Origin of the sequence: Rhodococcus sp. NPDC059179 (assembly GCF_042754885.1) — a bacterium.
In the GTDB taxonomy this organism is placed as follows: Bacteria; Actinomycetota; Actinomycetes; order Mycobacteriales; family Mycobacteriaceae; genus Rhodococcus_G.
Window position 1 is genome coordinate 1 of record NZ_JBHZBV010000005.1, and the last position, 225742, is coordinate 225742.

At 69.5% G+C, this 225742-nt stretch carries 220 protein-coding genes, 3 tRNA genes, 1 other RNA gene and 2 pseudogenes (1 of these 226 cut by a window edge); 152 read left to right on the top strand and 74 right to left on the bottom strand.

The genetic code is table 11. The features are described from left to right. Positions 1-243: 243 nt before the first annotated feature. Positions 244-1083, bottom strand: a complete 840-nt coding sequence (locus ACFXMV_RS12490) for an alpha/beta fold hydrolase (protein ID WP_378502534.1) — start codon at positions 1081-1083, stop codon at positions 244-246. Positions 1084-1166: 83 nt separating this feature from the next. Further along, entirely contained in the window at positions 1167-1940 is a 774-nt protein-coding gene (gene hisN / locus ACFXMV_RS12495; protein ID WP_378503263.1) for a histidinol-phosphatase, read from the bottom strand. 104 nt (positions 1941-2044) lie between these two features. Between hisN and ACFXMV_RS12500 the strand changes: the two genes are divergently transcribed. The 7 genes from ACFXMV_RS12500 (at position 2045) to smpB (ending at position 7767) form a co-directional block, all read left to right on the top strand. Continuing rightward, positions 2045-3037 carry a metallophosphoesterase family protein gene (locus ACFXMV_RS12500; protein WP_378503301.1) on the top strand — a complete coding sequence of 331 codons (993 nt, stop codon included), beginning with the start codon at positions 2045-2047 and terminating at the stop codon, positions 3035-3037. Between the two features lie 49 nt (positions 3038-3086). After that, a complete protein-coding gene (gene prfB / locus ACFXMV_RS12505; RefSeq protein ID WP_378502286.1) occupies positions 3087-4190 on the top strand; it encodes a peptide chain release factor 2 in 1104 nt (367 codons plus the stop codon). Between the two features lie 3 nt (positions 4191-4193). After that, positions 4194-5087, top strand: coding sequence for a mechanosensitive ion channel family protein (locus ACFXMV_RS12510; protein ID WP_378503264.1), 894 nt, complete (start codon positions 4194-4196; stop codon positions 5085-5087). Further along, complete coding sequence (locus ACFXMV_RS12515) at positions 5084-5509, top strand: hypothetical protein (RefSeq protein WP_378503265.1); 426 nt, start codon at positions 5084-5086, stop codon at positions 5507-5509. Before ACFXMV_RS12510 ends, ACFXMV_RS12515 begins: the two co-directional genes overlap by 4 nt. A gap of 65 nt (positions 5510-5574) precedes the next feature. Further along, a complete protein-coding gene (gene ftsE / locus ACFXMV_RS12520) occupies positions 5575-6264 on the top strand; it encodes a cell division ATP-binding protein FtsE (RefSeq protein ID WP_378503266.1) in 690 nt (229 codons plus the stop codon). A gap of 53 nt (positions 6265-6317) precedes the next feature. Continuing rightward, complete coding sequence (gene ftsX / locus ACFXMV_RS12525) at positions 6318-7223, top strand: permease-like cell division protein FtsX (RefSeq protein WP_378501674.1); 906 nt, start codon at positions 6318-6320, stop codon at positions 7221-7223. 67 nt (positions 7224-7290) lie between these two features. Beyond that, positions 7291-7767 (top strand): SsrA-binding protein SmpB, encoded by a 477-nt coding sequence (gene smpB, locus ACFXMV_RS12530; RefSeq protein ID WP_378402518.1) that lies wholly within the window; start codon positions 7291-7293, stop codon positions 7765-7767. Here smpB and ACFXMV_RS12535 read toward each other — a convergent pair. Together ACFXMV_RS12535 and ACFXMV_RS12540 are read right to left on the bottom strand one after the other, a co-directional pair. Continuing rightward, a complete protein-coding gene (locus tag ACFXMV_RS12535) occupies positions 7764-9809 on the bottom strand; it encodes an elongation factor G-like protein EF-G2 (protein WP_378503267.1) in 2046 nt (681 codons plus the stop codon). The genes smpB and ACFXMV_RS12535 overlap by 4 nt on opposite strands. An 82-nt stretch (positions 9810-9891) precedes the next feature. Further along, complete coding sequence (locus ACFXMV_RS12540; RefSeq protein WP_378501693.1) at positions 9892-11928, bottom strand: membrane dipeptidase; 2037 nt, start codon at positions 11926-11928, stop codon at positions 9892-9894. A gap of 210 nt (positions 11929-12138) precedes the next feature. Between ACFXMV_RS12540 and ssrA the strand changes: the two genes are divergently transcribed. After that, positions 12139-12509, top strand: a transfer-messenger RNA (tmRNA) gene (gene ssrA, locus ACFXMV_RS12545). 61 nt (positions 12510-12570) lie between these two features. Here ssrA and ACFXMV_RS12550 read toward each other — a convergent pair. Further along, complete coding sequence (locus ACFXMV_RS12550) at positions 12571-13770, bottom strand: lipase family protein (protein WP_378503268.1); 1200 nt, start codon at positions 13768-13770, stop codon at positions 12571-12573. A gap of 44 nt (positions 13771-13814) precedes the next feature. Here ACFXMV_RS12550 and ACFXMV_RS12555 point away from each other — a divergent pair, with 44 nt between their 5' ends. From ACFXMV_RS12555 to ACFXMV_RS12580, 6 genes are read left to right on the top strand one after another with little or no spacing between them, the layout of a single operon-like run. Further along, positions 13815-14534, top strand: a complete 720-nt coding sequence (locus ACFXMV_RS12555; RefSeq protein WP_378500277.1) for an LON peptidase substrate-binding domain-containing protein — start codon at positions 13815-13817, stop codon at positions 14532-14534. Next, positions 14535-14948, top strand: coding sequence for a fluoride efflux transporter CrcB (gene crcB / locus ACFXMV_RS12560; RefSeq protein WP_378500276.1), 414 nt, complete (start codon positions 14535-14537; stop codon positions 14946-14948). It abuts the gene before it with no gap. A 1-nt stretch (position 14949) separates the two neighbouring features. Next, positions 14950-15288, top strand: coding sequence for a DUF190 domain-containing protein (locus ACFXMV_RS12565; RefSeq protein WP_378500275.1), 339 nt, complete (start codon positions 14950-14952; stop codon positions 15286-15288). Further along, a complete protein-coding gene (crcB, locus tag ACFXMV_RS12570) occupies positions 15285-15653 on the top strand; it encodes a fluoride efflux transporter CrcB (protein ID WP_378500274.1) in 369 nt (122 codons plus the stop codon). Before ACFXMV_RS12565 ends, crcB (ACFXMV_RS12570) begins: the two co-directional genes overlap by 4 nt. Before the next feature lie 42 nt (positions 15654-15695). Then, the gene (gene pgm / locus ACFXMV_RS12575) at positions 15696-17339 is read left to right on the top strand and encodes a phosphoglucomutase (alpha-D-glucose-1,6-bisphosphate-dependent) (RefSeq protein WP_378500273.1); all 1644 of its coding nucleotides are present in this window, start codon (positions 15696-15698) and stop codon (positions 17337-17339) included. A 34-nt stretch (positions 17340-17373) separates the two neighbouring features. Then, positions 17374-18699, top strand: coding sequence for an MFS transporter (locus ACFXMV_RS12580; protein WP_378500272.1), 1326 nt, complete (start codon positions 17374-17376; stop codon positions 18697-18699). Here ACFXMV_RS12580 and ACFXMV_RS12585 read toward each other — a convergent pair. After that, a pseudogene (locus ACFXMV_RS12585) lies at positions 18646-19299 on the bottom strand (VIT1/CCC1 transporter family protein); the annotation flags it as partial. The gene ACFXMV_RS12580 and the pseudogene ACFXMV_RS12585 overlap by 54 nt on opposite strands. A 36-nt stretch (positions 19300-19335) precedes the next feature. On the opposite strand from ACFXMV_RS12585, the gene ACFXMV_RS12590 reads away from it, so the two are divergent. The 8 genes from ACFXMV_RS12590 (at position 19336) to ACFXMV_RS12625 (ending at position 26526) form a co-directional block, all read left to right on the top strand. Next, the gene (locus ACFXMV_RS12590; RefSeq protein WP_378500271.1) at positions 19336-19824 is read left to right on the top strand and encodes a MauE/DoxX family redox-associated membrane protein; all 489 of its coding nucleotides are present in this window, start codon (positions 19336-19338) and stop codon (positions 19822-19824) included. Between the two features lie 36 nt (positions 19825-19860). Then, positions 19861-20604, top strand: a complete 744-nt coding sequence (locus ACFXMV_RS12595; protein ID WP_378500270.1) for a thioredoxin domain-containing protein — start codon at positions 19861-19863, stop codon at positions 20602-20604. A 158-nt stretch (positions 20605-20762) separates the two neighbouring features. After that, positions 20763-20835, top strand: a tRNA-Ala gene (locus tag ACFXMV_RS12600). A 218-nt stretch (positions 20836-21053) separates the two neighbouring features. Next, complete coding sequence (locus tag ACFXMV_RS12605) at positions 21054-22493, top strand: serine hydrolase domain-containing protein (RefSeq protein ID WP_378500165.1); 1440 nt, start codon at positions 21054-21056, stop codon at positions 22491-22493. Next, positions 22490-23485 (top strand): sensor histidine kinase, encoded by a 996-nt coding sequence (locus tag ACFXMV_RS12610; protein WP_378500166.1) that lies wholly within the window; start codon positions 22490-22492, stop codon positions 23483-23485. Before ACFXMV_RS12605 ends, ACFXMV_RS12610 begins: the two co-directional genes overlap by 4 nt. After that, positions 23482-24144, top strand: coding sequence for a response regulator (locus ACFXMV_RS12615; protein WP_378503269.1), 663 nt, complete (start codon positions 23482-23484; stop codon positions 24142-24144). The genes ACFXMV_RS12610 and ACFXMV_RS12615 overlap by 4 nt, the downstream gene beginning before the upstream one ends. A 172-nt stretch (positions 24145-24316) precedes the next feature. Then, a complete protein-coding gene (locus ACFXMV_RS12620) occupies positions 24317-25420 on the top strand; it encodes an N-acetylmuramoyl-L-alanine amidase (RefSeq protein ID WP_378500172.1) in 1104 nt (367 codons plus the stop codon). A 50-nt stretch (positions 25421-25470) separates the two neighbouring features. Further along, positions 25471-26526, top strand: a complete 1056-nt coding sequence (locus tag ACFXMV_RS12625) for a CobW family GTP-binding protein (RefSeq protein WP_378500169.1) — start codon at positions 25471-25473, stop codon at positions 26524-26526. Positions 26527-26550: 24 nt separating this feature from the next. Here ACFXMV_RS12625 and ACFXMV_RS12630 read toward each other — a convergent pair whose 3' ends face one another. Both ACFXMV_RS12630 and ACFXMV_RS12635 read right to left on the bottom strand, forming a co-directional pair. Continuing rightward, on the bottom strand, positions 26551-28107 hold the full coding sequence (locus tag ACFXMV_RS12630; RefSeq protein WP_378500170.1) for an SLC13 family permease: 1557 nt from the start codon (positions 28105-28107) through the stop codon (positions 26551-26553). Positions 28108-28166: 59 nt separating this feature from the next. Then, positions 28167-29450: an amidohydrolase family protein gene (locus tag ACFXMV_RS12635; RefSeq protein WP_378500171.1), complete on the bottom strand. Its 1284-nt coding sequence runs from the start codon at positions 29448-29450 to the stop codon at positions 28167-28169. A 208-nt stretch (positions 29451-29658) separates the two neighbouring features. On the opposite strand from ACFXMV_RS12635, the gene ACFXMV_RS12640 reads away from it, so the two are divergent. Continuing rightward, positions 29659-30333, top strand: a complete 675-nt coding sequence (locus ACFXMV_RS12640; protein ID WP_378500555.1) for a GAP family protein — start codon at positions 29659-29661, stop codon at positions 30331-30333. Between the two features lie 52 nt (positions 30334-30385). Here the strand turns inward: ACFXMV_RS12640 and ACFXMV_RS12645 are convergent, their stop codons facing one another. From ACFXMV_RS12645 to glp, 4 genes are all read right to left on the bottom strand, one after another. After that, a complete protein-coding gene (locus ACFXMV_RS12645) occupies positions 30386-31900 on the bottom strand; it encodes a DEAD/DEAH box helicase (protein WP_378503270.1) in 1515 nt (504 codons plus the stop codon). 243 nt (positions 31901-32143) lie between these two features. Further along, a complete protein-coding gene (locus tag ACFXMV_RS12650) occupies positions 32144-32557 on the bottom strand; it encodes a molybdenum cofactor biosynthesis protein MoaE (RefSeq protein WP_378500553.1) in 414 nt (137 codons plus the stop codon). Beyond that, positions 32550-33554: a bifunctional molybdenum cofactor biosynthesis protein MoaC/MoaB gene (moaCB, locus tag ACFXMV_RS12655; protein WP_378500556.1), complete on the bottom strand. Its 1005-nt coding sequence runs from the start codon at positions 33552-33554 to the stop codon at positions 32550-32552. The genes ACFXMV_RS12650 and moaCB overlap by 8 nt, the downstream gene beginning before the upstream one ends. Further along, positions 33551-34750 carry a gephyrin-like molybdotransferase Glp gene (glp, locus tag ACFXMV_RS12660; RefSeq protein WP_378500552.1) on the bottom strand — a complete coding sequence of 400 codons (1200 nt, stop codon included), beginning with the start codon at positions 34748-34750 and terminating at the stop codon, positions 33551-33553. Before glp ends, moaCB begins: the two co-directional genes overlap by 4 nt. Positions 34751-34850: 100 nt before the next feature. Here glp and moaA point away from each other — a divergent pair, with 100 nt between their 5' ends. Together moaA and ACFXMV_RS12670 are read left to right on the top strand one after the other, a co-directional pair. Continuing rightward, positions 34851-35921 (top strand): GTP 3',8-cyclase MoaA, encoded by a 1071-nt coding sequence (gene moaA / locus ACFXMV_RS12665; RefSeq protein WP_378500551.1) that lies wholly within the window; start codon positions 34851-34853, stop codon positions 35919-35921. Continuing rightward, the gene (locus ACFXMV_RS12670; RefSeq protein ID WP_378500550.1) at positions 35914-36168 is read left to right on the top strand and encodes a MoaD/ThiS family protein; all 255 of its coding nucleotides are present in this window, start codon (positions 35914-35916) and stop codon (positions 36166-36168) included. Before moaA ends, ACFXMV_RS12670 begins: the two co-directional genes overlap by 8 nt. Here ACFXMV_RS12670 and ACFXMV_RS12675 read toward each other — a convergent pair whose 3' ends face one another. Together ACFXMV_RS12675 and nadE are read right to left on the bottom strand one after the other, a co-directional pair. Further along, positions 36169-36939 (bottom strand): SDR family oxidoreductase, encoded by a 771-nt coding sequence (locus ACFXMV_RS12675; RefSeq protein WP_378503271.1) that lies wholly within the window; start codon positions 36937-36939, stop codon positions 36169-36171. It abuts the gene before it with no gap. 4 nt (positions 36940-36943) lie between these two features. After that, a complete protein-coding gene (gene nadE / locus ACFXMV_RS12680; RefSeq protein WP_378501777.1) occupies positions 36944-37783 on the bottom strand; it encodes an ammonia-dependent NAD(+) synthetase in 840 nt (279 codons plus the stop codon). A gap of 44 nt (positions 37784-37827) precedes the next feature. Here nadE and ACFXMV_RS12685 point away from each other — a divergent pair, with 44 nt between their 5' ends. Next, positions 37828-38391 carry a nucleosidase gene (locus ACFXMV_RS12685; RefSeq protein ID WP_378501778.1) on the top strand — a complete coding sequence of 188 codons (564 nt, stop codon included), beginning with the start codon at positions 37828-37830 and terminating at the stop codon, positions 38389-38391. 8 nt (positions 38392-38399) lie between these two features. On the opposite strand, the gene ACFXMV_RS12690 is transcribed toward ACFXMV_RS12685, so the two are convergent. Then, the gene (locus ACFXMV_RS12690; RefSeq protein WP_378501779.1) at positions 38400-39179 is read right to left on the bottom strand and encodes an META domain-containing protein; all 780 of its coding nucleotides are present in this window, start codon (positions 39177-39179) and stop codon (positions 38400-38402) included. A gap of 9 nt (positions 39180-39188) precedes the next feature. After that, complete coding sequence (locus tag ACFXMV_RS12695) at positions 39189-39794, bottom strand: TetR/AcrR family transcriptional regulator (protein WP_378501781.1); 606 nt, start codon at positions 39792-39794, stop codon at positions 39189-39191. 105 nt (positions 39795-39899) lie between these two features. Between ACFXMV_RS12695 and ACFXMV_RS12700 the strand changes: the two genes are divergently transcribed. Beyond that, positions 39900-40463: an NAD(P)H-dependent oxidoreductase gene (locus ACFXMV_RS12700; protein ID WP_378501780.1), complete on the top strand. Its 564-nt coding sequence runs from the start codon at positions 39900-39902 to the stop codon at positions 40461-40463. A 76-nt stretch (positions 40464-40539) separates the two neighbouring features. Here the strand turns inward: ACFXMV_RS12700 and ACFXMV_RS12705 are convergent, their stop codons facing one another. From ACFXMV_RS12705 to ACFXMV_RS12725, 5 genes are all read right to left on the bottom strand, one after another. Further along, positions 40540-40890, bottom strand: coding sequence for a type II toxin-antitoxin system PemK/MazF family toxin (locus ACFXMV_RS12705; RefSeq protein WP_378503272.1), 351 nt, complete (start codon positions 40888-40890; stop codon positions 40540-40542). Beyond that, positions 40887-41132: a hypothetical protein gene (locus ACFXMV_RS12710; protein WP_378503273.1), complete on the bottom strand. Its 246-nt coding sequence runs from the start codon at positions 41130-41132 to the stop codon at positions 40887-40889. The genes ACFXMV_RS12705 and ACFXMV_RS12710 overlap by 4 nt, the downstream gene beginning before the upstream one ends. Positions 41133-41196: 64 nt before the next feature. Next, complete coding sequence (locus tag ACFXMV_RS12715; RefSeq protein WP_378503274.1) at positions 41197-42666, bottom strand: hypothetical protein; 1470 nt, start codon at positions 42664-42666, stop codon at positions 41197-41199. Between the two features lie 165 nt (positions 42667-42831). Continuing rightward, positions 42832-43185: a hypothetical protein gene (locus ACFXMV_RS12720; protein WP_378501084.1), complete on the bottom strand. Its 354-nt coding sequence runs from the start codon at positions 43183-43185 to the stop codon at positions 42832-42834. 37 nt (positions 43186-43222) lie between these two features. Then, the gene (locus tag ACFXMV_RS12725) at positions 43223-44044 is read right to left on the bottom strand and encodes a siderophore-interacting protein (RefSeq protein WP_378501085.1); all 822 of its coding nucleotides are present in this window, start codon (positions 44042-44044) and stop codon (positions 43223-43225) included. Between the two features lie 330 nt (positions 44045-44374). Between ACFXMV_RS12725 and ACFXMV_RS12730 the strand changes: the two genes are divergently transcribed. The 5 genes from ACFXMV_RS12730 (at position 44375) to ACFXMV_RS12750 (ending at position 48759) form a co-directional block, all read left to right on the top strand. Beyond that, on the top strand, positions 44375-44608 hold the full coding sequence (locus tag ACFXMV_RS12730) for a redoxin NrdH (RefSeq protein WP_378501086.1): 234 nt from the start codon (positions 44375-44377) through the stop codon (positions 44606-44608). Between the two features lie 23 nt (positions 44609-44631). Further along, on the top strand, positions 44632-45090 hold the full coding sequence (gene nrdI, locus ACFXMV_RS12735; protein WP_378501087.1) for a class Ib ribonucleoside-diphosphate reductase assembly flavoprotein NrdI: 459 nt from the start codon (positions 44632-44634) through the stop codon (positions 45088-45090). Beyond that, entirely contained in the window at positions 45048-47234 is a 2187-nt protein-coding gene (nrdE, locus tag ACFXMV_RS12740) for a class 1b ribonucleoside-diphosphate reductase subunit alpha (RefSeq protein WP_378503275.1), read from the top strand. The genes nrdI and nrdE overlap by 43 nt, the downstream gene beginning before the upstream one ends. A 34-nt stretch (positions 47235-47268) precedes the next feature. Then, positions 47269-48243, top strand: coding sequence for a class 1b ribonucleoside-diphosphate reductase subunit beta (nrdF, locus tag ACFXMV_RS12745; protein WP_378502423.1), 975 nt, complete (start codon positions 47269-47271; stop codon positions 48241-48243). 132 nt (positions 48244-48375) lie between these two features. Then, positions 48376-48759, top strand: a complete 384-nt coding sequence (locus ACFXMV_RS12750) for a VOC family protein (RefSeq protein WP_378503276.1) — start codon at positions 48376-48378, stop codon at positions 48757-48759. Here ACFXMV_RS12750 and ACFXMV_RS12755 read toward each other — a convergent pair. The 4 genes from ACFXMV_RS12755 to ACFXMV_RS12770 are packed head-to-tail and all read right to left on the bottom strand — an operon-like array spanning position 48731 to position 52389. Continuing rightward, entirely contained in the window at positions 48731-49222 is a 492-nt protein-coding gene (locus ACFXMV_RS12755; RefSeq protein ID WP_378503277.1) for an NUDIX domain-containing protein, read from the bottom strand. The genes ACFXMV_RS12750 and ACFXMV_RS12755 overlap by 29 nt on opposite strands. Then, a complete protein-coding gene (locus tag ACFXMV_RS12760) occupies positions 49222-50310 on the bottom strand; it encodes an HtaA domain-containing protein (protein ID WP_378503278.1) in 1089 nt (362 codons plus the stop codon). The genes ACFXMV_RS12755 and ACFXMV_RS12760 overlap by 1 nt, the downstream gene beginning before the upstream one ends. Then, on the bottom strand, positions 50294-51370 hold the full coding sequence (locus ACFXMV_RS12765; protein ID WP_378503279.1) for an ABC transporter substrate-binding protein: 1077 nt from the start codon (positions 51368-51370) through the stop codon (positions 50294-50296). Before ACFXMV_RS12765 ends, ACFXMV_RS12760 begins: the two co-directional genes overlap by 17 nt. Before the next feature lie 38 nt (positions 51371-51408). Then, a complete protein-coding gene (locus ACFXMV_RS12770) occupies positions 51409-52389 on the bottom strand; it encodes an ABC transporter substrate-binding protein (RefSeq protein ID WP_378500856.1) in 981 nt (326 codons plus the stop codon). Positions 52390-52511: 122 nt separating this feature from the next. On the opposite strand from ACFXMV_RS12770, the gene ACFXMV_RS12775 reads away from it, so the two are divergent. From ACFXMV_RS12775 to ACFXMV_RS12820, 10 genes are all read left to right on the top strand, one after another. Further along, the gene (locus tag ACFXMV_RS12775; RefSeq protein WP_378500852.1) at positions 52512-53351 is read left to right on the top strand and encodes a DUF427 domain-containing protein; all 840 of its coding nucleotides are present in this window, start codon (positions 52512-52514) and stop codon (positions 53349-53351) included. 171 nt (positions 53352-53522) lie between these two features. Continuing rightward, complete coding sequence (ctaD, locus tag ACFXMV_RS12780; RefSeq protein WP_378500853.1) at positions 53523-55256, top strand: cytochrome c oxidase subunit I; 1734 nt, start codon at positions 53523-53525, stop codon at positions 55254-55256. Between the two features lie 61 nt (positions 55257-55317). Then, on the top strand, positions 55318-56586 hold the full coding sequence (gene serB, locus ACFXMV_RS12785) for a phosphoserine phosphatase SerB (RefSeq protein WP_378500854.1): 1269 nt from the start codon (positions 55318-55320) through the stop codon (positions 56584-56586). After that, positions 56586-57335, top strand: coding sequence for an aminoacyl-tRNA hydrolase (locus ACFXMV_RS12790; RefSeq protein WP_378503280.1), 750 nt, complete (start codon positions 56586-56588; stop codon positions 57333-57335). Before serB ends, ACFXMV_RS12790 begins: the two co-directional genes overlap by 1 nt. 93 nt (positions 57336-57428) lie before the next feature. Continuing rightward, the gene (locus tag ACFXMV_RS12795; protein ID WP_378501379.1) at positions 57429-58058 is read left to right on the top strand and encodes a YitT family protein; all 630 of its coding nucleotides are present in this window, start codon (positions 57429-57431) and stop codon (positions 58056-58058) included. A 71-nt stretch (positions 58059-58129) separates the two neighbouring features. Next, positions 58130-58960: an ABC transporter ATP-binding protein gene (locus ACFXMV_RS12800; RefSeq protein WP_378501380.1), complete on the top strand. Its 831-nt coding sequence runs from the start codon at positions 58130-58132 to the stop codon at positions 58958-58960. Positions 58961-59083: 123 nt separating this feature from the next. Continuing rightward, the gene (locus tag ACFXMV_RS12805; RefSeq protein ID WP_378501381.1) at positions 59084-59896 is read left to right on the top strand and encodes an NUDIX hydrolase; all 813 of its coding nucleotides are present in this window, start codon (positions 59084-59086) and stop codon (positions 59894-59896) included. Between the two features lie 10 nt (positions 59897-59906). Beyond that, a complete protein-coding gene (locus ACFXMV_RS12810; RefSeq protein ID WP_378501382.1) occupies positions 59907-60686 on the top strand; it encodes an enoyl-CoA hydratase/isomerase family protein in 780 nt (259 codons plus the stop codon). 66 nt (positions 60687-60752) lie between these two features. Continuing rightward, the gene (locus ACFXMV_RS12815; RefSeq protein WP_378501383.1) at positions 60753-61733 is read left to right on the top strand and encodes a class I SAM-dependent methyltransferase; all 981 of its coding nucleotides are present in this window, start codon (positions 60753-60755) and stop codon (positions 61731-61733) included. Then, positions 61733-62896, top strand: a complete 1164-nt coding sequence (locus ACFXMV_RS12820; RefSeq protein WP_378503281.1) for a class I SAM-dependent methyltransferase — start codon at positions 61733-61735, stop codon at positions 62894-62896. Before ACFXMV_RS12815 ends, ACFXMV_RS12820 begins: the two co-directional genes overlap by 1 nt. Here the strand turns inward: ACFXMV_RS12820 and ACFXMV_RS12825 are convergent. Then, a complete protein-coding gene (locus tag ACFXMV_RS12825) occupies positions 62886-64187 on the bottom strand; it encodes a PQQ-binding-like beta-propeller repeat protein (RefSeq protein ID WP_378501703.1) in 1302 nt (433 codons plus the stop codon). The two genes, ACFXMV_RS12820 and ACFXMV_RS12825, sit on opposite strands and share 11 nt — an antisense overlap. A 353-nt stretch (positions 64188-64540) precedes the next feature. Between ACFXMV_RS12825 and ACFXMV_RS12830 the strand changes: the two genes are divergently transcribed. Continuing rightward, positions 64541-64792, top strand: a complete 252-nt coding sequence (locus ACFXMV_RS12830) for a hypothetical protein (RefSeq protein WP_378501704.1) — start codon at positions 64541-64543, stop codon at positions 64790-64792. A gap of 16 nt (positions 64793-64808) precedes the next feature. Continuing rightward, positions 64809-65552, top strand: a complete 744-nt coding sequence (locus ACFXMV_RS12835) for an acyltransferase (protein WP_378501705.1) — start codon at positions 64809-64811, stop codon at positions 65550-65552. 60 nt (positions 65553-65612) lie between these two features. On the opposite strand, the gene ACFXMV_RS12840 is transcribed toward ACFXMV_RS12835, so the two are convergent. The 3 genes from ACFXMV_RS12840 to ACFXMV_RS12850 are packed head-to-tail and all read right to left on the bottom strand — an operon-like array spanning position 65613 to position 69225. After that, positions 65613-66857, bottom strand: coding sequence for a glycosyltransferase family 4 protein (locus ACFXMV_RS12840; RefSeq protein WP_378502278.1), 1245 nt, complete (start codon positions 66855-66857; stop codon positions 65613-65615). Then, positions 66854-68383 carry a 1,4-alpha-glucan branching protein domain-containing protein gene (locus ACFXMV_RS12845; protein ID WP_378503302.1) on the bottom strand — a complete coding sequence of 510 codons (1530 nt, stop codon included), beginning with the start codon at positions 68381-68383 and terminating at the stop codon, positions 66854-66856. Before ACFXMV_RS12845 ends, ACFXMV_RS12840 begins: the two co-directional genes overlap by 4 nt. A 32-nt stretch (positions 68384-68415) precedes the next feature. Continuing rightward, complete coding sequence (locus tag ACFXMV_RS12850; protein WP_378498224.1) at positions 68416-69225, bottom strand: class I SAM-dependent methyltransferase; 810 nt, start codon at positions 69223-69225, stop codon at positions 68416-68418. 274 nt (positions 69226-69499) lie between these two features. Between ACFXMV_RS12850 and ACFXMV_RS12855 the strand changes: the two genes are divergently transcribed. From ACFXMV_RS12855 to ACFXMV_RS12885, 7 genes are all read left to right on the top strand, one after another. Then, positions 69500-70300: an electron transfer flavoprotein subunit beta/FixA family protein gene (locus tag ACFXMV_RS12855; protein ID WP_378498220.1), complete on the top strand. Its 801-nt coding sequence runs from the start codon at positions 69500-69502 to the stop codon at positions 70298-70300. 44 nt (positions 70301-70344) lie between these two features. Continuing rightward, entirely contained in the window at positions 70345-71301 is a 957-nt protein-coding gene (locus ACFXMV_RS12860) for an electron transfer flavoprotein subunit alpha/FixB family protein (protein WP_378498219.1), read from the top strand. A 135-nt stretch (positions 71302-71436) separates the two neighbouring features. After that, complete coding sequence (locus ACFXMV_RS12865; RefSeq protein WP_378498218.1) at positions 71437-72249, top strand: GNAT family N-acetyltransferase; 813 nt, start codon at positions 71437-71439, stop codon at positions 72247-72249. Between the two features lie 11 nt (positions 72250-72260). Next, a complete protein-coding gene (locus tag ACFXMV_RS12870) occupies positions 72261-73109 on the top strand; it encodes a lysophospholipid acyltransferase family protein (RefSeq protein WP_378498223.1) in 849 nt (282 codons plus the stop codon). Between the two features lie 63 nt (positions 73110-73172). After that, positions 73173-74432 (top strand): cysteine desulfurase family protein, encoded by a 1260-nt coding sequence (locus ACFXMV_RS12875; RefSeq protein WP_378503282.1) that lies wholly within the window; start codon positions 73173-73175, stop codon positions 74430-74432. Beyond that, positions 74432-75520, top strand: coding sequence for a tRNA 2-thiouridine(34) synthase MnmA (mnmA, locus tag ACFXMV_RS12880; RefSeq protein ID WP_378498216.1), 1089 nt, complete (start codon positions 74432-74434; stop codon positions 75518-75520). The genes ACFXMV_RS12875 and mnmA overlap by 1 nt, the downstream gene beginning before the upstream one ends. Then, a complete protein-coding gene (locus tag ACFXMV_RS12885; RefSeq protein ID WP_378498215.1) occupies positions 75517-76539 on the top strand; it encodes a methionine synthase in 1023 nt (340 codons plus the stop codon). Before mnmA ends, ACFXMV_RS12885 begins: the two co-directional genes overlap by 4 nt. Here ACFXMV_RS12885 and ACFXMV_RS12890 read toward each other — a convergent pair. Then, entirely contained in the window at positions 76536-77651 is a 1116-nt protein-coding gene (locus ACFXMV_RS12890) for a protein-glutamine glutaminase family protein (protein WP_378498214.1), read from the bottom strand. The two genes, ACFXMV_RS12885 and ACFXMV_RS12890, sit on opposite strands and share 4 nt — an antisense overlap. Before the next feature lie 160 nt (positions 77652-77811). On the opposite strand from ACFXMV_RS12890, the gene ligA reads away from it, so the two are divergent. After that, complete coding sequence (ligA, locus tag ACFXMV_RS12895; protein ID WP_378503303.1) at positions 77812-79896, top strand: NAD-dependent DNA ligase LigA; 2085 nt, start codon at positions 77812-77814, stop codon at positions 79894-79896. 119 nt (positions 79897-80015) lie between these two features. Here the strand turns inward: ligA and ACFXMV_RS12900 are convergent, their stop codons facing one another. The 5 genes from ACFXMV_RS12900 to ACFXMV_RS12920 form a co-directional block, all read right to left on the bottom strand. Next, complete coding sequence (locus ACFXMV_RS12900; protein ID WP_378498213.1) at positions 80016-81275, bottom strand: hypothetical protein; 1260 nt, start codon at positions 81273-81275, stop codon at positions 80016-80018. 137 nt (positions 81276-81412) lie between these two features. Then, entirely contained in the window at positions 81413-82663 is a 1251-nt protein-coding gene (locus tag ACFXMV_RS12905) for an RNA polymerase sigma factor (RefSeq protein WP_378498212.1), read from the bottom strand. Positions 82664-82669: 6 nt separating this feature from the next. Beyond that, positions 82670-83062, bottom strand: a complete 393-nt coding sequence (locus ACFXMV_RS12910; protein ID WP_378498211.1) for a YciI family protein — start codon at positions 83060-83062, stop codon at positions 82670-82672. Beyond that, the gene (locus ACFXMV_RS12915; RefSeq protein WP_378498210.1) at positions 83059-83511 is read right to left on the bottom strand and encodes a hypothetical protein; all 453 of its coding nucleotides are present in this window, start codon (positions 83509-83511) and stop codon (positions 83059-83061) included. Before ACFXMV_RS12915 ends, ACFXMV_RS12910 begins: the two co-directional genes overlap by 4 nt. Before the next feature lie 45 nt (positions 83512-83556). Next, positions 83557-84234, bottom strand: a complete 678-nt coding sequence (locus tag ACFXMV_RS12920; RefSeq protein ID WP_378498209.1) for a DUF998 domain-containing protein — start codon at positions 84232-84234, stop codon at positions 83557-83559. A gap of 202 nt (positions 84235-84436) precedes the next feature. On the opposite strand from ACFXMV_RS12920, the gene ACFXMV_RS12925 reads away from it, so the two are divergent. Beyond that, the gene (locus tag ACFXMV_RS12925) at positions 84437-84925 is read left to right on the top strand and encodes a GNAT family N-acetyltransferase (RefSeq protein WP_378498208.1); all 489 of its coding nucleotides are present in this window, start codon (positions 84437-84439) and stop codon (positions 84923-84925) included. 34 nt (positions 84926-84959) lie between these two features. On the opposite strand, the gene ACFXMV_RS12930 is transcribed toward ACFXMV_RS12925, so the two are convergent. Continuing rightward, positions 84960-85610 (bottom strand): amino acid-binding protein, encoded by a 651-nt coding sequence (locus ACFXMV_RS12930; protein WP_378498207.1) that lies wholly within the window; start codon positions 85608-85610, stop codon positions 84960-84962. Positions 85611-85914: 304 nt separating this feature from the next. Here ACFXMV_RS12930 and gatC point away from each other — a divergent pair, with 304 nt between their 5' ends. Next, a complete protein-coding gene (gatC, locus tag ACFXMV_RS12935) occupies positions 85915-86214 on the top strand; it encodes an Asp-tRNA(Asn)/Glu-tRNA(Gln) amidotransferase subunit GatC (protein WP_378498206.1) in 300 nt (99 codons plus the stop codon). Beyond that, positions 86211-87683, top strand: a complete 1473-nt coding sequence (gene gatA / locus ACFXMV_RS12940; RefSeq protein ID WP_378498205.1) for an Asp-tRNA(Asn)/Glu-tRNA(Gln) amidotransferase subunit GatA — start codon at positions 86211-86213, stop codon at positions 87681-87683. Before gatC ends, gatA begins: the two co-directional genes overlap by 4 nt. 16 nt (positions 87684-87699) lie before the next feature. On the opposite strand, the gene ACFXMV_RS12945 is transcribed toward gatA, so the two are convergent. Continuing rightward, on the bottom strand, positions 87700-88836 hold the full coding sequence (locus ACFXMV_RS12945) for an NAD(P)/FAD-dependent oxidoreductase (RefSeq protein ID WP_378498204.1): 1137 nt from the start codon (positions 88834-88836) through the stop codon (positions 87700-87702). A 46-nt stretch (positions 88837-88882) separates the two neighbouring features. Continuing rightward, positions 88883-89752 (bottom strand): SDR family NAD(P)-dependent oxidoreductase, encoded by an 870-nt coding sequence (locus ACFXMV_RS12950; protein WP_378498221.1) that lies wholly within the window; start codon positions 89750-89752, stop codon positions 88883-88885. Between the two features lie 107 nt (positions 89753-89859). Between ACFXMV_RS12950 and ACFXMV_RS12955 the strand changes: the two genes are divergently transcribed. Beyond that, entirely contained in the window at positions 89860-90456 is a 597-nt protein-coding gene (locus ACFXMV_RS12955) for a TetR/AcrR family transcriptional regulator (RefSeq protein ID WP_378498203.1), read from the top strand. Positions 90457-90480: 24 nt separating this feature from the next. Here ACFXMV_RS12955 and ACFXMV_RS12960 read toward each other — a convergent pair whose 3' ends face one another. Further along, positions 90481-91902: an alpha/beta-hydrolase family protein gene (locus ACFXMV_RS12960; protein ID WP_378498202.1), complete on the bottom strand. Its 1422-nt coding sequence runs from the start codon at positions 91900-91902 to the stop codon at positions 90481-90483. Next, the gene (locus ACFXMV_RS12965) at positions 91899-92516 is read right to left on the bottom strand and encodes a hypothetical protein (RefSeq protein WP_378498201.1); all 618 of its coding nucleotides are present in this window, start codon (positions 92514-92516) and stop codon (positions 91899-91901) included. The genes ACFXMV_RS12960 and ACFXMV_RS12965 overlap by 4 nt, the downstream gene beginning before the upstream one ends. A 166-nt stretch (positions 92517-92682) precedes the next feature. Between ACFXMV_RS12965 and ACFXMV_RS12970 the strand changes: the two genes are divergently transcribed. The 5 genes from ACFXMV_RS12970 to ACFXMV_RS12990 all read left to right on the top strand — a co-directional run bounded on the left by ACFXMV_RS12970 (position 92683) and on the right by ACFXMV_RS12990 (position 98668). Continuing rightward, complete coding sequence (locus ACFXMV_RS12970) at positions 92683-93927, top strand: sensor histidine kinase (RefSeq protein WP_378498200.1); 1245 nt, start codon at positions 92683-92685, stop codon at positions 93925-93927. A 9-nt stretch (positions 93928-93936) separates the two neighbouring features. Then, positions 93937-94599, top strand: coding sequence for a response regulator (locus ACFXMV_RS12975; protein ID WP_378498199.1), 663 nt, complete (start codon positions 93937-93939; stop codon positions 94597-94599). Between the two features lie 88 nt (positions 94600-94687). After that, positions 94688-95719: a 6-phosphofructokinase gene (locus ACFXMV_RS12980; protein ID WP_378498198.1), complete on the top strand. Its 1032-nt coding sequence runs from the start codon at positions 94688-94690 to the stop codon at positions 95717-95719. Between the two features lie 69 nt (positions 95720-95788). After that, the gene (gene gatB, locus ACFXMV_RS12985) at positions 95789-97312 is read left to right on the top strand and encodes an Asp-tRNA(Asn)/Glu-tRNA(Gln) amidotransferase subunit GatB (RefSeq protein ID WP_378498197.1); all 1524 of its coding nucleotides are present in this window, start codon (positions 95789-95791) and stop codon (positions 97310-97312) included. 135 nt (positions 97313-97447) lie between these two features. Further along, complete coding sequence (locus ACFXMV_RS12990) at positions 97448-98668, top strand: cation:proton antiporter (protein ID WP_378498196.1); 1221 nt, start codon at positions 97448-97450, stop codon at positions 98666-98668. 63 nt (positions 98669-98731) lie between these two features. Here the strand turns inward: ACFXMV_RS12990 and ACFXMV_RS12995 are convergent, their stop codons facing one another. Further along, a complete protein-coding gene (locus tag ACFXMV_RS12995; protein ID WP_378503283.1) occupies positions 98732-99868 on the bottom strand; it encodes a PQQ-dependent sugar dehydrogenase in 1137 nt (378 codons plus the stop codon). 98 nt (positions 99869-99966) lie between these two features. Between ACFXMV_RS12995 and ACFXMV_RS13000 the strand changes: the two genes are divergently transcribed. Beyond that, entirely contained in the window at positions 99967-100785 is an 819-nt protein-coding gene (locus tag ACFXMV_RS13000; RefSeq protein WP_378498194.1) for a DoxX family protein, read from the top strand. A 28-nt stretch (positions 100786-100813) separates the two neighbouring features. Here the strand turns inward: ACFXMV_RS13000 and ACFXMV_RS13005 are convergent, their stop codons facing one another. Next, on the bottom strand, positions 100814-102355 hold the full coding sequence (locus tag ACFXMV_RS13005; RefSeq protein WP_378614282.1) for an amino acid permease: 1542 nt from the start codon (positions 102353-102355) through the stop codon (positions 100814-100816). A gap of 366 nt (positions 102356-102721) precedes the next feature. On the opposite strand from ACFXMV_RS13005, the gene ACFXMV_RS13010 reads away from it, so the two are divergent. After that, positions 102722-103741, top strand: a complete 1020-nt coding sequence (locus ACFXMV_RS13010; protein WP_378502179.1) for a Glu/Leu/Phe/Val dehydrogenase dimerization domain-containing protein — start codon at positions 102722-102724, stop codon at positions 103739-103741. A 92-nt stretch (positions 103742-103833) separates the two neighbouring features. Here ACFXMV_RS13010 and ilvD read toward each other — a convergent pair whose 3' ends face one another. Continuing rightward, entirely contained in the window at positions 103834-105675 is a 1842-nt protein-coding gene (ilvD, locus tag ACFXMV_RS13015; protein WP_378503285.1) for a dihydroxy-acid dehydratase, read from the bottom strand. Between the two features lie 149 nt (positions 105676-105824). Continuing rightward, positions 105825-106325 (bottom strand): PH domain-containing protein, encoded by a 501-nt coding sequence (locus tag ACFXMV_RS13020; protein WP_378502026.1) that lies wholly within the window; start codon positions 106323-106325, stop codon positions 105825-105827. A gap of 281 nt (positions 106326-106606) precedes the next feature. Here ACFXMV_RS13020 and ACFXMV_RS13025 point away from each other — a divergent pair, with 281 nt between their 5' ends. The 6 genes from ACFXMV_RS13025 (at position 106607) to ACFXMV_RS13050 (ending at position 114787) form a co-directional block, all read left to right on the top strand. Then, positions 106607-108559 (top strand): acetolactate synthase large subunit, encoded by a 1953-nt coding sequence (locus ACFXMV_RS13025; RefSeq protein WP_378503286.1) that lies wholly within the window; start codon positions 106607-106609, stop codon positions 108557-108559. Beyond that, a complete protein-coding gene (gene ilvN / locus ACFXMV_RS13030) occupies positions 108556-109059 on the top strand; it encodes an acetolactate synthase small subunit (protein ID WP_378503287.1) in 504 nt (167 codons plus the stop codon). Before ACFXMV_RS13025 ends, ilvN begins: the two co-directional genes overlap by 4 nt. Positions 109060-109125: 66 nt before the next feature. After that, positions 109126-110127: a ketol-acid reductoisomerase gene (gene ilvC / locus ACFXMV_RS13035; RefSeq protein WP_378499879.1), complete on the top strand. Its 1002-nt coding sequence runs from the start codon at positions 109126-109128 to the stop codon at positions 110125-110127. Positions 110128-110289: 162 nt separating this feature from the next. Then, entirely contained in the window at positions 110290-111978 is a 1689-nt protein-coding gene (locus ACFXMV_RS13040) for a SulP family inorganic anion transporter (protein ID WP_378503288.1), read from the top strand. A 171-nt stretch (positions 111979-112149) separates the two neighbouring features. After that, positions 112150-113742: a phosphoglycerate dehydrogenase gene (gene serA / locus ACFXMV_RS13045; protein ID WP_378499875.1), complete on the top strand. Its 1593-nt coding sequence runs from the start codon at positions 112150-112152 to the stop codon at positions 113740-113742. 31 nt (positions 113743-113773) lie between these two features. Continuing rightward, on the top strand, positions 113774-114787 hold the full coding sequence (locus ACFXMV_RS13050; RefSeq protein WP_378499874.1) for a 3-isopropylmalate dehydrogenase: 1014 nt from the start codon (positions 113774-113776) through the stop codon (positions 114785-114787). 73 nt (positions 114788-114860) lie between these two features. Here the strand turns inward: ACFXMV_RS13050 and ACFXMV_RS13055 are convergent, their stop codons facing one another. Next, positions 114861-116075 carry an MFS transporter gene (locus ACFXMV_RS13055; RefSeq protein WP_378499873.1) on the bottom strand — a complete coding sequence of 405 codons (1215 nt, stop codon included), beginning with the start codon at positions 116073-116075 and terminating at the stop codon, positions 114861-114863. Positions 116076-116202: 127 nt separating this feature from the next. On the opposite strand from ACFXMV_RS13055, the gene ACFXMV_RS13060 reads away from it, so the two are divergent. From ACFXMV_RS13060 to ACFXMV_RS13075, 4 genes are all read left to right on the top strand, one after another. Further along, complete coding sequence (locus ACFXMV_RS13060) at positions 116203-116976, top strand: fumarylacetoacetate hydrolase family protein (RefSeq protein ID WP_378499872.1); 774 nt, start codon at positions 116203-116205, stop codon at positions 116974-116976. A gap of 58 nt (positions 116977-117034) precedes the next feature. Further along, complete coding sequence (gene gltX / locus ACFXMV_RS13065; RefSeq protein WP_378503289.1) at positions 117035-118510, top strand: glutamate--tRNA ligase; 1476 nt, start codon at positions 117035-117037, stop codon at positions 118508-118510. Between the two features lie 139 nt (positions 118511-118649). After that, a tRNA-Gln gene (locus tag ACFXMV_RS13070) sits at positions 118650-118721 on the top strand. A 124-nt stretch (positions 118722-118845) separates the two neighbouring features. Then, a tRNA-Glu gene (locus tag ACFXMV_RS13075) sits at positions 118846-118918 on the top strand. A gap of 133 nt (positions 118919-119051) precedes the next feature. On the opposite strand, the gene ACFXMV_RS13080 is transcribed toward ACFXMV_RS13075, so the two are convergent. From ACFXMV_RS13080 to ACFXMV_RS13090, 3 genes are all read right to left on the bottom strand, one after another. Further along, on the bottom strand, positions 119052-119219 hold the full coding sequence (locus tag ACFXMV_RS13080; RefSeq protein ID WP_378501666.1) for a DUF5302 domain-containing protein: 168 nt from the start codon (positions 119217-119219) through the stop codon (positions 119052-119054). 75 nt (positions 119220-119294) lie between these two features. Continuing rightward, positions 119295-119792: a pyridoxamine 5'-phosphate oxidase family protein gene (locus ACFXMV_RS13085; RefSeq protein WP_378501665.1), complete on the bottom strand. Its 498-nt coding sequence runs from the start codon at positions 119790-119792 to the stop codon at positions 119295-119297. 98 nt (positions 119793-119890) lie between these two features. Continuing rightward, complete coding sequence (locus ACFXMV_RS13090; protein ID WP_378501664.1) at positions 119891-120610, bottom strand: IclR family transcriptional regulator; 720 nt, start codon at positions 120608-120610, stop codon at positions 119891-119893. A 139-nt stretch (positions 120611-120749) separates the two neighbouring features. Here ACFXMV_RS13090 and leuC point away from each other — a divergent pair, with 139 nt between their 5' ends. The 3 genes from leuC to ACFXMV_RS13105 all read left to right on the top strand — a co-directional run bounded on the left by leuC (position 120750) and on the right by ACFXMV_RS13105 (position 123631). Then, positions 120750-122174 (top strand): 3-isopropylmalate dehydratase large subunit, encoded by a 1425-nt coding sequence (leuC, locus tag ACFXMV_RS13095; protein ID WP_378501663.1) that lies wholly within the window; start codon positions 120750-120752, stop codon positions 122172-122174. A 27-nt stretch (positions 122175-122201) separates the two neighbouring features. Next, positions 122202-122813 carry a 3-isopropylmalate dehydratase small subunit gene (gene leuD / locus ACFXMV_RS13100; RefSeq protein ID WP_378503290.1) on the top strand — a complete coding sequence of 204 codons (612 nt, stop codon included), beginning with the start codon at positions 122202-122204 and terminating at the stop codon, positions 122811-122813. 155 nt (positions 122814-122968) lie between these two features. Next, positions 122969-123631, top strand: a complete 663-nt coding sequence (locus ACFXMV_RS13105) for an HU family DNA-binding protein (protein WP_378503291.1) — start codon at positions 122969-122971, stop codon at positions 123629-123631. 70 nt (positions 123632-123701) lie between these two features. On the opposite strand, the gene ACFXMV_RS13110 is transcribed toward ACFXMV_RS13105, so the two are convergent. From ACFXMV_RS13110 to cofC, 3 genes are all read right to left on the bottom strand, one after another. Further along, positions 123702-124628: an NUDIX domain-containing protein gene (locus ACFXMV_RS13110; RefSeq protein ID WP_378503292.1), complete on the bottom strand. Its 927-nt coding sequence runs from the start codon at positions 124626-124628 to the stop codon at positions 123702-123704. 32 nt (positions 124629-124660) lie between these two features. Further along, a complete protein-coding gene (locus tag ACFXMV_RS13115) occupies positions 124661-126796 on the bottom strand; it encodes an RNA degradosome polyphosphate kinase (RefSeq protein WP_378503304.1) in 2136 nt (711 codons plus the stop codon). Between the two features lie 128 nt (positions 126797-126924). Beyond that, complete coding sequence (gene cofC / locus ACFXMV_RS13120; protein ID WP_378500026.1) at positions 126925-127632, bottom strand: 2-phospho-L-lactate guanylyltransferase; 708 nt, start codon at positions 127630-127632, stop codon at positions 126925-126927. A gap of 107 nt (positions 127633-127739) precedes the next feature. On the opposite strand from cofC, the gene ACFXMV_RS13125 reads away from it, so the two are divergent. Next, positions 127740-128738: an NAD(P)H-dependent glycerol-3-phosphate dehydrogenase gene (locus ACFXMV_RS13125; protein WP_378500027.1), complete on the top strand. Its 999-nt coding sequence runs from the start codon at positions 127740-127742 to the stop codon at positions 128736-128738. 77 nt (positions 128739-128815) lie between these two features. Then, positions 128816-129922 (top strand): D-alanine--D-alanine ligase family protein, encoded by a 1107-nt coding sequence (locus tag ACFXMV_RS13130; RefSeq protein WP_378500028.1) that lies wholly within the window; start codon positions 128816-128818, stop codon positions 129920-129922. A 22-nt stretch (positions 129923-129944) separates the two neighbouring features. Here ACFXMV_RS13130 and ACFXMV_RS13135 read toward each other — a convergent pair whose 3' ends face one another. Continuing rightward, positions 129945-130547: a DUF3515 domain-containing protein gene (locus tag ACFXMV_RS13135; protein ID WP_378500029.1), complete on the bottom strand. Its 603-nt coding sequence runs from the start codon at positions 130545-130547 to the stop codon at positions 129945-129947. 5 nt (positions 130548-130552) lie between these two features. Then, a complete protein-coding gene (locus ACFXMV_RS13140) occupies positions 130553-130780 on the bottom strand; it encodes an Lrp/AsnC ligand binding domain-containing protein (protein WP_378500030.1) in 228 nt (75 codons plus the stop codon). A 196-nt stretch (positions 130781-130976) separates the two neighbouring features. Between ACFXMV_RS13140 and ACFXMV_RS13145 the strand changes: the two genes are divergently transcribed. Genes ACFXMV_RS13145 through ACFXMV_RS13155 form a run of 3 tightly spaced genes read left to right on the top strand, consistent with a single transcriptional unit; the run spans position 130977 to position 133097 of the window. Then, the gene (locus tag ACFXMV_RS13145) at positions 130977-131885 is read left to right on the top strand and encodes a thiamine-phosphate kinase (protein ID WP_378500031.1); all 909 of its coding nucleotides are present in this window, start codon (positions 130977-130979) and stop codon (positions 131883-131885) included. 13 nt (positions 131886-131898) lie between these two features. Further along, positions 131899-132420, top strand: a complete 522-nt coding sequence (locus ACFXMV_RS13150) for a gamma carbonic anhydrase family protein (RefSeq protein WP_378500032.1) — start codon at positions 131899-131901, stop codon at positions 132418-132420. Continuing rightward, positions 132420-133097 (top strand): uracil-DNA glycosylase, encoded by a 678-nt coding sequence (locus ACFXMV_RS13155; RefSeq protein ID WP_378500033.1) that lies wholly within the window; start codon positions 132420-132422, stop codon positions 133095-133097. The genes ACFXMV_RS13150 and ACFXMV_RS13155 overlap by 1 nt, the downstream gene beginning before the upstream one ends. Positions 133098-133124: 27 nt before the next feature. On the opposite strand, the gene ACFXMV_RS13160 is transcribed toward ACFXMV_RS13155, so the two are convergent. The 4 genes from ACFXMV_RS13160 to rpmB form a co-directional block, all read right to left on the bottom strand. Then, on the bottom strand, positions 133125-134654 hold the full coding sequence (locus tag ACFXMV_RS13160) for a DUF222 domain-containing protein (protein WP_378503293.1): 1530 nt from the start codon (positions 134652-134654) through the stop codon (positions 133125-133127). Positions 134655-134717: 63 nt separating this feature from the next. Continuing rightward, positions 134718-135476 (bottom strand): hypothetical protein, encoded by a 759-nt coding sequence (locus ACFXMV_RS13165; RefSeq protein ID WP_378502525.1) that lies wholly within the window; start codon positions 135474-135476, stop codon positions 134718-134720. Between the two features lie 152 nt (positions 135477-135628). Beyond that, a complete protein-coding gene (locus ACFXMV_RS13170) occupies positions 135629-136426 on the bottom strand; it encodes an enoyl-CoA hydratase/isomerase family protein (RefSeq protein ID WP_378503294.1) in 798 nt (265 codons plus the stop codon). A 94-nt stretch (positions 136427-136520) separates the two neighbouring features. Continuing rightward, on the bottom strand, positions 136521-136712 hold the full coding sequence (rpmB, locus tag ACFXMV_RS13175) for a 50S ribosomal protein L28 (RefSeq protein ID WP_072750141.1): 192 nt from the start codon (positions 136710-136712) through the stop codon (positions 136521-136523). Positions 136713-136937: 225 nt separating this feature from the next. Here rpmB and ACFXMV_RS13180 point away from each other — a divergent pair, with 225 nt between their 5' ends. From ACFXMV_RS13180 to mutM, 11 genes are all read left to right on the top strand, one after another. Beyond that, entirely contained in the window at positions 136938-138590 is a 1653-nt protein-coding gene (locus tag ACFXMV_RS13180; RefSeq protein ID WP_378503295.1) for a DAK2 domain-containing protein, read from the top strand. A gap of 10 nt (positions 138591-138600) precedes the next feature. Continuing rightward, complete coding sequence (gene recG, locus ACFXMV_RS13185) at positions 138601-140829, top strand: ATP-dependent DNA helicase RecG (RefSeq protein WP_378498876.1); 2229 nt, start codon at positions 138601-138603, stop codon at positions 140827-140829. 5 nt (positions 140830-140834) lie between these two features. Further along, a complete protein-coding gene (locus ACFXMV_RS13190) occupies positions 140835-141548 on the top strand; it encodes an HNH endonuclease family protein (protein WP_378498886.1) in 714 nt (237 codons plus the stop codon). 167 nt (positions 141549-141715) lie between these two features. Next, positions 141716-145129: a pyruvate carboxylase gene (locus ACFXMV_RS13195; RefSeq protein WP_378503296.1), complete on the top strand. Its 3414-nt coding sequence runs from the start codon at positions 141716-141718 to the stop codon at positions 145127-145129. Continuing rightward, positions 145126-145689, top strand: coding sequence for a 16S rRNA (guanine(966)-N(2))-methyltransferase RsmD (gene rsmD / locus ACFXMV_RS13200; RefSeq protein ID WP_378498878.1), 564 nt, complete (start codon positions 145126-145128; stop codon positions 145687-145689). The genes ACFXMV_RS13195 and rsmD overlap by 4 nt, the downstream gene beginning before the upstream one ends. After that, on the top strand, positions 145686-146201 hold the full coding sequence (gene coaD / locus ACFXMV_RS13205; protein ID WP_378498879.1) for a pantetheine-phosphate adenylyltransferase: 516 nt from the start codon (positions 145686-145688) through the stop codon (positions 146199-146201). Before rsmD ends, coaD begins: the two co-directional genes overlap by 4 nt. 91 nt (positions 146202-146292) lie before the next feature. Next, positions 146293-147063 carry a DivIVA domain-containing protein gene (locus tag ACFXMV_RS13210; protein WP_378498880.1) on the top strand — a complete coding sequence of 257 codons (771 nt, stop codon included), beginning with the start codon at positions 146293-146295 and terminating at the stop codon, positions 147061-147063. A gap of 155 nt (positions 147064-147218) precedes the next feature. Then, the gene (locus ACFXMV_RS13215) at positions 147219-147788 is read left to right on the top strand and encodes a YceD family protein (protein ID WP_378498887.1); all 570 of its coding nucleotides are present in this window, start codon (positions 147219-147221) and stop codon (positions 147786-147788) included. Positions 147789-147790: 2 nt separating this feature from the next. Next, positions 147791-147973, top strand: a complete 183-nt coding sequence (gene rpmF / locus ACFXMV_RS13220; RefSeq protein WP_378498881.1) for a 50S ribosomal protein L32 — start codon at positions 147791-147793, stop codon at positions 147971-147973. 7 nt (positions 147974-147980) lie between these two features. Then, positions 147981-148724, top strand: a complete 744-nt coding sequence (gene rnc / locus ACFXMV_RS13225) for a ribonuclease III (protein WP_378498882.1) — start codon at positions 147981-147983, stop codon at positions 148722-148724. Between the two features lie 4 nt (positions 148725-148728). Continuing rightward, complete coding sequence (gene mutM / locus ACFXMV_RS13230) at positions 148729-149619, top strand: bifunctional DNA-formamidopyrimidine glycosylase/DNA-(apurinic or apyrimidinic site) lyase (protein WP_378498883.1); 891 nt, start codon at positions 148729-148731, stop codon at positions 149617-149619. 45 nt (positions 149620-149664) lie between these two features. Here the strand turns inward: mutM and ACFXMV_RS13235 are convergent, their stop codons facing one another. The 3 genes from ACFXMV_RS13235 to ACFXMV_RS13245 all read right to left on the bottom strand — a co-directional run bounded on the left by ACFXMV_RS13235 (position 149665) and on the right by ACFXMV_RS13245 (position 153402). Further along, positions 149665-150330, bottom strand: coding sequence for a DUF305 domain-containing protein (locus ACFXMV_RS13235; RefSeq protein ID WP_378498884.1), 666 nt, complete (start codon positions 150328-150330; stop codon positions 149665-149667). Between the two features lie 6 nt (positions 150331-150336). Continuing rightward, positions 150337-151857 (bottom strand): LVIVD repeat-containing protein, encoded by a 1521-nt coding sequence (locus tag ACFXMV_RS13240; RefSeq protein WP_378498885.1) that lies wholly within the window; start codon positions 151855-151857, stop codon positions 150337-150339. An 84-nt stretch (positions 151858-151941) separates the two neighbouring features. Beyond that, entirely contained in the window at positions 151942-153402 is a 1461-nt protein-coding gene (locus ACFXMV_RS13245; protein ID WP_378498888.1) for a PLP-dependent aminotransferase family protein, read from the bottom strand. Between the two features lie 77 nt (positions 153403-153479). On the opposite strand from ACFXMV_RS13245, the gene ACFXMV_RS13250 reads away from it, so the two are divergent. The 10 genes from ACFXMV_RS13250 to ACFXMV_RS13295 all read left to right on the top strand — a co-directional run bounded on the left by ACFXMV_RS13250 (position 153480) and on the right by ACFXMV_RS13295 (position 164985). Next, positions 153480-154148, top strand: coding sequence for a pyridoxamine 5'-phosphate oxidase family protein (locus tag ACFXMV_RS13250; RefSeq protein WP_378500847.1), 669 nt, complete (start codon positions 153480-153482; stop codon positions 154146-154148). A 101-nt stretch (positions 154149-154249) separates the two neighbouring features. Then, positions 154250-154852: a GNAT family N-acetyltransferase gene (locus tag ACFXMV_RS13255; RefSeq protein ID WP_378500846.1), complete on the top strand. Its 603-nt coding sequence runs from the start codon at positions 154250-154252 to the stop codon at positions 154850-154852. Positions 154853-155111: 259 nt separating this feature from the next. After that, on the top strand, positions 155112-155210 hold the full coding sequence (gene kdpF / locus ACFXMV_RS13260; RefSeq protein WP_099459055.1) for a K(+)-transporting ATPase subunit F: 99 nt from the start codon (positions 155112-155114) through the stop codon (positions 155208-155210). 3 nt (positions 155211-155213) lie between these two features. Further along, complete coding sequence (gene kdpA, locus ACFXMV_RS13265) at positions 155214-156944, top strand: potassium-transporting ATPase subunit KdpA (protein WP_378500845.1); 1731 nt, start codon at positions 155214-155216, stop codon at positions 156942-156944. After that, positions 156941-159049, top strand: coding sequence for a potassium-transporting ATPase subunit KdpB (gene kdpB, locus ACFXMV_RS13270; RefSeq protein WP_378500844.1), 2109 nt, complete (start codon positions 156941-156943; stop codon positions 159047-159049). The genes kdpA and kdpB overlap by 4 nt, the downstream gene beginning before the upstream one ends. Before the next feature lie 6 nt (positions 159050-159055). Further along, positions 159056-159688, top strand: a complete 633-nt coding sequence (locus ACFXMV_RS13275; protein WP_378500843.1) for a potassium-transporting ATPase subunit C — start codon at positions 159056-159058, stop codon at positions 159686-159688. Positions 159689-159714: 26 nt separating this feature from the next. Beyond that, positions 159715-162240, top strand: coding sequence for a DUF4118 domain-containing protein (locus ACFXMV_RS13280; RefSeq protein ID WP_378503297.1), 2526 nt, complete (start codon positions 159715-159717; stop codon positions 162238-162240). Continuing rightward, positions 162237-162917, top strand: a complete 681-nt coding sequence (locus ACFXMV_RS13285; RefSeq protein ID WP_378500935.1) for a response regulator — start codon at positions 162237-162239, stop codon at positions 162915-162917. Before ACFXMV_RS13280 ends, ACFXMV_RS13285 begins: the two co-directional genes overlap by 4 nt. A 94-nt stretch (positions 162918-163011) precedes the next feature. Further along, positions 163012-164478 carry an alanine/glycine:cation symporter family protein gene (locus ACFXMV_RS13290; protein ID WP_378500934.1) on the top strand — a complete coding sequence of 489 codons (1467 nt, stop codon included), beginning with the start codon at positions 163012-163014 and terminating at the stop codon, positions 164476-164478. A 51-nt stretch (positions 164479-164529) separates the two neighbouring features. Next, a complete protein-coding gene (locus tag ACFXMV_RS13295; RefSeq protein ID WP_378500933.1) occupies positions 164530-164985 on the top strand; it encodes an OsmC family protein in 456 nt (151 codons plus the stop codon). Here the strand turns inward: ACFXMV_RS13295 and ACFXMV_RS13300 are convergent, their stop codons facing one another. Next, positions 164986-165399, bottom strand: coding sequence for a hypothetical protein (locus ACFXMV_RS13300; RefSeq protein WP_378500932.1), 414 nt, complete (start codon positions 165397-165399; stop codon positions 164986-164988). Between ACFXMV_RS13300 and ACFXMV_RS13305 the strand changes: the two genes are divergently transcribed. The 7 genes from ACFXMV_RS13305 (at position 165371) to ACFXMV_RS13335 (ending at position 170594) form a co-directional block, all read left to right on the top strand. Continuing rightward, entirely contained in the window at positions 165371-166189 is an 819-nt protein-coding gene (locus tag ACFXMV_RS13305; protein ID WP_378503298.1) for an SMP-30/gluconolactonase/LRE family protein, read from the top strand. The two genes, ACFXMV_RS13300 and ACFXMV_RS13305, sit on opposite strands and share 29 nt — an antisense overlap. An 11-nt stretch (positions 166190-166200) precedes the next feature. Further along, positions 166201-166485, top strand: a complete 285-nt coding sequence (locus tag ACFXMV_RS13310; RefSeq protein ID WP_378498359.1) for an acylphosphatase — start codon at positions 166201-166203, stop codon at positions 166483-166485. A gap of 10 nt (positions 166486-166495) precedes the next feature. Continuing rightward, positions 166496-167116, top strand: coding sequence for a hypothetical protein (locus tag ACFXMV_RS13315; protein ID WP_378498358.1), 621 nt, complete (start codon positions 166496-166498; stop codon positions 167114-167116). A 1-nt stretch (position 167117) separates the two neighbouring features. Next, positions 167118-168284: a glutathionylspermidine synthase family protein gene (locus ACFXMV_RS13320; protein ID WP_378498357.1), complete on the top strand. Its 1167-nt coding sequence runs from the start codon at positions 167118-167120 to the stop codon at positions 168282-168284. A 41-nt stretch (positions 168285-168325) separates the two neighbouring features. Further along, entirely contained in the window at positions 168326-168781 is a 456-nt protein-coding gene (locus tag ACFXMV_RS13325) for a DUF350 domain-containing protein (protein ID WP_378498356.1), read from the top strand. Continuing rightward, positions 168781-169827 (top strand): serine hydrolase domain-containing protein, encoded by a 1047-nt coding sequence (locus tag ACFXMV_RS13330; RefSeq protein ID WP_378503299.1) that lies wholly within the window; start codon positions 168781-168783, stop codon positions 169825-169827. The genes ACFXMV_RS13325 and ACFXMV_RS13330 overlap by 1 nt, the downstream gene beginning before the upstream one ends. A 149-nt stretch (positions 169828-169976) precedes the next feature. Continuing rightward, the gene (locus ACFXMV_RS13335) at positions 169977-170594 is read left to right on the top strand and encodes an acetate uptake transporter (RefSeq protein WP_378498354.1); all 618 of its coding nucleotides are present in this window, start codon (positions 169977-169979) and stop codon (positions 170592-170594) included. An 11-nt stretch (positions 170595-170605) separates the two neighbouring features. Here ACFXMV_RS13335 and ACFXMV_RS13340 read toward each other — a convergent pair whose 3' ends face one another. Next, positions 170606-172156: an APC family permease gene (locus ACFXMV_RS13340; protein ID WP_378498353.1), complete on the bottom strand. Its 1551-nt coding sequence runs from the start codon at positions 172154-172156 to the stop codon at positions 170606-170608. 78 nt (positions 172157-172234) lie between these two features. Between ACFXMV_RS13340 and ACFXMV_RS13345 the strand changes: the two genes are divergently transcribed. The 11 genes from ACFXMV_RS13345 to ACFXMV_RS13395 all read left to right on the top strand — a co-directional run bounded on the left by ACFXMV_RS13345 (position 172235) and on the right by ACFXMV_RS13395 (position 188044). Continuing rightward, positions 172235-173011 (top strand): VOC family protein, encoded by a 777-nt coding sequence (locus ACFXMV_RS13345; protein WP_378498352.1) that lies wholly within the window; start codon positions 172235-172237, stop codon positions 173009-173011. Positions 173012-173083: 72 nt separating this feature from the next. Beyond that, on the top strand, positions 173084-176701 hold the full coding sequence (smc, locus tag ACFXMV_RS13350) for a chromosome segregation protein SMC (RefSeq protein WP_378503300.1): 3618 nt from the start codon (positions 173084-173086) through the stop codon (positions 176699-176701). A gap of 131 nt (positions 176702-176832) precedes the next feature. Beyond that, the gene (locus ACFXMV_RS13355) at positions 176833-177090 is read left to right on the top strand and encodes a hypothetical protein (RefSeq protein ID WP_378498349.1); all 258 of its coding nucleotides are present in this window, start codon (positions 176833-176835) and stop codon (positions 177088-177090) included. Between the two features lie 92 nt (positions 177091-177182). Continuing rightward, positions 177183-178499, top strand: a complete 1317-nt coding sequence (gene ftsY / locus ACFXMV_RS13360; RefSeq protein ID WP_378498348.1) for a signal recognition particle-docking protein FtsY — start codon at positions 177183-177185, stop codon at positions 178497-178499. Positions 178500-178736: 237 nt separating this feature from the next. Further along, positions 178737-179441, top strand: coding sequence for a hypothetical protein (locus ACFXMV_RS13365; RefSeq protein ID WP_378498347.1), 705 nt, complete (start codon positions 178737-178739; stop codon positions 179439-179441). Positions 179442-179498: 57 nt separating this feature from the next. Further along, entirely contained in the window at positions 179499-180812 is a 1314-nt protein-coding gene (locus tag ACFXMV_RS13370) for an Hsp70 family protein (RefSeq protein ID WP_378498346.1), read from the top strand. A gap of 304 nt (positions 180813-181116) precedes the next feature. Next, positions 181117-182424: an ammonium transporter gene (locus tag ACFXMV_RS13375; protein ID WP_378498360.1), complete on the top strand. Its 1308-nt coding sequence runs from the start codon at positions 181117-181119 to the stop codon at positions 182422-182424. A gap of 5 nt (positions 182425-182429) precedes the next feature. Further along, the gene (locus ACFXMV_RS13380) at positions 182430-182768 is read left to right on the top strand and encodes a P-II family nitrogen regulator (protein WP_005240467.1); all 339 of its coding nucleotides are present in this window, start codon (positions 182430-182432) and stop codon (positions 182766-182768) included. Continuing rightward, positions 182758-185295, top strand: a complete 2538-nt coding sequence (locus ACFXMV_RS13385; RefSeq protein ID WP_378503416.1) for a [protein-PII] uridylyltransferase — start codon at positions 182758-182760, stop codon at positions 185293-185295. Before ACFXMV_RS13380 ends, ACFXMV_RS13385 begins: the two co-directional genes overlap by 11 nt. Positions 185296-185345: 50 nt before the next feature. Further along, positions 185346-186947 (top strand): signal recognition particle protein, encoded by a 1602-nt coding sequence (gene ffh, locus ACFXMV_RS13390; protein ID WP_378498344.1) that lies wholly within the window; start codon positions 185346-185348, stop codon positions 186945-186947. Positions 186948-186949: 2 nt separating this feature from the next. Beyond that, the gene (locus tag ACFXMV_RS13395; protein WP_378498343.1) at positions 186950-188044 is read left to right on the top strand and encodes an amidohydrolase family protein; all 1095 of its coding nucleotides are present in this window, start codon (positions 186950-186952) and stop codon (positions 188042-188044) included. A 6-nt stretch (positions 188045-188050) separates the two neighbouring features. Here ACFXMV_RS13395 and ACFXMV_RS13400 read toward each other — a convergent pair whose 3' ends face one another. Next, the gene (locus tag ACFXMV_RS13400; RefSeq protein ID WP_378498342.1) at positions 188051-188923 is read right to left on the bottom strand and encodes an NADase-type glycan-binding domain-containing protein; all 873 of its coding nucleotides are present in this window, start codon (positions 188921-188923) and stop codon (positions 188051-188053) included. Further along, on the bottom strand, positions 188920-189792 hold the full coding sequence (locus tag ACFXMV_RS13405; protein WP_378503415.1) for a DUF5336 domain-containing protein: 873 nt from the start codon (positions 189790-189792) through the stop codon (positions 188920-188922). The genes ACFXMV_RS13400 and ACFXMV_RS13405 overlap by 4 nt, the downstream gene beginning before the upstream one ends. 283 nt (positions 189793-190075) lie before the next feature. Here ACFXMV_RS13405 and rpsP point away from each other — a divergent pair, with 283 nt between their 5' ends. From rpsP to ACFXMV_RS13430, 5 genes are read left to right on the top strand one after another with little or no spacing between them, the layout of a single operon-like run. Next, positions 190076-190546 carry a 30S ribosomal protein S16 gene (gene rpsP / locus ACFXMV_RS13410; RefSeq protein ID WP_378503414.1) on the top strand — a complete coding sequence of 157 codons (471 nt, stop codon included), beginning with the start codon at positions 190076-190078 and terminating at the stop codon, positions 190544-190546. Continuing rightward, positions 190543-190785 (top strand): RNA-binding protein, encoded by a 243-nt coding sequence (locus ACFXMV_RS13415; RefSeq protein WP_027499286.1) that lies wholly within the window; start codon positions 190543-190545, stop codon positions 190783-190785. Before rpsP ends, ACFXMV_RS13415 begins: the two co-directional genes overlap by 4 nt. Before the next feature lie 13 nt (positions 190786-190798). After that, entirely contained in the window at positions 190799-191326 is a 528-nt protein-coding gene (gene rimM / locus ACFXMV_RS13420) for a ribosome maturation factor RimM (RefSeq protein ID WP_378503413.1), read from the top strand. Positions 191327-191328: 2 nt separating this feature from the next. Further along, on the top strand, positions 191329-192060 hold the full coding sequence (gene trmD, locus ACFXMV_RS13425) for a tRNA (guanosine(37)-N1)-methyltransferase TrmD (protein WP_378503412.1): 732 nt from the start codon (positions 191329-191331) through the stop codon (positions 192058-192060). Between the two features lie 51 nt (positions 192061-192111). After that, positions 192112-194469: a Tex family protein gene (locus tag ACFXMV_RS13430; protein ID WP_378501813.1), complete on the top strand. Its 2358-nt coding sequence runs from the start codon at positions 192112-192114 to the stop codon at positions 194467-194469. Positions 194470-194541: 72 nt separating this feature from the next. Here the strand turns inward: ACFXMV_RS13430 and ACFXMV_RS13435 are convergent, their stop codons facing one another. After that, the gene (locus ACFXMV_RS13435; RefSeq protein WP_378503411.1) at positions 194542-195213 is read right to left on the bottom strand and encodes a GAP family protein; all 672 of its coding nucleotides are present in this window, start codon (positions 195211-195213) and stop codon (positions 194542-194544) included. A gap of 153 nt (positions 195214-195366) precedes the next feature. Between ACFXMV_RS13435 and ACFXMV_RS13440 the strand changes: the two genes are divergently transcribed. The 10 genes and pseudogenes from ACFXMV_RS13440 (at position 195367) to ACFXMV_RS13485 (ending at position 202964) form a co-directional block, all read left to right on the top strand. Then, positions 195367-196296: a formylglycine-generating enzyme family protein gene (locus ACFXMV_RS13440; RefSeq protein WP_378501369.1), complete on the top strand. Its 930-nt coding sequence runs from the start codon at positions 195367-195369 to the stop codon at positions 196294-196296. Beyond that, positions 196296-197208, top strand: a pseudogene (locus tag ACFXMV_RS13445) (hypothetical protein); the annotation flags it as partial. The gene ACFXMV_RS13440 and the pseudogene ACFXMV_RS13445, both read left to right, overlap by 1 nt. Before the next feature lie 88 nt (positions 197209-197296). Beyond that, positions 197297-197638 (top strand): 50S ribosomal protein L19, encoded by a 342-nt coding sequence (gene rplS, locus ACFXMV_RS13450; RefSeq protein ID WP_027499292.1) that lies wholly within the window; start codon positions 197297-197299, stop codon positions 197636-197638. Positions 197639-197701: 63 nt separating this feature from the next. After that, positions 197702-198478 carry a signal peptidase I gene (gene lepB, locus ACFXMV_RS13455; protein WP_378501367.1) on the top strand — a complete coding sequence of 259 codons (777 nt, stop codon included), beginning with the start codon at positions 197702-197704 and terminating at the stop codon, positions 198476-198478. Next, positions 198475-199206, top strand: coding sequence for a ribonuclease HII (locus ACFXMV_RS13460; RefSeq protein ID WP_378503410.1), 732 nt, complete (start codon positions 198475-198477; stop codon positions 199204-199206). Before lepB ends, ACFXMV_RS13460 begins: the two co-directional genes overlap by 4 nt. Before the next feature lie 37 nt (positions 199207-199243). Next, positions 199244-199567 (top strand): DUF2469 domain-containing protein, encoded by a 324-nt coding sequence (locus ACFXMV_RS13465; protein WP_072750096.1) that lies wholly within the window; start codon positions 199244-199246, stop codon positions 199565-199567. A gap of 187 nt (positions 199568-199754) precedes the next feature. Beyond that, positions 199755-200273: a hypothetical protein gene (locus ACFXMV_RS13470; RefSeq protein ID WP_378499384.1), complete on the top strand. Its 519-nt coding sequence runs from the start codon at positions 199755-199757 to the stop codon at positions 200271-200273. Between the two features lie 80 nt (positions 200274-200353). Then, entirely contained in the window at positions 200354-201199 is an 846-nt protein-coding gene (locus ACFXMV_RS13475) for a DUF4097 domain-containing protein (protein WP_378499383.1), read from the top strand. 23 nt (positions 201200-201222) lie between these two features. Then, complete coding sequence (locus ACFXMV_RS13480) at positions 201223-202176, top strand: ATP-binding cassette domain-containing protein (protein ID WP_378499382.1); 954 nt, start codon at positions 201223-201225, stop codon at positions 202174-202176. Next, complete coding sequence (locus tag ACFXMV_RS13485; RefSeq protein WP_378499381.1) at positions 202173-202964, top strand: ABC transporter permease; 792 nt, start codon at positions 202173-202175, stop codon at positions 202962-202964. Before ACFXMV_RS13480 ends, ACFXMV_RS13485 begins: the two co-directional genes overlap by 4 nt. Before the next feature lie 29 nt (positions 202965-202993). Here ACFXMV_RS13485 and ACFXMV_RS13490 read toward each other — a convergent pair whose 3' ends face one another. Then, positions 202994-203506 (bottom strand): TIGR04338 family metallohydrolase, encoded by a 513-nt coding sequence (locus tag ACFXMV_RS13490; RefSeq protein WP_378503409.1) that lies wholly within the window; start codon positions 203504-203506, stop codon positions 202994-202996. Next, a complete protein-coding gene (locus ACFXMV_RS13495; protein WP_378499379.1) occupies positions 203503-204258 on the bottom strand; it encodes a DUF2786 domain-containing protein in 756 nt (251 codons plus the stop codon). Before ACFXMV_RS13495 ends, ACFXMV_RS13490 begins: the two co-directional genes overlap by 4 nt. A gap of 135 nt (positions 204259-204393) precedes the next feature. Here ACFXMV_RS13495 and ACFXMV_RS13500 point away from each other — a divergent pair, with 135 nt between their 5' ends. From ACFXMV_RS13500 to dprA, 3 genes are read left to right on the top strand one after another with little or no spacing between them, the layout of a single operon-like run. Next, the gene (locus ACFXMV_RS13500) at positions 204394-204750 is read left to right on the top strand and encodes a YraN family protein (RefSeq protein ID WP_378499378.1); all 357 of its coding nucleotides are present in this window, start codon (positions 204394-204396) and stop codon (positions 204748-204750) included. Next, positions 204750-206258 carry a YifB family Mg chelatase-like AAA ATPase gene (locus ACFXMV_RS13505; RefSeq protein ID WP_378499377.1) on the top strand — a complete coding sequence of 503 codons (1509 nt, stop codon included), beginning with the start codon at positions 204750-204752 and terminating at the stop codon, positions 206256-206258. The genes ACFXMV_RS13500 and ACFXMV_RS13505 overlap by 1 nt, the downstream gene beginning before the upstream one ends. Then, positions 206255-207382: a DNA-processing protein DprA gene (gene dprA / locus ACFXMV_RS13510; protein ID WP_378499376.1), complete on the top strand. Its 1128-nt coding sequence runs from the start codon at positions 206255-206257 to the stop codon at positions 207380-207382. Before ACFXMV_RS13505 ends, dprA begins: the two co-directional genes overlap by 4 nt. 31 nt (positions 207383-207413) lie before the next feature. Here the strand turns inward: dprA and ACFXMV_RS13515 are convergent, their stop codons facing one another. Next, positions 207414-208046, bottom strand: coding sequence for a hypothetical protein (locus ACFXMV_RS13515; RefSeq protein WP_378499375.1), 633 nt, complete (start codon positions 208044-208046; stop codon positions 207414-207416). Between the two features lie 197 nt (positions 208047-208243). On the opposite strand from ACFXMV_RS13515, the gene ACFXMV_RS13520 reads away from it, so the two are divergent. Further along, the gene (locus ACFXMV_RS13520; RefSeq protein WP_378499374.1) at positions 208244-209029 is read left to right on the top strand and encodes a siderophore-interacting protein; all 786 of its coding nucleotides are present in this window, start codon (positions 208244-208246) and stop codon (positions 209027-209029) included. Here ACFXMV_RS13520 and ACFXMV_RS13525 read toward each other — a convergent pair. Both ACFXMV_RS13525 and ACFXMV_RS13530 read right to left on the bottom strand, forming a co-directional pair. Next, positions 209026-209622, bottom strand: coding sequence for a hypothetical protein (locus ACFXMV_RS13525; RefSeq protein ID WP_378499373.1), 597 nt, complete (start codon positions 209620-209622; stop codon positions 209026-209028). The two genes, ACFXMV_RS13520 and ACFXMV_RS13525, sit on opposite strands and share 4 nt — an antisense overlap. A gap of 58 nt (positions 209623-209680) precedes the next feature. Further along, entirely contained in the window at positions 209681-210868 is a 1188-nt protein-coding gene (locus tag ACFXMV_RS13530; protein ID WP_378499385.1) for a multidrug effflux MFS transporter, read from the bottom strand. Between the two features lie 84 nt (positions 210869-210952). On the opposite strand from ACFXMV_RS13530, the gene ACFXMV_RS13535 reads away from it, so the two are divergent. Both ACFXMV_RS13535 and ACFXMV_RS13540 read left to right on the top strand, forming a co-directional pair. After that, a complete protein-coding gene (locus ACFXMV_RS13535; protein WP_378499372.1) occupies positions 210953-211903 on the top strand; it encodes a tyrosine recombinase XerC in 951 nt (316 codons plus the stop codon). A gap of 72 nt (positions 211904-211975) precedes the next feature. Beyond that, positions 211976-213088 (top strand): AAA family ATPase, encoded by a 1113-nt coding sequence (locus ACFXMV_RS13540; protein WP_378503408.1) that lies wholly within the window; start codon positions 211976-211978, stop codon positions 213086-213088. On the opposite strand, the gene ACFXMV_RS13545 is transcribed toward ACFXMV_RS13540, so the two are convergent. Next, positions 213085-213573 (bottom strand): M23 family metallopeptidase, encoded by a 489-nt coding sequence (locus ACFXMV_RS13545; RefSeq protein ID WP_378502144.1) that lies wholly within the window; start codon positions 213571-213573, stop codon positions 213085-213087. The genes ACFXMV_RS13540 and ACFXMV_RS13545 overlap by 4 nt on opposite strands. Positions 213574-213846: 273 nt before the next feature. Here ACFXMV_RS13545 and rpsB point away from each other — a divergent pair, with 273 nt between their 5' ends. From rpsB to ACFXMV_RS13575, 6 genes are all read left to right on the top strand, one after another. Next, on the top strand, positions 213847-214707 hold the full coding sequence (gene rpsB, locus ACFXMV_RS13550; RefSeq protein ID WP_378502143.1) for a 30S ribosomal protein S2: 861 nt from the start codon (positions 213847-213849) through the stop codon (positions 214705-214707). 89 nt (positions 214708-214796) lie between these two features. Then, positions 214797-215621, top strand: coding sequence for a translation elongation factor Ts (gene tsf / locus ACFXMV_RS13555; protein WP_378501127.1), 825 nt, complete (start codon positions 214797-214799; stop codon positions 215619-215621). Positions 215622-215857: 236 nt separating this feature from the next. Beyond that, a complete protein-coding gene (gene pyrH / locus ACFXMV_RS13560) occupies positions 215858-216601 on the top strand; it encodes a UMP kinase (protein ID WP_378501126.1) in 744 nt (247 codons plus the stop codon). Between the two features lie 37 nt (positions 216602-216638). After that, positions 216639-217196 carry a ribosome recycling factor gene (frr, locus tag ACFXMV_RS13565; RefSeq protein WP_378501125.1) on the top strand — a complete coding sequence of 186 codons (558 nt, stop codon included), beginning with the start codon at positions 216639-216641 and terminating at the stop codon, positions 217194-217196. Continuing rightward, positions 217196-218059 (top strand): phosphatidate cytidylyltransferase, encoded by an 864-nt coding sequence (locus ACFXMV_RS13570; RefSeq protein WP_378501124.1) that lies wholly within the window; start codon positions 217196-217198, stop codon positions 218057-218059. The genes frr and ACFXMV_RS13570 overlap by 1 nt, the downstream gene beginning before the upstream one ends. After that, complete coding sequence (locus tag ACFXMV_RS13575) at positions 218056-218754, top strand: class I SAM-dependent methyltransferase (RefSeq protein ID WP_378501123.1); 699 nt, start codon at positions 218056-218058, stop codon at positions 218752-218754. Before ACFXMV_RS13570 ends, ACFXMV_RS13575 begins: the two co-directional genes overlap by 4 nt. A gap of 1 nt (position 218755) precedes the next feature. Here the strand turns inward: ACFXMV_RS13575 and ACFXMV_RS13580 are convergent, their stop codons facing one another. Continuing rightward, on the bottom strand, positions 218756-219148 hold the full coding sequence (locus ACFXMV_RS13580) for a lipopolysaccharide assembly protein LapA domain-containing protein (RefSeq protein WP_378501122.1): 393 nt from the start codon (positions 219146-219148) through the stop codon (positions 218756-218758). A gap of 93 nt (positions 219149-219241) precedes the next feature. On the opposite strand from ACFXMV_RS13580, the gene rlmN reads away from it, so the two are divergent. Further along, positions 219242-220351 (top strand): 23S rRNA (adenine(2503)-C(2))-methyltransferase RlmN, encoded by a 1110-nt coding sequence (rlmN, locus tag ACFXMV_RS13585; RefSeq protein ID WP_378501121.1) that lies wholly within the window; start codon positions 219242-219244, stop codon positions 220349-220351. 140 nt (positions 220352-220491) lie between these two features. Here rlmN and ACFXMV_RS13590 read toward each other — a convergent pair whose 3' ends face one another. Then, positions 220492-220761 (bottom strand): DUF2631 domain-containing protein, encoded by a 270-nt coding sequence (locus ACFXMV_RS13590; protein ID WP_378503407.1) that lies wholly within the window; start codon positions 220759-220761, stop codon positions 220492-220494. 67 nt (positions 220762-220828) lie between these two features. After that, positions 220829-221365, bottom strand: a complete 537-nt coding sequence (locus ACFXMV_RS13595) for a DUF1990 family protein (RefSeq protein ID WP_378502227.1) — start codon at positions 221363-221365, stop codon at positions 220829-220831. Positions 221366-221420: 55 nt separating this feature from the next. On the opposite strand from ACFXMV_RS13595, the gene ACFXMV_RS13600 reads away from it, so the two are divergent. The 4 genes in view from ACFXMV_RS13600 to ispG are tightly spaced (at most 51 nt apart) and all read left to right on the top strand, a layout consistent with a single transcriptional unit that may run on beyond the window. After that, the gene (locus ACFXMV_RS13600; protein WP_378502228.1) at positions 221421-222215 is read left to right on the top strand and encodes an SDR family oxidoreductase; all 795 of its coding nucleotides are present in this window, start codon (positions 221421-221423) and stop codon (positions 222213-222215) included. A gap of 51 nt (positions 222216-222266) precedes the next feature. Beyond that, a complete protein-coding gene (gene dxr, locus ACFXMV_RS13605) occupies positions 222267-223415 on the top strand; it encodes a 1-deoxy-D-xylulose-5-phosphate reductoisomerase (RefSeq protein WP_378503406.1) in 1149 nt (382 codons plus the stop codon). Positions 223416-223421: 6 nt separating this feature from the next. Continuing rightward, positions 223422-224651 (top strand): M50 family metallopeptidase, encoded by a 1230-nt coding sequence (locus tag ACFXMV_RS13610; RefSeq protein WP_378503405.1) that lies wholly within the window; start codon positions 223422-223424, stop codon positions 224649-224651. Between the two features lie 43 nt (positions 224652-224694). Then, positions 224695-225742: the 5' portion of a flavodoxin-dependent (E)-4-hydroxy-3-methylbut-2-enyl-diphosphate synthase gene (ispG, locus tag ACFXMV_RS13615; protein WP_378503404.1), read on the top strand. Its footprint extends 113 nt past the window's final position; 1048 of the gene's 1161 nt are visible here — the first part of the coding sequence; its start codon is at positions 224695-224697; its stop codon lies off the right edge, out of view.

Here is a 225742-nt window from a genome sequence, read left to right on the forward strand (position 1 = left end):
ACAAAACCTTGTTGGCCGCCGCGATGTTCTCCGCCCGCGCACACCCCGTCAACGCCGACAACGCGGCGGCTGCATCGTCGTAATCAACCACATACCCGGGAGTCGGGAGGCCCTCGCCGCAGGTGGTCTCACCTGCGGTGTTTCCCCGAGATTCCCCAGTATCGAACATACAAGCGAGTCTATCTGTGGCCACCGACAAGAATCTGGTCGACGGTGTAGCGGCGTTCGCCGCCAGCGGAGCAGTCAGAGGGCGAGCATGACGTCGGCGACCTGGTCGCCCGCGGCGTGCCGCAGGGCAGCACCCATGTCGTCGAGGACGAGCAGTCGCGCCCCGGGGATCTCGGCGGCGAGGACCTCGCCGTTCCCGGCCGGGAAGAACGGGTCTCCGCGACCGTGCACCACGAGCGTGGGCACGTCGAGCTCACCGAGCCGCTCCCGCCATCGCGGGGCGCAGTCGATCCGGGAGAAGACCATCCCGAGCTGATTCGCCTGGTGCACCGCGGGATCGCTCGACGGCGTCCGGTCCCAGATTCGGGCCGCCATCGCCCGCGACTCCTCCGGATCGTCGCCCATCCGCTCGGCCCGCTCAGCGGCGAACGCCGCGACGGCATCCCGGTCGGTCCAGTCCGGCAGCGGGTGGGTGAACAGCGGGCCCATGACCGCGGGGTCGTGGTCCGGCAGGTCTTCGTCGACCGGGCCGGGTGCCACCGGCCTGGTGCCGACGAGGGTCAGTGCGGAGAACACGTCCGGGTGGTCCAGCGCGGCGACCTGAGCGACCATCCCGCCGACGCCGACCCCGCCGAGATGGGCGGTCCCGGCGCCGAGCACTGCGACCAGCGCGGCCCCGTCGGCTACGAGATCCCGAAGGTCGTACCCCGGATTCTCAGGGTCGAGGGTCGTCGATGCGCCGGAGTCGCGCAGGTCGTAGCGGACCACGCGCCGCCCGCCCGACGCGAGCCGCTCGCACAGCGCGTCGGGCCAGGACAACATCGTTGTGCCGCCGACCAGCAGCACCAGCGGATCGTCCTCGCGGCCGAAGCTCTCGATGCCGAGATCCACACCGTTCGCCCGTATCGAGGTCATGTCAGATCGAAACGGTCTCGTCACGCCTGGGCTCCTGCCTGTCGTCTATATCCAGAGATATAGACGACGGACTCACCCGAAAGTCATCGGTGCAGCCGCTCCAGCACCGCGTCGTGCAGCAGGCCGTTGCTCGCCACCGCGCTGCCGCCGTGCGGGCCCGCGCGGCCGTCCAGTGCGGTGAAGCGTCCGCCCGCCTCGCGCACCAGGATGTCCAACGGCGCCAGGTCCCACAGCGAGACCTCGGGCTCGGCGGCGATCTCGAGCGCGCCCTCGGCGAGTAGGCAGTAGGAGAAGAAGTCGCCGTAGCCCCGGACCCGCCACACCTCGTCGGTGAGCGCGATGAACTGATCGCGGATCCCGCGGTCGCGCCAGCCGCTCAGGCTCGCGAAGCTCAGGCTCGCGGACTCCAGCCGGTCCACCGCGGACACCGAGATCCGGGTGGGCTCGCCGCCGTCGAACGACGCGAAGGCGCCCGCGCCCTCGGCCGCCCACCAGCGCCGCGACAGGGCGGGGGCGCTGATGACGCCGACCACCGGGATCCCGTCCTGCAACAGCGCGATCAGCGTGGCCCACACCGGGACCCCCCGGACGAAGTTCTTGGTGCCGTCGATCGGGTCGACCACCCACTGCCTGCCCTCGAACGTCGCGTCGCCGCCGAACTCCTCGCCCAGCACGGCGTCGTCCGGGCGTTCCGCCGCGAGCACCGCCCGCACCGCACGCTCGACCGCGAGGTCGGCGTCCGAGACCGGGGTGAGGTCGGGCTTGTCGTCGACCTTGAGGTCGAGCGCGCCGAAGCGGGCCCTGGTGATGGTGTCGGCCTCATCGGCGATGCGCAGTGCGAGTTCGAGATCGGTCACGGCGACGACGGTACTTGACCGGCGCAGGACTTCCTCGTCGCTTCACCGGGTATTCAGCCCGAAGCGGGTGGTCGTTTCGCCGCGAGGGTCACCATCGGACCGTGATGCTGACACGGCGCCGTGTTCTCGCCGGAGGTGGCGCGCTGGCGGGGCTCGCCGCGGCACAATTCGTCGGTATGACCGCGCAGACGTCCGGCATGCCGTCCCCGGTGAGGCGGAAACCGCCGACGGCCGCCTGGTTCGACGTGATCTCCGACATCCAGGGCGACCTCGCCGATCTCGACCGCGCGCTCAACAATCTGGTCACCTTCGGCCCAGCCGACGCGTTGCTCGTCAACGGCGACCTCACCCCGAGCGGACGCATCGACGAATACGAGCAGCTGTTCGACCGGCTGGGGCGGACGGCCCATCCGGAGGCGCTGTACACGATCGGCAACCACGAGTTCTACAACGACGAACCGAGCGCTGTGTCCGTCGACAGGTTCCTGCGGTACTCGGCGATGCCGGGCCTGTACTCGGCGCACGAGGTGGCCGGGGTGCCGGTGATCCGGCTCGGCACCATCGACGGCAGCGAGGCGAGCGGGCACTGCGTGATCCTCGGCCGCACCCAACTGGACTGGCTGAGGGACACGCTCGAGAAGTGCCCGCGCGAACGCCCGGTACTGGTGATGAGCCACCATGCGCTGCCGGGCACGGTGTCGGGGACATTCACCGATCCGCTCACCCAGGCTCCGAAGATCTACGGCAGCGACTACGCGGAGTCCGACGAGCTGCTGACGATCCTCGGCGGGTTTCCCAACGTGCTGCTGCTCAGCGGGCACACGCACTGGAGCCTGTACCGCGAGGACTGGCTGAGCCGGCGGACCGTGCCGGGCGGGCACCCGGACGGGTTCGCCGCGGTCAACACCGGCGCCGTGCAGACCGGGTTCGGACCGGACGGCAGCGGCGGCGAGCAGCCACTCGACCGGAAGGAGAATCAGGGCCTGCGGATTGAGGTGGACGGCCCGACCGTCCGGATCCGCGCGCTGGACTTCCGGCGTGCCGCGGTGATCCGAACCGCGGAGTTCCGCGTCGACGGTGGCGACGCATTCAGCTGAGAGCGACCGCGGCGGCGTTCCGGCGCGCGCACCGGTAACCTTGATACTTGTGCATCCCGACGTTTCCGCAGACCTGGCCGAGCTCAACACCACCCTCACCACCGTCGAGCGGGTGCTGGACGTCGAAGAGCTGCGCAGGCGCATCGACGAACTCGAGCACCAGGCGGCTGATCCCGAGCTGTGGAACAACCAGGAGCACGCCCAGCAGGTGACCAGCCAGCTCTCCCACGCGCAGTCCGAACTGCGCCGGGTCGAGGGCCTGCGCGGACGCCTCGACGACATGCCGGTGCTCTACGAGCTGGCCGAGGACGAGGGTGCCGACGCCGTCGCGGACGCCGACGCGGAGCGCGCCACCCTGCGCACCGACATCGAGGCGATGGAAGTCAAGACCATGCTCTCCGGCGAGTACGACGAGCGCGACGCGCTGGTCAACATCCGGTCCGGCGCGGGCGGCATCGACGCCGCCGACTGGGCCGAGATGTTGATGCGGATGTACATCCGGTGGGCCGAGAAGCACGGCTACGGCGTCGAGGTCTACGACACCTCCTACGCGGAAGAGGCCGGCATCAAGAGCGCCACCTTCGCGGTGAAGGCGCCGTACAGCTACGGCACCCTGTCCGTGGAGATGGGCACCCACCGCCTCGTGCGGATCAGCCCGTTCGACAACCAGGGTCGCCGGCAGACCTCCTTCGCGGAGGTCGAGGTGTTGCCCGTGGTCGAGACCACCGACCACATCGACGTCAACGAGAACGACGTCCGCGTCGACGTCTACCGCTCCTCGGGTCCAGGCGGTCAGTCCGTCAACACCACCGACTCGGCGGTGCGGCTCACGCACATCCCGACCGGCATCGTGGTCACCTGTCAGAACGAGAAGTCGCAGCTGCAGAACAAGGTGTCCGCGATGCGGGTGCTGCAGGCCAAGCTGCTCGAGGTCAAGCGCAAGGAAGAGCGCGCCGAGATGGATGCGCTCAAGGGTGACGGCGGCAGCTCCTGGGGTAACCAGATGCGCTCCTACGTGCTGCACCCGTACCAGATGGTCAAGGACCTGCGCACCGAATACGAGGTGAACAACCCGTCCGCGGTTCTCGACGGCGACATCGACGGATTCCTCGAGTCCGGCATCCGCTGGCGGATGAGCGCGGAGCAGGTCTAGCCGGTGGTCTCGGCCCTCGTTCTCTCCCCGGAATCCTCGCGGTTCGTCACCTGGCTGGAGTCGAGCGGCCTGGAGATCGTCCTCTACGTGCTCGGCGGAATGTTGATGGCGCGGTTCCTGAGCTGGGCCGGGAACAAGGTCACGGATCGGATCGATCTCAACTACCACCAGGGCGACGCGCTGGTCCGCTCGGAGGCGACCAAGCACCGGCACGCGCTGGCCCAGGTGATCACCTGGGTGCTCATCACCATCGTCTACACCCTGGTCACCATCGAGGTACTGCAACGCCTCGGGTTCTCGGTGGCCAGCCTGGTCGCGCCCGCGACGGTGCTCGGCGCCGCGCTCGGCTTCGGTGCGCAGCGGATCGTGCAGGACATCCTGGCAGGCTTCTTCATCATCACCGAGCGGCAGTACGGCTTCGGCGACGTCGTGCGGATCGCGGTCACCGGATCGTCGGAGGACGCCTACGGCACCGTCGAGGACGTGACCCTGCGGGTGACGCGGCTGCGGTCCTCGGACGGCGAGGTCATCACGGTGCCCAACGGGCAGATCGTCAAGGCCGTCAACCTGTCCAAGGACTGGGCGCGCGCGGTGGTCGACGTGCCGATCCCCGCGACCGCGGACCTCAACCACGTCAACGACGTGCTGCGGTCCGTCGGCCGGGAGGCGTTCGCGGACCTCGACCTGGAGCCGCTGCTCCTCGACGAGCCGTCGGTGATGGGCGTGGAGAGCATCGAACTCGACACGGTGAACATTCGGATGGTGGCGCGCACCCTGCCGGGCAAGCAGTTCCAGGTGGGCCGCGAGCTGCGGGTGCGGGTGGCCGCGGCGCTGCGCAAGGAGGGCATCCTGGTCGGCCCGGAGTTGTCCGCGGACCAGATCGGGGACACCAGGTGACCAACGAGCACGAGGAGCACGAGACCCCGGGCAAGCACGAGCGGCGCTGGGTCCTGCCGGAGAAGTTGTTCGGCCGGGCCAGGACCTCGACGGTGATCCTGGGCGTCGCGTTCCTGGCCACGCTGCTGCTGTACGGATACCTCAACCAGGACCCGGAAAACACCGAGACCGGCCAGGTGGCCCCGGTGCCGACGACCCCCCGGTCACCGGAGTACACGGAGCCGACCACGAGCACCCCGCCCACCACCAGCGCGGTGCCGTCGACCACGGCCGAGGCGACCACCACCACCCCGTCGCCGACGACCCCTCCCGCCATCGTGCTGCCGCCGTGGGTGTCCGTCCCGTCCGGGATGGAGCTGCCGCCCGGTGTCGTGACGGCCACCCCTGAGGCGCCGACTTCGGCGCCCACACCCACCCCGTAGGGCCTGGACCTGCAGGTCCGCCGAAACCTAAGGTCACCGTCGGATAACGGCTAAACTGGCTCCCCGTGATCAGCGTGGAGAATGTGTCCAAGTCCTACAAGACCTCTTCGAGGCCTGCACTGGACAAGGTGAATGTCTCGGTGGACAAGGGCGAGTTCGTCTTCCTGATCGGCCCGTCCGGGTCCGGGAAGTCCACCTTCATGCGCCTGTTGCTCAAGGAGGACACCCCCACCTCGGGCGACATCAGGGTCGGCGACTTCCACGTGAACCGGCTGTCCGCGCGGCGGGTACCGAAGCTGCGGCAGAGCATCGGATGCGTTTTCCAGGACTTCCGGCTGCTGCAGCAGAAGACGGTGACCGAGAACGTGGCCTTCGCGCTCGAGGTGATCGGCAAGCCCCGCAACATGATCGATCGCACCGTCCCCGAGGTGCTGGACCTGGTCGGCCTGTCCGGCAAGGCGGACCGCCTGCCCACCGAACTCTCCGGCGGCGAGCAGCAGCGTGTCGCCATCGCGCGGGCGTTCGTGAACCGGCCGCTGGTGCTGCTCGCCGACGAGCCCACCGGCAACCTCGACCCCGACACCACCGGCGACATCATGCTGCTGCTGGAACGGATCAACCGCACCGGAACCACCGTGCTGATGGCCACCCACGACCACCACATCGTCGACTCGATGCGGCGCCGGGTGGTCGAACTGGACCTCGGACGCGTGGTGCGCGACGAGGCCCGCGGTGTCTACGGCGTGGGGCGCTAGGCACACCGACCCCTCGCCGTCCCACCCCGACATACGAAGGACAAGACTTTCCGATGCGCGCCAGCTTCATCTTCAGCGAGGTTTTCACCGGCCTGCGCCGCAACATCACCATGACCATCGCGATGATCCTGACGACCGCGATCTCGCTCGCCCTGTTCGGCGGCGGACTGCTCGTCGTCCAGATGGCGGGAAAGACCCAGCAGATCTTCCTCGATCGGGTCGAGGTGCAGATCTTCCTCACCGACGACGTGTCGATCTCCGACCCCGACTGCGGCCAGGACATCTGCGCGGCCCTGCGCAGCGACCTCGAGAACACCCCGTCGGTGGTGTCCGTGCAGTACCTCAACCGGGCGGACGCGGTGGCGGACGCCAAGGAGCGGGTGTTCAAGGATCAGCCCGAGCTCGCCTCGATGGTGAGCGAGGACTCGTTGCCCGCCTCGTTCAAGATCAAGCTCAGCGACCCCGAGCGGTTCGGCGTCATCAACGATTCGTTCGGCACCCGGCCGGGTGTGCAGAGCGTGCTCAACCAGCGCGACCTGGTCGAGCGGTTGTTCAGCGTGCTGAACGGAATCCGTAACGCGGCCTTCGCGATTGCCATCGTGCAGGCGATCGCGTCGATCCTGTTGATCGCGAACATGGTGCAGATCGCCGCGTTCACCCGCCGCACCGAGGTGGGAATCATGCGGCTCGTCGGCGCCACCCGCTGGTACACCCAGCTCCCGTTCCTGCTGGAGGCGGTGGTCGCAGCGCTGATCGGTGCGGTGCTGGCGATCGCCGGCCTGTTCACCGCGAAGAACCTGTTCATCGACGACGTCCTCACCGACGTCTACGACGCGAACATCGTCGCCCGGATCTCGAACAGCGACGTGCTGCTGGTGTCGCCGTTCCTGGTGCTCGTCGGCGTCGGCATGGCCGCGTTCACCGCGTACATCACGCTGCGGCTCTATGTCCGCGAGTAATCGGTTGCGCCCCGGGCCTATCCTGGGGACAGAACTCGATCACTGCGCGGACTGAAGGGGCCCGAACGTGAAGGAAAAGGGCCGCAAGGTCATCGCGAGCAATCGCAAGGCACGGCACAACTATTCGATCATCGACGTCTACGAGGCGGGCATCGCGCTGGTCGGCACCGAGGTGAAGAGCCTGCGCGAGGGCAAGGCGTCGCTGGTCGACGCGTTCGCCACCGTCGACGACGGTGAGGTGTGGCTGCGCGGGCTGCACATCCCGGAGTACACCCAGGGCAGCTGGACCAACCACTCGCCGAGGCGGACCAGGAAGCTGCTGCTGCACAAGCGCGAGATCGAGCATCTCGTCGGCAAGACCAGGGAGGGAAACCAGACGCTGGTCCCGCTCTCGATGTACTTCTCGGACGGCAAGGTCAAGGTGGAGCTCGCCCTCGCGAAGGGCAAGCAGGACTACGACAAGCGTCAGGACATCGCGCGCCGGACAGCCGAGCGCGAGGTCACCCGTGAGCTGGGCCGTCGGGTGAAGGGCATGAGCCGCTAACGGCCGATCTGGGCGGCCAGTGCGTCGGGCATCAGCTCGTATCGCAGGTGACAGCGGGAGAATTCGGCGTTGCCGTGCACGAGTGAATTGAGCTCGACGGGGTAGCGGGCGAGCTCGATCTCGGGCACCTCCGCGCGCAGCAGCGACAGCCCCGGTCCCTTCGTCTCGGTCCCGAGGACCCGGCCACGCCGGGCGGACAGGTCGCTGAGCACGGCGCCGAGGTAGTCGTCCGGGAGGGTCACGGCGACCGCGGCGACCGGTTCGAGCAGCCGGATCGAGGTGTGCCCCGCCGCGTCGCGCAGTGCGAGGCTCGCGGCGGTCTGGAAGGCGGCGTCCGATGAGTCCACCGAGTGCGCCTTCCCGTCGACCAGAGTCACCCGCACGTCCACCAGTGGATGACCGGTCGCGACCCCCTTCTCCAACTGGGCGCGTACCCCCTTTTCGACGGACGGGATGAAGCCCTTCGGGACCGCCCCGCCCACCACGTGCTCGCGGAACTCGAATCCGGAGCCGGTCGGCAGCGGTTCGACCTCGAGGTCGCAGATCGCGTACTGGCCGTGGCCGCCGGACTGCTTGACCAGTCGCCCGTGCCCGGAGGCGTTGCCGCCGAACGTCTCCCGCAGCGCCACCTGGTAGGGCACGGTGTCGACGTGGACGCCGTGACGGTTGCGCAGCCGGTCGAGGGCGACCTCGGCGTGCGCGTCGCCGGTGCACCACAGCACGATCTGGTGGGTGTCCGGGTTCTGTTCCAGCCGCAGGGCCGGGTCCTCGGCGGTCAGTCGGGCCAGCGCCTGGGAGAGCTTGTCCTCGTCGGTCTTGCTGTGCGCCTCGACGCCGATCGGCAGCAGCGGCACCGGCAGCGCCCAGGCGTCCAGCGCGGCCGGGTGTTCGGTGTCGCCGATGGTGTCCCCGATGTGCGCAGTGAGCTTGGGGATACAGACGATGTCGCCTGCCACCGCCTCGGGCACCGGTCGCTGCAGCTTCCCGAAGGGACCGGTGAGGGTGGTGACCTTCTCGTCGGCGGATCCGTCCGAGCCGGCAGCCGCGCCCCCGACGTGGACGTGGGTGTCGGGGAGCAATGTGCCCGCGAAGACGCGGACGAGGCTGATGCGGCCGACGTAGGCGTCGCCGGTGATGCGGATGACCTGGGCCGCGAGCGGCGCGGCCGGGTCTGCGGCTGGTGCGGGTCCGCGGCGGTGGGTGGGGTCCGGGAACGCGCCGGTGATGAGGTCGAGCAGTTCGGCCGCGCCGACGCCGTCGTCGGTGACGGCGAGCGCGGGATGCAGCGCACAGTCGACGATCTCCCGGCGCAGGCCGTCGGTGAGCGCCTCCTCGTCGAGCGGTTCACCCGCGAGATAGCGCTCCATCAGGGTGTCGTCCTGACCCGAGATGGCCTCGACCAGGCTCTCGCGCGCGGCCTCGGCCTCTGGGCACGGCCCGGGTTCGCCGTAGCTGCGGCCGGTGAGCAGGCCGAGGGACCCGCGGGGTCGGCCGTCGCTGAAGACCGGGAGGTAGACCGGCCGGAGGGTGTCGGTGCCGAGGCCGAAGGCGTCGTGGCAGGCGGTGAGGATGTCGTCGAAGCCGCTGCGGGCCACGTCGAGTTTCGCCACCACGATCGCCCGGGGTATCGCGGCCGCCGCGCATTCGCGCCACAGGGCCCGGGTGGGTGCGGTCACCGGGTCGGTGGCAGAGACCACGAAGACGGCGGCGTCGGCGGCGTGCAGACCGGCCCGTAGTTCGGCGCCGAAGTCGGGGTGGCCCGGTGGGTCGAGGAGGTTGACCTTGCAGCCGTTCCACTCCAACGGCACGACCGCGAGCTGGACCGATCGCTGCTGGTGGTGCTCGATCTCCTCGTAGTCGGAGACGGTGTTGCCGTCGGGGATCCGGCCGGCCCGGCCGATGGCGCCTGCCGCCAGCGCGAGCGATTCGGCGAGGGTGGTCTTACCCGCGCCGCTGCAGCCGATCAGGACCACGTTGCGCAGTTGCTCGGGACGCGACGCTGGCGGGGCACTGCCCGCGCGAACCGTCATCCGGTCGGCCATCGATGTCTCCTCCCGCAGCGACGGGCTGACCCGAGTCTAGGCGGGGCAGCCCGTCGGCACAGGCAATGCGACGGAGGAATTCCTACTTCGCGACGCGCTCCCACATCTGCAGGTAGGCCTCGGCGCCGCGGCTCATGTCCTCGATGATCTGATCGCCGTCGTCGCCTGCCGCGATCCGCATGTCCGCGATCCAGTCCGGGATCAGTCCGTACTGCGCGACGCCGTCGGTGTTCAGGTCGAAGACGCGCTCGCCGGTGCGTTGACGGTCCATCGTGGTGCCGCCGTCGAAGGTGGTGTACGGATACCGCAGCGGCTTGGTGTCGGTGTCCTCACGCGGCCGCGCCTGCGGGCCGAAGCCGTTGGTGTCTGCGCCGTAGCCGAAGCCGTAGTAGTAGTCCTCGCTGCGATCCGCGCGGGCCTCGCGCCAGGCGGTGACGAAGTTCTCCTTGCGGGGGTCGGTGTCGAGGCCGGACGCGTAGGCGGCGACGAAGCCGCCGAGCGCGTAGATCCGCTCGTAGTTCAGCGGGTCGGTCCAGCTGTGGCTGGAGACCACGCCGGAGTATTTCGCCTTCTCGAGGATCCGCAGGGTGTCCTCGGCGGTCTTGACGCTCATGTGGTCGACATCGACGATCATGCCGCGGTCCATCATGCCGCGGACCATGTGCTCGCCGAGCTTCGTCAGCCCGCGGACGTTGCAGAGCGGACCCTTGGGGTAAACCGGCGTGGTGACGCCGGGCGGTAGCGCGGCAAGCGCCTCGGCCGGCCCGTCGCCGACGGAGAGCAACGGGTTGTCGTGCACCGGTCCGGTGCACGGCTCGGCCTCCCAGAACCTGCCGGTGCCGATGAAGTTGCCCGCGTTGACCGCGACGCCCTGGATACCGCCGTCGAAGCGGACACCGCCGAAGGCGTTGTCGAACTTGTGCGTGACGATCATCTGCCGCACGCCCATCGCATAGACCTCGTCGAGGCCGCGGTCGATGTCGGCTTCGGTGCACTGCGGCACGCCGTCGCGCAGCGCGCACCCGAACGGCTCGGACGTCTCGATGCCGATGGTCACCGCGAGCTTGCCCTCGCCTGTGACCTTGCGGACGTCCTCGGGGGAGCTGACGATCCGGAACCAGCCGCGGCCGGGGCCGCCGTACTGGGCATCGATGTAGTCCTGCATCTCGCGGACCTGCGTGGCCTGCGCGCGGATGGTGTCCATGTCGTTGCAGGAACGGTTCTTGAGCGGGTAGACGTCGCACAGCACCCGGTTGTTCACCAGGAGGTTGGTGAAGATGCGGAGGCCGCCGCGCCAGGCCCGTTCCACCCACTTGTAGTAGGTCTGCTCGTGGGTCAGCGAGTCCGGGTGCGGCCAGTCGGCGAAGGTCGGCCAGCCGGTGGTGTCGTGCTCGGCGACCGGGCTGCCGTGCGAGAGGATGTTCTCGAGCAGCGCGGGCATGCCGTCGCTGCCGTGGTCCGCGCAGTCCTTCAGTGCGACGGTGATGCCCTGCGGGTCGAAGGGGGTGCCGCAGTGCACCTGTCCGCCGATGAACAGGTTGGCGTCGAGGTGCACGTGCGCGTCGATGAAGCCGCGCACCTCGCCGTTCGGTCCGGTGCCGGAGAGCGGCTTACCGGTCGCGTTCACCTCGGAGTCGGGGAAATCCGCGCAGCCCTCGGCCGGGGTGAGGACAAACCGTCCGCCCGCGGGATTGGTGCCGGGGTCGGTGAGCTCCATGTTCCCGTTGGCGGCGGCGAGCTGGCTGCCGTTGGAGGTTGCCGTGATGGCGTAGGTGCCCTCGGTGTGCGTCAGGGTCCAGTCGGTGGTCGGCAGCGCGTCGCGGGTCGAGACCACCGCGCGCTTGCCGTCATGGGCGAGCATGTCGCCGCCCCTGCCGTAGAACATGAACCGGCCCAACTGCGCCGCGTGCGTGCGGAACGCCTCGGCGCCCGCGAGCGAGTCCGCGTCTGCGCGGTAGCCGCCATCGGCGCGGCGGACGTACTTCCCGCCCTCGTCCGACTTCAGGGCGTAGCAGCCGTTGGCCAGCCCGAAGACGGGATCGTCGCCGGGGCCGGTAGGAGCGGGCGACGGCTGCGACGCCGCGATCCCACCGCCGGCCAGGACCAGCGCCAGCGTCACGGCGAGAGTGTGTACCCAGCGTCGGCGCGTACGCCCCGGTTGCTGTCTCATGAGCGTCCGATATCCCCTGTCAATCCGCTTACTGATTTGCCGAGAAGAGTAGATCATTTTGGACAATCGTCCAGGTGAAACGCCGGGGAAGTAATCGGGATGATTTCCCGGCGCGGGGGCGTTACAGTGTGTGGTCCCAGCATGGTGCTGGGTACGTACGGGGCTGAACGGTTTCGACTTTGTACGTTGAGTTAGGGGAAGCGTGTCGGTGCAGGCAAGAGACCACCGTAAGCGTCGCTGCAAACCTATAAGCGCCGATTCCAATCAGCGCGACTACGCTCTCGCTGCCTAAGTAGCGAAGCGTGTCTGTCAGTCCGATCTCGCCCTCGGGTCGGGTACTGGCATCAGCTAGAGGGCTTTACCTACCGGCTCGGTCACGGAGTCGGATGGGACATCAAACAGTGACTGGGATCGTCATCACGGCTTGTTCGCGAGACCGGGAGATCCAAGTAGAGGCTTAGCGAACTGCACACGGAGAAGCCCTAGCGATTCGGCGGAGGACCCGGGTTCGATTCCCGGCAGCTCCACAAACGAAGGCCCCGGACCACACGGTCCGGGGCCTTCGTCGTGTCGGGATGATCGGGGCGAGCCTCAGCAGTTGTTCGGCGCGGGACCACCGGCGAACCGGCCGTCCAGCCACCCGAAGGCGCCGGGTATCCCCTCGATGCTGGCCGGACCGTGATCGCCGGGAAGCACGTCGAACTGCACGGGAAGTCCGGCCGCACAGTAGTTGCGGACGGTCGCGGCCGCCGAATCCAGCGGGGCGAGCTGATCGCCCCTGCCGTGCCAGGCGTACAGCGGGGCCCGCGGGACCCCGCGGTACAGCATCAGGCTGTTCTCGTCGAAGATCGCCCGTACCGCGGGCGCGTGGATCCGGGCGGGATCGGCGGACACCTCGGCGGCGCTGTGGTTCGCCCCGGCGTCGATGATCTCCTGCGAGCACGCGTTCGTGATCCGGTCGCGCAGGGTCAGTCCGGCGGGGGTGAGTCCACTGGCCAACGGAATGGAGGACGGGTACTCGCGTTCGAGTCCCAGGGTGGCGGCGAAGCCGAGACCGAACAGCGGGTGCGGCGCGGTCCCGAGGCCGTTCGCGAGCTCGCTGAGGTTGGCAGGGACGCCGCCCTGCGCGATGCCGACGATGTTGAGTTCGGGCGCGTAGCTGGGCGCCAGTGCCCCCGCCCAGCCGCTGGTCATGCCGCCGCCCGAGTAGCCGACCACGCCGACGGGGCTCTGCCAGAGCCTGGCCTCGGGTAGTCGCTGCACCGCGCGGATCCCGTCGAGGACGATCTGGCCGCCGAGCCGGGCGGCGCCGTACGCGCTGGTCGGCCCGAGGTGATCGGGGAGCGCGACAGCCCAGCCCCGCAGCAGCATCAGGTTGATCAGCGGCGCCTCCTGGAGCTGCCCGTTGAACAGGGTGTGCGACGGCCCGCACCGTGTGCCGAGCGAATTGATGATCGTCTGATACGACACCAGCGGACGGTTCACCCCGCCGCGCGGGACCAGCACGGTGGTCACCGCGGCGATCGGGTGGCCCGTCGAGTTGGTGGAGCGGTAGCTGATCTGCCAGCCGTCGGCGTTGCCGTACCGCGAGACGTCGACCGGCCTGCTGCGCAGCACGTCGCCGTTCGCGCGGGCGCCCAGATCCGGTGGTGCCCAGTAGAACGGATCGGGATCGGGCGCAGGCATCAGCGGCTGCGCCTGGGCTGGCGGCGGCGCGGCGATGGCCAGCGAGAATGCCAGCGCCAGCGCCGCGAACACGGCGGTGACGGAATCTCTGAGTGTGACTCGCATCGAATCCTCCAGTGATTCGGCCGTCCGTCAAGCACCCCCGCGCCATGACGCAGCTCACACTATCGAATCTCGGCGTGGTCTTCGGCGGTTATCGGCGCGACACCCCGGATCGAGGGCATGCTGTGACCGTGGATGCCCTGCCGATGTTCCCGCTCGGTGCCGTGCTGCTGCCCGGCGAACTGCTGCCGCTGCAGGTGTTCGAGCCGCGCTACCTCGAGATGATCGCCCACCTGACCTCCTCGCCGGACCTGATGCGGTTCGGCGTGGTGCTCATCTCCCGCGGCCACGAGGTGGGCGGCGGCGACCAGCGCACCGACGTCGGCACGGTGGCGCGCATCATCGACTGCGAGCAGGCTCCGGGCGGACGACTGTTGCTCGGATGCGTCGGGGAGCGGCGGATCCGGGTGCGGCGCTGGTTGCCGGACGACCCGTACCCGCGGGCCGACGTGGAGCCGTGGCCCGACGGGGGTGCGATGCACGGGGCGGAGGCGATCGACGAAGTCGGCGCGCTGGTGGACGAACTCGGTGGACTGCTGAGCCGGTCCGCGGCGCAGCACGGCATCCCGGCGCCCGAGTTCCCCCGGCTGGACGAGCTGCCCGGCGAGATGGGCGACCGCGTCTTCGCCCTCGCCGCGAGTCTGCCGCTCGTTGCGGCGGATCGGTTGCGTCTGCTGTCGGCTCCAGGTCCGGGCGAGCGACTGACGGTTCTCGCCGAGGCGCTCGGCGACGTGATCGCCGCGGTGCGATTCAGGCTGTCGGAGTAGATGATTCACGTGCGCGGTGAGGGAACGTTGCTCGCGGTCGTCGCGCTCGGCGGCGGAATCGGCGCGCTCGCGAGGTATGGCATCGCGCACGCGATCCCCACCCGGGAGATGCCGTGGGCGACGCTGATCACCAACGTGCTCGGCTGCCTGCTGATCGGCATCCTGATGGTGCTCATCACCGAGGTCGCGGCCGCGCACCGGTTGCTCCGGCCCTTCCTGGGAGTCGGGGTCCTCGGCGGCTTCACCACCTTCTCCACCTACGCGGTCGAGGTGCGGGGGCTGCTCGCGTCCGGCAGCTATCCGATCGCGTTCGTATATCTCGTCGGGACGGTTCTCGCGGCGCTCGCCGCCGTGCTGGCGGGGGTGTGGGGCGCGAGGTACGTCACCGGCGCCTTCGCCGGGAAGGGAGACTGAGATGTCCTATTCGCGCACGGAGCTGCGGCTGTCGATCATCCTCGGGCAGGACGACCTCTGGCATCACAAACCGAAGTATCAGGAGATCGTCAAGCGGGCCCGCACCGCGGGGCTGGGTGGGGCCAGCGTGTGGCGTGGCATCGAAGGCTACGGCGCCTCCGCGCACATCCACACCACCCGGCTCCTCGACCTGGCGGACGGGCTGCCGCTGCTGGTGGTCGCGGTGGACACCGAGCAGCGGATCCGCGAGTTCCTGGACGGCATCGGCGAACTGCTCACCGAGGCCACCGTGACGCTGGAGGAAGTCGAGCGGGTGCACTTCACCGAGGACCGGCCGTGACGGTGGTGCTGGTGGTCGTCGGCGGCATGGTCGGTGCTCCGGCGCGGTTCCTGCTCGACCGTGCCGTCGGTTCCCGCACCGACAGCGTGTTCCCGTGGGGAACCCTGACGGTGAACGTGATCGGATCGCTGATCCTCGGCGGCCTGGTCGGCGCCTCGGTCGGTCACGGCGGCCAGCTGATGGCGCTGGTGGGCACCGGATTCTGTGGGGCCCTGACCACGTACAGCACCTTCGGCTACGAGACGGTCCGGCTCGTCGAGGACGGGGTGCGCCTGTACGCGCTCGCCAACGTCGTGGTCAGCGTCGTGGCGGGGATCGCGGCCGCGGCCCTCGGGTTCGCCGTCGCGCACGCCCTGTTCGCGTGATCGAATGGCGGAGCGACACAACCATAAGAAGAGAGGGGCGTCGTGGGACACGATCGAGCCGGGCAGCCGGCGCAGCCGCAGGATCTCGAGGATCTCGCGCAGTTGGTGACGGCCTACTACAGCCGCATCCCCGACCCCGAGAACCCTGACGAGCGGGTCGCGTTCGGCACCTCCGGGCATCGCGGTTCCAGCCTGGACGGCGCCTTCAACGAGGCTCACATCCTCGCCACCACCCAGGCCATCGCCGAATACCGGGCAGGCCAGTCGATCACCGGCCCGCTGTTCCTCGGCCGCGACACCCACGCGCTCTCCGAACCCGCCTGGACCAGCGCACTCGAGGTGCTTGCCGCCAACGACGTTGTGGTGCTGATTGATTCCGGTGGTCGATACACCCCGACCCCCGCGGTCAGTCACGCGATCCTGCGGTACAACGAGTCGGGTCCGGCGGCAAGGGCCGACGGCATCGTGGTCACGCCCTCGCACAACCCGCCGCGCGACGGCGGATTCAAGTACAACCCACCGCACGGCGGTCCGGCCGACACCGCGGCCACCTCGGCGATCGAGGCGCGCGCGAACGAGCTGATCGCGGCGGGGCTGGCCGGGGTGAAGCGGGTCCCGCTGGCGGCGGCGCTGGCGGGTGCGGCGCGGCCGTACGACTTCCTCGCCACGTACCTCGACGACCTGCCCAACGTGGTGAACCTCGACGCCATCCGCGCCGCGGGCATCCGGGTCGGGGCCGACCCGCTCGGCGGCGCCAGCGTCGACTACTGGGGTGCGATCGCCGAGCGACACCGGCTCGACCTGACGGTGGTGAATCCGCTGGTCGACGCCACCTGGCGGTTCATGACCCTCGACACCGACGGCAAGATCCGGATGGACTGCTCGTCCCCGGACGCGATGGCCTCGCTGATCGGCACGCGCGACCGGTTCGACATCGCCACCGGCAACGACGCGGACGCCGACCGGCACGGCATCGTCACGCCGGACGGCGGGCTGATGAACCCGAATCACTACCTCGCCGTGGCCATCGACTACCTCTACGCGAACCGGCCCGGCTGGGCGCCTGGCACCAAGGTCGGCAAGACCCTGGTGAGCTCGTCGATGATCGATCGGGTGGTGGCAGGCCTCGGCCGGGAGTTGGTGGAGGTGCCGGTCGGCTTCAAGTGGTTCGTGCCCGGGCTGCTGACGGGAGAACTGGGTTTCGGCGGCGAGGAGAGCGCCGGCGCCTCGTTCCTGCGCACCGACGGCCTGGTGTGGACGACCGACAAGGACGGCCTCATCATGGCGCTGCTGGCGTCCGAGATCGTCGCCGTCACCGGGCGCTCACCGTCGGCCCGGTACGCCGAGCTCGCCGAGCGGTACGGCAGCCCCGAATACGCGCGGGTCGACGCGCCCGCAAGCCGCGAGCAGAAGGCTGCCCTGGCGGCGCTCTCGTCGGATCAGGTCACCGCGACCGACCTGGCGGGCGAGCCGATCACCGCGACGCTCACCGCGGCGCCCGGCAACGGCGCGGCGCTCGGCGGACTCAAGGTCTGCACGGAGAACGCCTGGTTCGCCGCGCGGCCGTCCGGCACCGAGGACAAGTACAAGATCTACGCCGAATCGTTCAGGGGTGGAGAGCATCTCGCGCAGGTGCAGGACGAGGCGCGGGAGCTGGTGTCCCGGGCACTGGGAGCAGGCGCCTGAGGCGAGGCGCCGCTGGCTAGGATCGGTGGCAATCATGCACACCACCGCAGCCAAGCTGCCACGCGAGATCTGGGTCCTGGTTTCGGCCAGTTTCGTCATCGCCCTCGGGTTCGGAATCGTCGCACCGGCACTGCCCCAGTTCGCCCGCAGCTTCGACGTCGGGGTCACTGCCGCGACGGCCGTGATCAGCGTGTTCGCGCTGATGCGACTGCTGTTCGCGCCGCTGAGCGGCGCGTTCGTGCAGCGGCTGGGGGAGCGTCCGACCTATCTCACCGGGCTGCTGATCGTCGCCGCGTCGTCCGGCGCGGTCGCGTTCGCGCAGGATTACTGGCAGCTGTTGCTGTTCCGGGCGGTCGGCGGTGTCGGGTCGACGATGTTCACCGTGTCCGCGCTCGGCTTGCTGATCCGGATCACGCCGCCCGGTATCCGCGGACGGGTGTCGGGCCTGTACGCGACGTCCTTCCTGTTCGGCACCATCGGCGGCCCGCTGGTCGGCGGCGCGCTGGCGGGCTTCGGGCTGCGCGCGCCCTTCCTGATCTACGCGGTGGCGCTGCTCATCGCGGCCGCGGTGGTCTATCTCAGCCTGCGGGGATCCGCGCTCGCCTCACCGGAGGCAGGCGGCGCACCGATCACCATGTCGCTCCGCGAGGCGCTGGCCTCGCCGACGTACCGGGCGGCGTTGGCGTCGAACTTCGCCAACGGCTGGGTGTCGTTCGGAGTCCGGGTGGCGATGGTGCCGCTGTTCGTGGTCGAGGCGCTGGACGAGGGCACCGCGCTGGCGGGCGTGGCGCTGACTGTCTACGCGGTCGGCAATGCGCTCGTGCAGATCCCGGCGGGGCGGCTGTCGGACCTGCGCGGCAGGCGGCCCTTCGTGTTGGCCGGGCTGGCCGTCAGCGGGGCCGCGACGATGTTCCTGGGGTTCAGCGAGAACCTGCTGGTGTTCCTCGCGCTGTCCCTGATCGCGGGCATGGGGTCCGGGCTGATGAACCCGGCCCAGCAGGCCGCGGTCGCCGACGTGATCGGTTCCAAGGCCAGGGGCGGTCCGGTGCTGGCCACCTTCCAGATGTCCTCGGACGTCGGGGTGGTGGTGGGTCCGCTGATCGCGGGCGTGTTGGCCCAGAACCTGTCTTACGGTGTGGCATTCGCGGTCACGGGTGCGCTGATGCTGGTCCCGATCGCGTTCTGGGTGGTCGCGCCGCGGACGATCCCGGAGGCGTCAACCGGGGATGCCGACCCCGATCAACGCGCCAACCAGATAGGTGGCCGCGACCGCGATCGCGCCGAAGGCGAGCTGCCGGATGGCCCCGCCGACCTTCGACTTCGCGGTGAAGCTCGCGGCGAGCGCGCCGACGATCAGTAGGCCGATCCCGCCGATGGCCAGCCCGGCGACGAGCGACTCGAAGCCGAGCAGGTACGGGATCAGCGGGATGACCGCGCCGATGCAGAACATCAGGAACGACGAGCCCGCGGCGACCAGCGGTGACGGCTTCTCGCTCGGGTTCACGCCGAGTTCGTGGGTGAGGTGGATGTTGACCGCCCGCTCGGAGTCGTCGTGCACCTCCGCGGCTGCGGCCTCCGCGGTCGCCTCGCTCATGCCCATCGCGGTGAACGTGCCGACCAGCTCGGCCTGCTCGGCCGCGGGATGGCGGGCCTGAGAGCGTGTCTCGACCCTCACCTCGGCCTCGATCTGTTCGTTCGCGGTGGACACCGAGGCGTACTCGCCGAGCGCCATGGAGAAGGCGCCTGCCACGAGTCCCGCGACACCGCTGAGGATGACGGTGTGCGCCTCGACGCCTGCGCCGCCGACACCCGCGATCAGCGAGGTGTTGGTGACCAGGCCGTCCATCGCACCGAAGGTCGCCGCCCGGAGCCAGCCGCCGGACACGTTCGAGTGGGTGTGATCGAACTCGTGCGGGAGCGCGGTCTCGCTGTGCTCCTGGCCGGGCTGCGGCTCGCTCATAACGGTGAATCTACGCCGATCGGTACCGTGGGCCTGGTGTGGATTCGGATCGTCAGCCTGCTTGCCAGGCTCGGGCTCGCGGCCGTCTGGCTGATCTCGGGAGTGCTCAAGGCCGCGGACCCGGCGGGAACGGTGATCGCGGTGCGCGCCTACCAGTTGCTGCCGGAGTCGCTGGTACGGCCGGTCGCGAACGCGCTGCCGTTCCTCGAGATCGCGCTTGGGCTGTTGCTGCTGATCGGACTGGGGGTCCGGCTTGCTGCCATCGCGTCGGCCCTGCTCTTGGTGGTGCTGATCGGGGTGATCATCTCGGTGTGGGCCCGCGGGCTGTCCATCGACTGCGGGTGCTTCGGCGGCGGCGGGGTTGCGGACGTCGACGGCTGGGACTACGCCCGCGAGATCGCCCGTGACGTCGGGTTTCTCGCGCTGGCCGGGTGGCTGACCGCGTTCCCGCGCAGCCCGTTCGCGCTCGGGCCGCGGTCTCGGCCCGTGCTCTCAGTGCCACCTCAGCATGGGATGGCAGAGTAAAGCCACATTTGAATCTCGGAGCGAAGGACTGCATCTGTGAACCCGAAGAACGGCAAACCCGTCACCTCCCTGCAGCCGACGTCGAGTCGGTCGACGTACATCCTCGGGGGACTGGCGGTCCTGGTGATCGCGGCCGTGGTGATCGGCGGGGTCATCTGGCAGAACAATCGGAGCAAGCCGCGTAACGAGGGCTATGGCGGCGTGTCGAATTCGGCCGTGCAGGTGGCGGTGCAGGAGGACGGCATCGTGCGGATCGGCGTGCCGGACGCGCCCACCACCGTCGAGGTGTTCGAGGACCCGATGTGCCCGTACTGCGCCGAGTTGGAGAACAAGAACGGTCAGGAGGTCGCGCAGAAGATCGACGAGGGCAAGGTCGCGGTGCGCTATCACATCCTCGACTTCCTCAACCGACTCTCCGCGAGCGGCGACTACTCGACCCGCGCGGTGGCCGCATCGATGTGCGTCGCCGAGAGCGGTGACGCGATCGCGTACTCGAAGTTCCATGCCGCGCTGTTCTCGCCCGAGAACCAGCCCGCGGAGAACGGCTCCTCGGACCACTCCAACGCCGAACTGGCCCAGATCGCCAAGGACTCCGGCGCGGGCGACGCCGCCGTGGCATGCATCTCGGACGGCGCCAAGGTGAACGAGGCCGCCGCGTCGGCGCAGAAGGGCCGCGAGGCACTGGCCGCGAGCGGTGCGGCCGGGACGCCCACGGTGATCGTGAACGGCGCCATCGTCGATGCGCTCGGCAATCCGGACTGGGTCTCCGAGCTGAACTGACGCCGGCCGTGAGGGCGGCGGGCACCGACAATCTCGGTGCCCGCCACCCTCGGTCTGGGTAGGCTGTGACCAGGCAATTTGTTGGCCGGAGCGGCGATGGTGTAACTTTCTTCCAGCACGGAGGAGCACGCGCTCGGTGCGAAAAAAGAACTGAATACGGGGCTATGGCGCAGCTGGTAGCGCACCACACTGGCAGTGTGGGGGTCAGGGGTTCGAGTCCCCTTAGCTCCACCCAAGAAGGCGAACCCCAGGTCAGATTATGTTTCTGACCTGGGGTTCGTTTGTGCTCGGTGGCGGGGTCGGAATGTCCGCAGGTGGCCGCTGATGACACGTTCCCCTCTCGACGCCGGTCCGATCAGCCGGTCGGGCGGGTGATCGACTTTCGTGGGGGGTCGGTCGCGCCGATCGGCGGATTCGCCGGAGGCAGGTGGATATCTAGTTTCGAGATCATGCGACGCGGAACAGTGGTGTGGACAGGGATCGCCGGACTCGTATTGGCGCTCGCCGTACCGACGACGGGACAGGCGGCGCCGACACCGAACACGGTGTCCTCCGACGTCTTCGACAACTTTCTCGCTCGATCTCTGGAATCCACCGGACTGCCCGGAGTGTCGGCGGTCATCACCCGGCACGGCGAGCTGGTGCACGCGGCAGGATACGGCCACGACTCGACGGGCGCGGCGGTCACCGAGCGCACACCGATGCGGATCGCCTCGCTGAGCAAGGCGTTCACGGCGACGGCGGTACTGACCCTGGTCGAGGACGGTGCGATCGCGCTGGACAGACCGGTGACCGAGCAACTTCCCGAATTCCGGATCGACGATCCGCGCGCTGACCGGATCACCGTGCGGCACTTGCTGAATCAGACTTCCGGGCTCGCCGATCCGACCGTCGATATCACGGCGACCGAGTCGGCCGCGTCGCTCGAACAGTACACAGCGACCCTGCGCACGGCCCGCCTGGCAGCCGACCCCGGTACCCGCTGGGCGTACTGCAATGTCAACTACAACGTGGCCGCCCGGCTGGTCGAGGTAGCTAGTGGACAGCCGTTCAGCGACTACCTGCGCGATCGGATCTTCGGTCCACTCGGCATGACCGGCAGTGCGGTCGACGACGACATCGTCACGCCCGCAGACGGTTTCATATCGATCTTCGGGCTCTGGATCGCCCGACCCGAGCTGCCGGGATTCCTCGACGACAGCGGGAGCGGCGGGGTCGTCACCGACGCTGCGGATATGGGGCGCTGGCTGATCGCCCAATCCGGAGACGGTCCCCCACTGGTCGGCGCGGAGAGCCTGGCCACCCTGCACGCGCCGTCACCGGTGCGCAACTACGGGATGGGCTGGGGCTCGGAGAACACCGACGGCGCACCGCTGCTGACCCATTCGGGCAACCTGTTCACCTATACATCGGCCGCCGCGCTCGATCCGTCGACCGGCTATGGCTTCGCGGTCCTCGTCAACAGCGCCGCGCTGCAGGACGACGCCTACACGATCCTCGGCGGGCTGGTGGCCCTGAGCCGTGGCGAGAGCCCCGAGGTGCCTGGCGGTGACCGGCAGTGGTTCGAAGCCGGACTCGCGGCCACGGCGGTAGGTGCGCTCGGCCTCGGCATCGCCGGCGTCGTCCGGTCCAGGCGCTGGGCGATCCGCCATCGGGCGGTCCGGTGGTGGTCAGTCGCATTGCGGTCGATTCCGGCGCTGATGCCGCTCATGTTGCTCGCCGGTCTTCCACAAATCCTGTCGCTGTTGATGAACGGCAGGACAGTGACCTGGGCGCAGCTCACATACTTCCCCGCACCGCTCACCATCACGCTGGTGACCTGCGCGATCGCAGGCGCCGCGACGTTGACCGCACGGCTGCTCCGGCGCTCACTAAGCTCGATCCGATGAGGAACAACGCGGGGTTTGCGCTCATCGCGGTCGTCTGCCTGCTCAATGGGTTCTTTCTCGACGCTCTCCCGCTCGCGCGCCAGGCGCTGTTCGCCGCCCTCGCGGTCATCGCGTACCTGTACGGCCGCCGCGTCCATACCGCACGGGGCTGGCTGGTGCAGTGTGTCGTCGCGTTGCCGGCCGTGGGCTACTGCGCGGTGAACTTCTCTATCGGCGTCGGGGCGCTGCTTTGCCTGGTCGTGTTCGTCACGCTGCCCTGGCTGGCGGGGCGGTTCCGTCGGCAGCAAGCCGAGCTGATCGAGGCGGGGCTCGCCCGCGTCGCCCAGCTCGAGCAGGAGCAGGCGTTGGTCGCTGAGCAGGTCACCCTGCGTGAGCGGGCCAGGATCGCCGCCGAGATGCACGATTCCCTTGGTCACGACCTCGCACTGATCGCGTTACAGGCCGGGGCGATGGAACTGTTGCCGGAGCTGCCCGAGCCGAATCGGGCTGCGGTCCAGCGCCTTCGCGAGTCGGCGGTGTCGGCCACGGATCGGCTGCGAAGCTCCGTCGCGGTCCTGCGTGATGCGGTCGCCGCGCCTGGCCTGCCCCGCGACGAGTCCGTCGCCGCGCTGGTCGAGCGTGCCGAGGCCGCGGGTATGCGCATCCGCTTGGACCTGCCGGTGGATTCGATCCCCTTGCCACACCTGGTCGGTCGCGCGATCTATCGAGTCGTGCAGGAGTCGCTGACCAACGCGGCACGCCACGCACCGAGCGCGTCGGTCACGATCACGGTCGAGCAGTCATCGTCGGCCAGCACGATCACCGTCCGCAATCCCGTACCGGCCGCCGTAGCCGCTCCCAGCGCCCCGGCAGGACACTGGCGAGGACCAACGGCAGGCACGGGATTGGCCGGGCTCCGCGCGCATGCCGAGCTGGTCGGCGGCACCCTGTCCGCCGAACACGATGGGAATGAATTCGTCGTGCACGCACGATTTCCCGGGGTGTGTGGATGAGCATTCGGGTACTCGTAGCCGACGACGAGGCCATGATCCGCGCAGGAATTCGGTCGATCCTCACAACCGACCCGGCCATCGAGGTCGTCGCCGAGGCCGCGGACGGGCGCGAAGCAGTGGACTCGGCGCTGGCGCACCGGCCTGGTGTCGTGCTGATGGACGTGCGAATGCCCCGGCTGGACGGGCTCTCGGCGGCCGCCGAACTACGCGGGGCCGCGCCGGAGATCGCCGTCGTCGTGCTCACCACCTTCGACGAGGACGACTACGTGGGTGCCGCGCTCGACGCGGGCGCGGCTGGTTTTCTGCTCAAGGCCGCCGATCCGCGCGAACTGATCTTCGGCGTGCACGCGGTCGCGGGCGGCGGTGCCTACTTGTCACCGCGCATCGCCAAGAAGGTGATCGCGCAGAGGGACGGCGGCGTCTTCACCCGTGCCGCTTCGGCCCGCACGCAGATCGCCGAGCTGACCGTGCGGGAGCTGGCGGTTCTCGCCCGCATCGGCCACGGTCTGTCGAATCGGGACATCGCCGTCGAGTTGTTCATCGCCGAGGCGACGGTGAAAGCCCACGTCAGCGCGATCCTGCGCCGGCTCGATCTGAAGAACCGGGTCCAGGCGGCGATCCTCGCCCACGAAGCGGGCTTGACGGCCCCGGAACCCTGATCCTCCCCACCTTCTGTGCAATGTCACGGAAGCCCAACGGTTGCCGTCGGATCCTCGCCAGTCTGCGGGCCATCTGTTTCACTTGGTGCGAATGTGACCTGAGTGACTGGTGTTACCTGTCTGAAAGGAGAGCGGCGCCCGCGGATCACCCGTGCCTGCGCCCATTCCGAAGATGAAGATGACCACGATGATGGCCGGACTGGCCGCCGCGACCGTGACCGCGATGGTGCTGCCCGCGGGAGCGCTGGCCCAACCGGTCGCCGAGGCGGCCGCGGAGACCCCGCTGACCGGCAGGACGGTCTTCCTCGACCCCGGACATCAGGGCACCGCTCACACCGAGAACCTCTCCCGGCAGGTCGACGACGGCCGCGGGGGCAAGAAGGACTGCCAGACCACCGGCATGACCAGCCGCGGCGGCGTCCCCGAGCACACGATCAACTGGGACGTCTCGCAGCTGGTGAAGACGAGCCTGGAGACCCTGGGGGCGACGGTCGTGCTCAGCCGCCAGGACGATTCCGGCTGGGGCGGCTGCGTGGACGACCGCGCCCGCGCCGCGAACGAGTCTGGCGCGGACCTGGCCATCAGCATCCACGCCGACTCCACCACCGCGGAGGCGGACGCGTCGCGTCGCGGGTTCCACATGATCGTCCCGGAGCTGCCGGTGCCCGACGCGGCCGTCGACAAGGCGCAGTCCGGCCCCGGCCTGCAGGCCTCGCGACAGATGCGCGACGTCTACGTCAAGAACGGCTTCACCCCCGCGAACTACGCCGGGGTCGTCGAGGGGCTGCAGACCCGCGGCGACGTGGCCGGTCCCGCGCTCACCACCGTGCCGCTGGTCTTCGTCGAGATGGGCAACGGATCCAATCCCGAAGACTCGGCCGTCCTCGACAGCCTCGACGGCCGCCTCAAGCACGCGATCGCGATCACCACCGGAGCCGTAAACTACCTGATGGAGGGCGGGGTGGCCGAGCCGGCCCCGGCCGCAGGCGCCACGACCACATCTGCGGCGCCAACGACGACCACGACCGTCGCCCCGCCGTCCGCATCCGCGACAAAGCCCGCGAAGCCGAGCACGACGACGCCGAGCGGGACGCCCGACAAGCAGGCGCCGGCGGGCGGCGGCCTCACCGAGGTGCTCGCGCTGCTGCAGCCGCTGCTCGAGGAGCTCGGCCTCGGCGGGTTCACGGGATTGGCCACCGACGAGAACCTGGGACTGGTCTCGAACCTGCTGAGCGGGCTCCTCGAGACCCTTGCGGGTCAGGGCGCCCAGGGCTGACCTGTTCCGACCGGCCTACGATGGTGGCCGGTCGAGACGGAGGTGCAGCGGTGGCGAAACGACGGATTCCCGTCGTCCTGGTCGCGGGATTCCTCGGCGCCGGTAAGACCACCCTGCTCAACCACCTGCTGCGCAACAACCGTGGCGTGCGGATCGGTGTCATCGTCAACGACTTCGGTGCCATCAACATCGATTCGATGATGGTGGCGGGCCAGGTCGATTCGATGGTCTCGCTGAGCAACGGCTGCCTGTGCTGCGCGGTGGACGTGAGCGAGATGGACTCGATGCTCGACCGGCTGGCCCACCCTCGCTCGGAGATCGACGTGATCGTCGTCGAGGCCAGCGGGCTGGCGGAGCCCCGCAACATGGTCCGGCTGGTGCTCGGCAGCGAGAACCCGCGCATCGCCTACGGCGGGCTGGTTGTGCTGGTCGACGCCGTGGAGTTCGAGGACACCAGGGCAGCCCACCCGGAGCTCGATCTGCACCTGCGGCTGGCGGACCTGTTGGTGCTCAACAAGACCGACCGGATCTCCGAGCCCGAGCACCGCACTGTGCTGGCCCGGGTGGACGACCTCAGCGGCAGCGTCCCGGTGGTGTCGACGGCGCACGGCCGGATCGACCCACGGCTGCTGTTCGACGAGGTGACCAGGCCCGACGACGGTCCGCGTCAGCTGAGCCTCGACGAATTGCTCGCCGACCCGCACGACCACGACTGCTCCGACCACGAACATCTGCACGACCGCTACGAGGCCGTGTCCTTCAGCACCGACGCACCGATGGATCCGCGGGCGCTCGTGGAGTTCCTCGAGGACCGGCCGGCCGGGCTGTACCGGATCAAAGGCTTTGTGTACTTCGGGATCTCGGGGCACACGCAGAAGTACGTGATGCAGGCGGTCGGTCGGCACATCCGCTTCGAGACGGCTGCCTGGGGCAGGGGAGCGGCTCGCGTCACCGAGCTGGTGCTCATCGGTACCGGTCTCGACGCCGACGATCTGCGGCGGCGCCTCGAAGACTGTGTCCGGGTACACGAAAGCGGTGCCGCGTCATCGCGCGGCACCGCCGCGGCGGCCATGACCGGCGTGCACCGCTACGTGGTGGAGGTCTGAGCGGCACGGGGAACCGGACCGTTGTCAGAACGGCCAGATCAGGGGAACGAGAAACACCGCCACGCAGACGAACAACGCGGCACACGGCAGCCCCAGCTTCCAGTAATCACCGAAACGGTAGTCACCGGGGCCCTGGACCATCAGATTCCCCGGGGTGGCGACCGGGGTGAGGAACGACGCCGCGCCCGCGACGGTGATGCCCATCATCATCGGCAGGATCGACACGTGGGCGCTCTCGGCGACGGCGACGGCGACTGGAGCCACAATCAAGACCGTCGCCAGATTGCTCAGGAACTGCCCGAGGACGAGCACCAGCAGGACGATGCTCGCGAGCAGGAGATGCGGTGAGCTCGAGCCGAACCACGACACCAGGGCTGTCGAGATCTTCTCCGCGGCGCCGCTCGTCTGCAGAGCTGTCGCGAGCGGGATCATGCCGGCCACCACGATCAGTGTCGTCAGCGACACCGAACTCTGCACCTGGCTCATCGTCACCACCCGTGACCCGACCAGGATCGCGCCCGCGAGCAGGACCACGATGGCGGGCGGGAACACGTCGAACGCCAACAGCGCACACATGGCCGCCAGGACCGCGACCGCGACGTACGACCTGCGGCCGAGGTGCACCGACTGCCGCCTGATCCGGTCCGGCGTGTCCACGGGGAGCACGCCGGGGTGGCCTGCCTTGCGTTCCAGGTCCTCCCAGGTCCCGCGAAGCACCAGCACGTCGCCGGTGCGCAGGTGGGTGCGCTGGATTCGGTCCTCGCCGCGTCGGACGGCAGTGACGACCAGATCCCCGGATTCGGTGCACATTCCGGGGTACACGAGGTCGCCGACGAACTGTGACCGTGGCGGGATCACGACCTCGATGAGCCCGTCTTCGTAGCCGATGCGGGCGGAGCCCGGGGCCAGCGCGTAGTCACGCGCGAGCGTCTCGGCGTGATCGCCCAGGTTGCGGGGCGCGTTCGGTGCGTACCGGTGCGGAAGCAAGCGGGGGCCGAGCGCCACGACGATCACCACGACGCCCACCAGCAGCGGGATGCCGACAAGCGCGAACTCGAAGAAGCCGAACGCGCGGGCACCGGCCTCGACGGACAGCTCCGACACGAGCACGTTGATCGGGGTGCCGAGCATCGTCAGCATCGAACCGGCATGGGCGGCGAAGGCGATAGGGATCAGGATCTGGGACGGTGGCTGCCGCAGACCCGCCGCCAGGGTCACCCCAACCGGCACCAGTGCGGCGACGGTGCCGTTCACGCTGATGAGCGCGGTCAGCAGTGCGGAGAGCAGCATCAGTGCGACCACGACCGACGATCGCTTCTCACCGACCCGGCGGGTCAGCTGCTGCCCGGCCCACGCCGTCACCCCGGTCGCGTCGAGGGCCTCACTGATCACAAACAGCCCGGCGAGGTAGACAACGATCGGGTCGCCGAAGCCGGCGATCGTCTGCTCGAAGGTGATCGCGCCGGTGAGATACAGCGCCAGCGCGACGCCCAGGGCCACGACCGCCGGCGACATCCTGTTCGTGATGAACGCGACGATCGCGGCGATGAGGACCAGGATCGTCGCCAATATGGGGTCCACGTGTTACGGGTCCTTCCTCAGCGGATTCCCGTGCGGAACCGACGGGTGGCGCTGTGCTGTCAGAAGGTGTCGAGTTGGGCGTCGATCTCCGGCAGGCGGGTGGCGCGCGGCTCCTCGATCAGGGCGCCTCGGACCACGACCGTGCGAGGCGCGGCGAGGGTGCGCATGGTGTCGAGCGGGTTGGCGTCGAGAAGCACCATGTCGGCGTCTTTCCCGGGTTCGATCGAGCCGATCCGGTCCTCGAGCCCGAGGATCTGCGCGTTGGTCTGGGTTGCGGCGTGCAGGGCTTGCGCCGGGGTGAGGCCGCCGTAGCGGACCAGCAGGTCGAGTTCGCGCCAGGTGTTCGAATGCGTCACGTAGGTGACCGCCGAGTCGGTGCCCATCCCGAGCACGATGTCGTTGTCGAGCGCGGACTGGATACCCGACACCATTTCCTCGAGGACGAGTTTCGCGTTCGCCAGGACGATGTCGTCGGCGCCGGTCACCGACTGCGGTAGCTTCACGAGCGGAAGGCAGGCCTGCAGCGTCGGGATCATCGCCGAGTAGCCGCGCAGCGAGTTCGGGTTGTTCTTGTAGAGGGCGATCGCCTCGTCGTTCATGCTGCTGCCGTGCTCGATGGTGTCGACACCGGCTCGCAGCGCCGCGATCACACCCTCGACGCCCTGCGCATGGGCTGCGACGAGCACGCCCCTGGCGTGGGCTTCCTCGCAGATCGCCTGCATGCCCTCCTCGCTCATCTCGGGCTTGCCCGCATGGCCCACCTCGGTGGCATCGGTGACGCCCCCGGTCGCGGAGATCTTGATGGTTTGCGCGCCGCGGTCGAGGTTCTCGCGGGTGGACCGACGTCCCTGCGAGGGGACGTCGCAGACATGCGCGATCTGTGGTGCGCCGTGACCGCCGGTGATTGCCATCAGCGGCCCCGACGGCAGGAGGCGGGGACCGACGTACTCGCCGCGTTCAATGGCATTGCGGGCCTCGATCACCTCGTCGCCGACGTCGCCGACGCTGCGGATCGTGGTCACACCGGTGTGCAGCTGGGTGAGCACGTTGGTCTTGGTGCGTCGCCTGAGCATCCAGCGTCCGGCCGGGCTGTGCAGGAACTTGGTGGCCAGCATCGCGGTCCGCGGCCGCGTGTAGATCTTCGGCAACGGCTTACCGTCGGCGAACAGGTGGGCGTGGGCGTTGATGATGCCGGGCATCAGGAAGCGGCCGGTGCCGTCGATGATTCGGTGACCGGTGGGGACCTGCGCCTGCGCGGACGGTCCCGCGTACTCGATTGTGCCCGAGGAGTTCACGATGACGGTCCAGTCGGTGTGAACGGTGCCGACGGCGTCTCCGCTCACGACGGACACCTGTGTGATGGCGAACGGTGTGACCATGTCTCACTCTCCGGTCGAGCTGAATTCGATTGACGGGTAGTCAGTTCGACACTATATGGGGATCCGTTCCGGTGTTCGGGCAGGTGGGAACGGGTGGCGCAGTGTCGGCCACGGTACAGTGGCCGACACCAACGAGGCGGGAGAGCGCATGTGGTCAGCTGTGGGGGACACGATGACGTACGCAATGGGGCTGGCTCTCAGTCCTTTTGCGGTGACCACCGGCATCGTCCTATTGCTAGGTGACCGCGGTCGGGTCAAGACCTCCCTGTTCGGGCTGGGATGGTTTCTCGCGTTGCTGGTGATCACCGCCATCGCGATGGCGGTCGTCGACGTCGTGGACGACGACCACCCGGAGCAGACCGCGGACGGCGTCAACATCGTGCAGCTGCTGTTCGCGTTGCTGTTCTTCGGCCTGGCGATCGTGGCATGGGTCAAACGGCCCTCGGCGGAATCGTCGAACCCGCCGGCTGCGGAGAGGGAGGGCAAGAAGCCCGGAATCCTGGATCGCCTGGATGATGTCGGAATTGCCGGATGCTTCGGTCTGGGTCTCGCGCAGGGTGTGCTCGTCGTCAAGAACATCCCGCTGGCGGTCAGCGCAGGCGCGGTGCTGGGGGCGGCCGCGCTCGACTCCACCCAATCGGCCGGCGCGGTGGTGGCCTTCGCGCTGCTGGCGTCGGCCGGGGTGATCGTCCCGCTCGCCGTGGCAATCGTCGCCGGACACCGGATGGACGGCGCGCTGGCGAGCGCCAGGGCATGGATCGAACAGAACATGACCGCGATCACCCTGGTCGTGCTGCTCGTCCTGGGCGCGTACTTCCTCGGCCAGGGACTCGCCATCACGGGATAGCGACCAGGACGGCCCCGCAACCGACCAGGGGCGGTTACGGGGCCGGACTCTCTCAGGGGCGGGTGGCGCGCCTGCGACGCTGGTTGCTGCCGCCGCCCTGCGAGCCACCGGAACCCGGCGTCTCGCTGCTGTACATCACCGTGGGCTGCGCGGAACCCTGGCCGCGCCCGCGGCCACCCGAGCCCCGGCCACCGCCTGCGGCGGCACCCTCGCCGCCCCTGCCGGTCCCCGAACCGGACTGCCCGCGGCCGCGGCCGCCGCCCTGCCCACCGCCGCTGCGAGCGCCACCCTGGGCGCCGCCGCGACGCTGGCCGCCGGCGCCACCGGCACCGCCACGGCGTCCGCCGCCCTGGCCCTGCGGCTGGGTGGCGGGCTTGGGTGCCGGGATGACATGCGGCGCGATCTCGCCGACGAGCGCGTTGACCGGATCGGAATCGGCCGTCACCTGCTGCGGGGTCACCTTGATGGCGGCCTTGCGCATCAGGATGGCCAGGTCCTTGCGCTGCTCGGGCAGCACCACCGTCACGACGTCGCCCGCGCTGCCCGCGCGTGCGGTGCGGCCCGACCGGTGCAGGTACGCCTTGTGCTCGGCGGGCGGGTCCACGTGCACGACCAGCTCCACGTCGTCGACGTGCACGCCGCGCGCCGCGACGTCGGTCGCGACCAGCACGCGGGCCTCGCCCGCCGAGAAGGCGGCCAGGTTGCGGTCACGCGCCGCCTGCGACAGGTTGCCGTGCAGGTCGACCGAGGGGATACCTGCCTCGGTGAGCTGGCGGGCGAGCTTGCGGGCCTGGTGCTTGGTGCGCATGAACAGGATTCGGCGGCCGGTGCCGGACGCCAGCTTGTGCACGAGGTCCTTCTTGGCCTCGACGCCGTGCACGTCGAACACGTGGTGCGTCATCGCGGCAACGGGCGAGTTCGCCTCGTCCACCGAGTGCAGCACCTCGTTGTGCAGGAAGCGCTTGACCAGCTTGTCCACGCCGTTGTCGAGGGTCGCGGAGAACAGCAGTCGCTGTCCCTGCGCAGGGGTGGACGCGAGGATCCGCGTCACGACGGGCAGGAAGCCCAGGTCGGCCATGTGATCGGCCTCGTCGAGGACGGTGATCTCCACGGCGTCGAGGGAGACGAACTTCTGCTTCATCAGATCCTCGAGGCGACCGGGGCACGCCACGACGATGTCGACGCCCGCCTTGAGGGCCTGCACCTGACGGTGCTGCGAGACGCCGCCGAAGATGGTGGTGACGCGCAGGTCGTAGGCGTTCGCGAGGGGCTCGAGGGTCGCGGTGATCTGGGTGGCGAGCTCGCGGGTCGGGGCAAGGACGAGCCCCAGCGGGCGACCCGGGCGACGCTTGCCGCCTGCAAGGTCGCCAGCGAGGCGGGCGACCATCGGGATGGAGAAGGCGAGGGTCTTGCCGCTGCCGGTCTTGCCGCGGCCGAGCACGTCGCGGCCGGCCAGGGTGTCCGGCAGGGTGTCGACCTGGATCGGGAAGGGGGAGGTGATGCCGCCGTCGGCGAGCGCCCTCACGAGGGGTTCGCGCACGCCGAGGTCAGCAAAGGATTTCGTCATGTGGGTCGAGTGCCTTTCAGGCATCGGGTTGTGCTGCTCTGTCAGCACAAGATGGCGAGATTGCCGGTGGGCAAAATCGATCGCCGTAAGAAGAGCTCGTGCTGGAGTGCACCGATCAACGTGTTCGTTGAGGAAGCGTTCCACGACGTTTGGCGCGAAAACTCCCCGCGCCAGGTGTCACCAAGGATAGCCGACAATCGGGGCCCTCCGATCGTCGGCTGCGTCACACCCGGGCGCGCTCGGCTAAAGCCCCACCCACTCCGTGACGCCGTCCGCGAAGTGCTGCCGCTTCCAGATCGGCACCTCGGCCTTGATGCGCTCGACGAGCACCGAGCACGCCGCGAAGGCCTCGGCGCGGTGCGGCGCCGCGACCGCGGCAACCAGCGCCAGGTCCCCGACCACCAGCGGGCCCACCCGGTGCACCGCAGCGACCGGCAGCCCGGTCTCGGCGGACACCTGCTCGCAGCACTCGCGGAGAAAACGCTGGGCGTCGGGGTGCGCCTGGTACTCCAGTGCCGAAACCGACTGTCCGCCATCGTGGTTACGCACCACGCCGCTGAACAGCACCACCGCGCCGTGTTCGGGCCCGGCCACGGCGGCGTCCACTGCGGCCTGGTCGATCGGTTCGGTCGAGATCAGTGCGAGAAGCTCATTCATCGTGCATTCCCCCTCCGGAGACCTGCGCCAGCAGGTGCTCGAGGATCGGTTCGAGTACTGAGATGCCGTCGCGGACACCGCCGGGTGAGCCGGGCAGGTTGATCAGCACCGTGCGCCCGGACAATCCGGCCAGCCCGCGGCTGAGCGAGGCGTGCACCGTCTTCTCAGACCCCTTGCGGCGCATGGCCTCCGCCAGGCCGGGCAGCTCCCGGTCCAGCACGGCCCGGGTGGCCTCCGGGGTCTGGTCGGTGGGCGAGGCGCCCGTCCCGCCGGTGGTCACGACGAGGGCGGGCGCACCGGTGAGCGCGTCGGCCAGCCCGGCGGCGATGTCCGCGTCCGCGTACACCAGCGGTCCGCGCACCGTGAGGCCCTGCGCGGTGAGCCACTCCGCGATGGTGGGCCCGGTGGTGTCCTCGCGGGTGCCGCGAGCGCCTCCGGTGGAGGCGACCAGGACGACGGCGGATCGAGGTCCGGCCGTGGGCGTTTCGGTGGCATCGGGGCGGACCCAGTGCCCGTGCTTTCCGCCCTCCTTGGTCAGCAACCTCACGCCGTTCATGGTGGCGGCCGGGTCGACGGCCTTGACCATGTCGTGCAGCGTCAGGCCCGCCACGGCGACAGCGGTCAGCGCCTCCATCTCGACGCCGGTCTGGCCGGTGGTCTTGGCGGTGGCCTCGACCGTGATGGTGGTGTCGGTGAACCCGAACTCGATCTTCACCGAGGACAGCGCCAGCTGATGGCACAGCGGGATCAGCTCCGAGGTGCGCTTGGCGCCCGCGATGCCCGCGATCCGGGCGGTCGAGAGCACGTCGGCCTTGGGCATGCCGTCGGCGCGGACAAGGGCGATCACCTCGGCGGTGGTCTGGAGCTCTCCGCCCGCCACCGCGATCCGCGTGGTGGTGGCCTTCGCACTGACGTCGACCATGCGTGCGCGGCCCTCGCCGTCGAGGTGAGTCAGCTCGCTCGCTGCCGGGCTGTTCGTCGTCGGTTTGTCAATCACAGTGGCCACACCCGCACGTTGTCTCCCGCTTTCATTGTCGTCACATTCTCGGGGATGTCGATCAGCACGTCCGCGCGGGCCAGCGCCGCGACCAGATGCGAACCCGGCCCCGACTCGAGGGCCACGCCGCCGTCGACGCGCCTGCCGCGCAGGAACTGGTGTTTGCCGGGGATCGAGGTGATCGGCTCGGCCAGCGCGAGCTCCTCCCGAGGAACGGGCGGAAGGCCGGCCGCACGGCGCAGCAGCGGACGCGCGAACACCTCGAACGAGACCATCGTGCTCACCGGGTTTCCCGGGAAGTTCAGCACCGGGACGCCGTCGATCTCGGCCAGGCCCTGCGGCCCGCCCGGCTGCATGGTGGTGTGGCCGAACCAGCCCCCGAGCGGTGTGAGTACCTCGCGCACCACCTCGAAGTCGCCCATCGAGACGCCGCCGGAGGTGATCACCAGATCCGCGGAAGCGGTTGCGCGGCGCAGGATCTCGGCGAACACGGCGAGGTCGTCGTCACTTCGGTCCACGGAGACCACGTCTGCGCCGTTCGCCGTCAGGCTTGCGGCCAGGGCCACTGAGTTGGATTCGTAGATCTGTCCCGGCCGCAGCGGATCGCCCGCGCGGACCAGTTCGGCGCCGGTCGCGATCACCGCGACCCGAGGGCGGCGGCGGACCGGGACGGTGGCCAGGCCGACCGCGGCGAACAGCGACAGGTGCCGTGGGCTCAGCTCGGCGCCGGACTGCAGCAGCAGGTCGCCCGCGCGGACGTCGGTGCCCGCGTCCCGGACGTACTCGCCCGCTCGACGCGGCACCCGGATCGTCACCATGTCCTTGGTGGCGTCGGTCGCGGTGGAGTCGGTGTCCTCGACCGGGACCACGGCGTCCGCGCCGTCCGGGACCACGGCCCCGGTCATGATGCGGGCCGCCGTTCCCGGCGCGAGGGGGGAGGGCTGCGCGGGGCCCGCGGCGATGGTCTCGGTGACCGGCAATGTGACCGGCACGGCCGCCAGCGAGGCGGCGGCGACCGCGAAGCCGTCCATCTGGGAGTTGCGGAAGAGGGGCAGGTCCAGCGGCGAGCGCACGTCGGCGCCGAGCACCCGTCCCAGCGCCTCGATGACGGCGACGTTCTCGACAGACGGCGTCAGCAGCGGCTCGAGGAGGCGCTGCACCTCGGCGGAGTGCTCCTCGACAGATCTGCTGGTCATGGCGTTCCCTGCGGCATGGGGCCAATCCTAGGCAGGCTCTCGGCGCGACGAACAACCCGTCTTGGCCGCATACTGGTCAGGTGGCAGAGCTGATGACGCGATGACTGCGACCGTCAGAGCGGTCCAGATGGGGCTTCCGCGCGTCCGCGACAGCCGTCCGTCGATCGCCGATCGCCCCGACGTCCCCGAGCTGGTCGACAGGTTCGGCCGGGTGGCCAGGGACCTGCGGGTATCGATCACCGAGAAGTGCTCGCTGCGCTGTACCTACTGCATGCCCGCGGAGGGCCTGCCCGCGATCCCGCGCGAGCGGCTGCTCACCGCGGCCGAGATCGTCCGGCTGGTTCGGATCGCCGTCGACGACCTCGGGGTCCGCGAGATCCGGTTCACCGGCGGCGAGCCACTGATGCGGCCCGACCTCGAGGAGATGATCGCCGGCTGCGCTGCGGCCGTGCCGGGGATCCCACTGTCGATGACCACCAACGCGGTCGGGCTCGAGCACCGCGCGGAGGCGCTGGTCGCCGCAGGCCTGACCCGGGTGAATGTTTCCCTCGACTCGATCGACCGCGAACATTTCGCCGAGCTCACCCGGCGTGACCGCCTCCCCTCGGTGCTGGCGGGGATCCGCGCGGCGGCAAGGGCTGGCCTGGCGCCGATGAAGATCAACGCGGTGCTGATGCCGGAAACCCTCGGCGGCGCAGCCGATCTGCTCGAATGGTGCCTCTCGGAGGGCTGCCATCTGCGGTTCATCGAGGAGATGCCGCTCGATGCCGATCACGCCTGGGCACGCGACTCCATGATCGCCGCGACCCGGCTGCTGGCGGTGCTGGGTGAACGCTTCGAGCTGACCGAGGCGGGGCGCGAGGACCCCTCCGCCCCGGCCGAGGAATGGCTGGTCGACGGCGGCCCCGCAAAGGTGGGCATCATCGCGTCGGTGACCAGGAACTTCTGCGGCGACTGCGACCGGACCCGGCTCACCGCGGAGGGGACGGTCCGGTCCTGCCTGTTCAGCGACGACGAGATCGACCTGCGGGCCGGGCTGCGCTCGGGCGCGAGCGACGAGGAACTCGCGGCGCTGTGGCGCGGCGCGATGTGGACCAAGTGGGCCGGTCACGGGATCAACGCGGAGGGCTTCGAGCCGCCGCAGCGCAGCATGGGGGCTATCGGTGGCTGAGCAGGCGATTCGGGTGCGGTATTTCGCCGCGGCGGCGGAGGCGGCCGGGTGTACCGAGGAGTCCGTGCGGATCGGCGTTGGCGCCGACCTCGGAGCGTTGAGATCGGTGCTCGTCGAGCGGCACGGGCCGAAGATGGAGCGGGTGCTGACGGTCGCGGCCTTCCTGCAGGACGACGAGCTGACCCGCGATCTCGGGCTGGCCGCCGCGCCCCGTGTGGACGTGCTGCCCCCGTTCGCCGGCGGCTGATCAGCCCTCGCCGGCCAGCCACTCGTCGAATGTGACAGCGCCGTAGCGGTTCTCCGGCGTCAGGTTCAGCCCGGCGCGCAGGAAACGGCCCGGTGCACCTGGCACCGGAACGGGGAGCACCAGCGCCCGGCTGCCGGTCGCGCGCTTCCAGGACTCGGCCAGCTCACGCATCGTTCGGATCTCCGGACCGCCCACCTCTGTCCTGCCGTCGGTGGCGGTGGACTCGGTCAGCGCGGCGTCCGCAAGGGCGGGCGCCAGGTCCGCCGGGGCGATCGGCTGGAAACGGGCGCCGCGGACCGCCGGGATCACCCCCAACCGCGCGGTCGTGGCGAAGATGGACCGCAGCAACTGGTGGAACTGGGTGGAGCGCACGATCCGGACGTCCAGGCCGGAGGCGGTGTAGATGCCCTCCTGGTCGGTCAGCGCGTTGTAGTAGGAGAACCGCACCCGGTCGACGCCGACGATCGACAGCAGCACCGCTCGCCGCACGCCCGCTTCCTCGGCGGCGCGCACCAGATTGCGGGCGCCCGTGGTGAACACCGGCCTGGTCCGTCGGGTCTGGCCGTTCACCGCGGAGATCACCGCGTCGACGCCGTCGAGCGCCGCGGCCAGGCCCTCGCCGCTGAGCAGGTCCGCGGTGACGTGGTCGGCAGCGGGCCCCTCGGGGGAGTGCCTGCTCAGGGTCAGCACCCGATGCCCGCGCGCGCGGAGTTCGGCGACCGTCGCCGCCCCCGCGGTGCCGGTGCCACCCGCAACCAGGACGGTGCTCATCGCGTCACTTCCACCAGTCGTCGAGCGGTGACACCGGCACCGCCCGCTTGTGACGGGTGACCCGGTACATCGACTCGAGCTTCTCGGCCACCGCCGCGGACACGTCCTTGCCCTCGAGGTAGTCGTCGATCTCGCTGTAGCGCAACCCGAGCGCCTCCTCGTCGGGCAGCGCGGGCCGGTTGTCCTCGAGATCGGCGGTCGGGACCTTGGCCCAGGTGCTGGCCGGGGCGCCGAGATGCTGCAGCAGGGCGGCTCCCTGTCGCTTGCTCAGCCCGGTCAGCGGGGTGAGATCGACGCCGCCGTCGCCGTACTTGGTGAAGAAGCCGGTGATCGCCTCCGCCGCATGGTCGGTGCCGATCACCAGGTGGCCGAGCTGTCCGGCGATGGCGTACTGGATCACCATCCGTTCGCGGGCCTTGATGTTGCCGCGCACGAAGTCTCGCAGTTCGCCATCGTGCCCGATGATCTCGGCGAGGCCGTCGGCGCTCTCGGCGGCGGCGGCGTCCGTGCTCGGCTTGATGTTCACCGTCACCGAGCGGTCCGGCTTGATGAACTCGAGCGAGATCTGGGCGTCGTGCTCGTCGGACTGCACGCCGTAGGGCAGGCGGACCGCGACGAACTCGGCGTCGTGACCCTCCTCGCGCAGCTCGGTGGTGGCCAGCTGCGCCAGCCGGCCGGCCAGGGTGCTGTCCTGGCCGCCGCTGATGCCGAGCACGAATCCCGTGGCGGGAGTGGATCGCAGGTACGCCTTGAGGAAGTCGACGCGCGCACGCACCTCGCCCTCGGCGTCGATCGTCGGCTTCGCGCCGAGTTCTTGCAGGATTCGCGCACGCAGATTCGCCATGGGCGTCACTCTAGTGTCGACCGGCTGCCGATACAGTGCCACGCGTGCCCAATCCGATCGCGCCCAGTTTCCTCGTCGTGTCCGCAACCGAGGGGGAGGCCGCGTACGTCCCCGACGGGATCGAGGTGGTGGTCACCGGCATCGGGAAGGTCGCCGCGGCGGTCGCGGTGACCGAGGTGCTCGCGCGGTACGGCCCACGGGAGCGTCCCCTGGTGGTCAATATCGGCACCGCAGGCGCACTGCACGAGCACCATGCGGGACTGTTCGCCCCCTCCGCGGTGCTCAATCACGACATCAGCGCGGCGGTGTTGCGCTCGCTCGGGCACCCGGTGGCGGACCGGATCGCGCTGGAGGACGGCGACGGTTCGGTGCTCGCCACCGGCGACGTGTTCGTCTCCGACCCGGCGGTGCGGGACGCGCTGGCGACCCGCGCCGACCTCGTAGACATGGAGGGATTCGCGGTCGCCGCCGCCTGCGCGCGAATGGGCGCACCGTGCCGAATCGTCAAGCACGTCAGCGATCGGGCCGACGAGTCGGCGATGGACTGGCCTGCGCAGGTGGACGCGAGCGCCCGGATCCTCGCGGACTGGTTGACCGAGAACCTGTAGTCCGCGGCCTACTGGGCGCGCAGACCCAGGCCGTTGCCGTCGGCGCGCATCACGCGGGCATGATCGGCGTCGACGGTGAAGGTGGTCTCCCCGTTCAGCACGTTCAGCACCGCCCGTTCGACCTCCTCGACGTCGGGCTCGCACGCCATCAGGGTGGTGGCGAGCGGGCCGAAGGTCACCTTGTCGCCCGCCACCTGGGCGGTGCCGGTCATCCGGTTGCATCCGGGGGAGCCGGTGACCGATCCGTCGTCCGCGATCAGCAGGTTGGGGGCCGCGGTCTCGAGGGCGACGGATGTGGTGATCGCGGACGGGCTGATCAGCTGGTCGACGACCCAGGTGGTCCCGGTGATCGGGCGGTCCGGGCTGGCGACCTTCTTGTCCACGAGGGTGACCGACGAGTCGCCGGTGGTGAGGGTGAGGGTGTCGCCGTCGAGATCCCAGGCCGGACCGGCCTCGAACAGGGCGGTCATCCATTGGTCGGCGCCCGCGGTGTCGCCGACGCAGGCCCTCATCGTGGTGGCGATCGGCCCGGTCGCCACCTTGCCGTCGGACAGGTCGGCGGTGCTGTTGCCGCGATTGCAGCCTGCGGTCATGGAGATCCGGTCGGGTGAGATGAACTCGACGGTGAGTGGCCCGCCGCCGGGGATCGGGGTGCCCTCGACCTCGGTGGAGATGAAGGTGCGCCCCTGCAGGTCCTCGCCGCCGGGAGTGGACGCGCTCTCCGCAGTGCACGCGGTGAGGGTGGCGGCGGCGAGCAGGGCGAGTCCGGCTACACGGCGAAGGCGCATGCCTGGATCCTAGTGGCCCGCTGACGTTCCCGTGACTCGTCGGACCAAGTCTTCCCAGGCGTTGGCGATCCGCTCGATCGGCATGTGCAGGTTGCGAACCTGATGCATGACCAGCGCGGCCTCGAGTGGGGAGAGCAGGCTGTGGGCGAGCAGCGGGATGTCGCCCGGGGTGCCCGCGGCGCGCAGCAGCATCACCACATGGGTCAGGCTGACCTGGCGTGGGGCGCTGCCGAAGCGAAACTCGGGGGAGTCCTCCACCGCGCGGAGGGTGTCGCCGCGGAGGTCCACCAGCGATATCCGGGCACGGCCGAAGGCGACCAGGCGGTCGATGGGGTCGGCGCCGGGACCCAGGGGCGGCGGTCCGTACATGAAGGCGTGCTGCAGTTCCTGTTCGGTGTGGTCGAGGAGCGCCTGCATCAGGCCCGACCGACTGCCGAACCGCCGGAACACTGTGCCCTTGCCCACACCCGCCTTGGCGGCCACCGCGTCCATCGTCACGGCGTCGGCGCCCCGCTCGGCGACCAGCGCGGCGGCGGCGTCCAGGAGCAATGCCCGGTTGCGGACGGCGTCGCAACGTTCGGCCTCGGGCTGCCCGGCCATCGGGATCGGGGTCATCTGCACGGGGCGATCGTACCCTCCCCGGAATATAAGTGGACCGTAGTCCGGTTAGCTGATATACCTAGATGGGCAAGCGCCCCCGGATCATCGAAGGAAGTCCCCATGTCACAAGCCAACGTTCTCGTCCTGGTCGGCAGCCTGCGCGCAGCCTCCGTCAACCGTCAGCTCGCGGAGACCGCGGCCGCCGTTGCGCCCGAGGGTGCGAACGTCACGGTGTACGAGGGCCTCGCTGAGGTTCCCTTCTACAACGAGGACATCGACGTCGCGGGCACCATCGCCAGCGTGGACGCCCTGCGCGCGGCCGCCGGTGCGGCCGATGCCCTCCTGCTGGTAACGCCCGAGTACAACGGGACCATTCCCGCCGTGCTCAAGAACGCCATCGACTGGATCTCCCGGCCCTACGGCGTCGGAGCCGTTTCGGGTAAGCCGGTCGCCGTGATCAGCGCCTCGCCGAGCCCCAACGGCGCGAAGTGGGCCCACGAGGACACCACCAAGGCCGTCGGGATCGCCGGCGGCAAGGTCGTCGAGGACACCGCGCTCGTGATCGGCGGTGCCTTCGAGAAGTTCGGCGACCGCCACGCCAGCGAGAACGCCGAGGTCTCGGCGCAGCTCGCCAAGGTCGTCACCGATCTGGTGAATGCGACCAAGGTGCTCGTCGACGCCTGATCCGCGCGCATGTCCCCGTGGCCCCGGCCGGTGAACGATCACCGGCCGGGGCCGCGGTGGTTGTGGGCGACTGCGTTCAGATCCCGAGGAAGTCGCGCAGGTAGACCTCGACCCGAGCCATGGTGGGTCGGTCGACGGTTCCGGCGAGCCCGGTGATGCGAGCGCGGGTCAGCGTTCGTGGCTGCTCGGTCATCGCCCAGCTCGGCGCGTCCAGTCCGGTAGGGCCCTGCAGCGGTACGTGATTCGGCCATCCACGATCGACCGTCGTGATGGGGAGCACGATGGTCAGCGTCGTGATCGTCGCCGAGTACTGGTTGCTCGCGATGATCAGGACCGGGCGGTGGCCGGACTGTTCCCGGCCCCGCGCCGGGTCGAGCAAGGCCCACGCCACCGTGCCCCGGAGAAGCTCGTGGCCTGCGGCCGTCACGACTCCGCCACGCCATCGCGCAGGGTGGCGTTGTCCCACTCGCCGGTCTCCGCGAGGTAATCCTCGAGCTCTGCCTCGCCGGTGCTGGCAATAGCGGCCCCGATCGCGGCGAACCGGGTCTCGCGTTCGCTGATCGAGACAAGCTCCCCCAGGAGGGTTCCGAGCGTGATGCCGCGGGCGCGGGCCTCCTCCTTCAATCGGTCGCGGATCGCGGTGTCGAGCTTGATCGTGGTCATGGGCATACTCAAAGTATGCGCTCCAGGGATACTTGGCGGCGGCGATGTTGCCGCCGCCAGCCGCGGCACGTCATGCGGCATCTGCGACGAGGGGTGAATTGAGTAGTGCCTCCAGGTCAGGCAGCACCGTGGCAACAGCACCGGCGAACCGATGCACGTCCGCCGCGGAGAAGTGAGGCCGCTCCGACATCAGGGCTGCGGTACAGCTGGCCCACTCGCTGACCCAGAAGTCGACGTCGGGGTCGCCGTGCAGGAACTCGGCCGTTGGCATGCCTCTCAGAAGCGTGGAGACTGCCGGCGCGCCTCGTGCCCCCGTCACGGCGAGTCCGCGGAGCGTCATGGGAAGGCGCGGTATGGGGCTGGCGTCGCGATACAGGATCCAGTCGTCGGCAAGTTCTGTGAGCTGTCGCGCGTTGAGTGGGGTGAGGAGTCCCCGCAACACTGCGAGAACATGGGGCGGCGCCCACCATGGCTCGCGCATGGAGATCCCATTCGAGTGTCCGGCCGCCTGCCATGGACCCTCCGCGGAAAGGACCTCGGCGTCGTCGAGCCGGTCGAACACGAGCATCGATGTGAGCAGCGCGGTTGTCGCCTGAACGAGCATCCCGGACAGCCCTCGGAAGATGTCGTCATCGTCATCGGACCGGGTGCAGCCGGTCCACCGCAGGATCTTTCTCCAGGTGGATGTGTCGCCATGCGGCCCACGGATCATTTTCACCAGCGATAGGGCGTATCGCTCGGTCGCTCTGAAGGCATCCGTGCGACCGGTCGTCCTGGCGTGAATCGCGTTGATGGCCAATGTGTTCCCCGCGCCGTGCGTGGAATCGGTATCGAGGCTCACCAGAATGAAGTCGGCCAGTACTTCCGGGTCGGCCTGCGAGAGGTCGAACGCGTATGCCTCGATGAGCGGCGTCATCGGACCGAAATCCTGCTCGAGGTCGAACGACGGGTCACCCGAAGGGGCCCGGAATTCGGGTACCCCGCGGCGTCCTGGTCGAAGCTCCCCGCGGATCGACTGCAGCTTCACCCGACAGCGGGCGACCGTATCGGGCTCGAGTGGTGTCGGTTGCCCCTCTCTGGGACGCAGCAGTCGAGCGCGCAGTGCCAGCACCATCGCGCTCGGATCGACCGCACGCGCGTCGACCGCGGCGGGGCGGACCGGGTCGCCAGGCGTCCAGACCACGGTCGTGAGCCCGCCGTCGTAGGAGATGGACTCTGGCTTGCCGGGCCTGAGCCGTCCGGCGATCAGACTCCGAGCGAAGGAATTGAGCGCGGCGGTGCAGTCGCGCGCGCTGAACTCCCAGGGTCTGTCGGAGGCTGGTTGCTCGGGCTTGGCCGGGATGAGCAGCTCGGGGAATCCTCGGCTCGCCAGGCCTACCGTGTACGCGAAGGAGGCCGGTGCCTGGCATTCGTGCACGTACTCGACCCGCCAAAACGGGTCTTGGGTCAGTGATTCGCGGTCGGGTTGTGAGTGCATCCGTCTCCCCCTGATCTGATGGCGATGATCTGATGAGGCGACGGTAGATGTGGGGTCCGACACATTGTTCGAACTGCAGTTCGATGGCGGATGGGGTGACGCTCGGACGACGTGTTGCACCGTCGCGCACCCGGGCGTGAATGCCGAGGGCTCTGGCCAGGTGGCCCGCGGTCGTCGCCGGCCTGGTCGACGCGACCAAGGTGCTCGTCGACGCCTGACGGATCTTTCCTATTCGGGCCCGAGCGGTGCATCACGCACCGCCCGGGCTCCGACATGTGGGGCGCGGGACCGCCGTCGGTCCAGCGTGACCCGCATCATCTCGGTGCGTGCGACAACCCGGTCGCGTTCGTCAGCGAGGGCGAGCCGGCGCTCGTCCTGCATGTACCCGTCCAGCGCCGACTGGGATTCGAACGTGATTAGCTGGATCTCCAGGGGCTGATCCCCGGTGCCGTCGGTGCGGGCTCGCTGCAGCACACGGCCGCCGTGCTCGGTCACGAGCTTCAGGACCCGATCCTCGTACACGACGAGACCTTCCTCTTCGTCAGGGCGGGCCCACAGCAGGACGCACAGTGAGATGTTCACAGCGGCAGCCTAACCGGGGCCTGTGGGGTTGGAAGGGCTACAGTCCGGCCTGCTCGAGTGCCTCGTCGACGGCGTCGCGCACCTCGTCGATACTGCGGCCTGCCGACAGCTCGCTCATGGTCAGCGCCTCGATCTGCGGCTCGACCTCCGCGTACCGGGCCAGCCAGCGTTCCTTGTCGGCCTGCCAGTAGCCCATGATGTCGAATCGCTCTGCCGCCCAGCCCCACTCGCGCCGGACATGCTTGCGGATCTGCCTCGACGCCCCGGTTTCGCCCGCGGACCAGATGTAGCCGGGGCCCTCCGGCCGCGGGTGCGCGTGCAGCCACGCAGGCAGCGCGCTCGGGGTGTGGCCGTTGCCGGTGCCGTGCAGCCAGGTCACCGTCACCCCGGCCGCGAAGGCCACGTCCTGCTCGTCGGCCTGCTCCGGGATCTCCGCGACGAGGTGGGCGCGGGCGCCTGCCGGCAGGTTCTCGATGATGCGCGCGGCGGCGGGAAGCGCGCTGAGGTCCGCGAGCAGCAGTTGCCAGCGCGCGTCCGCGGGTGGCCGGTACCAGCCCTTCGGGTGGGACAGGCGCACCCGAACGCCCGGCTCGGCCGCGCGTGCCCACTCGGCCGCCGCCCCGCCTGCATGGACCGCGAAGTCGATGTCGACGCCGCCGGTGCGCGCGTCCCATCGGCGCACGGTGTAGCTGCGCCGGTGGTCGTCGCCGAACTCGACGAGCAGTCGCTCGTCGGGGTCGCCGCTCGAGGCGAACGCGGCGGGGTCGGCGACCGCGAATCGGATCCGTCGCAGGCTGGGGGACAGGTGTGTCGCCCCGACCACCTCGGCGTGGAACTGGGGCTCGTCGGCGGTCGGCACCGCCCCACCCTAGGCCGGTCGGGGTTCGCTCCATGCACATCGGGGAGGTGGCGAGCTCAGCACGGCAAGAATGTGACCCGCGACACGCCGATGGGGTGCCTGCGTGGCGCGGTCGGAAGCCTTACGACCTGGGAATTTCATGCGTGTGGTTCACAACATCTCGCGTTCTATGGATATGTCAGACACTAGGTGTAGTGTCTAGAACACCGAGAGGGCATAGCCGGAACGGTCGAGAAATACAGGCCGGAGCGCTGTTCCAGTAGGTGAGATCCACATGATCTTCCGCGTCACTGACCATCAGTTCCGTAAGCCAGAGAAAGAGGGACTTACATGAGCATCACCGTCTACACCAAGCCGGCGTGCGTTCAGTGCAATGCGACCTACCGGGCGCTCGACAAGGCCGGTATCGAGTACTCCATCATCGACATCACCGAGGACTCGGAGGCCCGCGACTACGTGATGGCCCTGGGCTACCTGCAGGCCCCGGTCGTGGTGGCAGGCGAGGATCACTGGTCGGGCTTCCGTCCGGACCGGATCAAGTCGCTCACCGTGAGCGCCGCCTGAAGACCAAGCGGAGATGATCGGCTGTGACGTCGCTGGTCTACTTCTCCAGCGCATCGGAGAACACGCACCGCTTCGTTGAGAAGCTGGGCATCCCGGCTGCGCGCATCCCGCTCCACGACCGCGAGGGCACGTTCGAGGTCGACGAACCGTACGTCCTGATCCTGCCCACTTACGGCGGCGGGACGACGGTGACCGGACGCGACACGAGCTACGTGCCCAAGCAGGTCATCAGATTCCTCAACAACAAGCACAATCGCTCCCTCATCCGAGGGGTGATCGCTGCGGGCAATACGAACTTCGGCGAGTCGTATTGCTATGCCGGAAACGTGATTTCGCAGAAGTGTCAGGTGCCGTACCTGTACCGATTCGAACTCATGGGAACCGCCGACGACGTAGTCGCCGTCCGCGACGGACTCGAACAATTCATGGAGAGTGAACAGTGGCACCGACAATCACAGACACAGCCCCGGCTGGGAGTGTAGAGCGCGCTGTGGCACGACCCGATGCGTCCGCGGGGGAGCTCGACTACCACGCGCTGAACGCGATGCTCAACCTCTACGGCCCGAACGGCGAGATCCAGTTCGAGAAGGACCGCGAGGCCGCGAACCAGTACTTCCTCCAGCACGTCAACCAGAACACCGTCTTCTTCCACAACCAGGACGAGAAGCTGGACTACCTGGTCAAGGAGAACTACTACGAGCGTGAGGTTCTCGACCAGTACACCCGCAACTTCGTCAAGACGCTGATCGACCACGCGTACTCGAAGAAGTTCCGGTTCCCGACCTTCCTCGGCGCGTTCAAGTACTACACCTCGTACACGCTCAAGACGTTCGACGGTAAGCGGTACCTGGAGCGATTCGAGGACCGCGTCTGCATGGTCGCGCTGACTCTCGCCGCCGGCGACGAGGAGCTGGCCACCAAGCTGGTCGACGAGATCATCGCCGGCCGCTTCCAGCCGGCCACCCCGACTTTCCTCAACTCGGGTAAGAAGCAGCGCGGCGAGCCCGTGTCCTGCTTCCTGCTCCGCATCGAGGACAACATGGAGTCGATCGGTCGCTCCATCAACTCCGCCCTGCAGCTGTCCAAGCGCGGCGGCGGAGTTGCATTGCTGCTCAGCAACGTTCGCGAGCACGGCGCCCCGATCAAGCAGATCGAGAACCAGAGCTCGGGCGTCATCCCGATCATGAAGCTGCTCGAGGACTCGTTCTCCTACGCGAACCAGCTCGGTGCGCGTCAGGGCGCGGGCGCGGTGTACCTGCACGCGCACCACCCCGACATCTACCGCTTCCTCGACACCAAGCGCGAGAACGCGGACGAGAAGATCCGCATCAAGACCCTCTCGCTCGGTGTGGTCATCCCGGACATCACGTTCGAGCTGGCGAAGAAGAACGAGGACATGTACCTCTTCTCGCCGTACGACGTCGAGCGGATCTACGGGGTGCCCTTCGCGGACATCAACGTCACCGAGAAGTACTACGAGATGGTCGACGACAAGCGGATCCGCAAGTCGAAGATCAAGGCGCGCGAGTTCTTCCAGACCGTGGCCGAGCTGCAGTTCGAGTCCGGATACCCGTACATCATGTACGAGGACACGGTGAACCGGGCCAACCCGATCGCGGGCAAGGTCACCCACTCGAACCTGTGCTCGGAGATCCTCCAGGTCTCGACGCCGTCGACCTTCAACGACGACCTGTCCTACAGCCACGTCGGCAAGGACATCTCCTGCAACCTCGGTTCGCTGAACATCGCCAAGGCGATGGACTCGCCGGACTTCGCGCAGACCATCGAGGTCTCCATTCGCGCGCTGACCGCGGTCGCCGACCAGACCTCCATCGACTCCGTCCCGTCGATCCGCAAGGCGAACGACGAGGGACACGCGATCGGCCTCGGGCAGATGAACCTGCACGGTTACCTGGCCCGCGAGCGGATCCACTACGGCTCCGACGAGGGCATCGATTTCACGAACATCTACTTCTACACGGTGGTGTTCCACGCGATCCGGGCGTCGAACGAGATCGCCAAGGACCGCGGCAGCTACTTCGCGGGCTTCCCGGAGTCCAAGTACGCCTCCGGCGAGTTCTTCGACAAGTACACCGACCGGGTGTGGGAACCGGCGACCGAGAAGGTGCGGCAGCTGTTCGCCGACTCCGGCGTGCACATCCCGACCCAGGACGACTGGCGCGAGCTGAAGGCGTCCGTGCAGCAGCACGGCATCTACAACCAGAACCTGCAGGCGGTGCCGCCGACCGGTTCGATCTCGTACATCAACAACTCCACCAGCTCCATCCACCCGGTGGCGTCGAAGATCGAGATCCGCAAGGAAGGCAAGATCGGCCGCGTCTACTACCCGGCGCCCTACCTGACGAACGACAACCTGGAGTACTACCAGGATGCCTACGAGATCGGGTACGAGAAGATCATCGACACCTACGCCGCGGCCACCCAGCACGTGGACCAGGGCCTGTCGCTGACGCTGTTCTTCAAGGACACCGCCACCACCCGGGACATCAACAAGGCCCAGATCTACGCCTGGCGCAAGGGAATCAAGACGCTGTACTACATCCGGCTGCGTCAGATGGCCCTCGAGGGCACCGAGGTCGAGGGTTGCGTCTCGTGCATGCTGTGACTGTGGCGTTCGGCTCGAATGAAGTGAGGGAATCGTGAGCGAGAAGATCAAGCTGATCGACCGGGTGTCGGCGATCAACTGGAACCGCGTCCCCGATGAGAAGGACGCGGAGGTGTGGGACCGCCTCACCGGTAACTTCTGGCTGCCGGAGAAGGTCCCGGTGTCCAACGACATCCCGTCGTGGAACACCCTGACCCCGAGCGAGAAGCAGCTGACGATGCGGGTCTTCACCGGCCTGACGCTGCTGGACACGATCCAGGGCACCGTCGGCGCGGTCAGCCTGATCCCGGACGCGATCACCCCGCACGAGGAGGCGGTGTACACCAACATCGCGTTCATGGAGTCGGTGCACGCGAAGAGCTACAGCTCGATCTTCTCGACGCTGTGCTCGACCCGCGACATCGACGACGCCTTCCGCTGGTCCGAGGAGAACCCGAACCTGCAGCGCAAGGCGCAGATCGTCATGGACTACTACCGGGGTGACGACCCGCTCAAGCGCAAGGTCGCCTCGACGCTGCTCGAGTCGTTCCTGTTCTACTCGGGCTTCTACCTGCCGATGTACTGGTCCTCGCGGGCCAAGCTCACCAACACCGCGGACCTGATCCGGCTGATCATCCGCGACGAGGCCGTGCACGGGTACTACATCGGCTACAAGTACCAGAAGGGCCTCGAGCAGCTCACCCAGGCCGAGCGCGAGGACCTCAAGGACTACACCTTCGAGCTGCTCTTCGAGCTCTACGACAACGAGGTCGAGTACACCCAGGACCTCTACGACGAGGTCGGGCTCACCGAGGACGTCAAGAAGTTCCTGCGGTACAACGCCAACAAGGCGCTGATGAACCTCGGCTACGAGGGTCTGTTCCCCAAGGACGAGACCGACGTGAACCCGGCGATCCTGTCGGCGCTGTCTCCGAACGCGGACGAGAACCACGACTTCTTCTCCGGCTCGGGTTCGAGCTACGTGATCGGCAAGGCCGTCAACACCGAGGACGAGGACTGGGACTTCTAGCCCTCTCCCCACTTCCCGAATGTCACATTGGTTCAGCTCAGCTGAACCAATGTGACATTCGGTCGTTGTGGGGGAGTCCGAACCCGGGCTAGCGTCGACATCGTCGGATTTCACTCAGCTGAGGAGGCGGCGATGACCGGACGAGTGGTGCACTTCGAGATCCCGTTCGACGACGGGGATCGTGCGAGGGGGTTCTACCAGCAGGCGTTCGGGTGGAACAACACCGAGATGCCCGAGATGAGCTACACGATCGCGGGCACCGGGCCGGTGAGCGATCAGGGCATGCCAACCGAGCCCGGCTACATCAACGGCGGCATGTTCGGCCGCGTTCCCGAATTTCCCCAAGGCCCGGTGATCACGATCGATGTGCCGAGCATCGACGACGCCATGGCCAAGATCGTGTCGCTGGGCGGTTCGGCGGTCGGGGAGAAGACCACCGTCGGCGAGATGGGCTTCGCGGCCTACTTCAAGGACACCGAGGGCAACGTCATGGGGCTGTGGGAGAACGCCGGCTGAACCAGGCCTCCGACTCGCCGCGCAGCGCCCGCTCGATGCGCCGCGAGGAGCTCTCGGTGAGGTCCGCGGGCAGCGCGTCCGGCGCGAACCAGGCGACCTCGAGGTTCTCCTCGTCGGCGGCGCGGGCCTCGCCGGAGACCGCGCGCGCCAGGAAACAGACGTCGAGATAGCTCGCGACGTCGCCGTTCGGGTAGGTGATCGGACCGGCGGTGTCGACGCTGGTGATGCGCACCAGCTCGGCCTCGACGCCGGTCTCCTCACGAATCTCGCGCAGCGCCGCCGGGCCCGGCTCCTCGCCCGGCTCGAGGATGCCGGACACCACGGCCCACCGCCCGCTGTCGGCCCTGTGGGTCAACAGGATTCGGCCCGAGTCGTCGACAACGACCGCGCTCACGCCGGACAGCCACAGCGGGGCGTGTCCGACGTGAGCGCGGAGCGCGGCGACGTACTCGGGGACGGGCATCAGTACCGGAAGGTGACCGGGGCGGCCTGCTGGCCGGAGTAGGGCAGCAGGATGCTCGGCTGCAGCGGCGCGACGAACCGGGCAGGCACATCGGTGAACTCGGTGCCGCCGGTGCGGGTGTCCAACTGCGCGAACCGGATCCGGCTCATGGCGTCGGTGCCGACCATGTTCCCCTCCGAGGTCTCCGCGGACAGGAACGTGCCCTGGGGCGTGAACTCGATCCACGGATCGGCCAGTGCGATCTCCGCGAGATGGAAGCGGGTGAAGGACACCACGGTGCCGCGATACCGGACCGTGCCGAGTCCCGTCCCGGCGTCCACGTCGGCGGACTCCAGTTCGAATGCCAACCGGCCGTCTCCCCGCACGGTCGCGCCGTCGCTACCCACCACCGAACCCTGCGTGGACTGCTTGACCAGGTCGGTGTAGCCGGGCGCGAGGGCCCACAGCAGGTCCTGCGGGGGCGCCACCGGCGCGTTCGGCCCGGGAGCCGCGTCGAAGTTCACCGGGACCGACAGCTCCTCCGCGGCGTTGACGGCGTCCGCGGCGGCGTAGGTGTACACCCCGTAGATCGCGTCGACGGCTGCCTTCGCGGGCTTCTTCACGGTGAGTGTGGCGGTGAAGGAACCGTCGCCCGCGAGCGGCACCCACTGCTGACGGATGGTGCGACGAAAATCGAAGGGCGCGTCCGGAACCCGGTTCAACGCATCCTCGGACATCACCCATGCAGTGGCCGAGCGCTGCTGACCGACCCGGGACTCGGCGGGCGCGTCCTCCGACGGACGCCACTGCGGCGCGAACGCGCCGAACGCGACGAACGTGCCGTGCGGGACGCCAGGCGGTACCGGCACCGGCAGGCCGCCGGTGTTGGCGTTCGGGTCGAACCCGGTGCCGCGCACCACGATCCGGTCACCTTCGTGCACGGCGGTGTCGCCGAGCGCGGTCGTGCCATCCGCGGCGAACAGTTCGATACGGGCTGTGTCGCTCGGTTCGGTTGGCGCGGCGGCGGCCGGAGCCGTCAGCGCGAGCGATCCGATCAGGGCCGCCGCGAGCGAGGCGAGGGCCGCGCGGCGCCTAGTTGACGTAGCCATTGAGTGATGCCCCCAGGTCGGTGAGGATGCCGCGGGCGGCGATGACGCCGATGCCGGTCATCCAGATTTCGTCGTCCACGGTGAAGACACGCCTGTCCTTGACGGCGCCCAGTCCCTCCCAGAGGCCGCCGTTCATGACCTCGACGCCCTGCCCCCTGGCCTCGTCGCCGTAGAAGCTCACGTAGATGACGTCGCCTTCGGCATTGCTCAGCTGCTCTTCGCTGATCTCTGCGAACCGTCGATCCTTGGCGTCCTCGAGGCGCTGGAACGGCGGACGCTGGACGCCCGCATCGGTGAGCACCTGGCCGGAGAAGCTGTCCGGCCCGTAGATCCGGATGACGCCTGGCATGAACCGGACGACCGAGGCCTGCGTCTGTGAGGAGTCGAGACGCTTGCCCGCCTCGGTGGCCGCACCCTGGTAGGCGTCGAGGGCCTGGCGGGCCGCGGCGCCGCGGCCGAGCGCGGTGCCGTCGAGGACCAGGTTGTCCTTCCAGGTGGTGCCGACCTTCTCGGTGAAGGTGGTCGGCGCGACCGCGCTGAGCTGCTGGTAGAGCTCCGGGGTGCGGAACTTCGAGCCCAGGATGAGGTCGGGCTTGAGCGTGGCGATCTTCTCGATGTCGGGTTCCTGCAGGGTGCCGACCGATTCGACGCCCGCGATGGTCGGGCCGAGGTAGTCCGGCTGGGAGCCGACCGCCCCGGTCACCGCGGCGCCGACCAGCCGGTCCTGCAGGCCCAACGCACACACCGTGTCGAGCTTGTCGGTGTCGAGCACGACGATCCGCTGCGGATCCGCGGGCACCTCGGTCTCGCCCGCCGCGTGCACGACCTTGCGGGTGGTCCCCGTCACGCCCGCGGGGTCGACGGGAGCGGCTGCGCCGCAGACGTTCTCGGTGTCGCGGTCGTTGCCGAGCACGCCTGCGCCCGCGACGTTGGTGGTGCTGCGCACGATGCTGGCGGCGGAGTCGTCGGTGCTCGACCCGCCGCAGGCGGCGAGCGTCAGGGCCGAGGCCGCGAGCAGGGCCACGGGCACGGCGCGGCGGACGAGGTGGGGCTTACGCATGGGGTGGTGTCCTCCTGGGCTGTCGGGCGGTGTCGAGACTAGCTGCGGTGCGGATCGACGTCGTAGGCCTCGGCCAGGTCGTCGAGGATTCCCCCCGCGCCCTGCACGCTGACGGCAGCCATCCAGACGGTGTCGTCCACGTCGATCTTGCGGCCGTGCAGGCCGGCCCAGAGCGGGTTGGTGAGGAACGGCTGGGCGGCGTCGGTCGACGCGGTGCCGCCATCGGGGGAGTGGTAGGTCGAGACCAGGATCAGGTCTGCCTCCGCCTCGGTGATCAGCTCGGGGCTGATGTCGTTGGCGATGCTGGACGGCTTCGCCGGGTCCGGTGACGCGCTGGCGGGCCTGCCGAGCCCGGCGTCGGCGAGCACGATGCCGCTGAAGGAGGTGCTCCGGTAGATCCGGGCGGTCGGCTCACCCGCGAATCGGACCACCGAGATGGTCGGGTTGTCCGCCTTCGCGTTGATCTCGTCGCCGACGGCCGCGGCGCGGTCCTCGTAGGCGCCGATCTTCTGCTCGGCGAGGTCCTCCTTGCCCAGCGACCTGCCGAGCAGGCGGATGTTGTCCTTCCACGTCGGCCCGGTTGTCTCCGACATCACCGTCGGCGCGATCTTGGACAGCTGGTCGTAGATCTCGCCGTGCCGAACCTTCGCGGACACGATCAGGTCGGGCTGCAGTTCGGCGATCTTCTCCAGGCTCGGCTCGGCCAGCGGTCCCACCGCGACGGCGTCCTTCGCGAACTCGGTCCGGGAGTCGCCGAGATAGTCCGGCAGAGTCGCGGTCCGGTAGGTGACGTAGCCAACCAGGTCGGTCTCGAGCAGCAAGACGGCATCGGAGTAGCTGGTGTCGAGGGCGACGACCCGCTTCGGGGCGGCGGGGATCTCGGTCGATCCCAGCGCATGCTCGATTGTGCGGGGGAACGCGCCCGAGGTGGTCGCCTCGGCGGACGGCTCGCTGTCGGCGGTCGAGCAGCCGGTCAGGACGATGAGGGCAGCGGCCGCGCCTGCCATGAGTGCGACCATCGGGTTCTTGCGGGCCTTCACAGAAGCTCCTGTCGGATCGTTAGGTAAGCGAAACCTTAGCAAGGGTGAACTTTCTTGTGGGATGGGCCGGTGGGGTCGCGCTGTCGGGGCAGAATGACGAGATGGCCCTTTCGGTGAGCCAGACGTTGATGCAGGGGTTGGGTGCGCTGCGGTTCCAGCCGACCGCCAAGCGGATCAGGGCGCTGCGAGGCGGCGCCGTGGTGGCCGACTCCACCCGCGCGGCGCTGGTGTGGGAACCGAGGCGGGTCGTGCCCGTGTACGCGGTCCCCGCCGCCGATATCGCGGGCGCGATGTCGCCCTCGACCGCGGGTGGTGCTGCGACGGAAGCTCCGGTGCATCTGGGCGAGGACTCAGGCCCGGTGCTCGACCCCAGCACCGGGTTCGGGTTTCACACCTGCCCCGGCAGGGCGCTGACCGTCGAGACCGGCGACGGCGCGCTCGACGGAGTCGCGTTCCGTCCCGACGACCCCGAGTTCGCCGGCCTGGTGCTGCTGGACTTCGAGGCATTCGACTGGCTCGAGGAAGACGAGCCGATCCTCGGGCATCCGCGCGACCCGTTCCATCGGGTCGACGTCAGGCGCAGTTCCCGTCACGTCCGGCTCGAACTCGACGGTCTCCTTCTCGCCGAGTCTGATCGGTCGTCCATGCTCTTCGAGACCAACCTGCCGCTGACCCGGTTCTACCTCCCTCGCGAGGACGTTCGGGTGGCTTTGACGTCGACCGCGACCAGGACCCGTTGCGCCTACAAGGGGGTGGCGTCCTACTTCACCGTGGAGCAGGCGGGCGAGCGCGGAATCGACATGGCGTGGAGCTACGAGAGCCCGTTGCCGGACTGTCCGCAGATCGCCGGGCTGGTGGCGTTCTATCAAGAACGACTCGACGTGATCGTCGACGGCGTGCCGGATTCCCGGCCGCGTACTCCCTGGTCGCCGCCCGCGTGACCGCTGTACGCGACACGAAGTACGACAGTGGGTAGGACCGGCTCCGCGGATCGCCGGGGGACGGTCTACGATTCGTCAGAGCGCAAGCAAGAGGATGTTCGCCTCGCAGCCCGGGGCCGGACGTCCTGAGCGGAGCCTGCGGAGCGACCAAGGGCACATTCAGGAGGATCAGTGACTGCCGTAGCGCCCCAGCCAGTCCCCGAGATCAACGCAGCCAGGCCCTACCCGGCGCGATTGGGACCCAAGGGCTCATACATCTACAAGATGATCACCACCACTGACCCCAAGGTTCTTGGGATCATGTACATGGTGACATCGTTCGCGTTCTTCCTCATCGGTGGCCTGATGGCCCTGTTGATGCGTACGGAACTCGCGGTTCCGGGAATGCAGTTCCTGTCGAACGAGCAGTTCAACCAGCTCTTCACCATGCACGGCACGATCATGCTGCTGCTGTACGCGACGCCGATCGTGTTCGGATTCGCGAACTACATCCTGCCGCTGCAGATCGGCGCCCCCGACGTGGCGTTCCCGCGTCTGAACGCGTTCAGCTACTGGCTGTACCTGTTCGGCGCGCTCATCGCCACGGCGGGCTTCATCACCCCCGGTGGTGCCGCCGACTTCGGTTGGACCGCCTACAGCCCGCTGACCAACGCCCTGCATTCGCCCGGCGTCGGCGCGGACCTGTGGATCATGGGCCTCGCGGTCGGTGGTCTCGGCACCATCCTCGGCGCCGTCAACATGATCACCACGGTGATCTGCCTGCGCGCCCCCGGCATGACCATGTTCCGTATGCCGATCTTCACCTGGAACATCCTGGTGACCAGCGTCCTCGTGCTGCTGGCCTTCCCGCTGCTGACCGCGGCGCTGCTGGGCGTGTTCGTGGATCGACACTTCGGTGCGCATATCTTCGACCCGGCCAACGGCGGCGTCCTGCTCTGGCAGCACCTGTTCTGGTTCTTCGGTCACCCCGAGGTGTACATCATCGCGCTGCCGTTCTTCGGCATCGTCTCGGAGATCTTCCCGGTGTTCAGCCGTAAGCCGCTCTTCGGCTACAGCGGTCTGGTGTACGCCACCCTGGGCATCGCGGCGCTCTCCATCGCGGTGTGGGCGCACCACATGTACGCCACCGGCGCCGTGCTGCTGCCGTTCTTCTCCTTCATGACGTTCCTCATCGCGGTCCCGACCGGTGTGAAGTTCTTCAACTGGATCGGCACCATGTGGAAGGGGCAGGTGACCTTCGAGTCGCCGATGCTGTTCTCCGTCGGCTTCCTGGTGACCTTCCTCTTCGGTGGTCTGTCCGGCGTGCTGCTCGCGAGCCCGCCGCTCGACTTCCACGTCACCGACTCGTACTTCGTGGTCGCGCACTTCCACTACGTGCTCTTCGGCACCATCGTGTTCGCCACCTACGCGGGCATCTACTTCTGGTTCCCGAAGATGACCGGCCGCCTGCTCGACGAGCGCCTCGGCAAGTGGCACTTCTGGACGACCTTCATCGGCTTCCACACCACGTTCCTGGTGCAGCACTGGCTCGGCAACGAGGGCATGCCCCGTCGTTACGCGGACTACCTGCCCAGCGACGGCTTCACTACGCTGAACACGATCTCCACGATCGGCGCGTTCGTCCTCGGTGCCTCCACGCTGCCGTTCATCTGGAACGTCTTCAAGAGCTACCGCTACGGCGAGATCGTCACCGTCGACGACCCGTGGGGCTACGGCAACTCCCTGGAGTGGGCGACGTCCTGCCCGCCGCCGCGGCACAACTTCACCGAGCTGCCCCGGATCCGTTCGGAGCGACCGGCGTTCGAGCTGCACTACCCGCACATGGTCGAGCGGATGCGTGCCGAGGCGCACGTCGGGCCCGGCCACGGCGGCAAGGCCACCGCGGTCCTCGAGGACGCGCACTAGCCGCAACGAACAATTCTCAAGGCCCCGTCCGAGCTTCGGGCGGGGCCTTGTGATTGGCACAATGGGTTCGAATCCGCGGTCTTCCGCCGCGGGATGGAGGGAGTTCTCGGTGGGTTCAGACACCACGGTGTTGGTCACGGTCACCGGACCGGACCGCCCCGGCGTCACCTCGGTGCTACTCGCGGCGCTCTCACGTCACCGCGTCAGCCTGCTGGACGTGGAGCAGGTGGTCATCCGGGGACGCCTGACCCTCGGCGTGCTGGTGTCCTGCCCCGACGACGCCGAGGCGCTCCAGGACGAACTCGAGGGGGCGATGTCCACCGTCGGGATGCAGGTCGACGTGGAGTCCGGCTCGTTCGCCGCCGCTCGGCCAGCACCGTCCACGCACGCGGTGGTGGTGCTCGGCAGCCCGGTCAGTGCCCGTTCGTTCAGCACGATCGCCCGTGAACTCGCTCGACAGGGCGCGAACATCGATTCCATCCGCGGTGTTGCGGACTACCCGGTGACCGGTCTGGAACTCATGGTCACCGCGTCCGGCACCGGCGCGGAGGCTGACGCCGCCCTGCGCACGGGGCTGGCCGAGATCGCCGCCGGGGAGGCTGTGGACGTCGCAGTGGAGCGGGCCGGGTTGGCCCGACGCGCCAAGCGGCTCATCGTCTTCGACGTGGACTCCACCCTGGTCCAGGGCGAGGTCATCGAGATGCTCGCCGCCCGCGCCGGCAAGGAAGAAGAGGTCCGCGCCGTCACCGAGGCCGCGATGCGCGGCGAGATCGACTTCACCGAGTCGCTGCACCAGCGGGTCGCGGTGCTGGCCGGGCTGGACGCCTCGGTCATCGACGAGGTGGGCGAGGCGCTCGAACTGACGCCAGGGGCCCGCACCACCATCCGGACCCTGCGCAGGCTCGGGTTCCACTGCGGCGTCGTCTCCGGCGGTTTCCGGCAGGTGATCGAGGGCCTCGCGCACGACCTGGAGTTGGACTTCGTCGAGGCGAACACCCTCGAGATCGTGGACGGCAAGCTGACCGGCCGGGTGATCGGCGATGTGGTCGACCGGGCCGCCAAGGCGGTCGCGCTGCGTAAGTTCGCCGCCCAGTCGGGCGTGGCGATGGAGCAGACCGTCGCGGTCGGCGACGGCGCCAACGACATCGACATGCTCAACGCCGCGGGCCTCGGCGTCGCGTTCAACGCCAAGCCGGCGCTGCGAGAGGTGGCGGACGCCGCCCTCTCGCACCCGTTCCTCGACGCGGTGCTGTTCATCCTCGGCGTCACCCGCCACGAGGTGGAGGCGGCCGATGCCGAGGACGGACTGGTGCGTCGGGTTCCGCTCTGATGGACGAGCGACTCCCCGCGGCCTTCCGTGCCCGGCACGCGGTGCTGGCGGCCGGCTACGGCGGCCGCGCCGACCCGGAGGACCCAGCGCTGGTGCTGGCGATGCCGTTGGTCCTGCACATCACCAAGGTGCACCCGCCCGCGCGTAGCGCCCTGCTGGCGGCGGCGGCCGCCGCGACGGTGGCGCTGTGCCTGGACGAGCGGGCGGGCGCCACGGATGACGGCGAGCCGGGACAGTGGCAGCAGGCGCTGCTCGACTGGACGGGCTCACGCATCCGGAAGGTGGCCCGCCGGGCCAGGGGTGCGCAGTGGCTCGCCGCGCAGCACGTGGACGGCGTCACCGTCGAGGTGGACGGGGCCCAGGCACGGGCCATCGTGCCCGGCCCGGTCGGCGACGTCGATCAGCGGGTCCGCAAACTCCAGATCGGCGGGACCGATCTCGAGCACGACGAGCCGGGCGAGCCGGTGGCGGGGCTGCCGGTGCTGTGGGTGAACGGTTCGCTCGACATGACCGTCGGCAAGGCAGCGGCGCAGGTCGGGCACGCGTCGATGCTGCTGGCAGGCGCGATGGATCCCGAGCGGGCCTGGGCGTGGTCGCGGGACGGCTACCGCTGCAGCGTGCGGGACGCAGGCCCGGATCGCTGGGCGGCGCTCGGCGAACTTGTGGCGCAGGGGCGGGCGATCGCCGTGCGCGACGCCGGGTACACCGAGGTGGCCCCTGGCTCGATGACGGTGATCGCCCACCCCTGACCCCAGGGCAGGCCACCCCGCGGTCCAGTGGGTTCGAAGTGGCTCTTTCCGACATGGCCAGTTGCCGGGAGACTCGCCATCATGTTCGCCCGCATGCCCACTCGTCTCGCCGCACTTTTCGTCGGGCTCTGGCTCTACGGGTTCTCGATGGCGCTGATGGTCGTCGCCGGGCTCGGGCTCGACCCATGGGACGTCTTTCACCAGGGTGTGGCGCAGCGACTGTCGCTGAGTTTCGGCACCGTCACCGCGCTGACCGGTGCGGTGGTGCTGTTGCTGTGGATCCCGATCCGGCAGCGTCCGGGTTTCGGCACCGTCGCGAACGTGGTGGTGATCGCGGTCGCGGTGGATATCTCGCTGGCCCTGTTGCCCGAACTGGACGCGATGGCCGTCCGGATCCCGGTGATGCTGTCCGCGGTCGTGCTCAACGCCCTCGCGACGGTGCTGTACATCGGCGTCGGCCTCGGCCCAGGGCCGCGGGACGGACTGATGACCGGACTGGTCGCGCGTACCGGCCTCTCGGTTCGGTTCGTGCGCACCGGCATCGAGGTCGCGGTGCTGGCCACCGGGTGGCTGCTCGGCGGCACCGTCGGGGTGGGCACCGTGGTCTACGCGCTCGGCATCGGGCCGCTGATCCAGCTGATGATGCGCCTGGCGCCCCGGGGCGCCGATGTGCTGTCGACGTCGGTGACCGCGACCGCGCGTGAGGAGTGCCCGGCCCGGTGACCTGCGCGTCGACCGGCACCCGCGACACGCAAAGGGATCCTGACGCGTGCGCCCGCGCAACGTAGGTCAAGATGGGCGTCGTGTCCGAACTTGATCCCGATCTGCTCATCGATTTCGAAGACGTGCTCATCCGCCGTGGCGGTGTCACCCTGGTCGGTCCCGTGACCTGGAAGGTGGAGCTCGACGAGAAGTGGGTTGTGCTCGGGCCGAACGGCGCGGGCAAGACCTCATTGCTGCGGATCGCGGCCGCGGAGGTGCACCCGACGTCGGGGAAGGCTCACCTGCTGGGGGAGGTCCTCGGACGCGTCGACGTCAGCGAACTGCGGCCGCGGATCGGGCTGTCGTCCTCCTCGCTCGCGCACCGGGTGCCAGCCGACGAGGTGGTGCTCGATCTGGTCGTCTCGGCCGGCTACGCGGTGCTGGGCCGGTGGCGGGAACGCTACGAGGAGATGGACACCACCCGCGCCGTGGAGATGCTCGAGAGCCTGGGCGCCGAGCACCTGGCGAACCGCACCTACGGCACGCTCTCCGAGGGCGAGCGCAAGCGGGTGCTCATCGCGCGGGCCCTGATGACCGATCCCGAGTTGCTGCTGCTCGACGAGCCGGCGGCAGGCCTGGACCTCGGCGGACGCGAGGAACTCGTCGCGCGGCTCTCGGACCTGGCCGCCGACCCGGACGCACCCGCGACCGTGCTCATCACCCACCACGTCGAGGAGATCCCCCCGGGGTTCACGCACGCCCTCCTGCTCAAGGAGGGCGGGGTGATCGCGCAGGGGCTGATCGACGACGTGATCACCGCGGAGAACCTGACCCACGCCTTCAGTCAGGCGATCAGTCTCGACAAGGTCGACGGTCGCTTCTTCGCCCGTCGCACCCGGCTGCCCGGCCAGCATCGCCGCTGAGGCACGCCCTGCCGCGATCTCCCCAATGTCACACCGGTTCGCCTGAGTCGAATGAGTGTGACATTGGGGAGGTGCGATGGGCGGTCGCGAGTGCATCGCGGGCGGCGTTGTACCGTCCGACACATGGCCACATTCGACGCACGCCCCGAAGTTCCCCCGAAGGACGCCTCCACCGTCATCTTGGTGCGCGACTCCGAGTCCGGACCCGAGGTGTTCCTGCTGCGGCGGGTCGGCGGGATGGCCTTCGCGGGTGGCATGACGGTGTTCCCCGGTGGCGGTGTGGATCCGCAGGACGCCGAGGCCGACGTGGCCTGGAGCGGCCCACCGGTCTCGTGGTGGGCGCAGCGGTTCGGCGTCGACGAGGGCAGGGCGAAGGCGCTGGTCTGCGCGGCGGTCCGAGAGACCTTCGAGGAGTGCGGGGTGCTGCTGGCGGGACCGACCGCCGACACGGTGGTCGCGGACACGTCCGGGTACGCACAGGCGCGCAAGCAGTTGGAGGCGCGCGAGCTCTCGTTCAGCGAGTTCCTCGCGCGCGAGAACCTGGTGCTGCGGGCGGATCTGCTTCGGCCGTGGGCGAATTGGATCACCCCGATCGGCGAGGGCAGGCGCTACGACACCCGATTCTTCGTGGCGCTGGCCCCCGCCGGTCAGATCGCGGACGGCGAGACGTCGGAGGCCGCCGAGGTCACCTGGCAGACCCCGGAGCAGGCGATCACGGACTGGACCGAGGGCCGCACCATGCTGCTCCCGCCGACCTGGAGCCAGCTGCGCGCGATCGGCGAATACGGCACCGTGGCAGAGGTTCTCGCGGCGGAGCCGGAGATCCCGGTGATCCTCCCGACGCTCTACCGGGAGGAGGACGACTCGTGGCGGGTGCGATTCCCCGGTCAGGAGCCTTACTACGCCGCCGGGGCGCACCCGTGGGGCAAAAGGTAGCCTTCGCTTCATGGCTGAGTTTGTGACTCTCGAGGTATCCGACGGCATCGGCACCATCCGGCTCGCGCGCCCCCCGATGAACGCGCTGAACCGTCAGTTGCAGGAGGAGCTCCGGGCCGCGGCCCGCGAGGCCACCGTCAACTCCGACATCAAGGCCGTCATCGTGTACGGCGGCGAGAAGGTGTTCGCGGCAGGCGCGGACATCAAGGAGATGGCGGAGATGTCCTTCGCCGAGATGAGCCCGGTCGCCGGTGACCTGCAGTCGGCGCTCGGCTGCATCTCCGAGATCCCGAAGCCGACCGTCGCCGCGATCACCGGCTACGCGCTCGGCGGCGGCCTGGAGATCGCCCTCGGCGCGGATCGCCGGATCGCGGGCGACAACGCGAAGGTGGGCGTCCCCGAGGTGCTCCTCGGCGTGATCCCCGGCGGCGGCGGCACCCAGCGACTGGCCCGCCTGGTCGGCCCGAGCAAGGCCAAGGACATGGTGTTCACCGGCCGGTTCGTCGGTGCGGAGGAGGCCCTCGCCATCGGTCTGATCGACGAGATGGTCGCCCCCGACGAGGTCTACAACGCCGCCCGTACCTGGGCCTCGCAGTTCGTGGGCGCCGCAGGCCGTGCGCTCGCCGCGGCCAAGGCGTCCATCGATCAGGGTCTCGACACGGATCTGAACACCGGGCTCAAGATCGAGGCCCAGCAGTTCGCTCAGCTGTTCGCGACCAAGGACCGGACGGTCGGCATGGACTCCTTCATCGAGAACGGCCCGGGTAAGGCGCAGTTCACGGGCGAGTAGCACCGCAACTCCGACCGCAAAACTAGAACCTGTTCACACTCCTTACTACCCGGTAGGCTCTCACCCATGACTGCAAGCCCGAATGACGGGATCGATCCCGCGCCGCGTCCGCACGCCACCGCCGAAGAGGTCGAGGCGGCTCGTACGGACACCAAGCTCGCCCAGGTGCTCTACCACGACTGGGAAGCCGAGACGTACGACGACAAGTGGTCCATCTCGTACGACGAGCGCTGCATCGACTACGCGAAGGGCCGGTTCGACGCCGTCGCCGGGGACCTGCCGCTGCCGTACGAGCGGGCGCTCGAGCTCGGCTGCGGCACCGGATTCTTCCTGCTCAACCTGATGCAGGGCGGGGTCGCGAAGACCGGCTCGGTCACCGACCTCTCGCCCGGCATGGTCAAGGTCGCGCTGCGCAACGCCGAGAACCTCGGGCTGGAGGTCGACGGTCGCGTCGCCGACGCCGAGCGGATCCCGTACGACGACAACACCTTCGACCTCGTCGTCGGGCATGCGGTGCTGCACCACATCCCGGACGTGGAGCAGTCGCTGCGTGAGGTGCTGCGGGTGCTCAAGCCGGGCGGCCGTTTCGTCTTCGCGGGCGAGCCGTCCACGGTCGGCAACTTCTACGCCCGCTGGCTCGGCCGCGCCACCTGGGAGGCCACCACCACGGTCACCAAGCTGCCGTTCCTGGCCGACTGGCGTCGTCCGCAGGAAGAGCTCGACGAGTCCTCCCGCGCCGCGGCGCTCGAGGCCGTCGTCGACATCCACACCTTCGACCCCACCGACCTCGAGAACATGGCGAAGTCGGCCGGTGGTACCGAGGTGCGTGCCATCACCGAGGAGTTCGCCGCGGCGCTGCTCGGCTGGCCGGTCCGGACCTTCGAGGCCGCGGTGCCGCCGGAGAAGCTCGGCTGGGGTTGGGCCAAGTTCGCGTTCGGCGGGTTCAAGACCCTGAGCTGGGTCGACGAGAAGGTGCTCAAGCACGTCGTGCCGCGCAACTTCTTCTACAACGTGATGATCACCGGCGTGAAGCCCGAACCGAAGTAGTGGGATACGAGTTCACCCCGGAGGACGTTCGGTACCTGAGGTCAACAGACGGTGCCGCCGCCCTCGCCGAGGTGGATCAGCTCGAGCTCTCCGCGCGCACGCACCTGGCCGACATCGGCCGGGTGCGTGCGCGTTTTGCCGACAGCTCGGGGCCCCTCGTCGAGACGGTGCTGCTGCGACGTAGGGCCGTCGGCAAGATCGACGGTGCGCGGGACTGGCTGTTCACCGACGACGCGCTGCAGCAGACGACGCCATCGGTGGTCGCGCGCAAGCGGGCCCACCGGGTTGCAGGCCGGGCCGTGCACGACGTCACCTGCTCGGTGGGCGCGGAACTGTCCGCGCTGGTCGGCGTCGCGAGCGCGGTGATCGGCAGCGATCTCGACCCGGTCCGCCTGGCTATGGCGCAACACAACGTGCCCGGCGCGACCGTCGCGCGCGCCGACGCGTTGGTGCCGTGCACCCGCGACACCGTCGTCCTCGCCGACCCGGCAAGGCGGGCGGGCGGCAGGCGCAGACACGACCCGGCAGCCCTGCAGCCGCCGCTGCCGGACCTTCTGGAGGCCTATCGCGGCCGCGACCTGTCGGTGAAGTGCGCGCCCGGATTGGACTACGACGCGCTGGACTGGCCGGGCGAGGTGGAGATCGTCTCGCTCGACGGCGGTGTGCGGGAGGCCTGCCTGTGGTCGCCCGGACTGGCAGGGGCGGGCGTGCGCCGCCGCGCCACCGTGCTGACCGCCGACGGCGGGGGCTGGGAGGTCACCGACGCCGAACCGGACGAGCTTCCCGAGCGCGAGCCGGGGGAGTGGATCGTCGACCCGGACGGGGCGGTGGTGCGCGCGGGCCTGGTGCGTCACTACGCGGCCAGGCACGGGCTCTGGCAGCTCGACCCGCGGATCGCCTACCTCACCGGCGACGCCGTGCCGGACGGCGTCCGCGGGTTCCGGATCGTCGAACAACTCAAGTACACGGAGAAGGCGCTGCGTCAGGAGCTCGCGCGCCTCGACTGCGGGGTGGCCGAGATCCTGGTGCGCGGGTTGGATGTGGACCCGGCCGTGCTGCGCCCCAGGCTGAAGCTGCGCGGCTCGGTGTCGCTGAGCGTCGTGCTGACCCGGATCGGCCGCACCCCGGTCGCGTTCGTCTGCGAGGCAGGCGTCAGGGCTTGAGGACGAAGACCTCGCCGATCAGGGTCGGGGTGATGACCTCGCCGCCGGGACCGATCGACGTGCCGACCGTGAAGCCCGCGGCGCCGGGCAGGGTGTCCTGGTCGAGGGTCTCGCCGGTGTCGGTGTCGAAGGTGAGCACCGCGAGACCGGTGTCCCCTTCCCGCACCACCGTGTAGCCGGTCGACCCTCCGGTCTGTGCCGAGACGCCGAGCTGAACGAGGTCCTTACGCTCCCAGAGCAACTCGGCGTGGTCGCCCTTGTCCTCGAGGGCCAGCAGGTGACCCTTGTCGGATCCGGCCGGGACGATCAGGCCGTCCGCGGAGACCGACGGGCCGCCTGCCGCGGCAAACCCGAGGTCGTGGCTCCAGCGGGGCGCACCGTTCGCGGCGTCGAGCGCCCACAGTTTGCCCTCGTTGTCGTTCGCGTACAGCGTCGTCCCGTCGGCGGAGATCACCGGGCTGGACGTGACGCCACCGGGCAGCACGCCCGAGGACCAGTCCTCGGAGATCCGACCGTCCGCGTACCGCAGCGCGACGACCTCGGAGTGCAGCCTGCCCGGTCGCCAGACGGTGAGGAAGAACCTGCCGGTTGCGAGGTCGATGGCGGGGGCGGTCGAGACCGGGCATTCAGGGGCGCCGAAGAAGCACTGCTCGAGTCCCTGTGCGGCAGGCGGCAGCGGCAGGTCCTTGGCGACGTCGAAGGTCGGCGTCGGGATCAGCTGGTACGACGGCACGATCTCCTTGCCGGTCTGGGTGCTCAGCACCGAGACGACGCCGAAATGCGTGACGAACAACAGGTTTCCGTCGGCGGTGAACTGGGCGGACAGGGGCGTCCCGCTCACGACGGTGCGCCAGCGCAGCTGACCGTGCTCGTTGAAGGAGTTCATGGCGCCGTCCTCACCGACGTACACGTTCGTGACGCGGTCGACGAGCGGGGTGGCGACGGCGACGCCGGGACCGAGCCGATTGCACCAGCGCTTGCGGCCGCTCTCGATCTCGAAGGAGTAGAGGTTGCAGCCGTTCTCGCTGCGCGAGGTGACGAAGATCTGGCCGTTCGACGCGACGGTCGCGGCGGTTGCGGTCGGCGCCCCGACCGGGCGGGACCAGTCGAGCGAGATCGACCGGGCGCCGTCTGTCGGGCTGGTGCCGCTGTTGCGGCCGTCCGCATGCATCGCGGGCCATCCGCTCGGGGAGTAGGCGTCGTCGAGCGGTGGTTCGGTGCTGCAGCCGCCGACGATCAGCGCCGAAACTGCCGTCAGCGACACCGCTGCCGACCGGAGAACACGCCGCATTCAACACTCCTCGTGTGGATTTCGCTCGGTGCAGACTATCCGGCCGGGCTCGGTGGGGTGTGAACCCGCCCCGTCGCCGAATGCGGATCGAGTATCCGTTGGCCGCGGCGACGCCGAGTCGGGTGATCCCCGCACGGGGCGGGAGAAGGGAATTGGACTGGTCCATCATTCAATTTACTGAGCGGTAGTGAGAATTAAATTGCGATGGGACAGAGCAGGTCCGGAGCCCCATGTGATTGGCCCGTTATTTCGGTGCATTGTGTATCGAATTACGATTGTTAGCGGTTGAAACCTTCCAATTGTCGTCGCAATTGTGTTTGAATGGCGACATGGAACGGCCAGGGGGCGGAGATTTGAGCGCACCGCGGCGATCGCCGCGGGTTGACGCCAACGACAATCACCTGCTCGGGACGCCGCAAGCCGGTGTGGTCATCGTCGTCGGCCTGATCGTCGGCGCCGCAACCCTGATCGGCGTGATGACGGCCTCCGTGCTCGCGGTCATCGTGGTCGCGGTGACGGCAGCGCTGGTCGCGGCGCTGCTTGGCGGTGGCGGCTGGCTCCGCGGGGACGGCGCCGTGGGCCGTCGCGGGGTCCACATTCGCTGACCGTAGGCTGCATGCCATGACCAGCATGTGGGGCGCACCGTTGCGCACGAGGTGGCGGGGATCACGCCGGACCGATAGCGAGCAGGCGAAGTTTCTGACCCGCGACTCGCTGCGATGGGTGCTCGCGAACAAGGCGTACACGCCCTGGTACCTCGTTCGCTATTACCGGCTGGCCAAGTTCAAGCTCGCGAACCCGCACGTGATCCTGCGCGGCATGGTCTTCCTCGGCAAGAACGTCGAGATCCACTCGACGCCCGACCTGTCGCGGCTCGAGATCGGGCGCTGGGTGCACATCGGCGACGGCAACGCGATCCGCTGCCACGAGGGATCCCTGCGCATCGGCGACAAGGTCGTCTTCGGCAAGGACAACGTCGTCAACACGTACCTCGACATCGAGATCGGCGCCTCCACCCTGGTCGCCGACTGGTGCTACATCTGCGACTTCGACCACCGGATGGACGACGTCAACGTCCCGATCAAGGATCAGGGCATCGTCAAGGGCCCGGTGCGGATCGGCCCGGACACCTGGGTCGCGGCCAAGGTGACTGTGCTGCGCAACACGAAGGTCGGCCGTGGCTGCGTGCTCGGCGCGCACGCGGTGGTCAAGGGCGAGATCCCGGACTACAGCATCGCGGTCGGGGCGCCGGTGAAGGTCGTCAAGAACCGCAAGGAAGCCTGGGAGGCCGGCGCGGCCGAGCGGGCCAAGTACATCGCCGCCCTCGAGGACATCGAGCGCAAGAAGGCCGCCGCAGGCGCGTAGCACCCGTGAGTCCTTCTGGTCCACCACGGGGCCAGAAGGACTCACGGGCGGCGGAGCCGCCTACCGGCCGGGCAGTGGCCGCTGGGGGATGTCGGGGCGCGCCAACGGGTGTCGGACCCGTCGCTTGGCACTCAGATAGACCTGCGCGGTGTCCACCGCGACCCGGTTCCAGTCGAAGTCGGCGGTGAGCCGTTCGCGGGCCGCATCGGCCCGCCGCTGCGCCGCCACCGGGTCGTCGAGCACCTCGCGCACCGCCGACGTCAGGCCCTCGACGTCGCCGGGCAGGAAGGACATTCCGGTGACGCCGTCCACGACGGCCTCGCCGAGCCCACCCGCGGTGGAGGTGACCAGCGGTGTGCCCGCGGCCGCCGCCTCGAGCGCGATGATGCCGAACGGCTCGTACCGGCTCGGCAGCACGATCGCGTCCGCCGCGTGCAACCAGCCCAGCAGCTCGACGTGGTCGAGGTTGCCCAGGAAGGTCACCGAGCGCAGGACCCGGTTGGTGCGCGCCTCCTGTTGCAGCCACTCGAACTGGGTGCCCTCGCCCGCGACGGCCAGGGTGGTGCCAGGGTGGCTGCGACGGATCCGCGGCAGGGCGGCGATGATGTCCTGCACGCCCTTCTCATACTCGAGCCGGCCGACGAACAGCAGCCGCGGCGGGCCGGAGCGCGGCGCGCGCTGCCGGTAGTTCCAGGTGGTGACGTCGATCCCGTTGCGGATCACCGTGATCGGCGGCAGCTGCGGGCCGTACAGCTCGGTGACCTCGTCCTCCATCGACGCCGAGCAGGTGATGATCGCGTCGGACTCGTTGGCCAGCCACCACTCCACCGAGTGCACCTGGCGGTTGATCGTCCCGGAGATCCAGCCGCTGTGCCTGCCTGCCTCGGTGGCGTGCAGCGTCGAGACCAGCGGCACGTCGAAGTACTCGGCCAGCGCGATCGCCGGGTGCGCGACCAGCCAGTCGTGCGCGTGCACGACGTCGGGCTGCCAGCCCTCGCCGAGTCCCGGCTTGCCGAGCGCGACGCCAGCGCGCACCATCGCGTGGCCCATCGCCAGGGTCCAGGCCAGCATGTCCTCGCCGAACACGAAATGCGCCGGGTCCTCGGCCACCGCGACCACCAGGACGCCCTCGGAGATGTGGGTGATGGTCGGGTGGGTCGACGCGTCGGTGCCGGTCGGGCGGCGGGAGAGCACGACCACCTCGTGGCCGGCCTCCACCATCTCGGTGGCCAGGTGATGCACGTGTCTGCCGAGGCCGCCGACCACCACCGGCGGGTACTCCCAGGACACCATCAGGACCTTCATGCGGGACCGCCGATCACGTCGTCGGGGAGCCGCCGGGCGTCGAGAGAGGGGAACAACCCGTCGGCCTGGTTCCAGCCGTCGGCCAGTCGCCGCGCCCGGTCGTGCTGGCCGGCGGCGACGGCGCCGGCGATCTCGCGGGTGGCGTGGGCGTGCAGGTGCGCGCGGTCGCGGGCATACCCGGCGGCGGAGTCCTTGCTCACCATGAACGCCCAGTCGCTCTGCACGGTCATGATGGCCTCGCGCAGGATCTGGTCGTTGACCCGATCGCGCAGTTCCGGACGGCCGGGGGCGCGGTGCGCGCCGCGCGCCTTGTCCACCGCGTCCAGCGCCGTCTGCACCACCTCGGTGTTGAGCTGGACCAGATCGGCGACCTGATCGCCCGCCCACACCCGCCAGTCCTTGCCGCTGCCCCAGGAGGAATCGGTGAGGTCGACGGGTTCGCCGACGAAGCCGGCCGCCCTGGCGTCGGCGAGGGTGCCGACCGGGATGCCTGCCTCGGGCAGGGCGCGCAGGACCTTTTCCAACCACTGCGGTCCCTCGAACCACCAGTGCCCGAACAGTTCGGTGTCGAACGCGGCGACCACGAGAGCGGGCCTGCCGATGCGTTCGCTCTCCGAGCGCATCCGCGCCTTCACGGTGTCGACGAAGTCCGCGACGTGCCGGTCGATGGCGGCGGCCGCGAGCGCGGGGTCGTAGGGCGCCTTGTCCTTCGAGTCGACGGTGCGGCCGGTGACCCGGGCCGGCTTGAGCCCGGTGTCGTGGTCGTAGGTGTGGAAGTCGCGGTAGGCGCCGTCGCCCGGGTAGCCGGACTTCGGTGACCACACCCGGTACGAGACCTGCAGGTCCCGGCCGAAGGCCACCACATCGGACTCGCGGACCGGGCGGCCGAGGGAGGTGTCCCCGCGCAGCGACGGGCCGTCGACCATGAAGTGCTGCACGCCCGCGGCCGCGTACTCCCGCTCCATCCCGGGTGTGTAGCCGCATTCGGGTGCCCAGATTCCGGAAGGCTTTGTACCCCAACGCGACTGGGCGTCGGCGAGGCCCTCGCTGAGCTGGAACGAGCGCAGCCGCGGATGAAGCAACGGCTGGAACGGATGGGCCAGCGGTCCGCCGAGGAGTTCGATGGCGTCGGCGTCGACGAGCCCGCGCAGCACCGGCGAGCCGCCGTGTGCCCAGCGTTCCTCGAAGTCCGTCAGCGCCTCCGCCGCCAGGCGGTGCTCGCGGGCACCGAGGTCGCGGTGCGCCTGATCGCGCATGCCCGCGGCCTCGTGGGCGCGCAACTGCCAGTTGCCCAGCCAGTGGTGCATGCCCGCCAGGCAGTGCGGGTCGTCGAGCTGGGCCGCCAGCACCGGGGTGATGCCGAGGGTGAGCAGCCGGGTGCGGCCCTCCGCCGCGAGCGTGCGCAGGACGCGGGCCACCGGCAGGTAGGTGGCCGCCCAGGACTGGTAGAGCCATTCCTCGCCGACGGGCCACCGGCCGTGGTTGGCCAACCACGGCAGATGTGAGTGCAGGACCAGGCTGAACATGCCCGGTTCCTGCGCAGCTCCTGTCGGTTTGCTCACCGCGGCACCGCGGGCTTCCGCGCGATGGCGACCAGGTCGAGGCTGGCGTCGATGTCGGGCTCGGCGATCGCGAAGTCGTCGACGGTGATGGCCTCCACGTCGGCAACCAGGTCCGCAGGCCACGGTTCGCCTGCCAGCGCGCGGTCGATCTGGGCGTCGATGAAGGAGCCGCCGTGCTTGGCATCGAGCTCACGCAGGCGGGGGCCGTGGTGCACGCCGGTCATCAGATCGACGACGAAGCCGGCCTCCTCGAGGAGCTCGGTCATCTCGGCGGCGTTGAGTTCGCGGGTGTGGAACGGGTTGAGCGGGGTGTCGCGGCCGGGGGAGAAGGTGATCCGGTTCGGGGTGCTGATCAACAGCTCGCCGCCAGGGGTGAGCACCCGGAAGCACTCGGCCAGGAACTGGGCCTGGTCCCACAGGTGCTCGATCACCTGGAAGTTGACGACGATCCCGACGCTCGCGTCCTCGAGCGGCAGATCGGCGAGGTTGCCCTGGCGCATGTCGATGCGCGGGTAGCGGGCGCGCACGTGCTCGACCGCGGAGGTGTCGTAGTCGAGACCGATGACCTTCTCGGCGACGTCGGCGATCATGTTGGCGCCGTAGCCTTCTCCTGATCCGGCCTCGAGCACGACGCGGCCTGCGCAGCGCTCGAGCAGCTGCCGGTACACCACCTCGTGGCGGCGGAACCAGTAGTTCTCCTCGGGCACGCCCGGGACGGTGCGCTCACCGGTCAGGGGCAGGGTCGCTTCGCTCGGCGGCAGGGTCGCGTCGGTCGCCGTCGCGGTGGGATCGGCGTCGACGGACATGGCCGGGGTCGAGACAGATGAATCGCTCACCGGTGCGAGGTTAGTGCCCCCGGTGTCAGAACTGGTCGGGGTGGTCCACATCACAGGCATGAATGATCCTCCTGGCCGTTATGGTGGACGAGGTTTCCGACCCAAGTTACCCGTGGGTAACTTAACATGGGGTAACGTGACGCACACCCGACGTGCGAACGAGACGGTTACCCGAGCGCTCCTCCTCGATGTGGAGCTGCTCACGATCATCAGGCAGAAATACACAGGAGGTCGACGAAGACCCATGACGAACATCGTCGTTTTGATCAAGCAGGTCCCTGACACCTGGTCCGAGCGCAAGCTCACCGATGGTGACTTCACGCTGGACCGCGAGGCCGCGGACGCCGTGCTCGACGAGATCAACGAGCGCGCGGTCGAGGAGGCCCTGCTCATCAAGGAGGCCCAGGGCGGCGAGGTGACCGTGCTGTCCGCTGGCCCGGACCGCGCCACCGACGCCATCCGCAAGGCGCTGTCCATGGGTGCCGACAAGGCCGTTCACATCAACGACCCGGCCCTGCACGGCTCCGATGCCATCCAGACCGGCTGGACCCTGGCCGCCGCGCTCGGCCAGATCGGCTTTGAGAACGAGGAGCCTGCCGACCTGATCATCGCGGGCAACGAGGCGACCGACGGCCGCGTCGGCGCCGTTCCGGCGATCATCGCGGAGTACCTCGGCATCCCGCAGCTCACCCAGCTGCGCAAGCTCACCGTCGCCGACGGCAAGATCACCGGCGAGCGCGAGACCGACGAGGGCATCTTCGGCCTCGAGGCCACGCTGCCCGCCATCGTCTCGGTCACCGAGAAGATCAACGAGCCGCGCTTCCCGTCCTTCAAGGGCATCATGGCCGCGAAGAAGAAGGAAGTCTCGGTCCTCACCCTCGCCGACCTCGGCGTCGACCCGGAGACCGTTGGCGTCGCGAACGCGGGCACCACCGTCACCGCGTCCACCCCCAAGCCCCCGCGTACCGCTGGCGAGCGCGTCACCGACGAGGGCGACGGCGGCAGCAAGATCGCCGCCTACCTCGTCGGCCAGAAGATCATCTGATCGCGCCCCTCAACCAGCAGACCCACACGTAGGAGAAGTAAGCAATGGCAGAAGTACTTGTGCTCGTCGAGCACGCCGAGGGTGCGCTCAAGAAGGTCAGCACCGAGCTCATCACCGCAGCGCGCGCGCTCGGTGAGCCGGCCGCCGTCGTGGCAGGCCCGGCCGGAACCGCGGCCAAGCTCGCCGAGGCCCTGGCCGCGGCAGGCGCCGCGAAGATCTACGTCGCCGAGTCCGATGACATCGACGGCTACCTGATCACCCCGAAGGTCGACGTGCTCGCCTCGCTGGTCGAATCCGCGAGCCCGGCCGCCGTGATCACCGCCGCCACCACCGAGGGCAAAGAGGTCTCCGGACGCCTTGCCGCGCGGATCGGCTCCGGCCTGCTCACCGACGTCATCGACCTCAAGGCCGACGGCACCGGCGTGCACTCCATCTTCGGTGGCGCGTTCACCGTCGAGGCCAAGGCCAACGGCGAGGTCCCGGTCATCTCGGTTCGCCCGGGTGCCATCGAGGCCCAGCCGCAGGCCGGTGCCGCCGAGCAGGTCGCCGTCGAGGTGCCTGCTCAGGACGAGAGCGCGGTCAAGGTGACCTCGCGCAACCCGATCGTCGGTGGCGACCGCCCCGAGCTCACCGAGGCCTCCGTCGTGGTCTCCGGTGGCCGTGGCGTCGGCAGCGCCGACAAGTTCAGCGTGGTCGAGGAGCTCGCCGACTCGCTCGGTGCCGCCGTCGGCGCCTCGCGTGCCGCGGTGGACTCGGGCTACTACCCGGGCCAGTTCCAGGTCGGTCAGACCGGTAAGACGGTCTCCCCGCAGCTGTACATCGCGCTCGGCATCTCCGGCGCCATCCAGCACCGCGCAGGCATGCAGACGTCGAAGACCATCGTCGCCGTCAACAAGGACGAAGAGGCCCCGATCTTCGAGATCGCGGACTACGGCGTCGTTGGCGACCTGTTCAACGTCGCACCGCAGCTCACCGAGGCGGTCAAGGCTCACAAGGGCTGATTTCGCGCTTCAGTTCGACGGCCCCGCTCCCGATTGGGAGCGGGGCCGCCGTCATTTCCGGACGTTCACCGACCTGCCCTCGACACGACACCGCGCCGTCGCCCGGTCGCCGCCCGCGCCGTCGACGCTTCCGGCATGACCACAACGCCGGTCCTCACCCGCGACTCCAGCGTCACCGTCATCCCGAGGTACAGCCTGCTGCTGTCCTCGGACCGCGAGCACCGGGAGGCGGCGCAGCGGCTGCGGTACCGGGTGTTCGCCGCCGAGCCGGGCTTCGAGGGCGCGGTCAGCGGCGTCTCCGACGGACTCGACGCCGACCGCTTCGACGAGCACTGCGACCACCTGCTGGTCCGCGACGAGCTGGCCGACGAGGTGGTCGGCTGCTACCGGATGCTGACCCCCGACGCCGCCATCGCCGCGGGCGGGCTCTACACGGCCACCGAGTTCGACGTCACCGCGCTGGACCCGCTGCGGCCGCAGCTGGTCGAGATGGGCCGGGCCTGCGTGCACCCCGACCACCGCTCCGGGTCGGTACTCGGGCTGATGTGGGCGGGCATCCTCAACTACCTCGAGCTCACCGGCCACCGCTGGGCCATGGGCTGCGTGTCGGTGCCGATGCAGTCGCGGCCGAGCGACGTGCCAGGAGCCAACGTGCGCGGGGTCCGCGACCGGCTGCTGGCCGAGCACGCCACCGCGCCGGACCGCCGGGTGCGCCCGTTGCGGCCGGTGCCGGGTCTGGACGAGATCGCGGCGCCTGCCCGCGCCCTGCTGCCGCCGCTGCTGCGCGGCTATCTGCGCCTGGGCGCCTCGATCTGCGGGGAACCCGCGTACGACCCCGACTTCGGGGTCGCCGACTTCGTGGCGCTGCTCGGCATGGCAGAGGCCGACGAGCGGTATCTGAGCCGGTTGCGGTCGGCCGCCGCGGCCGTCCCGGTGATCGTCCGGTGACGCACGACTGGATGCCGTCGAGCCCCTGCGGGGACGGCTGCCTGCCCGCCGGGACGGAGCGGGCCGGAGTGGTCCGGGTCGCCGTGCGGTGCGCGATGCTCACGGCGATGGCGCTCTCGCTGCCCGTGCTGCTGGCGGGCGGGGTCCTGCCGGGGCCATGGCGGCGCCCGCTGCGGCGCGGCTACTCGCGGGCGGTGCTGCGCGGGCTGGGGGTGCGGCTGCGCGTGCGTGACGAGAGCGGCCTCGACGTCGATCCAGGGGAGCGGGGAGTGCTGGTGGTGGCCGGTCACGTCTCCTGGGCGGACGTGCTGGTGCTCAGTGCGCTCGGGCCCGCCGACTTCGTGGCCAGGGCCGACCTGCTGGACTGGCCGCTGCTCGGGACCCTGGCCCGGCGGATGCGGATCATCCCGATCGACCGGTCGCGGCTGGCCGAGCTGCCGGGCGCGGTCGACGAGGCAGCCGAGCGGCTGCGGGCAGGCGGCAGGGTGGTGGCCTTCCCGGAGGGCACCACCTGGTGCGGACGCGCCTACGGCAGCTTCCGCCCGGCGCTGTTCCAGTCGGCGGTCGACGCCGGTGCGCTGGTGCAGCCGGTGGGGATCAGGTATTGCTCGCCGGACGGGCGGCTGGACACCACAGCCTGCTTCGTCGGCGATCAGACCCTGGCGGCGTCGCTGCGCCGGACGGTCGCGCTGCGCAGGCTCGAGGCGGAGGTGATGCTCGCGCCGCTGCAGGAGCCAGGCGACGACCGCAGGGAGCTGGCGGCGCGCTCCGAGCGTGCGGCGCGCGCGGTCCTCGGCGCGGACCTGACCGTGCAGGACATCCTGGACGGCAGGGAAGAGCGTCAGGCCGCCGCGGCGTGAGCGGGCCTACCAGCACAGTCGCGGTCGTGGCCCCGTCGGGCGACGGGCTATCCTGGTCAGGTCATGACATCGCCCCACCCGAGCTCCTCCGACCGCAGTGACGTCGCCCTGCGGTCCGCCGTGCCCTCCCCGGTTTACCTCGATCACGCCGCGACCACCCCGATGCTGCCCGAGGCCATCGCGTCGATGACCGCGGTCCTCGCGACGGTGGGCAACGCGTCGTCGCTACACGGCTCGGGTCGCGGCGCCCGCCGCCGGGTGGAGGAGGCACGGGAGTCCATCGCGACCGATCTGGGCGCCCGGCCTTCGGAGGTCATCTTCACCTCCGGTGGCACCGAGAGCGACAACCTGGCCGTCAAGGGCATCTACTGGGCCCGTCGCGACGCCGATCCGCGGCGTCGCAGGATCATCGCGGCCGCCGTCGAGCACCACGCCGTGCTCGACGCGGTCGAGTGGCTGGTGGAGCACGAGGGCGCCGAGGTGACCTGGCTGCCGGTGGACTCGCAGTGCCGCATCGACCCCGAGGCGCTGCGCGTCGAGCTGGCCGCGGGTGCCGACGACGTCGCGCTCGTCACCGTCATGTGGGCAAACAACGAGGTCGGGTCGATCATGTCGATCGCCGAGCTCGCTTCGGTCGCAACCGATTTCGGTGTCCCGATCCACAGCGACGCGGTGCAGGCCGTTGCACAGCTGCCGGTGGATTTCGCCGCGAGTGGGCTCTCCGCACTCAGTATCGCCGCGCACAAGTTCGGCGGACCGCAGGGCACCGGGGCGTTGCTGCTCGGCCGCCAGGTGCCGTGTGTGCCGCTGCTGCACGGCGGCGGCCACGAGCGCGACCTGCGGGCGGGGACCCTGGACACCGCTGCGGTGGTGTCGATGGCAACCGCGCTGCGGAAGACGGTGTCGGACATGGATTCTCGCGCCGCCGAACTGATTCGCCTGCGCGACCGGCTGGTCGCCGGGGTGAGCGCCGCCGTGCCAAACGCGGTGCTGAACGGTCCGGTCGGCGATCAGCGGCTGCCTGGCAACGCACACTTCACCTTCCCCGGCTGCGAGGGTGACTCGCTGCTGATGCTGCTCGACGCGGCGGGGATCGAATGCTCGACCGGATCGGCGTGCACCGCCGGGGTGGCCAGTGCCAGCCACGTGCTCATCGCGATGGGCGTCGACCCGACGATCGCGCGCGGTTCGCTGCGGTTCTCGCTCGGCCACGCCTCGACCGACGCCGACGTGGATGCCCTTGTCGCGGCGCTGCCGCAGGTGGTCGAGCGGGCAAGGATGGCCGGACTGGCAGGAGTCGGAGCCAGGGGAGGAGCGCGCTGATGCGGGTGCTCGCGGCGATGAGTGGCGGAGTGGACTCCGCGGTGGCGGCGGCCCGTGCGGTCGCGGCAGGCCACGAGGTGGTCGGCGTGCACCTGGCGCTGTCCACGGCGCCGGGGACCCTGCGGACCGGATCGCGCGGCTGCTGCTCCAAGGAGGACGCCGGGGACGCGCGTCGCGCCGCCGACATCCTCGGGATCCCGTTCTATGTCTGGGATTTCGCGGACCGCTTCAAGGAAGACGTGATCGAGGACTTCATCGAGTCCTACGCGGCGGGCGAGACGCCGAACCCGTGCCTGCGCTGCAACGAGAAGATCAAGTTCGCCGCACTCGCGGACCGCGCGATCGCGCTCGGGTTCGACGCCGTCGCGACCGGGCACTACGCGCGCCTGGAGGACGGGGTCCTGCGCCGCGCGGTCGATGCCGACAAGGACCAGTCCTACGTCCTCGGCGTGCTCACCGCCGAGCAGTTGTCCCGGGCGATGTTCCCGGTCGGCGACACCGCGAAGCCGCAGATCCGGGCCGAGGCCGCCGAGCGCGGGCTCGCGGTCGCGGACAAGCCCGACAGCCACGACATCTGCTTCATCCCGTCCGGCGACACCCGGGCCTTCCTCGGCGCGAAGATCGGTGTCCGGCCAGGCAAGGTCGTCGACGCGGATTCCGGAGAGGTGCTCGCCGATCACGAGGGCGTGCACGGCTTCACCATCGGCCAGCGCAAGGGGCTGGGCGTGCAGGGCCCGGCCATTGACGGCAAGCCGCGCTATGTCACCGCAATCGAACCCGAGACCGGCACCGTCATTGTCGGTTCGGCGGAACGCCTGCAGGTGTGGTCGATCGCGGCCGACCGCGCGATCTGGACCTCCGGCGTCGCGCCGCAGGGACCGATCGAGTGCGTGGTGCAGGTCCGGGCGCACGGCGGCCTGGCCGAGGCCGTGGTCGTGCCGGTCGACGGCGGCTTGGACGTGCAACTGCGTGAACCGCTGACCGGCGTGGCCAGGGGGCAGGCCGTCGTGCTGTACCGGCCCGACGCCGCGGGCGACGAGGTCCTCGGGAGCGGCACCATCGCAGGCACCGGCTCGGACCGTCGGTGACGGCGCCGTCCATACCGGTCGGGACGGCAACCGGTGTCGGCTCCTGGCCTGGAACCGATCCGCGGGAGGCCGCCGCGGTCGTCGTGGGTGAGCTGCCCGCACTGCCGCACCTGGTGGAGCTGCCCGACCGCGGGGTCGGCGCGGACATGATCGGTCGCGCGGCCGCGCTGCTCGTCGACCTGCCGCTGGACACCTCCACCACCGCCTACCGGCTCGCGCAGCGCGTGGGCGCGGTGACGCGGCGGGCCAGGGACCTGCTCCGGCGCGATCTGGACGCGCTCGAGGAGGCCTGGGAGGTCGCGGGCCGCCGCGGCACCGATCAGCCGGTGAAGGTCCAGTCCGTTGGTCCGCTGACACTGGCCGCGCAGGTCGAACTGTTCGGCGGGCACCGCGTGCTCACCGACCCGGGCGCCATGCGCGACCTCGCCGAATCCCTGGCGGAGGGGGTGAGCGTGCACGCCGCCGAGGTCGCCCGCAGGCTCGGCTCGCCGGTCGTCGTGCAGCTCGACGAGCCCGGGCTGCCCGCGGTGCTCGCCGGGTCGCTGGCCGGGGTCTCGATCCTGCAGACCCCGCGTGCGATGCCCGAACCGGAGGCGCTCGCCGTCCTGGCGTCCGTGATCGACCGGCTCGAGTCGCCGGTGCTGGTGCACTCCTGCGCGGCCGGGCTGCCGCTGGGACTGCTGCGTCGCAGTGGGGCCGCGATGGTCGGTCTCGACCTCGGCGAGCTGACTGCGGCGGACCTCGACGGGGTCGGCGACCTGATCGAGGACGGCGTCTCGCTGGCGCTCGGGCTGGTGCCCGCTCTCGACTCCTCACTCGCACCCGGCTGGCGGGAGCTGGCCGAGCCCGCGGTGAAACTCGTTGACCGGCTGGGGTTCCCGCGGTCGGTCCTCGCCTCGCAGGTGATCGTGACGCCGCGATGCGGTCTCGCGGGCGCCAGCCCGGAGTGGGCCCGGGTGGCGCTGCGTCGCGCCGCGGAGCTGTCCAGGGCCTTCGCCGACGGTGCCGAGTTCGACTAGGCGCAGTTCGAATACGGCGGCGGGCCGGACATTGTGACCCGATTCAGCAGTTCGAGTCGGTACATGGCCAGGACTAAGTTTGTCTGCGTGTAGCTCGGATCAGTCATACTGTCCCGGAGGTAGATCGAGGCATCAGTGGCGGTCAGAGTGGCATTCGGGTCGCCCTGCACGCCCTTCCACGTCTCCGTGGACACCGGCTCCTCGAAGAGTGACGGATCGATCACCATGTCGCGCACCTCGAGGAAGCCAGGCCCGCGAACGTGCAAGGTCGGTGCGACATGCCATGGCCACATGACCATGCAATCGGGATGGTTCTTTGTGCTGACCCACAGCGCACCTTGGCTCCATACCTTCGCCGGCCGCAGTCCCGAGCCGATCATGAGCCGGCACATTTCATGAGCGCGCGCCCAACAGCCATTGTCGGGATACAAGAATGGGATACATGGTTGGGGAGCGGTGACCGGATCGCAGCTCGTCGCACTCACCGCGTCGAACGCCTGTTGCGCCCGGTCCTCGGAAACGGAGCGAAACCACAACCAGAGGGCGCGCCAGATCCACAGGCGCCTCAGCAGCTCCAGTATCCGGCCCAAGGGCCGTGGTCGCGGGAGTTCGGGTTTCGGAAGAGGCGGTAGCGGCGGCGCATTCGGATCGGGGGTGTAGGCACGAACGTCGATGATCTCGTGGGCATCGTTCTCGGTGACAATCAGCGGCTCTCCGCTGCCCACTGCGTCCCGGAGTCGGCCCTCGAGCTCGACAAAGCCGGGTTCCTCGCGTCGCAGCAGGTGCTGTCCGTGTGAAGGCCATAGTTCGACGCTCAAAATCCCGACGGTGATGGGCCGAATCCCGATGACCCGGGTGGCATGTGGGATCAGCAGCCGCGTGATCGCCGATGTCGCCGGGTCGATCTCGAGGTAGGCAGGCAATCTCAGCGTTCGGAGTCCGTCGAGGACTCGCGCAAATCCGGCAGATCGCGGATCGGCCGGTTCCAGAACCACGTGGCGGCCGCGCTCCAACTCCACGTCGATCACGTGCGCCGGCTCTTTGGCGGAGATTTGATCGGGCGGGGGCTCGATGCCCATGATCGTCGAGACAACCGCAAGCGGGTTCGTCATCGCAGGCCTCCAGTACCTGGGGCTGACCCTCGGTCGTAGTTTACCCACTCATGCCTAGCTTGGCCTATCGCCCAGCTCCTGCTCGGCGGGCACTGTTGTCTGTCCGCTGCGATAGCCTTCCGACGTGGACGAGAACGCAGCCCAGGGTTCGGAAACAGCAGTGTCGGCGGCCACCGGCGACGAACGCGACGAGTGGCAGCGGCTCGCGGAGGAGGTGCGCGAGCACCAGTTCCGCTACTACGTGCGGGACTCACCGATCGTCTCCGACGGCGAGTTCGACGTCCTGCTGAACCGGTTGATCGCGCTCGAGGAGCGTCACCCCGACCTGCGCACCCCCGACTCGCCTACCCAACTGGTCGGCGGCGGCTTCGCCACCGAGTTCACCGCGGTCGATCACCTCGAGCGAATGCTGAGCCTGGACAACGTCTTCGACGAGGACGAGCTGCGCACCTGGGTGAGGAAGGTGGAGGCGGACGCCGGGGAGAATCTGCACTACCTGTGCGAGGTGAAGATCGATGGTGTCGCGCTGAACCTGGTGTACGAGAACGGCAGGCTGGTGCGCGGCGCCACCCGCGGCGACGGCCGCACCGGCGAGGACGTCACCCTCAACGCGCGCACGATCGATGAGATCCCGCACGTGCTGACGCCGAGCGAGGAGTTCCCGATCCCGTCGCTGCTCGAGGTCCGCGGCGAGGTGTTCTTCCGGCTCGAGGACTTCGAGGCACTCAACGCGTCCCTGGTCGCGGAGGGCAAGGCCCCGTTCGCCAATCCCCGCAACTCGGCGGCCGGGTCGCTGCGGCAGAAGAACCCGGCGGTCACGTCCAAGCGGCGGCTCGGCATGATCTGCCACGGGCTCGGCCGGATCGAGGGCTTCGCGCCTGCCTCCCAGCACGACGCGTACACCGCCCTGGCGGCCTGGGGTCTGCCGGTGTCGACGCACACCTCGCGGGTGCGGGGCGTCGACGAGGTGGTCGCGAGGGTCGCCTACTGGGACGAGCACCGCCACGACGTGGAGCATGAGATCGACGGCCTGGTGGTCAAGGTCGACGAGATGGCGCTGCATCGGCGGCTCGGCTCCACCTCCCGCGCCCCGCGGTGGGCAATCGCGTACAAGTACCCGCCGGAGGAGGCCACCACCCGACTGCTCGACATCCGGGTCAGCGTCGGCCGCACCGGCCGGGTCACCCCGTTCGCCTACATGGAGCCGGTGACGGTGGCCGGCTCGACCGTGTCGCTCGCGACGCTGCACAACGGGTCGGAGGTCAAGCGCAAGGGCGTGCTGATCGGCGACATGGTCACCATCCGCAAGGCTGGCGAGGTGATCCCGGAGGTGCTCGGCCCGGTGGTGGACGTGCGGATCGGCGACGAGCGGGAGTTCGTGATGCCGACGCACTGCCCCGAGTGCGGCACCGAGCTGGCGCCCGCGAAGGAGGGCGACGCGGACATCCGCTGCCCGAACCAGCGTTCCTGCCCGGCGCAGTTGCGGGAGAGGGTCTTTCACGTGTCGGGCCGCGGAGCGTTCGACATCGAGGTGCTCGGCTACGAGGCGGCGACGGAGCTGCTCAAGTCCGGCGTCATCACCGACGAGGGCGACCTGTTCTCGCTCACCGCCGAGGACCTGATGAAGACCTCGCTGTTCACCACCAAGGCGGGCGCGCTGTCCGCGAACGGGCGCCGGTTGCTCGACAACCTGCACTCGGCCAAGGACAAGCCGCTGTGGCGGGTGCTGGTGGCGCTGTCCATCCGGCATGTCGGTCCCACCGCGGCCAGGGCGCTGGCCTCGGAGTTCGGCAGCCTCGAGCGGATCATGAACGCGTCGATGGAGGAACTGGCCGCCGTGGACGGGGTGGGCGGAACCATCGCCGCCGCGGTCGTCGAATGGTTTGCGGTTGACTGGCATCGAGAGATCGTCGAGAAGTGGCGCGCGGCCGGGGTGTCGATGGAAGACGCCCGCGACGAGTCGATCGAGCGGAACCTGGAGGGCCTGTCGATCGTGGTGACCGGCTCGTTGGTCGGGTTCAGCAGGGACGGCGCGAAGGAGGCCATCCTGCTCCGCGGCGGCAAGGCGGCGGGTTCGGTGTCGAAGAAGACCGCTTTCGTGGTGATCGGCGATGCGCCGGGGTCGAAAGCGGACAAGGCCGAGCAGCTCGGCGTGCCGATCCTCGACGAGGACGGCTTCCGGCTGCTGCTCGAGGGCGGGCCGGACGCGGTGACGCAGGCAGGCGGCGACGACTCGGGCGACTGACACCCGTCGGTCCGCGTCCGGCGACCTCGGAGCGCGACCTCTCGATCGGCGGCCAGTGCGATCCGGGCGAGCGCCGGTTCAGAGGCGGGACGGTGTTCCTGCACTACCGGACGCGCTGATCAGCCCCGGCACGCAGGACTGCCAGGAAACGCCGGAACACCGAACCGGCAACCGACGTCGGTGACTGCTTCCAGTCGCTCCACCGGATTCCTCACCTCCAACGCAGGCAGCAGCCCGCCCTGCAGGAGTGCGCTCTTGGTCGCCGGCATGGTGGCCTTGGCATCGAGGGTCCCGCGGGTTCGTGCGAACTCGACCAGTTCGTCGTAGACCATCGACAGCGCCGCCTCGGTGGTCTGGTCCTCCGACTCGAGCCCGCCGAAATCCACACCGGTCTCGTACTCGTGGCGGACCGCGTGCGGGCCCTGGTCACAGGTGGGTTTGTTCAGATCGATGCGAAACTCCGGCCGGTCCGGCAGCGGTGGGGTGATCGTGCCTGCGTCGGTGCAGACATGGTGCGAGATGCGATCGCCGAGTGCATGGATGTAGATGCCGATCCGCGCATTCCAGGAATCGTCACCGATCCAGGAGTCGAATTGCGACGACCGAACCTGGTCGGAGATGACCTGCTCTCCGGTGACGTTGTTGAACGGGATGGAGATCGGGGTCTGCACGCTGTACACGCCGTTGATCTGCGCGGGCTGACTGTCCCCGTAACACGATGTGCCAGTGGCATAGTCGCCGTTGGCCGAGAGATTGGTGAAGCCCCCGGTGCACAGCGGGGCGCTGCTGCCAGGCCCGGCCATCGCCCACCGCCGCACGTGCGTGAGCATCACCTCGTGCGCGGGATCGTCGACATCGGGTCGCAACCCGTTGGGTTGGGGATCGAGCGGTCCCCGCATCGTCGGCAGGAAGTGATAGAGGAACCCGCCGGTGGCGAAATGCGTGCGCACGAGGCCGCTGATGTCCTTGGTCGTCGATGCGTCGGCGTCGGCGACGAGTTGGCCGTTCATGTCCCGTGCCGCGAAGATGCCCAGGTCTGTCGCTTCGTCGTACGCCGCGATCCAATACGCGTCCCTCACCGAGAAGCCGACGGCGCGGGCGATGATGTAGGTGGAGTCGGCGTGCACGAGGCTGCGCCCGCCGAGCGGTTGACGCAACGTGTAGCCGTAACGCACGAACGCCTCGAGTCCGCAGATCGGCCCGTTCGGGTCGTCGGGCGGACACGAGGGCGGCAAGGGCGCACAGCTGTGCGGCGGGGCGCCGCCCACGGTGTAGCAGATGTCTTCGGCGAAGCCGTGCGCCTGCGGCGGTGCGACAAAAATCGCAGCGGCGGCCAACGCCAGCGCCACCGTGGCCGATCTCCGAATGTGTCCATTCATCGACAAGCGCCTCTCCGGTCGCCCCGTTGATCCAGGCTAGCATCGACGCAGCAGCTCGGAGCTCGATTCCGCAGGTCGGAGCCCCTCGCTGCCCGAGGTCGTGGCGGGCGCGCGCCGTCTTCGTCACCTTTCCCGAGTCAGCCTGCGGCGGAGCCGAGTCGGGCCGCCCGCGCCCGCAGATAGTCCCGTTCGGGGATGCTCGTGGTCTTGCGGGCGGCGGATCGGTAGAGCACCGCGGCCTCGTCGAGGTCGCCGGTCAGCTCGAGCAGATGGGCGCGGACCGCGTCGGGGCGGTGCGAACGAGCGAGCCGCGGCTCGTCGTCCAGGGTGTCCAGCAGCCTCAGTCCAGCCCGGGGCCCGTAGACCATCGCCGTCGCCACGGCACGATTGAGCGTCACCGCGGGATTGTCGGTCATCGTCTCGAGCAGGGTGTAGAGGCCGAGTATCTGCATCCAGTCGGTGGTTTCGGCGGTGGGCGCCTCGGCATGCAGCGCGGCGATGGCGGCCTGGAGTTGGTAGGGGCCCAGTGCCGTTCGCGCCATCGCGCCGGTGACGGCGTCGATGCCCTCGTCGATCGCGTCGCGGTTCCACAGGCCGCGGTCCTGCTCGGCCATCGGGATCAGCAGTCCGTCGGCGGTGCTGCGCGCCGGCCTGCGCGCATCGGTGAGCAGCATGAGCGCGAGAAGGCCAGCCACCTCACCGTTTTCGGGGACTGCGGCTCGGAGCAGGCGGGTGAGGCGGATGGCCTCGGCCGACAGTTCCACGCGATGCAGGTTCGGGCCCGAGGAACTGGTGTACCCCTCGTTGAAGATCAGGTACAGCACATGGAGGACGGCGTCGAGTCGCTCCGCCCTCTCGTCTTCCGGTGGCAGCTGGAAGGCGGTGCCGGAACGCTTGATCTGGGCCTTGGCTCGGCTGATGCGTTGGCCGATTGTCGATTCCGGTGTGAGCAGTGCCGTGGCGATCTCGGCGGTGGTCAGCCCGCCCACCGCGCGCAGGGTGAGCGCGACCTGTGACGCGCCGCTCAACGCGGGGTGGCAGCACATGATCAGCAGCGACAACGAGTCGTCTTCGCGGCCCGATGGGCCGATGTCGGCCGGTGGCGCGAGCAGTTCGTCCGAGGGGATTCGCGCGACCGCGCTGTCCTCGCGGCGCCGGCGGGCCTGCTCGCTGCGAAGCTGATCGATCATGCGCCTCGACGCGACCCGGATCAGCCAGGACCGGGGATCGGCTGGCACGCCCTCGTGCGGCCACTGCAGCGCCGCCGCGAGCAGTGCCTCCTGCACGGCGTCCTCGGCCATGTCGAAGTGGCCGTAGCGTCGCACCAGCGCGCCCAGCACCTGCCGCGCGAGATCGCGCAGCAGGTGCCCGAAGGTGACTTCGTCCATGGTCTTTCAGACGTCGGCGGGGTCGCCTTCCATCACCGGTCGTAGTTCGACGGTGTCGCCGACCGCCTCGACGATCCGTGCGGTGATGGCGAGTGCGCGATCGTGCGTCGCGCATTCGATGATGGAGAAGCTGGCGAGTACCTCCTTGGCCTCGGCGTACGGACCGTCCGAGGCGATCGGCGTCCCGCCCACCTTGCGTACGGTCGTGGTCAGCGACGGATCCGAGAGTCCCTGTGTCATGACCAGTTCGCCGGAGTCGGTGAGCTCGCGCTCGAGGTTCTCGTAGAACGCGCACATCGCCCGGAACTCCGGACTCGTGACGTCCACCGCGTCCCAGTCCGCCTGATTGGTGTACGCCAGCAGCATGTACTTCATCGGGTGTCCTCCCTCGGTCTTCATCGCTGCGCTGTCCTGGTCATCGTCGACGGGTAGCCGCCGCCTCCCGGATAGACCCATTCACCGTCGAGGACGGTGTCGTCCTCATCGAAGGTCCCACGGAAGTATGCGGGCGAGCCCTTCGCTCCGCCCCAAATCGTCAACGTGTCGCCGGCGAGTTCGTAGACGTAGTCCAGGGTGTTGCCCTGACTGTCGTAGAACCGGGACGCGACGTCTGCGCCCGGTTCCTCACCGAAGGGGCGGAGGTTGCCGATGAATTCCGTGCCGGTGATCGACTCGCCGAACTGTTCGAGCTCGACCTGCTGGATCAGGAAGTAGCGGCCCTCCATCCATGAGTAGGTGACGGTTCCTTCTGCTCCTCCGGTGACGTCCCAGGTACCCACGAGCCGGCCGAGGCGCTCGAGTTCCGCCGAGGGGGCCTGCACCTGCTGGGTCATCTCTTGCTCGCTCATCATTGATGTCCTTTCGATTGTTCTTCGGAACGCTCGTCGAGAAGTTCAGGAGAGTTGGTAGCCGGTGGTGCGCAACAGGTCCGCAGCCACAGCCGAGACCCAGGTCCAGCCGACGACCGCGGCCGCTGCGAGAGCGAGGGTGAATCCGTCGCGACCCATCAGCAGGTCGGGTGCCAGCAGTGCGACGCCCACGATCGCGCTGTAGATGCCCCACCCGCGTCGGCCCGCGCGGAAGTACCGGCGCGCCAGCACGATGCACGCGGCTATCAGCGCGAGGAACGCGAACACCGGGGCGATGCTGTGGAGAATGCCGTGCATCGTCGGGTCGGACGTCCCGGCTGTGGTGGCGGGGAATCCGTCCATCGGGTCGGCCACGAACACTCCTGCCCACACCGAACTGAACCCGAAGAACCCGATCAGCCTCGGCGCCCACGTCCGGCCGATGCCGGTGGTGATCGCCCGCCTCATCCCGACGGCGCCCGCGACGAACAGCACTCCGGAGATGACGAAATTCGCGATCTGCAGCCATCCTCCGCTGCCCAGGCTCAGCAGGCTGAGCGGATGGCGGGTCAGGTCGAACCCGTCGCGGGTCACCACCTGCGCGGCCGAGACCGCGAGGTAGGTCGGGCCCGCGGCCACCCCGCAGGCCAGCAGGCGCCGTGTCGTGGCGGTCCGGCCGGCGACGGAGTGCCCGGCAGCCGTTGTGCGATCGATGGTGGTCATCGCTTCGTCCTCTCGTCGTAGTTGGTCCTTCACGGCTACCTCGGAGCCGAACGACGGGCTTCGACACGAGAGGGCGAAGAATTTTCTGCGGGCAAAAGGCCTGCTCGGGCGCCTCACGCCTGGGGCGCCGAGCGGGTGAGGTTGTTCACAATCGGCCCGCGCGCGTGACGGGAACTCACCGAACTCCTGCGATAGTGACCCCATGATCGAGATTCGCCCCGCAACGCCCGCCGACTACGACACCGTCGGCGACCTGACCGTCGATGTGTACGTGGACGGTGGATTCGTTTCGGATACGAGCGCGTACGTGGCCCGCCTGCGCGATACCGCGACCCGCGCCGAGCAGGCCGAGGTCGTGGTGGCCGTGGCCGGTGACGAGATCGTCGGTTCGCTCACGATCGCGGAGCCCGGGACCCCCTTCGCCGACGTCGCGGAGCCGGGCGAGCTGGAGTTCCGGATGCTGGCGGTCTCACCCGCCGCACGCGGCAAGGGCGTCGGCTCGGCGCTGGTGAAGCACGTACTGGACGCGGCCTACGACCGCGGGCTCGAGCGCGTGGTGATCTCGACAGAGGCGGACATGGTCGACGCCCGCCGGATCTACGACCGCAACGACTTCGTCCCTGCGCCGCAGCGTGACTGGGAACCGGTGCCCGGTGTCCCGCTCACCGTGCTGGTGCGCGAGTTCGTCTGAGTCACCTGTCCGGCCGGGCTGCCCCGGCAGTGAGCTAACCCAGCACCGTCGCCACGATGCCTGCCAGGTAACCGAGCCGCGCGACCTCGGACGGCCGGAACTCCGGTCCACCCGGGCGGCCGAGCAGCAGCGCCTGGCCGGAGTGCCCGAGCGGCGCCGCCGCGAGCGTGGTGTTCATGTCCTTCCACACCGTCGGCACCCAGTCGGCCTCCCCGTCGAGGGCGGTCGGCTTCGCGAGCGGCATCCAGGGGGCCTCCCCAGCGTGGGTTTCGGGTGCTCCCGAGCTGCCGACCACTCGGAATGTCCCGTGTGAGCCGATGCCGATCACCGTCGCCCAGCCGACCCGCAGCACGCGGGGGGCACCCTCGACGAGGACCTGGAGCCGGTCGTCGGTTGCGGTGGCGACCTGGTCGATCAGCTCGAGTTCGCGGTGTGTGTCGAGGATTCCGGTGTACGGCCGGATCGAGTCGACGCGGACGCCCGCCAGTTGCTCCGCCGCGGTGAGGAGGGTGTCCGGCAGCGAGCCGTGCGCCACGTCGACGACGAGATCGTCCACGGCGTACCCGGCGCCCCGCTCGACCACGTCGAGGGACAGGATGTCGGCCCCGACCGAGCCCAGTGCGACGGCCAGCGAGCCCAGGCTTCCTGGGCGATCGGGGAGCTGGACACGCAGGAGATACGACACGGGTGTTCCTTCGGTGGCGGGTGGTCGGGGAACTGGGGGTTCGCCGTGACCCCATCCTTGCACCGACGGCGGTCTGTGCGCCGCCCGGACGTGTCCGCGAATTCGCCCGTGCGCCGCGGACTCCCAGCTCGACGCGGATCGGTGACACGCCCGACACCGGATCGTTCCGTCCCGGAAATGAAGTGCCGCAGCTCGCTCCGGTCGCTCGCGCCGAGCTCCGGTGCCGCCTCTGGCTGCGGCCGCCCGGCGCCGACGCTCTAGGCTAGGGGCGATCGCTGTCTCCGACCTGAAAGGGGCCCACGCGGTGCCTGCCATCTCCCGTGACGAGGTCGCCCACCTCGCCCGGCTGTCCCGGCTCGCGCTGTCCGACGCCGAACTCGACGAGTTCGCCGGTCAGCTCGACTCGATCATCAGCCACGTCAAAACGGTGGCCGAGGTCGCCACGGACGATGTGCCACCCTCCGCGAACCCCAACGCGATCACCAATGTCACCCGCCCGGACGTCATCGTGCCCGGGCTCACCCCGGAGCAGGCGCTCTCCGGCGCGCCCGCCGTCGAGCTGGACCGTTTCGCCGTGCCGCAGATCCTGGGGGAAGAGCAGTGACCGCCGACCTGACCGCGTTGGACGCCTCCGTCCTCGCCTCGAAGATCCACGCCCGTGAGGTGTCCTCGGTCGAGGTCACCCAGGCGCACCTGGACCGCATCGCCGCGGTCGATGGTGAGATCAACGCCTTCCTGCACGTGGCAGGCGAGCAGGCGCTCGCCGCCGCCAAGGCGGTGGACGACGCGCTCGGCTCCGGGCAGGCGCCCGCCTCCGCGCTTGCCGGTGTCCCGCTCGCGCTCAAGGACGTGTTCACCACCACCGACATGCCCACCACCTGCGGATCGAAGATCCTCGATGGCTGGGTGTCCCCGTACGACGCGACGCTGACCACCCGGCTGCGCGAGGCGGGCATCCCGGTGCTCGGCAAGACCAACATGGACGAGTTCGCGATGGGCTCGTCCACCGAGAACTCGGCCTACGGGCCGACCCGCAATCCATGGGACACCACCCGCATCCCGGGCGGCTCCGGCGGCGGCTCGGCCGCCGCGCTCGCGTCCAACCAGGCGCCGCTGGCGATCGGCACGGACACCGGCGGATCGATCCGTCAGCCCGCGGCCGTGACCGCGACCGTCGGCACCAAGCCCACCTACGGCACGGTGTCCCGGTTCGGACTGGTCGCGTGCGCGTCGTCACTGGACCAGGGCGGGCCGTGCGGTCGAAGCGTCCTCGACACCGCCCTGCTGCACGAGGTGATCGCCGGCCATGACCCGCGCGATTCCACCTCGGTGAACGCGCCGGTCCGTCCGGTGGTCGAGGCCGCCCGTCGGGGTGCGAGTGGCGACCTCAAGGGTGTGCGCGTCGGCGTCGTCAGGGAATTGCACTCGGACAGTTACCAGCCCGGCGTCATCTCCTCCTTCGACGCGGCCGTCAACCAGCTCACCGAGCTCGGTGCCGAGGTCGTCGAGGTGTCCTGCCCGAGCTTCCTGCACGCGCTCGCGGCCTACTACCTGATCCTGCCGAGCGAGGTCTCCTCCAACCTGGCGCGCTTCGACGCGATGCGGTACGGCATGCGGGTCGACAACGGCGACATGAGCGCGGACCAGGTGATGGCCGCGACCAGGGCCGCCGGATTCGGCAAGGAGGTCAAGCGCCGCATCATGATCGGCACCTACGCGCTGTCCTCCGGCTACTACGACGCCTACTACGGCTCGGCCCTCAAGGTCCGCACGCTCATCGCCCGTGACTTCGACAAGGCCTACGAGTCGGTCGATGTCCTGGTCTCGCCGACCAGTCCGTTCACCCCGTGGAAGCTGGGGGAGAAGGTCGACGACCCGCTCGCGATGTACCTCTCCGACCTGTGCACCCTGCCGACGAACCTGGCCGGGCACTGCGCGATGTCGGTGCCGTCGGGCCTGTCGGCGGACGACGGGATGCCCGTCGGGCTGCAGATCATGGCTCCGGCGATGGCCGACGAGCGGCTCTACCGGGTCGGCGCGGCCTACGAGGCGGCCCGCGGCCCGATCAAATAGCGCTGCACAGTTCGCGTCAGCGCGAGAACCAGCGCTTGTGCCGGTCGGCCGCGAATTGCTTCTTCTCGGCGGCCAGTTCGACCGACGGCCCGAAGAACGGGGCGACAGGTGCGGGGCCGGAGAGGAAGTCGGCTTCGACCTTCCCGACGAGTCCGTCGCCGAACTCGATGTAGCACGAACCCCGGCCACGGTAGTTCTCCGGCGGCGGCGATCCGTGCAGGGCGGCGACGATGCCGGCCGCGACGGTGCGGGCTGCGTTCTCGGCGAACACGCCTGCGCGCGCGACGGGAGCGTCCGCGCAGTCCCCGACTGCATAGACACCCGGATACGGGGTGGCGAGCGTGGCCGGGTCGACGTGGATCCAGCCATCCGCTCCGCCCTCGGTCAGGCCCGACGCCTCGACGACCGTCGGGACCGTGTGCTTCGGGATGCCGATGAACAGGTCGTATCCGAGTTCACCGTCATGTGTCGCGGCGGTATGGGCGTGCGGGTCCAGTGAACGCACCCGCGTCCCGGTCGTGTACTCGATCCCGCGCTCGGCCATGGCTCCGGTCAGCGCGGCGTTGGTGCCGGGCGACACCGGGACGGGCGAGTCCATCGGGGTGATCACGTGCATCCGGGTGGTGTCGCGCAGACCTCGGCGGACCAGTTCGTTGTGCAGGAGCAGGGCGCCCTCATACGGGGCGGGCGGGCACTTGAACGGGACGCTGAGAATCGAGAGCAGCACGGTGCCGCCGGTGAAGGCGTTGAGGCGGGCGCGGAGTCGGCAGGTGCCCTCGATCGAGTAGAACTCGTGCCCGTCCTCCACGAACCCCGGGGTCGCGGCCTGGTCGTAGTCCGCGCCCAGCGCGACGACGAGGATGTCCGGCTCGTACTCGGAACTGTCGGTGATGACGCGGCGGCTCCTCGGGTCGATCGAGGTCACCGTCTCCTGCCGGAACTCGACGCCCGGCCTGGTGAGGTCGGCGTACGGAATCCGGACCGATTCGGGCGCTCGGTCCCGGAACAGGATGTCGATCTTGGAGAATCCGAAGGTGAACGAGTCGTTCTGGTCGACGACGGTCACCCCGATCTCGTCGGGTTGTGACTCGGACAGGCAGGCGGCCAGCTCGAGTCCACCGAACCCGGCGCCGAGGATCAGCACGGTGTGCATTCATCAACGGTCCTCCGAGTGGGGTGCCGAGGCAAGCGTGCGCCCGCTAGGGCCAGACGAACTCGGGGTCCGCCTCGTAGTCCGCGCGGCGGGCGGCGAGGGCCATGTTCACCATCTGATGGGCGCCGGTGCCGATGATCTGGCGCACCGGTGGGTTCGGGTTGTTCACCAACTCGAGGAGGGCGGCGGCGGCCTCGGCTGGCGGGGCGTCGACCCACTCGGGATCGGCGTCCTCCGGCTCTGACTGCGGCGAAGCGCCCGGGTCCGGGTACGCCGCGGTGCCCAGGATGGCCAGGCGGGCGCCGTCGTATGCGGGATTGGCGTTCGCGAATCGCATGCTCGAGCGCGCCCAGTCGGTGTCGAAGCCGCCGAGCTGAGCCATTGTCACCGAGATCCCGAACGGGCGGAGCTCCTCGGCGGCCGACGCACTGAAGCCCTCGAGCGCCCACTTGCTCGCGTTGTAGAGACCGAAGGTCGGCATCGCCCCGACCGCGCCGACGCTGGAGATCTGGACGATGTGACCCGAGCCCTGCGCCCGCAGCTGGGGTATTGCCGCCTGGGTAACCCACAGGGCGCCAAAGAAATTCGTCTCCATCTGAGCCCTGGCCTGTTCCTCCGACACCTCTTCGACTGTGCCCATCAGCCCGTAGCCGGCGTTGTTGACGACGATGTCGATCCGGCCGAATGTGTCGACGGCCCGCGCGACCGCGTCGGCTGCGGCGCTGCGGTCGGTCACGTCCAGGGGCAGCACGGCCAGGCAACCCGGGTGTGCGGCCTCCAGATCGCGGAGGGCCGTCGTGTCGCGGGCGGTGGCGACCACCCGATCGCCGGTTGCGAGGGCGGCGGTGGTGAAGGCGCGGCCGAGTCCGCGTCCGGCGCCGGTGATGAACCAGGTGCGGGGTCCGGTGGTGGTGATGGTGACCTCCCATTGTTAGCGAGACGCTCCGTCTCGTGAGCACACTTTGGCACTCGCGTCGGGTTGTGTCAAGACGCAACGTCTCGTCTCGCTGCTATGGTGGGCGAATGACACCGAAGCCCAAGGTCGTGCCGGCACGCCGCAGTGCGCGCGCGCGGTCGGCGATACTCGCCGCCACCGCGGAGTTGGTCTTCGAGGTGCCGTACGGGCGGCTGACCATCGAGGCGATCGCCGCACGGGCAGGCGTGGGCAAGCAGACGATCTATCGGTGGTGGCCGACCAAGGGCTCGGTCCTGTTCGATGCGCTGCTCGAACTGTCCGGCGGGCCGGACGGCGTCACGCTGCCCGACACGGGAGACCTCCGCGCCGATCTCGGGCTGTTCCTGCGCGCGACCGTGGCGGAGATGGCCGAACCGCGGTTCGACGCCTTCCTTCGGGCGCTCATGATCGAGATCCAGTCGGACGCGGACCTCGCCGCGACCTATCGGGAGCGGCTGCTCGCGCCGCAGCGCCGCGCGATTCTCGAGCGGCTCCGAATCGGGGTCGATTCCGGTCAGCTGCGGGAGCGCGTCGACCTGGAGGTCGCGGTGGACCTGCTGGTCGGGCCCGTCCAGACCCGCTGGGCTCTCGGGCTGGGTGGCCTGACCGAGGACTACGCGGAGTCCCTGCTCGACCTGGTTCTGGAGGCTCTGCGCCCGCGCTGACCCGAACTGTGCGTGATTTCACCCTCATTGGGGTGCAACGCGCGCACGGGCGGCGCAGCCGCGGTCGGGGAGCGCGGTGCCCTGGTCGGTCCCGTATCGATGACCGTGGCCGGCCGGGGCGTCCAGGGCCGAGAGCAGGTCGACGCTGGTCTGCACGAAGCTGACCACCGGGAGCCAGGTCGGCCGCGGGGCGTCGGCCCTGGTCTGGTCCAGCGCAGGCGGGCGCAGCAGCAGCCGCGGCGACCAGCGCACCACCGGATCGGACGAGTTCGCCAGCACCACGGCGCCCTCGGTTCGGGACGATCCGGCGGGCGGGCCGGCGTAGAGGGCGCCGCAGGCCCGCTCGCGCAGCCCGGCGTCGCGGAGGATCGAGCTCGCGCCGACCGCTCCGAGGCTCTGCCCATAGACGTGCAGACGGGGTCGCGCGTCCGCGGGCAGTTGGGCGAGCCGATCCGACACCGCGGTGAACAGCGCCCGCGCGGACTGCTCGGCGGCGTCGCGATCGAACAGGAAGGTCACCCAGCTGGGCGCACTGGAGTACTGCACGCCGACGAGGGCGACGTCGCCGCCGAAGCGCTGCTCGAAACCCCGTGCGGCGCTGCCGTCGATCCACCCTGACCCGGTGGGCACGGCCACCACGATGTCGGACTTGCGCAGGCCGCCGCCGCGCTCCAGCTCACGTACGGCCAGCCGCACCCGGGCGTCCAGGTCGGGCGCGTTGTCGAGGCCGACGTAGGTGCGTACCGCGCCGGTGGCCCCGGCGCCCGCGACGAACTTGCGTCCCTGCGCGCCGAGCGAGTCCCAGGACGTCAACGAGTCATGGCTTCCGGATATCGAGGGTGAATCCGGTTGCCGCAGTGCCGTATCGATGGTCGAGTTCGCGGAGCTGTACGAGTGGGCGCGCGACTGCCAGAGCGCCGGTCCCGCCCAGAACTGCGTCGTGAGCACGAGGGCGACGACGACCGCCGCCGACCGGATCCGGCCCAGCCGGCGGCTGCACGCGGCCACGGCGGTCGCCCCGGCCGCCAGCGTCAACGCGATCGCACCGCCGCCCGCGACCACCTGCGCCCAATGGCCGCCGCCGATGGTCGGCACGCCCATCGCGACGCGCAGCGAGTCCTGCCAATGGTCGGCGAGCAGCATCGCCGCGGTCGCCGTCAGCGCACCGGCCAGCAGCACCAGCAGCCGGGCGGAGTCCCGCGACGGCGCGGGCCTGGCGAGCCCGCGACGCCGAGGCCGGTGATGCCACGCACTCGCGACGCCCCAGCCGAGCGCCGCGAGCAGTCCGGTGAGGATCGCCTGGACCACGGCGCTGCGCGGGAGCAGCGAGGGCGCGAGCGAGACCACGACCATCGAGGTGACGGCGACGCTGGTCAGCACGCGAGGCAGCGCGACGGTCGCGGCGACATCGGCGGTGGCCGCGGGCCGTTCGATCACGGCGGTCATGCGAGCACCGGCGCCTTCACGCGCCGGCTCAGCGCGACCCCGCCGACGATCAGCACGGCGCCCATGCCGCCCGCGAGTGCGTACCCGGTCATGGGCTCGGGCCGCGGCGCGACGTAGCCCTGGCGCCAGGAGTTCGAGCTCACCGCCGTGGTCGCGATATTGGCCATCACGTAGCAGGAGGCCCGCGCCGCATCGGCGGGGCGCGCTTCACAGGCGCGATGCATTCGCCGATCCAACTGCGTATCAAGGCTTTTGCGTGCCCAGGGTCCAAGTGTTGCGCCGCGACGGTCCGCGTAGCGGAGCAGGTCGTAGCCGAGATCGTGCGCCTTGCAGGCGGTCTCGAACTCCCTGGGCAGGGTGACGGGGGAGGAGCAGTCACCGCTCGGGTTCACCAGCATCCCCGACTCGACGGCGGGGCGGTATCCCATCGTCGCGGCGAAGTCGGCCGGTATCGACGCCACGGGCGCGTGGTCGGCAGTGGTGATCGAGGCGATCGCGGCCGCGGCGGGCGTGTTCTCGCGCGCCTGCTCCGCCGTGGCCGGGTCGGCCATCAGGGTGGTCGTCATGGCGGCGGCGGCCGCCACCGCGAGTGCTGTCCAGGTCGTTTTCCGCATGTGAAGGACGCTAGAAATCGGCCCTACCCAGGCACATCACCCCGCAGCGTGGTTCTCGGGTTCCCGCGGAAGTGGCATCGGCATGGTGCTCTCATACCGTGGTGCCGCGCGGATCTCACCCCGCAGTATGAGGACTTTCCGGACCCCGGTTCCTACTGTTCTCAGTGTGAGTAAGACACAGCGTGCGCTCAAGAAGGCCACGAACCAGGCCGCCGTCGCGGCCGCGCCGAGGCTCCGGCGGCTGAGCTCCAGCCAGTGGGTGGACATCTTCATCGTGCTCGTCACGGGCGTGTTGTTCGCCATCGCCTGGCCGACGCTGCAGCTGACCCACCACGTGCCCGCAGGCGTGCAGCCGGTGATTGCCGGCCTCGCCGCGCTGCCACTGCTGCTCATCCGCGCGAATCCCGCACTGGGGTGGGCGATCTCGTCGGGGGGCGCGCTGGTGATCCCGATCGTCTTCGACCGCGTCGACGGGTATGACTTCCCGTGGCAGGTGGTCCATGTGATGGTCCTGGTGGCGCTGCTGGTCGCGGTCAGCCTGCGGGCGCCGATCCCGGTTGTTGGCGTGGCCTGGGTGTCGACGGTCCTCCTGTTCCTCGCCGACGCGCCCGGTCAGGACGGTCGGGGCTGGGCGGTCGGATTGACCGCACTGGTGCTGTTCGGGCTGCTGATCCGCTGGCTGGTGCTCTCCCGGCGACAGCTCGCCCGGCAGGAGGAGGTCAACGAGGTCGAGCGGGCGCGTCGCGCGATCCTCGAGGAGAAGGCGCGCATCGCCCGCGACCTCCATGACGTCGTCGCCCACCACATGTCCCTGGTCGTCGTGCAGGCACAGAGCGCGCCGTACCGGATCGACGATGTCTCGCCGGCCGCGCGTGCCGAGTTCGAATCGATCGGGGCCACCGCCCGCGACGCGCTCAACGAGATCAGGGGCATGCTCGGGGTGCTCCGCAGCGACGGCCAGCTCGCCGAGGATGCCCCGATGCCCGGGCTCGACCGGATCGATGAGCTGGTCGCGGGCAGCAGGAGGGCGGGCATGCAGGTCCACCTGGACCGAGCGGAAATGCCTGCGCGACTGTCGGACTCGGCGGGGCTGACGGTGTACCGGATCCTGCAGGAGTCGCTGTCCAACGCCGCCCGGCACGCGCCGGGGGCGCCGGTCCGCGTCGTCCTCGGCCGGGACGGCGGCCTCGCCACCCTGGCGGTGGTCAACGATCCGCCCGCCGGTGCGGGTCCCGCGGCCGTCGCCGATCCCGCAGGCGGGCACGGCATCGCCGGCATGCGCGAACGGGCGCAGTCGGTGGGCGGGACGCTGACCGCGCAACCGCGCCCGGACGGCGGGTTCGAGGTCAGCGCACGGGTGCCGGTCCTCCCCGGGGCGGCGGTGTCGAACGGACGCGTCGCCCCGGCATAGGCTGACCGGGTGGCGATCACGGTGTTCATTGCGGACGATCAGGCGATGGTGCGCCAGGGTTTTGGCGCGCTTCTCGGCGCGCAGCCCGATATCAGCGTGGTCGGCGATGCCCCGGACGGACAGGTCGCCGTCGACGAGGTGCTGCGGCTTCGCCCCGACGTCGTACTGATGGACGTGCGGATGCCGCACCTGAACGGGCTCGAGGCGGCCCAGAAGATCCTGTCGGTCTCGTTCGAGAAGCCCGTGCGGGTGCTGATGCTCACCACGTTCGACATCGACGACTACGTGTACGAGGCGCTGCGCGTCGGGGCCAGCGGGTTCATGCTCAAGGACGCCCCGGCGGAGGAACTGATCCGCGCGGTCCGGGTGGTGGCGGACGGGCAGGCCCTGCTCGCGCCGACCGTGACCCGCCGGCTGATCGCCGACGTCACCAGCAGGCGCGCGCCCGTGCGGCGGGAGCCGGCGCAACTGGCGGCGCTCACGCCCCGCGAACGCGAGGTGCTGGAACTGATCGCCCGCGGGCTGTCGAACATCGAGATCGCGGAGTCGCTGTTCGTCGCCGAGCAGACCGTCAAGACGCACGTCGGCAAGGTGCTCGGCAAGCTGCATCTGCGCGACCGCGCGCAGGCCGTGGTGTTGGCGTACGAGAGCGGGCTGGTCACGCCCGGCTGACTCGTCGACATGCTCGAACCGGAGGGTGCGGGCAGTATGCAGTGGGACACTGAGCGCATCCACCTGCACGCAGAACAGGGGATTGACGATGACGACGATCGGCATTCTCACCAGCGGCGGCGACTGCCCCGGCCTCAACGCGGTGATCCGGGGCGCCGTGCTCAAGGGCTCCGAGGTGCACGGGCAGGAGTTCGTCGGGTTTCTCGACGGGTGGCGTGGTCTGGTGGAGGGCGACGCGGTGCCGCTGGACCGCAGCCGCGTTCGCGGACTCTCGCACGAGGGCGGCACCATCCTCGGCACCAGCCGCATCGGGCCGTTCCAGGGACCGGGCGGGGGAGCGGCGAACATCGCCCGCACCCTCGAGCGGCTCGGGGTGGACGCGGTCGTCGCCATCGGCGGGGAGGGCACCGCCGCCGCCGCGCAGCGGCTGTTCGACGAGGGCATCAGGATCGTCGGGGTTCCGAAGACCATCGACAACGACCTCGACCAGACCGACTACACCTTCGGGTTCGACACCGCGGTCGAGATCGCGACCGAGGCGATCGACCGGCTGCGGACCACGGGCAACTCCCACAAACGCTGCATGGTGCTCGAAGTGATGGGGCGCAACGCCGGGTGGATCGCCCTGCATTCGGGGACGGCGGGCGGCGCGCACGCGATCCTGATCCCCGAACACCCCGAGAGCATCGAGCAGATCTGCGTGTGGGTGAACAGCGTCCGGGAGCGCGGGCGGTCCCCGATGGTCGTCGTCGCGGAGGGCTTCACACTCCCGGACATGGCGCAGGCGCACTCGACGAAGGGGATGGATGGCTACGACCGTCCCCGGCTCGGCGGGATCGCCGAGCTGCTGGCCCCGATCATCCAGGAACGCACCGGAATCGAGACCAGGGCGACGGTGCTGGGCCACATCCAGCGGGGCGGCGTCCCGACCGCGTTCGACCGCGTCCTCGCGACCAGGCTCGGCATGGCGGTCACCGACCTGGTGGCGGACGGGCGGTGGGGCCACATGGTGGCGCTGCACGGAACCGAGATCGTCCGGGTGGGCTTCGACGAGGCGTTGGTCGATCACAAGTCGGTGCCCGCTCACCGCTATCAGGAGATGCGCGTCATCTTCGGGTGAGTCCGCCTCGGGCGGCCCGCGACGTGGCCGACCTGCTGCTGCCGAAACGGGGCGCATAAACTCGTGACCATGACTGCAGCCGGCCGGGTGGCGACAAGTACTGACCTTCTCGACTACGACGAGGTGCTCGCTCGGTTCGAGCCGGTCATGGGCATGGAGGTGCATGTCGAGCTGCACACCGCGACGAAGATGTTCTGCCCGTGCCCCACGACCTTCGGCGCCGAGCCGAACACCCAGGTGTGCCCGGTGTGCCTGGGCCTGCCGGGCTCGATGCCGGTGGTCAACGAGGCCGCGGTCGAGTCCGCGATCCGGATCGGGCTCGCGCTGAACTGCTCGATCACCCCCTGGGGGCGGTTCGCGCGGAAGAACTACTTCTACCCGGATCAGCCGAAGAACTACCAGATCTCGCAGTACGACGAGCCGATCGCCACCGAGGGCTACCTCGACGTGGTGCTCGACGACGGCACCACCTGGCGGGTCGAGATCGAGCGCGCGCACATGGAAGAGGACACCGGCAAGTCGCTGCACGTCGGCGGCGCCACCGGCCGGATCCACGGCGCCAGCCACTCGCTGCTCGACTACAACCGCGCGGGCGTCCCGCTGGTGGAGATCGTCACCAAGACGATCTCCGGTGCGGGCGAGCGCGCCCCTGAGGTCGCCCGTGCATACGTGACCGCGCTGCGCGACCTGCTCAAGTCGCTCGACGTGTCCGACGTCCGGATGGACCAGGGCTCGATGCGCTGCGACGCCAACATCTCCCTGATGCCGATCGGCGCGAAGGAGTTCGGCACCCGCACCGAGACCAAGAACGTCAACTCCCTCAAGAGCGTCGAGGTCGCCGTCCGATACGAGATGCGCCGCCAGGCCGCGGTGCTCAGCTCCGGCGGCGAGGTCATCCAGGAGACCCGCCACTTCCAGGAGGCGGACGGCACCACGTCGGCCGGTCGGCGCAAGGAGACCGCCGAGGACTACCGCTACTTCCCGGAGCCGGACCTCGAGCCCGTCGCGCCGAGCGCCGAATGGGTCGAGGAGCTGCGCGGCACGCTGCCCGAGCTGCCGTGGATCCGGCGCGCCCGCATCCAGGCGGACTGGGGACTCTCGGACGAGGAGATGCGCGATCTGGTGAACTCCGGCGCGCTCGAGCTGGTCATAGCGACCACCGAGGCAGGCGCGCCCGCGGCCGCGGCCCGGTCCTGGTGGGTGGCCTACCTCTCGCAGCAGGCGAACACCCGTGGCGTCGAGCTGGCCGAGCTACCGATCACCCCGGCGCAGCTCGCCCGCGTGATCGCGCTCGTCGCCGACGACACGCTGGCGAACAAGCAGGCCCGTCAGGTCGTCGACCACGTTCTCGCCGGTGAGGGCGACCCGGATGAGGTCGTCGCCGCCCATCCCGAGCTCGTTGTGGTCCGCGACGACACCCTGATCAAGGCTGCCGTCGACGAGGCCCTCGCCGCGAACCCGGACATCGCCGAGAAGATCCGCGCCGGGAAGGTCGCCGCCGCGGGCAAGATCGTCGGCGATGTCATGAAGGCGACCCGGGGCCAGGCCGACCCGGCCCAGGTCAAGGACATGGTCATCGCGGCCTGCTCATAACGCCACCTCCGCGCCGAGAGTGCACCTCTCGACGCTCGCTCTCGGGCGACGCCCCGGCAAGTGCACGCTCGGCGAGCGCCGGGCGTGGGGCTGACCCTGCGCGGAAGTATGCGGGGCGGCAAGCATAATCAGCGCATGCCTTCGGTCGGTGCCTCCCTGTTCTGGATTGCCCTGTGCGCGGTGATCGCGCCCCTGCTCGCCGGGCTGGTGCCGCGCAAGCTGGTGCCGGAGGTCGTCCTGCTGCTCGTCGCCGGCATCGTTGTCGGCCCGCACGTTCTCGATCTCGCGGTCACGGGCAGCGAGATCGAGCTTCTTCGGGAGCTCGGTCTCGGCATGCTGTTCCTGCTCGCCGGCTACGAGATCGACACCGATGAGCTGACCGGTCGCGGTGGGCGTCGGGCCCTGATCACCTGGCTGGCATGCTTGGGGCTGGCCTTCGCGGTGGTCGGGCTGCTCGGCATGACCGGCGCGATCGACGCAGAGATCGCGGTGGCGATCGCCCTGACGTCCACCGCCCTCGGCACGCTGCTGCCGATCCTCAAGGACAGCGGGATGATCAACACCCGGCTGGGCAGGACCATCCTCAACCACGGTGCGTTCGGTGAGCTCGGACCGGTCGTCGCGATGGCGATCCTGCTGGGCTCGCGCGGTGCGGGCGCATCGCTGATCGTGCTCGCCGTGTTCGCGGCGCTGGCGGTGGCAGTTGCGTTCATCCCGCGAGGACTGCGGCGCGAGGGGTCGAAGCTGGCCTCGATCATCCGGCTCGGATCCGAGACCACCGCGCAGACGACGGTGCGGTTGACGATCCTGCTGCTGGTCACGCTCTTCGCGCTCGCGACCATCTTCGATCTCGACATCATCCTCGGCGCCTTCGCCGCCGGCTTCATCCTGCGGCGCGCGATGCCGTCGGGCGACGAGAAGCTGGAGGCGAAGCTGGACGGGCTGGCGTTCGGCCTGCTCATTCCGATCTTCTTCATCACCTCCGGGATGGCGATCGACGTCAAGGCCGTGGCGGCCGCGCCCGGCGTCCTGCTCGCGTTCCTGGTGTTGATCCTGCTGGTGCGTGGGCTGCCGGTGTACTTCGCGGAACGCTTCGACCGGGGGCCGGAGCTGAGGGATCCGCCGCCGACCAGGCGCGAGCGCGGTCGGGTGGCGCTGTACGCGGCGACCGGACTGCCGCTGATCGTCGCGGTCACCGAGGTCGCGGTGAACGCCGGGCAGATGTCCGAGTCCAACGCCTCGATCCTGGTCGCTGCCGGCGCGATCACCGTGCTCGTATTGCCGCTGACCGCTTCGCTTCTCGCACCGAAGACGGCGAAGGTGCCGAAACCGGTGCCGTCCGACAGCGCCGGGTAGCCGAGTGTGCACCTACCGGCGCGTTCGCCGAGTGCGGCGACGGTAGGTGCACTTTCGACGGGGTCAGTCGAAGCCGCCGCCGCCCTGCGGTGCGGGGATCTTCACCACCCGGTCGTCGTTCGGGCCGGGCTCACCGTCGGTCTTGTTGACGGTGGACGCCCAGATCATGCCCTCGGCGCCGAGCGCGGCGGCGCCGAGCCTGCCATAACGGTTCTCGGCGATCAGCGACGGCGCCGCCGTCACCGCCCCCGTCTGCGGATCGGTGCCGAGCACCGCCAGCGCCTTGCCCGCGGTCAGCGCCACGGCGACGGCACCGCCGCCAGCCGCGCAGCCCGCGACGCCGGGACGGTCCGGCCACGTCCAGACGGGGACGCCCGCGGCACCGTTCGGCGCGACCTTCTGCAGTCGGTCCTCGAGTACCGTTCGATCGGTCACCCAGATGGTCTGGTCGGTCGGGTCGACGCAGACATCGCCAGCACCGCCGATGCCCGACAGCGCGATCTGGGGGAATGGCTGCGATCCGGGAGGCCCGGGCGTCAGCGCCGTCACCCGGAGCAGCTTGCCGGCGAGCGAGCCGGGATCGGTTGCGGCGGTGGGATTTCCGGCGTCGCCGGTGAGCACGAGTAGCTCATTCGGGCCAGTGAAGGCCAGGGCTCCGGCGTTGCCGACGGGGCCGCGCGGGATGCCGGTCAGCACCTCCTTGGGAACGTCGCCTGCCGCGATGCGCACCACCCGGTTATCGCCGGGGGTGGAGATGTACGCATACACCAGGTTGTCCTCGACGAAGGTGGGGGACAGCGCGACGTCGAGCAGGCCGCCGTCGGAGGAGCCGTCCACGTCCAGGCGGGCGAACTCCTCGGGGGCCTTGCCGGGCGCGACGCGGAGGATGCGGCCGGTCCGGCGCTCGGTGACCAGGGCCGAATCGCCGCCGGGCAGCATGGCCATTCCGCCGGTGCTGTCGAGGCAGGTGGCCACCACGGTGGGGTCGGGATCCCGGCAGGGTGCCGGTTCGAAGGTCGGGAGGGTCGCGCCGGGGCTGGTGGGGGGCGTGCCGGGCGGTCGCGGCCGGACCTCTCCGCCGGCGTCGAAGGTGGGCGCGGGGGTGAACGGGGTGGTGGCCGAGTCGTCGAACCGGGCGCAGCCCGTCACCGCGACGACGATGCCCACCGCCGCCAACACCCTGACCCGACTCGCTCCCATGACTGCAAACGGTACGGAATCCGGTGCGGGCGGCGCCACGTCGGTCCGGTGCGGCGCGCCGGGCAGCGTATCCGCCGCTCGCCCTTACGCTGTCCCTCGTGACAGCGAAGCAGCAAGAGAACCCGGACCGTGATGGCACCGAGCGCACCGCCTCCAGTCCGTTCGACCTGCCGACCGAGCAACTTCCCACGTCATTCGGCGGTGCCCTGCCCGTTTCCGACGAGGACCTCGGGCTGATGCCCACCGAGCAGATCCCGACCTACCGCGGCAGTACGGCCGACGAGGTGTATGCCACCGAGGAGTTGCGGTTCTCGGATCCCTCCGAGCCGATCGTGGCGTCCGCCTTCACCTCTCCGGCCCCGCAGGCGTTGCCGGAGACGATCGCACCCGAAATGCCCTCGGGGCGAGGCACGCTCGACCTCGGGCTGCTGGTACTTCGTGTGGGTCTCGGCACCGTCGCCCTCTTCCACGGGCTGCAGAAGCTGTTCGGCTGGTGGAATGGTCCCGGGCTCGACGGCTTCGAGACGACGCTGTTCGACGCAGGCTTCGAGCAGGCCCGGCTGCTCTCGATCCTGGGTGCGGTGGGTGAGGTCGCGGCGGGCGCGCTGCTGATCTTCGGCCTGGCGACTCCGCTGGCGGGCGCCGCGGTGCTCGCGGTGCTGATCAACGCGTGGTGCGTCCGCCAGGTCGCGGATCCGGGCCTGCAGTTCTTCGCGCCGTCCGGCGTCGAGCACGAGACGATGCTGGTCGCCGCGGCCGTCGCGGTGGTGCTGACCGGTCCGGGCCGATTCTCGGTGGACGGCGGTCGCAAGTGGGCCACCCGACCGCACATCGGTTCCGCTCTCGCGCTGATCCTCGGCGTCGCGGGCGGCGTCTGCCTGTGGATCTTCCTCAACGGGGCGAACCCCCTGATCTGAGTGGCCAGGGGGTTCGCGGTCGGGACGGTCAGACGGTGACCTTCTCCAACTGTTCCTCCGGTGGCGGCGTGGCCTGGGCGGCGAGGCGCAGGCCGAGCACCGACTTGCGCTTGCCGTACGCGAAGTAGATCGCCACGCCGATCGCCATCCAGACCAGGAACCGGATCCACGTCTCCACCGACAGGTTCAGCATCAGCCACCCGCAGGCCAGCACGGCGAGGATCGGCACGAAGGGAACCAGCGGTACCCGGAAGCCGCGCGGCAGGTCGGGGCGGGTCTTGCGCAGCACCACGACGCCGATGCAGACCAGGACGAAGGCGAACAGCGTGCCGATGTTGACCATTTCCTCGAGGGTGCCCATCGGGAAGAACGCCGCGAGCAGCGCGACGATGACGCCGACGATGACGGTGATGCGCACCGGGGTGCCCTTGGCGCCGGTCTTGGCGAGGCCGCGCGGCATCAGGCCGTCCCGCGACATGGCGAACAACACCCGGGTCTGACCGAGCATCATGACCATCACGACGGTGGTCAGTCCGGCGAGGCCGCCGAAGTTGATCACCATCTCGGCCCAGGTGATCCCGTGCGCCTCGAAGGCGGTGGCGAGGGTGGCGCTGCTGTCGCCCACGAGCGGGCTGCCGGTCTTGAGGTCGGTGTACTTGACCATGCCGGTGAGCACCAGGGTCACCCCGACGTAGAGGACGGTGACGATGGCGAGTGAACCGAGAATGCCTCGGGGCAGCGCCTTCTGCGGGTTCTTGGTCTCCTCGGCGGTGGTGGCGACGACATCGAATCCGATGAAGGTGAAGAAGACGAGGCTGGCCGCGGCGAGCAGGCCGTACCAGCCGTAGCTGCTGCCTTCGGCGCCGGTGAGGAACGAGAACAGTGTCTGGTGGACTCCGCTCGACCCGCCCGACGAGCCTGCAGTCGCGTCGGTGGGCGGGATGTACGGCGAGTAGTTGTCCTTGTTGATGTAGAACGCACCGACGACGATGACGAGCAGGACCACGGCGATCTTGATGGCGGTGATGACCGCCGACACCCGCGAGGACACCTTGGTGCCGATCGCGAGCACGGTGGTCAGCACCCCGATGATCAGCAGCGCGCCCCAGTCGAAGTCGATCGGGCCGAGGTGCGCGGTGGTCGAACCGCTCGCCCCGATCACGTTCCCCAGGTACAGCGACCAACCCTTGGCCACCACCGCCGATGCGAGCGCGAATTCGAGAATGAGGTCCCAGCCGATGATCCAGGCGACGAACTCACCGAATGTCGCGTAGGAGAAGGTGTACGCGCTGCCTGCGACAGGAACGGTGGAGGCGAACTCCGCATAGCAGAGGGCCGCCAGCCCGCAGGCGATCGCCGCGAGGACGAAGGCAAGTGAGATGGACGGTCCGGCAACGTTTCCGGCCGTCCGTGCGGTGAGGGTGAAGATGCCTGCGCCGATCACCACGGCGACACCGAAGACCGTCAGGTCCCAGGCGGTGAGCTCCCTGCGTAGTCGGGTACCGGGTTCATCGGTATCGGATATCGACTGTTCGACGGATTTGGTGCGCCAGATACCGACTCCGGGCATGGATGGCTCCTTGGTTGACTCCCGATGGCCTCGTGGGCCGCCGGTGCGGGCTGTGCTTTGGCCAGATGTGACCTGGGTCTCAATGGCGGTGACGAGGGAACCACCTGCCGAGGGTGATCCGCAACACCCGGTCCGCCGATGGTGCACCGTGCGCAGCAGTACGCCGAATGGTTCGCCCGAACTGTGCAATGTGCTCAGGCGGCTGTCCCGCGGCGGGCAATGGCTTGACATTCCTGTGACGCGTCTTACAGTTCATTCCGGGCCGGTACTCCGCCCGTCGCGGCACAAATCGCCGTAACTCTTTGTCCTACAACAGGTTCACCTCACAAGGGTGGCATTTGTCGTGGGCTGACCTCAGGAGCAGCATTGAGCGCCATCAACTCACTGGCCGAACAGGACTTCGAGCAGCTGTCGATCCAGCGCACGGAGAACGGCCTCGCCAGCATCATCGCCGTGCACGACACCACCCTCGGGCCCGCGCTCGGCGGCGTCCGGATTCGCAAGTACGAGTCCGACGATGCGGCCGCCGCGGACGCGATGCGGCTCGCGCGTGCGATGACGTACAAGGCGGCGCTCGCCGGGCTCGCGCTCGGCGGTGGGAAGAGCGTGATCAACGCCGATCCCCGCAGCGAGAAGACCCGCGCGCTGCTCGAGGCGCACGGCAGGCACATCGGGCTGCTCGGCGGTCGCTACATCCCCGGCGCCGACATGGGAACCGGTCCCGCGGACCTCAAGGTGATCGCGGAGCACGCACCCCGGGTCTCCAGTGACGGACGTGACCCCTCGCCGTACACGGCAAGGGGAGTGGTCGCCTCGATCTCGGCGGTCGCGAACCATCTGGGTCGAGAGGGCGTCGAGGGTCTGCGCGTGGCCGTCCAGGGTGCGGGCAACGTCGGCCTCGGCATCGTCGAACTCCTCTCGGCGGCCGGGGCCACCGTGTTGGTGGCCGACCCCGACCCGGAACGGGTGCGGCTCGCGGTGGAAGGCTTTGGCGCGCAGGCGAGTCCGCTCGGGGACATCCTGCACGCCGACGTCGATGTGGTCTGCCCCGCCGGTCCGGGTCTGGTGATCGACGAGCGGACCGTCGACCGGCTCAAGGCGGTGGCGCTGGTGGGTGCAGCGAACAACATGCTCGCGTCGCCGGAGGCGGGCGCGGCTCTCGCCGCCCGCGGCATCGTGCACGTCCCGGACTTCGTGTCCAACGCCGGCGGACTGATCTCGTGTGAGGCGGAGGTGAACGGGGTGAGCGATTTCGTCGGGCGGGTCGACCGGATCGGTGACGTGGTGATGGAGATTCTCGACCACGCCAGGGAGACCGGCGTGGACAGCTCCGCCGCGGCGGTGACTCTGGCGGAACAGCGGATCGCCGAGGTCCGCGCGGCCTGAGCCGTAGGGGGCGTTCGGCCGCCGACACGCCCGCGCCCCTGCGGTTTCCGGATATTTCCGGCCCCGCAGGGGCGCGTGAGGACGAGCGGGGCCTACGGCACGTAGCGGACGGCGCCCTTGTCGGCGGAGGTAGCCAGCGCGGCGTAGGCGCGCAGCGCGGTGGTGACGGTGCGCTGGCGGTCGACCGGCTGCCACGGACGCTCGGACGCCTCCATCTTGGCGCGGCGCTCGGCGAGCACCGCGTCGTCGACGAGGATCTCGAGGGTGCGGGTCGCGACGTCGATGCGCACCTGGTCACCGTTTTCCACCAGGCCGATCACGCCGCCTGCGGCGGCCTCGGGCGAGATGTGCCCGATCGACAGGCCCGAGGTGCCGCCGGAGAAGCGGCCGTCGGTGATGAGCGCGCACTGCTTGCCGAGGCCGGAGCCCTTGAGGAAGGCGGTGGGGTGCAGCATCTCCTGCATGCCCGGCCCGCCCTTGGGGCCCTCGTAGCGGACCACGATGACGTCGCCGGCCTTGATCTTCTTCTGCAGGATCACCGAGACGGCCTCCTCCTGCGACTCGACCACCACGGCCGGGCCCTGGAAGGAGAACAGCTCCTCGTCGATGCCCGCGGTCTTGAGGATCGCGCCGTCGAGCGCGATGTTGCCGCGCAGCACGACCAGGCCGCCCTCGACGGTGTACGCGTGCTCGAAATCGCGGATGCAGCCGCCCGCGGCGTCGGTGTCGAGCGAGCTCCACCGGTTGGTCGTGGAGAACGGCTCGGTGGTGCGGACCCCGCCAGGAGCGGCGTGGAACAGCTCGAGAGCCTCGTCGGTAGCCTTGCCGGAACGGATGTCCCAGTCGTCGAGCCACTCGTCGAAGCTCTTCGTGTGCACCGTCGAGACGTCGGTCTCGAGCAGGTTCGCGCGCCGCAGTTCGCCCAGCAGCGCGGGGATTCCGCCGGCCCGGTGCACGTCCTCCATGTGGTAGTCGGAGTTGGGGGAGACCTTCGACAGGCAGGGGACCTTGCGGCTGATCGCGTCGATGGTGTCGAGGTCGAAGTCGACCTCGCCCTCCTGCGCGGCGGCCAGGGTGTGCAGGATGGTGTTGGTGGACCCGCCCATCGCGACGTCGAGGGCCATCGCGTTGCGGAACGCCTTGGGAGTCGCGATGTTCCGCGGGAGCACCGACTCGTCCTCGTCGCGGTAGTACTTGAGCGCGGCCTCGACGACCGTGGTGCCCGCGCGGGAGAACAGTGCGCGCCGCGCCTCGTGGGTGGCCAGCGTGGAGCCGTTGCCGGGCAGCGCAAGGCCGAGCGCCTCGGTGAGGCAGTTCATCGAGTTCGCGGTGAACATGCCGGAGCAGGAGCCGCAGGTCGGGCAGGCGCTGCGCTCGATCTCGTCGAGGCCCTCGTCGGAGACGGCGTCGTTGGCGGAGGCGGAGATGGCGACGACCAGGTCGGTGGGGGCCTGTGCGACCCCGCCGACGACGACGGCCTTGCCTGCCTCCATCGGACCGCCGGAGACGAAGACGGTCGGGATGTTCAGGCGCATCGCGGCGTTGAGCATGCCGGGCGTGATCTTGTCGCAGTTCGAGATGCAGACGAGCGCGTCCGCGGTGTGCGCGTTCGCCATGTACTCGACGGAGTCCGCGATGATCTCGCGGCTCGGCAGCGAGTAGAGCATGCCGCCGTGGCCCATGGCGATGCCGTCGTCGACCGCGATGGTGTGGAACTCGCGCGGCACGCCGCCCGCGGCCCGCACGGCGTCGGCGACGATCTCGCCGACGTCCTTGAGGTGCACGTGGCCGGGGACGAACTGGGTGTAGGAGTTCGCGATCGCGACGATCGGCTTGCCGAAGTCGGAGTCCGTCATTCCGGTTGCGCGCCACAGGGCGCGGGCTCCGGCGGCGTTACGTCCGACGGTGGTGGTGCGTGACCTCAACGGGGGCATAGGACTGTCCTTACTCGTCGCACTGTGTTCGTTGCCGTGACTCGAGCGGCTCCGGCGGGCTGGGCCGGTGGGCGGGTCTTCGGCGAGGGTGGGTGCCGGCGGCGCCCCGTCCCGTGGCGTCGAGTGTCCGATGCAACGCTACTCGCGGGCTATTTCGTCCCCGGATCCGACTCCGTGCCGGACTCCGCTTCGGCGTCGTCCGCGGCGGCCTCGGCCGCCGCCTTCGCGCGGGCCGCACGGTCGGCCGCCGCGTAGGGGTCGGTCACCCGGCCGCCGCTGGCCGCCGCGATCTGGGGGAGCCGCCCGAAGGTGACCACCGGCAGGCTCACCTCGGTGCCGTCGGTCAGGTCGGCGCGCGCCCAGCCGCGCTTGGGGAAGCGGAAGCCTTTGATCTGGCCCCACTCGATGTTCTGGCTGGAGAACATCCGGCGAAGGCGGAGTCCCTCGGCGGTGACCGTGGTGCGCACCCGCAGCATCCACCAGGCGACCACGACGGGGATCACCAGCAGGACGGAAAGGAGCGCCGGGTTGGTGAGCACGATCGGGCTCATGCAGATCGCCAGCAGGCCGACTGCGAGGAGTCCGAGCTTCGAGATGTGTATGGACTGCTCGATCGGTTCGGCGGTGTGCGAGGATGATGTTGGTGGCACGGGCTGCGATGAGGATGACACCGCACCATCCTTGCATTGCAGTCAGCGCTTCTCACATTCTGGGACAGCAGACTCACCAAGTTGACTGTTCACCCTTGACGCGCCTACCTTCGAGCGCGTGAAGCAGAATGAGTTGCTCGTAATCGGCCGGCGCGTCGTCGCCTGAGTCGATCGAAGTCAACTCACAAGCACGACGCGCCACCCTCGTACAGCAAGATTGCTGACGGGGGTTTTTTCTTGCCCGGAGCCAGCTTGAACCGTCAAGACCAGAGGATTATGCAGTGAGCGCACCAACCGCACGGCCGCAGCCCACGCCGCGCAAGTCGGGGGGATCGGGTCAGCCCAGCCCCGCGTCAGCGCCGGCCGCCCAGCCCGGTAACCGCCGTCAGATCGCCCCCGAGCGGGTGACCGGCGCCCAGTCCGTGGTTCGAGCTCTCGAGGAGCTCGAGGTCGACACTGTATTCGGTATTCCCGGCGGCGCGGTCCTGCCTGTCTACGATCCGCTGTTCGACTCCAAGCGGGTCCGCCATGTCCTCGTCCGGCACGAGCAGGGCGCCGGCCACGCGGCGACCGGGTACGCCCAGGCCACCGGCAAGGTCGGCGTCTGCATGGCGACCTCCGGCCCCGGCGCCACCAACCTGGTGACCCCGATCGCCGACGCGCAGATGGACTCGGTCCCGATCGTCGCCATCACCGGGCAGGTCGGCCGCAGCCTGATCGGCACGGACGCGTTCCAGGAGGCCGACATCTCCGGCATCACCATGCCGGTGACCAAGCACAACTTCCTGATCACCGACGGCGCCGACATCCCGCGGATCATGGCGGAGGCCTTCTACCTGGCGTCCTCGGGTCGGCCCGGCGCCGTCCTCGTCGACATCCCGAAGGACGTGCTGCAGGCGCAGACCACGTTCTCCTGGCCGCCGGAGATGCACCTGCCCGGCTACCGGCCGGTCAGCAAGCCGCACGGCAAGCAGGTCCGCGAGGCGGCCCGGCTGATCGCCGAATCGAAGTCGCCGGTGCTCTACGTCGGTGGCGGCGTCATCAAGGCCGACGCGTCCGACGTGCTGCTCGAGCTCGCGGAGCTCACCGGGATCCCCGTCGTGACCACGTTGATGGCCCGCGGCGCCTTCCCGGACAGCCACCAGCTGCACTGCGGCATGCCGGGCATGCACGGCACCGTCGCGGCGGTCGGCGCGCTGCAGAAGAGCGACCTGCTGATCACCCTCGGCGCCCGCTTCGACGACCGGGTGACCGGTCAGCTCGATTCGTTCGCGCCCGACGCCAAGGTCATCCATGCCGACATCGACCCGGCCGAGATCGGCAAGAACCGGTACGCGGACGTCCCGATCGTCGGCGACTGCGGCGAGGTGATCACCGAGCTGATCGAGGCGATCAAGGCAGACCAGGCCACCGGGACCACGTTGGACTACGCCGAATGGTGGGCGTACCTGGACGGTCTGCGCAACACCTACCCGCTGGCCTACGGCAAGCCGTCGGACGGCGCGCTGTCCCCGGAGTACGTCATCGAGGCCGTCGGCCGGCTCGCGGGCCCGGACGCGATCTACTGCGCTGGCGTCGGCCAGCACCAGATGTGGGCCGCGCAGTTCGTCAAGTACGAGAAGCCGCGCACCTGGCTCAACTCCGGCGGCCTCGGCACGATGGGCTACGCGGTGCCCGCCGCGATGGGCGCCAAGATGGGCATGCCGGACACCGAGGTGTGGGCCATCGACGGCGACGGCTGCTTCCAGATGACCAACCAGGAGCTCGCGACCTGCGCGCTCGAGGGCGTGCCGATCAAGGTCGCGCTGATCAACAACGGCAACCTCGGCATGGTGCGCCAGTGGCAGACGCTGTTCTACGACCAGCGCTACTCCAACACCAACCTCGGCACGCACGGCACGATCCGGATCCCGGACTTCGTCAAGCTCGCGGAGGCGTTGGGCTGCCACGGAATTCGCGTCGAGCGCGAGGAGGACGTCGAGGCGGCGATCCGCGAGGCGCAGTCGATCAACGACAAGCCGGTGGTGATCGACTTCATCGTCGGCGCCGACGCCCAGGTGTGGCCGATGGTGGCCGCTGGCACCAGTAACGACGAGATCCAGGCGGCGCGGGGCATCCGCCCGCTGTTCGACGACGACGAGGCTCTCGCCGAGCCCGCCGTGATCCACGAGGCCATGGAGCGCGAGCAGCAGTCCGGTCAGGCAGCTGCCGCAGCAAGGGAGGACAACCAGTGAGCACCAGCCACACCCTCAGCGTTCTCGTCGAGGACAAGCCGGGAGTGTTGGCCAGGGTGGCCGCGCTGTTCTCGCGCCGGGGCTTCAACATCGAGTCCCTCGCGGTCGGGGGGACCGAACTCCCCGACGTTTCCCGCATGACCATCGTCGTCACCGTCGACGAGTTCCCGCTCGAGCAGGTGACCAAGCAGCTCAACAAGCTGATCAACGTGCTCAAGATCGTCGAGCAGGACACCGAGGGATCGGTGGCCCGCGAGCTCGTGCTGATCAAGGTGCGGGCGGACGCCAGCGTCCGGACACAGGTTCTCGAGACGGTGAACCTGTTCCGCGCCAAGGTGATCGACGTCTCGCCGGAATCGGTGACCATCGAGGCGACCGGCACCAGGTCGAAGCTCGACGCGCTGCTGCGGATGCTCGATCCCTACGGCATCCGGGAGATCGTGCAGTCCGGTGTGGTGGCCGTCGGTCGTGGGCCGAAGTCCATCACCGCTGCCCGCTAGTACTTTCTATTCACCACCCAAGTCTTCAGAAAACCCAGAGGAGAGGTAATACCAGTGGCAGTCGAGATGTTCTACGACGATAACGCCGATCTGTCGATCATCCAGGGCCGCAAGGTCGCTGTGATCGGTTACGGCAGCCAGGGACACGCGCATTCGCTCAGCCTGCGCGATTCGGGCGTCGATGTGCGCATCGGCCTCAAGGAGGGTTCGAAGTCGCGGGCCAAGGCCGAGGAGCAGGGCCTGACCGTCGGCACGCCTGCCGAGGTGGCCGAGTGGGCCGACGTCATCATGGTGCTCGCCCCCGACACCGCGCAGGCGTCGATCTTCACCAACGACATCGAGCCGAACCTCAAGGACGGCAACGCGCTGTTCTTCGGGCACGGCCTGAACATCCACTTCGACCTGATCAAGGCCCCGGAGTTCGTCACCGTCGGCATGGTCGCCCCCAAGGGCCCCGGCCACCTGGTGCGTCGTCAGTTCGTCGACGGCAAGGGCGTTCCGGCCCTCATCGCCGTCGACCAGGACCCGAAGGGCGAGGGCCAGGCGCTGGCGCTGTCCTACGCCAAGGCGATCGGTGGCACCCGCGCGGGCGTCATCAAGACCACCTTCAAGGAAGAGACCGAGACGGACCTCTTCGGTGAGCAGGCCGTGCTCTGCGGCGGCACCGAGGAACTCGTCAAGACGGGCTTCGAGGTCATGGTCGAGGCCGGCTACGCGCCCGAGATGGCGTACTTCGAGGTGCTGCACGAGCTCAAGCTCATCGTCGACCTCATGTACGAGGGTGGCATCGCCCGGATGAACTACTCGGTGTCCGACACCGCTGAGTTCGGCGGCTACCTGTCCGGCCCGCGCGTCATCGACGCAGGCACCAAGGAGCGCATGAAGGCGATCCTGGCCGACATCCAGTCCGGCGAGTTCACCCGCCGCCTCGTCGCCAACGTCGAGAACGGCAACACCGAGCTCGAGGGCCTGCGCAAGGCCAACGCCGAGCACCCCATCGAGGTCACCGGAAAGAAGCTGCGCGACCTGATGAGCTGGGTCGATCGCCCGATCACCGAAACCGCCTAGGCGGCTCCGCCGCCCGTGAGTCCTTTTGGTCCCTGACGGGGCCAGAAGGACTCACGGGCGCGAAGCGCATTTGTGCCGGCCCGGTGCCACACTCACAAGGCAACTGCCCGAGTGTGACACCGGGTCTTCGCGTTTCACCGGGCCGACAACGGATGGGGATCGATGGCAGGGGACTCGGCAGTTCGGCGTTGGCTCCCGGGCGTGGAGGTGGCCCGGACCTACCGCCGGGAATGGCTGCGGCCCGACCTCGCCGCCGGCGTCGCGCTCACCGCGCTGCTGATCCCCGCGGGCATGGGCTACGCCGAGGCCGCCGGGCTGCCCCCGGAGACCGGCCTGTACGCCACCATCGTGCCGCTGCTCGTCTACGCGCTGGTGGGTCCGTCACGAATCCTGGTGCTCGGCCCTGACTCCTCGCTCGCCCCGATCATCGGCGCTGCCGTGATCCCGCTGGCCGCGGGCGATCCGGCGCGGGCGGTGGCCCTCGCCGGGGTGCTCGCGATCCTGATGGGTGCCGTGCTGATCGTCGGTGGCCTGCTGAACCTCGGGTTCGTCACCGACCTGTTGTCGAAGCCGATCCGGCTCGGCTATCTGAACGGGATCGCGCTGGTGGTGATCGTCAGTCAGATTCCCAAGCTGCTCGGGTTCTCCGTCGAGGGCGTCGACCTGATCGGTGACGTGACGGAGACCGTGCGGGCGATCGCCGCGGGCCGGGTGGACCCGACCGCGCTGGCCGTCGGGGCGGCGTCGATCGCGGTCATCGTCGTCTTTCGGCTGTTCAAGAGTCGCATTCCGGGGGTGCTGGTGGCGGTGGCCGGCTCGATCGCGGTTGCCTACGCGCTCGGCCTCGCCGAGGACATTCCGATGGTCGGCGCGCTCCCACGGGGCCTGCCCGCGCCCGCGCTCGGCGGCTTGTCCTGGGCCGACGTCGCGTCCCTCATCGGTCCCGCCGCGGGCATCGCGGTGATCGCCTTCGCCGACACCGGCGTGCTCTCGCGCACCTTCGCCGCCAGGCGCGGCGAGAGCGTGGACGGCAACCAGGAGATGCGGGCGATCGGCGCCGCCAACGTGGCGAGCGGTGTGTTCGGTGGCTTCCCGATGTCGGCGAGCTCGTCGCGGACGCCGGTCGCGGAGCAGAGCGGCGCGAAAACGCAGCTCGTCGGGGTGGTCGGGGCCCTGCTGATCGTCGCGTTCGTGCTACTGGCCCCTGGCCTGACCGCCAACCTGCCGTCGGCCGCGCTCGCGGCGGTCGTGATCGTCGCCGCCACCTCCCTCGTCGACGTCGGCGGGATGGTTCGAATGTGGCGGATGAGCAAGACGGAGACCGGGCTGGCGCTGGCGGCGTTCCTCGGGGTGGCGCTGGTCGGGGTGATCGAGGGCATCGCGGTGGCGATCGGGCTGTCTTTCGTCGCGGTGGTCGTCCACGCGTGGCGGCCCTACCGCACCGAACTCGTCCGGGTGCCGTCGGTGGACGGCTTCCATGACATCGCCAGGCACCCAGAGGGGCACCGGATTCCGGGGCTGGTGATCGTGCGGTTCGACGCGCAGCTGTTCTTCGCGAACGGGGCGATGTTCGACGACTACGTGCGGGGACTCGTCGCGGATGCGCCCGACCCGGTCCGGTGGGTGGTGATCGCCGCCGAACCGGTCACCGGACTCGACACCACCGCGGTGGACGAGCTGGTCGAGCTCGACACGTTCCTCGACAGCCGCGGCGTGCGACTGGTCTTCGCCGAGATGAAGGGGCCGATGAAGGACCGGCTGATCCGGTTCGGCGTCGGCGACCGCTTCGGCGCCGACCGGTTCTATCCGACCCTCGATACCGCGGTGGAGGCGTTCGGCGCCAGCGGGTGAGGCGCAGTGATCCGTCCCACGAGGTGTCCACTATCTGGTATCGGCTACCCCGGGGCGGGGAAACCGCGCGGCCCGCACACTAAGCTGTCTTCGGTCACGGCCTCACGTGGGCGCCCGAGGCGGCGCCGGGCCGCGGACGAACCGCCCGACACCTAACACAGGAGTTCACTCGTGAGCCAGCCAGGCCGCCCCGTTGTTCTGATCGCAGACAAGCTCGCGCCGTCCACGGTCGAGGCGCTCGGCGATGGCGTGGAAGTGCGTTGGGTCGATGGCCCCGACCGTCCCGCCCTGCTGGCCGCCGTCCCCGAGGCCGACGCGATCCTGGTCCGTTCCGCGACCACCGTCGACGCCGACGTCCTCGCCGCGGGCACCAAGCTGAAGATCGTCGGCCGTGCGGGCGTCGGACTCGACAACGTCGACATCCCGGCCGCCACCGAGCGCGGCGTGATGGTCGTCAACGCGCCGACCTCGAACATCCACACCGCGGCCGAGCACGCCGTCGCGCTGCTGCTGGCCACTGCCCGCCAGATCCCGGCCGCCGACCGCACGCTGCGTGAGAAGACCTGGAAGCGCTCGAGCTTCAATGGCACCGAGATCCTCGGCAAGACCGTCGGCGTCGTCGGCCTCGGCCGCATCGGCCAGCTGTTCGCGCAGCGCCTCGCCGCGTTCGAGACCCACGTCATCGCGTACGACCCCTACCTGCCCGCGGCCCGCGCCGCGCAGCTCGGCATCGAGCTCGTCGACATCGACGAGCTGGTCAAGCGCTCCGACTTCATCTCCGTGCACCTTCCGAAGACGAAGGAGACCGCGGGCCTGATCAACGCCGAGCGGCTCGCCACGGCCAAGGACGGGCTGATCATCGTCAACGCCGCCCGCGGCGGGCTGATCGACGAGGACGCGCTGTACGACGCGCTCGTCTCCGGCAAGATCCGCGCCGCAGGCCTGGACGTGTTCGAGACCGAGCCGTGCACCGACTCGAAGCTGTTCGACCTCGACAATGTCGTCGTCACCCCGCACCTCGGCGCGTCCACCTCGGAGGCCCAGGACCGCGCGGGCACCGACGTCGCCAAGTCCGTGCTGCTGGCACTGGCGGGCGAGTTCGTGCCCGAGGCCGTCAACGTCTCCGGTGGCCCGGTCGGCGAGGAGGTCGCGCCGTGGCTCGACCTGGTCCGCAAGCTCGGCCTGCTCGCCGGCACCCTCTCCCCGGAGGCCGTGCAGAACGTGCAGGTCGTGGTCAGCGGTGAGCTGTCCGCGGAGAACGTCGAGATCCTCGGCCTTGCCGCGCTGCGCGGGCTGTTCTCCGCCAGCAGCGACGAGCCGGTCACCTTCGTCAACGCGCCGAAGCTCGCCGAGCAGCGCGGCGTGAGCGTCGAGGTCGACAAGCACAGCGAGGCCCTCACGCACCGCAGCGCGGTCGAGGTGCGGGCCGTCGCGGCCGACGGCACCGTCACCGCCGTCGCGGGCGCGCTGACCGGCCTGCAGCAGATCGAGAAGATCGTCAACGTCAACGGCCGGAGCTTCGACCTGCGCGCCGAGGGCCACAACATCGTCGTGCACTACCAGGATCGTCCGGGCGTGCTCGGCACCCTTGGCACCGTGCTCGGCAACGCGAGCATCGACATCCAGGCCGCCGCGCTGAGCCAGGACGTGGAGGGCGAAGGCGCCACCGTCATCCTGCGGGTGGACCGTGTGGTCGGCGACGCCGAGGTCGCGGAGGTCGTCGCCCAGCTCGACGCCCGCGTGGCCCAGGTCGACCTGTCCTGATTTCAACTCCGCCAGGAAGTGAGTTAAGTACATGAAGCTTGCAGTCATCCCCGGTGACGGCATCGGAGTCGAGGTCACGGCAGAGGCGCTCAAGGTGCTGCGCAAGCTGGTCCCGGACCTGCAGACCACCGAGTACGACCTCGGCGCCACGCGCTACAACGCGACCGGAGAGCTGCTGCCGGACGCGGAGCTCGCGCAGATCCGCGAGCACGACGCGATCCTGCTCGGCGCCATCGGCGACCCACGCCTGGTCGGTCCCGGCATCCTCGAGCGCGGTCTGCTGCTGAACATGCGGTTCCAGCTCGATCACCACGTGAACCTGCGTCCGTCGCGGCTGTACCCCGGCGCGACGTCGCCGCTGGCCGCGAACCCGGACATCGATTTCGTGGTGGTGCGTGAGGGCACCGAGGGCCCGTACACCGGCAACGGCGGCGCGATCCGCGTCGGCACGCCGCACGAGATCGCCACCGAGGTCTCGATCAACACCTGGTTCGGTGCCGAACGCGTCGTCCGCTACGCCTTCGAGCTGGCGCAGTCCCGCCGCAAGCACCTGACGCTGATCCACAAGACCAACGTGCTCTCCAACGCGGGCGCGATCTGGTCGCGGGCGGTGGAGACCGTCGGCGCCGAGTACCCGGACGTGGAGACGGCGTACTGCCACATCGACGCCGCCACCATCTACATGGTCAGCGACCCGTCGCGCTTCGACGTGATCGTCACCGACAACCTGTTCGGCGACATCATCACCGACCTGGCCGGCGCGGTCACCGGTGGTATCGGCCTCTCGGCCAGCGGCAACATCGACGCCTCCGGCACCAACCCGTCGATGTTCGAGCCGGTGCACGGCAGTGCCCCTGACATCGCGGGCAAGGGGATCGCCGATCCCACCGCCGCGATCCTGTCGGTGGCGCTGCTGCTGCGTCACCTCGGTCGCGACGAGGACGCGGCGCGTGTCGAGCAGGCCGTCGAGGCCGATCTCGCTGCCCGTGGCGACGGTCCGATCAAGACCTCCGAGGTCGGCGACCGCATCGTCGCGAGCGTCTAGGCTCGGCAACACCCTGCAGTAGCACTCCGCCCGCGAACCGAAAGGTTCGCGGGCGGAGTGCGTTCGGGGCCGGTTACGCCGATGGCTGGGGGTCGGCGGGGACCAGGGGAGCGGAGGCCAGCGGGCACAGCGCGGCCAGGGCGAAGGCGACCGGGAAACCGAGCGTCCCGATCACCGCACCGAATACCGGCGGCACGAACGCGGCGGCGAGGTACTGGCCGGTGTTCTGGGCGCCGAGCGCGCGGCCGCTCCAGTACGGCCCCGCGATCTCCGCGACCGCGGTGAAGGCCAATCCGTTGTCTGCCACCGTGATCACCGAGGCCACCACCATCAGGGCGACGGCTGCAGGCGAGTCGAGCCAGTCGGTGACCGCGAGCGCGGCCATGGACAGCGCCGCCGCGATCGCGACGGTCCGCAGCGGGCCCATCCGGCTGCCGACCCGGTCCGACCAGATCCCCGCGCCGATCCGACCCGCCGCACCCAGCAGTTGGGTCACCGTGATGAGGATGCCAGCCGACGCCGCCGACCAGTGCCGGTCGGTCATCAACCAGACCAGTGCGAACGTCCAGACCAGGTACTGCGGCACCACCAGCGCGGCCGAGACGGTGTGGATGCGCCACAGCACACTCTGATTGCGGTACGGGTTGGTCAGCAGGCCCTGCTCCGAGGCGTCGGCGCGGGTCGGGCGGGGCGGGTCGACCACGAAGAGCAGGCAGGCCAGCGCGGCGACCGCACCGATCGCCGCGGGCAGGGCCAGTGCCCAGCCGATGCCGTGGTCGGCGGCCAGGCTCGGGATGGTCAGCGCCGCGACCGCGACCCCGAGGGGCAGGGCCATCTGACGCACGCCCATCGCGAAACCGCGGCGGTGGGCAGGGAACCAGCCGACCACCACTCGCCCGCTGGCCGCATTGGCGCTCGACGCGGCCATCCCGCAGAGGAACAGCAGGACGCCGAGTGCCACGAAGGACGTGCCGAGTGCGGCTGCGACGGCGCTCGCGAGCGCGGCGGCGCCGTGGCCGAGCACCAGCACCCGGCGTTCGCCGATCCGGTCGACCACCAGGCCCCAGGCGAACAGGCTGACCAGGAAGCCGACCGTCGGTGCGGCCGCGATCAGGCCTGCGCGGGCCAGGCTCATGCCGTGCTCGCCGTGCAGGGTCGGGATGAGGAACGCGGGCGCGTTGGCGAAGACGCCGCCTGCCGTCTGGGCGACGACGCCCAGCCCGAGCATGGACCACCGCCTTGGCGCGCTGATCTGCGAGTCCTGCCTGTTCTGTTCCTGAACACTCATGTAGGCCGTCCCAATATATGGAATGAGAATCTTATAGAATGGAATTCGGGATCGAGTGTATCGCGAGTCCCTTGCCGCGGCACAGGCGGACGCGGGAGCGCGCGGCCGCGGCCGATAGACTGCGGTCATGCGTCTAGGTCGAATCGCCAGCCCTGATGGGGTCGCCTTTGTTTCCATCGAGGGGGAGGGTGACGCGCAGACCGCGAAGGAGATCGCCGAGCATCCGTTCGGCAGCCCCACTTTCACCGGCAGGAGCTGGCCACTCGCCGACGTCCGGCTGCTGGCGCCGATCCTGGCCAGCAAGGTGATCTGCATCGGGAAGAACTACGCGGCGCATGCGGCGGAGATGGGCTCCGAGGCGCCCGAGGATCCGGTGATCTTCCTCAAGCCGAACACCTCGATCATCGGCCCCGGAGTGCCGATCATGTTGCCGCCCAGCTCGAATGAAGTGCATTACGAGGGCGAGCTCGCGATCGTCATCGGCCGCCCCTGCAAGGACGTGCCCGCGTCGAAGGCGCTCGACGTGGTGCTCGGTTACACCGTCGCGAACGACGTGTCCGCGCGTGATCACCAACGCCAGGATGGTCAGTGGACCAGGGCCAAGGGGCACGACACGTTCTGCCCGCTCGGGCCCTGGATCGAGACCACCCTGGACGCCTCCGATCTGGAGATCAAGACCGAGGTCGACGGCGCGGTCAAGCAGCGCAGCCGCACTTCGCTTCTGCTGCACGACATTCCGAAGATCATCGAGTGGGTTTCCGCGGTGATGACGCTGCTCCCCGGTGACGTCATCCTGACCGGCACCCCCGAGGGCGTCGGCCCGATCGTCGCGGGCGACACCGTGAGCGTCAGCATCGAGGGGATCGGCACTCTCACCAACCCGGTGGCAGCCAAGGGCTGACCCGGGGCTGGGCAGACTAGCCTGGGGGGGACCGCTTCCCCTCCGACCCAAGTGAGCCATGACCTCCAGCGAAGTGCGTGTTCGTTTCTGTCCCTCGCCGACCGGAACCCCCCATGTCGGGCTGATCCGTACGGCCCTGTTCAACTGGGCCTATGCCCGGCATCACGGCGGCAAGTTCGTCTTCCGTATCGAGGACACCGACGCGGCCAGGGACTCGGAGGAGTCCTATCAGGCCATCCTCGACGCGCTGAACTGGCTGGGCCTGACGTGGGACGAGGGTCCCGAGGTCGGTGGCCCCTACGAGCCGTACCGGCAGTCCCAGCGACGCGACCTGCACCTCGAGGTCGTCGCGAAGCTGCTGGAGGCGGGCGAGGCGTACGAGTCCTTCTCCAGCCCCGAGGAGGTGGAGGCGCGGCACAAGGCTGCCGGCCGTGACCCCAAGCTCGGGTACGACAACTTCGATCGTGATCTGACCGCAGAGCGGCGTCAGGCATACCTCGACGAGGGCCGTAAGCCCGTCGTGCGGTTGCGGATGCCCGATCACGACCTGACCTGGCACGACCTGGTTCGCGGCGAGACCACCTTCAAGGCGGGCACGGTGCCCGACTTCGCGCTCACCCGCGGCAACGGCATCCCGCTGTACACCCTGGTGAACCCGGTGGACGACGCGTTGATGAAGATCACCCACGTGCTGCGCGGTGAGGACCTGCTCTCGTCGACGCCGCGCCAGCTGGCGCTCTACGAGGCCCTGCAGCGGATCGGCGTCGCGGAGCTCACCCCGGAGTTCGGCCACCTTCCGTTCGTGATGGGTCAGGGCAACAAGAAGCTGTCCAAGCGGGATCCCGAGTCGAACCTGTTCATCCACCGCGACCGCGGCTTCATCCCCGAGGGTCTGCTCAATTACCTGGCCCTGCTCGGCTGGGGCATCGCGGACGACCGCGATGTGTTCTCGCTCACGGAAATGGTCGAGGCCTTCGACATCTCGAAGGTCAATTCCAATCCGGCGCGTTTCGACCAGAAGAAGGCCGACGCGATCAACGCCGAGCACATCCGGCTGCTCGAGCCCGCGGACTTCACCGCGCGGCTGCGCGCCTTCCTGGGCGAGCACGGGCATCCCGTCGACGCGCTCGACGAGGCCTCGTTCGCCGTCGCCGCCGAGCTCGTGCAGACGCGGATCGTCGTCCTCTCCGACGCATGGGATCTGCTCAAGTTCCTCTTCGTGGACGAGTCCGAGTTCGCGATCGACCCCGCCGCGGCGGCGAAGAACCTGGGCGCGGACGCGGGCCCCGTGCTCGACGCGACGATCGCCACTCTCGAGGCCGCACCGAACTGGGTCACCGCGGAGCTGGAGGAGTCCCTCAAGGCTGCGCTGATCGATGGCCTGGAACTCAAGCCGCGCAAGGCCTTTGCGCCGGTGCGGGTCGCGGTGACCGGTTCGCACATCAGCCCGCCGCTGTACGAGTCGATGGAGCTGCTGGGCCGGGAGAAGACCTTGACCCGGCTGCGTTCGGCGCGCGCTCAGGTCGGTCAGTAGGAGTCCCCTCCGGCGGTCAGGGGGCCATTCTGGCCCCCTGACCAGCCGATTTGGAGAATGCCCCTAGGGCTTTGCTATTGTTTCCCTCGTCCGAAACGACAGAGCGCAGCCGCGAGGTTGAGCGAGTCGCCGAGGTCATTGGGGTATGGTGTAATTGGCAACACAGCGGTTTCTGGTACCGCCATTCTAGGTTCGAGTCCTGGTACCCCAGCGGAGAGTTCAGGCGATTTTGACTCTGAACTCCGGCCAGCTAAGCTAGCCGAGCTTCCACTGATGCGGAACTTCTCCCCGGAAGAGTTCCACAGCAGCGCAACAAATCAGTACAGCGTGTTCTTGGCCCCGTCGTCTAGCGGCCTAGGACGCCGCCCTCTCAAGGCGGTAGCGCGGGTTCGAATCCCGTCGGGGCTACAAACGAAAAAGACCCTCTGGCTCATGCCAGGGGGTCTTTTTCTGTTGGTCTCGGCCCAGGGTCTCGATGCGCGCGGAGCGGCAACGAAAAAGGCGCCCACCCGAATCGGGTGAGCGCCTTCGCGGTGCACTGTCAGCCGCTCTTGCGGCGGAATTCTCGCTTGTGATCGGCGGGGCCGTGCGTGTGATGAATCTTCGAATCGCCGGCCGCGGCGGCCGTCGGGTTCGCGTGCTGATGATTCTTGCGGTCGAGTGCCTCGCGGTACTGCTGCTTGATCTTCTCGTTTTCCGAATCCGTCACGTCTCGCTCCTCCCGTAGGTGGTTCAAGGCGACGGTACCGCCGTCGGGTCGCGAAGTCCCGTGAATTCTCGGGTGTTACAGGAAAGCCGCGGTGCTTCCGCCGACCGGCATCTCGGGCAACCCGAGCTTGCGGTGGTCCCAGGACCGGGTCCGGTCCGGCTTCACCCGCACGGCGATGCGCTTGTTCAGCATCATCTCGATGGCCGGGTCCACGTCGGGCGTGTACGGGCCCGTGTAGCGCTCCCAGATGCTGACGCCCACCTGCCAGAGGGCATCGCGGTCCTCGATGATCTCGGCGGTGCCCTCGATGGAGATGCCGCGCAGGGTGTCGTAGGTGTTGCCGTCCTCGATCATCACGGTGATCCGGTCGTCCCTGCGGAGATTGACGGCCTTCTGCGATTTCGCCTTCGTCTCGAACCACAGCTCGCCGTCGATCACCGCGTACCACATGGCGATCAGGTGCGGCGCGCCCTTCGCTCCCACCGTCGCCATGGTGGCGATCCGGCTGCGTTCGATGAACCCGGCGATCTCGTCGTCGTCCATCGTGATCTGGCTACGTTGGTTGGTGCCCACTGCGCTGTCCTCCATGGGGATCGGAACGTCTACTCGCATGCACTGTGCCATGGGCCACACATGTGACTGTGCCATGGGCCACATCGCGCGCGCAGAGGCTACAGGCGTTTGTGGAGTGCGTCCGCCGCGGCGAGCAGGTCGGCGGCCCAGCGGGCGCCAGGCCGCCTGCCCATTCGATCGATCGGACCCGAGACCGAGATCGCCGCGATCACAACGCCGGCGCCGTCGCGCACGGGTGCGGCGACGCTCGCGACACCGGGTTCACGCTCGGCCGCGCTCTGCGCCCAGCCCCGCTTGCGCACCTCGAGGAGGGCTCGCTCGCTGAAGAGCGCGTCGGCCAGCACCGCACGCTGGGTCTGCGGATCCGCCCATGCCAGCAGCACCTTGGCGCCGGAGCCCGCGGTCATCGGCAGCCGCGCGCCGACCAGGACCGTGTCCCGAAGACCGGTCGGCGGCTCCATCGAGGCCACGCACACCCGCTGGGTTCCCTCCCGGCGGTACAGCTGCACGCTCTCGCCGGTGATCTCGCGCAGCCGCGGCAGGACCATGGCGGCGGCCTCGAGGAGACTGTCGTGTGCGGTGGGGGCCAGCTCCGCCAGGCCGGGGCCCGGACGCCAGAGCCCGTCGCCGTCGCGGGCGAGGAGCCGGTGCACCTCGAGGCCGACTGCCAGTCGATGCGCTGTCGCCCGCGGCAGTCCGGTTCGGGTGCACAGCTCCCCGAGATTGCAGGGTTGCTCCGCAACGGCATGGAGAACGGTCATCGCCTTGTCGAGCACCCCGATCCCGCTGGAGGCGGGGGAGCCGCTATGCTGTCTCATAGGGCGATACTACCGTCTCGCATTCTGAGATGGAAATTCGGACGGCTTCGGGGCTGCGTCATCGGAGAGATGATGGAAGACACGCACTCCAGGCCGTCCGATGTCCGGGACGCACTAGTCACACTGAGAGGTGGAGAACATGGTCAGTACAAGGCGCACCCTGGCGGAGAAGGTGTGGGACGAGCACGTCGTCGTCCAGGGTGAGGGGGAGGGCGCATCGCGCAACCCGGACCTCATCTACATCGACCTGCATCTCGTGCACGAAGTGACCAGTCCCCAAGCCTTCGATGGCCTTCGACTCGCGGGCCGGCCGCTTCGCCGTCCCGATCTCACGATCGCAACCGAGGACCACAACGTCCCCACCGTCGACATCGACAAGCCGATCGCGGATCCGGTTTCGCGCACGCAGGTCGAGACCCTCCGCCGCAACTGCGAGGAGTTCGGGGTCCGACTGCACTCGATGGGTGATCTCGATCAGGGCATCGTGCACGTCGTCGGTCCGCAGTTGGGCCTGACGCAGCCCGGCATGACGGTGGTGTGTGGCGACAGTCATACCTCCACCCACGGTGCGTTCGGTGCTCTCGCAATGGGTATCGGCACCAGTGAGGTCGAGCATGTGATGGCGACCCAGACGCTGTCGCTGCGTCCGTTCAAGACGATGGCGATCAATGTCGACGGCGAACTCCAGCCCGGGGTGACGAGTAAGGATGTCGTGCTGGCCGTCATCGCGAAGATCGGCACCGGCGGCGGCCAGGGCTATGTGCTGGAGTACCGCGGCTCCGCCATTCGCCAGATGTCGATGGAAGCCCGAATGACGGTCTGCAACATGTCGATCGAGGCGGGTGCCCGTGCGGGCATGATCGCACCGGACGAGATCACCTACGAGTTCATCAAGGGACGGCCGCACGCGCCGCAGGGCGAGGACTGGGATTCCGCCGTTGCCGCGTGGGATCAGTTGAAGACCGACGAGGGCGCGACTTTCGACCAAGAGGTCTACATCGACGCGAACTCGCTGACCCCGTTCGTGACCTGGGGGACGAACCCGGGTCAGGGTGCGCCGCTCGGCGACTCGGTCCCGGATCCCACGCAGATCGTCGACGAGAGCGAGCGGCTCGCGGCCGAGAAGGCGTTGAACTACATGGGCTTGACGGCGGGCACTCCGCTGCGTGAGATCGCCGTGGACACGGTTTTCGTCGGTTCCTGCACCAACGGCCGGATCGAGGACCTGCGGGCGGTGGCGGGCGTGCTGAAGGGCCGCCAGGTGGCACAGGGTGTGCGGATGCTGGTCGTCCCCGGCTCCATGCGGGTTCGCGCGGAGGCCGAGAAGGAGGGCCTCGGTGAGATCTTCACCGCCGCAGGCGCCGAATGGCGGCAGGCGGGTTGCTCGATGTGCCTCGGCATGAATCCCGATCAGTTGGCGCCGGGTGAGCGTTCGGCATCGACATCCAACCGGAATTTCGAAGGTAGGCAGGGCAAGGGCGGACGGACCCATCTGGTTTCGCCGCTGGTTGCGGCGGCGACAGCAGTGCGCGGCACGCTCTCGGCGCCGGCAGACCTGGACTGAAGACCACCGGAACGACAGGAGTATTTGATGGAAGCCTTTACGACACACAAGGGAATCGGCGTCCCGCTGCGGCGCTCCAATGTCGACACCGACCAGATCATCCCGGCGGCCTACCTAAAGTCGGTCTCGCGTACCGGTTTCGAGGACGGTCTCTTCGCGGGTTGGCGCGCCGACCCCGGGTTCATCCTGAACATTCCGCCCTACGACAAGGGCTCGGTTCTCGTCGCCGGTCCGGACTTCGGTACCGGCTCGTCCCGTGAGCACGCGGTGTGGGCGCTATCGGACTACGGATTTCGCGTTGTGATCGCATCTCGCTTCGCCGACATCTTCCGCGGCAACTCCGGCAAGGCGGGTCTGTTGGCGGCGGAGGTCGACCAGTCGGACGTCGAACTGCTCTGGAAGTTGCTCGAAGAGCAGCCCGGACTCGAAATTGTTGTCGATCTCACGGAGCGCACGATCACCGCCGGAACGCTGGTGGTGCGCTTCAACATTGATGACTACACGCGGTGGCGTCTGCTCGAGGGGCTGGACGATATCGGATTGACGTTGCGGCAGGTAGATGCGATTTCGGAGTTCGAAAAGTCAAGGCCGTCATGGAAACCTGCCACCCTCCCGGCGCGGGTTGCCGACGGAAACTAATACGACCGACTAACGGGATTCAGGCACCAAAGAGGGTGCCACGCCGCTGAGAGAGGCATGAGAATTGGCGTGGCACATAGACTCTTGCCCTTTTCCGGATTACCGTGTTTGCTAGTCGGTCCGACAAATGGGCCATCGGTTTGCGGAGGACTTCCATGAACAAAGCAGAGCTCATTGACATCCTGACCGAACGGCTGGAATCGGATCGACGCACCGCGACCGATGCGGTCGAGCACATCGTCGACACCATCGTGCGCGCCGTGCACAAGGGCGAGAGCGTCACGATCACCGGCTTCGGCGTCTTCGAGCAGCGTCGCCGCGCGGCCCGCGTCGCGCGCAACCCGCGCACCGGCGAGACCGTCAAGGTCAAGCCGACCTCGGTGCCGGCGTTCCGTCCGGGCGCCCAGTTCAAGGCCGTGATCGCGGGCAGCCAGAAGCTTCCCGCCAGTGGACCCGCGGTCAAGCGCGGCTCGGCGGCCGCCGCACCCGCGAAGAAGGCGGCAGCGAAGAAGACGGCCGCGAAGAAGGTGGCGGCCAAGAAGGCGGCACCGGCCAAGAAGGCTCCCGCCAAGAAGGTTGTCGCGAAGAAGGCGGCTCCGGCGAAGGCGGTCGTGAAGAAGGCGGCGCCCGCGAAGAAGGTTGTCGCGAAGAAGGCGGCTCCGGCCAAGAAGGCTCCCGCCAAGAAGGTTGTGGCCAAGAAGGCGGCACCGGCCAAGAAGGCTCCCGCCAAGAAGGTTGTGGCCAAGAAGGCGGCTCCCGCCAAGAAGGCCCCTGCCAAGAAGGCGCCCGCCAAGAAGGCTCCCGCCCGCAAGAAGTAGGCACGACCGACTGCTCGTGCACACGCACGAGATTCAGGGCGGCGACGGATTCCGTCGCCGCCCTGAGTCGTCAGGTGTTATCGGGCAGCGGACTGTCGATGTGGCTGGCGTCCACCAGCTTGCCGCCGGAGAACGAGAGAACCCAGGTGCTGGCCTTTCGGTTGCGGGCGGGCGGCAGGGTGATTCCGTCCCGGTCCGCCCACCAGCTCAACAGATCGGGGATCACCCCGCTCTGGCTGCAGATCACCTGAACGCCGCCGAGGGTGGCGATCTTCCTGACGCGCGACCTGGTCGCGGACGGGTCCTCCGCGTACGCCTCCTCGGAGAGCAGCGGTTCCGCCACGATGTCCGTGCCGAGCGCGCGTGCCAGCGGTTCCACCGTCTGCTCACAGCGGGTCCGATCCGCCGAATGGATCGCCGTCGCGCCGAAGGCCAGCAGCTGGGGCACCAGCGCCTCGGCCTGGGCGCGTCCGACGGCGTCGAGCGGGCGCAGCGTGTCGTCCGGTGATTCCTTTCTGCGGCCGGCCTTGCCGTGCCGGACCACCAGCATCGTGGTGGTGTCGGCGGGGACTTTCATGAATCGGCGCATCACCTTGCCGTCCACCGAGTACGAGAGTTCGCCCGCCACCTTCTCGGGGGCCACCCACCGGAGCTCGTCGACCTCGTTGTTCGGTACGAACTCGCCTCCGAGCGCTTCTGCCGCCCAGTAGTCGACCCGCTTGCGCTTGCGGTGGCCGGGGATCTCGTAGGCGATCCGGGTCACGTGCCGGTCGAGACGCGCCCGTAGCCCGGTCTCTTCCTCCACCTCGCGCAGCGCCGCGATGACCGGTGTCTCCCCGGGATCGAGCTTGCCCTTGGGGAAGGACCAGTCGTCGTATCGGGGGCGGTGGATCAGCGCGATCTCGATCTCGTAGGGGTTGGCCGGTGACTTGCGCCAGAGCACGGCACCGGCCGCAAAGATGTTGGCCTTGATCGGTCGATCCGACTTCGAGCTCACGAGCTGCCTTCCTGTGGTGTCCGGAGAAGGACCTACGAACTGATACCGCGGCGGCCGCGCATCAACTCCTGCTGGTGCTCGCGTACGCGTTCACCCCGTGCGGGCCAGGCCGCCCAGTGCCCGTCGGACTGGAGGACCCAGCAGCGAGTGGTCGGGTCGAGGGCCGAGTCGAAGATGTCGCCGAGTTGACGGGTCAGCCGGGGATCCTTCACCTGGGCCATCACTTCCACCCGCCGATCGAGATTGCGGTGCATCATGTCGGCGCTACCGATCCAGAATTCCTCCGCGCCGACGAAATGCAGGATGCGCGAATGCTCGAGGAACCGCCCGAGAATCGAACGGACCTCGATGTTCTCGCTCAGCCCCGGCACCCCTGGCTTGAGGGCGCAGATCCCGCGGACCACCACCCGAACCGGCACGCCCGCCTGGGAGGCGCGATAGAGCGCGTCGATCACCTGCTCGTCCACCAGCGCGTTGGCCTTGAGACGGACGCCTGCCGGCTTGCCTGCGAGCTGGCGCTCGACCTCCGCATCGATCCGCTTGATGATGCCGTCGCGGACGCCGTATGGCGCGACCAGCAGGTTCCGGTAGTTCGCCTTGCGCGAGTACCCGGTCAGCGAGTTGAACAGGTCCGTGAGGTCCGCGCCGATCTCCGGCGCCGCGGTGAGCAGACCCACGTCCTCGTACAGGCGGGCCGTCTTCGGGTTGTAGTTTCCCGTGCCGATGTGGCAGTACCGGCGGATCGTCGAGCCCTCCCTGCGCACGACAAGGCAAGTCTTGCAATGGGTCTTGAGGCCGACCAAGCCGTATACGACGTGCACGCCCGCCTGCTCGAGCTTGCGTGCCCACTTGATGTTCGCCTGCTCGTCGAACCGAGCCTTGATCTCGACGAGCGCCACCACCTGCTTTCCCGCCTCGGCCGCGTCGATCAGCGCGTTGACGATCGGGGAGTCGCCGGACGTGCGGTACAGCGTCTGCTTGATCGCCAGCACATGCGGATCCGCCGCCGCCTGCTCGATGAACCGCTGCACGCTGGTGGAGAACGAGTCGTAGGGGTGATGCACGAGCACGTCACCCTCGCGCAGCGTCGAGAACACGCTCTTCGGGGTCTCCCGCTCGCCGAAGGCCGGATGCGTGGCCGGGACGAACGGGGCGTCCTTGAGGTTGGCGCGATCGACGCCGTAGACCTGCCACAGGCAGGACAGATCGAGCAGGCCGGGGACCTGGATGACGTCTCCCGGATCCACGTCGAGCTCGCGCAGCAGCAGTTCGAGCATGTGCTCGGTCATGTCGTCCGCGACCTCGAGCCGCACCGGGGATCCGAACCGCCTGCGGGCGAGCTCGCGCTCGAGCGCCTGCAGGAGGTCCTCGTCGCGATCCTCCTCGACCTCGAAGTCGGCATTGCGGGTGATCCGGAACGCGTGGTGCTCCACGATCTCCATCCCGGGGAACAGCGCGTTCAGGTGCGCGGCGATCAGCGCCTCCATCGGCAGGAACGCCGGGGTCGTCGCGGGCGAATCGGTGCGGTTGACGCGGACGAACCGGTCGACGTTGTCGGGCACCTTGACCCTCGCGAAGTGCTCTCCGCCGGTCGACGAATCCTTCACGGTCACCGCGAGGTTCAGGCTCAGGCCGCTGATGTAGGGGAACGGGTGGGCCGGGTCGACCGCGAGCGGGGTCAGCACGGGGAACACCTGTTCGCGGAAATGTGCGGAGAGGCGCTCCTCCTCGTCGGCGTCGAGGTCGGCCCAGCCGATGATGGAGATGCCCTCCTCGGCGAGCTCGGGCAGCACCTTGTCGAGGAAGGTCGCCGCATGCTTCTCCGCGATCTCCTGGGTCCGCTGGTTGATCAGCGCCAACTGCTCGCGCGGGGTGAGACCGTCGGCGGAACGGACCGAGAGCCCGGTCTCGTCCCTTCGCTTGAGGCCCGCGACGCGGACCATGTAGAACTCGTCGAGATTCGAGGCGAAGATCGCGAGGAACTTGGCGCGCTCGAGCAGCGGAATCGACGGGTCCTCTGCGAGGCTGAGAACGCGCGAGTTGAAGTCGAGCCAGCTCAGTTCGCGGTTGAGGTAGCGGGCCCCGGGCAGCGGGATCACCGAACCGTCGACGGCCAGCGGGGTGGCGGCGGGAGGTGCGGTCGGGATCACCGGCAGCTGATTGACGATCGGCGCGCTCCATTCGCGCTCGCCGGTGGCCGACGCCGATTGCTGCCCGGTGTCCTGTCCGCGTACCTCACCGTTAGTCACGCGTAGATCATCCCCCAGATCGCGAGTGGGCGACAATCGATGCACATTTATCTTCGGTGAATTCGCCGGGTGGTCCCCGCGGTGCCGGGCCAGCCGATCCGGTCGAGTTCCGCCGTGGTCGCCCGGCCGGGCCCCAGCGCCACCGCGGCGTCGAGATCGGCTGCGGTGTCGACATCGAGTCGCAGTCCGGGCCAGTCGCCGGTCAGCACCGCGGCGCCGGAAAGGCGGTGGCGCCGCGCCGAGTCCGGGCCGAACCGGGGGTCGAGGTCGGCGTCGGGGTCCCCGACGAGCAGGGCAGCGGTCCCGGTGCCGTGATGATCGACCACGAGTGAGCGCGGTGCTCGGCTGCCTGCCGCAAGCGCGGCGGACAGCTCTTCCGGGCGCAGGCACGGCAGGTCGCCCTGCAGCGCCACAAGGGGGCCGGGCCCGCGGGTCGAACGGGCGTCGGCCGCCGCGGCCCGCAGGACGGTGTTGAGGCGATCGGCGTCCTCGCCAGCGGGATCGGCGTAGAGCCTGGCCCCGCACTCGCGCGCCACACGGGCGACCGAAGGGTCCGGGGTGATGACGGTGACCTCGGCGATCCCCGTCGCATCCGCAGCCGCTGTGAGGGTGTCGCGCAGCATCGCCAGCACGAGCGCGGTCCGCTCGTCCGGCCCGAGGCGGGCGGCCAGCCTGCTCTTGGCCCGGCCGAGCTCCTTGACCGCGATCAACACGTGCGCATGCCCGGCGGGCGGCGTGCGATGCGCTGGGTCCATGCCCGCAATCCTGCCAGCACGTGGCCGCGGGTGAGCAGGCCCGGTGCCGCCTCGGCCGACTACTCTGGGACGCCGGCGGCAGCGGGTGTCGATGGGAAGGGACTTCCATGAGCAAGGCAGCGGTACTGGGGGCAGGATCCTGGGGGACGGCGTTCGCGAAGGTGCTGGCCGATGCCGGCACCGACGTCACGCTGTGGGCCCGCAGACAGGAAGTGGCCCAGGCGATCTCGGTGGATCACCAGAATCCGTTCTACCTCGAGGGGATTGCGCTGCCGGAGTCGCTGTCGGCGACAAGTGATCACCGCGTCGCGCTCGAGGGCGCAGACATCGTCGTCCTGGCCGTGCCCTCGCAGTCGCTGCGCGAGAACCTCGGCGCCTGGGCGCCCTCGATCGAGCCGGATTCGACCCTGTTGTCCCTGGCGAAGGGCATCGAGAGCGGGACGTTGATGCGGATGAGTCAGGTGATCAGCCAGGTGGCCGCCGCCGATCCGGCCAGGGTGGCTGTGCTGTCGGGGCCGAACCTTGCCAGGGAGATCGCCGTGGGCCAGCCCGCCGCCACCGTGATCGCGTGCACGGACTCCGTTCGCGCGGTGGAACTCCAGAAGTCCTGCGCCACGGGTTATTTCCGTCCGTACACCAACACCGACGTGGTCGGCTGTGAGGTCGGCGGGGCGTGCAAGAACGTGATCGCGCTTGCCTGTGGAATGGCGTCGGGGATCGGTCTGGGGGAGAACACGAACGCCTCCATCATCACCAGGGGACTCGCGGAGATGATCAGGCTCGGGGTGGCGCTCGGCGCGAACCCGGCGACCCTGGCCGGGCTGGCAGGCGTCGGCGATCTCGTCGCGACCTGCTCCTCGCCGCTCTCGCGCAACCGGACCTTCGGTCACCATCTCGGTGCGGGCGGATCCATGGAGAGTGCGCAGCGAGCGACCAAGGGTCAGGTGGCCGAGGGTGTGAAGTCATGCACCTCGGTGCGGGCGCTGGCCGAGAGCTACGGGGTGGAGATGCCGCTCACCGATGCGGTCCATCGCGTGTGCCATGAGGGTATGTCGGTCCGGGACGCGGTCGGACAGCTGCTGGGTCGGCGCACCAAGCCGGAGTAACGCGTCGCGGCTCCTGCGGGCGGACCGGCGTCGGGCGGATGCGGCAGGTGGCCACGTTCAACGGTACGGTTCGGTACGTGAGTAATCCGCGTACGAGGGTGGCTGTGGTCTTCGGTGGCCGCAGCAGTGAGCACTCCGTTTCCTGTGTTTCCGCTGGCAGTGTGCTTCGCAACCTCGATCCCGAGCGCTACGAGGTGGTGCCGATCGGTATCACCCCTGACGGCGCCTGGGTGCTCGGGCCGACCGACCCCGATGCCCTCGCCATCGCCGGGCGCTCGCTGCCCACCGTGGACGCGGCTGGCACCGCGCTGACCCTGACGGCCGACCCGACCCGTGAGGGCGCCCTGGTGTCCCTGGGCAATGACGAGGCCGGAGCGATCCTCGCGTCGGTGGACGTGGTGTTCCCTGTGCTGCACGGCGCGTACGGCGAGGACGGCACCATCCAGGGGCTCCTCGAGCTTGCTGGCCTGCCCTACGTCGGCCCAGGCGTGCTGGCCAGTGCGGCGGGCATGGACAAGGAATTCACCAAGAAGCTGCTCGCGGCGGAGGGTCTGCCGATCGGGCGTCAGGTGGTGCTGCGCCCGGGCACGGCGACGGTCTCGCAGGAGGATCGGGAGCTGCTCGGGCTGCCGGTGTTCGTCAAGCCCGCCCGCGGTGGGTCCTCGATCGGAATCTCTCGGGTGTCGTCCTGGGATGACCTCGACGAGGCGATCGACGTCGCCCGCAGCCACGACCCCAAGGTCATCGTCGAGGCGGGCATCGTCGGCCGCGAGGTCGAGTGCGGTGTGCTCGAATTCCCTGATGGCTCAGTGAAATCCAGCGTCGTGGCGGAGATCCGGATGCCCGAGTTCGCGGGCGACGACGGCGCCTTCTACGACTTCGACACCAAGTACCTCGACGACATCTGCGAGTTCGATGTGCCCGCCAAGCTCGACGACGCGATCAGCGAGGAGATCCGGGCGATGGCGGTGCAGGCCTTCGCCGCGCTCGACTGCCAGGGCCTCGCCCGCGTCGACTTCTTCATCACCGAGAACGGCCCGGTGATCAACGAGATCAACACGATGCCCGGGTTCACCTCGATCTCGATGTACCCGCGGATGTGGGACGCGGCCGGGATCGACTACCGGTCCCTGGTGTCCACCCTGGTCGAGACGGCGCTGGCCCGGGGGACCGGCCTGCGCTGACGCCAGGCCGGCCGACCCGAGGTCAGGGGTTCGGCACCGGGGCCGGGTCGATCGGCCGCGATTCGAGCGCGCCGGTGATGGCCGCCGAGGCGTCCTGTAGCGGGCTCGGGCCCGATCCGTGCGGCACGGTCAGCGCGACGTAGACCCCGCGGTCGACGGCGAACCAGGTGCTGGCGTCCATGCCCTCCTCGCCGGGCACCTCGAACCACTGCACCTCGTCGACCATCTGCAACGCCGACGCCGCGTTGAACTCCAGCGGGCGGTCAACTCCGCAGCGCAGCACGACCTCCTTGGCGTCGTCCGCCTGCCAGGCGGCCGCGCCCACGGGGGCCGGATCCACCAGTTCGGCCCTGCCGAAATCGCCGAGGTCCTCCGGCAGCGCCTCGATCAGTGCGGCGCACTCGGGGGACTCGGCGGCGGGAGCGGGCACCGTGCCGAGGGCGACCGGTTCCTGGACGGGGTCGCGTCCGGCGATGACGGCCGCCACCAGCACGCCGACCACCAGGGCGATGGGGAGGGCGACCGCGGCGGCGATCAGTGCCGGACTGCGCCGGGCAGTGGGATGGGCTTCTGCTGTTTCGGGCTCGGCGGTGCCCGCGGACTCGGGGAGATCGGGGTCGTTCACGGTTATCAGTGTGCAGCAACCTGACAGGTGAGGGTCCGGGTGATGCCCGTGACCCGCTGAATCCGCTGGACCACGGTGGGCAGTTCGGTGCCGTCGGTGGCCTCGACCCGGACCACCACGTCGTAGGGGCCGACCACGTCCTCGGCGCTGAGGACACCAGGGAGTTGCCTGATTTGTTCGGCAATGAGCAAGGCCTTGCCGACCTCGGTCTGGATCAGAACGAAAGCCTGCATTGCTGACGCCCCTTCTCGGTGCAGTGCCCGTCGACCTCGGTAGAGTCGCGGTGGCCCTGGCCTGCCACTTACACGGCCGGGTGACTCCCGGCTGCGATAAAGGTTACGCGGTCTCGATCCACGGAGGTGCGTCATCGAAGCGACGGATCGCAGCACCGACGTCGGGCGCACGGTCGCCGATATCGGCGAGTTCGCGGTGATCGACCGGGCGGTGGCGGGACGCACGCAACCCGAGAGCACGCTGCTCGGACCCGGTGACGACGCCGCGGTGGTGCGGGCGCCGGATGGAGCCGTGGTGGCCTCGACCGACATGCTGGTGCAGGGCAGGCACTTCCGGCTGGACTGGTCGACCCCCGAGCAGATCGGTCGCAAGGCCGTCGCGCAGAACGGTGCGGACATCGTCTCGATGGGGGCCTGGCCGACCTCCTTCCTGGTGGCGATCGGGTGCCCCCCGAACACGCCGGTGTCCGTCACCGACGCGCTGACGGACGGGATCTGGGCCGAGGTCGCGGCGTTCGGCGGGGGCGTGATCGGCGGGGACATGGTGCAGGCTGAGCAGTTGGTCGTCTCGATCACGGTGCTCGGCGATCTGGGCGGGCACCAGCCGGTGCTGCGATCGGGGGCGCGTCCCGGCGATCAGGTCGCCGTCGCTGGCCGGCTCGGTTCGTCGGCTGCGGGGCTGGCGGCCCTGCTGGCCGGGGTCACGGCATTCCCGGAACTTGTTGCCGCGCATCTGGTTCCGAGTCCGCCGTATCGGAGTGGTCCGGCGGCGGCGCGCGCGGGTGCCACCGCGATGACGGATGTGTCCGACGGGTTGGTCGCCGATCTGGGGCACATCTGCGACGCCTCGGGTGTCGCGGTGGACCTCGACGTCGCGCCGCTCGAACCGGGGCCCGAGCTGACCGCCGCCGCGGACCAGCTGGGGGCCGACGCGCGCGAGTGGGTGCTCACCGGCGGTGAGGACCACGCGCTCGTCGCTACGTTCCCGGCCGATGCGGCGCTGCCCGAGGGCTGGCGTCGGATCGGGTCGGTCCTGGAGGGCGACGGGGTGCTGGTGGGCGGTCGCCCCTGGGCGGGCGCCGGCGGGTGGCAGAGCTTCCGTTAGATAGATTGCCACCATGCCTATCTACGCCCTCGGTGACCGCGTGCCCGACATCCACCCGGACGCGTACGTCCACCCCGACGCCGTGGTCATCGGGGCCGTGACCCTGGCCGCGGGCGCGTCGGTGTGGCCCCAGGCCGTGCTGCGCGGCGACTACGGCACCATCGCGATCGGCGCGAACACGAACATCCAGGACGGCACGGTCATCCACTGCACCCCGATCGACCCGACCGTGATCGGGTCCGGGTGCGTGGTGGGGCACAGCGCGCACATCGAGGGCGCCGTCATCGGCGACGACTGCCTGATCGCCTCCGGCTCGATCGTGCTGAACGGATCCACGATCGGCAGCGGCGCGATCGTCGGGGCAGGCGCCGTCATCCCGTTCAAGTTCGAGGTGCCCTCGCGGCGGATGGCGCTCGGCGTGCCCGCGAAGATCCGCGAGGGTTACGAGGTCCCCGAAGGCCACGTGGATCTCAACGTGAAGATGTATACCGCGAACGCCGCGTTCTACCGGGACGCGCTCCGGCGACTCGACTGATGCCGGTCCGGCCGCTGGAGGAACTGGTCGAGGCCGGGTGGGCGCAGGCCCTCGCGCCGGTGTCCTCGCAGATCTCGGCGGTGCGCGAGTTCCTGCGCACCGAGGTCGCGGACGGTCGCGATCACCTGCCCGCCGACGAGAACGTGCTGCGGGCCTTCAACCAGCCGTTTCGCGATGTCCGCGTGCTGATCGTCGGTCAGGATCCCTATCCGACGCCCGGCCACGCGGTGGGACTGAGCTTCTCGGTGGCGCCCGACGTGCGGCCCGTGCCGCGCAGCCTCGGCAACATCTTCGCCGAGTACAGCGAAGACCTGGGGTTTCCGACCCCCGCCAGTGGCGACCTGACCCCGTGGGCGGATCAGGGGGTGCTGCTGCTCAACCGGGTGCTCACCGTCGAACCCGGCCGGGCCGCCTCGCATCGGGGCAAGGGCTGGGAGGCAGTCACCGAGCAGGCCATCCGGGCGTTGGTGGCCCGGCCCGAGAAGCTGGTGGCGATCCTGTGGGGGCGGGACGCGGGCACTCTCAGACCGATGCTCGGCGACGTCGCGGTGATCGAGTCCGCGCACCCGTCGCCGCTGTCCGCCCGGCGCGGGTTCTTCGGGTCCCGGCCGTTCAGCCGCGTCAACCGGCTCCTCGTCGAGGTCGGGGAGGCACCGGTCGACTGGCGGCTGCCCTGAGGGGCAGAAATGGACAGTGGTGCTCGGTTACGGAATCTCGTCGTTTCCGTCGGCTCCTTCCGACCCTCGCCCATCGTGCCGCTTCGTTTGTTCGCGCCGCGCTTGTGCGTCGGCTTCCCTGCGGGCCTGTGCTTTTCGGCGGGCGCGGTCGAGCAGCTCTTTCGGGTGGTGCCGGTGGTTGATCCGGGGTTTCTGCTCGGGGTCGATGTGTGGTGGTGGGATCCACTCGGTGCGGCCGGCGTACTCGGTGCCGTCGGGGGCGGTGCGGGTCATCCAGCCGCCGGGCCCGTCCTTGACCATCGCATGGCAGCAGTCGCAGGCCAAGGTGAGCTCGTCGATATCGGTCTTGCCGCCTTTGGAATAGTCCCGCCTGTGGTGGCCTGCGGTCATCGTGGCCGGCGCGGCGCAGCCGGGGCCGGTGCAGCCGCCCTCAGCGGCGATCAAGGAGAGGCGTTGCGCCGCTTGGGCGAGACGTTTGGTGCGACCGAAATGCAGCGGTCGGCCATTGTGATCGAACAACACCAGCACCGGATGCGACTTCTCGGCCAGTGTCAACGCGTCTTTGATGGGGACGATGCCACCGGACGCGGTGGTGACCACGCCTGTCGCTTGTTCGAGTTGGCTCACGGTCATCGTGATTATCGTCGTCACGGGCAGCCCGCGGTGCGACCCGAGGGTGCCGGATTCGAGCAGCGCGGTGAACATGGCGGTGAACGCGTCGTGGTTGCGTTGCGCCGTGGTGCGCGTGTCCCTGGCCGCCGCGGCAACTAGGGCGTCGCGGTCGACGTTGGGGTGTTCGGCGTCCCCGGTGGGCGATTCCGGGTCGTCGGGGTTGTTCATGCCCGGCCGCGCCCACTTCGCCAGGATGGGGTCGAGCAGGGCGCGGGTTTTCGGGTCCAGTTCACCTGCGATGGGCGACATGAGGTCCGTGTCTTGTCTCCCGATTTTGACGCCCCGACGGCGTTTGCGGTCTTTGGCGTCGGTGAGGTTGCCATCCGGGTTCAGATGCGCGAGCAGGTCCAGGCCGGCGTTCTCGACGTCCTCGGGGGTGGCGGAGCGGGCGAGTTCGCCGAGGATCTCCTCCGCGACGGCGACATCGGTGTCGCTGACTGTGTGGGGGATCTTGCGGATGACCTTCCGAATGGCCGTGGCGTGGTCCGGACCAATCTCGCCGTCGCGTTGCGCCGCGGCGGTTTCGGGCAGATCCGCGGGCAGCGGCTGCCCGGACAGCGCATGCCAGGTGCCCAACGATTTCGCCGCGGTCACCCGCGCGGCCGCGTCGGCCGCGGAGATCCGCAGCACCCCGATCAGCAGCTTGTTGACCGTCTTGTGGCCCAGCTTGCCGGGCAGGGACCGTTCGGCCGTTTCGACGATCAACTTGTGCCCGACCGCCGAGGCTTTGCGTATGGATCTCTCCAGCCGTTGCAGAGTGTCGGTCAACTCGCCGTCGGCCAACCCGGTCATATCCATGTCGCAGAGCCCGGTCACGGCGTCAGCGATCGCGGTCAGGTGAGCTTGCACCTGCCCGGAAGCATCGACACCAGTGATCGAACTCATGTTCGAAGTCTATAGCCGGGGTCCGACACGGTATGTGGCAATGCTCCGCGGGTCGACACTTTCCTAGTTGAGGCAGAAAACGCCTTCCTCGGGCCGTGCTGACGGATCCGGAGTCAGGTCGGCACACTTTTCGATCTGCGTCGGGGGCGTTGTGGGCTCGGCGAGCTGGGGACATACATTGGTGATCGCCGAGTGGATTAGATACTCGTAGGAAGTGGCCTTCGCGCGATCGGGTTCCTGGCCCTGCAGTGATTGCCAGAGCCCGAGGGTTCCCTGCTCCGCGATCGAAGTGCATGCCCGGCGGCCAAATTCTGCAACGTGACCACGAACCTGGCGCAGAGGAACCCCCGAGTACAAAGAGCCGTCCAGTTGGATTAGGCCGCATACGTCCCGAGCGAATCTGGCGTCGCCATCAGGAGGCGCCGCGTCGTTCACGACCTGCGACCACTCGGCGCGTTTTTGGCTCTCCAGGTCCTGATTTGAGGGAAAAGGCTGCTCAGGGTAGTGGCTGCGTTGGTCGTCGAAGATGGTCTGCCAGTAGGCAATGGAGTCGTCCACAGTTATGTTCGGCAGATCTGCGTCGAGGCAGGTTGCGGACGGGTCCCTTGGTACATCGACTGGCGGCTCAGCGAAGTATCGCTGCTGCGAGACCTCGTCGGTCGGTGTCACATCGAGGGGATTGCTCTCAGGACTGCATGCACTCATCAGGATTGCGGAGGTGACGACGGCCGCTGCGGTGAGTGTGGGCACAAGCCGGAACGTCATCATTAGGCCCTTCGGCTGCGGAGTCCACTGCAGGTTCTCCTGTTTTGTCGGTTCCATGCTCGACGTCCTGCCACGCCTCGGCAATGCACGATTGATGCGGTTGCACAGGTATCGCGCCTTGGCCGACGGACGCGACCGCGGGCGGCACGATGCGAACCCGTCGGTTCGACAACGCCGCCGCCCGCGTTGCAAAGAAGCGTTGCTCTGAGCTACTCGCCAGCGGAGAAGTCGGCGCGCCGCTTCTCGACGAAGGCGTCGACTCCCTCCCGGCCGGTCGCGCCGTCGGCCGCGGCCGAGATCGATGCGGTCTCCGCGTCGAGCTGGTCGGACAGCGAACGGTGACCGGACTGGGCGAGCAGGCGCTTGACGCCCGCGTAGGCGGCGGTCGGGCCTGCGGCGAGGGTGCGGGCGACCCGCAGCGCCTCTTCGCGGATCTCGTCGTCGCCGACCAGTCGGCTCAGGATCCCGAGCCGGACAGCCTCGTCGCCGCCGATGATCGCGTCGGTGAGCAGGATCTCGCGGGCCTTCGCGACGCCGACGATCCGCGGCAGCGTCCAGGACATGCCGCCGTCGGGCGTGTATCCGATCGAGGGGTAGGCCGGACGGAGCTTCGTGGACGGTCCGCCGATGGAGATGTCGGACGCGCAGACCAGGCTCATGCCCGCCCCGGCGGCCCAGCCCTGGACCGCGGAGACGACCGGGATCTCGGTGGCGTCGATGGCCCGGACGAAGTCGTGCAGCGTGCGCGCCAGGTGCGCGACGAACTCGCCCCGGTCCTCGGCGGCGGCGAAGGCCCGGACGTTGCCGCCCGCGCAGAAGTTGGCGCCCTCGCCGATCAGCAGGACGCTGCGTGCGGCGAGGGTGCCTGCCGCCACGGACTGCAGGGCAGCGGTGCCCTGGCTCACCCCGTCGAAGTCGAGGGAGGTGCCGTTGTCGGCAGTGGCGATCGCGATTCGGAGTACGTCGCCTTCGAGGCGGACGTGGCTGAGGCCGTCGAGTGAAGTCACCGATGCACCATATCGGGCCGGAATCGGCTGGAGAGAACGACTGTGCCCCGACACCTGAGGTGTCGGGGCACAGTCGGTAAAACGATGGAACGCGTCAGCCGCGAACGACCTTGCCCGCCTTGAGGCAGGAGGTGCACACGTTGAGCTTCTGACGGGTACCGGGACCAACCTGGGCCCGGACAGTCTGAATGTTCGGGTTCCAACGACGGTTGGTACGCCGGTGCGAGTGCGAGACCGACTTACCGAAGCCGGGCCCCTTGGCGCATACGTCGCAGACGGCAGCCATAGTCGCGAACTCCTTGAATTGATGAATGGATATCTTCTTTGGTGCTGGCCTACGAACACGGGACGCCGAAGCGACCCTTGCGAGGCAACCCTGCAAGAGTAGCCGCATCCGTCTCGATTGACCAAACCGGCCTGTCCCGCTCGTGGAGCCGGGCAAACCGTCTGGGGAGAAGGATAGTCTGGCCGGGCCGAGCAGTTCCCATCAGGGCGGAGAGGACGAACCGAGTTGCTCATTGCCCTGGACAGAGTGGACGGCGAGGCGCTGCTGCGGTGGTCGCGGCTGTGCGTGGACGGTCTCGTCGCGCGCTGCGAGGAGATCAACAGCCTCAATGTCTTCCCGGTCCCTGATTCCGACACGGGCACCAATCTCCTGTTCACCATGCGCGCGGCGGCCGAAGGTGCCGAGGTCGCAGGCCCGGCCGCCTCGGCGGGTGCGGTGGCCGCGGCGCTGGCCCGCGGCGCGGTCGCGGGGGCGCGCGGCAACTCCGGCGTGATCCTGTCCCAGGTGCTGCGCGGCATCGCCGAGGTTGCGAGCGACGAACCGCTGGACGCCCGACTGCTGCGCGGCGCGCTGAACGAGGCAGCCGTGCTGGCGACCGAGGCGATCAGCATCCCCGTCGAGGGGACGATCGTGACGGTGCTCCGACATGCGGCCGCGGCGGCCGACGCGTGCCCGCACGACGCCGCGCTGTCCCTGGTGGCGGCGGAGGCCGCCGACGCCGCTGCCGAGGCGCTCGCGCGCACCCCCTCCCAGTTGCCTGTGCTCGGTGCGGCAGGCGTCGTCGACGCGGGCGGACTCGGACTGGTGGTCATCCTCGACGCACTCGTCGGCGTCATCACCGGTGTGACCCCCGAGCGCCAGGTCATCGTGGTCGCGCCGGTCCCGCCGACCTCGCAGGCCGCGGTCGCGCCCCAGCCCGGCTGCGCTGACGACGCGGGCGATCAGGACTACGAGGTGATGTACCTGCTGTCCGGGTCCGACGCTCCGCGGGTGAACGCGTTGCGGTCCCGGCTCGACGAGCTGGGCGACTCGGTGATCATCGTCGGAGACGGCGTGGGTTCCTGGTCGGTGCACGTGCACTGCTCGGATCCCGGCCTCGCCGTCGAGGCAGGGATCGCCGCAGGCCGCACCCACGACATCCGGATCGCCTGCTTCGCCCTCGACAAGGCGCGGGCAGGCGTCGGATCAGCCTCGGGCGCGACCACGGTGGCCGGCCGGGCCACCGATCGGGGAGTTCTCGCGATCGTCGCGGGCGACGGCGCCGCCGACCTGTTCGCGGGCGAGGGCGCGGCGGTGCTCCGCTGCGACGACCCGGTCACCCCGGTCCAGCTCCTCGACGCGATCCGGGCGCTCGGCTGTGGTGAGGTGCTGGTGCTCCCGAACGGCGCGCTCTCCGCTCCCGAGCTGGTGACCATCGGTGTCGCGGCCCGCGACGAGAGTCACGAGGTGCTGCTGCTGCCCAGCTCGTCGATGGTGCAGGGGCTGGCCGCCCTGGCCGTGCACGACCCAGGGCGGGCCGCCGTCGACGACGTGTTCGCGATGTCCGAGGCCGCCGCCACCACCCGGTGGGGTTCGCTGCGCGTCGCGGGGGAGCGGTCGCTCACGCTCATGGGCACCTGCGAGGCGGGCGACGGGCTCGGGCTGATCGGGCGCGAGGTGGTGGTGATCGCGCCCGACGCGGCCGAGGCGGGCAGGCGCCTGATCGACCAGGTGCTCGGGGTCGGCGGCGAACTGTTGACACTGCTGTTGGGGGCCGAGGTGCCGGACGGCCTCGCCGATCTCCTCTCGGCGCACGTCACGGCGCACCACCCGGGTATCGAGGTGTTGATCTACGAGGGCGGGCAGTCCGGGGACCTGCTCCAGCTCGGCGTCGAATAGGCGGTGTGTCATGGCAACTCTGACTGATCGGATCGATCACCTGCTCGGCCGCAAGGTCGCAGAACCGCTCGCCGAGGCGTTCGGCATCGCGACCGTGCAGGATCTGTTGCGGCACTACCCGCACCGGTACGCGACACAGGGCGCCGAGCTGGGGGACAAGAAGCCCGAGGCGGGCTCGCACATCACCCTGGTCGCGACCGTGACCAGCGCCAAGATCATGAGGATGAAGTCGCGTCCCGGCACGATGCTCAAGGTGGTCCTCTCCAGCGACAAGTCGGACATCGACGCCACCTTCTTCAATGCGCAGAAGGTCTCCCACGTCATCAAACCCGGTGTGCGCGCAATGTTTTCGGGCAACGTCAAGTACTTCCGTGAGCAGCTCGGCCTGACCCACCCGAGCTATCTGATCCTGCCGTCGCGCGACGGATCCGACGCCCCCGCGGTGGTGCGCGGCGGCGGCGCGCTCGCCGACATGGCTCGCAGCGCGCAGGACTCCGGTGCGGCGGTGGACATGTCGATCTTCGACCGGGCCCTGATCCCGGTGTACCCGTCGACGCGCGAGGTGGAGAGCTGGACCCTCGCGCGGTGCGTCCGGCAGGTCCTCGACCAACTCGACGAGGTGCAGGACCCGCTGCCGGAGGCGGTGCGGCGCGAGCACGGTCTGATCGGTCTCGACGAGGCGCTGCGGCTGGTGCATCTGCCGGAGACCAAGGATGAGGTGGACCGCGCCCGCGACCGCCTCCGGTTCGACGAGGCGGTCGCCCTGCAGTTGGTGCTGGCGCAGCGCAGCCACGAGGTAGCCGGACGGGTGGCGCCCGCCTGCCCGCCGAAGCCCGACGGCGTGGCCGCCGCGTTCGAGACCCGGCTGCCGTTCACGCTGACCGAGGGTCAGCACGCGGTCGCCGAGGAGATCTCCGCCGATCTCGGCAGGGCGCACCCGATGAACCGGCTGCTGCAGGGCGAGGTCGGGTCCGGCAAGACAGTGGTCGCGCTGCGCGCGATGCTGCAGGTGATCGACGCCGGCTATCAGTGCGCGCTGCTGGCGCCGACGGAGGTGCTCGCAGCGCAGCACGCGCGGTCGCTGCGGCAGATGCTCGGAAACCTGGCTCTGGCAGGCGAACTCGGCGCCGACGACCTGGCGACGCGGGTGACCCTGCTGACCGGGTCCATGCCGGTCTCCGCCCGCAGGACCGCGCTGAACGAGGCCATCACCGGGGACGCCGGGATCGTGATCGGCACCCATGCCCTCATCCAGGACAACGTGGAGTTCTTCAATCTGGGCATGGTGGTGGTCGACGAGCAGCACCGGTTCGGTGTCGAGCAGCGCGACGAGCTGCGTGGCCGGGCGCGCGAGGGGCTGAGCCCGCACCTGCTGGTGATGACCGCGACGCCCATTCCCCGCACCATCGCGATGACCGTGCTCGGTGACCTGGAGACCTCGACGCTGCGCCAGCTGCCCAGCGGACGCTCGCCCATCGTCAGCACGGTCGTGCCCGCCCGGACCCAGCCGGCGTGGGTCGATCGCGCCTGGGCTCGGATCCGGGAGGAGGTCGCCGAGGGCAGACAGGCCTACGTGGTGTGCTCGCGGATCGGCGAGGGGGACGACGCCCCTGACGCGAAGGAGCAGCCCACGACGGCGGCGTTGGCGCTGTTCGAGGAGCTGCGGTTCGGCCCGCTGTCCGGGGTTCGCGTCGGCCTGCTGCACGGCCGGTTGCCCGCGGATGAGAAGGACGCCGTGATGCGTGATTTCACCGCGGGCCTGATCGACGTGCTGGTGTGCACCACCGTGGTCGAGGTCGGCGTCGATGTGCCGAACGCCACGGTGATGGTGCTCAAGGACGCGGACCGGTTCGGGGTCAGCCAGCTGCACCAGCTCCGCGGCCGGGTGGGTCGTGGCGCGCACCAGGGGCTGTGTCTGCTCATCACCGACATGAACCCGGGCTCGCCGCCGTTCGAGCGGCTGACCGCGGTGGCGGGCACCAACGACGGCTTCGAACTCGCCCAGCTCGACCTCGCCCAGCGGCGAGAGGGCGATGTCCTCGGCGCCGCGCAGTCCGGCAGCACCACCACGCTCCGGCTGCTCTCGCTGCTCGACCACGAGGACGTGATCGTCGCCGCGCGGGAGTTCTCGCGCGCGGTGATCGAGGCCGATCCGGAGCTGTCCGAGCACCCGGGCCTGGCCTCGATGGTGACGGCCGCGATCGACACCGAGAAGATCGAGTACCTGGAGAAGTCGTGAGGCGGCTGGGGTTTCGCGGTGGTCTCGGCCTCGTCGTGGTGCTCGCCGTCGCGCTGCTGGTGGCCATCGGCCTGCTGCAGGCCCGCGGGGGTGACAGCGACCGGCCCGCCGCGGGGTCGGGCGCGGTGAGCGCCGCGCCGTCCGGCGACCCGGCCACCGATCCGCTGGCGGGTATCGCGGTGGTGGACAAGCGCACCAAGGTGCCCGGCTACGACCGCGGCGACTTCGGGCCCGCATGGACGGACGACACGGACGCGCCGCTGGGCCACAACGGCTGCGACACCCGCAACGACATCCTCGAGCGCGACCTTGTCGACAGGGTCAACTTCGACATCTGGCGCTGCCCGTGGGCGGTCAGGAGCGGCACCCTGCACGACCCGTACAGCGGCGCCGTGATCGCCTTCCAGCACGGCGACGACACCAGCAACGCGGTCCAGATCGACCACATCGTCTCGCTGGCGCTCGCCTGGGACATGGGGGCGAACACCTGGCCGCCTGAGCGTCGCGCAAGGTTCGCGAACGACCCCGCGAACCTGATCGCGGTGGCGGGGGAGGCCAACTTCGCCAAGGCCTCGCACACGCCTGCCGGCTGGATGCCGCCGAACGAGGCCTTCCGCTGCGACTACGCGCACCGCTTCACGTCGGTGCTCCGGGAGTACGGGCTGCCCGTCGACCGGCGATCGGCTGACGCGCTCCGGGGCGCCCTGCGGGCGTGCTGATCGATCGCCAGATCGGCCGAAGTCGCAGCTCACGTCGGGTCGGGGCATCGTGTGAGGTGGGGGCAGGTAGCGTACTGCATCGTTACAGCGGGCCAAGTGTGCGGGTTTTTCCCGGATGCTAGGACTCCGACCGGCGAGCGGTGCGAGAGCAAGGGTAATTTTCAGCAATGTTCTCTAAAGTTTTGGTTGCCAATCGCGGCGAAATCGCGATCAGGGCATTCCGTGCCTCCTACGAGCTGGGCGCGGGAACCGTAGCTGTCTTTCCGTACGAGGACCGCAACTCGGTCCACCGTCTGAAGGCCGACGAGAGTTACCAGATCGGGGAGGAGGGGCACCCGGTCCGGGCCTACCTGTCGATCGCCGAGATCGTCGCGGCGGCGAAGAAGGCAGGCGCCGACGCCATCTACCCCGGCTACGGCTTCCTCTCCGAAAACCCGGACCTCGCCGCGGCCTGCGCCGCCGAGGGCATCACCTTCGTCGGTCCGTCGGCCGAAGTGCTCGAGCTCACGGGAAACAAGGCCCGCGCGATCGCCGCCGCGAAGGCGGCCGGGCTGCCCGTGCTCGCGTCGTCGGAACCGTCCGCCGACGTGGACGAGCTGATGGCCGCGGCCGAGACCATGGAGTTCCCGCTGTTCGTCAAGGCGGTCGCGGGCGGTGGTGGTCGCGGCATGCGCCGGGTCGCCGAGCGCGCGCAGCTGCGTGAGTCGATCGAGGCCGCGGCCCGCGAGGCCGAATCCGCGTTCGGTGACGCCACCGTGTTCCTCGAGCAGGCCGTCATCGACCCGCGCCACATCGAGGTGCAGATCCTGGCCGACGGTCAGGGCAACGTCATCCACCTGTTCGAGCGCGACTGCAGCGTGCAGCGCCGCCACCAGAAGGTGATCGAGCTGGCGCCGGCGCCGAACCTGCCGGAGGAGCTGCGGGCGCGCATGTGCGCCGACGCGGTGGCCTTTGCCAAGGAGATCAACTACACCTGCGCAGGCACCGTCGAGTTCCTCCTCGACACCCGCGGCAACCACGTCTTCATCGAGATGAACCCGCGCATCCAGGTCGAGCACACCGTCACCGAGGAGGTGACGGACGTGGACCTGGTGCAGGCGCAGCTCCGGATCGCCTCCGGCGAGTCGCTGGCCGATCTCGGGCTGAGCCAGGATTCGATCCGGCTCCGCGGCGCCGCCCTGCAGCTGCGCATCACCACCGAGGACCCCGCCAACGGGTTCCGGCCCGACACCGGCCGGATCACCGCCTACCGCACCCCCGGCGGCGCGGGCGTACGCCTGGACGGCGGCGCGAACCTGGGCGCCGAGGTGGGCGCCTACTTCGACTCGATGCTCGTCAAGCTCACCTGTCGCGGCCGGGACCTGCCCGCAGCCGTGGCAAGGGCGCGCCGGGCGGTGACCGAGTTCCGTATCCGTGGCGTGGCCACGAACATCCCGTTCCTGCAGGCCGTGCTCGACGATCCGGACTTCCGCGCGGGGCGTGTGACGACCTCGTTCATCGAGGAGCGTCCGGAGCTGCTGACCTCGCGGGCGTCCGCGGACCGCGGCACCAAGATCCTGACCTACCTCGCCGATGTGACTGTCAACAAGCCGCACGGCGAGCGGCCCACGAAGGTCTACGCACGCGACAAGCTGCCCAAGATCGATCTCGCGACGCCGCCGCCCGCAGGCTCGAAGCAGCGACTGGTGGAGCTCGGCCCCGAGGGCTTTGCGGCCGCGCTGCGCGCACAGGACGCCCTCGGTGTCACCGACACCACCTTCCGCGACGCGCACCAGTCCCTGCTCGCGACCCGGGTGCGCACCGGCGGCCTGCTCGACGTCGCAGGCCACGTCGCCCGGATGACCCCCGACCTGCTGTCGGTGGAGGCCTGGGGCGGAGCCACCTACGACGTCGCACTGCGCTTCCTGCACGAGGATCCGTGGGAGCGGCTGGCTGCACTGCGGGAGGCGATGCCGAACATCTGCCTGCAGATGCTGCTGCGCGGGCGCAACACCGTCGGCTACACGCCATACCCCGAGTCGGTCACCCGCGCGTTCGTGCGCGAGGCCACCTCGACCGGCGTGGACATCTTCCGAATCTTCGACGCGCTCAACAACGTCGACCAGATGAGGCCGGCCATCGACGCCGTCCGCGAGACGGGCACCGCGGTCGCCGAGGTCGCGATGAGCTACACCGGTGACCTCTCGAACCCGAACGAGAACCTCTACACCCTCGACTACTATCTCAAGCTGGCCGAGCAGATCGTGGACGCGGGCGCCCACGTGCTGGCCATCAAGGACATGGCAGGACTCCTGCGTGCCCCCGCCGCCGCCACCCTGGTGACGGCGCTGCGCAGCAACTTCGATCTGCCGGTGCACGTGCACACGCACGACACCCCCGGCGGCCAGCTGGCCACCTACCTGGCGGCGTGGCAGGCGGGCGCGGACGCCGTCGACGGTGCCAGCGCAGCCCTCGCGGGGACCACCAGCCAGCCCGCGCTGTCGGCGATCGTGGCGGCCACCGCCAACACCACGCGGGACACGGGTCTGGATCTGCAGGCCGTGTGCGATCTCGAGCCGTACTGGGAGGCGCTGCGAAAGGTGTACGCGCCGTTCGAGTCCGGGCTGCCTGCACCGACCGGTCGCGTCTACACGCACGAGATCCCGGGTGGTCAGCTGTCGAACCTGCGCCAGCAGGCCATCGCGCTCGGGCTGGGCGACCAGTTCGAGGAGGTCGAGGCGAAGTATGCGGCCGCGGACCGGATGCTCGGCCGCCTGGTGAAGGTGACCCCGTCCTCGAAGGTGGTGGGCGATCTGGCCCTGCACCTCGTCGGCGCGGGTGTGTCGACGGACGAGTTCGCGGAAAACCCTGCCGGATACGACATCCCGGAGTCGGTGATCGGATTCCTGCGCGGCGAACTGGGCAATCCGGCAGGCGGCTGGCCGGAGCCGTTCCGCACCAGGGCGCTCGAGGGCCGCGGCGACGCGAAGCCCGAGACGCCGCTGTCCGCGGAGGACCAGGCCGGACTCGACGGTTCCCCGACCGAGCGTCGCGGCACCCTGAACCGGCTGCTGTTCCCCGGCCCGACCCGTGAGTTCCTCGAGCACCGCGAGAAGTACGGCGACACCTCGCGGCTGTCGGCGAACCAGTTCTTCTACGGCCTCCGTCGCGGCGAGGAGCATCGGGTCGAGCTGGCCCCCGGCGTCGAGCTGCTGATCGGGCTGGAGGCGGTCTCCGAGGCGGACGAGCGTGGCATGCGCACGGTGATGTGCATCCTCAACGGCCAGCTGCGGCCGGTGTCGGTGCGCGACCGCTCTATCGCCAGCGAGGTCCCCGCGGCGGAGAAGGCCGACCGGGGCAACCCGGGCCACGTGGCCGCGCCGTTCGCGGGCGTCGTCACCCTCGTCGTCGCCGAGGGACAGAAGGTCGCCGCGGGCGACACCGTCGCGACGATCGAGGCGATGAAGATGGAGGCGGCGATCACCGCCACCCGCGGGGGCATCGTGAGCAGGCTCGCGATCTCGCCCGTCCAGCAGGTCGAGGGCGGCGACCTGCTGACTGTGATCTCCGTGGTCTCGACGGAGGAGGACGGACCGCAGTGACCCGGATCGTGGCCGGCGCCGCGGGTGGGCGCCGGCTCCGGGTCCCGCCCAAGGGCACCCGGCCGACCTCGGAGCGGGTGCGCGAGGCATTGTTCAGTTCGCTCGACGCCCGGATGGACCTCGACGGCGCCGCGGTCCTGGACCTGTTCGCGGGTTCGGGAGCGCTTGGGCTGGAGGCACTCTCGCGGGGCGCCGAGCATGTGGTGCTGGTCGAGTCGGACGCGAAGGCGGCCGCGGTGGCGCGCGAGAACGTGGCGACGCTCGGGCTGCCAGGCGCGGTCGTGCGGTCGTCGCCGGTGGCCGCGGTCGTCGCGGGTAGCCCGGACCGCGAGTACGACCTGGTCTTCCTCGACCCGCCGTACGCAATGGGCGAGGACGAGGTCGGGTCCGTGCTGGGCGCGCTGGTCGACGGCGGCTGGATCGGCGAGGATTCGTTGGTCGTGCTCGAGCGGTCCTCGCGGTCGCCCGCGACCGTCTGGCCGGCAGGCCTGTCCGCGGACCGGGTCCGCAAGTACGGCGAGACCCGGATCGAGATCGCCTGTTACGGTCTGCAGTCATGAGCAGTGCGGTCTGCCCCGGGTCCTTCGATCCCATCACCAACGGGCATCTCGACGTGATCGGCCGCGTCGCGGCGCAGTTCGACGAGGTCATCGTCACGGTGATGATCAACCCGAACAAGAAGGGGCTGTTCAGCATCGACGAACGCCTCGAGATGATGCGCGAGGCGGTCGCCGGGCTGCCGAACGTGCGGGTCGACTCCTGGCAGGGCCTGCTCGTCGACTACGCAAAGGCCAACGGCGCCAGCGCGATCGTCAAGGGCCTGCGCGGCGCCAACGACTTCGACTACGAGCTGCAGATGGCGCAGATGAACCACAAGCTCACCGGCGTCGACACCCTCTTCATCGCGACGAACCCGCGCTACAGCTACCTCTCCAGCTCGCTGGTCAAGGAGGTGGCCACCTACGGCGGCGACGTCGCGGACATGCTGCCCGAGAAGGTGCACGAGCGGCTGCTGGCCCGGCTGACCGAACGCACCGCGGCGAGCCGCGCAGTCGATACCGCGCAGAAGTAGATCCTCGACACTCCTGGCGTGGCGGCGCGCCGGTGGGCGGCGCTGCGGGCAGACTGGAGCGGTAAGCCGTCGTCGACGAATGGGGTGTGGCGTGTACCGGGTATTCGAGGCGCTCGACGAGCTCGTCGCGATCGTGGAAGAGGCGCGTGGGGTCCCGATGACGGCGGGCTGTGTGGTGCCCCGCGGCGACGTGCTGGAACTGCTCGACGACGTCCGTGAGGCCATTCCGGGCGAACTCGATGATGCGCAGGACGTGCTCGACCACCGCGACAAGCTCGTCGGCGACGCCCGCGCGCACGCCGAGCAGGCCGTCACGAGCGCCGACGCCGAGGCCGAGGCCACCCTCTCCGAGTCGCGCGCCGACGCCGACCGGATCCTCGCAGACGCCAAGGCGAAGGCCGATCGGATGGTCTCCGAGGCACAGGCGCACGCCGAGGAACTGGTCGCGGATGCCCGCGAGGAGGCCGACCGGACCGTCGCGGACGGCCAGCACGAGTACGACACCGTCACCGGACGGGCCGCGGCCGAGGCGGAGCGCCTGGTCGAGTCCGGCCGTGCCGCGCACGAGCGGTCTGTCGCGGACGGCCGGGCCGAGCAGGAGCGTCTGGTGTCGCAGACCGAGGTGGTGCAGGCCGCGCACGCCGAGTCGGCGCGTGTCATCGACTCTGCGCACGCCGAGTCGGACCGGTTGCGGGGCGAGTGCGACCTGTACGTGGACGGCAAGCTCGCGGAGTTCGAGGAGTTCCTCAGCGGGACCATCCGCTCCGTGGGGCGCGGTCGCCAGCAGTTGCGGACCGGCTCCGGGATTCCGGATTACGACGAGCCGGACGAGCGTCCCAGCCGGGCGAGTCGGCACAGGTAGTCGGGCGTCGCCGGCGTCAGATCTTGCCGGATTTTCCATTGGGGTACGCCATCGCGTACCGTGGAGTGGTTGCCCATCCCCTTCTTCGCTGACGAAAGAGTATTCGCGTGTCCTCGCATCGTTCCGGCTCGCCCCGTCTTCACGACGGCGGCTTCGTGCTGGACATCCTCAGCCTCGGGCGTCGTCCCGGGTCGATGAGCACCGTCACCCGCACGGTGCCGACGGTCTCCCGGATCGGGCTCGACATGGTTGCGGTGCCCGTCGGCGGTGAGGTCGAACTCGACCTGCGGCTGGAATCCGTCTCGGAGGGTGTCCTGGTCACCGGTGCCGTTCGTGCGGCCACCACGGGCGAGTGCTCGCGTTGCCTCGAGCCGTTCACCGGCGAGCTGGACCTCTACCTCACCGAGCTGTTCGCCTACCCGAACAGCACGACGGAAGCGACCACCGAAGAAGACGAGATCTACCGCATCGTCGACGACCTGATCGATCTCGAACCGGTCATCGTGAATGCGGCTGGGCTAGCGCTTCCGCTGCAGCCATTGTGCAGCGAAGATTGCCAGGGACTGTGCCCCGAATGTGGGGTTCGTCTGGCGATTGCAGAATCTGGGCATGGACATGAGATACTTGATCCTCGCTGGGCTGCCCTCGCGGGGAAGTTCGACGCTGAGGATGCATCATCCCAGCCCAGCAAGAGTCGTGTGAACACTGAAGCCGAGGAGAAGTAGAAGTGGCTGTCCCCAAGCGCAAGATGTCGCGGTCCAACACCAGGTCGCGTCGCAGCCAGTGGAAGACCACTGTGCCCACCCTGGTCACCTGCCAGAACCGTGGCTGTGGCGAGAAGACGCTGCCCCACATTGCGTGCCCGTCCTGCGGCACCTACAAGGGTCGTCAGGTCACCGCTGCGGTCTAGTCGCGCAGTGACAAGCAGTAGCAACGCAGCACCCGCCGGCGGCGAGGGGGATCGCGATTCCCTCCTCGCCGCTCTTGGCGTTGTCCTGGACGAACCCCTGCTCACGCTGGCGCTGACCCACCGCTCGTACGCGTACGAGAACGGCGGCCTGCCCACCAATGAGCGGCTCGAGTTCCTCGGCGACTCCGTGCTGGGTCTGACCATCACCGAGAAGCTGTACGTCACGCATCCGGACAAGTCGGAGGGCGAGCTGGCCAAGATCAGGGCCAGCATCGTCAACATGCATGCCCTTGCGGAGGTCGCTCGCGATCTCGGCGAGGGTGGCCTCGGCGCGCATCTGCTGCTCGGTAAGGGCGAGGAGATGACCGGGGGCCGCGGTAAGGCGAGCATCCTGGCCGACGGGATGGAGTCCCTGCTCGGTGCGGTGCACCTGCAGCACGGCATCGACACCGCGCGCACCGTGGTGCTCGCGCTGTTCAACGACCTGCTGGAGCGGGCGCCGAAGCTGGGCGCGGGCCTCGACTGGAAGACCAGTCTCCAGGAGCTGACCGCGGAGCGCGGCGCCGGCGTGCCGGTCTACGAGATCAGCGCGACCGGGCCCGACCACGACAAGGAATTCACCGCGACCGTGGTGGTCGCGGGGAATCCGCTCGGTGTTGGCGTCGGACGGTCGAAGAAGGAAGCCGAGCAGAAGGCGGCAAGCACCGCCTGGAAGTCCCTCTCGGAGGGCAACTCCGACCAGGTCGGCTGACGTCGTGCCGGAGCTGCCGGAGGTCGAGGTGGTCCGGCGCGGGCTCGAGGCCCACGTGGTCGGATCCCGCATCGACGCGGTGGAGGTCCTGCACCCGCGAGCGGTCCGCAGGCACCTCCTCGGCGGCGACGACCTCGCGGCCCAGCTGACCGGCCTGGCGATCACCGGCGCGAGTCGCCGCGGAAAGTACCTGTGGCTCGAACTGGCGCCAGGCGACCTCGCCGTGGTCGTCCATCTCGGGATGAGTGGTCAGATGCTGGTCCAGCCGCCGAGCGCAGCCCGCGAGAAGCACCTGCGGATCCTGGCCTCGCTTGACACCGGCACCGAGCTGCGGTTCGTGGACCAGCGCACCTTCGGCGGCTGGGCGCTCGCCCCGATGGTGGAGGTGGACGGCGCCGCGCTGCCCGAATCGGTCGCCCACATCGCACGGGACCCGCTCGACCCCGAGTTCGACGGCGACGCGGTGGTCGCGGCGATCCGCCGCAAGCACAGCGAGATCAAGCGCATTCTCCTCGACCAGACGGTGCTGTCCGGGGTCGGCAACATCTATGCCGACGAGGCATTGTGGCGCACCGGGATTCACGGGAATCGACCCGCCGACCGGCTGACCCGCCCGCAGGTGCGTCTGCTGCTCGACTCGGTCACCGACGTGATGAGCGAGGCGCTGGCGCAGGGCGGCACCTCGTTCGACGCGCTGTACGTGAACGTGAACGGGGAGTCCGGCTACTTCGATCGGGCGCTGTCCGCCTACGGCCGCGAGGATCGCCCCTGCCCCCGCTGCGGTGCACCGATCCGGCGGGAGAAGTTCATGAACCGGTCCTCCTATAGTTGCCCGAAGTGCCAGCCCCGAGGCCGCTCCGCGGCTCGTGCGCGTGTTGCACCCCCCTTGGGTTAAGACTCGCTCACAGCTCCGGGTCCGGTTGCTCGGACCGGGCGCCGGTCACGGATACGGCAGGGCGGCGGCCCCGCGGGCGCGGAGCATCCCGGTCATCGACTCGATCTCGTCGGCCTGCGACTGGACCATCGAGAGTGCCGTCTGCCTGACCGCGGGCAGGTCGCTCGCCCGATATCCCGCGGTGGCCATGTCGATGCCGCCGTTGTGGTGACGGATCATCAGCTGCAGAAAGCGCACCTCGGCGTCGCGACCGGTGAGGCCGCGTAGGTCGTCGATGTCCGGCCAGCTCGCCATTCCCGGCATGGCGACGGGCTGTGCGCTGTCCTCGGTTGGTCGCGATTGGCCGTGGTGTCCTCCGTCGCCCGGTTCGGCCATCCATGCCATCGGTGAGGAGGATTGCGGCGCAAGCGCATACAGCCGCAGCCAGCCGCGCAGCTCACCGATCTCGCGCATCTGCTCGAGCTCGATCTGCTCGGACAGCACCCTCACATGCGGGCTCACCTGGTCCGAGAGGTTCTGTGTCAGCAGGATCGCCTGCTCGTGATGAGCCGCCATGTCCTGCACGAAGCCGACCTCGGCATCGGACAGCGCGATCGGGCCGTCGGTTCGGTCGGCCCGCGCCTGGAACCACATTCCCGCCGCGACGCCCAAGCCCACCAGTCCGACGATTGCGCAGCAGGCGAGGGCGAGTGCACTCCAGCGTCGACTCATGTGCCGCTAGCGGATCGGGTAGACGTCGTTGGTGAGCTGCAGAACCATGAATCCGTTGTCGGAGCAGGTGACCCAGAGTTGGTCGCCGTGGAACTCCGGCGGCGACAGGCACCAGTCCGCCGAGAGATCCGTGCCGAACAGGCGCGCCCGCGGGCCGAGTGTGGCGAGCGGGTCGAGGTTCTCCTCGAGCAGGGCCCGGCCGACCGAGAGAAAGCCGCTGGCAGGCACGCCCGTGATCGAGGCGACCGCGTGCGGGGAGTTCGCGAGCTCGAAGTGCTTGTTCGTCTGCGCGGGCGGGTTGTAGTACGCGATCTCGCGGATGTCGCCCAGGTCGCGGACGTCGAAGACCCTGATTCCGGACTGCACCCAGCCGCAGGCGAGGGTGGTCGGGTCCCGCGGACGGTCCACCGTGCAGTAGTGCGATTCATATCCGAAGGCCGAGTTGCCCTGGCTCGAGCTCGACCAGCGGTCCATGTGCTGCGGCAGGTTGATTTCGAGCTTGATGTTCGCGGCGACCTTCACGTTCCGCTCGTCGGCGAGGTCGAGTGCCTTCACGCCGCCGGACCCGAACTCGTCCACCGAGAAGATGTACGGATGCCCGTCGTAGGAGACCGGGATGCTGTGCTGGGTGATCTGGCCGTCGCTCCAGAACAGCCGAGAAACGTGTGGCACCTGGGGATTCGGATCGCGGCGCTGGACCGCGCTGACGTCGAGGATGGTCACGCCCGCCAGGTGGGAGAGGTAGAGCCGGTTGCCGTCGTCGCTCACCCCGAAGCCGTGCTCCTCGATCCCGGTCAGGCCCTGCCAGATGACCCGCGGGTGCGCGGGGTCGCTGATGTCGATCGCGTGCAGCAGTCCCGGCGCGATGCCGGAGGCCCAGTAGGTGTTGCCGTCCGGGGAGAACCCGCCCTCATGGGTGGTGATGGGCATCGGCAGCGTCAACTGGCTGCCGACGCCGGTGTTGAGCAGCCGCGGGTGCGCGCAGTCCTCGGAGATGTCGTACACCGAGAAGTAGCCGACCGCCTCGAGGAGGCCGACCCCGGTCGCGGCGAGCAGGCCGCGTTCCTCGTTGACCTTCAGCGTCTCCCAGGTGCCGCCTGCCATCGCCGGCTCTGTCAGCGTGGTCGACAGCCGCGGGTTTGCGGGATCCGACGCGTCGATGACCTGTACACCGGGCTGGGTCGGCCCCAGACCCTGGGAAGGCCAGAACGATCCCATGTACGCGCAGTTCCCGTACGACGCGCTGACGATGCCGCCGCCGGTGCCCTGATACCGGCCCACCAGTGTGGCGTTGCAGCTGTACCCGGCCGTGCTGCGGCCGCTCGCCCGGTCGGCAACAGTCACCTCGCCCTGTAACCCGGGCTCGGGCGCAGAACCCGGTCCGCATTCGGCGCGGGGGACCGCCTCCCGGTGCACGTCGAAGAACTCCTGCGGCGTCTGCGCGCCCACGAGCCGGCCGGGAAGGGCGATACCGAGTATCAGAACGACGGTGGCCAGTACCGATATGCGTGTGCGCTTCACCAACATCCCCCCAGGGATCGGTCCGGACACCATGAGACCCTCACCGGACTCTAACCAGCGCGTCCTGTCGAGCGTCCCGGTTCGGCCGAATCAGGTGACCGGATCCGAGCCCAGGTGTCTGCCGACGACGTCCGCGATCGTCGCGGCGACCGCGTCGGCCCGGGTCTCGGGCAGCCGCGCGTAACCGAGCATCAGGCCACGGGGGCCCCCGGCGACCGTCCGGTACGGAGCGAGCCCGAGTAACGCGAGCCCGCGGCGGCCGAGGTCCGCGGCGATGGCGTCGTCGTCGACGCCGTCGGGTAGGCGTAGGACCACGTGCAGCCCCGCCTCGATCCCCGCGAGCTCGAGGCCGGGAAGGTCCAGCAGAGGGCTCTGCCGTCGCAGCGCGCCGACCAGTGCGGACCGCCGCGCAGAGTAGGTGCGAGAGGCCCGGGTGAGGTGCCGGGTCAGCGCGCCGGACTCGATGAACTCGGCCAGCGCGAGTCCCGTGACCGCGCAGGAATTCTCGCCGCTGAGCCGGAGCGACTCGTACACCCGGCCAAGCAGCGCGGGCGGCGGAAGCAACCAGGCCAGGCGGATCGAGGGCGAGATGATCTTCGATGCGGTGCCGACGTATGCCACATGCTCGCGCCCGCCCTCGATGCTCCGAAGCGCGGGCAGGGCGGACACGTCGTAGCGGAACTCGCCGTCGTAGTCGTCCTCGATGATCAGCATCCCGGACTCCGTCGCCCGCGCGACCAACCCTGCCCTGCGGGTCACCGGCATTCGCGCACCGAGCGGATACTGGTGTGCCGGAGTGCAGTACACGGCGGCATCCGTTGTGCGCAGCGTCGCGGGGTCGAGTCCGTCATCGTCCACCGCGACCGGTCGCGTTCGCGCGCCTGCCATCTCGAGGGACCGGCGGGCGTTGCCGTATCCCGGCTCCTCGAAGGCGACGTCCCGACCGCCCAGTTCGGCAGCTGCGGCGAGGGTGCGGAGTGCGGCGTTGACGCCGGGGGTGATCACCAGTTCGTCCGGGTGCGCGGCGATCCCGCGGGTGCGACGCAGGTGCACGGTGAGGGCGCGGCGTAGTTCGAGGTGGCCGTCGGGGCCGGGCGGGTGCGGCTGTATCGGAGCCGCCGCGGCCGCGCGCCAGGCGCGGCGCCAGTCGCCCGGCGAGATGAGGTCGGGATCGGGACGGCCGGGCGTCAGGTCCCAGAGTGGGGACGGCAGCGGCGGGGTCGCGGTCGGTGGGTGGGTCGGCCGGACCGGCGCGTGCGTCGCCGCGCGAGCGGCCGCCGCCGCATCCGCGCCGGCCGCGATCGTGGTGCCCGAGCCCGGTCGCGCGACCGTGTACCCGGCCGCGCCGAGCTCGTCGTACGCCTCGACCACGCCGGCTCTCGCCACGCCCAGCTCGGTGGCCAGGATGCGGGTCGACGGCAGCGCGTCGCCGGGACCGAGCACGCCGAGCCGGATCGCGTCGATGATCGCCTCCGAAATGCGGTGCCGCAAAGGCGCATCGCTGTCGGGCAGCCGGAGCGTCAGGTGAACGTCGGGGGAGCGGCGGGCCATCGGCTCAGAATACTGGTCTGACGAATCTCGGGTATCTGGTCCTGGTAACTGGTCCAGAAAGGGATGACGATCGCTTGGTGGACAAGATCAGGAGATACCCCGAACGTTCCAGGACCGAACGGACCCAGCTCGACGAGGTGCTCGACGCGGCGGCAGTGGGCACCCTGGCCACCGTCGTCGACGGGATGCCATGGGCGGTACCGATGCTCTACGCCAGGGATGGCGACCGCATCCTGCTGCACGGATCCACCGGCGCCGGGGCGTTGCGGCAGGTGGCCGCGGGCGCGCCCGCGGCGCTCTGCGTCGCCATGCTCGACGGAATCGTGGTGGCGGACAACCTCTTCAACTCCTCGGCGAACTACCGGTCGGCCGTCGTGCGGGGGCACCTGACCGAACTCACCTCCGACGAATCCGCCCGTGCGCTCACCGTGCTCTCCGACAGCCTGATCCCGGGGCGCAGCGCCGAGGTGCGCGCCCACACCAGGAAGGAACTCGCCGCCACCCTGGCCGTCGCGTTGCCGATCACGCCGGGCCAGTGGACCGTCAAGGTGCGCGACGCTCCGCCCAGCGGACCCTCGGGCGACGGCACCGAGTGGTCTGGCGTGGTGCCGTTGCAGACCGTCGCGCGCCGACCGGTCGCTGCCCCCTGGGTGAGCCGCGATCTGCCGCAACCGGATTCCGTGCGGCGGCTCGTCGCGCAGCGCAACCCGGATGACTGCCGGGAAGACGAGAGGGTGTCCCGATGATCGAGTCGTCTCGCCAGGCATCCGGAGTCGATCGGGCCGTAGAGCTGGAACGTTTCGCCGCAGTTCCGGATTCGCGCCCACGCGAGGAGCCCTGGCCGCACATGATCTGGCCGGTTCCTGCCGGTACCGAGCTGACAGGGAAGACCGTGCAGCTGACCCCGGTCGATCCTGCCGCGGATGCGGCGGAATTGTTCCGGGGGCTCGATCGCGACGAGGTGTGGGCGCACGTGCCGGGTCGTCCCCGAGACGTCAAGCACTTTCGGGAGGTACTGCAATACCGGTGCGCACTTGATGATTGGCACCCGTGGGTTGTGCGCACTCGGCACGCGATCGCGGGCCTGCGGCCGGGCGCGATCGTCGGTACGAGCTCGTACCTCGACGCGAGTGCGCATGATGCTCGGCTGGAGATCGGCTACACGCTCTACGCACCGGCCGTCTGGGCGGGCAAGGTGAACCCCGAGGCCAAGCTGCTACTGCTCGGCCACGCGTTCGACGCGCTGCGTGTCGGCCGCGTCCAGCTCAAGACGGATGCCAGGAATCGTCGTTCCCAGCAGGCCATCGCCAGGCTCGGCGCGCAGTACGAGGGAACGTTGCGCCGGCATTTTCGCCGGTCCGACGGCACCGTTCGGGACACCGTCATGTTCTCCGTCACAGCCGAGGACTGGCCGGGCGTGCGGGAGCGACTCGTCGCGAGGCTCCACTGACGAGGGCGCGGAGCGCGTAAAGAATGCGTCAACAGCCCAGGTAGCGGCGTTAGCGAGCCGTAAGGAAAGCCCTTTTCGGCCGGGTCCGGGAGCACGCTGCACTGTGCCCAAATTCGGGGACGGCCCTCGCCGATGGACGGCGGGAGTGAGACTTTCGAAAAGGATCTGTCATGGCTGATCTGGCCTACGTGGCGCTCATCATCGGCACCTTCAGTTTCTGCGCGCTGGTGCTGCGCGGGCTGCAGACGAAGCACGTGCAGTGACCGCCGGCGGGACGCTGAGCGTCATCCTGATCGCCATCGCGGCAGCCCTCGTGATCTACCTGCTGATCGCACTTCTTGACCCCGAGAGGTTCTGACAAATGAATCCCGCGCTTGCAGCGGGACTACAGATAGCACTGGTGATCGCCGTGCTAGCGATTCTGTATGTCCCCGTCGGTGACTACATGGCCAAGGTCTACACCACCGACTCCGATCTCCGTTCCGGGGATCTGCGCATCGAGACGGTCCTGTACCGGCTCTGCCGCATCAACGCCCGCACCGACCAGACCTGGTACGGCTACGCCGGTAGCCTGCTCGGCTTCTCGGCCGCGAGCGTGCTGTTCCTCTACTTCCTCCAGCGCGTCCAGGGTGTGCTGCCGCTGAGCGGCGACCTGGCAGGCGTGAGCCCGGCGATGGCGTTCAACACCGCCGCATCGTTCGTGGCGAACACCAACTGGCAGTCCTACGCGCCCGAGACCACGATGAGCAACCTCACCCAGCCGATCGGCCTTGCGGTGCAGAACTTCGTCTCCGCTGCCGTCGGCATGGCGGTGGCGGCCGCGCTGATCCGCGGCTTCGTCCGCGTCTCCCGCGGCGGCGAGATCGGCAACTTCTGGGTGGACCTGACCCGTGGCTGCCTCCGGATCCTGCTGCCCATCTCGTTCGTCATCGCGCTGGTCCTGTTGAGCCAGGGCGTGATCCAGTCCTTCAACAGCGGTTTCGGGTCCACCGGCCTCGACGGAAACTCCGTGACCAACGCGCTCGCCCCTGTCGCCTCGCAGGAGGCCATCAAGGAGCTCGGCACCAACGGCGGCGGCATCCTCGCCGCGAACTCGGCGCACCCCTTCGAGAACCCGACCCCGCTCAGCAATATCGTCGAGATCCTCGCGATCCTGCTCATCCCGGTCAGCCTGACCCGCACCTTCGGCACCATGGTCGGCGACCCCCACGACCGAGCGAGCGAGGTGTCTGGGCACCGCCAGGGCCTGACCCTGCTGGCCGTCATGGGCATCCTCTGGGCCGGCCTGCTCGCCGTGACCCTCGCCGCCGAATCCGGTCAGCGCGGCGTCGCGGCCACCGCGGCAGGCGCGATGATGGAGGGCAAGGAGGTCCGATTCGGGATCCCCGGCACCGCGTTGTTCGCAGTGAGCACCACCGGAACCTCCACCGGCGCGGTCAATGCCGCGCACGACAGCATGTCGCCGCTCGGCGGCGGCGCGGTGCTGCTGAACATGCTGCTCGGCGAGATCGCGCCCGGCGGCGTCGGCACCGGGCTGTACGGCATCCTGGTGATGGCGCTGATCGCCGTGTTCGTCGGCGGACTGCTCGTCGGACGGACCCCCGAGTACCTGGGCAAGAAGCTGGGGCAGCGGGAGATCACCCTGGCCGCGCTGTCCGTCCTCGTGATGCCTGCGCTGGTGCTCATCGGCACCGGGATCACGGTGATCCTGTCGTCCACCACCGGATTCCAGGGCAACAGCGGCGATCCGGGCACTCCCGGATCCATCCACGGCTTCTCCGAGGTGCTCTACGCCTTCGCCTCGGCCTCGAACAACAACGGCAGCGCCTTTGGCGGCCTGACCGTGACGAGTGACTGGTTCCAGTCCTCGCTCGGCGTCTGCATGCTGCTCGGACGCTTCCTGCCGATCATCTTCGTGCTCGCGCTCGCCGGATCGCTGGCGTCGCAGAAGAAGACGGCACCGGGCGCAGGCACCCTGCCCACCGCTGGCCCGATGTTCGCCGGCCTCCTCACCGGCACCGTCGTCCTGGTCGCGGCGCTGACATTCTTCCCGGCCCTGGCTCTGGGCCCGATCGCGGAGGCTCTGCAATGAGTGTGAACACAACCGAACGACCCGACGTCACCCCGCAATCCGGGGTCGGCGTGGGGCACGAGCACCACCAGAACCGGGTGCAGGCCGGGATCTTCAGCCCGAAGCAGTTGCTCACGTCGCTGCCCGGCGCCTTCCGCAAGCTCGATCCGCGCCACCTCGCCCGCAATCCGGTGATGTTCGTCGTGCTCGTCGGCTCGGTCGTCACCACCGTCATGGCGATCGCCGATCCGTCGGTGTTCTCCTGGGTGGTCGCGGCCTGGCTGTGGTTCACCGTGCTCTTCGCGAACCTGGCCGAGTCCGTGGCCGAGGGACGCGGCAAGGCCCAGGCGGCGAGCCTGCGGAGGGTCAAGCAGGACACCACCGCACACCGGATCACCGCCGGCGGGGGCACGGAGTCGATTCCGGGCGCCGAACTGGTGGTCGGTGACCGCGTTGTCGTGGTCGCGGGCGAGGTGATCCCCGGCGACGGTGACGTCGTGGAAGGCATTGCCACCGTGGACGAGTCGGCCATCACCGGCGAGTCTGCACCCGTGGTCCGCGAGTCCGGCGGCGACCGGTGCGCGGTCACCGGCGGCACCATCGTGCTGTCCGACCGGATCGTCGTCCAGATCACCGCGGCACCGGGACACTCCTTCGTGGACCGGATGATCGCCCTGGTCGAGGGCGCGGCACGGCAGAAGACGCCCAACGAGATCGCGCTGAACATCCTGCTGGCGTCGCTGACGATCATCTTCATGCTCGCCGTCGTCGCAATCGGGCCGATGGGAATGTACGCGGGCCAGGAGCAGGACCCGATCAAGCTGATCGCGCTGCTGGTCTGCCTGATCCCCACCACCATCGGGGCGCTGCTCTCGGCCATCGGCATCGCGGGCATGGACCGACTGGTGCAGCGCAACGTGCTCGCCATGTCGGGCCGCGCGGTCGAGGCGGCAGGCGACATCGACACGCTGCTGATGGACAAGACCGGCACCATCACCTACGGCAACCGTCGGGCCACCGCCCTGCATCCCGCTCCAGGGGTCACCGCGGGGGAGCTCGCGGCGGCCGCGCGGCTGTCCAGCCTGGCCGACGGCACCCCCGAGGGCCGCAGCATCGTGGAATTGTGCGCCAAGGACTTCGGGCTCGACGCTGACCCGTCGGAGGCGGAGAAGACCGGCGAGTTCGTGCCGTTCACCGCACAGACCCGGATGAGCGGCCTCGATATGGGGGGATCGCAGATCCGCAAGGGCGCCAGCGACGCCGCGCTGTCCTGGGTGCGGGCGGCCGGCGGCGGTGTGGCGCCCGCCGTGACCGACACCGTCAATGAGATCGCCCAGGTCGGCGGAACGCCGCTCGTGGTGGCCGTGGTCGAGGCCGGGAGTCCGAGGGTGCTCGGCGTCATCCAGCTCTCCGACGTGGTCAAGCCGGGCATCGCCGAGCGGTTCGCCGAGTTGCGGGCGATGGGCATCCGCACCGTCATGATCACCGGCGACAATCCGTTGACCGCCAAGGCCATCGCGGCCGAGGCGGGCGTGGACGACTTCATGGCCGAGGCGACACCGGAGGACAAGCTCGAGCTGATCCGCAAGGAGCAGCGGGGCGGCCGGCTGGTCGCGATGACCGGCGACGGCACCAACGACGCGCCCGCGCTCGCGCAGGCCGACGTCGGCGTGGCGATGAACACCGGCACCTCCGCGGCCAAGGAGGCCGGGAACATGGTGGATCTGGACTCGGATCCCACCAAGCTCATCGAGGTCGTGGAGATCGGCAAGCAGTTGCTCATCACCCGCGGCGCGCTCACGACATTTTCGCTGGCCAACGACCTGGCGAAGTACTTCGCCATCCTGCCCGCGTTGTTCAGTGGGATCTACCCGCAGCTCGACACGCTGAACATCATGCGCCTGGCGACGCCGCAGTCGGCGATCGTGTCGGCGGTGATCTTCAACGCGCTGGTGATCGTGGCGCTGATCCCGTTGGCGCTCAAGGGTGTGCGCTACCGGCCGTCCTCGGCCTCGCAGCTGCTGGGCCGAAACCTGTTGATCTATGGCGTCGGTGGTGTGATCACGCCGTTCATCGGCATCTGGCTGATCGACCTCGTCGTCCGACTTATTCCTGGAATTGGGTGAGCTTGAATGCGATTCACAATCGGTTTCCTGAGGCAGGTGTGGGCCGGCCTGCTGGTCCTGCTCGCGCTCACCGTGATCCTCGGCGTGATCTATCCCGCCGCGGTGTGGGGGGTGGGCCGGATCAGCTCCGGATCCGCCGAGGGCTCGCCGGTGCGCGACAGCAACGGGTGCGTGGTCGGCAGCCGCTGGGTGGGGGTGGACCCGCAGGTGGAGGCCGGTGCACCGGATCCCTTCTTCCACAACAGGGTCACCGGCTCGGTCTCGGATGAGGACCCGTTCGCGCCAGGGGACCCGGCGACAGCCTTGCCGACCAACCAGGGCCCCAGCAGCGAGATCCTGGCGGCGTTCATCACCGAGCGTCGCGCGGTGATCGCGGAACGCGAGGGCGTGCGACCGGATCAGGTTCCGGTCGACGCGGTGACCGGATCCGGGTCCGGCATCGACCCGCACATCAGCCCGGCCTACGCCGAGATCCAGGTGCCGCGGGTCGCCGAGGTGAACGGGCTCGGCGAGCAGCGGGTCCGTGAGCTCGTCGCCGAGCACACCGAGGGCCGCCAGCTCGGCCTGCTCGGTGAGGAACGGGTGAACGTGCTCGAGCTGAACCTCGCTCTCGGCCTCACCGCGCCTTCCTGCGACTGACGCGCTCGCTGGTGGATGATGACGGAGTGAGTGGTACGGGTTCCGGGGGCGAGCGCAAGCGCGGCGAGCTGCGCATCTATTTGGGCGCCGCTCCCGGGGTCGGCAAGACGTTCGCGATGCTCGGCGAGGCACACCGTCGTCGCGAACGGGGCACCGATGTGGTCGCGGCCGTGGTGGAGACCCACGGCCGCGCCCGCACGGCCGCGCAGATCGGCGACCTCGAGGTGGTGCCGCCGAAGCTCATCGAGTATCGCGGCACCACGATGGGTGAGCTGGATGTGGACGCGGTGCTCCGGCGCAGGCCCGCACTGGTGCTCGTCGACGAACTCGCCCACACCAACACCCCTGGCAGCCGGAACGAGAAGCGGTGGCAGGACGTCGAGCAGGTGCTCGCCGCGGGCATCGACGTGCTCACCACGCTCAACGTGCAGCACCTCGAGAGCCTCAACGACGTGGTTCAGCAGATCACTGGGGTGGCGCAGCGGGAGACCGTCCCCGATGCCATCGTGCGCGCCGCCACCCAGGTCGAGCTCGTCGACGTCACCCCGGAGGCGTTGCGCCGCAGGCTTTCCCACGGCAACATCTACGCCGCGGAGAAGGTGGACGCGGCGCTGAGCAACTACTTTCGGCGCGGCAACCTCACCGCGCTGCGCGAGCTGGCCCTGCTGTGGGTCGCCGACCAGGTGGATGCGGCGCTCTCGAAGTACCGCGCGGAGAACGAGATCACCGACACCTGGGAGGCCAGGGAGCGGGTGGTGGTGGCCGTCACCGGGGGACCGGAGTCGGAGACGCTGGTGCGCAGGGCCGGCCGGATCGCCTCGCGCTCGAGCGCGGAGCTGATCGTCGTGCATGTGGTGCGGGGCGACGGCTTGGCAGGCGTGTCCGCGCCGGAGATGGGCAAGGTGCGCAAGCTGGCGACCAGCATCGGCGCGAGCCTGCACAGCGTGGTCGGCGACGACGTGCCGTCGACCCTGCTCGAGTTCGCGCGAGCGGCCAACGCGACCCAGCTGGTGCTGGGGACCTCGAGGCGATCGCGCTGGGCCCGCATCCTCGACGAGGGCATCGGCGCGGCCGTAGTGCAGCAGTCCGGATCGATCGACGTGCACATGGTCACGCACGGTGAGTCGAGCACGCCGCGCAGGCTGACTCCGGCCGGCACCCGTTCGCGAAAGATCCTGGCCTGGGTCGCCGCGGTCCTGGTGCCCTCGGCGGCCGCGCTGGCGATGGGTGCGGTCAACCGGTCCTTCGGGTGGGGTGGGGAGAGCGCGCTGTTCTTCATCGTGGTGCTGCTCGTGGCCCTGCTCGGCGGTGTCGCGCCCGCCGCTTTGTCCGCTCTGATCTCGGGCCTGCTGCTCAACTACTTCTTCACCCCTCCGCTGCGCAGCTTCACGATCGCCGAGCCGGACAACTTCATCACCACGGTGGTGCTGCTGGTGATCGCGGTCGCAGTGGCCGTGCTGGTGGACGCGGCGGCGAAACGGGCCAGGGAGGCGCGCCGGGCGTCCAAAGAGGCGGAACTGCTTGCCCTGTTCGCCGGTTCGGTGCTGCGCGGCGCCGACCTGCCCGCGCTGATGGAAAAGGTGCGGGAGACCTACGCCCAACGGTCGGTGAGCATGATCCGTCGCGGCCACGGGGTGGTGAGCTCGGTGGGGCCGGACCCGCTCACGACGGTCGACGAAGCCGACACGGTGTGCGAGGTCGCGGACGGCGAGTACGTGCTGGCGCTCCGCGGCGACGAACTGCACGCCCGCGACCGGCGGGTGCTGCTCGCCGTCGCGAATCAGGCAGTGGGGCTGATCCGGCAGAGCGAGCTCGCCGAGGAGGCCAGTCAGGCGCAGGCACTGGCGGAGGCGGACCGGCTGCGGCGTTCGCTGCTCTCCGCGGTCAGCCATGATCTGCGGACGCCGTTGGCCGCGGTCAAGGCGGCGGTCTCGAGCCTGCGCAGTGACGACGTGGAGTTCTCGCCGGAGGACACCGCGGAACTGCTTGCCACGGTGGAGGAATCGGCCGATCAGCTGACCAACCTGGTGGGCAACCTGCTCGACTCGTCGCGGCTCGCGGCGGGCGTGGTGCGCCCCACCCTGCGCCCGGTCTACCTGGAGGAGGTGGTCCACCGCGCGCTGGTCGGTGTCGGGGTTGGCTCGCCGGGATTCGGCAGGGCGGGACCGGCGAGGGTACAGGTCGACGTCGGGGGGAACGCGGTGATGGCGGACAGCGGACTGCTCGAGCGGGTGCTGGCGAACCTGATGGACAACGCCCTGCGGTACGCGCCGGATTCGACCGTGCGCATCGCCGCGGCGCCGGTCGGGGGCCGGGTGTTGATCACGATCGCGGACACCGGCCCCGGGATCGCCCGCGGTGCGGAGGAGCAGATCTTCGACTCGTTCCAGCGCCTCGGCGACCGGGACATGTCCACCGGGGTCGGGCTCGGGTTGTCGGTGGTGCGCGGGTTCGTCGAGGCGATGGGGGGAACGGTCAGCGCCACGGACACACCGGGTGGCGGGCTGACGATGGTGGTAGATCTAGCTGGTATCGGGAAGGTGACTGCGTGACACGGGTGCTGGTGATCGACGACGAACCGCAGATCCTGCGGGCGCTGCGGATCAATCTGAGTGTGCGGGGGTACGAGGTGACCACCGCGGCGACCGGGGCGGCGGCGCTGCGGGCCGCCGCCGAGAAGCATCCCGAGGTGATCGTGCTCGATCTGGGCCTGCCCGACATGGACGGCATCGAGGTGCTGGCCGGGCTCCGCGGGTGGTCCACCGCCCCGGTGATCGTGCTCTCGGCGCGCACCGACTCGGCCGACAAGGTGGAGGCCCTCGATGCGGGCGCGGACGACTACGTCACCAAACCCTTCGGCATGGACGAGTTCCTGGCCCGACTGCGCGCCGCGGTGCGGCGCCATTCCGCGGCCACCGATGTGGGCGAACCGGTGGTGGTCACCGATTCGTTCACCGTCGACCTGGCCGCGAAGCGGGTGACGAAGGACGAGCGCGAGGTGCACCTGACGCCCACCGAATGGGGGATGTTGGAGATGCTGGTGCGCAACAAGGGCAAGCTGGTCGGGCAGAAGGAGCTACTCCGCGAGGTGTGGGGTCCGTCCTATGCCACCGAAACCCACTATCTGCGTGTGTATCTCGCGCAGCTGCGCCGCAAACTGGAACGCGATCCCTCGCAGCCGAAGCACCTGATCACCGAGTCCGGGATGGGGTACCGGTTCGAGGTCTAGGGCACGGGCTCCCGCGTGGCTTGTTGCCGCCCGCACGGAGCGCAGGCGATGATCCTCAGCGTCAGGATCGACCTCCGACGGCAGAGGATCCACCATGGACACGGCGACCGACCTCGTCACCGCAGTCAACGACAAGTTCTGGTACCTGATCATCGCGTTGCTGATCGGTCTCGGCCTGTACTTCTCGGTCCGGTCCCGTTTCGTCCAGGTTCGCCTGCTGCGGGAGATGTTCCGGGTCATCACCGACAAGCCCCATGACCTCAAGGACGGCCGCCCCGGCATCTCCTCGTTCCGGGCGTTCTCCATCTCGGCGGCCTCCCGGGTGGGCACCGGCAACATCGCGGGCGTCGCGATCGCGATCAGCGTCGGCGGTCCCGGCGCGATCTTCTGGATGTGGGCGATGGCGATCGTCGGCGCAGCGACCGCCTTCGTCGAGTCCACGCTCGGCCAGCTGTTCAAGGTCCACGACAAGGACAGTTTCCGCGGCGGTCCGGCCTATTACATGCAGTACGGGCTCGGGAAGCGGTGGATGGGTGCCATCTTCGCGGTGGTGATCACCGTCACCTACGGATTCGTGTTCGTTGCCGTGCAGTCCAATTCGATCGCGGACGCCGTCGACACCTCGGTGGGTGGGCCCACCGGTACCGGCAATGTGATCGTCGGCGCGGTGGTCGCGGCCCTGACCGCCGCGGTGATCTTCGGGGGCGTGCGACGGATCTCGTCGGTTTCGCAGGTCGTGGTGCCCTTCGTCGCCGGCATCTACCTGCTGCTCGGCCTGGTCGTGGTGTTGATGAACATCGGCCGGGTGCCCGAGATGCTCACTCTCATCGTGGAGAACGCGTTCGGGATCAAGGAGGTGGTCGGCGGCGGCATCGGAGCGGCGATCATGCAGGGCATCAGGCGTGGGCTCTTCTCGAATGAGGCGGGCATGGGATCGGCGCCGAACGCCGGTGCCACCGCGTCGGTGTCCCATCCGGCAAAGCAGGGCCTGGTGCAGAGCCTCGGCGTCTACTTCGACACGCTGCTCGTGTGCACCACGACGGCGTTCATCATCCTGCTGGCGAACCCCGACTACGGCACCGAGACGGGCGCCTCGCTCACCCAGGTCGCGCTCGCGGAACATCTCGGGGAGTGGACGATTCACTTCCTGACCGTGGCGATCTTCTTCCTCGCGTTCACCTCCGTGATCGGCAACTACTACTACGGCGAGTCCAATATCGGGTTCCTGACGCCGTCGAGGGCCGCGCTGCAGGGCTTCCGGGTGTTGGTGGTGCTCTGCGCCTTCGGGGGCGCGGTCGGATCGCTGCCGCTGATCTGGAGTCTCGCGGACCTGTCGATGGGGGTGATGGCGACGATCAACCTGATCGCCATCGCGCCGCTGTCGGTGCTGGCCTTGCGCCTCATGCGGCATTACACCGATCAGCGCAAGCGGGGGCTCGACCCGGTCTTCAACCGCTCGGAGATGCCGGACATCAGGGGGATCCAGGCCTGGGATGACACGCCCTCGTCGGCGGACGGGGCGATCACCGACTGCTGGCCGACCACGGTGAAGGAGAGCTGACGCCGCACGTCGCCCGCGGCGCCGACTTCGCGGGATGGCAGGATTCGGGGCATGGCTGATCAGACACCCGCTTCCACCCCCGCCGAGCAGGCCGCGTCCACCGAGTTGTGGGTAGAGCGCACCGGGACGCGCCGCTACACGGGCCGCAGTTCGCGCGGCGCCGAGGTGCTGATCGGGTCGGAGACCGTCGACGGCGTGTTCACCCCCGGTGAGCTGCTGAAGATCGCCCTGGCCGCGTGCACCGGCATGAGCTCGGACCTGCCGCTCTCGCGCAGGCTCGGGGACAACTACGACGCGACCGTGCGGGTCTCGGGCGCGGCGGACCGCGAGAACGAGGTGTACCCGCAGCTCGACGAGATCCTCCAGGTCGATCTGAGCGAACTCGACGCCGAGGCGCAGGAGCGTTTGCTCACCGTTGTGGTCAAATCGGTGGACAAGGTCTGCACGGTCGGACGTACCCTGAAAACTGGCACCGTGGTGAACCTCACGGTGGAAACCGATTCGTGATCAAATAGGCGCCATGTTGCTCTCTCGTGTTGCGATGGTCGGTGCCCTGGTGGTCACCGGCGCGATCATGGGTGCCCCGATCGCCGTCGCCCAGCCCGCTCCTGCCGGGCCCGCCCCCGCCGAGCCCGCAGTCGCGGCGACGCCCGCCGTCGCGCCGCCGTTTTCGCTGCCCGGCCTGACGTCGCCGTTGCCGGGACTGTCTGCGCCGTCGATCGTTTCGCCGACGACGACGCCAGCGGTGCCCGCGCCTGCCATCGCGACGCCGACGACCGCTGCGCCCGTGACCTCGGCGCCCGCAACCTCGACGCCCGCGAGCGCCGCACCCGCGCCCGCCGTGCCGACGACGACGTCCGCCGCGGCCGCGCAGACGTGCACGCCGTGGACGGTGAGCGAGGTGGCCGGCGGATTCGGCATGCTGGAGAACCTGGCGTTCGACGGCCGCGGAAAGATGCTGCTGTCCGAGGGCACGCTGTTCGGTGACGGCGCCATCCGCACGCTGACGCCCGCGGGAAAGACCGGCACGCTGGCCTCGGACTTCACCGGGCCGGGCGGCATCGTCGTGCACGGCGACGACGTCCTGTTCACCACCGGCAACACCGCGATGGCAGGCCTGTCGAACAGCAAGAACGGCACCGTCGAGTCCGTGAACCTGGACACCGGTGAGCAGACGACCGTGGCCGAGGGCCTGACGATGCCGAACGGGTTGGCCAGGCTGGCGAACGGCGACCTGCTGGTCACCAGGAACCTCGGGTCCGACCAGGGCCTGACCCGGATCCCGGCCGTGAAGCCGCGCACCCCGGCCTCGGTCCGCACCGATCTGGGCTCCGCGAACGGCATCGCCGTGACGGCGGACGGCGGGGTCGTGTACGTCGGCAACACCTTTGAGCCGAACACCGAGATCCAGGAGCTCGACGCGACCGATCTCACCGGCCCCGTCCGGACCGTGAAGGTCGCGGGATCCGGCCAGACGAACGCAGGCGACGACCTCACCGTCGGCGCCGACGGCAACGTCTACATGACACTCAACGGCGCGGGCAAGGTGGTTCGGGTCGACCCCGCCACCGGCACCACGTGTGAGATCGCCTCCGGGTTGCTGCTGACCAGTTCCGCCCGGTTCGGATCCGGCCCCGGCTGGGATTCGACGGCGTTGTACACCACCAGCTTTGACGGCACCGTGCACAAGCTCGTGCCCCCGAAGAGCTGAGCGGGTCTCCGATGCGCCCACCGGAGCAGGTGCGCCTGACCGCGTGGGTGCACGGATCGGTTCAGGGCGTGGGCTTTCGGTGGTGGACGCGATCGAGGGCGCTCGAACTGGGCCTGGTAGGACACGCCACCAACCGCCCGGACGGCCGGGTGCTGGTGATCGCCGAGGGGCCACGGCCGCTGTGCGAGCGGATGCTCGGACTGCTCCGGTCCGGTTCGACGCCCGGGCGGGTCGATCTCGTGGTGGAGAGCTGGTCGGATGCCGCGGGGAACCTGTCCGGGTTCGACGAACGCTAGCCTCGGTGCGATGACGTCAGAGGATGGGGAGGGACCAGTGGGACCCGATCAGGACGAACCGGGCGACCGGAACGGCGCGGGCGAGACCGGCGGTGCCGAGGGGGCAGGCGCAGGCCGGATCCGGCGTCAGGAGGCAGGCAGCACCGTTCCCCGGCCCCCGACCGTCGGCGAGGCGCGCGCCAGGGACAAGGCCCGCAAGGACCGCGCCGAGCAGGAGCGGCTGGCGGCCGAGGCCGCGGCCAAGGAGGAGGAACGGCGGCGCAAGCGGCGCAAGGGCCTGATCGGCGGCGTCGCGGTGGTCGGCGTGGTCGGGCTCGTCGCGCTCGGGTACACCGCGCTGTCCTCGGACGAGGTCGAGGCCACCTGCATCGACCCGAACACCGAGGTCGAGGTCGACGACAAGTACTGCGCGACCGGGACACAGGGCACCGGCGCGATGGCGGGCATGTTCATCTTCGCGGGCTCGCCGTACCGCTACTACTACGGCGGCACCAGCGGCGGCGTCGGCACCAAGATGTCCGGTGGCACCATCGTGACACCCAAGGGGACCACCATCAAGACCAAGTCCGGCACCACGATTCAGCGCGGCGGCTTCGGCAGCAAGTCGCCCGGCGCCAGCAGCGGGAGCTGACGTGCGCAGAGTTCGGAGCACCCCGCGTCCGGGGTGGCAGAAGACGGTCGAATCCCAGGGCCTGGTCTACGGCAGCCCGGCGCGACTCGGCGACGGCACCGCTCGGCCCTACTGGGACGAGTCGGTGCACTATGAGTTCGAGATGGACGAGATCCTGGCGGTCGAGGCGGATGTCGAACTGCTGCACTCGATGTGCCTGAACGCGGTCGAGCAGGTGATCCTCACCGAGCGATTCGCGGACTTCGGCCTGCCGGAGTGGACCTGGGGTCCGATCGCGGAATCGTGGCGGCGTAGCGACCCGCACGTCTACGGCCGATTCGACCTCCGCTACGACGGACGCCGCCCCGCGAAGCTGCTCGAGTACAACGCGGACACGCCGACCACCCTGCTCGAAGCGTCCATCCTGCAATGGCATTGGCTCAAGGACACCCATCCCGACGACGACCAGTGGAATTCGCTGCACGAGGCCCTGGTCGAGCGCTGGGGGGCGATCCGCGACCGATTGCCCGGCGACGAGGCGCACTTCTCCTGGTCGTCGGCGGATGCCAGCGGCGAGGACAACATCACCGTCGCCTACCTCCAGGAGACCGCGGCGGAGGCCGGTCTGAACACGGTCGCCCTCGCCATCGAAGAGATCGGCTACGACGAGGATCTGCATCGGTTCGTCGACCTCGAGGAGGCGCCGATCTCGACGCTGTTCAAGCTGTACCCCTGGGAGTGGGTGCTCGACGACGACTTCGGGAAGAAGGCCCTCGAGCTGCTTCCCGAGACGATGTGGATCGAACCCCTGTGGAAGACGCTGCTGAGCAACAAGGCGATCCTGGCGGTGCTGTGGGGCATGTACCCCGGGCACCCGAACCTGTTGCCCGCCTACCTCGATGACCCGCACGAGCTCACCGAGTATGTGCGCAAGCCCAGGCTCGGGCGTGAGGGCGCCAACATCTCGGTCGTGGGCGCGGGCATGGAGACGACCACCGGCGGCATCTACGGCGACGAGGGCTACGTCTACCAGCTGCTCGATCCGCTACCGGAGTTCGACGGCATGCGCCCGGCGCTCGGGGCCTGGATCGTCGGCGACACCGCCGCCGGACTCGGCATCCGGGAGACCTCGGGACTGATCACCGATGACGGCGCGGCCTTCGTGCCGCACCGGATTCCGCAGCAGTGACCGCATTCGCAACCCTGACGCAAACCGGAACGGAGCAATTGATGACGACTGAGGTACTGGCCCTCGGCAGCGATTACTGGTCCGACCTGGGCAGGGGAGTTGCCGCGATCGCGCTCTACGCGATTCTCGGTCTGGTGCTGATGGTCCTCGGCTTCTACGCCATCGACTGGACCACTCCCGGCCACCTGCGGACGCTGGTCCGCGAGGGCAGGCCGAACGCCGCAGCGGTCACCGCCGCCGGAATGGTGAGCATGGCGTTGATCATCGTGCTCGCGATCTTCGCGTCGTCGGGCCAGCTGGCCGAGGGGTTGATCTACACGCTCGTCTTCGGCCTGCTCGGGATCGTCGCGCAGGTGTTCTCGGTGCGGTTCATCGAACTGGTCACCGGCATCGACATCGGCGAGGTGCTCGCCGAGGAGCGCTTCACCCCCGAGGTGCTGGTGGTCGCGGCCGCGCACGTCGCGCTCGGTCTGATCGTGGCAGTCGCGATTCTCTGATGCGGCTGATTCCGGCGGTTGTCGCGGCCGCGCTGCTGACGAGCTTCGGTGGCTCCGCGTCCGCGGCGACCGGAGGTGACACGCCGACCCGCCTCGAGCAGTTGGCGCGGGAGATCCTCGCGCCCTCGCCTGGCCGCTCGGTCGATGTGGCCTACGTGGATTCGTCGGGAATCACCCGGGCGCACCTCGGGGAAGGCGACGCGGGTGAGTACGAGATCGGTTCGATCACGAAGACGTTCACCGCGCAATTGTTCTCCGTCGCGATCGACCGCGCTGAAGTCCGCGCGGACACGCGGCTCGGGGAGTTGCTGCCCGTGCAGGGCACGGCCGTTGCGGATGTCACGCTGGAGGCACTGGCCGGGCACCGCTCGGGGCTGCTCGAGTTCGCTGCGACGCCTGACATGGTCGCGGGTGGTGTCGAGTGGAAGGTCAACGGGCGCAACCCGTTCACCTTCAACCGAGAGGAGTTGCTGGCCCACGCACGGGTGGCGCCGTTGATCGGTCGCGGGTCGTTCAGGTATTCGACGCTGGGGTACGCGCTGCTCGGTCAGGCCTTGGCGGCCGCAGCGCACACCGACTACCCGACCCTCGCGAACGCGCGAATCGTCGAACCTCTCGGACTCGACGACACGTGGATCCCCGGCACGAATGCCGATCTGCCCGCGGACGTGAGCACTGGCGTCGATGAATCCGGGCGTCCCCAGGAACCCTGGGCGATCGACGCCTACGCACCGGCGGGAGGAGCACGGTCGACCCTCGCGGACATGGCGGCCTACGCGCAGGCACTGATCCGGGGGGACGCTCCGGGAAGCGCTGCGCTGCAGCCGCGGTGGTCTGATGCCCCGACGCTGCGTCGGGGCTACGGCTGGGGCATCGCGGCGATCGACGGGGTGGACTACACCATGCATGCGGGCGGAACCGGCGGCTTCTCCGGCAACATCGTGCTCGACCGGACCAACGGAGTCGCGCTCGTCGTCCTGCAGGACACGGCCGCGAACCGCGAACGATCGGCCGTCGACCTGCTGCGCCGCATGCGCGAGGGCTGACGGCGCCGACAGCTCCGGTCGACGGTTGGGTTCGATGAGCAGGCCTGTCGATGTTTCGCGTTGCCAGGAGCACACTGGATGTAGTTCGAATCGTCCACAGGAGGCCCGGGAGGCCGTTCCGGGTCACCTCGCCCGAAAGAGGCAAGCGGATGCCGTACACCGAAGACGACCCCAACGAGATCGCTGTCCCCGTCCACAGGGGCGCCCACATCGCCGACCCCGGACCGCTTGGTCTGGCAGCCTTTGCCCTGACCACGTTCATCCTGTCCAGCGCCAACGCCGGACTCATCTCCGCGGAGGCGGAGGCCGCCGTCCTCGGGGTGGCGCTGTTCTACGGCGGCCTCACCCAGCTCGCCGCCGGCATGTGGGAGTTCCTCAAGGGCAACGTCTTCGGGGCGACGGCCTTTTCCTCGTACGGCGGCTTTTGGCTGAGCTTCTGGTACCTGAGCACATTCAGCGCCGAGGACATGGGCGCTGACAAGCACGTCGGGGTGGGAGTCTTCCTGCTGGCCTGGACCATCTTCACCACCTACATGTGGTTCGCCAGCACCCAGGTCAGCAATGCCCTCTTCGTCACCTTCTCGGTGCTCCTCATCGCCTTCATCTTCCTGACCCTTGGAGCGCTCCTGGAGCAGCCCGGCCTGACGAAGGTCGGCGGCTACGCCGGACTCGCCGCTGCCGTCGCCGCGTGGTACACCTCCGCTGCCGGGGTGCTCAGCACGACGTTCGGGCGCGTGGTCATGCCCACCGGCCCGCGGTACAGGTAGGTTGGCGGGCCTCAGCCGACGGGCGCCGGCTCGTCGACCTGCTCGGACGGCAGCCCGCGCCCGATGATCTCGCCGTCGAAGAACCGGCGATCGCGGCTGCGCCACCACCACATCAGTGGCAGACCCAGCAGCATCGATCCCACGCCGAGGATGAACACCCCACCGATCTGCCAGTGCGGGGCGAACGGCAGCGTCCAACTGGTCTCGCCGTAGTCCGACGCGAACGAGGTGACCGCCGTCCAGCCGGCGGCGAACAGCAGCATCGCGCCACCGATCAGCGGCAGGACGACCCGCATCCACAGCGCGCGCCCCCCCTCGCGCACGGTGCCGCGGTACAGCCAGGCGCAGGCCACCCCGGTCATGCCGTAGTAGAAGCCGACCGCGATCCCGATCGCGGAGACCGAATCGAAGATCAGGTTGCCCGCGGAGACGAAGTTGAAGGCGATGTAGAGCGCCGCGGACACCGCGCCCATCGCGAGGGTGGACACCGTCGGCGTCAGGAACCGGGGGTGCACCTTCGCGAAGCTGTCCGGCAGCGCCTTGAACACGCCCATCGACAGGGTGGTGCGTGCGGTCGGCAGGATGGTGGTCTGCGTCGACGCAATGGCCGAGGTCAGGATCATCAGCAGCAACACGTGGACCGCGATCTGTCCGAGCATGCTCTCGCCGAACACCGCGGTGCCGAGCGCGGCGAAGATGTCGTCCACATGTTCCGGGTTGGCCAAACCGGTTCCCTCCTCGCCGATTCCGGCGAAGGACTGCGCCGCGACCGTGACGAGGACGTAGAGCGCGACCAGCACGACCGTCGAGATCACCGCGGAGCGGCCAGGGGTGCGCCGCTTGTCGACGGTCTCCTCGTTGACGGAGACCACCGAGTCCCAGCCCCAGTAGATGAACACCATCAGCAGGATCGCGTTGACGAACGTGGAGAACGAGCCGATCTCGAACGGGTTGAACCAGCTCCACTGCGGGGTCAGGGCCGCGGCGCCCGCGTTGCCCAGCCACACCCGGACCAGCGCGACCACCGCGAACACCACCAGCGCGACGAACTCGATCGTCAGCAGCACCGACTGGAAGCGCGCCGAGATGTCGATCCCGCGGAAGCACAGGTAGGTCATGGCCAGCATGAACGCCACCCCGAGCAGCAGCACCCAGACGCTGGTCGCGTCGTGGCCGATCCCGTCCGCGCCGAACAGCAGAAAGGTGTACTGGCCCGCGACCTGGGCCATGCTCGCCATCACCAGCACGTCCGCCACCACGATGGCCCAGCCGGCCATCCACCCCCAGGACGGACCGAAGGCGCGGGTGGCCCAGACGAAGGTGGTGCCGCAGTCCGGGTCGGCGCGGTTGAGCTCCTTGTAACCGAACGCGGCGAACAGGATCGGGACGAACGCGAGGAGCGCGACCACCGGGGCCTGCAGCCCGACGGCCGCGACGACGAGGCCGAGGGTGGCCGCGATGCTGTAGGCGGGACCGGCCGAGGCCACTCCGATCACCACGCTGGAGGTCAGGCTCAGGGCCCCCGTCCTGAGCCCCTTGGAACTGGTCACATCATCGATCACTCGGGGGAGAGTAATGCAGGGCCGGTGTCGGTGCCGAAGGCTACCGTCGACGGCGTACCCGACAGTTGAGGAGTAGCGATGAGCGCCGTCACGACGAACCAACCGCTTGGCACCCCCACCTGGATCGACCTGGGCATCCCCGACCTGGATCGGGCGATGTCGTTCTACGGGCAGGTCTTCGGCTGGGAATTCGACATCGGCCCCGAAGAGTCCGGGCGGTACACGATGTGTCTGGTGCGGGGCAAGAAGGTCGCCGCACTGATGCCGAACCCCGACGAGAACGCGACCGATTTCTGGTGGAATGTCTACCTGGCAACCGACGACGTCGACGAAACGGTCGCTCGATCCAGGGATGCGGGCGGTGCCGTGCTGGTCGAGCCGATGGACGTGATGGGGCAGGGTCGGATGGCGATCATGCGAGATCCCTCGGGCGGACAGTTCGGGCTGTGGCAGGGGCAGGCGCACGTCGGCTGCGAGTTGGTGAACGAGCCGAACACGCTGCTGCGCAACGACCTGGTGACGCCGAGACCCGGCCCGGCCCGCGACTTCTACGCTGCGGTGTTCGACTTCACGCTGGACGGGAACGACGACCTGCCCGGCATGGACTTCACATTTCTACGCCGACCGGACGGACACGAGATCGGCGGCATCATCGGTGACCCGGCCGCGCCCGCAGCGGCCTGGGGCACGCTGTTCCAGGTGGACGACGCGAACGCGGCCGTCGCCGCCGCCCGGGCGGCCGGGGGCACCGCGGAGGACCCGACGGACATGCCGTACGGGCGGACCGCGGAGGTCACCGACCCGTTCGGCGCGAAGTTCACCGTGGGCTCCCCGGTTCCCGGCACATCGGGGTAGGGCCCGGGTCTTCGTCCCGGCGCGGCGTTCAATGGCCGATTCGGTCGGTGCGGTGCAGTAACGTCATTCGCCATGCATCTCAAGAGTCTGACGCTGAAGGGCTTCAAGTCCTTCGCGTCCGCGACGACTCTGCGGTTCGAACCGGGCATCACCTGCGTGGTGGGGCCCAACGGGTCCGGCAAGTCGAACATCCTCGACGCCCTCACCTGGGTGATGGGCGAGCAGGGCGCGAAGGCGCTGCGCGGCGGCAAGATGGAAGACGTCATCTTCGCCGGCACCTCCGGCCGGCCCCCGCTCGGCCGCGCCGAGGTCACGCTCACCATCGACAACTCCGACGGCGCACTGCCGATCGAGTACTCCGAGGTCTCGATCACCCGGAGGATGTTCCGGGACGGCGCAGGCGAGTACGAGATCAACGGCAGCTCGTGCCGGCTGATGGACGTCCAGGAACTGCTCAGCGACTCCGGCATCGGCCGGGAGATGCACGTCATCGTCGGCCAGGGCCGGCTCGCCGCGATCCTCGAGTCCCGCCCGGAGGACCGCCGCGCGTTCATCGAGGAGGCCGCGGGCGTCCTCAAGCACCGCAAGCGCAAGGAAAAGGCCGTCCGGAAGCTGGACGCCATGCAGGCCAACCTGGCCCGCCTCACCGACCTCACCGCCGAGCTGCGGCGCCAGCTCAAGCCGCTGAGCAGGCAGGCCGAGGTCGCCAGGCGCGCGCAGACCGTGCAGGCCGATCTGCGCGACGCCCGGCTGCGGCTGGCGGCCGACGACCTGGTCACCCGGCGGGCGGAGCTGGCGTCCCAGTCGCAGGACGAGGCGATGGCCCGCGCCCAGCAGGAGCACGTACAGGCGGAGCTCGAGGCGGCGTCCGCGGAGCTCGGCGCCCACGAGCAGGCGCTGGCCCGGCTGACGCCAAGCGCCGAGGCCGCGGGCCAGACGTGGTTCCAGCTCTCCGCGCTGGCCGAGCGGGTCAACGCCACCATCCGGATCGCCAGCGAACGGGCCCGCCACCTCGACAGCGCGCCCGCGGCCGGCCGCGGGCAGGACCCCGATCAGCTCGAGGCGCAGGCCGAACGCGTCGCGGCGGAGGAGGCGGAGCTGGCGGAGGCCCTCGAGGTCGCCAGGGCGACCCTCGACGCAGCCAAGGACCAGCTGACCCAGTACGAGGAGGCGTCGGCCGCGGCCGAGCGTGCGCACATGGCAGCCGTCCGGGCCATCGCCGATCGCCGCGAGGGTCTGGCCCGGCTCTCCGGCCAGGTCGACACGCTGCGTACCAGGGCAGACTCCGTCGACTCCGAGGTCGCCCGGCTCTCGCTGGCCATCGAGGACGCCCGAGCGCGCGGCGACGCTGCGCAGGCCGAGTTCGAGAGTGTCCAGGACAAGATCGGCGATCTGGACGCGGGTGAACTCGGGCTCGACAGTCATCACGAGCGCGCCGTCGCCGCGCTGGACAGCGCCACTGCCCGGGTGACCGAACTCCAGGACGCGGAGCGCGCCGCGGGACAGGAGGTCGCGTCGCTGCGGGCCAGGATCGAGGCCCTCTCGATCGGGTTGCAGCAGAAGGACGGCGCCGCCTGGTTGGTCGAGCACCGCTCCGGGGACGGACTGATCGGCCCGCTCGCCGGGATGCTCCGCATCCGGTCCGGATACGAAACCGCGATCGCCGCGGCGCTCGGACCCGCAGCCGACGCCGTCGCCGCGCAGACGATCGTCGACGCACGGTCGGCCGTCGTGGCCCTCAAGGACGCCGACGGTGGTCGCGCCGCACTGGTCATCGGGGGTGTCGCCGCGGCGCCGCCGCGTGATGACGCGACACTGCCCGGAGCCGCGCACCGCGCGCTCGACCTGGTCGAGCACCCCGACAACCTCCGCGGTGCGCTGACCGCGCTGCTCGGCGAGGTCGCGGTGGTCGACACCCTCGAGGAGGCCGCGGACCTCGTCGTCGGCAGGCCTGGCCTGCGCGCGGTCACCCTGGACGGTGACCTCGTGGGGGCGGGCTGGATCACCGGCGGCTCCGATCGGCGACCCTCCACGCTGGAGGTGCAGTCCGCCATCGACGCGTCCACCGCGGGCCTCGCCGACGCCGAACGCCGGGCCGACGAACTCGCGGCCGCACTGTCCGGCGCGCTGGCCGAGAAGGCGGACCGCACCGAATCCGCCGAGCAGACCCTGGCCGCGCTGAACGAGTCGGACGCCGCGTTGTCCGCGATCTACGAGCAGCTCGGCCGGCTCGGACAGGTGGCCCGCGCCGCGCACGCCGAATCCGACCGCCTGGCCAATCAGCGCACCGCCGCCGAGACCGGCCGCGAGGACGCGGTCGCGGCGCTGCGGGAGCTGGAGGAGCGCCTCGCGCTTGCCCAGCAGGAACAGACGATGGACGGCGACCCGGCGGCAGGCGACCCCAGCAGCGGCGAGCGGGAGGCCGCTGCCGCGGCGCTCACCGAGGTGCGGGCCGTGGAGATGGAGGCCCGCCTGACGCTGCGGACCGCCGAGGAACGTGCGGAATCGGTTCGCGGCAAGGCGGATTCGCTGCGGCGCGCGGCGCAGGCGGAGCGCGACGCCCGGGCCCGCGCGGAACGGGCCATGGCCGCGCGGCAGAACGCGGCCGCCGTCGCCGCCGCGGTCGCGGAGTCCGGCAGGCGGGTGGCGGCGCACCTGGAGGAGGTGGTCGCGGCTGCGGTGGCGCACCGCGACGGCCTGACTCGTCAGCGGGCCGAACGCACCCAGCAACTGGAGACGGTCAAGGAGCGGGTCCGCCAGTACACCGGCCAACTGACCGCGCTGACCGACGCCGTGCATCGCGACGAGGTGGCCAGGGCACAGGCGGCACTGAGGATCGAGCAGCTCGAGGAGACCATTTCGGAGCAACACGGAATCGGGCTCGAGGACCTCATCGCGGAGTACGGACCCGAGGTGCCGCTGCCGCCGTCGGCGCTCGAGATGGCCGAGTACGAGCAGGCCAGGGAGCGCGGCGAGCAGGTGGTCGCCCCAACGCCGATGCCGTACGACCGGGACACCCAGGAGCGCCGGGCCAAGCGGGCCGAGCGGGACCTCGCGACCCTCGGCAAGGTCAATCCCCTTGCGCTGGAGGAGTTCGCGGCGCTCGAAGAGCGCTACAACTTCCTGGCCACCCAGCTCGAGGACGTCAAGACCGCGCGCAAGGACCTGCTCGGGGTGGTCGCCGACGTCGACGCCCGGATCCTGCAGGTGTTCACGGAGGCGTGGCTGGACGTCGAGCGCGAGTTCGTCGGGGTGTTCGCGAAACTGTTCCCCGGCGGCGAGGGCAGGCTGGTCCTGACCAATCCGTCCGACATGCTCACCACCGGCATCGAGGTGGAGGCGCGTCCGCCCGGCAAGAAGGTCAAGCGGCTCTCGCTGCTCTCCGGTGGCGAGAAGTCACTGACCGCGGTGGCGATGCTGGTGGCGATCTTCCGGGCACGTCCCTCCCCGTTCTATGTGATGGACGAGGTGGAGGCGGCCCTCGACGACACCAACCTGCGGCGCCTGATCGGCCTGTTCGAGCAGCTGCGCGAGAAGTCGCAGCTCATCGTCATCACGCACCAGAAGCCGACCATGGAGGTGGCCGACGCCCTGTACGGCGTCAGCATGCGCGGCGACGGCATCACTCAGGTGATCTCGCAGCGCCTGCGCGGGCAGAACCTGGCGGTTGCCCAGCCCGTCGCGGAGTGAGCAACGGGCAACCAACCCTCGACGACACAAGATCAAATTCCCCCGTATTTGCGGCAATCGCAGGTCAGTGCTGCATACGCTCTGGTGAGACCCACCGTGGGTGACTTCGCATCAGCGACAAGGAGTTCGACATGGAATGGCTGTTGGGTGTTCTGGGCGGTCTCGTCGGCGGCAACCTCGCCGGTGCCAACAAGGGCCTCGGCGTCGCGGGCAACAGCGTGAGCGGCGCGGTCGGCGGTGGTATCACCGGCGCGATCATTCAGGCCGCCACCGGTAGCGGGTTGGACTTCGGGCAGATTGTCGCGCAGATCGGCGCGGGCGGCGCCGTCGGCGGATTGCTGACCGCTGTCATCGCGATGGTCACCAAGGGTCGCGCGAACGCTCGCTGACCGGGGCGAACTTCCCGCGACGGCCGCGCGAGCCAGGTGCTCGCGCGGCCGTCGCTTTTCTGTGCCGGGACGGTGCCTGAAAGGATGAGGGCGTGAATACCGGAGCTTGGATCGCAATCGCGGCCGTCGTGGCCGTCCTTCTCGTCGCGCTCGTCGTGGGCTGGACGCTGTATCGGCGGCGGCGGGTCAGCCTGCAGCCCACGCAGCCCGCGCCCGGCGAGCTGGCGCAGCCGAAGGACCGATCCGGGGGCTACCAGCCCGAGAGTGGGATCAGCTTCAGTCAGGGCGCGACGGCTACCGCGCCGCCCGTGACGCGGCCGACGCCACCGGTCGAGCTGCCGGTCGAGGAGCCGGTCACGGAGGCGGCGCCCGCCCCCGTCGAGCCGGCCCCCGTCGAGGTCGAGCCGGCCCCCGTCGAGCCGGCGCCGACGCCCGTGCCCGTCGAGCCTGCGACCGCTGCGGCCGCGCCTGCCGCGCTGGAGGAGATCGCGCCGACCGCGGGACGGCTGGACCGGCTGCGCGGACGGCTCGCGCGGTCCCAGTCTGCGGTCGGCAAGAGCCTGCTCGGCCTGCTCGGCGGCGGCGACCTGGACGAGGCCTCCTGGGAGGAGATCGAGGACACGCTGCTGGTCGCGGACCTCGGCAGCGCCACCACGGAGCAGATCGTCACCAGGCTGCGGGCCGAGATCGCCGCCGGCTCGGTCAAGACCGAGGCGGAGGCGCGGGCGCTGCTGCGCGCCGTGCTGATCGACGCGCTCCATCCCGAGTTCGACCGTTCGATCAAGGCCCTCCCGCATGATTCGACCCCCGGCGTGTTGCTGGTGGTCGGCGTGAACGGCACCGGCAAGACCACGAGCACCGGCAAGCTGGCGCGCGTGCTGGTCGCGGACGGCAGGCGCGTCCTGCTGGGCGCGGCCGACACGTTCCGTGCGGCCGCGGCCGATCAGCTGCAGACCTGGGCCGAGCGGGTCGGGGCCGAGGTGGTGCGCGGCAACGAGGGCGCCGACCCCGCCGCGATCGCGTACGACTCGGTGACCAAGGGCATCGAGACCGGGGTCGACGTCGTGATCGTGGACACCGCGGGCCGCCTGCACACCAAGACCGGACTGATGGACGAGCTCGGCAAGGTCAAGCGGGTGGTGGAGAAGCGGGCCTCGGTCGACGAGGTGCTGCTGGTGCTCGACGCGACGATCGGTCAGAACGGGCTGGTGCAGGCGCGGGTGTTCGCCGAGGTCGTCGACATCACCGGGGTGGTGCTGACCAAGCTCGACGGTACGGCGAAGGGTGGCATCGTCTTCCAGGTGCAGCACGAGCTGGGGGTCCCGGTGAAGCTGGTCGGGCTGGGAGAGGGCGCCGACGACCTGGCACCGTTCGAGCCGGGCGCGTTCGTGGACGCACTGCTTGGCTGATGCCAGCGGAACGCGATTCGGTGCGAACTGGACGGTCGTCGAGGTCGCTACCAGCATGTTTGGCTGTTGTGATTGATGCCACATCGGTTTGACTTCGGATGACCGAAGACATTGACTAAGCCTGCCCTCACAAAGGGCAGGCTTAGTTTCTTTCTGCGCGGGGCAGCGCGCGCCAACCATCAGCAATCAGCATCGAACCTCGCGCAGGTTTCGCCCCACGTGTCAGGACGATCACCCATGTATGACCACGTCGACGTCTTCGCCGACCCCGTTGGACCATCCACCGCCTCCGACGCGGCCCATTCGTGGAAGCCGCGCCCCGAGGCAGTGACGTGGGGACCACAGCATTCCGGCATTCATCCGAAGATCGCGTCGAAGCGTCGATCGGCGTGGCCTGCGCCCGTTCCCCAGCGTCCTCACGCCCTGCATGACTCGTGGTGGATCGTTGTGGGCGCCGCGCTCGGGGCGTCAACCATCATCGCAGCCGTCTTGTGGATCTCGGCGCACGTCGAGGTGGACCCGGCGCTCCACACCGCCGCGCTGTTCGTGCATCTGGCTTCGCTGGTGCTCGGTTTCGGCGGGGTCCTGGTCGCCGACTACCTCGTGCTGGTGTGGCTGTCCGGTCGGTGCACGCTTGCCGAGGCGATCCGCGGCGCGGAGCGCCTGCACCTGCCCATCTGGGCTGGGCTCGCCGGCCTCGTCGCCAGCGGGGCGCTGCTCGAACCGGATCTCGCGTCGGACCTCACCCGGATCAAGATGGCGCTGGTGCTGGCTCTGACCGTGAACGGGCTCCAAGCGCTCATCCTGAGTCGGCGTATCTCCCAACACGACTCGATTCCGCTCACACCGCGACTGATGGTGTGGGGAGCCGCTACCGCGATGGTGTCCCAACTCTGCTGGTGGGGCGCGGTATGGATCGGCTTCTGGAACGCACAGCACTGATCATCGCGGGCAGATCGGAGATGCCCGAGAAGCGCACGTTGGAGAGGACGACGCACCATGGCACACGGCATCGGATTGAGCATCGGGACGGTCAACGCCGTCGCCGCGGTGCTCCCCGACGATGCGGCGGACTGGCTGACGCTCACGCGCGGCGCCACACCGAACGGCGGCGGCCTCCCGGATTCCGGCCCCGATCGGGTTGCCGCGGAGGCGCGCAGCCTGATCGCGGAGGCGTGCGCCGACGCACCCGCGTCCGACGCTCGGCCGGTCGTGCTCACCTACCCCGCGGTGTACGCGGACCACTCGGTGGCCGAGCTGCGCGCCGCTCTTGACCAGGCGGGACTCCCCGAGGTCGAGCTGGTCCCCGAGCCAATCGCAGCCGTCGCGTGGCTCGAGACGGTCCGCGCTCCGCACGACGGTGCGCTGGCGCTGGTCTACGACCTCGGCGGATCGAGCCTGGACATCACCCTGGTCGCAGTCGGCCACGGAAGTGACCGAGCAACGATCGTCGGAAGGCCGTTGCGCTCGACTGAGTTCGGGGGTGGGCTGGTCTTGGATTGCCTGCGCGCGGCGGGTGCCGATCCCTCGGATCTGGATCTGGTGCTGCTGACCGGCGGCGCAGCCAAGACCCACCTCGTCGAGGACCTACTGGCAGGGGAGCTGAACATCCCCGTCATGTGCGGGCCGGACCCCGGATCCACCGCCGCTCGCGGCGCGGCTGTCCTGGCGGCGCGGTCCCTGGTGGCGGCCGGGAGTGCGAGCCCCACCGGGCGGGATTCGGCGCGATGGCCGCGCTGGGCAGCCGCCGGGATCGCCGCCGCCGCGGTCCTCGCAGTTCCGGCCGTTGCCCTCACCGGATCAGCGTCGCATCCGGTTCCGGACAGTCCGGCCGCGAGCGCCCCGCGGATGGTTGTCGGCGATATCTCGTCGGTCGGTGGACTTCCGCCCGAACCGCGCGAGGCCCCAGCGGTGCTCGACGCCATCTCGGCCGGCGACCTCACCGCCGAGCGCGACGCGGTCGCGATCCTGGAGGCACCGACGCACCGGGTCACGTACGCCGAGCCCGACCACGACCGTCCGTCCCAGCGTGAAGGAAGCGTTGCCGCTCCGCCTCCGCAGGTTCCCGTGGCCCCACCACTCGCGACGTCGCCCGCAACCGTGTTGCCAGCCACCGAGTCGCCCGCCGTGCCGACGACCGAACCGGCCCAGGCCACGGCGACCCCGACGCCCGAACCCGCCCAGACCCCGGCGACCCCGACGCCCGAACCGGCCCAGGCCACGGCGACGCCGGCGACCGAACCGCAGACACCGGGTCAGGATGTGACGCCCGTGGACGACCCGGCGGGGGAGTTGACCACCGCTTACCCATGAGTTCTCTCGGCGACGTCGCGGCCGACGCCGGACGCCTAACGAATCAGTAACGAAGCCGTCGGGCGTCGCCCGGCTCGCCGTCCGCACAGGGACATTCACGGGGGCGACAGGTTCGTGAAACGCAGAAGCAACACACTTCCGCGATGCGTTCACCCGAGCGAAACACGGCAGCGCCACAGCCGAAACACCGGCTGAGCAGTCTTCACATCAAGTCGAATGCCGCAAGGGGCGGGACGACAGAAGGAGGAGGCTCAACGTGGAATTTCCCACAATCGGGGCGCCGGACACCGGGGACACCGCGTGGATGCTGATCAGCGCCGCGCTCGTGTTGCTGATGACGCCGGGGCTCGCGTTCTTCTACGGCGGCATGGTCCGGGCCAAGAGCGTGCTGAACATGATCATGATGAGCATCGGCGCGATGGGCGTTGTGGGCATCCTCTGGGTCCTGTTCGGTTACTCGGTGGCCTTCGGTGACGACATGGGCGGCCTGATCGGTGACCCGTTCCAGTACTTCGGCCTGAAGGGCATCTTCGGCGGCGCCTACCTGGCCGACGCCGACACCGGCGCCGACATGGCCATCCCGCTCGTCGGAACCATCCCGGCCACCGTGTTCGTCGCCTTCCAGGCGATGTTCGCGATCATCACCGTCGCCCTGATCTCGGGCGCGGTTGCCGACCGCCTCCGGTTCGGCCCCTGGCTCCTGTTCGCCGGCCTGTGGGCGACCATCGTCTACTTCCCGGTGGCGCACTGGGTCTTCGCCTTCGACGGCGTCACCGCCGAGACGGGCGGCTGGATCGCCAACCAGCTCAAGGCGATCGACTTCGCCGGTGGCACCGCGGTCCACATCAACGCGGGCGTCGCGGGCCTGGTGCTCGCGATCATCCTCGGCAAGCGCCGCGGCTGGCCGGGAACGCCCTTCCGTCCGCACAACCTGCCGTTTGTGATGCTCGGCGCTGCCCTGCTGTGGTTCGGCTGGTTCGGATTCAACGCGGGATCCGCGGTGGGCTCCAACGGCATTGCTGGCGCCACCTTCCTCACCACCGTCATCGCCACCTGCGCCGCGATGCTGTCCTGGCTCCTGGTCGAGCGCCTGCGTGACGGCCACGCCACCACCCTCGGCGCCGCTTCCGGCATCGTCGCAGGTCTGGTCGCCATCACCCCTGCGTGTTCCTCGGTCAACGTGGTCGGCGCGCTGTTCATCGGTGTGGTCGCGGGTGTCCTCTGCGCCCTCGCGGTCGGACTGAAATACCGCTTCGGATACGACGATTCGCTTGATGTCGTCGGCGTCCACCTGGTCGGCGGTCTCGTCGGCACCCTGCTGGTCGGTCTCGTCGCGACGGCCGAGGCTCCCGCGGGCGTCAAGGGACTGTTCTATGGTGGTGGCTTCGACCAGCTGTGGCGTCAGGCGGCCGGCGCGGGTGCGGTTCTGCTGTACTCGCTCGTCGCCACGACGATCGTCGCGCTCATCGTGAAGTACACGATCGGCCTCCGGGCCAGCGACGAGGCCGAGGCCCTCGGTGTGGACGAAGCAGAACACGCTGAGAACGCATACGACTTCGCCGCACTCGGCGGAAGCTCGGTACCGGGGCGCTCGACCGTCAGGGAGGCATGAAAAACATGAAGTTGATCACCGCAATCGTCAAGCCGTTCACTCTCGAGGACGTCAAGACCGGCCTGGAGCAGGCCGGGGTGCTCGGAATGACCGTCAGTGAGGTTCAGGGCTACGGCCGTCAGAAGGGCCACACCGAGGTTTACCGCGGCGCCGAGTACTCGGTCGACTTCGTACCCAAGGTTCGCGTCGAGGTCGTCGTCGACGACGCCGCCGTGGACAAGGTGGTCGAGGTCATCGTCGAGGCCGCTCGTACCGGGAAGATCGGAGACGGCAAGGTGTGGGTCTCGCCCGTCGAATCCGTCATCCGCGTGCGAACGGGTGAACGGGGCGCGGATGCGCTCTGACCCAACAGGGTCCGGATCTGGTGGCCCCGATCCCGCCGCGACGTCGGCGGGGTCGGGGCCGCCCGCGTCCGGGGGCATGGTCGCCGCCGACGATCTGGTCCGTGCCCGGAAGCAGTTGCTGGACGGCGGTTCCCGGACCCGTCGCCTCGACACCGTCGCGCTGCGGCAGGCGCTGGTGGACCTGCACGAGTTCTGGCTGACCACCAAGGGCGCCGAGCTCGGTATCAAGCCGGACAGCGGATTCGCGATCGTCGCGGTCGGCGGGCTTGGTCGTCGCGAGCTGCTGCCGTATTCCGACCTGGACCTGGTGCTGCTGCACGACGACATCGACCCAGTCGTTGTCTCCGATGTGGCCGACCGGCTCTGGTATCCGTTGTGGGACGCGCACATCAAGCTCGACCACAGCGTCCGGACCGTCCCGCAGGCGCTCCAGGTGGCGTCCTCGGATCTGACCGCAGCCCTCGGGCTGCTCGAGGCCCGGCACATCGCAGGCGATGTGGAGCTGAGCAACCTGCTGATCGGCGGGGTGCGGCGGCAGTGGCGAACCGGGATCCGTTCGCGTTTCGACGAACTCGTCGAGCAGGCCCGCGCGCGGTGGGCGCGCAGCGGCGAGATCGCGCACCGGGCCGAACCGGACATCAAGAACGGCCGCGGCGGTCTGCGGGACATCCAGCTGCTCAGCGCACTGGCGATCGCGCAGCTGACCGATGCGGTGCCGGGACTGGGACCGCAGACACCCGGCGGCGGACTGGCATTCGCGCACGACCGGCTGCTGGACGTGCGCACCGAACTGCACCGGGTGGCCGGCCGCGCCCGCGACCAGCTCCGCGCCCAGGACGCCGACGAGATCGGCGCCGCCCTGCGGATCGGAGACCGGTTCGACCTGGCCCGGATGCTCAGCGATTCGGCCCGCACGATCAGCTACTCCGTCGACGTCGGACTGCGGACGGCGGGGAACGCGCTGCCGCGCCGGGGACTGTCGAGGCTGCGCCGGACGCCGGTGCGACGGCCGCTGGACGAGGGGGTGGTCGAGCACGCGGGCGAGGTGGTGCTCGCGCGCGACGCGAAGCCGAACAAGGACCCCGGATTGATCATGCGCGTGGCCGCGGCCGCCGCGCAGTCCGGCATGCCGATCTCCGCGTCCACGCTGAATCGGCTCTCGGACAGCGCACCCGAGCTGCGGGAGCCGTGGCCGAAGGAGGCGCTCGACGACCTGCTCGTGCTGCTCGGCTCCGGCAAGAACACGATCGCGGTGGTCGAGGCGCTCGACCGCACCGGGCTGTGGGGGCGGCTGCTGCCGGAATGGGGCGCCATCCGCGACCTGCCGCCGCGCGACGCCGTCCACACCTGGACGGTGGATCGGCACCTGGTCGAGACCGCGGCCTACGCCAGCGGATTCACCACCCGGGTGTCCCGGCCGGACCTGCTGGTGCTCGGCGCACTGCTGCACGACATCGGGAAGGGGCGCGGCGGCGATCACAGCCTCGTCGGCGCCGAACTCGCCAATCAGATCGGCAACAGGCTCGGGCTGTGGCCGTCGGACGTGGCGGTGCTCAGCGCGATGGTCCGCTACCACCTGTTGTTGCCGGAAACAGCCACCCGCCGCGACCTCGACGACCCGGCGACGGTGCGGATGGTCGTGGAGGCACTGGGCGGCGACACCGTCGTGCTCGAACTGCTCTATGCCCTCGCCGAGGCCGATTCCCTGGCCACCGGGCCGGGCGTGTGGGGGGACTGGAAGTCGTCGCTGATCCGGGAACTGGTCCGGCGTTGCCGGATGGTGATGGCGGGCGAGCAGCTGCCGACCCCGGATCCGATCGACCCGGAGCACGCGGCGTTGGCGGCCGACGGGGGCGTGCACGTGCTGCTGCGGCCCGCGGAGGGCGCGCACACCTACACCGTCACGGTCGTCGCGCCCGACACGCTTGGCCTGCTGTCGGACGCCGCGGGTGTGCTGGCCCTGCATTCGCTGCGGGTGCTCTCGGCCTCGCTGGGCAGCCACGAGGGAGCGGCCGTGAACTCGTTCACGGTGGCCCCCCGGTTCGGCGCGCCGCCGCAGGCCGGTCTGCTGCGCCAGGAACTGATCCGGGCGATCTCCGGGGAACTGGACCTGGTCGCGATGCTCGAGGAGAAGGAGCAGCAGGCTCAGGTCGAGCAGGCCCTCGAGCGCGGCACCGAGGGGGTGCCGGTGCAGTACGCGCAGGCGCCGCCGCGGATCATCTGGTTCGACACTCCGGTGGACGGTCAGGTGATCCTCGAGCTGCGGGCCGAGGACCGCCTCGGGCTGCTGTGCCGGCTGGCGAGCGTCCTCGAGCGGCTCGGCGCCGACATCCGGTGGGCGCGGGTCTCCACGCTAGGCGCGTCGGTGGTCGACGCGTTCTGTCTTCACCTCGGCGACACCGACTCGCGGGTCACCAGGGAAGAGTTCGAGGCGGCGGTGCTCGCTGTGGTCCCGGCGCCCCGACCGCGCAAGGCCGGGGACGCCGACGGCGTCGACAATGGCGCCACGGGCGGGGGCGCCGGGTAGAGCGGCTAGGCTTGACCGAAACGCCCACGCGACAGCCAGGAGCCCGATCGGTGTTCGAATCCCTTTCCGACAGGTTGACCGGTGCCCTCAAAGACCTCCGGGGTAAGGGGCGCCTGTCCGGCGCCGACATCGACGCCACCTGCAGGGAGATCCGGCTCGCCCTGCTCGAGGCCGACGTCGCGCTGCCCGTGGTCCGCACCTTCATCGAGAAGATCAAGGAGCGCGCCAAGGGCGCCGAGGTCTCCGGCGCGCTGAACCCAGCGCAGCAGGTCGTCAAGATCGTCAACGAGGAGCTCGTCGGGATCCTCGGCGGCGAGACCAGGCGACTGCGGTTCGCGAAGAACCCGCCGACGGTCATCATGCTCGCCGGCCTGCAGGGCTCCGGTAAGACCACTCTCGCGGGCAAGCTCGCGAAGTGGCTCACCGGACAGGGGCACACGCCGCTCCTGGTGGCCTGCGACCTGCAGCGTCCCGGCGCGGTCAGCCAGCTCCAGATCGTCGGCGAGCGCGCGGGCGCGGCCGTGTTCGCGCCGCACCCGGGCACCTCGATCGGCGGCGGCGAGAACGAGCTGGGTCAGTCGGCCGCCGACCCGGTCGACATCGCCTGGCAGGGCATCCAGGAGGCCAAGGCCAAGCAGCACGACGTGGTCATCGTCGACACCGCGGGCCGACTCGGCATCGACGAGGAACTGATGGGTCAGGCGGCGGGCATCCGCGACGCCGTCTACCCGGACGAGATCCTGTTCGTCCTCGACGCGATGACCGGTCAGGACGCCGTGCAGACGGCGGAGGCGTTCCGTGCGGGCGTCGGCTTCACCGGCGTGGTGCTGACCAAGCTCGACGGCGACGCCCGCGGCGGTGCCGCGCTGAGCGTCCGGGAGATCACCGGCGAGCCGATCCTGTTCGCGTCCACCGGTGAGAAGCTCGAGGACTTCGACGTCTTCCACCCGGACCGGATGGCCAGCCGGATCCTGGGCATGGGCGACGTGCTCAGCCTGATCGAGCAGGCCGAGCAGGTCTTCGACGCGAAGCAGGCCGAGGCCGCCGCCCAGAAGATCGGCTCCGGACAGTTGACCCTCGAGGACTTCCTCGAGCAGATGATGGCCGTGCGGAAGATGGGCCCGATCGGCAATCTGCTCGGCATGCTGCCCGGCGCCGGGCAGATGAAGGACGCGCTCGCCAACGTCGACGAGAAGCAGCTCGACCGCGTGCAGGCGATCATCCGCGGCATGACGCCCGCGGAACGCGACGACCCGAAGATCATCAACGCCTCCCGCCGGCTGCGCATCGCCAACGGCTCCGGGGTCAAGGTCTCCGACGTCAATCAGCTGGTGGACCGGTTCTTCGAGGCCCGCAAGATGATGGCCGCGATGGCGGGCCGGATGGGGATGCCGGGAGCCCGCGCGAACCAGCGCAGCAAGAAGGGCAAGAAGGGGAAGAAGGGCGGCAAGGGCCCGACCCAGCCGAAGATCCGCGGCGGCTTCCCCGGCATGCCCGGCGGGATGCCGGGTGGGATGCCGGGTGGGATGCCCGCCGGATTCCCCGGGCTGCCCGCGGGCATGGACCTGTCGAAGATGCCGAAGGGCCTCGACGAGCTGCCGCCCGGACTCGAGGGCATCGACCTGTCCCAGCTGAAGCTCCCCAAGAAGTAGAAATGGCACTGCGGCTGCGCGGTGTGGGTTTGCCCGACGAGCAGGGCGTCGAGCTGTGGGTCGGCGACGACGGGCTGATCGGCACGGAGCCGGTCCCTGGCGCGCGAACGCTGACCGAGACCGGGTGGATCCTGCCCGGACTCGTCGACGCGCACTGCCACATCGGCATTCGCTACGGCGGCGGCCACGAGGACGAGGCGGGTCTGCTCGCGCAGGCCGAGACCGAACGCGACTGCGGGGTCCTGCTGCTGCGTGACGCCGGGTCACCGGTGGACACCCGCCACCTCGACGCCCGCGACGACCTGCCGCGGATCATTCGCGCGGGCCGCCACATCGCGATGACCAAGCGGTACATCCGCGGGCTGCCTGTCGACCTCGAGGACGAGTCGCAGCTGCCCGCCGCTGTCACCGAGCAGGCGCTGCGCGGCGACGGCTGGGTCAAGCTCGTCGGCGACTGGATCGACCGCGACGCCGGGGACCTGCGCCCGCTGTGGGGCGACGCGGTGCTCAAGGAGGCGATCGACGCCGCGCACCGGGTCGGGGCCAGGGTCACCGCGCACGTGTTCGGCGAGGACGCGCTGCCCGGCTTGATCGAGGCGGGTATCGACTGCATCGAACACGGCACCGGCCTGACGTCGGACACCATCGAGATGATGGCCCTGCGGGGTACCGCGCTGGTGCCGACGCTGATCAACATCGCGACGTTCCCGGAGATCGCGGACTCGGCGACCCGGTTCCCGGTGTACGCCGCGCACATGCGGGACCTGCACGCCCGACGCTATGAGACGGTCGCCGCCGCGCACGCCGCAGGCGTCCCGATCTTCGCGGGCACCGACGCGGGCGGCTCCATCCGGCACGGCCGGATCGCCGACGAGGTCGCCGAGCTCGCGCGTGCCGGGCTGGGACCGACGGCGGCGCTCGGCGCGGCGTGCTGGGACGCCAGGAAGTGGCTCGGCCGTCCCGGTCTCGAGCAGGGCGCGTCAGCCGACCTGCTCGTCTACGAGCAGGACCCGCGCACCGGGCCCGAGGTGCTCGCCGCCCCGGACCTGGTCATGCTGCGCGGCCGGGTGGTGCAGGTCCGCGGCCGGTTTGTGTGACGTTGCCTATTTGACGCAGGGGTCGGCCCCGGCGTCGGCGCGGCCGTTGAACCGGACCTCGCTGACCGAGGTGACGTCGTTGAACGGCGCGGACTCCTGGCCCGCCGCGTTCTTCACCGGCTGGCCGTCCACCGTCTCGTTGATCGTCAGGGTGACGGTCTTGGCCGCCTTGTCGACCTCGAGCGTCTGGATCCCGCGCTCCGGCCGGACCTCCTGGGTGACGGAGGTTCCGTCGTCGAAGGCCCAGGTGACCTTGGTGACCTTCCGGTTCTGGACGAACCGGTCCGAGCCATCCACGTCCTTCTTGTCGTAGCCGGGATCGATCCCGACGGAGGTGAGGTCGAGCTTGCAGGCGAAGCTCACCGACAGCACCTGGCCATTGGTGCCCGCGCAGCGCCACGCCGTGGTGAGGTCGCCGTCCGTGGCGTTCGGGGCCTCGTAGGAGATCTTCCTGCCGGTGGAATCGACGGCGGGCGGGTAGGCGACGCAGGTCGGGACGGCACCGGTGGGGGTGATCGCCGCGGCGACGTCGCCGAACTCGCCTTCTCCGCCGAAGTCGCCACCGCCGAAGTCGCCACCGCCGAAGTCGTTGCTGTCGTTGGGCTCGCTGTCGGCGGCCGTCGCCTGGCCGTCGGTGTCGCGGGCGAGCGACGAGTTGAGCAGGAAGCCGCCGCCCGCGAGCAGCACGACCGCGGCGGTGACTGCCGCGCCGATGCCGAGCCAGCCCTTCCAGGACAGCGGACCTCGGCCGGGTGCGGGCGGCGCCGGTGCGTCGAAAAGTGGCTGGGCCGGCGGCGGAGGCGGTGGTGGCGGCGGCGGAGTCGACTCGGCGGCGGGGCGCGGTCCGTCGTCGGGCGAATTCTCGAAAACGGGGGTCACGGGGCCTCCACCTTCTCGGCGGCCTTGTCGGCTGCCTTGTCTCCGGCGCGGTCGGGGCGGGCCTTCAGCGCGGCGTCGACTTCCGGGTCGCCGAGTTCGGCCAGCCAGTCCAGCAGGTCGGGATACGCGCTGGGATTCGCCGCGACGTAGGGACGCAGCGACGCATCGGACTGGGCGATGTGACCGAGGGTCTGCATCGGGGTGTACGGATCGAGCGCGAGTGCCTGCGTGTAGGGCTTGGTCGGCGCGGGCGCCGCGGCGACGGAGGGCTGTGGCGCCGGGCCGTCCGCGTCGATCAGGTCCGCGAACTCGGGTGGGTGGACTGCGGTCGCGTCCTGCCTGCGGGCCGACCGCGGCTGGATCAGCCCCAGGTCGTAGGCCAGCGCGGTGAATGCCAACAGCGTCTGCAGGATCGCCAGGGCGAGGATCGCGATCCCGCCCCAACCGAGCGAGACGCCGAGGCTCACGTCGTCGTCGGAGTCGCCGACGAAGTCCCCAGTGAGGGTGGGGACGTTGCTGATCGCGATCAGCAGGAACAGGGCCAGCAGGGCGCCGACCGCGGCAGCGGCGGTGGCGATGGCCCGCAGGACCGGCGCAGCGCCGGGGAACTGGGACAGTCGCGACACGGTGGACAGGCCCGCGCTGATGCCGGAGAACAACAGGAAGACGACGACCAGCAGACCCTGAGGGAGGAGGAATCCGTTGACGTTGATCTCGTCGCCCGAGGTTCGGACGAGGAAGTACGGCCCGAAGCCCAGCAACAGATTGAGCAGGCCGAGGGTGAGCACTGCGATGGCGAGTGCGTTCGGCCGGCCGACGGCCGCGACCGGCGGTCCCGCGGCAGGCGCTGCGAACGGCGCGTTGGACATGGATCCCCCTTGTGAACGAGCGACAACTTCCGTGGAATTCGTCACCGACCTGCGGCGATTACGTGTCATCGGAGTCTAGGCTGAGGTGGAGCCGATGGGAGCGCGAAACACCGGCGGCCTCGAGCGATTAACGGCGCGACCCCATCATCTGGCAGAATGAACCGCTGTTCGCCCGTCTCCGGTCACGTACCGCGCGGCGGTCACGACACCCCTCAACGCGAAACCGGGTGCGCAGGCCTTGCGCATCGCTGAATTGCGCCGTGACCATCTGAAAGGCTCCACCATGGCTGTCAAGATCAAGCTCATGCGGCTCGGCAAGATCCGTACCCCGCACTACCGCGTCGTCATCGCCGACTCTCGCACCCGCCGCAACGGCCGTGCGATCGAGACCATCGGCAAGTACCACCCCAAGGAAGAGCCCTCCCTGATCGAGATCGACTCGGAGCGCGCGCAGTACTGGCTGGGTGTCGGCGCGCAGCCGACCGAGCCGGTCGAGGCACTCCTCAAGATCACCGGTGACTGGCAGAAGTTCAAGGGCCTGCCGGGCGCCGAGGGCACCCTGAAGGTCAAGGAAGCCAAGCCGACCAAGCTGGAGCTCTTCCAGGCCGCGCTGGCGCAGGCCGACAGCGAGCCGGTGGCCGAGGCCATCACCCCGAAGAAGAAGAAGGCTGCCAAGGCCGACGACGCCGAGGCTGCTGCCGAGGCGCCCGCCGAGGCCGAGGCCGCCGCGGATTCCGAGGCTGCTGACAAGTGAGCGCCGTTGTCGCCGATGCCGTCGAACAGCTCGTTCGCGGCATCGTCGCCAACCCCGACGACGTCCGGGTCGAGCTCTCGACCGGACGCCGTGGGCGGACGGTCGAGGTGCACGTGAACCCTGAGGACCTGGGCAAGGTCATCGGGCGTGGCGGGCGCACCGCGACCGCACTGCGGACCCTCGTCACCGGTATCGGTGGCCGCGGGATCCGCGTCGACGTGGTCGACACCGATCAGTAGTCGGGATCGGGCAGTGGAGCTCGTCATCGGGCGTGTGGCCAAGTCGCACGGCATCAGGGGTGAACTGGCCGTAGACATACGGACCGACAACCCCGATGAGCGTTTTGCGGTCGGCACCGTGTTGCACGGCCGCAAGCCCCGCGAGCAGAAACTCACCAGCTACACGGTGGAAGCCGCCCGGGAACATTCCGGGCGGCTTCTGCTGCGTCTCGAGGGAATCGACGACCGCACGTCCGCCGACGCGATCCGCGGCACGCTGTTCATCGTCGACACCGCTGACCTTCCGCCGTCGGACGACCCCGACGAGTTCTACGACCACGAGCTCGAGGGCCTCGCCGTCCGGCTGGTCGACGGCACCCCGGTCGGCTCGGTCAACGAGGTGTTGCACTCGGCCGCGGGCGAGCTGCTCTCCGTTCGTCCGGAGGGACAGCAGTCCGGCGAGATCCTGATCCCGTTTGTCGCGGCCATCGTCACCTCCGTGTCCGTCGCCGACGGAGTCATCGAGATCGATCCGCCTGAGGGACTTCTGAATCCGGAGTAGCTGTGCGCCTCGACGTCATCACGATCTTTCCCGAGTACCTCGAGCCGTTGCGAACGGCGTTGCTGGGCAAGGCCATCGACAAGGGCCTGATCTCCGTCGGCGTGCACGACCTGCGGGACTGGACCCATGACGTCCACAAGGCGGTCGACGACTCGCCGTATGGCGGCGGGCCCGGCATGGTCATGAAGCCGACCGTCTGGGGCGAGGCGCTGGACGAGGTGCTCGGCACCGGGCCGGACCCGGAGACCTTGCTGGTGGTGCCGACCCCGGCAGGCGTGCCCTTCACGCAGGCCACCGCGCACCGCTGGGCGGGGGAGAAGCGCCTCGTGTTCGCCTGCGGCCGGTATGAGGGCATCGACCAGCGGGTGTTCGACGACGCGGCCAGGCGGGTGCGGGTCGAAGAGGTCAGCATCGGCGACTACGTGCTCATCGGCGGGGAGGCCGCGGTGCTGGTGATGGCCGAGGCGGTCGTCCGGCTGCTCCCCGGTGTGCTCGGCAATCAGCAGTCGCACCAAGAGGATTCGTTCTCCGACGGTCTGCTGGAGGGTCCCAGCTACACACGGCCGGTGAGCTGGCGCGAGCTCGAGGTGCCGCCGATCCTGCTCTCCGGTGACCACGCAAAGGTGGCCCGCTGGCGCCGGGAGCAGTCGCTGCTCCGCACCGGCGAGCGTCGGCCTGACCTGCTCGAACACGTCGAGCTCTCGGCCGCCGACCGCACCGTCCTCGACTCCTGACGGTCCCGATCAGTCGGGCGTTGTCGGTGGCTGCCGGTAGGGTCGATCGCCGTGACCTCAGCTCTGAATGCACCAGCTCTGAAATCAGTCAACGCGCGTATCGCCGAGGAACTCGGCGTCCGGGAGGAGCAGGTCCGCGCTGCGGTCGACCTGCTCGACGGCGGCGCGACGGTTCCCTTCATCGCCCGGTACCGCAAGGAGGTCACCGGCACCCTCGACGACGCCCAGCTGCGACTGCTCGAGGAGCGGCTGCGCTACCTGCGTGAGCTCGATGAGCGCCGCGAGTCGGTGCTCGAATCGATCCGCTCTCAGGACAAGCTCACCGACGAGCTCGCCGGCCAGATCATGTTGGCCGACACCAAGGCCCGGCTCGAGGACATCTACCTGCCGTTCAAGCCGAAGCGGCGGACCAAGGCGCAGATCGCCCGCGAGGCCGGGCACCAGCCGGTCGCCGACACGCTGCTGTCGGACCCGAGCACGGACCCCGCGCAGTACACCGCCGAGCAGCTCGACGGCGCCCGTTCCATCCTGGTCGAGCAGTTCGCCGAGGACGCCGACCTGGTCGGTGAGCTGCGCGAGCTGATGTGGACCCGCGGCCAGGTCAAGTCCGCGGTCCGCAAGGGCAAGGAGACCGACGGCGCCAAGTTCGCCGACTACTTCGAGTTCTCCGAGCCGTTCGGCAAGCTACCCAGCCACCGCATCCTCGCCATGTTCCGTGGCGAGAAGGAGGAGGTGCTCTCGCTGACCCTCGACCCCGAGACCGAGGAGCTCGCGCTCGGTGAGGTCAGCGTCTACGAGGGCCGGATCGCCGGCCGGTTCGGCGTCGCCGACCGCGGACGCCCGGCGGACCGGTGGCTGCTCGACACGGTCCGTTGGGCCTGGAAGACCAAGATGCTGATCACCCTCGGCATCGACACCCGGATGCGGCTGCGTCAGGCCGCCGAGCAGGACGCCGTCGACGTGTTCGCGATGAACCTCAAGGACCTGCTGCTCGCGGCACCCGCAGGCACCCGCGCCACGATGGGCCTGGACCCCGGCTTCCGGACCGGCACGAAGGTCGCCGTCGTCGACTCCACCGGCAAGGTGCTCGCGCACGACACCATCTATCCGCACCAGCCCGCCAACAAGTGGGACCAGTCGCTGGCGACCCTCGCCGCGCTGGCCGCCAGGCACAAGGTCGACCTGATCGCGATCGGCAACGGGACGGCGTCCCGCGAGACGGACGCGCTGGCGGCGGACCTGATCAAGAAGTTCCCTGAGGCCGGGCTCACCAAGGTGATGGTCTCGGAGGCGGGTGCGTCGGTGTACTCGGCCTCCGCGTACGCCTCCGCGGAACTGCCGGACCTGGACGTGTCGATCCGCGGCGCGGTGTCCATCGCGCGCCGGCTGCAGGACCCGCTGGCCGAGCTGGTGAAGATCGACCCGAAGTCGATCGGCGTGGGTCAGTACCAGCACGACATCTCCGAGACGCTGCTCGCGCGCTCGCTGGCCGCGGTCGTCGAGGACGCGGTGAACGCGGTCGGCGTGGACGTCAACACCGCCTCGGTGCCGCTGCTCTCGCGGGTCTCGGGCATCACCGGCTCGCTGGCCGAGTCGATCGTCGCACACCGAGACAGCAACGGGCCCTTCCGCAGCCGCAAGAGCATCCTCGACGTCGCGCGGCTCGGGCCGAAGGCGTTCGAGCAGTGCGCCGGCTTCCTCAAGATCACCGACGGCGACGACCCGCTGGACGCCTCCGCCGTGCACCCGGAGGCCTACCCCGTGGTGCGGCGGATCGTCGACGCCACCGGAACCGGGGTCAAGGAGATCATCGGCAACACCTCGGCGCTGCGATCCCTGCGGCCGCAGGACTTCGCCGACGAACAGTTCGGCCTGCCGACCGTCACCGACATCATCGCGGAGCTGGAGAAGCCGGGCCGCGATCCGCGTCCGGAGTTCAAGACCGCGACGTTCGCGTCGGGCGTGGAGAAGGTCGCCGACCTCAAGCCGGGCATGACGCTCGAGGGCGTGGTCACCAACGTCGCCGCGTTCGGCGCGTTCGTCGACGTGGGGGTGCACCAGGACGGGCTCGTGCACGTCTCGGCGATGTCGCACAACTTCGTGAAGGACCCGCGCGAGGTGGTCAAGTCGGGTGATGTGGTGAAGGTGAAGGTGATGGAGGTCGACCTCCCGCGCCAGCGCATCGGGCTGAGCCTGCGCCTGGACGACGAGCCCGGCGCCGCGAAGCAGGAGCGTGGTCAGGGCGGGGGAGGACAGCGCCAAGGTGGCGGACCGCGTCAGGGTGGCGGTCAGCGGAACGCCGGCCAGCGCCAGGGCGGTCAGCGACAGGGCGGCGGCTCGTCGGGAAGCAACAGCCCCGCAGGCGGTTCGATGGCCGACGCACTCCGCAAAGCCGGCTTCGGCAAGTAGGCAGCTTCGCTGCCCGTGCGCGGCTAGCGGGTCCCTAGACCCGTCAACCGCGCACGGGCGCCGCAGGCGCCTCTAGTACCCGCCGATGCCCTTGCCGATCATGACGACGCCGATCACCAGCAGCAGTGTCGCCATCACGGTGGCGTTGTTGGCGGTCAGCCAGGTCTTGAGCTCGTTCAGCCAGGCGGTGGCCTTCTCCCTGGCGACGAAGTAGGCGATCACCGGCCCTGCCACGGTGCTCGCGGCGATGACGGTGAACACGATCCCGGCGACGGTGATCGTGGCGCCGCTGACCCCGAGGTTGGCGACGGCCACGGCCGCGCCGACGATCATCAGCAGGTTCTTCGGGTTCACCGCGGACAGCGCGAAGCCGAGGCCCAGTGCCTTGCCAGGGGTGACCTTGTCGATGGCGGCGAGCCACGCGGGCATCGTCGGCTCGGCGTCGGGCGCGGGCCTGCCCTTCCACTGCTTGACTGCCAGCCCCAGCAGCGCGACGCCGAGGATGATCTTGATGGTGGCTGTGACGGCGTTGCCGTCCGTGTCGGTCTCGAGGCCGACCGCGCCGGCGATCGCGACGATCACCGCGTATGCGACGGCGATGCCGAGGATCCATCCGACGGTGAACGAGGTGGCCGTGCTCCCCGCCTTCGGCGTCAGCAGCATGAGGATTGCGGCGATGATCGGGATCGGACTGATCGCGACGCCGAGCGCGAGCGGAAGAATGTCACCGATGGCTGTTCCCATGATGGGCATGGTCTCAGCCCGCGGCGTCAGGGGAACCACCCGAAAAGGGTGACCGTCGGCGGCTGCGCGGAGTGCCGCCGAGGTGACATGCTTCGTCCCATGGCTCCGAACATCCAGTCCGTGAAGGTCGAGTCGCCGAAGGCGCTCAAGAACATGTCCTGGGTGCCGGGTGGGCTCTTCTGGATGGGGTCGGAGGACTTCTACCCGGAGGAACGGCCCGTCCATCAGGTCGAGGTGGACGGCTTCTGGATGGACACCCACCAGGTCACCGTCGCGGAGTTCCGGCGATTCGTGAAGGACACCGGCCACGTCACCATCGCCGAGACCGCGCCCGACCCGGCCGACTACCCCGGCGCCGACCCGGCGTTGCTGGTGCCCGGCTCGCTGGTGTTCACCCCGCCTCCCGGCCCGGTCTCGCTCGACGACTACCAGCAGTGGTGGTCGTGGGTGCCTGGCGCGGACTGGCGTCACCCCGAGGGGCCGGGCAGCAACGTCGGCGGGCGTGAGAATCATCCGGTCACGCACGTCGCCTACGCGGATGCCAAGGCGTACGCCGAGTGGGCGGGCAAGGAGCTGCCGACCGAGGCCGACTGGGAGTTCGCGGCCCGCGGCGGCCTCGACCGCACGGCCTACGCGTGGGGCGACGAGTACACCCCGGGCGGGAAGCAGCAGGCCAACACCTGGCAGGGCCAGTTCCCGTGGCAGAACCTCGCCGAGGACGGGTTCGTCGGGACCTCGCCGGTCGGCAGCTTCCGCCCCAACGGCTACGGGCTGGTGGACATGGCGGGCAACGTCTGGGAGTGGACCACCGACTTCCACACCGCCGACCACAGCGCGGGCGGCAAGAACGTCAACCCGGCGAGCTCCTGCTGCATCCCGCGCAACCCGAGATCGGAGGCGGCGGCACGAGCGGAGGGGGAGAGCTACCCGCGCCGGGTCATCAAGGGCGGCTCGCACCTGTGCGCCCCCAACTACTGCCTCCGCTACCGGCCCGCCGCCCGTCAGGGGGAGACCGAGGAGACCTCCACCTGCCACGTCGGGTTCCGGTGCATCGTCCGGCGGCAGGGTCCCGGGCCGAGCTGATGGGAGAGTGGCTGCAGCGGGACATCGTCGAGCCGGGCAAGCTGCCGCTGCTTCTGTTCTTCCTGGGATTCATCGGCGGCTTCGCGTTCATCCGGATCAGCGTGCGGATGATCCGCGCGGAGGTCCGATGGTGGCCCGGCAACGTGACCCCCGGCGGCCAGCACGTCCACCACGTGGTGTTCGGCGTCGTTACGATGCTCGTCACCGGCGTGTGGTTGATCGCGGTGTTCGAGGACGGCAGCTCGTTGACCGGTGCGCTGCTCGCGGCGGCCTTCGGGATCGGCGCGGCGCTGGTGCTCGACGAGTTCGCGCTGATCTTCTACCTCAAGGACGTGTACTGGGCCGAGCAGGGCCGGACCTCCGTCGACGCGGTGTTCGTCGCCTTCGCCGTCACCGGGCTGCTGCTGCTCGGCGCCCGGCCGACCGCGATCCTGGACGTCGAGGCGTTCCGCGGCGAGGCCCCGACGTGGGTGCGCGCGCTGGTGGCATTGCTGACCCTCGTGAGCCTGCTGATCGCCGCGGTGGTGATCGCGAAGGGCAAGATCTGGACGGGCCTGTTCGGCATGTTCTTCTTCCCGGCCCTGTTGGTCGGTGCCATCCGGCTGAGCCGACCTGGCGCGCCGTGGGCGCGGTGGCGGTACGGGGACCGGCCCAAGCGCATGCGCAGGGCAGTCGAACGGGAGAAGCGGTACCGCAGGCCGATCATCCGGGCCAAGATCTACGTGCAGGACCTCGTCGCGGGCAAGCCAAGCGCCGAGCACGCCAGGGCAGCGACGGAGGAGGAGCTCGAGCGGACGGTGCACGCCGCGCCGCCAGCCCCGCACCACGAGAGGGCGCGTCGGTAGTCCCGATTTCGCCCCGTCCTGCTCGTCTGGCACAATTGACGGGTTGCCTGTACAGGCGACACCTACCTATTCGGAGTACGAACCAGCCGAGCACCGCCTTCAGTTGTGCCGCTCGGTTCCTCTGCTCGCGCGAAAACGCAAGGATGGAACAACCCATGAACACCCTGGACTTTCTGGACGCCCGCTCTCTCCGCGACGACATTCCGGAGTTCCGTCCCGGCGACACCCTGAACGTGCACGTCAAGGTCATCGAAGGCTCGAAGGAGCGCGTGCAGGTCTTCAAGGGCGTCGTGATCCGTCGCCAGGGCGGCGGCATCCGCGAGACCTTCACCGTTCGCAAGGTGTCCTTCGGCGTCGGCGTCGAGCGCACCTTCCCGGTGCACAGCCCCAACATCGCTCAGGTCGAGGTCCTCACCCGTGGTGACGTCCGTCGCGCCAAGCTGTACTACCTCCGCGATCTGCGTGGCAAGGCCGCCAAGATCAAGGAAAAGCGCTGAGCTTTCGCGTCTGCCCGGCCCCGGAACAGCACAACCGTTCCGGGGCCGGGCTAACCTGATCCGGTGGTAAATACCCCTCAGGAATCGACGGCGCCGGACGGTGCCGAATCCCCCGAAACGACGTCGGGGAGGGTCGAGAAGAAACCCCGCCCGTTCTGGCGGGAGCTCCCCATACTCATTCTGGTCGCGCTCATGATGAGCTTTCTGCTGCAGACCTTCATCGTCAGGGTGTATCAGATTCCGTCGGGGTCGATGGAAGAAACCCTGCTCGTCGGCGACCGGATCGCCGTCGAGAAGATCAGCTACCGCTTCGGCGACCCGCAGCCCGGCGATGTCATCGTCTTCAAGGGCCCGGAGTCCTGGAACACTCATTGGGTCTCCAACCGGTCCTCGAACGTGGTCGTTCGTGGCCTGCAGGAGGTCGGTTCGCTGGTCGGCTTGGTGCCGCCGGACGAGAACGATCTGGTCAAGCGGGTCATCGCGACCGGCGGTCAGACCGTCGAATGCTGTGACGACCAGGGCCGGATCCTCGTCGACGGCAAGCCGCTGGACGAGCCGTACGTCGACCGAGCAGAAAATGACTTCAAGTTCGAAAAGGGAATCCTGGACTGCGACACGCAGGTCAAGTCCGGCCGCTGCTTCGGTCCGATCACCGTCCCCGAGGGCAACTTCTGGATGATGGGCGACCACCGCAACAATTCCATGGACTCCCGCTACCACGTCGGCGACGAGTTCAACGGCAGCGTCCCGCGCGAAAACGTGATCGGCAAGGCCGTCGCCATCGTGCTGCCGCCCTCGCGTTGGGGCACTATTGACTCGCCTGATATTCAAGGTAAGTGAGTACCTGGCCACCGAGGACGGTCATTCGCAGGGCAGCCGGCCTGCGGACGATGGAGTCGGCCCTCATTCGAAGCGGTCTCGGCCCCGTGGTGGGCGTCGACGAGGCCGGCCGCGGCGCCTGCGCGGGCCCGCTGGTGGTCGCGGCCTGTGCGCTCGGACCCAAGCTGCACCCGGCGCTGGCGAATCTCGACGACTCGAAGAAGCTGACCGAGCGGGCGAGGGAAGAACTGTTCCCGGCCATCACGCGCCTCGCCCGTGCGTGGTGCATCGTGGAGATCCCGGCGTGGGAGGTCGATGCGCTCGGCGTGCACGTGGCCAACATCGAGGGCATGCGGCGCGCGGTCGCCGGACTCTCGCTGGCGCCGGGATACGTTCTGACGGACGGGTTTCGGGTGCCGGGACTGCCGGTGCCGTCGCTGCCGGTGATCGGCGGCGACGCCTCGGCAGCGTGCATCGCGGCGGCCAGCGTGCTGGCGAAGGTGTCGCGCGACCGCACCATGGTGGCGATGGACGCGGCGCTGCCCGGGTACGGGTTCGCCGCGCACAAGGGGTACAGCACGGCCGCGCACACCGCGGCGATGGCCGCGCTGGGCCCGAGCCGTCAGCACCGGATGTCGTACGCGAACGTCGCGGCGGCGCGGCTCATGCAGCGCGATCCGGTGCGCGAGGACCGACTGGCGGCCGATGCGGCGCGCGAAATGTACACCGCGGCGGTGCGTGCGGGATGATGATGGTTCACAACAGAGCAGGAGGACGGCGAAACCGATGAGTGCCGAAGATCTCGAGAAGTACGAAACGGAGATGGAGCTCTCGCTCTACCGTGAGTACAAGGACATCGTCGGCCAGTTCGCCTACGTGGTGGAGACCGAACGCCGGTTCTACCTGGCGAACTCCGTCGAGCTGATCCCGCACAACGCGGACGGGGAGATCTACTTCGAGGTGCGGATGGCCGACGCCTGGGTGTGGGACATGTACCGCCCCGCGCGGTTCGTCAAGCACGTCCGGGTGATCACCTTCAAGGACGTCAACATCGAGGAACTCGAGAAGTCCGATCTGCGGTTGCCCGAGAACGGGCCGTTCGGGGAGTAGCGCGCAGGCCCGAGGCCGCGTCACACAGTTCTGCCGAGGTCACCCACCGATTGCGCACGCAAACGGTAGGTGACCTCGGCATTTCTGTTGCAGTCGGGTGGATTCGCGCACCCGAAGAGCTCACGTGGCGACGCGTGGCACCAGGTCGGGTGTTGCTATGGCACCACTTCGGTGCCATAGTGGCATCATGGAACTCAGCACCTATGTCGACAGTCTCCGCCACGAGCTGGCCGTTGCCGCCGAGGCCGGGGGTGAGGATGCCCGCGTCCTTGCCGAGCGACTCACCGCGCCACTCGAATCGGCGGTGCGGCTGACCCTGCTGGACGCGTTGTCCGCGGCGGCGAGTGAGATCACCACCGAGCTGGCGCCGGGGTCGGTGGATCTCCGTCTGCGCGGCCGCGAGCCCAGCTTCGTCGTGACGCTCCCGCCGACGGAAGCCGCGGCGGATGAGCCGGCGACCTCGGTGGCGGGCGCCGCAACACCGATCCCCGTGGAAGGGGACGAGGGCGCGATGACCCGGATCAACCTCCGGCTGCCCCAGGACCTCAAGGATCGAGTCGAGAACGCCGCGCGGGTGGCCGGGCTCTCCGTGAACGCGTGGCTCGTCCGATCCGCAGCGGCGGCACTGGACGGCGGCGGAGACGGGCCCGCTCCGGAGCAGCGCACCGCTCGCGGAGGCCAGCGTTTCACGGGGTGGGTGCGCTGACGCCTCCGGGCGAGCTGCACACCGCGCCATCGCGTCCCCACCGAGGAGACGCTCCAGCCACCACCATCGGGAGTACTGCAATGCGGACCTTCACCACCCCTGAACCCATCACCGCGACAATCGAACTCGTCATCGGCGATGTACGCATCGCCGCGGGCGACCGCGACGACACCGTCGTCGATGTACGCGCCAGCGATCCGTCACACGAGCCCGACGTGCGGGCGGCCGAGCAGACCCGCGTGGAGTTCTCCGCGGGCCGGCTGCTGGTCAAGGCGCCGAAGCAGCGTGGACTCGGCCTGTTCGGCAAGGCCGGATCGATCGACGTGACGATCGAACTGCCTGCGGGCTCACAGCTCGAGGGGGACGCCTCCGTGGCGACGTTCCGCTGTGTCGGCCGACTCGGGGAGTGCCGGGTCAAGACGTCGGCCGGCGACCTCCATCTGGACCACACCGGCGCGGCGGACGTCAGCACCGGCGGGGGCGCCGTCGCCGTCAACCGCGTCGAGGGCGATGCCGACGTACGCACCGGATCGGGCAAGATCCGCATCCATGAGATCGACGGCAGTGCCGTCGTCAAGAACTCGAACGGCGACATCTGGATCGGTGCGGTCGGCCGCGACCTGCGAAGCAACACCGCCAACGGAAACATCACGGTCGACCGCGCCCTCGCCGACGTGACGGCCGCGACCGCCAACGGGGACGTCCGGATCGGCGAGACCGTGCGCGGTTCGGTCTCCCTCAAGACCGCGTGCGGACAGATCGAGGTCGGCATCGCGTCGGGCACCGCCGCCAAGCTCGACGTGCGCACCTCGTACGGCCGGGTCCGCAACCAGATGGACATCGCCGCCGGACCCGAAACATCCGACAACACACTCGATCTGCACGCACACACCAGCTACGGCGACATCGTCATACGCCGTTCGTGAACACCGATCAGAGAGGAAGAACGATGACGAAAGCGATCCCTGCGATCTCGGCGACCGGGCTGCAGAAGTCCTACGGCGACAAGCTCGTGCTCGACGGCATCGACCTGACAGTTGCGAGCGGAACGATCTTCGCACTGCTCGGGCCCAACGGCGCAGGCAAGACCACTGTGGTCCAGATCCTGTCCACGCTGATCGCGGCCGACCACGGAGAGATTCGCGTCGCGGGTCACGACCTGGCCGCCGATCCCGACGCGGTGCGCGCCGCGATCGGCGTCACCGGCCAGTTCTCCGCGGTGGACGACCTGCTCACGGGCGAGGAAAACCTGATCCTCATGGCCGACCTGCACCACCTGGGCCGGGCTGAAGGCCGCAGGCGAGCCGCGGACCTCCTCGAGCGGTTCGACCTCGTCGATGCCGCCACGAAGACCGCCGCCACGTTCTCCGGCGGGATGCGCCGCAAACTCGACCTCGCGATGACCCTGGTCGGACGGCCGCAGATCATCTTCCTCGACGAGCCCACCACAGGACTGGACCCGCGCAGTCGCCGCACCATGTGGCAGATCATCCGCGACCTCGTCGACGACGGCGTCACCATCTTCCTCACCACGCAATACCTCGAGGAGGCCGACCAGCTCGCCGACCGGATCGCGGTTCTCGACCACGGGCGACTGGTGGCGGAAGGGACGGCAACCGAACTCAAACGCCGCATTCCTGGCGGGCACATCCGGCTGCAGTTCACCGACGCGACCGACCTCGACGCCGCCGCCAGGTCCCTGCACGGGTCCTCCCGCGACGATGCGGCCCTCGCCCTGCGGGTTCCGAGCGATGGCGGGGTCGCGTCGCTGCGGTCGCTGCTCGACCGACTGGACCACGACGCGATCGCGGTCGACGAATTGTCTGTTCACACACCCGATCTCGACGACGTGTTCCTGGCCCTGACCGGCCGGACCGAGAAGGAAGAGAGCGCCGCGCGATGACCACCATGTCCTACGCCGTCAGTGACTCGGCAACGATGCTGCGCCGCAGCCTCCGGCACATCGTCCGCTACCCGTCCATGACGATCATGCTGATCGGGATGCCGATCGTGTTCCTGCTGTTGTTCGTGTTCGTGTTCGGCGGGACCCTCGGGGCGGGACTGGGCGATCCGGCGGGCGGCCGGGCCGAGTACGTCAACTACGTCACGCCGGGGATCATCCTGATGACCGTGGTGGCGGCCGCGCAGGGGACCTCGATCTCGGTCGCCATGGACATGACAGCGGGGATCATCGCGCGGTTCCGCACGATGGCGATCACCCGGACGTCGGTGCTGACGGGTCACGTCCTGGGCAGTCTCATCCAGACCATGCTCAGCCTCGTGGTCGTCATCGGGGTCGCGGTGGGGATCGGATTCCGGCCCGACGCCGGACTGGTCGAGTGGGTCGCCGCCTTCGGCCTCCTGGCGCTGATCACCTTCGCGGTGATCTGGCTCTCCGTGGCATTCGGCCTGGTGAGCAAGAGCGTCGAGACCGCGAGCAATCTCCCGATGGTGCTCCTGCTCCTGCCGTTCCTCGGTAGCGCGTTCGTCCCCACCGACTCGATGCCGACCGCGCTGCGCTGGTTTGCCGAGTACCAGCCCTTCACCCCCGTCATCGAGACGCTGCGCGGGTTGCTGCTCGGCGGCCCGATCGGCAACAACGCCGCACTTGCCATCGCCTGGGGCATCGGGATCTCGCTGCTCGGCTATCTCTGGGCGAGGCGCCTGTTCAACCGCCGCGCCTCGCACTGACACCGCGGCGGCGGTAACGGACAACGGCGTCAGGAAGCCCTGACGCCGTTTTCCAGCATCGTGGTCCGCAGCACGAATGCTGCCTCGCCGCCGATGATCTCGCCGACCAGCGTCAGGTAGCGGTCGACGAACTCGGGGCCGTGCGGCGCGAGCGCCTGGCCCGCGGGCTCGAGGTGGTGGGCGAGCTCGTGCAGGACGACGAATTCCCGCAGAGCCCAGGCGGTCCCGCGGGTGTGCAGCGGGACCGCGATGGTCGCCGTGCCGGCTTCGTAGTGGGCGGCCGCCGCGCCTGCCCTGGCCCGGACCGCAACCCGGGTTCGTGCCCGATCCCATCGGGCGCGAACCCAGTTCAGCGCGAGCACCCGGTCCGCGTAGTCCTGCACCGACTCGACCGAGGCGAACCTCCGCTCGACCGGAAGCGTGATGGTGGAACCGAACAGCTCGAGCTCCCGCGCGCCCCGATCGGCGCGGTCGAACACGTTGCGCACCACGGACTCTGCCTCGTAAACCCGGGTGCGCTGGCTGTCGCGCCCGGAGCTCACTCGAGCTGCTTCGTCGCCGCCGAGAGCTCCGGTGCATGGCCGAGGCGCGCCGCCCGGCCAGCCCGGTCGCCCGCCCGCCGCGCGGTCGAGGAGTGTCCGGCGGTGGCCTTGGACCCACGCCACGTCCCGCGGGCCTGCGACGTCTGACGATAGAAGTCGGACAGCTCGAGCTGCTTGTCGCGCAGCACCAGCGCGGTACCGGCGTGCCCTGGCCCTTCCGAATCCGCGCGCACCGCGTCCGCCTCGGCGGCCTTCTTCGCGGTGGTCAGGCGCTCGCCGATCCGGGCGGCGAAGGCCAGCTGGAAGTTCAGCCGGGCGGTGACCCCGGCCACCGGTCGGTGCGCCCCCGACTTGATGAACGCGTCCGACGCCCGGACCATCTGTACGAGCAGGCTCGAGTAGAGCGCCTCGCAGGCATCGATGTCCGTGCCGAACCCGTAGGCGAACACCTGCGTCGAGTTGTGCGCGACGTCGCACTGCACGTCGTTGGCCGCGGCGATGCTGACGAACAGGTGCACGTAGGTGCGCAGGCCCTTCTTGCCGGTCTCGCCGATCCCGACGACCCGCTGGGTGGGGGTCACGCGCTGCTCGCGGCGCGAGGTGTGTGAGCGCGCTACGGCGAGGTCGATCGAGGTCGCGGTGGCCAGGCGCTGCGCGGCCTCCATGAAGGCCTGGGCCTCGTGCGGATTGGTGGTGGACTCGGCCTGGCGGAGCAGACCGCCGATCCGGGCCAGCATCTTCTCGGAACTCACCAGGACGAGCGTAGACGCCGGGTCGGACGGGAGGGTGATCTCGGTTTGTCCCCAGGCCCAGATCTATCCACAGGGCGGCGCGAATCGCCTGGACGCCGCGGAGAGTCGGTCGCGGCATCGGCGCATGGTCATCGCATGGCGCGAAACCTGGAGCTGGGGGCACGGGGTGAGGAGCTGGCCGCGGGCCACCTCACCCGAGCGGGCATGACGATCCTCGAACGGAACTGGCGATGCCGGTACGGCGAGCTGGATCTGATCGCCCGGGACGGGGACGCGGTCGTCTTCGTCGAGGTGAAGACGCGGTCGGGCCGGGGCTATGGCACGCCAGCCGAGGCCGTGACGTTCGCGAAGCAGGGTCGCATCCGACGCCTGGCCGGCCTGTGGCTGTCCGGTCAGGCGCACGGCTGGCGGCAGGTGCGGTTCGACGTGGTCGCCGTCGTCATCGAGTCCGGTCGGGATCCGGTGCTCGAGCACCTGCGGTCGGTGTTCTGATGGCGCTCGGGCGGGCGTACGCGGTGGCGGTGCGTGGCGTCGACGGTCAGCTGGTGGAGATCGAGGCGGACATCGGGCGCGGGTTGCCCGGCGTGCACCTGGTCGGGCTGCCGGATACCGCGCTGCAGGAGTCGCGGGACCGGGTGCGGGCCGCGGTCACCAATTCCGGTGAGAAATGGCCGGATTCGAGGGTGATCCTGGCCCTGTCGCCCGCGACGCTGCCGAAGGGAGGCAGTGGATTCGACCTCGCGCTGGCCTGCGCGGTGCTGGTGGCCGACGGACGTGTCCCGGCCGCGGACCTGGACAAGTCCGTGCTGGTGGGCGAGCTCGCGCTGGACGGGCGGCTGCGCGGGGTGCGCGGCGTGCTGCCTGCGGTGCTGGCCGCCAAGTCCGCAGGCCGACCCAGCGTGGTGGTACCGCACCCGGCGCTCGCCGAGGCAGGCCTGGTGGACGGCATCGAGGTGTTCGGGGCGCGCAATCTGCGGGAGGTGATCGAGTGGCTGCGCGGGGAACTCACGCTCGCCACCCCGAGCCCGCTGCAGGCGCCGCCCGAGCGGGCGGTGGCCGACCTCAGCGACGTGGCGGGGCAGGCGGACGCGCGCCTGGCGCTGGAGGTGGCGGCCGCGGGTGCGCACCACCTGATGCTGACCGGTCCGCCAGGAATCGGGAAAACGATGCTGGCGCAGCGTCTCCCGGGAGTTCTCCCGGCTCTGAGTGAGCAGGAGGCGCTCGAGGTGACCGCGATCCACTCGGTGGCCGGTCTGCTCACCAGCGAGCGGCCGCTGATCACCGAACCGCCGTTCGTCGCCCCGCACCACACCTGTTCGATCAGCGCGCTGGTCGGGGGCGGTTCGGGGATGGCTCGGCCCGGTGCGGTGAGCCGGGCGCACCGGGGCGTGCTCTTCCTCGACGAGTGCGCGGAACTGGGCGTCAAGGCGTTGGAGGCGTTGCGCACCCCACTCGAGGACGGTGAGGTCCGGATCGCGCGGCGGGACGGGGTGGCGTGCTATCCGGCGCGGTTCCAGTTGGTGCTGGCGGCGAATCCGTGTCCGTGCGCGCCGCCCCGGCCGGAGGACTGTGTCTGCGCCCCGACCGCGCGCAGGCGATACCTGGGGAAACTGTCGGGTCCGCTGCTCGACCGGGTGGATCTGCGCGTGCGGATGTACCCGATCTCGGTCGGCGCGCTCAACGGCGAGGCCGCCGAGTCGACGGCGTCGGTGCGGTCGAGGGTGGCCGACGCCAGGAACACCGCGGTCGAGCGTTGGCGCGAGTTCGGCTGGCGGACCAACGCCGAGGTGCCGGGTCCCGCTCTGCGACAACGGTTCCGGATCTCCAGGCAGGCGCTGGGTCCGCTGGAGCGTTCGCTGCGGGAGGGGGACATCACCGCCCGCGGCGCCGACCGCGCTCTGCGTGTGGCCTGGACGCTCGCGGACCTGGCCGGCCTGGCGATGCCGGGCGAGGACCAGGTGGGGTTCGCGCTGGAGTTCCGCGATCGGCGGGGGCAATGAGCGCGCGGCTGGCGGCCTGGGCGTACCTGTCGCAGGTGGCGCCGGGGCCGTGCGCGCCGCTGGTGGAGCTGGTCGCGGCGGTGGGGCCGGAGGAAGCGGCGCGGGCGGTGCGCGGGTCGGACCTGCCCGAGGTGCTGCGCACCCGGACGCAGGCGCGCAGGCACATCGACTCGGCGGACCGCGATCTGGACATTGTCGACCGGCTCGGCGGCAGGCTGCTCACGCCCGACGACGAGGACTGGCCGGCGTGGAAACTGCTGGCCTTCGACGGCCTCGACCCGCGGCGTGAGCGGGAGTCGGCGCCGCCGTTGGCGCTGTGGGTGCTGGGGGAGCGGCCGCTGGCCGAGCTCACCGAGCGGGCGGTCGCGGTGGTCGGGACCAGGGCGGCAAGCGGTTACGGCGAGCACGTCACGGGGCAGTTCGTCGACGACCTGGCGGGTCAGGGGTGGACGATTGTCTCTGGCGCCGCCTATGGCATCGACGGTGCCGCGCACCGCGCCGCCCTGGCCGCGGGCGGCGCGACGGTGGCGGTGCTGGCGTGCGGGGTGGACCGGGCCTATCCGGCTGGTCACGCGCGGTTGCTGCGCGAGATCGTCAGGGAGGGCGCGGTGGTCAGCGAGTACTCGCCGGGCACGACCCCCGCCCGGCACCGTTTCCTGGCCCGCAACCGGCTGGTCGCGGCGCTCGCTGACGCGGTGCTGGTGGTGGAGGCGGGTGCCCGCAGCGGGGCCCGCAACACCGCGACGTGGGCGTCGCGGCTGGGTCGGCCGGTCCTCGCGGTGCCGGGCCCGGTGACGTCGGCGTCCTCGGTCGGGTGCCATCGAATGATCAGGGAGGGCGAGGCGCTGCTGGCCGCGCGGGCCGCGGACGTGGTCGAGGCCGCCGGTCCCGCGGGGGTGGGCGGCGAGGACGGCGGCCAGGTGCGGGCGCTTGACGGTCTCTCGGCCAAGGCGGCGATGGTGTACGAGGCGCTGCCCGCGTCGGGTTCGGTTGGCGCGCGCGAGCTCTCGGAGAGTTCGGGGGTGCCGATCGAATCGGTGCGGGGCGCGCTGCCGGTGCTGGAGCTGGCCGGGCTGGTCGGGTCGGACGAGACGGGGTGGTTCAGGCGGACGGCGCCGTTGTGAAGGATTCCTCTCGGACACCGCCCGCCGAGGATCAGCCGAACTGCGGGCAGATGTGTTGCAACGCCGCTGCGTATGCCCGGGTCTCCTCGTCCAGCGCGCGCTGTTCGGCCTCGAAGTCGCGCCCCGATGCCTTTGCGCTGTCCAGGGCGGACTGCCGGGCGCCGAGCAAGGCCGTGCTGAATCCCGCCCAGTCGTCCCAGGAGCCGGTCGACACGGCGGCGGGCAGCATCTGCTCGAACGACTCGCAGTAGCCGTGGCCCGCGGCCACGATGGCGGCGCGTTCGGCGCGCGGGCTCAGCGTGATCGAGCCAGCGAGGATCTCGTCCCAGCGGGTGTCCGCGCAGACGGCGGCCGCGAACCCGGCGTCGCCGCCGTCGGGCACGTTCCGGAATACCGCGCTCGCCTGAACCCGCTCGATCTGGGCCGGCCGCGTGGCCGCGAACTGGTCCACCAGGTTCTGCTCTGCCGCGTCGGCGGTCCCGTCGCCCCTCGGCCGGAGCACGTCGACGAGCTCCTCGGCGGTGGCGTTGGGGAGCGTCGCGTCGACGCACGCCGCGCCGCCTGCGGACCCGGGCTCGGAGGACGCCGACGAGCAACCGCCGACCAGGGCGACGGTGATCGGCAGCAGGACGGCTAGTGAACGGATTCGACGGATGTGTGTCATTGCCCCTCAAGAAAGACGCGGAAAGTTGTTGGCGGCGGCAGTGGTTCGGGCCGCCCCGGTGTGGCCGACCGATGGTGTGCGACGAATCGGCAGGCTGCAGTATCTCAGGCATTGCCAGAACGAGAGGGGAATCACGCGATCCGATCCCCGACGCCCGGTACTGTCTTAGGTAACGCTAACTAGCGGGAGGTATCGGGATGGCAAGAAGAATCACCACACTCACTGTGTCGCGCACCGAGCGGCTGACGCCGCACCTGGTGCGCGTCTATCTGGGCGACCCCGGCTTCGAGGAGTTCGTGCCCAACGACTACACCGACGCCTACGTGAAGCTGATCTTCGGGCCGGAGGACGATCAGGTGCTGCGCACCTACACGGTGAGCTCCGTGGACGACGAAAACCGTGAGGTCGCCATCGATTTCGTCGTGCATGGTGCTGACGGGGTGGCCGGTCCGTGGGCTGCGTCAGCCCGGCCGGGGGAGAGCGTGCGACTGTTCGGTCCCGGCGGCGCCTACGCGCCGCGCGCCGACGCCGATTGGCACCTGCTCGCAGGCGACGAGTCGGCGATCCCCGCGATTGCGGCTGCGGTCGCGGCGCTGCCCGCGGACGCGGAGGCCCGGGTGGTGCTCGAGGTCGCAGGCCCGGACGACGAGGTGCCCCTGCCCTCGGCCGCGCCCGTACAGGTCACCTGGGTGCACCGCGGCGGCGGCGCCGAAGAGGTCGGCGACGACCGGGCGGGCGACAACGCGCCGCTGATCGACGCGGTCAAGGCGGTGCCGTGGCTGCCGGGCCAGCCGCAGGTGTTCATCCACGGCGAGGCGCACGCCGTCATGCACGGGCTGCGCGCGTACATCCGCAACGAGCGCGGGGTCACCGCGGAATGGGCGTCGATCTCCGGCTACTGGCGGCGCGGCCGCACCGAGGAGGGCTTCCGGGTGTGGAAGTCGGAGCTCGCGGCGGCTGAGAGTCCCGAGGGCTCGCGCTAGCCGACGGTGACAGCAGCGCCGCGGCGAATCAGCCGAAACCCGGTGCCGCTGAGCAGGACCGCGATGATCAGCCCCAGCGCGAGGCCGATGGCCGGGAAGCTGACCCAGGTTGGCCCGAGGTCGAGTTGCCACGGAATCCGCACAGGCGTCGGCTCGTCGCTCGGTGGTCGGTTCAGCACGAAGGGCTCGCCCAGTTCCGGGGGATGGGCGCCGCCCACGAACGAGACGATCGCGCCATACAGCAGGCCGCCGAAGGCGAAGACCGCGTACAACGGACCTCGGCCGCCGTCCCGCATACGGACCAATCGCCAGCCGGACAGCGCCAGCACCGAGCCGACGGCGGTCAGCATCGTCGCGCCGACCAGCGGGAAGATCAGCAGCGCGGGCAGCCACGGCGGGCCGGGGAAGTACAGGAACCCGTAGTAGATCGTCCTGACGCCGAGGCGGCCGCTCGGCTCGGTGGCCGCATAGTCGGCGTACGGGGTCGCGTGCCGCCAACCCGCGGCGCCGAGCGCCCCCGCGACCAGTCCGAACACGGCCAGCGTCGCGACCAGCGCCATGACCCCACGCCCGGTCCTGTTGCGGTTGCTCACCGGATCATCATCGCGGACACGGGGTCCCGCCCGGCGTAGCCGCCGCCGGGCGCGTCGGCTAGACCGGGGCTGCAGCCGCGTCGTGGTCGGCGGTCGAGACCGGTGCAGGCCTGCCGAGGGTGAGCAGCGCCGTCATCGCCACGACGGCGCAGGCCACGATGCCGATCGACATCCCGAGCGCGGACCCGCCCACCAGCGGCGAGATCAATGCCGCGAGACCGAACTGGCCCGCGCCCATCAGCGCGGACCCGGTGCCTGCCGCGGCGGTCACCTCGGACTGTCCGAGCGCGGTGGCGTTGCCCATGATGAATCCCAGGCTTGTGGTCACCACGAACAGCAGCGGCAGCACGACCCAGGCGTTGGTGCCACCGACGGTCACCTCGAGCAGCAACGCCGCGCCTGCGACGAGCATCATCGAGACGCCGAACCTCAGCAGCTGACGAGCGTGGAAGCGCCCGATCAGCCTGGTGTTGACGATGCTGCCTGCGACGATGCCGATCGAGTTGACTCCGAACACGATCGAGAACTGGCCGGGCGACAGGCCGAGTGCGTCCTGGACCACGAATGGCGAGGCGGAGATGTAGGAGAACAGCGCGCCGAATCCGAACATGAAGGTCAGCGCGTAGCCGACATAGCGACGATTGCCCGTCACGTACCGCATGTTGTGTGCGAGGGCCGCGAGCCCGCCGCCGTGCCTGCGCTCGACGGGCAACGTCTCGGGCACCACCGCCAGCACCCCGACGAGCATCAGCACGGCGGCCGCGGCGAGCACCCAGAAGATGCCGCGCCAGCCGATCGGTCCGAGCAGCGCGCCACCCATCAGCGGGGCGACCACGGGGGCGACGCCGCCGATAATCATCATGATGCTGAAGAGTTTCGCGGCGTTGTCGCCCTTGGCCCGGTCCGCGATCACCGCGCGGGCCAACACGATTCCCGCGCCGCCGCTGAGGCCCTGCAGGAGGCGGGCGCCGATGAGCACCTCCGCCGACGGCGCGATCGCACACGCCACGCCGCTGATCGCGCAGACGATGGTGCCGCCGATGAGCAGCCTGCGTCGACCCCAGCCGTCGGAGAGCGGCCCGACGATCAACTGGCCGATGCCGAGGCCCGCCATGAAGGTGGTCAGGGTGAGCTGGACCGTCGAGGCGGAGGTGCCGAGGTCGTCGCCGAGGGCGGGCAGGCCCGGCAGGTACATGTCCGTCGCGAGCGGCGCGATCGCGGACAGCAGGGCGAGGACCAACAGCATCGGGATCGGAATGGTTCGGCTCACATGAGTGACCCAGCGGCGCGGGTGCTTGATTTATTCCCGTCCGGGGGAGACGGTGCGCACATGAGTTCGCAGGCGAAGCGGCAGGAACCGGGTGAGGTGCCCGCGCGGTTGGCCGCGCATCTCGATGCCTACGCCGAGTATCTGACGCTCGAGCGGGGCCGGTCCGAGCACACGGTCCGGGCGTATCTGGCCGACGCCCGGTCGCTGCTCGCGCACCTCGCGGCCGCGTCGGAGGATGCGGGACTCGACGACATCGACCTTCGGGCGATGCGGTCCTGGCTGTCCGCGCAGGCGGCGGCGGGGGTGGCGCGCACCACCCTGGCTCGCCGCACCGCGGCCGCCCGCACCTTCACCGCCTGGCTGACCCGAACCCGCCGGATCGCGCGCGATCCCGGGGTCCGCCTGGTCGCGCCCAAGGCGCACCGCACCCTGCCGGCCGTATTGCGCCAGGGCCAGGCGGCCGAGGCCATGCAGGCCGCGGAATCCGGTGCGGCGCAGCTCGAGCCGATCGCGGTGCGGGATCGGCTGATCGTGGAGCTGCTGTACGCCAGCGGCATCCGGGTCGGGGAGCTGTGCGGTCTGGACCTCGACGACGTCGACCTCGAGCGCCGGGTGCTGCGGGTGCTCGGCAAGGGCAACAAGGAGCGGTCGGTGCCGTTCGGGGGGCCCGCGGCCGCCGCCGTCGACGCCTGGCTGACGTCGGGGCGCCCGGCGCTGGCGAACGAGCGCTCGGGACGGGCGCTGCTGCTGGGGCGTCGCGGCGGCCGGATCGATCAGCGGCAGGCCAGGAGCGTCGTGCACGAGGTCCTCGAGGCGGTCCCGGGCGCGCCGAGCCTCGGCCCGCACGGGCTGCGGCACTCGGCGGCGACCCACCTGCTCGAGGGCGGTGCCGACCTCCGGGTGGTGCAGGAGCTGCTCGGGCACAGCAGTCTGGCGACCACGCAGCTGTACACCCACGTGTCGGTGGCGCGGTTGCGGGCGGTGCACGATCAGGCGCACCCGCGGGCCTGAAGCGCTTGGTAGCCTCGGCCCGGAATTGCTGCGGGTCGAATCCGCAGATCTGTACACACATTCGGGGGAATTGTGAACCGCGATCATTCGACGCCGGCCTGGCTGCAGGGTGCCGCCGCGCCCGCGGAGGCGCCGTCCTGGACGGACCAGAATGCGTCGCACGTCGCCCCCGCCCCGGCCGAACCGACCTGGACGGAGCCGATCCGGCCGGCGGCGCCGCCGCCGCCGCATCAGCCCACCAATCAGGACCTGGTCGCGGGGGCGCTGCGGGGGCGTCCGCGCCGCGCCCCCGACGCCGGCTGGCGTGCCGCCGTGCACCGACTCTCCGGCGGGGTCATCAACCCCGGTCAGTCCGGCGACGAACTGCATCTGCAGGCCCTGGTCGAGCGGATCAACCAGCCGATCCGCGGGGACTACCGGATCGCTTTCCTCTCGCTCAAGGGCGGCGTGGGCAAGACCACGACGACGGTGGGGCTCGGCTCGACGTTCGCGTCGCTGCGGGGGGACCAGGTGATCGCGGTGGACGCGAACCCGGACATGGGCACCCTCGCGACGCGGGTCCCGCTGCAGACCTCCTCGACGGTGCGAGACCTGCTCGCCGACGGGCCGAACCTGCGCCGCTACTCCGATGTGCGCAGGCACACCTCGCAGGCGGAGAGCCGGCTGGAGGTGCTGGCCAGCGAGCAGGATCCGGCCATGTCGGAGGCGTTCAGCGAGGCCGATTACCGGTCGGTGATCGACATCCTGCAGGTGTACTACAACATCATCCTCACCGACTGCGGCACCGGCATCATGCACTCGGCGATGAATGGCGTTCTGCAGCTTGCTAATTCGCTTGTCCTGGTCAGTTCGCCCGCGATCGACGGGGCCCGCAGCGCCGCGGCCACCCTGGATTGGCTGCAACACCACGGCTACGGGCACCTGGTCGAGCGGACGGTCGTGGTGATCAGTTCCGCCCGGCCCGGCGCGACGACCATCGACCTGGACGAGTTGAGCAGGCATTTCCTCGCGCGGTGCCGCGCCGTACAGGTGGTGCCCTTCGATGAGCACCTCGCCGAGGGGGCCGAGATCGACCTGGCCCTGCTCAAGCCCGCGACCCGCCGGGCGTTCGTCGAGCTCGCCGCGATGGTCGCGGACGACTTCCCGGTCTCCGCGGGCCGGCACGCCGTCGCGGACTGGGCCTAGGCGCCTGCCCGCAGCGGCTTGAGACGCACCGGCGCGCCCCGCACCAGCCCGAGCGGGTCGAGGTACTCCCGCCCGCGCCGCAGCCCCCAGTGCAGGCAGGTCGCGCACCCCGGATGCCCCGGCTCGAGGGCGCCGAGCGGGGTGCCTCGGCCGACCCGGCCGCCGACGTCGACCGTCGCCCGGACCGGCTCGTAGGTGGTTCGCAGCCCGCCCGGGTGGTCGACCGAGACCACAGGCTTGCCCGCCACAACCCCGGCGAACGCCACCACCCCGTCGCCCGCGGCGAGCACCGCCTGGCCAGGGATGCCGTTCAGGTCGACGCCCCGGTGCCCGGGCAGCCAGTCCTGCTCGGGCGGGTCGAAGGCTCGGGCGACCCCGGGTCGCGGGCGCAGCGGCCAGGAGTAGCCGTCGGGCGCCGCGGCGACCGGGGGTGGTCCGCAGAGCAGCAGCAGCGCGCACAAACCGGGGAGGGCCAGGATCCGCATCCATCCAGCCTGGGTCAGGCCGGGCCCTGTCGGGGCGGCGTCGGGCGATCTGTGGATGAACGATCGGTTGTCCACAGTGCCGGTTATGACCTGCTGGTGGCAGCCCGTACACTGTCCATGCGGTCTGTGCTCGCACAGTCCGACTTCGCGCGCCCGCGCATGAACAACGGCCTTCGGCTGGTCCTGCACCCGTGCAGGTCCGGGGGCTGGCGGGCGCCAGGGCAGGGATCACCGATCGCCTGCGTCAACCGGCTATGAAAGAGGTACACAGCCATGGCTGTCGTAACCATGAAGCAGATGCTCGACAGTGGTACCCACTTCGGGCACCAGACCCGTCGCTGGAACCCGAAGATGAAGCGTTTCATCCTCACGGACCGCAACGGCATCTACATCATCGACCTGCAGCAGACCCTGACGTACATCGACAAGGCGTACGAGTTCGTCAAGGAGACCGTTGCCCACGGCGGCACCGTGCTCTTCGTCGGCACCAAGAAGCAGGCGCAGGAGTCCATCGCCGAAGAGGCCACCCGCGTGGGCATGCCCTACGTGAACCAGCGCTGGCTCGGCGGCATGCTCACCAACTTCTCCACCGTCCACAAGCGTCTGCTGCGCCTCAAGGATCTCGAGGCCATGGAGCAGACCGGTGGCTTCGAGGGTCGCACCAAGAAGGAAATCCTCATGCTCACGCGTGAGATGACCAAGCTGGACCGCACCCTCGGTGGTATCCGGGACATGGCCAAGGTTCCGTCGGCCATCTGGGTCGTCGACACCAACAAGGAGCACCTCGCGGTCTCCGAGGCCCGCAAGCTGAACATCCCGGTCATCGCGATCCTGGACACCAACTGCGATCCCGACCTGGTCGATTACCCGATCCCGGGCAACGACGACGCGATCCGCTCCGCCGCACTGCTGACCAAGGTCGTCGCCTCCGCGGTGGCCGAGGGTGTGCAGGCCCGCGCCGGACGCAACGCGGCCGACGACGCCAAGCCCGAGGCAGGCGCAGGCGAGCCGCTCGCCGAGTGGGAGCAGGAGCTGCTCTCGCAGGCCGCCCCCGCCGCCGAGGCGGAGGCAGCAGCCGAGGCTCCCGCAGCCGAGGCCACCGAGGCTCCCGCAGCGGAGGCCCCGCAGGCCTAGTGACTCGGCCCTGACCTACCAAGGTCAGGGCCGCTTCACTTCACGCTCCACCCCAGGCATCGAATCTCACTCAAGGAGGCTCGCCCCCAATGGCGAACTACACCGCCGCTGACGTGAAGCGGCTCCGCGAGCTCACCGGCTCCGGAATGATGGATTGCAAGAACGCGCTTGCCGAGACCGACGGCGACTTCGACAAGGCCGTCGAGCTGCTCCGCATCAAGGGCGCCAAGGACGTGGGCAAGCGCGCCGAGCGCACCACGGCCGAGGGCCTGGTCGTCGCCAAGGACGGCGTCATGGTCGAGCTCAACTGCGAGACCGACTTCGTCGCCAAGAACGCCGAGTTCCAGGAGCTCGCGGACAAGGTCGTCACCGCGGCCGCCGCGGCCAAGCCTGCCGACCTCGACGCCCTCAAGGCCGCCTCCGCGGGCGATCAGACCGCTGACGAGCTCGTCGCGGCCCTGTCCGCGAAGATCGGCGAGAAGCTCGAGCTGCGTCGCGTCGTCGCATTCGACGGCCCGGTCGCGACCTACCTGCACAAGCGCAGTGCCGACCTGCCGCCCGCCGTTGGCGTCCTGGTCGAGTACACGGGCGAGGGTGACGCTGCTGCGGAGGCCGCTCGCGCCGCCGCCATGCAGGTCGCCGCGCTCAAGGCGAAGTACGTCACCCGTGACGAGGTTCCCGCGGAGATCGTCGAGGCCGAGCGCCGCGTCGCCGAGGAGACCGCCAAGGAGGAGGGCAAGCCCGAGGCTGCACTCCCCAAGATCGTCGAGGGTCGGGTCAACGGCTTCTTCAAGGACGTCGTGCTCACCGAGCAGTCCTCCGTCACCGACTCGAAGAAGACCGTCAAGGCGCTTCTCGACGAGGCAGGCGTGACCATCACCCGCTTCGCGCGGTTCGAGGTCGGCGCCAGCTAGTCGGCACCAGCTCGACGGCTGCATCAGTTTCAAGGAAAGGCCCCGCCCCGGTTTCCGGGTGCGGGGCCTTTCTGCACCTCCGGCGAACTGTGCGGCCGCGCGTCGACGGCCCCGGGCACCGCTCACGGGGGCGGATAAGGCAGGATGAGGAGGTCATCTGTGGCCAGAACACCGGGTGGCCGATTCATGCTGGCCGCACACCGCCCCCACGGCGGCACCGACGATCGAGGAGAGCCATGACCGAACCCGCACCGACCGATTCCGCGCCCCGACGTGACGGCTTCAAGCGCGTCCTGCTCAAGCTCGGCGGCGAGATGTTCGGTGGTGGCGAGGTCGGTCTTGACCCCGATGTGGTGCAGACGGTGGCGGCGCAGATCGCCGAGGTGGTCAACTCCGGCGTGCAGGTCGCGGTGGTCATCGGCGGCGGCAACTTCTTCCGCGGCGCCGAACTGCAGCAGCGCGGCATGGACCGGTCCCGGTCCGACTACATGGGCATGCTCGGCACCGTGATGAACTGCCTTGCGCTGCAGGACTTCCTGGAGAAGCAGGGCGTCGCCACCCGCGTGCAGACCGCCATCACCATGGGCCAGGTCGCCGAGCCGTACCTGCCGCTGCGGGCGCGCAGGCACCTCGAGAAGGGTCGCGTCGTCATCTTCGGCGCTGGCATGGGCATGCCGTACTTCTCCACCGACACCACGGCGGCGCAGCGCGCCCTCGAGATCGGCGCCGAGGTCGTGTTGATGGCGAAGGCCGTCGACGGCGTCTACACCGCCGATCCGCGGGAGGACCCGGACGCGACGATGTACACCGAGATCACCCACCGCGAGGTGATCGAGCAGGGACTCAAGGTCGCCGACGCGACCGCGTTCAGCCTGTGCATGGACAACCAGATGCCGATCATGGTGTTCAACCTGCTCACCGAGGGGAACATCGCGCGCGCGGTGGCCGGTGAGAAGATCGGAACACTCGTCAAGTCATGAACCATCCCACCGCACCCGCCGAGCCTGGAGGAACACCGTGATTGATGAAGCTCTCTTCGACGCCGAGGAGAAGATGGAGAAGGCCATCGCGGTGGCCAAGGAGGACCTCGGCGGCATCCGGACCGGCCGGGCGAACCCCGGCATGTTCAACCGGATCCACATCGAGTACTACGGCTCGGTCACCCCGATCACGCAGCTGGCGAGCATCAGCGTGCCCGAGGCCCGGATGGTCATCATCAAGCCTTACGAGGCCGCGCAGCTCGGGCCGATCGAGACCGCGATCCGCAACTCGGACCTGGGCCTGAACCCCAGCAACGACGGCAGCATCATCCGCATCTCGGTGCCGCAGCTCACCGAGGAGCGCCGCCGCGAGTTCGTCAAGCAGGCGAAGGGCAAGGGCGAGGACGCCAAGGTCTCCATCCGCAACGTCCGCCGCAAGGCGATGGACGAGCTCTCGCGCATCCAGAAGGACGGCGACGCGGGCGAGGACGAGGTCGGGCGCGCCGAGAAGGAACTCGACAAGACCACTGCCAAGTACGTGGCGCACATCGACGAACTTGTGAAGCACAAGGAAGCCGAATTGCTGGAGGTTTAGTGTCAACCGAAGGCTCGGCGCCTCAGGGCGCCGCCGCGGCGGTGAACGCCAAGGCGGGACGAGACCTGCCCGCGGCGATCGCGGTCGGCGCGGGGCTCGGCGGGATGCTCATCGCCGCGCTGCTCTACGTCCCGAACCTGTTCTTCGCCATCGTCGCCACCGCGATGGCCGTCGCGACATGGGAGGTCGCCAAGCGGCTGGGCGAGGGCGGGATCACGGTCCCGCTGATCCCGCTGCTGCTCGGCGGGCAGGCGACGATCTGGCTGGGCTGGCCGTACGGCACCACCGGCGTACTCGGCGGGTTCGCGGGCACGGTCCTCGCCTGCATGCTGTGGCGGCTGCTGCAGGGCGGGCTCAAGGCCACCCCACAGAACTTCCTCCGCGACACCGGCGTGGCCGTGTTCGTCGCCGCGTGGATCCCGCTGCTCGCCTCCTTCGCGACGTTGATGGTGCGTCAGGAGGACGGACCCGGACGGGTCTTCTGCCTGATCATCGGCGTGGTCTGCTCGGACGTGGGCGGCTACGCCGCCGGCGTGCTGTTCGGCAAGCACCCGATGGTGCCCGCGATCAGCCCGAAGAAGTCGTGGGAGGGCTTCGCCGGCTCGATGATCTTCTGCGTGATCGGCTCGGTCCTGACCGTCACCCTCATCCTCGACGCGAACGCGGTCATCGGCGTCGTGCTCGGCGTCGTGCTGGTCCTCGTGGCCACCACGGGTGACCTGATCGAGTCGCAGGTCAAGCGCGAGCTCGGCATCAAGGACATGGGCACCCTGCTGCCAGGGCACGGCGGCATCATGGACCGGCTTGACTCGCTGCTGCCGTCCGCGTTCGTCACCTGGCTGGTGCTGACCGCGCTGCTGTGACGGCACCGATCCCGAGCCCGAACATCTGGCACTGGCCGGATGTCTACGAGGTGGAGAACCGAGCCCAGGACGCGGACGGCGCGGTGTTCGCGGAGCTGCGGCGGGTCGCCGACTGGGCCGGACGCGACGTGCTCGACCTCGGCTGCGGCGCCGGCTTCCACCTGCCCGTGTTCGCGGCGCAGGCCCGGTCGGTCGTCGGCGTCGAGCCGCACCCGCCGCTGGTCGCCAGGGCCCGCAAGCGTGTCGGTGCCGCGGTCACCGTGCTCGAGGGTTCCGCCGAGCGCATCCCGCTCCCGGACTCGAGCGTCGACGTGGTGCACGCCAGGACCGCGTACTTCTTCGGCGCGGGCTGCGGGCCGGGCATCACCGAAGCCATGCGGGTGCTGCGTCCAGGGGGCGTGCTGGCGGTGGTGGACCTGGACGCGTCCGCGGGCCCGTACGGGGAGTGGATGCGTGCGGACCTGCCGCACTACGACCCGGCCGCGGTCGAGTCATTTTTCGCCGCACAGGGATTCGAGCTGTCGCGGGTGCGGACGCGGTGGGAGTTCGACAGCCGGGAGGCGCTGCGCGCCGTGCTCGGGATCGAGTTCAGCGGCAAGATCGCGCGGCGCGCCTACGCGCAGACCCCGGGATTGGCGCTCGAGGTCGGCTACCGGATCCACACCAGGCGCGCGCCCTCGGGGCTGCTGTATTGAATCAGCTGGCGGCGGACCGCGCCTTCTTCGCCACCCGGCGAATCTGCAGGATTCGGACACCGCCCGCGAGGGCCATGATCAGCGCGCCCGCGATCGCGGCCAGCAGCAGGCTCACCCCGAGCGGGAGCGAGAACTCCCAGAAGAACAGCTTGAGTCCGACCTTGTCGAGGTTCTGCAGGATGAACACGAGCAGCAGGATCAGTACCAGGACGCCGATGACGAGCCCGGTCCAGGTGGCGGCGGCCTTGGTGTGGCCCAGGCTGGGTTGCGGCTGACCAGCCGACGGGGTGGGTGCGGGGGCCGCGGTGGGGTCGGGGACCGACTTCGACCCGTCGAGCGGTTCGTCGATCGGGTCGGAGGTGGTGTCCGGGTCGGGTCCGTCGCTGCGCGCCATGCCCCGATCATTTCGCACCGGATGTGTGATTGCACGCGCATCGGGTCGAGAATTCGCATGTCGCGGGTGCCGGATGGGACACTGGATTTCACTATGGCCGTTCCCGTACCCCTCGTATTCAACGCTCCGCGTCGCGGCATGCCGCCGACGCACCTCGCCGACCTCGATTCCGAGGGCAGGAAGGCGGCCGTTCAGGAGTTGGGTCTGCCCGGTTTCCGGGCCGATCAGCTGGCCCGCCAGTACTACGGCCGGCTCGAGGCCGACCCCGAGAAGATGACCGACCTGCCCGCGTCGGTGCGCGAGAAGGTGGGGGAGGCGCTGTTCCCGACGCTGCTGACCGCGGTCAAGCACGTCGCCTGCGACGACGGCAGCACCCGCAAGACGCTGTGGAAGGCGAACGACGGCACGCTGCTCGAGAGCGTGCTGATGCGCTACCCGGACCGGGCGACGCTGTGCATCTCCAGTCAGGCCGGCTGCGGGATGGCGTGCCCGTTCTGCGCGACCGGTCAGGCCGGGCTCACCAGGAACCTGTCCACGGCCGAGATCGTGGACCAGGTGCGGGCCGCGGCCGCCGCGATGCGCGACGGGGAGGTCGCGGGCGGCGAGGGACGCCTGTCGAACGTGGTGTTCATGGGCATGGGTGAGCCGCTCGCCAACTACAAGCGGGTGGTCGACGCGGTCCGCAAGATCACCTCGCCCGCGCCCGACGGGCTCGGGCTGTCGCAGCGCTCGGTGACCGTGTCGACGGTGGGGCTGGCGCCCGCGATCCGCAAGCTCGCCGACGAGGGCCTGTCGGTGACGCTGGCGGTGTCGCTGCACACCCCGGACGACGAGCTGCGCGACACCCTGGTCCCGGTCAACAACCGGTGGACCGTGGCCGAGGTGCTCGACGCCGCCAAGTACTACGCCGACCAGACCGGTCGCCGCGTGTCGATCGAGTACGCGCTGATCCGCGACATCAACGACCAGCCGTGGCGGGCGGACATGCTCGGCAAGAAGCTGCACAAGGCCCTCGGGTCGCGGGTGCACGTGAACCTGATCCCGCTGAACCCGACGCCGGGCAGCAAGTGGGACGCCAGCCCCAAGGACGTCGAGCGTGAGTTCGTGCGCCGGGTCATCGCGCAGGGCGTGTCCTGCACGGTCCGCGACACCCGCGGCCAGGAGATCGCCGCGGCTTGCGGTCAGCTAGCCGCGGAGAACTGACACCGCCGGATTTTCCTCACACTCTGTGCGCCGATTGCGCGGAATCTGCCGAATCGGCCACAGAGTGTGCACCCAGTCCGGAACGGCAACGGCCGCGCGGCTCCCAGGGGAGCGGCGCGGCCGTTGCCGAAAGTTCTTGTCTACCGGGGCTTGCGGCGACGGATGATGTCGCGCACGAGCAGGAAGACCATGCCCGCGGCGATTCCGACGAGCCACAGGTCCTCGACCTTGCCCTCGTGGTTGCCGATCGTGTAGACGAGCAGGAACGCGGCGAAGAACCAGCCCAGGAAACGGAAGAGGCGCGGCGCCTCGCCGCTCCAGCCCCATGCGGCCGACGGGACCTCTGCGGTGTCGACGTGCGCAGCAACGAGGGGCTCGTTGGCGCTGGGATCCAGCTTGGTGGCGGCCACAGGTCGATCCTCCTGCTCGTACGGGTGCGCTTGCCTGCATATCGTGACATACGACCGCCCGTCGTACCTAGCTGGGTCGGCGCGCCCGCGGCGGCCGCGTGAACGCGTCGAGGTAGCGGCGGGTGATCAGTCGCTGCACCGCCCGATTCACCGGACCGCCCAGGCGGGCAAGCGCACCGCCGCCGGTCGAGAAGGCGTCGATGACCACTCGCACCCGGCCGTCGTCGACGAGCTCGACGACGAACCGTTCCTCGCCGCGCTCGGGATGTCCGGGCAGGGTGCCGTAGGCAAATCCCGCCCGGCGCGGCTCGTCGATCCGGTACACCACCCGGCACGGTGCGGCGACCGCCAGTGGACCCGGTCCCAGCCGCAGGACCACGACGGCGCCAGGCGCGGCCTCGTCGTCGGTGGACTCCACCCGCAGGCCGGCGCGACGGTGCATGTCCCAGCCGAGCAGGATTCCTCTCGACCGCTCGAAGTCCTCGGCGCCGCGCCCGACGGTTGCGGCCTCGTGGACGTGGTGGTAGCCGACCGGCAGATCTCCCCGGGTGGCGCCGACCTCCGGATAGGTCCACGGGGCGGTCCGCAATGCGTCCAGGTTCACGGACGCAATCCTGTCAGGGTGGCCAGGCCCCGACCGGAACCGTACGGTGTACTACATGACGATTCTGGTCACCGGGGCCACCGCGAACATCGGCCGACTGGTCGTCGACCATCTCCTCGAGGCGGGCGCGTCCGACGTCCGGGCCCTGACGAACAACCCCCGACGGGCCGGGCTGCCGGAAGGCGTCGAGGTCGCGGAGGGCTACCTGCGGCGGCCCGAATCGCTGCCGTCCGCGTTCGAGGGCGTCGAGAGGATGTACCTGGCGCCGACCCCGGAGACTGTCGACGAGGTCATGGCGCTCGCCCGCGAGGCCGGGGTCCGGCACATCGTGGACCTGTCCGGCGAACCCGAATCCTGGTGGGGAGCGGTCACATTGGCCGTCGAGCGGTCCGGGATCGACTGGACGCACCTGTGGGCGGGGGAGTTCCTGGAGAACTATCTCGTCTGGGGCGACCAGGTCCGGCGTACCGGGCAGGTGCGCGATCCGTTCCCGGACGTGGTCAGTGCCCCGATCGCGATGGACGACATAGCCCGGGTCGCGGCGTCCGTGCTGCTCGGTGACGGGCACGCGGGCCAGACCTACGAGCTGACGGGGCCGGAAGCCCACTCGCGGGCCGAGCGGGTCGCCGAACTCGGCGCGGAGTTCGTCCGGGTCCCCTCCGAGGCGGCCATCGAGATCCTCGAGCCGGTCATGGGTGAGAACGCCCGGTTCTACATCGAGAGCGCCGTCGCGTCGCTGGTCGGGGCGCCGCAGCAGGCGAACGCGGCGGTCGAGGAGATCACCGGACGACCGGCCACGACCTTCGCGCAGTGGGCCGCGGCCAACGCCGACACCTTCCGTCAGCCCTGACGCGGGTGTCCTGTCAGCTTCTTCTCAGGTGCCGTCGTGAACAATGGACGGGTGGCAGAACCTACGCGCGTGCTCCTGCTCGGCAGCACCGGATCAATCGGCACCCAGGCCCTCGAGGTCATCGCCGCCAACCCCGACAAGTTCACCGTCGTCGGGCTGGCGGCAGGCGGCGGCAACATCGACCTGCTGGCCCGTCAGATCCGGGACACCGGGGTGACCGCGGTCGCGGTCGCCGACCCGACAGCCGCCGCGAAGCTCGAGCTGCCGGTGCTCAGCGGTCCCGGTGCCGTCACCGAACTCGTCCGGACCACCGGCGCGGACGTGGTGCTCAACGCGCTCGTCGGCTCCCTCGGCCTCGAGCCGACGCTCGCCGCGCTCGAATCGGGCGCCCGGCTGGCGCTTGCGAACAAGGAATCGCTCGTCGCGGGCGGCCCGCTGGTCACCGCCGCCGCGGCGCCCGGACAGATCGTGCCGGTGGACTCCGAGCACTCGGCGCTGGCGCAGTGCCTACGTGGCGGGCGCGCCGAGGAGGTGGACCGGCTGGTGCTCACCGCCTCCGGCGGACCGTTCCGCGGCTGGACCGCCGCGGCCCTCGAGTCCGTCACCCCCGAGCAGGCCGGGGCCCACCCGACCTGGTCGATGGGCCCGATGAACACGCTGAACTCGGCAACGATGGTGAACAAGGGACTCGAGCTGATCGAGACGCACCTGCTGTTCGGTATCGACTACGACCGCATCGACGTCACCGTGCACCCGCAGTCGATCGTGCACTCGATGGCCACGTTCACCGACGGCTCCACCCTCGCGCAGGCCAGCCCGCCGGACATGAAGCTGCCGATCGCGCTGGCCCTCGGCTGGCCGGACCGGGTGCCTGGCGCGGCCGCGGCCTGCGACTTCTCCACCGCCGCCACCTGGACGTTCGAGCCGCTCGACGCGTCGGTGTTCCTGGCCGTCGACCTGGCAAGGGCGGCTGGCAAGGCCGGTGGCTGCCTGACCGCCGTCTACAACGCCGCCAACGAGGTCGCCGCGCAGGCGTTCCTGGACGGAACCATCCGGTTCCCGGCGATCGTGCGCACCGTCGAACGCGTTCTCGCTGGTGGTGACGAGTGGTCCGCGCCACCGGCTACCGTGGAGGACGTACTCGCCGCCGACGGGTGGGCGCGCGCACGGGCACACGAGCTCGTCAAGCAGGAGGACTAGAGCCGCATGGTGTTCGTCATAGGTGTGGTGCTGTTCGCGTTGGGCATCACGATCTCCATCGCGCTGCACGAGGCAGGCCACATGTGGACCGCCCGCGCGCTGGGGATGAAGGTCCGCCGTTACTACATCGGCTTCGGCCCGAAGATCTTCTCGTTCCGCCGCGGCGAGACCGAGTACGGCCTCAAGGCCATCCCGGCGGGCGGCTTCTGCGACATCGCGGGCATGACCCAGCACGACGAGCTCGCGCCCGACGAGGTCGACCGCGCGATGTACAAGCAGAAGACGTGGAAGCGCCTGGTCGTCATGTCCGGCGGCATCGCGATGAACTTCATCCTCGGATTCGTGCTGGTCTACATCCAGGCCGTCGGCTGGGGCCTGCCGAACACCGAGACCCGGGCCGTCGTGGAGGGCGTCACCTGCGTCGCGCCGACCCAGGCAGGCAAGGACGACGACTACAAGCTGGCGGACTGCACCGGCGATGGGCCCGCGCAGCAGGCGGGCATCCTGCCCGGCGACGTGGTCATCGCGGTCAACGGGACGCCGACCTCCACGTTCCGCGACGTGGTCGACGCGACCCAGCCGCTGTCGGGCACCGCCGAATTCACCGTCGACCGGGACGGGCAGACCCAGGTGATCGACGTGCAGGTGCAGCAGGCGCAGCGCTGGGTCAACGATCCGGATTCCACGAACAGCAACCCGCTGCCCCCGGTCTCCCAGGACGTCGGCGCGATCGGTATCAAGGCGCCGCCGAACTTCATCGAGTACTCGGCGCTCTCCGCCATCCCGGGAAGCGTCGTCTACACCGGCGACGTCTTCGTCCGCAGCGCGGAGGCGCTGGTCAAGATGCCGGCGAAGGTCGCGGACCTGTGGACCGCCGTCACCGGCGGCGAACGCGACATCGAGACCCCGATCAGCGTGGTCGGCGCCTCGGTCATCGGCGGTCAGATGGCCGAACGCGGACTGATCGACATGTTCATCGGCTTGCTCGCGACGCTGAACTTCTTCCTCGGCATCTTCAACCTGGTGCCGCTGCTCCCGCTCGACGGCGGGCACATGGCGGTGGCGATCTACGAGAAGATCCGCAACAAGATCCGCGGCTGGCGCGGCCTGCCCGCGGGCGGGCCCGTCGACTACATGAAGCTGATGCCGATCACCTACGTGGTCATCGCGTTGGGCGGCGCGTACATGCTGCTCACGCTGACCGCGGACATCGTCAACCCGATCAAGATCTTCTAGTGCTCGCTAAACTTGACCTGACGCTACGAAAGAAGGCATCTACGTGACCAGCCCCGTCGGATTGGGCATGCCCGAAGGCCCGGCCGCCGTCCTCGCGCCGCGCCGCAAGACCCGCCAGCTGCAGGTCGGGTCCGTCGGGGTCGGCAGCGACTTCCCGGTGTCCGTGCAGTCGATGTGCACGACCAAGACGCACGACATCAACGCCACCCTGCAGCAGATCGCCGAGCTGACCGCGTCCGGCTGCGACATCGTGCGCGTGGCCTGCCCCCGCCAGGAGGACGCCGACGCGCTGGCGACGATCGCGAAGAAGAGCCAGATCCCGGTCATCGCGGACATCCATTTCCAGCCGCGGTACATCTTCGCGGCCATCGACGCCGGCTGCGCGGCGGTGCGGGTGAACCCCGGCAACATCAAGGAGTTCGACGGCCGGGTCGCTGAGGTGGCCAAGGCCGCCGGGGACGCGGGCATCCCGATCCGGATCGGTGTCAACGCCGGGTCGCTCGACCCGCGGCTGATGCAGAAGTACGGCAAGGCCACCCCGGAGGCGCTCGTCGAGTCGGCACTGTGGGAGGCGGGCCTGTTCGAGGAGCACGGCTTCGGCGACATCAAGATCTCCGTCAAGCACAACGACCCGGTGATCATGGTGGAGGCGTACCGGCAGCTCGCGGCGAAGTGCGACTACCCGCTGCACCTCGGGGTGACCGAGGCCGGCCCCGCATTCCAGGGCACCATCAAGTCCGCGGTCGCGTTCGGCGCGCTGCTGGCGGAGGGCATCGGCGACACCATCCGCGTCTCGCTGTCCGCGCCGCCGGCCGAGGAGATCAAGGTCGGCACGCAGATCCTGCAGTCGCTGAACCTGCGCCCGCGCAAGCTGGAGATCGTGTCCTGCCCGTCCTGCGGGCGCGCCCAGGTGGACGTGTACACCCTCGCCGAGCAGGTGACCGCGGGCCTCGAGGGCATGGAGATCCCGCTGCGGGTGGCGGTGATGGGATGCGTGGTCAACGGTCCCGGCGAGGCCCGTGAGGCGGACCTCGGCGTCGCGTCCGGCAACGGCAAGGGCCAGATCTTCGTCAAGGGCAAGGTCATCAAGA

Bases quoted from the DNA above. Each gene is read 5' to 3' on its own strand.
- ACFXMV_RS12490 (WP_378502534.1), bottom strand. From the start codon at position 1,083: ATGACCTCGATACGGGCGAACGGTGTGGATCTCGGCATCGAGAGCTTC.
- ACFXMV_RS12500 (WP_378503301.1), top strand. From the start codon at position 2,045: ATGCTGACACGGCGCCGTGTTCTCGCCGGAGGTGGCGCGCTGGCGGGG.
- ftsX (WP_378501674.1), top strand. From the start codon at position 6,318: ATGCGCGCCAGCTTCATCTTCAGCGAGGTTTTCACCGGCCTGCGCCGC.
- ACFXMV_RS12535 (WP_378503267.1), bottom strand. From the start codon at position 9,809: ATGGCCGACCGGATGACGGTTCGCGCGGGCAGTGCCCCGCCAGCGTCG.
- ACFXMV_RS12550 (WP_378503268.1), bottom strand. From the start codon at position 13,770: ATGCGAGTCACACTCAGAGATTCCGTCACCGCCGTGTTCGCGGCGCTG.
- ACFXMV_RS12555 (WP_378500277.1), top strand. From the start codon at position 13,815: ATGACGCAGCTCACACTATCGAATCTCGGCGTGGTCTTCGGCGGTTAT.
- crcB (WP_378500276.1), top strand. From the start codon at position 14,535: ATGATTCACGTGCGCGGTGAGGGAACGTTGCTCGCGGTCGTCGCGCTC.
- ACFXMV_RS12565 (WP_378500275.1), top strand. From the start codon at position 14,950: ATGTCCTATTCGCGCACGGAGCTGCGGCTGTCGATCATCCTCGGGCAG.
- ACFXMV_RS12580 (WP_378500272.1), top strand. From the start codon at position 17,374: ATGCACACCACCGCAGCCAAGCTGCCACGCGAGATCTGGGTCCTGGTT.
- ACFXMV_RS12605 (WP_378500165.1), top strand. From the start codon at position 21,054: ATGCGACGCGGAACAGTGGTGTGGACAGGGATCGCCGGACTCGTATTG.
- ACFXMV_RS12610 (WP_378500166.1), top strand. From the start codon at position 22,490: ATGAGGAACAACGCGGGGTTTGCGCTCATCGCGGTCGTCTGCCTGCTC.
- ACFXMV_RS12615 (WP_378503269.1), top strand. From the start codon at position 23,482: ATGAGCATTCGGGTACTCGTAGCCGACGACGAGGCCATGATCCGCGCA.
- ACFXMV_RS12620 (WP_378500172.1), top strand. From the start codon at position 24,317: ATGAAGATGACCACGATGATGGCCGGACTGGCCGCCGCGACCGTGACC.
- ACFXMV_RS12640 (WP_378500555.1), top strand. From the start codon at position 29,659: ATGACGTACGCAATGGGGCTGGCTCTCAGTCCTTTTGCGGTGACCACC.
- ACFXMV_RS12645 (WP_378503270.1), bottom strand. From the start codon at position 31,900: ATGACGAAATCCTTTGCTGACCTCGGCGTGCGCGAACCCCTCGTGAGG.
- ACFXMV_RS12650 (WP_378500553.1), bottom strand. From the start codon at position 32,557: ATGAATGAGCTTCTCGCACTGATCTCGACCGAACCGATCGACCAGGCC.
- glp (WP_378500552.1), bottom strand. From the start codon at position 34,750: ATGACCAGCAGATCTGTCGAGGAGCACTCCGCCGAGGTGCAGCGCCTC.
- moaA (WP_378500551.1), top strand. From the start codon at position 34,851: ATGACTGCGACCGTCAGAGCGGTCCAGATGGGGCTTCCGCGCGTCCGC.
- ACFXMV_RS12675 (WP_378503271.1), bottom strand. From the start codon at position 36,939: ATGAGCACCGTCCTGGTTGCGGGTGGCACCGGCACCGCGGGGGCGGCG.
- nadE (WP_378501777.1), bottom strand. From the start codon at position 37,783: ATGGCGAATCTGCGTGCGCGAATCCTGCAAGAACTCGGCGCGAAGCCG.
- ACFXMV_RS12690 (WP_378501779.1), bottom strand. From the start codon at position 39,179: ATGCGCCTTCGCCGTGTAGCCGGACTCGCCCTGCTCGCCGCCGCCACC.
- ACFXMV_RS12695 (WP_378501781.1), bottom strand. From the start codon at position 39,794: ATGACCCCGATCCCGATGGCCGGGCAGCCCGAGGCCGAACGTTGCGAC.
- ACFXMV_RS12700 (WP_378501780.1), top strand. From the start codon at position 39,900: ATGTCACAAGCCAACGTTCTCGTCCTGGTCGGCAGCCTGCGCGCAGCC.
- ACFXMV_RS12710 (WP_378503273.1), bottom strand. From the start codon at position 41,132: ATGCCCATGACCACGATCAAGCTCGACACCGCGATCCGCGACCGATTG.
- ACFXMV_RS12730 (WP_378501086.1), top strand. From the start codon at position 44,375: ATGAGCATCACCGTCTACACCAAGCCGGCGTGCGTTCAGTGCAATGCG.
- ACFXMV_RS12750 (WP_378503276.1), top strand. From the start codon at position 48,376: ATGACCGGACGAGTGGTGCACTTCGAGATCCCGTTCGACGACGGGGAT.
- ACFXMV_RS12755 (WP_378503277.1), bottom strand. From the start codon at position 49,222: ATGCCCGTCCCCGAGTACGTCGCCGCGCTCCGCGCTCACGTCGGACAC.
- ACFXMV_RS12760 (WP_378503278.1), bottom strand. From the start codon at position 50,310: ATGGCTACGTCAACTAGGCGCCGCGCGGCCCTCGCCTCGCTCGCGGCG.
- ACFXMV_RS12765 (WP_378503279.1), bottom strand. From the start codon at position 51,370: ATGCGTAAGCCCCACCTCGTCCGCCGCGCCGTGCCCGTGGCCCTGCTC.
- ACFXMV_RS12770 (WP_378500856.1), bottom strand. From the start codon at position 52,389: ATGGTCGCACTCATGGCAGGCGCGGCCGCTGCCCTCATCGTCCTGACC.
- ACFXMV_RS12775 (WP_378500852.1), top strand. From the start codon at position 52,512: ATGGCCCTTTCGGTGAGCCAGACGTTGATGCAGGGGTTGGGTGCGCTG.
- serB (WP_378500854.1), top strand. From the start codon at position 55,318: ATGGGTTCGAATCCGCGGTCTTCCGCCGCGGGATGGAGGGAGTTCTCG.
- ACFXMV_RS12790 (WP_378503280.1), top strand. From the start codon at position 56,586: ATGGACGAGCGACTCCCCGCGGCCTTCCGTGCCCGGCACGCGGTGCTG.
- ACFXMV_RS12795 (WP_378501379.1), top strand. From the start codon at position 57,429: ATGCCCACTCGTCTCGCCGCACTTTTCGTCGGGCTCTGGCTCTACGGG.
- ACFXMV_RS12800 (WP_378501380.1), top strand. From the start codon at position 58,130: ATGGGCGTCGTGTCCGAACTTGATCCCGATCTGCTCATCGATTTCGAA.
- ACFXMV_RS12805 (WP_378501381.1), top strand. From the start codon at position 59,084: ATGGCCACATTCGACGCACGCCCCGAAGTTCCCCCGAAGGACGCCTCC.
- ACFXMV_RS12810 (WP_378501382.1), top strand. From the start codon at position 59,907: ATGGCTGAGTTTGTGACTCTCGAGGTATCCGACGGCATCGGCACCATC.
- ACFXMV_RS12815 (WP_378501383.1), top strand. From the start codon at position 60,753: ATGACTGCAAGCCCGAATGACGGGATCGATCCCGCGCCGCGTCCGCAC.
- ACFXMV_RS12825 (WP_378501703.1), bottom strand. From the start codon at position 64,187: ATGCGGCGTGTTCTCCGGTCGGCAGCGGTGTCGCTGACGGCAGTTTCG.
- ACFXMV_RS12835 (WP_378501705.1), top strand. From the start codon at position 64,809: ATGACCAGCATGTGGGGCGCACCGTTGCGCACGAGGTGGCGGGGATCA.
- ACFXMV_RS12840 (WP_378502278.1), bottom strand. From the start codon at position 66,857: ATGAAGGTCCTGATGGTGTCCTGGGAGTACCCGCCGGTGGTGGTCGGC.
- ACFXMV_RS12845 (WP_378503302.1), bottom strand. From the start codon at position 68,383: ATGTTCAGCCTGGTCCTGCACTCACATCTGCCGTGGTTGGCCAACCAC.
- ACFXMV_RS12850 (WP_378498224.1), bottom strand. From the start codon at position 69,225: ATGTCCGTCGACGCCGATCCCACCGCGACGGCGACCGACGCGACCCTG.
- ACFXMV_RS12855 (WP_378498220.1), top strand. From the start codon at position 69,500: ATGACGAACATCGTCGTTTTGATCAAGCAGGTCCCTGACACCTGGTCC.
- ACFXMV_RS12860 (WP_378498219.1), top strand. From the start codon at position 70,345: ATGGCAGAAGTACTTGTGCTCGTCGAGCACGCCGAGGGTGCGCTCAAG.
- ACFXMV_RS12865 (WP_378498218.1), top strand. From the start codon at position 71,437: ATGACCACAACGCCGGTCCTCACCCGCGACTCCAGCGTCACCGTCATC.
- ACFXMV_RS12870 (WP_378498223.1), top strand. From the start codon at position 72,261: ATGCCGTCGAGCCCCTGCGGGGACGGCTGCCTGCCCGCCGGGACGGAG.
- ACFXMV_RS12875 (WP_378503282.1), top strand. From the start codon at position 73,173: ATGACATCGCCCCACCCGAGCTCCTCCGACCGCAGTGACGTCGCCCTG.
- mnmA (WP_378498216.1), top strand. From the start codon at position 74,432: ATGCGGGTGCTCGCGGCGATGAGTGGCGGAGTGGACTCCGCGGTGGCG.
- ACFXMV_RS12890 (WP_378498214.1), bottom strand. From the start codon at position 77,651: ATGACGAACCCGCTTGCGGTTGTCTCGACGATCATGGGCATCGAGCCC.
- ACFXMV_RS12900 (WP_378498213.1), bottom strand. From the start codon at position 81,275: ATGAATGGACACATTCGGAGATCGGCCACGGTGGCGCTGGCGTTGGCC.
- ACFXMV_RS12905 (WP_378498212.1), bottom strand. From the start codon at position 82,663: ATGGACGAAGTCACCTTCGGGCACCTGCTGCGCGATCTCGCGCGGCAG.
- ACFXMV_RS12910 (WP_378498211.1), bottom strand. From the start codon at position 83,062: ATGAAGACCGAGGGAGGACACCCGATGAAGTACATGCTGCTGGCGTAC.
- ACFXMV_RS12915 (WP_378498210.1), bottom strand. From the start codon at position 83,511: ATGAGCGAGCAAGAGATGACCCAGCAGGTGCAGGCCCCCTCGGCGGAA.
- ACFXMV_RS12920 (WP_378498209.1), bottom strand. From the start codon at position 84,234: ATGACCACCATCGATCGCACAACGGCTGCCGGGCACTCCGTCGCCGGC.
- ACFXMV_RS12925 (WP_378498208.1), top strand. From the start codon at position 84,437: ATGATCGAGATTCGCCCCGCAACGCCCGCCGACTACGACACCGTCGGC.
- ACFXMV_RS12945 (WP_378498204.1), bottom strand. From the start codon at position 88,836: ATGCACACCGTGCTGATCCTCGGCGCCGGGTTCGGTGGACTCGAGCTG.
- ACFXMV_RS12955 (WP_378498203.1), top strand. From the start codon at position 89,860: ATGACACCGAAGCCCAAGGTCGTGCCGGCACGCCGCAGTGCGCGCGCG.
- ACFXMV_RS12960 (WP_378498202.1), bottom strand. From the start codon at position 91,902: ATGACCGCCGTGATCGAACGGCCCGCGGCCACCGCCGATGTCGCCGCG.
- ACFXMV_RS12965 (WP_378498201.1), bottom strand. From the start codon at position 92,516: ATGCGGAAAACGACCTGGACAGCACTCGCGGTGGCGGCCGCCGCCGCC.
- ACFXMV_RS12980 (WP_378498198.1), top strand. From the start codon at position 94,688: ATGACGACGATCGGCATTCTCACCAGCGGCGGCGACTGCCCCGGCCTC.
- gatB (WP_378498197.1), top strand. From the start codon at position 95,789: ATGACTGCAGCCGGCCGGGTGGCGACAAGTACTGACCTTCTCGACTAC.
- ACFXMV_RS12990 (WP_378498196.1), top strand. From the start codon at position 97,448: ATGCCTTCGGTCGGTGCCTCCCTGTTCTGGATTGCCCTGTGCGCGGTG.
- ACFXMV_RS12995 (WP_378503283.1), bottom strand. From the start codon at position 99,868: ATGGGAGCGAGTCGGGTCAGGGTGTTGGCGGCGGTGGGCATCGTCGTC.
- ACFXMV_RS13005 (WP_378614282.1), bottom strand. From the start codon at position 102,355: ATGCCCGGAGTCGGTATCTGGCGCACCAAATCCGTCGAACAGTCGATA.
- ilvD (WP_378503285.1), bottom strand. From the start codon at position 105,675: ATGCCCCCGTTGAGGTCACGCACCACCACCGTCGGACGTAACGCCGCC.
- ilvC (WP_378499879.1), top strand. From the start codon at position 109,126: ATGTTCTACGACGATAACGCCGATCTGTCGATCATCCAGGGCCGCAAG.
- ACFXMV_RS13040 (WP_378503288.1), top strand. From the start codon at position 110,290: ATGGCAGGGGACTCGGCAGTTCGGCGTTGGCTCCCGGGCGTGGAGGTG.
- ACFXMV_RS13050 (WP_378499874.1), top strand. From the start codon at position 113,774: ATGAAGCTTGCAGTCATCCCCGGTGACGGCATCGGAGTCGAGGTCACG.
- ACFXMV_RS13055 (WP_378499873.1), bottom strand. From the start codon at position 116,075: ATGAGTGTTCAGGAACAGAACAGGCAGGACTCGCAGATCAGCGCGCCA.
- ACFXMV_RS13060 (WP_378499872.1), top strand. From the start codon at position 116,203: ATGCGTCTAGGTCGAATCGCCAGCCCTGATGGGGTCGCCTTTGTTTCC.
- gltX (WP_378503289.1), top strand. From the start codon at position 117,035: ATGACCTCCAGCGAAGTGCGTGTTCGTTTCTGTCCCTCGCCGACCGGA.
- ACFXMV_RS13090 (WP_378501664.1), bottom strand. From the start codon at position 120,610: ATGAGACAGCATAGCGGCTCCCCCGCCTCCAGCGGGATCGGGGTGCTC.
- leuC (WP_378501663.1), top strand. From the start codon at position 120,750: ATGGTCAGTACAAGGCGCACCCTGGCGGAGAAGGTGTGGGACGAGCAC.
- leuD (WP_378503290.1), top strand. From the start codon at position 122,202: ATGGAAGCCTTTACGACACACAAGGGAATCGGCGTCCCGCTGCGGCGC.
- ACFXMV_RS13105 (WP_378503291.1), top strand. From the start codon at position 122,969: ATGAACAAAGCAGAGCTCATTGACATCCTGACCGAACGGCTGGAATCG.
- cofC (WP_378500026.1), bottom strand. From the start codon at position 127,632: ATGGACCCAGCGCATCGCACGCCGCCCGCCGGGCATGCGCACGTGTTG.
- ACFXMV_RS13125 (WP_378500027.1), top strand. From the start codon at position 127,740: ATGAGCAAGGCAGCGGTACTGGGGGCAGGATCCTGGGGGACGGCGTTC.
- ACFXMV_RS13140 (WP_378500030.1), bottom strand. From the start codon at position 130,780: ATGCAGGCTTTCGTTCTGATCCAGACCGAGGTCGGCAAGGCCTTGCTC.
- ACFXMV_RS13150 (WP_378500032.1), top strand. From the start codon at position 131,899: ATGCCTATCTACGCCCTCGGTGACCGCGTGCCCGACATCCACCCGGAC.
- ACFXMV_RS13155 (WP_378500033.1), top strand. From the start codon at position 132,420: ATGCCGGTCCGGCCGCTGGAGGAACTGGTCGAGGCCGGGTGGGCGCAG.
- ACFXMV_RS13160 (WP_378503293.1), bottom strand. From the start codon at position 134,654: ATGAGTTCGATCACTGGTGTCGATGCTTCCGGGCAGGTGCAAGCTCAC.
- ACFXMV_RS13165 (WP_378502525.1), bottom strand. From the start codon at position 135,476: ATGGAACCGACAAAACAGGAGAACCTGCAGTGGACTCCGCAGCCGAAG.
- rpmB (WP_072750141.1), bottom strand. From the start codon at position 136,712: ATGGCTGCCGTCTGCGACGTATGCGCCAAGGGGCCCGGCTTCGGTAAG.
- recG (WP_378498876.1), top strand. From the start codon at position 138,601: ATGGCAACTCTGACTGATCGGATCGATCACCTGCTCGGCCGCAAGGTC.
- ACFXMV_RS13195 (WP_378503296.1), top strand. From the start codon at position 141,716: ATGTTCTCTAAAGTTTTGGTTGCCAATCGCGGCGAAATCGCGATCAGG.
- coaD (WP_378498879.1), top strand. From the start codon at position 145,686: ATGAGCAGTGCGGTCTGCCCCGGGTCCTTCGATCCCATCACCAACGGG.
- ACFXMV_RS13235 (WP_378498884.1), bottom strand. From the start codon at position 150,330: ATGAGTCGACGCTGGAGTGCACTCGCCCTCGCCTGCTGCGCAATCGTC.
- ACFXMV_RS13240 (WP_378498885.1), bottom strand. From the start codon at position 151,857: ATGTTGGTGAAGCGCACACGCATATCGGTACTGGCCACCGTCGTTCTG.
- ACFXMV_RS13245 (WP_378498888.1), bottom strand. From the start codon at position 153,402: ATGGCCCGCCGCTCCCCCGACGTTCACCTGACGCTCCGGCTGCCCGAC.
- ACFXMV_RS13255 (WP_378500846.1), top strand. From the start codon at position 154,250: ATGATCTGGCCGGTTCCTGCCGGTACCGAGCTGACAGGGAAGACCGTG.
- kdpA (WP_378500845.1), top strand. From the start codon at position 155,214: ATGAATCCCGCGCTTGCAGCGGGACTACAGATAGCACTGGTGATCGCC.
- kdpB (WP_378500844.1), top strand. From the start codon at position 156,941: ATGAGTGTGAACACAACCGAACGACCCGACGTCACCCCGCAATCCGGG.
- ACFXMV_RS13275 (WP_378500843.1), top strand. From the start codon at position 159,056: ATGCGATTCACAATCGGTTTCCTGAGGCAGGTGTGGGCCGGCCTGCTG.
- ACFXMV_RS13290 (WP_378500934.1), top strand. From the start codon at position 163,012: ATGGACACGGCGACCGACCTCGTCACCGCAGTCAACGACAAGTTCTGG.
- ACFXMV_RS13295 (WP_378500933.1), top strand. From the start codon at position 164,530: ATGGCTGATCAGACACCCGCTTCCACCCCCGCCGAGCAGGCCGCGTCC.
- ACFXMV_RS13300 (WP_378500932.1), bottom strand. From the start codon at position 165,399: ATGCCGAATCCGCCGGCCACCTCGCTCACCGTCCACGGCGTGCACGTC.
- ACFXMV_RS13310 (WP_378498359.1), top strand. From the start codon at position 166,201: ATGCGCCCACCGGAGCAGGTGCGCCTGACCGCGTGGGTGCACGGATCG.
- ACFXMV_RS13315 (WP_378498358.1), top strand. From the start codon at position 166,496: ATGACGTCAGAGGATGGGGAGGGACCAGTGGGACCCGATCAGGACGAA.
- ACFXMV_RS13325 (WP_378498356.1), top strand. From the start codon at position 168,326: ATGACGACTGAGGTACTGGCCCTCGGCAGCGATTACTGGTCCGACCTG.
- ACFXMV_RS13330 (WP_378503299.1), top strand. From the start codon at position 168,781: ATGCGGCTGATTCCGGCGGTTGTCGCGGCCGCGCTGCTGACGAGCTTC.
- ACFXMV_RS13335 (WP_378498354.1), top strand. From the start codon at position 169,977: ATGCCGTACACCGAAGACGACCCCAACGAGATCGCTGTCCCCGTCCAC.
- ACFXMV_RS13345 (WP_378498352.1), top strand. From the start codon at position 172,235: ATGAGCGCCGTCACGACGAACCAACCGCTTGGCACCCCCACCTGGATC.
- smc (WP_378503300.1), top strand. From the start codon at position 173,084: ATGCATCTCAAGAGTCTGACGCTGAAGGGCTTCAAGTCCTTCGCGTCC.
- ACFXMV_RS13355 (WP_378498349.1), top strand. From the start codon at position 176,833: ATGGAATGGCTGTTGGGTGTTCTGGGCGGTCTCGTCGGCGGCAACCTC.
- ACFXMV_RS13365 (WP_378498347.1), top strand. From the start codon at position 178,737: ATGTATGACCACGTCGACGTCTTCGCCGACCCCGTTGGACCATCCACC.
- ACFXMV_RS13370 (WP_378498346.1), top strand. From the start codon at position 179,499: ATGGCACACGGCATCGGATTGAGCATCGGGACGGTCAACGCCGTCGCC.
- ACFXMV_RS13375 (WP_378498360.1), top strand. From the start codon at position 181,117: ATGCTGATCAGCGCCGCGCTCGTGTTGCTGATGACGCCGGGGCTCGCG.
- ACFXMV_RS13380 (WP_005240467.1), top strand. From the start codon at position 182,430: ATGAAGTTGATCACCGCAATCGTCAAGCCGTTCACTCTCGAGGACGTC.
- ACFXMV_RS13385 (WP_378503416.1), top strand. From the start codon at position 182,758: ATGCGCTCTGACCCAACAGGGTCCGGATCTGGTGGCCCCGATCCCGCC.
- ACFXMV_RS13395 (WP_378498343.1), top strand. From the start codon at position 186,950: ATGGCACTGCGGCTGCGCGGTGTGGGTTTGCCCGACGAGCAGGGCGTC.
- ACFXMV_RS13405 (WP_378503415.1), bottom strand. From the start codon at position 189,792: ATGTCCAACGCGCCGTTCGCAGCGCCTGCCGCGGGACCGCCGGTCGCG.
- rpsP (WP_378503414.1), top strand. From the start codon at position 190,076: ATGGCTGTCAAGATCAAGCTCATGCGGCTCGGCAAGATCCGTACCCCG.
- ACFXMV_RS13435 (WP_378503411.1), bottom strand. From the start codon at position 195,213: ATGGGAACAGCCATCGGTGACATTCTTCCGCTCGCGCTCGGCGTCGCG.
- ACFXMV_RS13440 (WP_378501369.1), top strand. From the start codon at position 195,367: ATGTCCTGGGTGCCGGGTGGGCTCTTCTGGATGGGGTCGGAGGACTTC.
- rplS (WP_027499292.1), top strand. From the start codon at position 197,297: ATGAACACCCTGGACTTTCTGGACGCCCGCTCTCTCCGCGACGACATT.
- ACFXMV_RS13465 (WP_072750096.1), top strand. From the start codon at position 199,244: ATGAGTGCCGAAGATCTCGAGAAGTACGAAACGGAGATGGAGCTCTCG.
- ACFXMV_RS13470 (WP_378499384.1), top strand. From the start codon at position 199,755: ATGGAACTCAGCACCTATGTCGACAGTCTCCGCCACGAGCTGGCCGTT.
- ACFXMV_RS13475 (WP_378499383.1), top strand. From the start codon at position 200,354: ATGCGGACCTTCACCACCCCTGAACCCATCACCGCGACAATCGAACTC.
- ACFXMV_RS13480 (WP_378499382.1), top strand. From the start codon at position 201,223: ATGACGAAAGCGATCCCTGCGATCTCGGCGACCGGGCTGCAGAAGTCC.
- ACFXMV_RS13485 (WP_378499381.1), top strand. From the start codon at position 202,173: ATGACCACCATGTCCTACGCCGTCAGTGACTCGGCAACGATGCTGCGC.
- ACFXMV_RS13500 (WP_378499378.1), top strand. From the start codon at position 204,394: ATGGCGCGAAACCTGGAGCTGGGGGCACGGGGTGAGGAGCTGGCCGCG.
- ACFXMV_RS13505 (WP_378499377.1), top strand. From the start codon at position 204,750: ATGGCGCTCGGGCGGGCGTACGCGGTGGCGGTGCGTGGCGTCGACGGT.
- dprA (WP_378499376.1), top strand. From the start codon at position 206,255: ATGAGCGCGCGGCTGGCGGCCTGGGCGTACCTGTCGCAGGTGGCGCCG.
- ACFXMV_RS13515 (WP_378499375.1), bottom strand. From the start codon at position 208,046: ATGACACACATCCGTCGAATCCGTTCACTAGCCGTCCTGCTGCCGATC.
- ACFXMV_RS13520 (WP_378499374.1), top strand. From the start codon at position 208,244: ATGGCAAGAAGAATCACCACACTCACTGTGTCGCGCACCGAGCGGCTG.
- ACFXMV_RS13530 (WP_378499385.1), bottom strand. From the start codon at position 210,868: ATGCTGTTGGTCCTCGCCCTGCTGTCCGCGATCGCGCCGCTCGCGACG.
- ACFXMV_RS13535 (WP_378499372.1), top strand. From the start codon at position 210,953: ATGAGTTCGCAGGCGAAGCGGCAGGAACCGGGTGAGGTGCCCGCGCGG.
- ACFXMV_RS13545 (WP_378502144.1), bottom strand. From the start codon at position 213,573: ATGCGGATCCTGGCCCTCCCCGGTTTGTGCGCGCTGCTGCTGCTCTGC.
- rpsB (WP_378502143.1), top strand. From the start codon at position 213,847: ATGGCTGTCGTAACCATGAAGCAGATGCTCGACAGTGGTACCCACTTC.
- tsf (WP_378501127.1), top strand. From the start codon at position 214,797: ATGGCGAACTACACCGCCGCTGACGTGAAGCGGCTCCGCGAGCTCACC.
- pyrH (WP_378501126.1), top strand. From the start codon at position 215,858: ATGACCGAACCCGCACCGACCGATTCCGCGCCCCGACGTGACGGCTTC.
- ACFXMV_RS13580 (WP_378501122.1), bottom strand. From the start codon at position 219,148: ATGGCGCGCAGCGACGGACCCGACCCGGACACCACCTCCGACCCGATC.
- rlmN (WP_378501121.1), top strand. From the start codon at position 219,242: ATGGCCGTTCCCGTACCCCTCGTATTCAACGCTCCGCGTCGCGGCATG.
- ACFXMV_RS13600 (WP_378502228.1), top strand. From the start codon at position 221,421: ATGACGATTCTGGTCACCGGGGCCACCGCGAACATCGGCCGACTGGTC.
- ACFXMV_RS13610 (WP_378503405.1), top strand. From the start codon at position 223,422: ATGGTGTTCGTCATAGGTGTGGTGCTGTTCGCGTTGGGCATCACGATC.